We start from the raw sequence: 230,686 nt of genomic DNA, 5'->3' as shown, positions 1-230,686 counted from the left end.
TCGATCGATTCGTTGATGGGACTTCTCGCCGAGGTCGAGGACGATCTTCCGGCGGCCTCGGAACTCGTGGTGCCCAGCCGCCAGGTTCGGCTTCCGCTCTCGTGGGACGATCCGTCGACCAGGGAAGCGATCCAGCGATACATGCACGGTGTGCGCGCCGACGCCCCGTGGTGTCCGTGGAACATCGAGTTCATCAGGCGGATGAACGGACTCGATTCCGTGGCAGACGTTTTCGACACAGTGTTCGCCGCCGACTACATGGTGCTCGGACTCGGTGACGTGTACCTGGGCGCTCCGGTGGCGACTCCCCTCGACCCACGACACCGTCTGGTGACGACGAAGTACAACCCGGCACGCACGTGGACGCCTGAAAATGCCGTCGGTATCGGCGGAGCGTACCTGTGCATCTACGGCATGGAAGGCCCCGGCGGATACCAGTTCGTCGGCCGAACCACACAGGTGTGGAACCACAGTGCCGCGTACAGCGGCGGGCCGTTCGAGGAAGGAACTCCGTGGCTGTTGCGGTTCTTCGACCGAATCTCCTGGTACTCGGTCGAACCCGAGGAATTGATGGATCTGCGAGCCGATCTGGCGGCCGGACGCGGTGGCGGCGTCGACATCACCGACGGTGAGTTCTCCCTCGCCGAGCACGAGAGCTTCCTCGAGACCAACGCGGACTCCATCGCAGAATTCCGCGCGACGCAGGCCGTGACCTTCGGAGCCGAACGAGATGCGTGGTCTGCAGCAGGCGAATTCGACACGACGAAAGGCAGAACCGATGCGGCCTGAGGTACGCGAACGAGTTCTTCGGGCGTACAAGCGAATCGCCGAGGTGGACCGCCCCGAGGTCTGGATCACCCTGCGCGATGAGGACGACGTGCTGGCCGAGGCCACGGCTCTCGAACGCGCCCTGGAGGCAGGCGCAGATCTGCCGCTCGCCGGAGTACTGGTCGCGGTCAAGGACAACATCGACGTCGCCGGCCTGCCCACCACCGCGGCCTGCCCCGAGTTCGCCTATGCGCCGACAGAATCCGCCACTGCCGTCGAGCGCCTGACGAGCCAGGGCGCACTGTTGCTCGGCAAGACCAATCTCGACCAGTTCGCCACCGGACTGGTCGGCACCCGCAGCCCCTACGGTGCGGTGCGCTGTGCCTGGGATCCGGAACTGATCTCGGGAGGGTCGAGTTCTGGCTCCGCCGTCGCGGTTGCGCTGGGCATCGTGGACATCGGAATCGGCACCGACACAGCAGGATCCGGCCGTGTACCGGCAGCCTTCCACGGGCTGGTGGGCATCAAGGCGTCATTGGGTATCGTTCCGAACACCGGCGTGGTTCCCGCGTGCGCCGACTACGACTGTGTCACCGTCCTCGCGCGCGATCTCGCCAGTGCCACGGCAGCAATGAAAGTCATGACCGGCCCTACGGCAACCGATCCACGGAGCCGAGCGTGGCCCACCGACGTGCGGTTGGCCGCATCCCCGCAACCCCGTGTCGCCGTCCCTCGCGGTGAGGATCTGACGTCGTTGAGTCCGGCGTACCGTCGGGCCTTCGAAGAGACGGTCGCAGGCCTTGCCGAGAAGGGCTTCACCCACGTCGAAGTCGACATCTCGGGGCTGCTCGACGCGGCGAAGCTACTCTACGACGGAGCCATTGTGGCACAGCGCTATTCGGCTGTCGGGGAGTTCCTCGACACCGCGCCTGCCGGGGCCGATCCCACCGTGGCCGCGATCGTCGGATCGGCGGCGGAGCCGTCCGCCCACCGGTACGTGGACGATCTCGCCGCTCTCGCCGAAGCCGAGACTGCGGCCCGCGCACTGCTGAACGGGTTCGACGGTCTACTGCTGCCCACCACCACCGAGCATCCGAGCATTGCTGCGGTGCAGTCGGATCCGGTCGGCATCAACCGCCGCCTGGGCACGTTCACCAACTTCTGCAATCTGCTCGACATGGCAGCGGTGGCGGTTCCCGGCACCCCGACGTCGGACGGCAGTCCGTTCGGAGTCATGTTCGTCGTCCCCGCGTTCGAGGACCAGATCGCGATCGACCTCGCTGCACAGCTGAGCGGAGTCCCGTCTCCGTCGCTGATCGACGACGGTATCGAGGTATTGGCGGTCGGAGCGCATCTGCGCGGTTTTCCGGTGCACCACCAATTGACCGAACGCGGCGCACGGTTCAGCGGGGAGGTGACCACATCTGCGGACTATCGACTGGTGGATCTGCACACCACCCCGCCCAAGCCCGGGCTGGTGCGGCGGGAAGGGGACGGCGCACCCATTGCCGGAGAGCTCTATCGCATGTCCGCGGCCGCGCTCGGCACCTTCCTGGCGGGGTTGCCTGCGCCGATGGGGCTGGGGCCGGTCGAACTGTCGGACGGACGTTGGGTCACCGGGTTCTGCTGCGCACACGATGCGGCCGAGAAGGGAACCGACATCACCGAATTCGGCGGCTGGCGCGCATACATGGCTCACGCCGGGACCGGTCGGCCGCCATCGGTGGCGACACGCACCGCCAGTAGCCCGAGCACGGTGCCCATGAGGTAGCGCTGCATCTTCAGCCATGTCGGCCGGACTGCGAGGAATCGAGCGATCGACCCGGCCAGCACCACGATCACCAGGTTGACCGCCACCGCCACCGCGATCTGCACGCTGCCGAGCGTGAATCCCTGCAGCAGCAGGTGACCGGCCGCGGGATCGACGAACTGCGGGATGACCGAGATGTACATGATCGCGATCTTCGGGTTCAGCAGGTTGGTCACCAAACCCATGGTGAACAGCCGCCCCGTCGAATCCTGTTGCAGCTCGGTCGGTTCGAATGCCGACACGGTGCCCCGCAGCGCCTGCACCGCCAACCAGGCGAGGTAGGCGGCACCGGCGAGCTTGACCGCGGTGTACAGCGCAGGCACGGCCGTGAACACCGCGGCCAAGCCGAGATTGGTGGCCGTCAGATAGATCAGGAACCCGACCGCGACGCCGGCCAGCGACACCAGTCCCGCCCGCCTCCCTTGCGAGATGCTGCGCGAGACAAGGTAGATCATGTTGGGACCCGGCGTCAGAACCAACGCCAGCGCCACCGCGAACACCCCGAGAACAGCGGAATACGAGACCATGCGGTCAAGACTTCACGTCGACCGACCCGCACGAGAAGAGCCAGTTTCGGTGTCGTGGTCTCTATCCGGCACGGACGACAGTGGCCACCCCGTCGGCGATCGCTGCCATCCCGGCCGCCGTCGGATGCAACGGCGCAGCAGGATTCTGCGGGACGACTCCCTCGAAGTACCGCTGATCGGGGGCGACGCAGACGTCGTGGCCGACACTCAGCGGCTCGGTGTCGACGAATTCCGCACCGTGCTGCTCGGCCTGCTGCTTCAACGCCTCGTTCATCGCGGTGATGCTGCCCTGGATGTAGTCGGCGTCCTCAGGGAGCATCGGTTGGGTGGGGAAGCAGCCGCCGTCGGGCAGATAGGTGCCGTAGCCGACAACGAGGATCCGCGCGTCGGGCGCGCGCTCGGCCACCGCGTCGAGCATGGCTCCCCAGTTCGGCGCTTTCTCCGCGATGGCACCGGCGACGGTGTCCACCCCGCCTGCGGTCAGCCGGTCGCGGCAGACGTTGGTTGCCGAGGTCTCCGCGAACGTCAGGCACTGCACGGCCGTCGAGACCAGACCGATGTCGTTACCGCCGATGGTGACGGTCACCAGATCGGTGTCCGGGCTCAGCGCATCGAGCTGTACCGGCACCTCACCGCTGGACGTGCCCTGCGGAGTGGAGACGATGTTCTCGGTGACGGCACCCGAGCACGTGACGTCCACGAAGGAGCCGACGGCCAGCTGCTCGGCCAGAACGTGCGGGTAGTTGGAGTCGGACTGCTGGCACCCCGGCGCGCCGACCTGGTCGGGGATACGCGGTCCCGACGCCGCCGAATCCCCCAACGCAACGTAGTCCAGCACAGCGGGGGATTCCGGCGCGGAAGACTCCGTCGTGCAGGCCGCGAGCACGCAGGCAGCCACGGCAAGACCGACGAAGATTCCTTGGCTTCTCACAGCCTCGACGCTACCGCTGCCGGTAGCCTCGACCGGGTTGTCCGCACGAAACATCTACACAACGCATCTACACAACGAAGGCAGGAACATTCATGATCACCAACTTCATCAACGCGATCCTCGGCGGCTTCGGCTCCATTTCGGCCGGCAGCAGCGGCTTCGAGCTGGCACCGGGAACGCTGCCCTTCGGCCTGTAGAGCCCGGCCGTACGCTCTCCCGCGCGGTGTCGACGATTCGTTCGGCACCGCGCGGGTACCCACGGGACATGACTACCCACAACGACGCGAAGAAGAACGACGACACTGCCCCCGACGCGAAACCGGACGTGACGTCGGATCCGGCTGCCGCGGCAGAGGACAACGATTGGTCCAGTGAAGGCGGAGCAGTCGAAACCGGTCCCGCTACCGATGACGAGCGAACCGACAGCAACTAGCCGAACATGCGGCGGGGAGCGGCCCGCAGTGTGCGAACGTCACCGTCGGCGACGATGTGTTCGACAGTCTCGCCTCGAGCGAGCATCGCGTCGTCGACGGTGAAGTTCACCCGGGCGTCACCGAGCCAATCCACGCCGACGACGATTCCGACGGTTCCCTTGGGGATGCCACAGCGCCAGCGCACGTGTCCCAGATTTCGGACCGTGATCACGGTCTCGCCGATCTCGAAGTGCCCCATACGCCCCCCCGGCTCGATTCTTACCGATCAGTAGACCTCGAGAGAACGCCCTGTTCAAGCGGTAGATCCGCGCATAACCGGCCCGCATGCGATCCCGGGGACGGTCATCGGGAACTGGATTCGACCATCGCCCCGTAAGACGCCTCGAAATGCGTCGATCGGTATTTTTCTACTGCAGTATTTGCTGTTGTAGCAATTCTTCTTGCTGAAGACCGCACCGAAGCGGCACACTCTGCACATGACTTCAGACACTGCTCACCTCCCGCCGGTCGACGCGATCGTCATCGGCGGCGGAGTCGCCGGACTCAGTGCCGCCGTGGCTCTCGGTCGCTCGCGGCGCTCCGTCGTGGTCGTCGACGCGGGTGCTCCCCGCAACGCGCCCGCAGCACATTCGCACAACTACCTCACTCGTGACGGCGAGTCACCTCTCGAGCTGACTCGGCTCGGCCGCGCCGAGGCGCTCCGCTACGGCGCGCAGATCATCGAGGGCACCGCCCTGTCGGGGACCCGGACCGAATCCGGTTTCGCGATATCCCTGGCCGACGGTTCCGTCGTCCATGGCCGACGCCTCCTGGTCACCACCGGCCTCACCGACGTTCTTCCGGACATTCCCGGCCTCGCCGAGCGGTGGGGCCGCGACGTGCTGCACTGCCCGTACTGCCACGGCTGGGAGGTGCGGGATCGGGCGATCGGAATCATCGGCAGCGCGATGGTCGGGCACCAGGCACAGATGTGGCGCCAGCTCACCGAGAACGTCACGGTGTTCGCACACCTGGCACCGGAACTCACCACCGAGGATCAGGGCCGTCTGGCTGCCCGCGGCATCGAGGTGGTGGACGAGGAGATCGCCCGGGTGGACGTCGACGACGACGCGATCGTCGGCGTCACGCTGTCGAGCGGGAGGCAGGTTCGACTCGATGCACTGGTGGTGGGACCCAACTTCACCGCCCGCGCCGACATCCTGGTCTCACTCGGACTCGACACTGTCGAGATGGTGATGGGCGACCACGTGCTCGGCACCTACATCGAGGCGGACCCCGTCGGTGCCACGTCCGTGCCCGGCGTCTGGGTCGCCGGCAACGTGTCCGCGCCGATGGACACGGTGGTGGCTGCATCGGCGGCGGGAGTACGAGCCGGTGCCGCGATCAACGGCGATCTGATCGAGGAGGACGTGCAGGCCGCCCTCGCGCGGGCGACGTCGGCGAGCTACTGAGGTTTCAGTGCCGCGGCCAGTCCACCTTCGATCGCGGCCTTGTGGACACCGAGCGACGCGAGAGCGGCGTCCTCGTTCTCCAGCAGCGCCAGCAGGATGTGTTCGGTACCGATGTAGTTGTGCCCCAAACGAAGTGCCTCACGAAAGGTCAACTCCAAGACCTTCTTGGCACCGGCGTCGAACGGGATGAGTGCGGGCAACGGGTCCGTGGGCTCCGGCAGCGTCGCCGTCGCCGCAGAACGAATCTGCTCGGGCGTCAGCCCCTGAGCGCCCAGTAGTTTCGCTGCCACCGCCTCGGGTTCACCGAGTAGGCCGAGGACCAGATGTCCGGTCGTGATGTGATCGCTGGCCGTCGCGCGCGCCTCGTTCTGCGCCCCGACCACAACGTTGCGTGCCCGCGGGGTGAAGCGGGAGAAGCCCTGCTCGGCATCGAGTTCGGCGGGATCATCGGCACCCTTGGCGACGAAGCGCTTCTGCACCGCCTGCTTGCTGACGCCCATGGATGCGCCGATGGCGGTCCACGACGCCCCGGAGCGGCGTGCGCGGTCGACGAAATGTCCGATCAGGTGATCGGCGACCTCACCGAGCGAGTCTGCGGCGATCACCGCGTCGGAGAGCTGATCGAGCGCGTCGGTGTGCACTTTTTCGATGGCCTCGATGAGGTCGTCGAGGCGGACAGGGTTCGTCATCTTCAATGGTTCGGTCATATCGTCAACCCTAGGTTGACGATATGCGTTCGTCAACCCCCGGTTGACGGCTCTGTGCCGCCGCAACATCTGTTGTGCAGCCTGGGCACCGAGGCCGATCTTTGCAAGCGTAAGAACTGCGCGAGGACGTATATTCACCGACATAGGCGTCACGAAGAAGCCGCGAGACGCCGCGAGCGGGAAGGAAGTAGGTCCTTCGATGAATACGAAGGTCGCCGCACCTTTCGCTCTGCAATCCAAACGAACGGCGGGGCTGGCCGCGGTCATCGCCATCGCGAGCACAGTGTTCCTTCTCGGTGACGCCGGAGTACGGGCAGGTGTGCTGGCCACCGTCGCCGTCGGCTCGGTGCTCGCCATCAGCACGGCCATTCGCCGATACCGTCCCGACGACTCTCGATGCTGGTGGGCACTGTTCGGTGCCTCGGTGGTGTTCATGTTCGGCGTCTCGCTCCGCAGCGATCCCAGTGCACTGACCCATTCCCTTCCGCTGCTGCCGGACCTGTTCACCCTCACCGGCTATGCACTCGTCGGATACGCACTGTCGCGGTGGATTCGGGATCGCAAGTCGATCGACGACATCACGCCACTGGTCGACGCGGGCCTGATCTTCCTCGGCACTCTGTTTCTGTCGTGGCTGCTGTTCATCTCCCCGGCCCTCGAATCCTCACGGTCGTCGGCATCGACGGTCGTGAACGGGGTGTATCCGGCGATCGATGCAGCACTGATCACACTGACCACCTACCTGTTGTTCTCCTCCAAACCCCGCACCGCAGCGCTGCAGTGGGCGCTCGTCGCCCTGATCGCGACGCTCGTCGGCGACGTCTCGTACGCCTTCGCGGCCACGACCGACGAAGCGCCGTCCTCGGGGTTGCTCGACGGTATCTACCTCTTCGCGTACCTCTCCCTGGCGATGGCAGCGCTCGATCCGTCGATGCGCACCGTCTCTCAACAACAGACTCCGGCACCCGCCCACAGCAACCGTCGGGTCGTGTTCGTGGTGATGCTGTTGGTCGTGTGCGCCACGGTGCCGCTGCTGGGCTCGGCTGTGTCCACCGGAGACCTGGTCGTGCGTTCGCTGTTGCTCGCGTCGATCCTGGTGGGCGCATTCCTACGCGGCGAACGCGCGCTCACCAGAGTCCAGATCGGCAAAGAGAACGCCAAATACGCAGCGGCACACGATGTGTTGACCGGCCTCCCGAACCGAACGATGCTCGACGCGGAGTTCGCTCGGCACGAGCGCTCGCCGTCACCCGAACGCACCTGCATCCTGTTCGTCGACCTGGACGATTTCAAGATGGTCAACGACTCGTACGGCCACCGCGTCGGTGACGAACTGATCGTTGCCGCATCGCGTCGGATCCGCGCCGCAGTCGGTGCCGCCGACTCCGTGATTCGCTATGCGGGTGACGAGTTCGTCGTCGTGACCCGGCGCGATCGACTCGGTGCCGAAGCGTTGGCCCGCAACATCATCGATCGAATGAACGAGCCCTTCCAGCTCAGCGCCGCGACGGCCTACGTCACGGCATCGGTCGGCATCGCCGATGCGGACCGACTGCACGACGCCATCCGTGAGGCCGACACGGCGATGTATCACGCCAAGTCTCTCGGCGCGGCGCGATACGCGTTCTTCGACGAATCCCTTCGGGCCCGCGCCACGTCGGCGATCGAGACCACCACCGCGCTGCGCGGAGCGATCCGACGCGGCGAACTCGAGGTGTACTACCAGCCGATCGTCGAGACCGCCTCGCGGAAAACCGTCGTCTACGAGGCACTCCTGCGCTGGAATCGGCATGGGCGGGTGAGCACCCCCAACGAGTTCATTCCGATAGCCGAGTCCACCGGCCTCATCAAGGAGATCGGGGAATGGGTACTGCGCACCGCGATCTCGGATCTGGTGACGCTGCGCGCCGACGGGCAGGACGTCACCATGTCGGTGAACGTGTCCCCGATGCAACTACGGGACGATTCGTTGCCGATCGTCGTGGGAGGACTGCTCGACGCGTACGGCGTCAGCGGAGCAGATCTGGCGCTCGAGATCACCGAAAGCGTCCTGATCGACGACATGGGGACTGCGAAGAACGTTCTCGATCGGCTCGCTGCCATGGGCGTGCTGATCGTCCTCGACGACTTCGGCATCGGCTACTCCTCGCTGAACAGATTGCGCGCGATGCCGATCGCGCTGCTCAAGATCGACAAATCCTTCGTGCACGAGATCGGCCACTCCGAGTCCGATACCCAACTGATTCGCGCGATCGTCGCGATGGCGTCGGCGCTGCCGGTGAAAACTGTGGCCGAGGGTGTGGAGACCGAGGAGCAGGCCGCCATCATCGAGTCACTCGAATGTCGCTTCGCGCAGGGTTTCCTCTTCGGCAGGCCCGCACCCATCGCACACTGGCTGCTCGAATCGGCCGACCGACGGTGATCACGGTGTTAGCGTCGGTCGGTGTCTGCAATCGGAATGCGCCCACTCCGCTCCACCGCTCTTGCCTGTGCCCTGCTACTGGTGCCGCTCGCCGCGTGCAGCAGCAATGACAGCGCCGGTACCGACGTTGCCAGCGAGGACAGCTGCGTTCTCGGTGCCAGCGGCGGCACCCCGGTAGCAGCAACACCCAGCGCGGGCTCGGGAGACATCTCCACCAATCCGGAAGTGGCAACCGGGTATCGATCGGACATGACGCCGGTGGAGACCGCCTCGTACTCGGTCTCGACGGCCAATCCTGTGTCCACCGCAGCGGCCTGTGAGGTTCTCCGTGACGGCGGCACCGCGGCCGACGCCCTCATCGTCGCCCAGACTGTGCTCGGCCTCGTCGAGCCGCAGTCCTCGGGCATCGGCGGCGGTGCATTCCTGATGTACTACGACGCGGCCACCGGCGAGGTACAGAGTTACGACGGCCGGGAGACCGCTCCGATGAGCGCCACCGGCGACTACCTGCGGTACATCGACGATGTCGACCGCACTGTGCCACAACCCGATGCACGGTCCAGCGGGCGATCGATCGGCGTGCCGGGCGTCCTGCGCATGCTGGAGCAGGCCCACGACGATCACGGCGACAAGCCGTGGGGTGAACTCTTCCAGCCCGCAATCGGTCTCGCCGACAACGGAATCGAGATCAGCCCACGCATGGCGTCGTCCATCGCCGACTCAGCACCGAAGCTCGCCCTCGACCCCGCGTCCAAGGACTACTTCCTGCAGCCGGACGGTTCCGGCAAGCCGGCCGGCACGGTCCTGAACAACCCGGCGATGTCGAAGACGCTGTCCGTCATCGCAACCGACGGTGCCGACGCCTTCTACACCGGGGACATCGCACAGGCCATCGTCGACGCAACGGCCGACACCACCGCAGGCCGCACCGCCGGGCAGATCACGCTCGACGACCTCGCCGCCTACGAGCCCAAGACCCGCACCGCCGTGTGCACGCAATACCGCGACCACGACATCTGCGGTATGCCCGGCCCGTCCTCGGGTGGAATCGCGGTGGCGTCGACGATGGGGATTCTGTCGAACTTCGACTTGGCGCAGTACGCGCCCACGGGCATGGACGCCAACGGCGGAACCCCCACGGCCGAGGGCGTACACCTGATCTCCGAGGCCGAGCGCCTGGCCTACGCCGATCGCGACAAGTACGTGGCCGATCCGGACTTCGTACCGCTGCCCGGCGGCTCGCCCGATGCATTGCTCGACCCCGAATACCTCAGCGAGCGAGCAGGACTGATCGACGCGGGCAAGTCGATGGGTACCGCGCAGCCCGGTGACTTCGGCCCGGTGCAGTTCGCGTCGTCCACCGACCCCGAACACGGCACCAGTCACATCTCCATCGTCGACAGTGAGGGCAACGCAGCCTCGATGACGACGACCGTCGAATCGGCTTTCGGGTCGTTCCACATGGTCGACGGGTTCCTGCTCAACAATCAGCTGACCGACTTCTCGGCATCCCCGGTGGCCGAGGACGGAACTCCCATGGCCAATCGCGTCGAGCCGGGGAAGCGTCCACGAAGCTCGATGGCCCCGACGTTGGTCTTCGATCGCGGCGACGACGGCTCACGCGGAGACCTGGTTCTCGTCGCCGGCTCGCCGGGCGGATCGGTGATCATTCAGTTCGTCGTCAAAACGTTGGTGGGACTGCTCGATTGGGGCATGGACCCGCAGCAGGCGGTATCGATGGTCGACTTCGGTGCGGCCAACACCCCGTCCACCAACTACGGCGGCGAGCATCCGAACGTGACGGGTGAGAACGATCCCGTCGTGGTGAAACTGCGCGAGATGGGCCATCAGGTGTCGGTCGCAGACCAGTCCAGCGGACTGAGCGCATTGCAGCGCACCGACGGCGGCTGGATCGGAGGAGCAGACCCGCGCCGCGAAGGTGAGGTACTGGGAGGATAGGGGTCAGCTCACGAATCGGTAGCCCATACCCGTTTCGGTGATGAGGTGCACCGGCGCGGCCGGGTCTCGTTCGAGCTTCTGCCGCAGTTGTCCGAGATAGATACGTAGATAATGTGTTTCGCGCTCGTGGCCGGGTCCCCAGACGGTACGTAATATGTCCTTCTGCGATACCAACTTGCCTTCGTTGCGCACGAGCAGTTCGAGGACACCCCATTCGGTGCGGGTAAGGTGCACGTTCTCTCCGGCTCGGACAACGGTTTTCGCGGCCAGGTCGACGGTGAAGTCCTCGGTCTCGACGACGGGAGCTGCCACGGTCTGCGGGCCACGGCGCAGGGCCGCACGCAATCGCGCCAGCAACTCGTCCATCCCGAAGGGCTTGGTCACGAAGTCGTCGGCACCGGCGTCGAGTGCCTCGACGGTGTCGGCCGAGTCGGTCCGCGCCGAGAGCACCAGGATCGGCACCTCCGTCCAGCCGCGCAGACCGGCGATGACGTCGATACCGTCGATGTCGGGTAGGCCGAGATCGAGAATCACGATGTCCGGGTGGAAGTTCGCGGCGACCCGCAGCGCTTCTCCGCCGGAAGCGGCGCTGACCACCTCGAACCCGCGCACGTTGAGATTGATCCGCAGCGCTCGCACGATCTGCGGCTCGTCGTCGACGACGAGCACCCGCACCTTCACCTGCTCGCCGCTTTCAGCTCGACCGTCATCGTCAACCCGCCGCCGTCCGTGTTCGATGCGGTGACGGTACCGCCCATGGCCCGTACGAATCCGCGCACCACCGACAGTCCCAGCCCGACGCCTATCGAGTTGTTGCGGTCCCCGAGGCGTTGGAACGCGTCGAACATCGTTTCCTCGGCTCCCGCGGTGATGCCGGGGCCATGATCGACGACGGAGATGGTTGCCCGCTCGCCGTGCACCGCGGCCCTGACCGTGATGTCGCCGGTGGGTGCGTATCGGGCGCTGTTGTCCACCAGGTTCGCCAGCACGCGTTCGAGCAGACCAGGGTCTGCCAGTACTTCGACGTCTCCCACCTCGACCCGCACGCGATCGTCTGCTTGGACCAGTGCGCCGCTCAGCACGTCGTCGACGAAGACCGGACGCAGACTCGGTTGCACCACACCGGCTTGCAGCCGCGAGGAGTCGAGCAGATTGCTCACCAGTGCGGTCAGCTGATCGGCCGATTCGTCGATGGTGGCGAGCAATTCGTCGGTGTCCTCGGGTGAGAACTGCACGTCGGTGCTGCGCAGAGACGAGGACGCCGCCTTGACGGCGGACAGTGGCGTCCGCAGATCGTGGCTGACGGCCGAGAGCAATGCTCGACGCAGCGCATCGGCCTCGGCGAGCGCATTGGCGCGGCTGGCTTCCTCGGCCAGCCGAGACTGACGGACCATGCCTGCCGCCTGGTTGGCCACGGCCGCGAGCACCCGCCGATCGTGGGCGCGGGTGCGCTCGCCGACGAGCAACAACGTGAAGTCGCCTGCATCGACCTCGGTATCGGCTCCGGTTCGATCGATCGGGGCCTGCTCACCGGCACTGCCCACGATCGACTGAGACTGGTTGTCCCACAACGCGACGCCCATCTGCCGGTAGGTCTCACGGGCGCGTTCGAGCAGTGCCGTCAGGTCCGCTCCGCGGAGCACCGATCCGGCGAACAGCGTCAACAGCTCGGCTTCCTGGGTCGCCCTCCGTGCCTGACGCGTCCGCCGGGCTGCCGCATCGACCAGCGCGGCGACGGCAACGGCCATCAGCAGCAGCACGACGGTGACCACAAAATTTTCGGGCTCGGCGATGGTGAGGCTGTACCGGGGTGTGGTGAAGAAGTAATTGAGCAGGAATCCGGCGATCAACGCCGAGAGTGCCGCAGGCGCAACTCCTCCCAGCAGCGCAACGCACAGCACCACCATGAAGAACAGGGCGCTCTCGCCGCTGGAGTCGAAGTTCGGTCCGACCGTGCTCAGTACAGCGGCGGCGAGGCACGGCACCAATACGGCGGCGACCCACGCCAGAATGCGTCGCCGCCCCGAATCGACCTGGATGCCCCTACGGCGGGCTTGCTCGGCGTGAGTGACCATGTGCACGTCGATCTTTCCCGAGTTCTGCACCACTGCTGCGCCGATTCCCTCGTCCAAGATCCGCGCCGCACGCGACCGCCTCGAGGTACCGATCACGAGCTGGGTTGCATTCACCCCGCGGGCGAAGTCGAGCAGCGTCGTCGGCACGTCGTCGCCGACGACGCTGTGCACGCTGGCACCGAGCCCCGCGGCAAGCTTTCGCACCGAACCCATCTGCGGTGCCGACACACCCACCAGGCCATCGCCGCGGACGATGTGCAGCACCATGAGCTCCGCGCTGGACTTCGAGGCGATACGACTGGCGCGGCGCAGCAGAGTCTCCGATTCCGGGCCTCCGGTCACGGCCACCACCACGCGCTCGCGGGCTTCCCACGTCTCGGTGATGCGATTGTCCTTGCGGTACTTCACCAGTGCCGCGTCGACCTGATCGGCTATCCACAACAGTGCGAGTTCGCGCAGCGCCGTCAGGTTGCCGCCGCGGAAGTAGTTGCTCAGTGCCGCGTCGACCTTCTCGGCGGCATAGACGTTGCCGTGCCGCAGCCGGCTGCGGAGTGCTTCGGGGGTGATGTCGACCAGTTCCACCTCGTCGGCCGCACGAACGACGCTGTCGGGCACCGTCTCTCGCTGCGGTACCCCGGTGATCTGCTGCACCACGTCGTTGAGCGATTCGAGATGCTGGACGTTGAGTGTCGAGATGACGTCGATGCCCGCGTCGAGCAGCGCCTCCACGTCCTGCCACCGTTTGCCGTGCACACTGCCGGGGGTGTTGGTGTGCGCCAGTTCGTCGACGAGCACCACCTGCGGCTTTCGGCTCAGGACGGCGTCGAGATCGAGTTCCGCCGCCGAGGACCCCCGATATTCGACGGTGGCCATCGGCAGCACTTCGATACCGTCGAGCGCCTCGATCGTTCGCGCGCGGCCGTGTGTCTCGACGACCGCTGCCACGACGTCGCAGCCCCGGCTGCTCAGCCGGTGAGCCTCACCGAGCATGGCAAAGGTCTTGCCGACGCCCGGTGCCGCGCCGAGGTAGATCCGCAGCTCACCTCTGTCCGCCACAGTCTGCCTCCTCGCCCGGCCGGTACAGCTAGCGCTCCTCGATGTCGTCGACGCGTATCTCCACGACATCGCGGCCGAGGGTTACGCCGAGCAGATCCGACACGACATCGATCGCGATGGTCGCCAATTCGTCTCCCGCGGCCTGCAGGTCGTCGCCGTACACACCGATCACCGCGACGAACAGACCGATGCAGGCGTGATCTTCGAGATCGAGGTCGATCTCGGTGGGCTGTGCGCCGTGAACGTCCGCCAGAGCACGACGGAGCGTGGTCTTGACGATGTGGTCGCTCACCCGCAGGGAGTCCGCCGGTCTGGCCCCGTCTGTGGAAGATGCGGAGCCCGGGGGGAACGCACTGTCGATGGGCCACGTACGCCTGGTGGTGTTTCGTACTTTCGTGATGATGGACGCGCTGATATCCACCCAATTCGGTTCCTGAGGTGCGTCCCGAAGTTCGGTGGCAGCACGCGCGAGAACCGAATCCGGTTCTACTGGGTTCGCCATGTCGCCAACCTTTCGCTCAATGTTGCTCGTGCTCTGGTCAACTGACCACGTACTGCTCCGGCGGACAACGTCATGATCGCGCCGATCTCGGGGTGCGTCAGGCCCTCCACCTCGCGAAGCAGCCAGCAGGCTCGCTGACGGTAGGGCAGCTCGGCGAGTGCGACGCCCAGCTCGGTCATGAAGCCGCCTGCCTCGACATCCGCCTCGGGATCGCTGCCCGCGCCCGTGCTCTTGCGCTCGAACACCCAATCTTCTGCGGGTGGAACACTGCGACGTCGTCGATGATCGATCACTTTGTGCGACACCAACGAGAACAACCATGTTCGCAGAGCCGAGTCGCCTCGAAAGTTGTCCAGCCCCTTCCACGCTGCCACGAAAGCGTCCTGCACCACCTCCTCGGCCGCACCCTGATCGGACAGCATGTTTCGCGCGTACCGAAACATCTCCGGACCGTAGCGCCGGACGATCTCCTCGAACGCATCCGTCTCGCCCAGCGCGGCTGCGCCGACGAGTACGCGGTCCGATGCATCAACCCACTCCATCGGGCCCCCAGTTCACGTAGCGGTCATCGATCACGCACCTCTTCGATACCGGTTTACCAGCGGACGTAATCTATGACGTAGATCACTTTATTCGGACGTGCGTTTCGACCATCGAGCTACGACCAACTCCTGTCACACACTCTGCACGACATCCAACGAAGAGAGGCATTCATGAGCTCCACGACGGACACCAAGGCAACCGTATCCGCAGCAGGCGAAGGAAAGACCGACATCACCACCAAGTCGGACTCCGTGCTCGTCAGCTCGCAGGGCCGCACCACCATTGCCGATACCGTCGTCTCCAAGATCGCCGGCATCGCCACCCGTGAGGTGCAGGGAGTGCACGCCGTCGGCGGCGGAGCCAGCCGCGCCATCGGTGCTCTCCGCGAGCGCATCCCCGGTGCCCGCGTCAACCAGTCGCAGGGCGTGTCGGTCGAGGTCGGCGAGCGTCAGGCAGCGGTCGACATCGACATCGTCGCCGATTACGGCGTCTCCATCGCAGACCTCGCAGCGGGCATCCGCCGCAACGTCATCAACGCCGTCGAGCGCATGACCGGCCTCGAGGTCACCGAGGTCAACATCGTCGTTCACGACATCTACCTCGACGACGGCTCGGACGAGGACGACACCACCGAGCCCGCCACCACCCGAGTGCAGTGACCGAGCCGCACATGACGGATCGTGACAAGTCCGAGGACATCGCCGACGCCGTCACGGCGATCGACGGTGTCGTCGGGCTGCACGGCGGCATGTTCGGTGAGGCCGCAACGTACCTGCCCGGACGCCGCATCGCCGGCGTTCGGATCGGGGAGGACGGAACCGAGGTTCACGTGACGCTGGAGTTCGGCGTCGCGGTCCGCGAGACCGCCGAGGCCGTGCGCCGCACGGTGTCGGCGATGGTCGACGGACCCGTGCACGTCACCGTCGAGGACATTGTGCGAGTCTGACCAGGTGAATCAGCATGCAGCGCACGACCGGGCCGCCGAATACAAGGCGGCTCGGCGCGCTGTGGCACGAGAACATCACCCCGACGTCGGCGGAGACCCGGCTCGGTACATGGCCGAACTCGCCGAGGTCGATCGCAGGTTCGCCGTCCTGCCGTCGACTCCGATCAACGCAGCCAGTGCACCGACCGCGTTTCGCGCCTCGTCGATCCCATCTCCGCTGCGCACACTGCCCAAACGGATCGCTCGCATTCGCAAGCGCGTCGCCCGGCGTAATTACTTCGACATCTGACACCGCTGAATCTGAATACTCTGACTGGAGATCAAGACCATGACCACTGCGACCATCGGTTTGTTCGTGGGACTTCTGCTGGCCATCGCCGCAGCAGCCGGCGGTTTCACCGGCTTCCTCATCGCCATCGTTCTCGGCGGCCTCGGATTCTTCGTCGGCCGCTACATCGACGGCGAACTGGACCTGAACTCGATCATGCGTGGTCGCGGTCGTGACTGACACACCGGTGGAGCCCGGTGAGCGCGGCTCACTGGAAATCAAACACAAAGCCGTCGAGCGCCTCGCCGTTCTCGCCGCCCGTTGCACCGATTCGGTCACCGATCGCCATCCGGGACTGCGCGTCCTCGGTGGACGTGACCTGCCCAAGGCCGACGTGTCGATCAGCGGCTCACGCGTCCGAGCGAAGGTCGAGGTGGCCGTCACCTGGCTCTCGCCACTGGCGAAGGTAGCCGCTGCCGTACGCGCCGCGGTGGCCCGAGACCTGTCCGAGCTGGGTATCTACACCGTCGATCGCGTCGACGTGACCGTCCAGTGCGTGCCCGCCGAGGCCACCGTCGAAGAAGGGAGAGTGCAATGAGCGCCACAACCAGCAAGAAGCCGGTAGCGAACCCCACCGCCGCGGTACCCGCCATTCTGTTCGCACTCGTCCTCATCGCTGCAGGCGTCGTCCTCGGCCGCGAAGCGCTGCTGAAGCTGGGAGCTCTCGACGGACCGGAGTGGGTCGGTCCCGCCGCGTCCCATCTGGACGGACTCACCGCACAGCAGTGGATGCTGCCCGGCGGCATTGCCGCAGTCGTCGTCGGATTCATCCTGGTCTTCGTCGCCGTCCGCCCACGCCGACGCACCCACCGCGCCCTCACCGAGCAGGACATCTGGCTTCGTAAGGGTGACGTCGCCGCTGTCGCCCGCACCGTCGCTCTGGACAACGTCGGAGTCGACACCGCGACGGCGAAGTCCGGCAACAAGAAGGTCACCGTATCCGCGTCGACCTTGACCGGTACCGACACCTCTGCCCTGAAATCTTCGATCGTCACCTCCGTGGACGACGCTCTCCGCCCACTCGCGTCGGCACCGAAAGTCCGCACCCGAGTGCGAACGACAGGACAGCCCTCATGACAGGACAGCTGCTGTGAAACGCGCAACCGCTTCGCTCGACCGAACCAGCACGGCGGTCGTCGGGCTCGCACTGATCGCCGTCGGCGGCGGAGCAATCGCATGGGAGCGGGGCAAGTTCCCCGGCCGCGAGCGCATCGATGCCGCATTCGTCGACACCACAGTCGACGCCGGCTGGTGGCCGTGGGCTCTCGGAGCAGCCGCGATCGTTCTCGTCCTTCTCGGACTGTGGTGGTTGCTCGCGCACCTACCGCGCCGATCGGTCGGCACCGTCGCATTCGCGTCCACTTCAGACTCGGACGTCGATGGCAGGCTCAGTGTCGATCTGACCACCGCCGCCCGAAGTGCTGCCAAATCGCTGGCCGCCCACGAGGGTGTCGTGTCGGCAAACGGCCGATCGGTATCGGACCGGGGGCAGCGCATCGTCGAGATCGTCGCGACCCTCGACCCTGCTGTGACCTCACTCGACAAGGTGTCCGCCGCAGCAGCACAGACGCGCAACGACCTCCTCACATCGCTGGAAGGCACTCCGGCAGGGGTGCGAATCCTGTTGCAATGCGGCAAGTCTCGCAAGCAGTCCGTTCGCGTCAGCTGAACTCGATCTCCCCGATCAGACCGTGATGGTCCGATCCGGGGAGATCGATTCGTTCCAGCGATCGAGCGTGGCCGCTGTTGGACAAAATGTGGTCGATTCCGACGACAGCGGGTGTGCCCTTGTCCGTGGGATACGTCGGGATCAGGCCCTTCCCCAATTGTGCTGCGGCGTCGGAGTATCCGGCGTCGAGCAGATTGCGGAACTTCTTGTGCGAATACGTCGTGTTGAAATCTCCGCTGACGACCACCGGTCCGGTACCCGACACGGCCTCCAGATCGTCTCGGAGCGTGTCCAATTCGGCGGTCCAGACATCTGCCGGGGTGATGTAGGCCGGGCCCGGATGCACGGCCAGCAGCGAGATCGGCTCGGAATCGGGGACCTCGATCTCGGTCGCCAGATTGATCGGGCCGTAACCGTCGAGTTCTCGGCTGTCGGATATCGGCAGGCGACTGTAGATCCCGGCTCCACCGCCGCCCGTCACGTACGGCCGGAGGTAGCTGTACGGAAAGAGCTCTTCCATACCGGCGTCACGCAGCCCGATCACCGACGCGTCGGTCAATTCCTGAATCGTCACGACGTCGACGGAGTTGTCGCGGGCCTGACCGACCACCGCCGCCGGATCAGCTCGTCCCACCATCAGATTTGCCTGCATCACGCGCAGTCGTACACCATCGGAACTCGGTGCAGCGTCGGCAACGTAGAGCGGTGCGTACGAGAATGCGCCTGCCGCCAGCACCAGGGTCGAGACTCCCGCGAGAATCCAGCGCCGCCCGATCAGCGCCACTAGAGCGCCGAGCACGACGGCGGTGAACATCAACGGAACGAACGACGCCAATGCGATCAACACGTTGACGCGGGTGTCGGTGTAGAAGACGCCCAACGCCACCAGCCCGATGAGGATGCCCAGTGTCGCGATCGTGCCGGTGAGTATCCGTACCCAGGTTCGCTGCATCGGCCCTAGGGTAGCTACGCCCGGACGCCGACGGTGAGTGCTCTGAACATCGTCCAGGTCATCGACACCAGACCACGGACCGCGGCGAACGAGAACGCAGTGGACCACACCGTTCGGGTGGAGGGATCAGGCATCGGAACGCCGGCGAATCGGTCGGCCAGCCAGTCCAATGTCAGAGGCGCGCTGAGCGGATGCAGCGACAAGTGTTCGCTCAGCCGATCTCGTAGATATGTCACGTGGGCACCGGCTTCGTTGTAGCGCTCGACCTGCCCGTCGACGTCATCCACGGCGATGATCTGATCGTGCACCGCCTGGACCACCAGCAAAGGTGCCGACGGTGCGATGCGTCCGGGCTGGATATCCAGGAACACCTGCACGATCTCGGGCAGCGCCAACAGATCGGCCAGCGGAACGTCGATGTAGTGGTCCAGGTCGTGTCGAGCCAGTTTGGTCACGGCGCGCACGGTCGTCATCGACTCCACGGAATCGAGGATGCGCATTCCGTCCTCGTTGACGTGCTGGCGAACCACCCGATCGAGCTCGGGGTAGGTGCGCCGTAGGCCCGCCACCACCAGCGTCGGCAATGCCGCGTGCAGCGTCGCATTGAGCCGGGTGAACGCCGAGCCCGGATCTCCGACGGGCGAGCCGAGCGCGGCACCGACCAATTCGATCTCCGGCGCGTACTCCGGTGCCATCTCCGCCGCCCAGGACGTCGCGAGCCCTCCGCCCGAGTAACCCCACAGCGCGACCGGGGTGTTGTCGTTCAATTCGAGCGGCTCGAACGACAGCGCCGCGCGGATGGCGTCGAGTGTGCAGAATCCGGGTTCCTGCGGCGAACCCCAGTGCCCGTCGGGGCCCTCGTGGTCCGGAATGGAGATGGTCCACCCACGGCGCAAGGCATGCAGCACCAGCAGGAACTCGAACTGCGGAACTGCACCGAAGGCCTTCGAGCCGCGTCGAAGCGCATAGGAAGGAAAACACGAGGACGCGACGCCGTCGATGGCGCACTGGTACGAGAGCAATACCGGCTCGGCATCGTGCGGCCGCAGCACGGTTGTGACGCTGGCCTGCGGAAACCCGCCGAGATCCGCGGTGCGGTACAGCAGCTGCCACGCATCGACTCGCTGGCGCACGCGACCGAACATCGCGACCTCTACCGGCCGCACCTTCAGGATCGTCCCCGGGGCAGCCGCTTCGTACCCCTCGGGCGCGGCGTAGAACGGATCGTCCTCGGGCCTGGTCGCGTCGCTGCGACTCGGTGCTCGTTCCACCGGCCAGGCCTGTTCGTCCCCCAGCGATCTGTCGACGCTCATATCCCCACCGCTTCTTGTCCGAGTCTCTTCGTCACACTAACTTGCCCTGCGTCGCCTCATTTATGCAGCCTGCTGCCAGTTGGTGATCAGGACGTCGGTCGCGTAGCTCAGGTCGAGGCCCTCCCCGCCCCAGTTCGGGACGATGGCGTCGGAGGCGATCCCGTCGTATCGTCGCCGAAGTTCGTCCGCGTCGCCGGACATCGCCGGCGCGTGAATCATCGCGATGCCCGAAGGATGGTGAAGCGAGAAACGTTGATCGCCAAGGGCTTCGATGAAGAAATACCCGTCGTGCAGCGCTCGATGGTGTTCGCCGCACAGCAGGACCAGATTGTCGAGTGACGTCGCACCTCCCCGCGAGCGGTAGGTGACGTGATGAGCATGCAGAAATCGAGTGCGCCCACACCCGGGCACCGTGCAGCATCGATCTCGAATGATCAACTGACGCATCTGGGTTCGGCTCGGGGTTTTCGCGGTCGAACTCCACCGCACAGTCTTTCCCAGCCTGCCGTGACCGACAGTCCGCATGACTGCAGAACACAGCACCTGAGCAAGCGTCTCGTCGTCCAATCCCGGCCCGTCGTCGAAATGAGCGTGATCGCATCCGGCTTCGGTGCTGTTGCCGAGATGGACCAACACCTCCGCGGCCGGTGAGACGACCGGTGAATCGATGGCGTCGCACACCATCTCCGCCATGGCGATCATCGCCGGTACCGGGTTGGGCGGTGCCGGGGCCGCCCGGTCACCCTCGGATTCGCCCTCGGTTCGGGTGCGCTCGTACTCCGCCCTGGTCAATGCAGCCAGAAATCGCTTACCGTCCTCGGGCCGAAAGCGTGCCGTCAGCACGAACGAACCGTCGTCCTCGTCCCACCGCCACCGCCCCACGCACGGATCGAGGTCGACGCCGTTGCCCCTGGTCGGACGCATCGCTTTCTTCAGACCACGGCAGAGTCGCTCGATGTGCGCGGCAGGTGCATCGAGTGCCTTCTGGAGCAGCGACGCCTCGTTCTCCGCCGTGGCCACGCGGGTCATGGCTCGTACCTTCGAGTAAGAGATGGTGCCGCTCAGGTACGCCGAGGTGATCAGCGGCAACTCTCGCATGGCTTTGGCAACCCGTACCTGCTCACGAGCGGTATGCAGGTCGACTCCCGCGCGCCAGGACAACCAATGCGCACAGGACCGCACTTCCCACCCCGCCCATCCGCGTCGCACGTCGAACTCGCCCACCAAGATCAGATACTGCGCCGACGCTGCAGCGATCTGACCGGCCAGAGCGCAGATCTCGGTCTCGATTTCGTTCATCTCGATCCGCCCCGCCTCGGATCCTGTATCGGCCATGTCGATCATGAACGCCCCCATTCATCGAATGCATGTTCGATGAAGGTACGACACGGTACCGACAGAAACTCTTCGACGCGGCCCATCGCGTCCCCGCGGGGACGTTATTGCTCTTGCTTTCTCGCCGCGTGGCCCGATACTGACACCAGATGCTGGTTCCGACCGAAGGGTGGTGCAGCCGTGGAAAGTACCGATACCTGGGGCATTGCCAGCGCAGACTTTCTGCGGTGGTATCTGCTCGCAGCCGTTGTCGCGGTGGTTCTCACGCTCGTGGGCAACTGGCTCGCCGCACACCGGTCCATTCCGACGTCTCCGACCGGGCGGGTGCTCACGCCGCCCGAGGTCGGGGCGCTCACCAATGACACGCAGGCGGTGATGGCGTCGTTGGCCATCCTGCGCGGTGCCGACGTGATCGATTCTCGGGGCAGAGCGCGGCGCGCGCTGACCGACACCGAGCGCAGACACCTCGATTGGTTCACTCGCACCGTCCTCGAACGCCTCGGCAGCGGCAAAGCGCCCCTGGTTCGGTCCCGGCTGGTGGCGAACATGTCCGTATCGTGCGCGCAGCTACGAAGCCAGCTCATCGATGAGGGCCTACTGCACGGGCGGTCCGAGCGCGGCGCGTCGACCATCCGCGTGTTCCCGATCCTGTTCGTCGCGGCCGTCGGATTCGTACGGGTGATCTCCGGCCTTGCGAACGGGAAACCGGTGCTGTTCCTCGTCGGCGTCATCGTATTGCTGCTGCTGACGCTCCCGTTCGTTCGGCGACGGCGCCGCCGTACCGCACTCGGGGACGCAGAGCTCCGACGCCTTCGCTCCGAGAACGACTATCTCTCGCCTCGCTCTCGTCCGTCCTTCACCGCATACGGGCCGTCACGCGCTGGCATGTCGGCCGCCCTCTTCGGAGCGGGCGCTCTGCTGATGCTCGATCCGGCCATGGCCGGCGCGCTGAGTTACGGCTCCGCGCACGCCGGCGGTGCCGCATCGTTCGGTTTCGGCGGAGACAGTGGTGGCAGCGGAGGCGACGGCGGTAGCAGCAGTAGCTGCGGTGGTGGCGGCGGCTGTGGCGGTGGGGGCGGGTGCGGCGGATGAGCGTCGATGCTCTGCCGGTGGGGCTCGGAATCGGTTGGCGCTCCGAGATTTCCGGAATCATTTCGCAGTTGCCGGGGCTCGCGTTCTGTGAGGTGATCGCCGAATCGATCGGGGATCACGCACCGGAGCGCCTCACCGGATTGGGCGTCCCCGTCGTCACACACGGAATTGCCTTGTCGCTGGGCGGAGTCGAGCCGGTGGAATCGCACCGAATAGCACACTTGGAGCGGGTGGCCTCGCTGCTCGGGTCGCCAGTCGTGAGCGAACACATCGCGTTCGTTCGTGCCGACGGTATCGAGGCCGGGCATCTGATCCCGATGCCGCGGACCCGCGAGGCCGTGACGGTGCTGACCCGAAACATCGCGCGGACGCAGGATGGGCTGCATGTTCCTCTGGCCGTGGAAAATATTGCGGCACTGTTCGATTGGCCGGAGGACGAGCTCACGGAGAGCGAATTTCTCACAGAGATCGTCGAACGTACGGGAGTGTCGCTGGTCTTGGACATCGCCAACGTCTATGCCAACGCACGCAATCGCCGCCGTGACCCGTGGACCGAACTGGCCCGGTTGCCTCTGGAGCGAATTGCCTACTGCCACATCGCGGGTGGCACCGCACGCGACGGCGTCTACCACGACTCGCACACCGCTCCCGTCCCCGAGGACGTACTCGCGCTGCTCGAGGCATTCACCTCGGCCGGGTACCGCGCGCCGATCATGCTCGAGCGCGACGGTCACTATCCGCCTGAGGTCGAGTTACTGGACGAACTCGACACTTTCGCCGATTCTGCAGGCCTGGAACGAATCACGCCGAACCGGCTGCTGGGTCCGAGAATGTGAGCGAGGACCTGGCCCGCCGTCAGAAGGAGCTCGTCCGAGCGCTCGTTGCGGGGGAACAGCTGCCCAAGGGATTCGATTCCGCGACCATCGACACCGCTCGAACTGCTCTCGTGCGCAAGCGCGCAGCGGAGATCGCGGCTCGGTACCCGGCTGTGCCGTCGGCGATGGGGGAGAGGTACGACGAACTCTTTCACCGATGGGCATCCGGCCGTCCGAAAGTATCGACCGCAGCCGATGCACAGGCCTTCTACGAGGCAATGCGTCGGGCAGGGGAACTCGACGCGACACATCCGGCAGTGCCTGGGCATCGAATGCTCTACATGGCCGAAGCACGCAACCCTTTCGCGCGCTTTCGCAGTCCGCTTCGCGGCACGTGGTTGACGTCGTTGTTCGGCGCGGTTCTGCTCGTCGCGCTGCCGGTGGTCATCGTGACGGGGTTGCTCTCGTACAACGCGTACGGTCCACAGTTCGACCAGGCCAAGCCGGGTGCCGTGGGGTGGCTGCGGTTGCCGTTCTTCGACTGGCCGACGAATCCGGCATGGCTCTACCAGCTCACGCAGGGCCTGCACGTGGGACTGGGCCTGATCATCGTGCCTCTCGTCATCGCCAAACTGTGGTCGGTGATGCCCAAGCTCGTCGAACTTCCGCCGGTGCGATCGCCCGCGCATGCACTCGAACGACTGTCTCTACTGGCTCTCGTCGGTGGCCTGCTGTTCGAGATCGTCACCGGTGTTCTCAACATCCAGTACGACTACGTGTTCGGCTTCGATTTCTACGCCGCCCACTACTTCGGTGCCTGGGTGTTCATCGCCGGATTCGTCGTACACCTCGGCCTCAAGGTGCCGCTCATGTGGCGAACCTTGCGATCGGAGTCGCTGATGGACGTGCTGCGCGCCCGCAACGAAGCTCAGGACCACAACGCCGACGAGTCCCGTCCAGCGACCATGAGTCGACGCGGTGCGATCGGATTGGTCGCCGCCGGAATGGGATTCGTCGCCGTGCTTACGGTCGGCCAGACACTCGGGGGAGTGCTGCGCAAGGCCGCGATTCTGCTGCCCCGTGGGCGCTCGTACGGCGACGGGCCCAACGACTTTCAGATCAACCGGACGGCCGAGGCTGCGGGGATCACCGAGGCGCAGACCGGTGCCGACTGGCAACTGGAGATCAGCAGCGCGGCCGACGACGCCGTTCCAGTGGTGCTGTCCCGAGGCAGGCTGCTGTCGATGCCGCAGCGCACTGCCGAACTCCCCATCGCCTGCGTCGAAGGATGGTCGACGACTCAGACCTGGACCGGCGTTCCGCTGGCCGAGCTTGCCGCGCTCGCCGGTGTGTCCGCACCACGATCGGCCGAGGTGACCTCCCTCGAGCAGAACGGTGCTTTCACGAGAGCAGTACTACAAGGAAACCAAGCAAGCCATCCGAACTCGTTGTTGGCCTTACGAGTCAACGGCGTCGATCTCTCACTCGATCACGGCTATCCCGCGCGCGTGATCGTGCCTGCGCTGCCGGGTGTGCACAACACCAAATGGGTCGCTCGTATCGTGTTCCGTTCGTGACTTTCAGCTGTGCACTTTTCAAACCTCCGTGAATGGTAAACAATCTTTCATCGGCGGCCCGCGGGGTTGCCGACGAGGGTGTAACCCTCGCCTGGATGAGTTCCGAAGGTCACGCCACCATGCACGCTTTGTCCAGAGGCTTCCTCGCCGCAGGTGCAGCACTCACACTGCTGTTCGCCGCAGGCTGTTCGTCGTCCGACGCAGGCAACGCCGTTGCCGCAGACACCACCACATCATCGACGTCAGCCGCTCCCAGCACTACCGACGACGTCTCCGGCCAAGAAGGCATCGACGCGGGTGGCTCCACCGATATCGATGTCGAGATCGGCCAGTGCGTCAAGCTCGGCGGCACGATGACCGCCGCCACCATCGAGAACGCCGAGTGCGGCAGCACCGAATCGAACTACAAGGTCATCGCCAAGGCCGAAGAGAACGAGCAGTGCCCGACCGATGTGAATCAGACCTACTACGAGACTCTGGACGGTGTGGAGCAGGGTGCTCTGTGCCTCGACGTCGACTGGGTGGTCGACGGGTGCATGAGCGTGCCTACCGGAGGTATCGAAGAGCCCGCACGAGTCGACTGCAGCGACCCCAGCGCAACCGACGTCGAACAGGTCACCGAGATCAAGACCGGCACCGCAGATCCCAACGAGTGCCCGGAGGGCGGGTTCGCCTACGAGTCAAGGCAATTCGTCGTGTGTACCACCACGATTTCCTAGTCGAGCCGCGCTGTCATCATCTGAGTGACGTAGTGGTAGTCCACGTGCCCGTACTCGGTGATCGCCGCGTGTACCGCGTCCAACACTCTTTTGCGCCGCGTGTCGTCGAGGATGATATGGCTCGAGTACGTGGCCGCCATCGCGCAGAATTCGTCCGCCGTGTAGCGCTGGACCCATCGGTAGGTCGAGGACGACCACGCGCCGAAGCCGTCCGCGCGGGGCACGGTCGACTCCGATTGCGCACCGAGTGAACGCGCCAGCAGCGGTGCCGCTTCCGGCACGGTTGCGTCGTAGGCCGCCCTGACGGCTTCCCATGCCGGCCCGTCGAGGTCGCTCGGCATGTTCCACCACAACCGAAGGAGGCCGCCGGGGACCAACGCACGGGCGGCAACCGCAGCTCCTTCCTCGTGGTTCACCCAATGCCAGGATTGCGCGGCGACGACGACATCGAACGACGCAGCCGGGACGACACACTCCTCGAACCGCGACACCTGCACCGCGACGTCGAGGTTCGCGGTGCGACGCCGAACTAGGTCCGCCATACCCGAATCCGGTTCCACGGCAACAACGGACGCGCCGAGTTCGGCCAAGGCAACAGTGGCTTTGCCGGTACCTGCTCCCGCCTCGAGCACTCGCAGCCTGCCGCCGGTCGCGATGTCGGCGTACAGCTCGGCTGGGTACCCGGGTCGCGCCCGGTCGTAGTTCTCCGCAACTCGACCGAAGGTCAATCCACGTCCCGGCTGCTCGTCCTGAGGCATGTTAGCCAGAGTACCGATCCACAGTTCTGTAGTCGGTCATCGACTTGCCAGCCACAGCCCTCTTGGTAAAGAGTGATTCAAACCACTACGCCTGCCCGTGGAGGAGACCGCATGACCGAGACGACTGCACCCCCGAAGTGGAAGGTGGTCGGACCCGGCCTGGTGGTCGCCGCCACCGGCATCGGAGCCGCCGACCTGGTGGCGACCTTGGTCGCCGGCTCGCGCTACGGCTACGCCCTGCTCTGGGTCATCATTGTCGGCGTCGTCATGAAAGTTGTTCTGGTGGAGGGTGCCGGACGCTACACGTTGGCGTCGGGCAACACGATATTCCAGGGCTGGCGGTCGCTGGGCAAATGGACGACGGTGTACTTCGCGCCTTACATCGTCATCTGGGGATTCGTCTACGGCGCTGCGGCGATGTCGTCGAGCGCGCTGCCGATCGTCGCGCTGTTTCCCGCCCTGGATCTCAAAGTCGTCGCCATCGCGTCCGGGCTTCTCGGGTTCGCGTTGATCTGGCTGGGTAGCTACGGGTTCTTCGAGAAGATCATCACCGTCTTCGTCGGCATCATGTTCGTGACGGTCATCGGCGCTGCGGTAGTGGCGGTTCCGAACGTCCCCGCGATCGTCAAGGGCCTCGTCCCCACCATTCCCGACGGCTCCATCGTGTACGTCCTCGGCCTCGCCGGTGGTGTCGGCGGAACCATCACGCTCGCCGCCTACGGCTATTGGCTCCGCGAGAAGGGTTGGATCACACCGAAATTCATGCGAGTCATGCGGATCGACAATTCGATGGCCTACGTCATCTCCGGAATCTTCGTCCTCGCGATGCTCATCGTCGGTGCCGAACTGCTGTACTCGTCGCAGATCGCGATTTCCACCGGAGATCAGGGCTTGATTCAGTTGTCCGACGTCCTCGCAGAGCGCTACGGCACCGTGTTCGGCTACGTGTTTCTCATCGGCTTCTGGTCGGCGTCGTTCTCGTCGCTGATCGGGGTGTGGAACGGGGTGAGCCTGATGTTCGCGGACTTCGTCGGCAATCTGAAGGGGCTCGAACAGGGCCATTCGGATACGCGTGTGGGTGGCAAGTACTTCCGCTGGTACGTCGCATGGCTGACGTTCCCGCCCATGGTGCTGTTGTGGCTCGACCAACCGATCGGGCTCGTACTCACGTACGGGGTGCTGGGGGCAGTCTTCATGCCGTTCCTGGCGGTGACTCTGCTGATTCTTCTCAACAGCGACCGAGTACCGAAGCAGTGGCGCAACGGCTGGTTCACCAACCTCACACTGGGCGTCTGCGCATTCCTGTTCGCATGGCTGGCCGTCGACCAGGTACTGGACGCCCTCGACAAGTACGTGTACTAGCCGGCGGCTTCCAGGCGTGAGCGCAGCGTCGACTCCGTGTGCTTGATCGCCTGACCCACAACGGGTTCGACTACAGCGGCGAGCACCTTGCCTGCGATGCCGCCGGGCAGGCTGTAGCGGAACACCACATCCAGACGAGTACCGCCGTCTGCGGTATCGGAGAACGACCACGTGGACGAGTTGGACAGGCCCTCGACCGATTCGAGCGTGAGCCTCTCGTTCTGGACCCATTCGGTGACGTGCACAACGGAGGTGAGGGCCTTCGGACCGATCTGCATCGTCGCGTCGTACCTGGCACCGAGCCCTGAAGTGACCTCGCTCGTCGGCTCGAAACGGGTGATGCCGAACATCCACTGCGGGACATTCCTGAAGTCGTCCATGTAGGCGAACGCCGCGTCGCGACTGGTCGATGCCACGGCCGAACGATTGATTTCACGCACTCGTGCACCCTAGTACACGCTACGGCGTGTTACACACACTTTGCTGCATCGGCCTACCGGCGAACGTATCCCGCCTGTTTGTCCACCACGTTGGCCAGCGGCGAGCCGGTCAGATATCGACCCAGGTTGTCCTCGAACAACTGCCACAGGCGCTCGGCGAAGTCGTCGGCGTCGCCTGCGAGATGCGCGGTCAGGATGACGTTGTCCAGATCCCACAGCGGACTCGTTTCGGGTAGCGGTTCGACCTCGAACACATCGAGCACCGCCCACCCGATCGCGCCCGAGGCCAGGGCCCCGGACAGCGCTGCTTCGTCGACGACGGGACCGCGAGCGATATTGACCAGTCCTGCATCGGGACGCATAGCGTCGAGCACCTCGATGTCGACGAGACCTCGAGTTCTGTCGGTCAGCGGCGCAGCCAGTACGATCACGTCGTATTCACCTGCATACGAGGGCAATTCGTGGACATCCAGGATCTGCCCGAACTCCGCATCCCCCGGACGTCGGGACGTTGCCGACGCATCGACGCGCATGCCGAGTGCGCCCAGCACTCGGGCGATTTCCCGTCCGATCGAGCCCGGTCCGACGACAAGAGCGTGCCGACCCTGGATTCCGTTGGTGCCCCGATGCTCCCAGACCCGCTCGCGCTGGCGTCGGAGCGCCTGGGGCAACTTCTTGACCGACGCCAGAATGCCGGCTGCGACGTACTCGGCAATTGCCCGGTCGAGAATTCCGCCGGAGTTGGTCAGCAGCCACGGACCCTCGCGCAGAACGGGATCGAGCAGGCGATCGACGCCTGCGCTCGACGCGTGGATCCAGCGAAGGTTCTCGGCATTGCGCCAGACGTCCCGCAGATCGGCGGACTCGAACGTCCGGAACAGCAGCACCTCGGCCCACGAGACCGCACCGGCGAGTTCATCCATCGCGCAGCTTCGGAAGTCCACTCCATCGATTGCGGGCAAAGACTTTCTGTCCGAACCGCTCTCGACCACAAGCACGTTCACCACAGGACTCGCCACCTCCGTACCATGGCACCGTGCTCACCGTAGAACTCGCATCTGCCGCCGACGCTGCAACGATACTCGGCCTCCGGCTTGCCGCCGAGGACTGGTTGGCCGCTCGGCGAATCAATCAGTGGACACCGCGCGAGGTACCTCTGTCGACTGTTGCTGCCCAGATAGACGCAGGGGAGTTCTACATCGCTCGACGCCACCCCGGTGGCCCGATCGTAGGGGCGTTGCGATTGATCTGGGCCGACCCCGCGATCTGGCCGAAACAGGGAGAAGCCGCGGGCTATGTGCACGGATTGGTCATCGACAGAAGCGAATCCGGAACGGGACTGGGCACGTCGATGCTCGAGTGGGCATCGCAACGGACCCGGCAGGAAGGGCGAGCCCTGCTACGTCTGGACTGCGCCGAGACCAACATCGATCTGCGCAGCTACTACCTACGGCAGGGGTTTCGGTACGTCGGTCGGCGCGATTTCGCCGATGGCAGTTCACTGTTCAGCGTCACCCTCTTCGAGAAGTCGACCGACCGGTAGCCTGTCATCCATGGGCGAGAATCGGGATCGTATGCTGCGCGGCGAGCTCTATCGAGACAGTGATCCCGACCTGGTTGCGTCCCGGGTGTCGTGCGGGAAGCTGCTGGACCGATTCAATGCAACCGAGGCGGATCAGAACGACGAACGACGCGAAATTCTCGGCGAGTTGCTCGGATCCTTCGGATCGGATTCGTGGATCATGCCCAGGTTCCAATGCGATTACGGCACATACATTTCCATCGGATCGAATACTTTCCTGAACTACGACGCAATCCTGTTGGACTGCGCGCCCATCACCATCGGCGACGATGTATCGATCGGACCACGGGCACAGCTACTGACGGCGCTGCACCCCATGGAAGATCACGAGGCGCGCCGAACACGCTGGGAGAGTGCTCTTCCCATCACCATCGGGAACAATGTCTGGCTGGGTGCCGGGGTCATCGTCTGCCCGGGAGTGACCGTCGGCGAGAACTCGGTGATCGGAGCCGGGAGTGTCGTCACCCGCGACGTACCGTCGCACACCTTCGCTGCGGGTAACCCTTGTCGGGCAATCCGCGCACTACCGTGAGATCACCGAGTTCAGGATTCTGTCGGAGTCACGAACCAGAGCGCCGACTGCGATCCGTGCGCCCCACCACATCCCCAGCCAGCCGATCGCTACGGCCACCGGAATCGAGAGATACGCCCACGCTCCCGGAAGGAGCAGTGCGAGCAGCAGTGCGGGCACGACCGACACGGCCAGGACCACTATCCCGAGGATGAGGAATCCGAATGCATTGCCGGTGAACGATCCACGCGTGTTCATCGAAAAGGACTTCGTAGCTTCGGGCACCGGGTAGGCACCTCGCACGGAGTTCACGGCGGTCAGACCGGCGCTGACTCCGAGCATCGATATCGTCAACGCGATAGGGATCTCCAGTCGATCGAGCCCGAGGTCGCCGAATACTCGAACCACCACGACCGGCACGATCGCGAAGGGGGCTGCGATCAGCAACCAGGCGATCTGCCGACCACGGATGTCGTCAGGGAGGGCCTGCGGAATCATCACCAGGTGCCACATCGAACCACCGTCGAGACCGTAGGAATTCGATCCCGCACCCATCGCCATGACGATCACGATCCACGCGCCCCAGGCGGCCGTGAACGGAATCGAGTCGGTCACCAACGGGCCGATACCAGCCAGCACGGCGAAGATCAGGACCGACAGCAGCTGACTTCGACGACGCATGTCACCGCGCCACAGGGTCAGCTCCCGGGTCACCACCGCGCCGACCCGCGTTGCTCGCCACCCTGTTGCTCCGTCGCGACCCATCGCTGCCGTCTGCTTACGGGTCGATCCAGACGACGTCGAGACCCGTCCCTCGAAGTGGCGCAGAACCAGGCGCTGCCAGGCCCACACCAGTGCGACGTCCAGCACCAACAATCCCACCACCGCGCCGATCGCCAGCAGCCAATTGCCGTCGAGCACAGCGTCGACGCCGGTAATCCCCCAGCTGAAGGGAATCGAATGAGCCAGCGTGAGCGGCCATGTCACCTCACCCGACAGCACTCGATCGAGATTCTGGGTGATGGGGAATTGCAGGAAGTACAGACCACCGAAGATGGCTCCGAACGCCAGCAACGCGAACTCACGGCTGCGTCGACTCTTGAGTAGTTGCGACATCGCCAGCGTCACCACCCTCGACAACGTCACGAAGAGCACGACGGTCGCAGGCCAGGCCACCAGAGCCAGAGGCAGTGCTGCGACCGAGTGGGACAGAGCGTAGATCGGAATGGACGCTGTCGCGACGATCGTCAGTGGAACCAATATGCCGACCACCGACGTGGTCAGCAGCGCACGGGCCAGTCGCGCGGGATCGACGGACAGCAGTTGGAAGTGGCGAGGCTGGATGTTGTCGTCGGAGATCCCCGACAGCACCGGGAACAGCACCCAACTCAGGCCGGTCAGGGTCAGCCCGAGGCTCGCGGTGCCGCCCACCAGTACCTGCGACGCGTCGGTTCGAGCCGCCATCACGCATGCGAGAACCGCGAAGGCCAGCCCCAGCAATCCGAACACGGTCTTGATGACTGCTTGGCCACCCTTGAACTGCCTGCAGTAGAGCGTGATTCGCATCTGCAGGACCGTGCGGCCGACAGACATCACGAGCGCATCCAGGACAGGCCGTCCGGGTTCTGATCGCGAGTGCCGACGAGGCGGACGAAGGCATCGTCCAAGGTGCCGCCGCCGCGGACCTCGTCGACGGTTCCGGCCGCCACCACTCGGCCTCCGGTGATGACGCCGACGTGCGTGCACAGTTGCTCGACGAGCGCCATGACGTGGCTCGACAGAATCACCGACCCACCGGAGCGGACGAACTGGACGAGGATGGTTCGAATCGTGGTGGAGGAGATGGGGTCGACCGCCTCGAAAGGCTCGTCCAGCACCAGCAATCGGGGCCCGTGCAGCAACGCCGAGGCCAGCCCGATTTTCTTCGTCATTCCCGCGGAGTAGTCGGCGATGACTGTTCCGCCCGCGTCGGTGAGGTCCAGTGCGTCCAGCAGCTCGTCTCGACGCTGCGCGATGACGTCCTCCGGCATCGCGCGCAGTCGACCGATGTAGGTCAGGAGCTCGTGGCCGGTGAACTGGGAGGGCAAGGTCAGTCCGTCGGGCAGCACGCCGAGCAGTTCTTTCGCCGCGGTCGGATCGGCCCAGACGTCTCGGCCGAATACCAGACTCCGCCCGTATTGCGGTCTCAGCAGGCCCACTGCCATGGAGAGCGATGTCGTCTTGCCTGCACCGTTGGGCCCGACCAACCCGAACATCGAACCGGGCGGAACCATCAGCGACAGATCGTCGACCGCAGGCTTGGGTCCGAAGGCCATGCACAGGTGCTCGAGCAGCAGGGCGGCGGAGTTCGTTTGCACAGGTAACAGACTAGCCGGTATGAGCGGTTTCGTCATGCGGTGCCGGCCGAACGCACCGGTACCATTCGGGCATGAATCGCACTGCAGTGGTCACCGGGGCGTCGTCGGGCATCGGACGGGCCGTCGCGTCGGCGCTGGTCGCCCGCGGCTACCGGGTGATCGGCACCTCCCGAAACCCGGATTCGATGACCGACGCGCAACGGGCGCCGGGCGTCGAATATCGAGCCCTCGACCTGACCGACAGCGAGTCGATCGGCACGTTCGTCGCGGAGCTGGGCGCCGTCGATGTTCTGGTCAACAACGCAGGCGAGAGCCAGTCGGGACCCTTCGAGGAACTGCCGACCGACGCCATCGAACGACTCTTCCAATTGAACGTGTTCGGCGCAGTGACGCTGTCGCAGAACGTTATTCCTGGTATGCGCGAGCGGGGTTACGGCCGCATCGTGATGGTCGGGTCGATGCTGGCCAGCTTCCCCCTCGCCTATCGCTCGTCCTACGCATCGACGAAGGCTGCGATCAAGGGCTTCTCCGACGCGGCGCGTCTGGAACTCTCTCCCTTCGGCGTGTGGATGACCACCGTCGAGCCGGGATCGATCAACACCGGAATCAGCGAACGCCGTACAAAGTACATCGCCGCGGACTCGGTCCACCGAGACGATTTCCACACAGCGATCTCGTCCCTGGATCGCAAGGAGGGAACCGGCATCTCCGCCGAGGACGTCGCCGAGGTAGTACTGAAGGCCATCGAGGCCGACAAGCCGAAACCCTTGTACGCCAGAGGAAGCAACGCACCGGTCGTGTTCCTGGCGCGACGGTTGCTGCCGGCGACGTTCATGGAGAAGACGATCGCGAAGATGTTCGGGCTGAAGAGATAGTTTGAACCTCTGACCTGCGGGAATACAGCCGGGTGATAGAAACTCTCGCCCTGGTCCTGGCTGCCACAGGTCTGATCGTCGCCGCGCAGGTGATCTCGAAGAAGACAACGCTGCCCGCGGCAGCGTTGCTGACCTTGGCCGGCCTGGCCGTCTCGGCGTCGGCGTTGCCCGACATCGTCCTCGACCCCGAAGTCGTTCTGACCCTGGTGATCCCGCCGCTGCTCTACAGCGCTGCCCTGAACTCGTCACTGATCGCCATCCGCCGCAACGTGTGGACGATCCTGAGTTTGTCGGTCGCCCTCGTGGTGGCGACAGCTGCCCTCGTCGGCGTCGGTCTGTGGTTGCTCGTTCCGGGCATCACGCTGGCCGCTGGTATGGCGCTCGGTGCCGCCGTGGCACCGCCCGACCCGGTGGCCGCACTCGCGGTCGGTCGACGCGCCGGCATTCCACCGAAGCTGGTGACCCTCATCGAAGGAGAGGGATTGCTGAACGACGCCACCGCGCTGACGATGCTGACCGTGGCTATCGCCGCCATCTCCAGCCAGGACATGACGTTCGCTCACGCCGGCGGACTGTTCGTGTTGGCCGCAGTCGGCGGCATCATCGTCGGATTGGTCGTCGCCCTGCTGATCCGACTGGTGCAGCGATACATTCACGATTCTTTGCTGCTCAACATCGTGTCGCTGGCGACGCCGTTCGTTGCTTATCTGGCGGCAGAAGAAGTCCATGCGTCGGGAGTTCTGGCCGTCGTGGTTGCGGCACTGGTGATCGGGCATCACACTCGCCACGCCATCTCCGGAGCCAGCCGCCTGCAGACCAGCGCAGTGTGGCGGCTGATAGATCTGCTGCTGGAGGGCTTCGTGTTTCTGTTGATCGGCGAGCAGTTGCCCACCGTGGTGGGCGGCCTGTCGGCCTACTCGGGGACGACCATCGCCCTCGCAGTCACGGTCACGCTCGCCGGCGTCCTGCTGCTGCGTCCGCTGTGGTTGCTGACCACGGGGCTGTCCGCCCGCGAGGCGGTGGTGATGAGTTGGGCTGGTACTCGCGGAGTCATCACCGTCGCCGCCGTCTTCACGTTGCCGCTGACCATCGACTCGGGCGAACCGTTCGAGAGCCGAGATCTGCTGCTGTTCTGTGCATTTCTCGTCGTGCTGGTGACGGTGATAGGTCAAGGGCTGACATTCGCTCCACTGGTGCGAAAGCTGAACGTCGTCGCGGACCCCGCAGCAGAGGCGCGTCTGCGCAACGAGGCACGCGAGGGTTCGACGAAAGCTGCTCTGTCACAGCTGGACCGAATTGCGGACGAGGAGAACCTGGACGACGAGGGGCGGGAGATACTGCGTCGCGAGTTGAAGCACCGTATCGACCGCTACCATCGCCGCCTGGATCACCTCGACGAGTCCGAGATCGGCGACGCGGTCATCTCACCCGAGCAGACTGCTGCGATGACTACGCGTCGCCGCATCCTCGACGTCGAGCGCGAGGAACTGCTGTGCTGGCGAGACGCCGGACGGCTGCCGGACAACAGCATGCGCAGCCTCGAGCACGAACTCGATCACGAGGAGCATTCGTTCCGCCCGCATCGAGAGACCGATTAGCCGGCAATGGCTGCGTGCATCTCCCACACGATCACTTCGGCTCCGGTGGCGGTGCTCAGCTTCTGACCGCCGCCTCCGCTGACACGAAGGCGTCGCCCTCGCCCAATAGTCCAACGCCCTCGAGCATCGCCTCACCCTCCGCCACGAAGATGTGCACGAACGGCGCGTCAGGCACCTCGACGGGGGCCTGCCCGGCCTGCAAGCGCGCCACGTGCATGGCCGCGTACTTGTTCTTGATGCGGATGGCTGCATGATCGGCGTGGTCGGCCATGCCGGAAGCAACGGGAACCAAACCGCCACTGAGTAATTCGTTGTCGATTTCCAGCTGCTCGTAGCCCGGCGTGATGCCCTGCTCATCGGGTACGACCCACATCTGGACGAACCGAACAGGATCGCCGTGCTTGCCCGAATACGAGCCTGCGGTATCGCCGAGTCTCCACGAATCGTTCTTCTCCGAATGCAGAATTCCCGTACCTGCACTCATGCGCTGCGCGAGTCCTGGGTAGATGACGCCAGAGTGGCCCATCGAGTCCTGGTGCACCAGTGATCCCTGTAGAACCCAGGTGACGATCTCCATGTCGCGATGCGGGTGCGTATCGAATCCCATTCCTGGGGTGACGATGTCGTCGTTGTTGACCATGAGGACACCGTGGTGGGTGTTGCCGCGATCGAAGTGGTTGCCGAAGGAGAAGGAGTGCTTGGAGTCGAGCCAACCGATCTTCGTCTCGAATCGGTCGTCGGCCCGGCGGATGTCGAGTGTGGTTGCTGCAGAGGTCATGTCATTGCCTCGAATCTCGAAGTAGGTAGGTTCTCAGAGAACGTGCGAGCCGTACATCTCACCGAGCGGATCGGCGATGAGTTCCAGTCGGGCACCGTCGGGGTCGCGGAAGTACAGCGAGACCTCGCTGTGCTCGATCAGTTCGATTCCGGCATCGATCAGCTTGGTACGCAGGTGCTCCCACCTGGTGGGCTCGACACTGATCGCCACGTGGTGGAGACCGCCGAGCACCTCTGCATACGGTCCGACGTCCAGTCCGGGAAAGTCGAAGAAGGCCAACAGGTTGCTGTTGCCGATATCGAAGAAGAAGTGCGAGGAGCCCGGGTAGTCACGGTTCTCGATGAGCTCGGTGAGAGGAAACTCGAGCAGATCCTGGTAGAAGCGAACCGTTTTCTCGACGTCGCTGCTGACCAACGCGGTGTGGTGGAGGCCGCGAGCCGACGACGCCGGCCGTTCGCCTGCCGGCTTCAGGTACTGCCCACGAATACGTTCTCGCTGCTCTTCGTGTTCCTGCGCTCGGCGTGTCTCTTCGGCAGTCAGTTCGTTGGTCATCGCTCCACCCTCCAAGGTCAAGTAGTTGCTTCGTCAACTACTAAGAACAGTACACCCACTAATTGCGTTGTCAACTACTATGGGGACATGGAATCCACCCGGTGGCTCAGCCAGGACGAACAGCTGGCCTGGCGCGCATACCTCGACGCGACGCGGCTGCTGCTTCGCGATCTCGACAATCAGCTCACGCGCGACTCCGGGATATCGTTCACCGACTTCGAGCTACTGGTGGTGCTCTCCGAAGCGCCCGATCGCCGACGCCGCATGAGCGAACTCGCCGACGCCGTCACCACCACTCGCAGCGGTGTCACCAGGGCCATCAGCCGGCTCGTCGAGTGCGGTTGGGTCCGGCGCGTCAAATGCGACGACGACAAGCGAGGCATGTCCGCCGAACTCACCGAGGCAGGACTGAAGACCCTCGCCTCCGCCAGTCCAGGACACGTCGAGGCGGTGCGAAGAAACATGTTCGACCTCGTGGATCCGAAGGATCTCGCGGCTCTGACCCGGACGTTCTCGGCAATGCGGAACCACGCGTCGTGACACTCACACACATTCCCGGTGATCAACGGCATCACTGGTGGAACGAATGGCTCGATTCCCAGCAGTCCTTCCCCGCGACCGGCAACTACGACCTGGCGGCCAATGCGCACGGGCTGCTGATGGTGCACAACGAGGACACGGTCTTTCCCGGCGAAGGATTCGACTCGCACGAGCACCGGAACATGGAGATCCTCACCTGGGTACTCGAGGGCACACTCGAACACACGGATTCCGAAGGCCACAGCGGACTGATCCGCCCCGGACTGATTCAACGCATGAGTGCCGGCACCGGCATACGGCACACCGAACGCAACGCGTCGAGCCTGACCAGCCGGGAGAAGCTACGCGTCGTGCAGATGTGGATCCCGCCGGATGCCGACGGACGGATGCCCTCGTACGACGAACTGGATGTGCGCGACGAGTTGGCAGCCGGCGAGCTCGTCTGCGTGGCATCGGGCATGCCGGGCGGAAATGGGGTACGCATCGGCAATCGGTATGCGGCACTGCACGTTGCGCGACTCCAGCCCGAGCAGTCCATCACCGTTCCCGACGCTCCGTTCGGTCACGTTTTCGTCGCCGACGGCTCAGTGGTGTTCGAGGACATCGGCGATCTCGCCCAGGGCGACGCGGTGCGACTGACCGGTACCGGCGGGCACCGTGTGACAGCATCGACTGCGAGCGAGATCATGATCTGGGAAATGCACGCCGAGTTCGCCTGACCGAGTTCTTCTGAGACAGGGAGATTCACCATGCCGACAGTGGTCACCGACGACTCCGTCACCCTGAGCTATATCGACGAGGGCACCGGACCGGCCGTGGTGCTCGTCGCGGGATTCTGCGCCCCTGCCAGCACCTGGGCTCTGCAGCAGAAGGCGTTGGTGGCCAACGGATATCGCGTTCTGGCGCTCGATCGACGAGGACACGGCACCTCGGAGGCACCGACACACGGCGCGTCCATGGAGCGGCACGGACGGGATGTGGCGAACTTCCTGTCGGAGGTGAGCGTCGACGAGGCCGTACTGATCGGCGGATCGATGGGAGCGAGCACCGTCTGGTCGTATGTGTCGCAGTTCGGCACCGACCGCGTTCGCGCCATCGTGTCGGTGGATCAGACACCGAAAATGGCGAACAGCGCCGACTGGGCCAACGGGTTCTACGGTCTCACCGAGAGCAATCGAACGACGTTCTTCGACAACGGAATACCCGATACCGGCCATGGCCGGCCTCAGTGGAAATCCGTACCGTCGCTGGTGAAGCTCGTGCTCGCACTACGAACGATGCCGAAGATGGCGTCGCCCGACACCCCACCGATGAAGGCTCTGCTCGCCGATCACGCAGCGCAGGATTGGCGGGCAACCATTGCCGGTATCGACAGGCCGTACCTGATGGTCGCCGGGCGCGACAGTCAGTTCTGGCCTGCTGCACACGCTTCCGAGTCGGTGGACCTGAACCCGCTCGGACGATCGGTTGTGCTGGAGAACTGTGGTCACGCCGCGAACATGGACCGTCCGAAGGAATTCAATGCGGCGATGCTGGAGTTCCTCGACTCGATCGAGTGACGTTAAGACTGGTGATGCCCGTCCAACGCCTCAGCGCACGCAACAAGATTGCGGTGCAGCACTTCTCGCTCGCCTGTCGACAGTGACGCAATCATGGCATGCTCCACGGCGGCGACAGCGGCCGACGCTTGCCGCAAGCGCTCTCCGCCCGTAGCCGTTACGTACAGACGTTGGTCGCGGCCGGCACCCTCGATCTCCACCAAACCGTCTCGCGTGAGCCCGGCCAGCAGCTGATGGGTTGCCTGCCTGCTGACGAACACTGCGCGAGCGAGCTCGGCGTTGGACAGGCCTGGCGTGTGCGCGAGGTGTTCGAGGCTCGAGTATTGCGAGACGGTGATGTCGAGTTCGCGTAGAGCATCGTCCATCGCCGAACGCAGCGCTGACGTGGCTCGCTTGAGGGCCAGACCTATGGAGGTGTCGACGTCCACTTGACTCATGTCAATATCTTGACATACAGTCGTTTACGTCAAGACCTTGACGACACCCGAAAGGACCCACTATGACCGTTGCAGTCGTTTCCGGACCGAGCTTCCTCTCCCTGCAAGTACGTGACCTCGAGGCGAGCGCCGACTTCTACCAATCGCGCCTGGGACTCGTGCGCGCACCCCAGGCTCCGCCCGGAGCAGTGGTGTTCGCAACCTCGCCGATCCCCTTCGCTGTCCGAAACCCAGCTCCCGGAACCGATCTCGACAGCGGGAAGCCAGGACTCGGAGTCGCGCTGTGGCTCGCCTGCACAGACGCCGAGGCGCTCCACGAGTCACTGGTCGCGGCCGACGTGCCCATTCTGACCGCACCCTTCGACGGGCCCTTCGGAAAGACCCTCGTCCTGCAAGACCCGGATGGATACGCCGTCACCGTGCACAGCAGCTAAATCCGAAAGAACTATTGCGAAATATTTCTTTCGGGTTATGGTTGGTGCATGAGCCCCCCACCGCCACCCCGGACGCCGAGGAAGCTGACGGACATGTCCGAGCTGAAGGCGCTGACGCATCCCATCCGGCTGCGCCTGCTCTATGCGTTGCGCGCCAACAAGTCGATGACGGCAACACAGCTCGGCGATCTGGTGGACGAGTCACCCGCCTCGGTGAGCTATCACCTGCGCAAACTCGCCGAGCACGGGTTCGTCAAGGAGGTCGAGAACGGATCGGACAAGCGTCAACGTTGGTGGTCGGAGGCCAACGAGAACGGGTTCAGCTGGTCCGAGAACGACTTCGCCGACTCGCCGGAGTCCCTGTCGGTCGCCAAGGCGTCCAAGGACTCCTGGCTGGCGCATCAATGGTCTCGGCTGCGTGACTTCGATCGGACGTCCGAGTCCTGGGGCCCCGGCTGGATTTCGGCGGCGTTCAGCTCCGACGACGTTCTACGGCTCACCGCCGAGGAGACGAAGGAGATGGGCACCGAGATGCGCGCCGTCATCGACAAATGGCGTCGGCACGGTGAGGACGCGAGCACGGGGGACCGTGAGCACGTCATGGTGCTGATGCACGGATTCCCCACTACACCATAGGAGTTGGCATGTATCCGTTCGATCCGCACACGTACCTCTTCATGGCCAAGCAAGATCGCGATCGGAATCTGCTTCTGGCCGAGCGCCGCAGACTCGCTGCTGCGCAGAAGCGCCTGCGCCGAGATGAACTCCGCGTTCAGAGGGCGTGGGACGAGTTGACGGCATCACTCGCCGATGTCTCCGTCTCGGAGCGACGGGTACTCGAGCTGGCTCGACGCTGACGAAAGCCGTTCAGAAGAGCTGCTTTTCGAGCCACACCTCGGCGTAGGGTTCGCAGTTGAATGCTGGGACGTCGACGTAGTCGAGCCGCGAGTACAAGCGGCGGGCCTCGACCAGATCGGCTCGGGTATCGAGTCGGATTCTGCTGCGGCCGGACTCTCGAACAATATTCTCGATATACCCGATCAACGATGCGCCGACGCCACCCCTCCGGCCGATCGGATCCACGAAGATACGCGTCAATTCAGCAATGTCGTCGGAGATGAAACGTGCCCCACCACAGCCGACGACGGTCTGCTTCGCATACGCCACTACGAACGTGCCCGAATCTCCGGCAAGGTCGTCGCTCGGCTCGTCGACCATGACTCGGAGCACTTCCTCATCGGACGCCTCTCGGCCGTGGAAGCGCCCGACGATATCGACGTTGTAGCGATACAGGATCTCCGAGGCCGGATCCGAGGTTGGATGAACGACGGCGAAAGTTGTCGGTACAGGCACTACTTCGCGGCAGCCCGCTTGGCGAGCGCCTTCGAGATTCCCAGCTGCGCAACCACGATGATGCAACCGACGATCGCACCGATGATCGCCGACGCGAGAGTATTGACGATCCACGCCAGCACTCCGCCGATGCCGGCGACACCGCGCACCGCGTCTTCGCCGTGGTGCACGAGTTCGTAGATGGGATGGAAGCCGAGCTCGTCGATTCCGACGAGCAGGATGTGCCCGCCGACCCACAACATCGCTGCGGTGCCGACGACCGAGAGCACCGACATGACCTTGGGCATGCCCTTGACCAGGCCTCGGCCGAATTTCTCGACGAACCCGGTGGAGCCGTCGGCCAATTTCAGTCCGATGTCGTCCATCTTCACGATCAGCGCGACGACGCCGTAGACGACGATCGTGATGACCACGGCAACGACGGCGAGGATGATCAGGCGACTCCAGAAGCCCTCTGCGGCAATGGTGTCCAACGCGATTACCATGATCTCGGCCGAGAGAATGAGATCGGTGCGCACTGCGCCGGCGACAACGGTGTCCTCGTCGCGCGGCTCGTCCTCGGCAGCCTCGTGATGATCTCCGTGGCCGAACAGCGCACCCCAGATCTTGTGTGCTGCCTCGTAGCTCAAGTAGCAGCCGCCGAGCATCAGAATCGGCGTCAACAGCCACGGTAGGAACTGACTCAACAACAGGGCGATCGGCAGAATGATCAGCAGCTTGTTGCGCAGCGAGCCCACAGCGATGCGCTTGATGATGGGGAGTTCACGTTCGGCCGCGAGACCGCGGACGTACTGCGGCGTCACCGCGGCATCGTCGATCACGACGCCTGCTGCCTTGGCAGTGGCCTTGCCGGTCGCCGCACCGACGTCGTCGATCGATGCCGCGGCCAAGCGAGCCAACGCTGCCACGTCGTCGAGCAGGGCTACGAGTCCGCCTGCCATCACAGACCTCCGACTGAAGACGAATACACGGTCAGGCTCCTAGTGCTGAGTACGACGCCGAAATCCGGCAATCCACATGCTCGAACCATACCGCCAGCAGCTCGTCGTGGACTACACATCGGCCAGCAATGTATGGTTTCCTATACGTATAGCGAACTATACCTACGATCGGAGCACTCATATGGCACTCAGATGGTTGTCGGTCGCCGTTGTCGGCCTTGCCACGGCCTCGGCAACGGCACTACTGGCCTGGCTGGTCTCACCCGTGTCCCCAGGGGTCGCGGCGGTGGTGTTCGGATTCACCGCGCTCCCGTTCGGTGCAATGCTGGGTTGGATACTGATCGTCGCACCGGTCACTGCCGACCAGACCTACACTTCCGGTGACAGCGTCGAAAGCCATTGGACAACAGCGGCGTCCAGCGGCACCGCCACCGACCTCGTGACCGTCGTAGGCCTGACTCTGGCGGTGGTGGCCATCACCCGCGTCGATCCCCCGGCCACTCTGCTGCTGACGGGCCTGTTGCTGGCGGCGTTCGCATCGTTCACCGCGCGGTATGCGTTCGCGCGCTACCGAGCCCTGTCCGAGTGAAGAACAGTGTTCGACGGCGTCGCACCGAACATGGTTGGTCTCAAAACGAACTGGCCGAACGCATCGACGTCACCCGCCTGACGATCATCTCCATCGAGAAGGAGCGATTCGACCCGAGCCTGCCCGTCGCTTTCCGCCTCGCCGCGGCCTTCGACTGCAGCATCGAGGAGCTCTTCGAGCCGGACCCCACCTGACCTGAGGTCAGTTCACGAGCCCCTCGCTCTGCAGCCACTCGTATGCGACATCCGACGGATCCTCACCCTCGATGTCGACCCGACCGTTCAGTTCCTGCATCAGATCGTCGGTCAAGCGCTCCGACACCACCGCCAGTAGATCGGCGATCTGGGGGTACTGCTCCAGGATCGCGTTGCGCACTACAGCGGTACCGCTGTACGGCAGGAAGAATGCGCGATCATCCTGCAGCACGGTCAGATTCAGGTTCTTTATCCGGCCGTCGGTGGTGTAGACCATGCCGAAATTGCAGGGCGAACCGTCTGCGGTCGAGGTGTAGACGACACCGGCGTCCATGCGGGTGACATTGCTCGACGGTACCCCGCCCGGCGCGTTCAGTCCGATGCCGTATGTGTCGAGCATCGGTCCGAAACCGTCCGAACGAGAGAAGAATTCATCGTCGACGCAGAATGTTCGGTCGGCTTCCGGGAGCTTCGCGACGTCGGACAGGCTGGTGACGCCGAGTCGCTGAGCGGTGGCGGCAGACGCCGCGAAGGCGTACGTGTCGTTGAAGTTGGCCGGCGGTAGCCAGTCCAGATCGTGCTCGTTCTTCTCGATGTCGCGAACACGCTCCCACAGCTCCTGCGGATCACTGATCGTCTCGGTCTGGCTGTGATAGTTCACCCAGCCGGTGCCGGTGTACTCCCAGAGGATGTCGGCGTCGCCGTTGAGCTGTGCCTGCCTCGACGATGCCGAGCCCGGTGCGCCGGTCAGGTCGGTGACCTTCGCCCCGGCTGCGGCAAGGTATGTGGCAGTGATCTTTCCGAGAAGTACGCCCTCGGTGAAGCTCTTGCTCGTCACCACCAGAGACGCACCGTCGAGCGGCCTCGCGCCGTCGGGAAGGGTGGTGGCCTCGAACGTTCCCGACGAGCTGACCAGGCCGCAACTCGCCACCGACCCGGCGAGCACCACAGCTGCAGCGGCGACGAACAGACGGCGAATCATGCCACTCCCTTTGGGGTCGCCAACAATTCGACCACACGGCCGAGCCAGTCGATGATCAATGCCAGCAGTGCGACGAGAACAGCACCGGAGATGAGCAACTTCGGCAGGAAGAGCGTCGTGCCCGTCGTGATGAGCGTTCCGAGGCTGGACGCCCCGATGAACGTGCTCAGCGTGGCGGTTCCGACCAGGATGACCAGCGCCGTGCGCACGCCGTTGAGGATCACCGGCACCGCCAGGGGAAGTTCCACCTGCACCAGGGTGCGGATCCCGGAGAACCCGATTCCGCGGGCCGCCTCGATCGTTCGCTGATCGACCTGCTGTATCCCGACGATCGTGTTCTGAAGGATCGGCAGAATTGCGTAGACGACCAAACCCACCACTGCGGTGCGAAACCCGGTTCCGAGCCACATCGTCAACAGCACGATCAGACCCACGGCCGGTGCAGCCTGACCGATATTGGCGAAGTTGACGGCCACCGGCCGGAAGCTCTTCGCTCTGTCGCGAGTGAGCAGGATTCCCAACGGTATTGCGATGACGACGACGATCACCGTGGCCGTCAACGTCAGAACGATGTGATCGACGATCGTGGTCTTCAGATTGTCCCAGCCGAGCGATGCCTGTTCGGTGGCGGTCAACGTCGTCGATCGGTACCACAGGATGTAACCGAGTCCGAGTACCACGATGAGGAGTGGCTCGAACCACACGTCCAACGGGGCACGGCGCAGTCGATTCATGTTGCTGCGCCTTCGGTATGGGCCGAGTACGACACGTGTCCGTCGCCGGATCGAGCGTCCGAGAGCTGACCGCGGATGACAGCCATGACGGTGGCAATCGTCAACGCGCCGGTCACAGCGCCTCGGCCGTCGGTGACGAGTACGCCACCCTGACTGGCCGCCAACATCGAGTCCAGTGCGTCGTTGAGCGTCGACGACGGTGCAACGCTGGGCAACCGCGCATCGACGTAGTCGGTGATGTGGTCCTTGGTGGCGACTTCGTCCAGAGACGGCCAGGCCCGGGGGCGGCCATGCTCGTCGATGACGACTATCCAGGTGGCCCCCTGCGCTCGGGCGCGCGCGATGACCTCCTGCGAGCTGTCGCCTACCTTGGCCGTGACCACCGAATCGTGTTCCACGTCTTTGACCCTGGACAGCGTCAGATGCGCAAGAGTGGCTCCGGAGCCGATGAATTCCTCGACGAACGGACTGGCCGGCTTGGCCAGAATCTCCTCCGGAGTCGCGTACTGCTCGATGTGGCCGCCCTCGGAGAGGATCAGCACCTTGTCGCCCAACTTCGTCGCCTCCTCGAAGTCGTGAGTGACGATGACGATGGTCTTCGCGAGCTCGTGCTGGATGGCGATCAGACTGTCCTGCAGCCGTACTCGGGTGATGGGGTCCACAGCACCGAAGGGCTCGTCCATCAACAGCACGGGCGGATCTGCGGCAAGTGCGCGAGCTACGCCGACTCGTTGCTGCTGGCCACCCGACATGTCCTTGGGCAAACGGTCCCGGAAGTCCGCGACGTCGAGCCCGACGAGATCGAGCAGGTAGTCGGTTCTCTTCTCGATCTTCTTCGCGTCCCAACCCAGGACACGGGGGATGGCTCCGATGTTCTTGGCGACGGTCCAGTGTGGGAAGAGTCCGCCGGACTGAATGACGTACCCGATGGACTGCCGCAGCTTGTCGGGATCCTCGCCCGTCACGTCGCGGTCTCCGATGAAGATTCGACCCTCGGTCGGTTCGATCAGCCGGTTGATCATCTTGAGCGTCGTCGTCTTACCGCAACCGGACGGTCCGACGAACGCCACGATGTGGCCTGCCTCGATCTCGAGGTCGATCTTCTGCACGGCCGGCTTGTTCTGGCCTTTGTACTGCTTGACCACACCGTCGAGGCGAATGGAGGCACCGGTGACCGTCGGTCCGCCGGTCGTGTTGTCCGTCATGACAATCCCTTCGAGATGGTGAGGCGCCCGAGGAGGACGAGCAGGGCGTCGAACACCAATGCGATGACGACGATGAGAACTGTTCCGGTCACTGCCATCTCGACGGAGTTGGTTCCACCCAATCTCGACAGCCCGTTGAAGATCAGCGAGCCCAGCCCTGGGCCGAGCACGTACGCAACGATGGCGGCGACACCCACCACCATCTGCGTGGACACTCGTATGCCGGTGAGGATGACCGGCCACGCCATGGGGAGCGAAACCGACACCAGAATCCTGCTGCGGGACAGCCCGATTCCCTTGGCCGATTCGATCACGGTGTCGGGGACGCCGCGCAGTCCGACGATCGCGTTACCGATGACGGGCATCGCTGCGAAGAACGCGAGCATGATGAACGACGGCACCACGCCCAATCCGAAAGGCACGATGAGCAGCGCCAGTAGGGCCAGAGAAGGGATCGTCAGAGCCACTCGGCTGGTCGTGAGCGTCAAGGCGGAGAAGAGCGGTAGGCGATGCACCGCAATGGCCACTGCCACCGCGACGACGGTACCCACCAAGACCGTCTGAAATGCCAGTGACGCATGTTGGTAGGTCAGGAAGGCGAGGGTTTCACCTCGCCCCTGCAGATAACCCCATAGATCCACGAATTCCCTCTCGCCCGGCAGATCGGACGACGAGCGTAACCCGCATTTCCCCGGCCTTACGGGGGAATAAGTCAGCACCGAAGGCTGTGCAGGAGAGCAATATGCGGCTCTATCTGCACGAATACTTCGTCGTCGAATGTCCGGCCGGATTTAAAATCAGCTCGAGCAGAAGTCTCACTGCGAGTACGAGCTCATGAAGTTGCCGAGACGTTCGAGTGCCGTCGCGAGATCGTCGACGTTGGGCAGCGTGACGAGTCGGAAGTGGTCGGGCACATCCCAATTGAAGGCACGACCGTGACTGACGAGAATCTTCTCGGACTCGAGCAGGTCGAGCACGAACTTCTCGTCGTCGACGATGCCGAAGCGTTCGGTGTCGAGTTTCGGGAACATGTACAGCGCGCCCGACGCCTGAACGCAGCTGATTCCGTCGATGGAGTTGAGCATGCGATGCGCCAGGTCACGTTGTGCGGTCAGCCGCCCCGCGGGAAGAAGAAGATCCTCGATGGACTGCCGCCCACCCAGCGCGGTCTGTATTGCGTGTTGCGCCGGCACGTTTGCGCACATCCGCATATTGGACAGCAGGGTGATGCCCTCGATGAAACTCGCCGCACGTCGGCGCGGCCCGGTGACCGCCAACCACCCGGCCCGAAATCCACACACCCGGTATGCCTTCGACAAGCCCGAATAAGTCAAGCACAGAACATCTTTGCCGGTCAGAGTCGCGAGATTGATCATCTCCGCACCGTCGTAAACGATCTTCTCGTAGATCTCGTCTGCCAGCAGAATCAGATCGTGCTTGCGGGCCAGATCGACGAATCGCTGCAGTGCCTCGCGCGGATACACCGCCCCCGTCGGGTTGTTGGGATTGATCACCACGATCGCGCGGGTGCGTGAGGTGATCTTGGCTTCGAGATCGTCGAAGTCGGGGGCCCAGTCCTGGCTTTCGTCCGCGAGGTAGTGGACAGGTGTGCCACCGGCCAGCGCCACCGATCCCGTCCACAGCGGATAGTCGGGTGAGGGAATCAGAATCTCGTCTTCGGGGTTGCACAGTGCCTGCATCGTCATGGTGATCAATTCCGATACCCCGTTGCCGAGGTAGACGTTGCCGACGTCGAGATCCAGGTCGGTCAGGCCTTTGGTCTGGTAGTACTGGACCACTGCGGTACGCGCGGAGAACAGACCTCTGGAATCCGAGTAACCCTGAGCCGTCGGCAGATTGCGAATCATGGCCATCATGATCTCGTCCGGTGCCTCGAAACCGAACGGGGCCGGGTTTCCGACGTTGAGTCGCAGGATCGTGTGACCCTGCTCTTCGAGTTCCTCGGTCTTGTCCAGAATGCGGCCGCGAATGTCGTAGCGCACGTTCTCGAGCTTGCGCGCCTGGTCGATCGATTTCGTCATTTCGAAAACTCCTCCTGCCGAACGGTCGGCGACATCCGGGTCCGGACCGCCACTGTTGCACATGCGATGACTGCTGCTCCACCTCCGACCACCGGCCACGTCAATCCCTCGTGCAGGATGATCGCGGCCCAGCAGATGGTCAGCACCGGTTGGACCAGCTGGATCTGACTGACACTCGACATAGGGCCGATCGCCAGGCCTCGGTACCAGGCGAAGAATCCGAGGTACATGCTCACCACCGCCAGATAGGCGAAGGCCGCCCACTCGGATGCACCCGCAGTCGACGGTTGCCGCCACCACGAGAACGCGGCCAGCGCTCCGGTGACCGGTGCCGACACCACGAGCGCCCACGACACCGTCTGCCAGGCACCGAGTTCTCGCGACAACAGGCCGCCCTCGGCGTATCCGACGGCCGCGGCAACGACGGCTCCGAGCAGCAACAGATCCGACCACTGCAACCCCGTCACCTGTCCGCCGCGGACGGCAGCGAACCCGATCGCGACGGCCGCACCCATGGCTGCGACAAACCAGAACCTCGGCCTCACGGACTGCTGTTCGCGTAGTACGGCGATGACTGCCGTCGCGGCCGGCAGCACTGCGATGACGACAGCGCTGTGCCCTGCCGATGCAGTGGTGAGGGCGTACGAGGTGAGCACCGGGAAGCCGACGACGACACCGCCCGCGATCACGGCGAGACGAATCCACTGCCGCCCCTGAGGGAGCCGTTGCCCGGTGGCGACGAGAGCTACCGCAGCCAGTGCAGCGGCGACCACTGCACGTCCGCAACCGACGAAAAGCGGGGGAAGACCTCCGGCGACTGCCACGCGGGTCAGCGGAACCGTGAGCGAGAACGCCGTGACGCCTACGAGGCCCCACAGCAGTCCGGCGCGGGATAGCAGACCCGATCCAGATCGAGTAGCGCTACTATGCTGTGTCATGTCCGACGATAGCAGTTCTCGGATCGTGTCCGCGCTGAGAACCTGGATTGCAACTGCACCACCGGAAGCCCGGTTGCCGTCCACTCGCGCCTTGGTGGCCGAGCATTCGGCAAGCCCGGTCACGGTACAGAAGGCCCTGCGAACGCTGATCGCACAAGGCGTCATCGAAAGCCGGCCTGGCGTCGGCACATTCGTCAGGACGGTACGCACGGCCCGGCCCAACGACTACGGGTGGCAGACGGCAGCATTGGGCGCGCCGGGCAATCGCCTGCAGCTTCCGGCGGCTCTGCAGTCCACGTCGAGCGATGTGATCGCTCTCCACTCAGGCTATCCGGCTCGGGAGTTGTTGCCGGAGAGACTCGTTCACGCTGCCTTCACGCGAGCGTCCCGCACCGATGCGGTGATCGCCCGGCCACCCACCGCGGGTCTACCCGAACTGCGGGCATGGTTCGCGGCCGAGCTGGGGGCCTCCACGCCGCTGGGCGTCACGCCGCCGTCGGCCAGTGATGTCGTCATCATCCCCGGCAGCCAGACCGGACTCAGTACTGCATTTCGGGCGCTCGTCGGTTCAGGCCGGCCCTTGCTCATGGAGTCCCCGACCTACTGGGGAGCGATTCTCGCGGCCACGCAAGCCGGGGTGCGCGTGGTACCGATACCCAGCGGCGTCGACGGTCCGGACCCCGACGCGCTCGCACGAGCATTCGCACACACCGGCGCTCGGGTGTTCTATGCGCAACCCACCTTTGCCAGCCCCACCGGAGCACAGTGGTCGCCCGGCTTGTCCGAGCAGGTTCTCGAGACCGTTCGACGCCACGGCGCGTTTCTGATCGAGGACGATTCGGCCCACGACTTCGGCATCACCGCCGAGCCGAATCCGCTGGCCGCCCGAGACGACGCCGGACACGTCGTCTACCTCCGATCGCTCACCAAGACGGTGTCACCCTCGGTTCGGTTGGCAGGCTTGATCGCTCGCGGGCCCGCACACGAGCGCATCCTCGCCGACACCGGTGCCGAGTCGATGTACGTCAGCGGGATTCTGCAGGCCGTCGCACTCGACGTGGTGACGCAGCCCGCCTGGCGTACCCACTTGCGGCGGTTGCGCACGCAGCTGGCATCGCGTCGAGACTTGTTGGCGAACAGCCTGATCGAGTTCGCACCCCGAGGCCATCTCGACGCGGTTCCGCGCGGTGGGCTCAATCTCTGGATGCGCCTGCGCGACGACGTCGACCTGAACCATGTTGTGCAGGAGTGCAAGTCGGCAGGCGTCATCGTCGGGGCCGGCGACGACTACTTTCCCGCCGAACCCACCGGCAAGTACCTACGGCTCAACTATGCGGGCCCCAACCCAGGCGAATTCGCCGACGCGGCACGCACGATCGGATCGATCATCTGAGGCTGTTGGCGGTATCGACGGCGAACGTCGACTTCCGACCCCACACGAACCAGACCAGGGGACCGAGGAAGGGGAATGCCAACACGACGAAGATCCACACGGCACGGCCTGCGACGGTGTAGTTGGGCGACCGGATGATGCTGACCAGCGCGGCGATGAACAATACTGCTGCACCCAGGGTCAGCACGAGCGCTATCACCAGGCCCAGGGTTCCCAATCCGACCCCGAGCACCTGCTCGGTGGTCGACGGTTGCTGAGCTAGAAATGTTGCGACCTGCACGACGGTTCCTTCGCGATCGATGTTTCGTTGACCTGCCCAACGCTACGAGTCGGGATTCGTCTACACATCGGTCCGCGCGGGTATCTCGCTGTACATCTCACGATGTACGCGACCCTGACGAACAGCAACCCGCTGGATCGACCCAGCAGCTAGATTGACCCGGTGCAGAACGTCAAGAACGACTACGCCGCCTGGATCGACCTGGGGCCGGGAGGACTTCCCGCCAACGTCGGCGGCTGGCTTATCACCACGGCCCTGAGGCAACTTTCTCGACGCGACCCGCTCACTGTCCACGGCGCAGCCGGCACCGAACTGCACTGGCACGTGGAACACCGATCCGGACCCAGGCCCACGATCGCGCCCTACCCGATACCCCATCGCCAGCTCACCGATCGGGGTTCCGCCGCCCTGATCGAGCGACTGACTGCAGCCGTCACCGACGAAGCCCGGCAGGGCACGCCGTTTCATTTGGCGCGCAGTCGATTCGAGCGTCGAGGCGGGGCATTGTATCTGTCGGACATCGGCACTGCCTCGCCCTGGATCTCCCGAACCAAGGGCGAAATCGTGCACGTGCACGAGACCGAAGGTTCGCTGCACGTCGTACTACAACCGGACGACGCACAGAGCGTCATCTCCGCAGGGTGGGGGGAACTGCACCCGCTGGCCGGACGTCCGGTGCTCGGACTACCCGAGACCTACGTCTTTCTGTACGCACCACGCGATTCCGACGATGCCGACTGCATCGAACAGATCATCCATCGCGCGACAGCTACCGCGACGGTATGACTCTGCGCTCGAGGGGATTCGACTTCATCGCAAGATGCATTCCGGAGCGCCACAACGTCGCCGCCCTCGACCTCGGTCGCCTTCTCGATTCGATCTTCATTCTGGACGCGAAGTCTGCCGCGAATCCTTCTCGCGTATAGCTGGATTCGATGAGATCGATGCAGTGCGGATCGAGGTCTCGAATCCGACGGCCACTGACATCCAGGTGTGCCGCATCGTGCAGCAGGGCCGCCTCCGATCCCTTCGGTGTCTCGACGTCCATGTGCCTGGCAATTGCCTCGTGGACGATCTGCGCCGTTCGCTCGTCCTTCTTGCGCAGCAGGACGAATTTCTGGGCTCGCTCGGCACCGATCAGCGCAAAACATCCAGCCACCGGATTCTGCTCTGCACCGAGACCAACGTCATGCAAAATGCACGCGACGTACAGCGCCTCCGGGTCCGGCCGTAGACCATCGATGTCCGCAAAGGCCGCGGCGTACTGCCAGCACCGCACGCTGTGCATCAACACAGGCTCGGTCAGGCACTCTCGCGCTTCTTCGAGTGCACTCCGGCACAGTTGCGAATCCGGAGCATCGACTGTCTGCCACCCAGCACTCGACAAACGTCTCCGAGGACCGAGCACGGTACCGGGCAACATCGCGAGCTGCTGTCGCACAGCAGATCCGACCATTCCCGCACGACGCGCAGCGCTCAGCTCACCGGGCTTCATCGGAGGATCCTTCCAAGTGACGGAGCATATCTGCCCGCGTGATCGCGAGCATCGCGTCGAGCACGGGTTGATCGACGATGCGGCGTTGATGCAGTGACACAGCGCCGTTCATTGCCGCCCAGGCATTCAGGACCAATGCACGGGGATCGACGTCGGCACCGGCGCCCACCACTGCACGCGTCACCGAATCGATGAGTTCACCGAGCGCAGTGTCGATCTTCTTCTTCGCCTCACCGACCGACGCGGACTCGGACCTGTCCACATCTGTCAGCGCCAGCAGCCGCAGCGCCAGTGGATTGTCGCGATGGAATGCGATGTATCGGTCGAGGAACTCGGCGACGATGTTCGCGGATTCGACCGCATCGGTGGGTGCAGTCATCTGCTCAGCGTGGCTCTTGGCGGTTCGCCACGCCAGAGCGGCGTAGACGTCCACCTTGCCGGCGGGGAAGTTTGCGTAGATCGAACTCACCGCCACATCGGCTGCGGTGGCGAGCATCTCGATCGTCGTTCCCCGGTATCCGTGGCGCAGAAAGAGCGACCGGGCACCGTCGAGCACCGCATTGTGTGTTCGACGCTTCCGCTTGTCGATGGGGGTATCCAAGACCATCGACTTATCGTAGTCTGATTCTGTTATCGGAATCAAATTCGGATAGAGGAGACGTGATGACAGCCGACGAAATACAGGTGCCGAACAGTGGAAGCGCGGCAATGGTCATGTTCCTGCCGCAGTCGCCGTTCGTGCAGAAGTTGGGAATCGAACTGGTCGACATCGACGAGGGAACGGCTCGGCTCAGACTGCCGTATCGCGACGAACTGTCCACCGTGGGCCAGATGCTGCACGGAGGTGTGATCGCAGGTTGCATCGACATCGGAATCATGACCGCTGCCTGGGCCGGATCCGAAGTCCCGGAAAAGCTTCGGGGTGTGACCGTGTCCATGTCGGTGCAGTTCCTGGAGTCGATCTACGCCGAGGGAGTCGACATCGTCGCGACGCGACTCCACGGCGGGCGGAGCCTGAAGACGTGTCGCGTCGACATCGTGGGCACCCAGTCCGGTCGACTCGCCGCAACCGGCACGGGAACGTACAAAGTCGGCTGAAGTCTGGGCAGAAGCTGCCGAACATGTGACGATCGATGCATGACACTCGACGACATCGTGAACATGGTCGGCAGCTTCGACAACACGCTGGCGCAACGTCCGCGAGAGGGCGATGGAACTCCCGAGCTCGCCTGGGGCGATGCGTTCTTCTACTACTCGCCGGACGGGTCCATTCCGACTGCGACACAACCGTTCGCCACCATCGTGACCAAGGACTACCCCGGTGACGAGCTGTCCCGACTGGACCGACCCGAGGCGTTCCGCGTCAATGTCGTTGTGGGAAAGCAGGAATTCGAGCACATCCTGGGAGTTCCTCCTCGCGAGGCGGCTCGCGCACCCCAGGCCGACACCGACGACACCCTGGCCGCCCACCCTCAGTACGGCACTGCGGGCTGGGTCTCGGTGGTCAACCCGTCTTCGCAGACCGAATCGCAGGTCAGGGAACTCCTCGAGTCCGCTCACAGCGTCGCCAAGGCCAGGTACGAACGCCGCCAACACTGATCACTCGAAGAAGTCGTCCATCGATCGGGACAGGCCTTCGATGTCCAGGCCATTGGCTCGGTCGTGCTGGGCCACCGTTCCGTACTTCCTACGCTCTCCGGGCTCCACCCCGATCCCCAGCACTCGATGCCGTATGTCCGCCACCGCTCGATCGATCCGCGGCACAGAAGTTCCCGCAAGACAGGGCTCCACGATCATGATGTCCGGCGCAGTCAGTGTTTCCCGGAGAGTTGTACAGTCGAAGGGCCTGATCGTCGACGCGTGCATCACCGTCAGGTCGCGTCCTGCAGCCGCGGCCAGCACACGGTCCGTCATCGGGCCGACGGAGATCACCGATCCTGAATTACCCTGCCGGAGAACAGTCATCGAACCGTCTGGACGACCGTACGCACGATCGTTCGAGACGCCGTCGAGCCTGATGTAGACGCGATCGTCGGACGCAGCGGCACCGCGCAGCATCCATTCGACCTCGTCGACATGCCCAGGCACCTGCACCGTCCATCCGTCGAGGGTGTCCAGTAGTGCGACGTCGCGTTGGCCGAAGTGCGTCTCACCGCCCTGCGGCCACCCGTAGGAGCCGCCCGAGCTGACCAGAATCGCGCCGACATCCTGATGTCCCAGATCGAGTTTCACCTGCTCGAACGGCCGCTCGATCAGAAACGGTGGGAAAGTGTGCACGATCGGACGCAAGCCCGCGAGCGCCATACCGCCCGCGACACCGATCATCGCCTGCTCTCGAATACCCACGTTGACGACACGCGATCGGATGTCAGGAGTGAGGTGCGGTTCGAGGTAGGCAGCGCCGATCTCCGCCAACACCAGTACGATTCGCTCGTCCTGTGCCAACAGCTCCGGCACCAACCGGTAGAAGTGTTCACGTTGATCCGCGGTCCTGCTCAGCGTCGACGTCATTCAGTACTCCTTCTTCTCCACGTGGGCGACCACCACGTGCGGCCGGTCGCCGTGATCGATGCGAAACGCCTGCCGGAGCGCACTGTGGTCTCGTCCGTCGACGTCGGACGTCGACCATCCCTCGACGGCGAAGCGAGACGCGATGCCGCCGGGCCAACCCAGACCAGCGGAATCGTTGTCGATCACCACTGTGGTCAGGTTGCCCAGCTGCGATCGTCCGGCGAACTGGATGGCTTCCATGTTGCTGCCCTCGTCGAGCTCGGCGTCACCGATCAGTGCGAACACCTGCGCCTGGCTTCGCCGGATCTGCAGCGCCACAGCAGTTCCGGCTGCCAACGCGAGACCATGACCGAGCGATCCCGATCCGATGTCGACCCCGGGAATCAGCGTACGGTCCGGATGATTGCCCAGCGGTGAGTGGTAACTGCCGAACGACGCGAGCTCGGTCGGCGAGAGGAACCCCCGCGCGGCGAGCACCGCGTAGTACGCCATCGGGCCGTGCCCCTTGGAGAGGTAGAACCTGTCGCGATCGGGATCATCCGGCTTCGCCGCGTCGAGACGAAGAATGTCGGAGTACAGCACCCACAGCACGTCCAGCGTGGATGTGGTGCTGGCACCGTGCTTTTCGTCGCCGGTCATCAGCGTCATGAGTTGGGGCAACTCGTCGAAGGTCATCTGCATGAGACCACCCTGCAACCTCGAGTGCACTCGAGGTCAAGGGCGTCGTACTACACCCAACCTTCCGAGGAGCGGCCCGAGAAGTTCGCAAGACGCTCCAAAGGCCTTGCCTCCGGTCGCGATTCCACGATAGGTCCGAACGGCACCCCCGGAACCCGGGCCTCCGCCGGCAGCATCGTTCTGAATTCTTCGGCCACCGGATGGACGAGGGCAGGATCGACGTCGGCCGACTGGCCTGTTGCCACCGCGAGATCCCATCCGTGCAGCAGCAACTCCCGCGCGTATCCCCACACCGCGGATCGGCCTGGCACTGCACCCCACGGGACCACGACCGGGGCGTCGAGCAGTGCGTCGTCCGCCCACGCCGCCCGCGCCTGCACTACGAGTCCGTCGAAGGTGCCCGCATCGTGAACGGAGGACCAGGGCGAGACCGAATCCGGGCTCCCGAGTTCGGCGATCGCGATCAGCCGGCCCACCGTGGAGACGAGGTGACCCGCGAGGTGTCGGACGTCCAACTCGTCGCAGGGGGTAGGCAGATCCAATTGCTCGGGGCGGACGGCTTCGAGGAGTCCGCTCACCCACGCGGCTGCGACGGCGTACACATTCCGAGGATCGGTCTGCTGGGTGGTGTCGATAGTGGTCATGGATGAGCCTTCCCGTTTCGCGGCCACCCGTCGTGGCCTCGTGAGAGAAGTACATCGCGTGAACATGACACCTTCTGTCATGTTCTGATGTCAGACTTTCCTCGTGCGTGCAGATCGATTGCTGTCCATCGTCATGCTGCTCCAGCATCGGGGCAGGCTGAGTGCTGCCGACATAGCCGAGCAGCTCGAAGTATCGACGCGGACCGTCCTGCGAGACATCGAGGCACTGTCCTCCGCAGGCGTTCCGGTCTACACCGATCGTGGACGCGGTGGCGGCATTAGCCTGCTGGCCGGCTACCGGACCGAGCTGACCGGACTGACGGCAGAAGAGGCAACGGCATTGCTGGCCTCCGGCTCGGGTCGCGTGGCGACCCCCGCATTCGCACGCGCCATGCGCAAGGTCGTGGCCGCGATACCCGAGGCGCACCGGGCGGCGGCAAGTACTGCGTCACAACGAATTCTGGTCCGCCCCGACGGTTTCGCCTATCCCCACGAACCAGAGGACCATCTGCCCGAAGTGCAACGTGCCGTCATCGACGGGCTGCGAGTACGAGTGTCGTATCGCAATCGCACCGACTCGGTGGCCGAACGGAACCTCGATCCCATCGGACTCGTGTATGCCGGTGATCATTGGTACCTCCTCGCCGCGCGCGACGGCACCGAACGTGTCTACCGAGTGTCGCGTATCGAAGGCCTGGACGTACTGGACGAGCCTGCTCACCGCAGTGATGTCGTGGATCTGGAGGCATCGTTCACAGCGCACTGGCAGTCCTTTCGTTCGAGCCTGACGACGATCGAGGTCACCTGCCTCGTGGACGACACGGCGTGGAACTCGTTGACGAAGAACACAGTTCGAGTGATCAGCGACCACGTGCAAGACGACGGGCGGCACCTGTCGGTCATCGAGTTCTCCGGCCACAATCACGCTGCGGGAACGCTGTGGCACTGCGGGCCTGCAGTCACGGTGTTGCAGCCGAGCGGGATTCGTGACGAAATGGCCCGACGCGCGAGGGCTACGGCGCGGTTGTACAGCTGATTGTCAGGACGGCACTCTCGAAAGGTGCGCTGAGTGTCCACTATTTCTACGCCGACACGCTTCCCCGATTCTCGAGCCGAATTGTGGACACTCAGCGCACCACCCCCGCGACTCCGTATTCTCGTGACGTGTCGCGCCCACACCTCGACGTAGCGGGGATATCCATCGACTGCTCCGATCCGGTGGAGCTCGCTCGCTTCTACCTCGCACTACTCGGCGGAGAGCTGTTGTGGGAGAACTTCGAGAGCGCAGGGATCTAGACGCAGGAGCCGACCTGGCCGAATCCGTCGCCTATGCCGTCGAATGCGGCGCGCCAGAGGCAGCGGAGCAACCGGACCCGCGGTGGCGAGTTCTCCTCGACCCCGCCGGCCACCCCTTCTGCATCACGACAGAGGTGTACGACGGTTGACGGTGGCAATAGCCTGAAGTGGTGCGCAATCTCGTCATCGTTCTGCTCCTGTTCGGATTTATCGTCGGATTGGCTCCACTTTCCTGGTACTTGATCAGTGAGTGGACCAACGACCTGGATGACGTCGTCTACTCCGGCAGCTACGAACCGCTCCGAGGAGTCGAGATGAGCACAGCCTATTCGTCGGAGCTGGACAAGTCGTTCGACCGACGAACACAAGGCCTGTCGACGCTGTGGCTGTACCTGGTCCCCATTGCTACCTCGATACTTGGCGCGCTGACCGGGGTGGTCCTGCACAAGCGTGGGTTCGTCCTCACACGCAGACGATCTGGCGAGGCATGAGGTGGCCGAACCTGCAGAAGTCGAACTGAGCGTCGACGACATCCGGGCTGTCGTTGCCTTCGCAGCTACCTGCGCACGTCTCGCATTGCCCGTTTTCGAGGCAGTGCATCCAGGTGATCTCCGTCCGCGTTCGGCGATCGACGGTGCCGAGGCATTCGTCGAGACCGGCCACCGGACGGCGGAGTTACGCAGGCTCGCCTGGGACGCGCACAAAGCGGCCCGCGAGGTGGCGGAATCTTCGGCGACCGATGCCGCGCTTGCAGCCATGCACGCCGCCGGTGCGGCATTTCTCCATCCGCTCCACAGCCCACATCAGGTCAAACACATTCTCGGTTCTGCCGTGCATCTGCTGCTGACGGACTCCAAAACTGTTGCGGAGCAAATCGAATGGATCCAAGCGCGAGCCGACGCGACCGTACGTTCGGTCCTGCGCCGGTTTCCGCCACCGATTGCCGGGCGTACGAGGTTCGGCGCAGTCATGGTTCGACTCGATACCGAATTGCGACGCTGACCCGTTGTCGGGATGGACCGGCGGTGACAGCATGAAAGACATGAACCTCCGCGAACGGCCCTGGAGCCGCTATGCAATGGTCGCCTTGCTGGCCTTCCTTGCGTTCTCGACAATCAGCGACATCGTGTCCGATCCTTCGGCCTGGAACTGGTCGAAGCTGGTAGTGCTGGCTGTGGCCACGCTGTTCATCTGGTACGGCGAGGGCCGGACCAGGACCTCTCCCGAGAGGATCGGTCCCGAGGCCGTACCCGCCGAGGATGTCGAAGCGGTTGTCGCAGAATCCGGCAGAACTGTCTACGCCATCAAAGCGCTGCGAGAGATGCATCCAGGCCTCGGACTGCGCGACGCCAAGAATCTCGTTCAACCGGACCTCTGACGGAGGAGAAAGCGATGGCATCGTTCGACGGGACCCACACCGTCCAGGATCCAGCCGGGTTTGCCGAGGCTGCAACCCTTTTGATCGATTTCAATCGCGAGTACGACTGTCCTGTGCCCGAGCCGGATTGGCTTGCAGCACATCTCGACACCCTGGTGAGGTCCGGCGACACCAGCGTGCTGACATTCGGAACTCCCGCAATCGGCGTTGCCGTTCTACGATTTCGGATCGGTACGATGAGCGCAGCCCCGGAGGCCTACCTCGCCGAGTTCTACATCCAGCCTGCGCTACGCGGGAAGGGCTACGGCACAACCTTTCTCGATGACGTCATCGAGCACGCATGCGGCAGGGGTGCCACCTACATGGATCTCAACACCTCCGAGGACGACGAGGCGGCGCGACACGTGTACGAAAAGCGTGGGTTCGACTGCCACGAAGGTCGCGGCGAGGGACCGAAGGCTCTCTATTACGAACTCGAGCTCGAATCGGGCGAGGTAGCCTGACCCTATGGTTAGCCGATATAACAGCTCGACATCATTCGGGTCCGTCGCCGACGTCGGTGCCGGTACGGGCAAGCTCGTGCGCAGCATCGTTGCCGCTGGTTGCGACGCCATTGCCGTCGACCCTGATCCCGCCCTGTTCGACGAGCTGGGGCTGCATGGTTCTACGGCGACCGACCTGCCCTATGTGACCAGAGCTTTCCGATCCACAAGGCCGAACCGATGACATCTGCAATCCGCGCCCGCAAGTCGCCACGATCACAGGAAACGAATATGATTACCAATAAGTGGGTATCGGTTCGAATTCGAGGAGCTACAACATGGCGTTTCCGATCATCGTCACGAAGGCAGTATCGACGGTCGTGACAGGCGCAGTCGGCGTCGCTGCGTACAACGGTGCCAAGAAGCTGTACGAGAAGGCTCCCGTTCGCAAGGCGGCGGTATCGGCAACCGAACTCGGTCTCCGCGCTGCACGGAAAGCCGAAATCCATGCCGAATCAGCACGGTTGGCAGTGTCGGATGTTGTTGCCGAGGCGCGCGACCGACTCGGCGAAGAAGTGCCGCCACCGTCGGCAACCGAAACTGGCCACGGCCACTCGCACTGATCACGGCAGTCGGCCGAATATGACGATGCTCGTCGAAGACTCCATCGATACAGCTCCCGACCGCGTAGATGGCGTCGAGATCCTGTCAGATGCTGCCGGCCGGATGCGGCTCCGCGTCGACTGGCTGCGGTCGAGTCCGGGTCGCGCTGTCGCCGTCGAAGACCACGTCGACAAAATTCGCGGCGTGCGGGCCGTCCACGCGTACCCGCGCACCGCATCGGTTGTCGTCTGGTACTCACGATCGAGGATCGACCGTGACGAGCTGTTCGACGCGGTGAACGCAGGTCGCACAACCGACCCGGCACTGGTACCCGTACGTAGCCCACGGTCTGCGGACGTCACCAGCGGCGACGTCCTGCGCATGACCATCGGGGGAGCGGCCCTGATACTGCTCGGCTTCCGCCGCTACGCTTTCCGACGACCACCCATCCTCGGCCCCACCAGCCGTGTCGTGGCCACCGGAGCCACCATCTTCACCGGCTACCCCTTCCTCAAGGGAGCGCTGCGCTCGCTGACAGGAAACCGGTCCGCCGGGACCGACGCACTCGTCAGTGCAGCTACCGTGGCCAGTCTGGTACTCCGTGAGAACGTTGTTGCCCTGACCGTGCTGTGGCTGCTCAACATCGGCGAATACCTGCAGGAGCTGACACTCAAGCGCACTCGCCGCGCAATCTCCGATCTTCTGACCGGCACGCAGGACACCGCGTGGATACGGCTTCCCGACGGTTCCGAGATCTCCGTCGACGTCGATCGGCTGGAGATCGGTGACGAGGTCGTCGTGCACGACCACGTCGGCGTGCCGGTGGACGGGACCGTCGTCGACGGTGACGCGGTGGTCGATCAATCGGCGATCACCGGTGAGACGTTGCCGGTGTCGATCGTTGCAGGAGATCGGATCCACGCCGGATCGGTTGTCGTCCGGGGACGGATCGTCATCCGCGCGTCTGCGGTCGGCCGCGACACGACGATCGGCCGCATCATTTCCCGCGTCGAGGAGGCGCAGGAAGACCGCGCTCCGATTCAGACTGTGGGAGAAAACTTCTCACGACGCTTCGTACCGGCATCGTTCATCCTGTCGGCCCTCACCCTTGTCGTCACCCGAGATGTCCGACGGGCGATGACGATGCTGCTCGTCGCATGTCCGTGCGCGGTGGGCCTGTCCACTCCGACGGCCATCAGTGCCGCCATCGGAAACGGTGCTCGTCGAGGGATTCTCATCAAGGGCGGGTCGCATCTGGAACAAGCAGGCAGGGTCGATGCCTTCGTGTTCGACAAGACCGGAACCCTCACTGTCGGACGCCCCGTAGTCACCAATGTCGTGTCCTTCCAGGACGACTGGGAGCCGGAACAGGTGCTGGCGTACGCCGCCAGTTCCGAGATCCACTCTCGGCATCCGCTGGCCGAGGCCGTGATTCGTAGTACCGAAGAACGCCACATCGTGATTCCTCCGCACGAAGAATGCGAAGTTCTCGTCGGGCTCGGGATGCGCACCGTCGCAGATGGACGAACTTTGCTGCTGGGCAGTCCTTCACTGCTGCGCAGCGAGAATGTCGCCGTGTCCGACCATGCAGCCGAATGGGTTTCGCGTCTCCAGCGTCAGGCCGAGACTCCGCTGCTACTGGCGGTGGACGGTGTGTTGGTCGGGTTGATCAGCCTACGCGACGAGGTCCGCTCGAATGCTCTGCACGTACTGAATGCGCTCCGGGCCGATGGTGTGGAACGGATCGTCATGCTCACCGGAGATCACCCTGAGACCGCCGCGGCCGTCGCCGCCGAACTGGGCATCGCCGAGTGGCGGGCCGAGGTGATGCCCGATGACAAACTCGAAGCCGTCCGCAAGCTCCAAGACGAGGGGTACGTCGTCGCTATGGTCGGTGACGGCACCAACGACGCTCCCGCCCTGGCCGTTGCGGATATCGGAATCGCAATGGGGTTGGCGGGCACCGATGTCGCTGTCGAAGCGGCCGATGTAGCTCTCGCCAGCGACGATCTGACACGGTTGCTCGACGTTCGCGACCTCGGACGGCATTCGGTGTCCGTCATCCGACAGAACTATGGAATGTCGATCGCAGTGAACGCGTTGGGACTCGTGGTCAGCGCCGGTGGAGCACTCTCTCCGGTGCTCGCCGCGATTCTGCACAACGCGTCCTCGGTTGCGGTGGTGGGTAACAGCTCACGTTTGATCCGATATCGAATCTGATCAGTAGCGTCCGACTATCGTCTGGCAGCACCACCTGCGGCAATCGACATCCCAGACCGCGCTCGCGCGGCAGATGTGCGATTCGATCCACCAAATGGATGCGGGCCCGTGGCCGATTTCGGCTTGCGCTGGAGTGCACTCGAAGACGTAGCGTCTGGCCCATGACCGCAGCACCACATTCACCGGCCACGACCGACACCGAGCCCGTGGGTATCGGAATCGCCGAGATGGCCGAGTCCTCGGGGCTGACGCAGGACACGCTGCGCTGGTACGAGCGGGAGGGCCTGATACCCGAGATCCCTCGCACGGCGATGGGTAGGCGCGCGTTCAGTCCGAGACTGGTCGCACTCGTGCAACTTCTGGTTCGTCTGCGGACGACCGGCATGCCCACAGCCGATATGCGCCGATTCGTGATTCTGGTGAATCTGGGTGCGTCCACGCATCAGGAACGTATCGACATTCTGACCGCGCACCGAGTACGCGTCGACGAGAAGCAACGTCGTCTCGCCGAGGCACGGTCTGCGCTGGATACGAAAATTTTGCACTACGAGGACCTGATCGCGCAGGGCCTCGACTGCGATGGTCTCGCAATCGTCACCCCATCATCCAACGAGCACAGGAGCATTCATGTCGATTACCACTCGTGACATCCCGGCACTCGGACGCAATGTCGGTGCCATCGGCCTCGGCTGCATGGGTATCAGCTGGGCCTATACCGGTGCGGATACCTCCTCGGACACTGCCGGTGCACACATCCTGGCGCACGCACTCGCGTCGGGTATCGACTTCTTCGACACCAGCGACGCCTACGCAGCCGGACACAACGAAAGGGTCGTCGGCCGCGCACTGGCCGGAACGAATGCTGTGATCGCCACGAAAGCAGGCTTGATCGGGAACGCCGACGGCGGTGCGCCCGTTCTGAGCCGAAACGGTACGCCGGAACACCTCACTCGGGCCTGCGACGCGAGCCTGCGGAACCTCGGTGTGGACACCATCGATCTGTACTACCTCCACCGCGTCGACGACCAGGTGCCGATCGAGGACTCCTGGGGAGCCCTGTCCGAATTGGTGGCGGCAGGCAAGGTGCGCGCCCTGGGACTCAGTGAGGTCACCGTCGAGCAAGCAAGGGTGGCCCACAGTATCCATCCGGTCTCTGCGGTGCAGTCCGAACTGTCCCTGTGGACTCGAAACGCATTGGGACAGGGCACTACACACGACGGTGAACCTGTGGGAAACATCGTCGAGTGGACGGGTGAGAACGACGCGGTGTTCGTGCCGTTCTCACCTCTGGGTCGAGGATTCCTCACCGGTTCGCTCGACACCTCAGCACTTCCGGCGACCGACATGCGGTTGGCACTTCCCCGATTCTCCGGAGCCGCGGCCGAACAGAACCGATCGATCGTCGAGGTCGTGTCCGCAGTGGCATCGAGGCACGACTCCACCCGTGCCGCTGTGGCATTGGCGTGGGTACTCGCCCAGGGTCCCCACGTGATTCCCATTCCCGGCACCACCAACATCGAGCATTTCGACTCCAACCTCGCGGCACTGGAGCTTCAGCTCACCGCCGAGGATCTCACCGTGCTCGACGGTGCACCCGCTGCGGTCGGAACTCGATACTGATATGCCGCGAACGGCATTGTTGGAGATCGACTTTCAGCCCTGGATCATCGAGCTCGGACACGACCCCGGTGCATTGGCTCGCGCCGAATCGGTCCGTGCAGCCCAGCGCGCTGCGGGCTCACTGGTGGTGTGTACTCGCTATCTGAGCCGGGATGCAGCCGATCCGATGCGCTCCGACGCGGACGGTGACGGTGCCCGCTTCCACCCGTCGATGACGCCTCGGCCAGGAGACCTCATCGCAACGAAGTTCGACCGCGACATCTGGTCCAACCCCGATCTGGATGCCCAGCTGAGACTCATCGGGGTGGAGCACGTGGTGATCACCGGGTACCTCACGGATTTCGGGGTTCGGATTGCCGCGGAACGTGCATGCTCACTGGGCTATCGCGTGACGGTGTACGCAGGTGCGTGCGCGGGGTCGACCGCCGACGAACATCGGCATGCGCTCGACTCCATGGCCGCAACCTGTGCGACTGTCGCGGAATGACGCTGCCGTTCGAGCCGGGCAGTCACGCCTGGTGATGCGCGGGACGTCACCACTGCAGAGGTGAGCTTCCCAATGGACGCGGCACTCCCCACACCGGCGTGGGTACGTCGCTGAACGTCAGCGGTAGCACAGGTTCGGTGATCGGCCCGAACGGGGAGTCGACAGTCACCAGGTCGATGTTCGGCCGACTCGGGCGGGGGAGCGCGGCCACATCGTCCTGATCGAACAGGCCGAGATCCTGTACCCACATGCACACCCGAGCGAGGTTGACGCGAACACGCCAGGAACCACCCACGACTGCACGGCGACGCAGCGCTGCCACCATCCCCGCCGCACCCAGGTATGCCGCAAGGTAGTCGTCGAGCAGATACGTAGGCGGAAGTGACGGACGACCATCGAAGTCCTCGGCCTCAGCGAAACCCGTTGCAGAACAGGCCAGTTGATCGAATCCACCACGTTCACCCCAGGGACCGTCCGCGCCCCAGCAGTGATACTCGCACACCACCACACCTGGACGGAGTGAGGCGAGGTCGTCGGCGCCGAAACCACGCCGGTCCATGCCGCGGTAGGAGTCGACCACGACATCGGCTCCCGCGCAGAGTCTCCGGAACGTGTCACGCTGTTCTGCATTCCGCAGATCGGCGAATGCGTTCCGCTTCCCTCCTCCCGTCATCGCCACCATCGAGATGGGATCGGGCAGGTCCGGCCTGGACACATGCATCACACCGGCACCGAAAGTCGCGAGCAGCCGCGCCGAGACCGGCCCTGCGATGACGTGGGTGAGGTCCGCCACCCGAAGTGAACTCAGTGGTGGCCAATCCGCGCCGCCGGGCAATGCCTCGCGCGGCCCCGGACCGATCTGCTCGAGTTCGATCACCCCTCGCCCGAGCAGATGCCGGGCCATTTCCGTCGCACGCCACTCCTCGGTGCTGCGTACGACGGCAGCGACGCCTCCGCTGGCAACCACGGCGTTCTCCAGCGCATAGGCGTCCCAATGAACAGCTGCGTCAGCGATGCGATCAGGAAGTGGGGGGCAATTCAGCACCCGACACACCGCGTCACGCAGTCCGGCGTAGGCGGTGATCAGGAAGATCCATCGACCGTCACGGCACTGATAGAAGTCGTTGTTGCCCAGTGCACGAGGGTCTTCGGTCAGATGCGCCGCGGGAACGCCCGACACAGTGGTGAGGTAGGCGGCGCGGAGCTGATCGATTGCGTCCTCCGCTTTCACCATGACGGTCTGCGGCGCACGCCCGGCATCCTCCGCAATGCCTGCGATCTGCAGTCCGAACGCCGCAATCGCGGCCGAGGTTGCGTCGGCGAGTCGATGTGGCGACGGGACGAGTGGATCGCTTCCTACCACCCTCGCCCGAGACCGGATCGGATGCCCTTCGACAGCAAGCAGGGTATCGAGTTCGTCTATCACCGAGGCGGTTCGAGCGCCGTCGACCGCATCGTACAAGTAGGTGTTCGTCATGCGTCCACCATCGCGCGGTCGATTCCAACCGGCATGTACCTACGTATATCCGTAGGTTATTGACCTCGAGCGTGCCTCGAGCGCCGGAAGTCCGCTATTTCGCGTCGCGGAAGTACGGTTCTACTGTGCCCTTGAGCTTGACGAGCATGGGATTTCCGTAGCGATCCTTCGCGGTCGGTACTTCTACGCGCACCCAACCCTCGGTCACGTTGTATTCGCGAACACTGGTCTTCTCGACGCCGTTGAAGCGGATACCGACGTCCCGGCGAAGAACCTCTTCGTTGTAGAAGGGGCTCCGCGGATCGATCGCGAGGTGATTCGGTGGAACGTCTGTGTTCTGGTCCTCTGGCATGGATTACTTTCGTCGAATGCTGCGTTGGGTGCTCGGTTGGTTCACAGAGAGAATACGCGACCCAGGGCTGCCGACCCTAGCCTCGCGCCATGTCCACGAACCTCGACAGGTGAAGCTGGTGTGCCACAGTGATTGTCGCGGTCGGACCGTTACGGTGCTTGCCGAGGATCAGGTCGGCCTCACCGCCGCGGGGGTCGTCGCGCTCGATTGCGTCGGGTCGGTGCAGCAGAATCACCATGTCGGCGTCCTGCTCCAGTGAGCCCGATTCACGGAGGTCGGACACCATGGGCTTCTTGTCGGTTCGCTGCTCAGGACCACGGTTGAGCTGGCAGACCGCGACCACCGGGCATTCGAGTTCCTTGGCCAACAGCTTGAGCTGACGCGAGAAGTCCGAGACCTCCTGCTGACGGGATTCGACCTTCTTGCCCGACGACATCAGCTGAAGGTAGTCCACCACAATGAGTTTCAGGCCGTTGCGCTGCTTCAGGCGTCGAGCCTTCGCACGGATCTCCATCATCGTCAGGTTCGGCGAATCGTCGACGAAGAGCGGTGCTTCGCTGATCTCGCTCATGCGCCGAGCCAGCTTGGTCCAGTCGTCGTCGGTCATCTTTCCCGAACGCATGTCACCGAGCTTGATCTTCGCCTCGGCGGACAACAGTCGCATGACGATCTCGGTGCGACTCATCTCCAGGGAGAAAATGACACTGGGCATACCGTGCTTGATGGAGCACGAACGCATGAAATCCATTGACAGCGTGGAGTTATGGGTCGGGATCATCGACTCGCTGGCGAGATACAGATGCTCTGCGTTGTCGACCTCCACGCAACGAACCGGAACGGAGTCGACTCGGCGAACGTCGACGATGAACCGCGAACCCGACCTGACGGTGGATCCCGCAGCTCGACGTTCCTTGTGCAGCATCTGCTTGCGGTGCAGACCGAACACCACATCGTCCGTCGCGAACGTCAACGTGAACGCTGTCGACGACGCTTCGCTCCGACCTCGCACCCTCCTGGTCGACATCTGCACGCGATAGCCCAAGCTGACGATCAGTTCACGCACCCCACGGACGAGTCGTTCACTGGTGACCGCAAATTGAACCGAGCCGCCCCCGGTGACAGTTCCGTCGGTATCGAGCAGACCCGCCAACAACGCACGTCGTTGGGCCTCGGAACCGCGGAGATAGTCGATGGGTACATGCTTGTCGCCCAATACACCGATCGTCCGTAAACGCGCCTGCACGGTCCCGATCGAGTTGCGGCATGCCTGACAGCGGTGCAAACCAGTCGTCACCTTGCCGCAGTCGATGCACGTCGGTGCAGCGGCCGGAGCGGACATGAAACGCGCTTTGCCGCCGCAGGATTGGCCGCAGGTACGGACATTGAGCGGAAACGGCACGAACTGCTTGCCGCAGACGACACAGTCCTTTGCCTCGACAACCTCGGTAGGAAGTTTGATCGAGTATCGGAGTGCGGCTTTCTCCGACGCCACCACGTGCAGACCTTCGCCTTCGATCCGGGCGATGATTTCGGGGTCAGCACTGGTGATCTGCGCGCACGCCGACGTTCCATCTCCCAGCCAGGCACCCATGGTGTACGGCGGCACCAGCAGCTCACGCTCCGGCAGCTGAACGGCCTCAGTATTGGTGACCGAGTGATTGATGCGTGCATCTTTCGTCGGGCAGCGCACCGAGTTCGCAATTTCTTCGGTGGTGCGCACAGCAGCGAAGGTCTTCTGATTGCGAGTCCGGTTGTAGTTGACGGCCGCAGCCTGCGCCGACTTGCGTGACGCCCTGGTCTCGGTCAACCACTGGTGCTCCGCGTCGGCGACGATGACTGTGCCGTCGGAGAATTCGACTTCGTAGCACGGTCGATCGAGCATGACGTCGGTGGCCGCCACGACACGCGTCGGCATGCCATGGGCGTCGATGAGGTGGTCACCCACGGCCACCTCGCCCATCGTGGTCCAGCCGTCGGGCGTCGGAAGCGGCGTGTCGAGAGCGAGCGCCTTGCCCACACCAGGCCTCGCAGCCACGATGATCATCTGACCCGGGTGCAGGCCGTTGGTGATTTCGTCGAGTTCGGCGAATCCTGTTGGTACACCGAGGGATATACCCCCACGGCTGGCGATGGAGTCGATTTCGTCCATCGTCGGCTGCAGCAGCTCCTCGAGGGGCAGGAAGTCCTCGGAGGTGCGGCGTTCGGTGACCTCGTACACCTCGGCCTGCGCGCGGTCCACGACCTCGGCGACGTCCTGACCGTCGGCCCCGGCGTAGCCGAACTGCACGATGCGGGTGCCTGCCTGCACGAGCCGGCGCAGAATCGACTTCTCGGCGACGATCTCGGCGTAGTACCCGGCATTGGCTGCCGTCGGCGTCGTCTGGGTGAGCGTGATCAAGTACGGCGGTCCGCCGATGCGCTTGAGTTCTCCGCGTCGATCGAGTTCGGCCGACACCGTCACCGGGTCGGCCGGCTCGCCGCGGCTGTAGAGGTCGAGGATCGCGTCGTACACGTTCTGATGGGCCGGGCGGTAGAAATCCCCGGGGCGAAGCACCTCGAGCACGTCGGCAATGGCGTCCTTGCTCAGCAGCATGCCGCCCAGCACGGACTGCTCGGCAGCCATGTCCTGCGGGGGCTGGCGGCCGAAATCCTCACCGGGACCCTCGCTGGAAGGGGAGCCGGAGTAATCGGACTGTCCTCGATCGTCCACAACTGCCACGCGAACCGGCCGTCCTCTCCCCATCGTCGTCGACACGGCCGAATACCACCCAGCCGCGCGTTCCAGCAAGTTCTACCCCCGGGCACCGACAGGTACTGATCGACACCGGATTCACACTGCCTCGGTACCTGCGCACGGCATCGAGAGAGACGCTGCACGGACGTTAAGCGTTATCGGCAGTAGTCACAACACGGCCTGTGCACGAAGTTGTGGATGGAATGTGGATGGACTTGAACAACGGTGTTGACCACCTGGGGATAACCTGGGTATAAGTTTCACAGTTTCGACCATTCGCCCAGGTCGATGGGTGTACATAAAGTTTTCTTCCTGTGCATTGATTCTGGATCGGCGTGTCGGCCGAATTGACAGCTCGGGCGTGTTGAGTAAATACGAAGTGAACCCCAGGGTGAAGTAGGTCACACAGACTGGGATCGCTCACAGAAACAGACCACCGTCCCGTTTCCGCAGAAGGGGCCCGATTCCAAGCTTGGAATCGGGCCCCTCGTCACTGCCGATCAGACGTCAGGCTCGGCTCTTCTGCGGACAATCGGCCGGATCCAGCACCGTGACCTCTTTGGTACCGATCCGGAGCACCCTGGCCGTCGGAATATCGAAGAACAGTCCGGTGATGTGCAGGCGCCCATCGGCGTTGGCGCGACCCACCACGCGGTGACGCGTGAGTGTCTGCAACTGCACGGCCACGTTCACCATCGCGAGCTGATCCGCTTCACCGAACCCGAGCTCTGCGGCCTGACGACCCACCACGTGCCCGCTGCGGTACGCGTCAAGGCTCGCCACCGCGTACCCCAACCATTCCGCGACAGACTCGTCTGCGGCATTCTCCGGCCCACTCAGCACCGCCTTCATGGCACCGCAGCCCGAGTGTCCACACACCACCACCGACGACGTGCCCAGTTGATCGACGCCGAACGCCAGAGCGGCCTCCACCGAGCAATCCTGTCCCTGAGCGGGCACGAGATTGCCCATGTTGCGGACCGTGAACAGATCGCCCGGTCCGCTACTGGTGATCGTGTTCGGCATCACGCGCGAGTCCACGCAGCAGAGGAAGAGCGTATCGGGATCCTGAGATTCGGTCAGGCCCTCGAGGTGCGGACGAATATTGGGGGCGTGGGTGCGGTGATACTCGGCAACACCACTGAGCACCGCCCGCAGGGCGACGGGCGAATCCTCCTGCGCAACATCGTCCTTGAGCTGCCACGCGCGCCACGGAGCCAACGAGCTGCGTACCGTCGCAGACCCCCGCTTGGGCGGACCCTCGGCCGCTGCGGCCATCGACGCCGTGCCCACTTCCTCGACTTTCACTGTGCCGCCGCCGAGTTCGTGCTGACGTATCCACTCGTTCAGGGCGTCGTGCACCGCGTGGTCGAGGAAGTCCACTCCCAGATGCACGGTGACTGCGGTTCCGGCGGGGACGGTGGACAGCACATGCGTCAATCGGGGGAGGGCAAGAAAGCTCAACGACCCCTCGGTGGTGACGCGCCAGGTGCCGTCGACCGTCTCCTCTGCGCGGACCTTCGCCCACACCACACGGCGCAGCACGAGAATGATCGACAGTGCCAAACCGATAAGGACGCCCTCGAGCAGATTGAGTGCCACCACACCGACGACCGTGACCGCGTAGACCGCGATGTCGCCGGTCTTGTTCGCAATCTTGATGTCTGCCAACTTGATCAGCTGCACACCGATCATCACCAGCAATCCGGCGAGTGCAGCGAACGGAACCAGTTCGACGATCGAAATGAACAGCACCGAGAAGATCAGGATCCACACGCCGTGCAGAATCGCCGACGCCCGAGACTTGGCGCCGACCTTGACGTTGGTCGCGCTCCGCACGATGACGCCGGTGATCGGCAGTCCGCCGATGGCACCCGAGGCCATGTTGCCTGCGCCCTGTGCCATCAATTCTCGGTCGAAGTTGGTGCGCTCACCGCTGTGCATCTTGTCGACGGCGACCGCGGAGAGCAGGCTCTCGACGCTGGCGATCAGAGCAATGGTGATGACGCCGGTGACAAACGCGCTCCACTGCCCGTCGGGCATGATCGGGAAGCTCAGCGACTCGATCAGGTTGCCCGGCAATTCGATTCGCTCGACGTCCAGGGAGAAGAAGATGGAGACCGCTGTGGCAGTGACCACTGCGACGAGTGCGGCCGGCACCTTCGTCACCTTGGCCATCACACCCGACACGCCCGCCAATCGCGGCCAGCCGAACATGAGCACGACCACGATGCCGCCGACGATGATCGACGGCCACTGGCCGTTGGCGACCGACGTGGGGATAGCGAGAATGTTCTGCACTGCCGAACTCTCGGACTCGCCGCCGAGAAGGACGTGAATCTGTTGCAGTGCAATGGTTGTACCGATACCGGCGAGCATGGCGTGTACCACCACCGGCGAAATGGCCAGGGCACTTCGTGCGATTCGACTCATTCCCAGCAGGATCTGCACGGCTCCGGCCAGAACCGTGATGGCGCACGTTACGCCCCAACCGAATTGGTTCACCAACTCGGCGACCACGACGGTCAGGCCTGCGGCGGGACCACTGACCTGCAACGGTGATCCACCGAGTATGCCGGCGAGAATTCCGCCGACCACGGCGGCGATGAGACCGGCCATGATCGGCGCGCCGGAGGCGACGGCGATGCCGATCGAAAGTGGCACTGCCACAAGGAAAACAACCAATGAGGCTGGTACGTCGTATTTCAGGATGGACCCGACTCGAGACTGCGCCTCGGGTCGGGTCTTGCGGCTGGGCTCCGAGTCGGGTTCCACAGTCGTGGTCACGGCAGTAATTCCTCCGGGCGTCTAGGCGTCAGGTCGGGTGGATCCATCTGTTGATGATGTTCGATGTCGCCCCGCCTAAAGAGTACGCAAAGCTTTGCTCACGAACGTCCGAAGAGAGATCCTTCACAAATCGGAACCCATTGCGACAGTTGATCTTTGTGAGAAGACACGAAAAAGCCCCACGAACCGAGGTTCGTGGGGCTTTCTGCAGCCGTAGTGGGCCGAAAGCCGAAATCAGCTTCCGACGACCTCCAGCTTGAACTTGGCAGTCACGTCGGGGTGCAGGTTCACGACGATGTCGTGCTTGCCCGTGCTCTTGACGTGTGCCTTCGGCAGATCGATGCTGCGCTTGTCGACAACCGGGCCACCGGCGGCCTTGAGAGCAGAAGCGACGTCCGACGCGGTGACCGAGCCGAACAGCTTGCCCGAGTCGCCCGCGGTCTTCACGGACAGCGTGACGGCCTCGAGGCCTTCGATGGCCTGCTTGAGCTCGTTGGCGTGCTCGAGTCCGCGCACGGCACGAGCTTCCTGAGCGCGGCGGATGCCGTCGACCTGCTTCTGAGCTCCACGGGTGGCCTGGATGGCCAATCCGCGGGGCAGCAGGAAGTTACGGCCGTAGCCGTCCTTGACCTCTACGGTGTCGCCAGGCGCACCGAGGTTGTCCACATCAGCGGTGAGGATCAGTTTCATACCAATCGCCCCTTTCTATCGAGCCGTCGCGGCGTAAGGCAGCAGTGCTACCTCACGCGAGTTCTTCACGGCAACGGCCACGTCACGCTGATGCTGGACGCAGTTGCCGGTGACACGGCGAGCACGGATCTTTCCGCGATCGCTGACGTACTTACGCAGCAACGTCGTGTCCTTGTAGTCGATCGACGCGTTCTTCTCCTTGCAGAAGGAACACGCTTTCTTCTTGAGCACCTTGTCGCGCAATGGCGGTTTGGGCATGGGTCTTTCTCCGTTACATCTGGTTGTTCTCGATCGAAGGATCTAGAACGGTGGCTCTTCGTCTCCGCCACGTCCGCCGAAGGAGCCCGATGCCGCCGGGGCGCTGCCCCAGGGATCGTCTCCTCCGGAACCGGAGTTGGACGAGGAGTTCGAGCGGCCGCCGCCCGATCCGCCAGAGGAACCCGAGCCGGAGTTGAAGCCGCCTCCGCCGCCACCTCCACCGCGATTGGCCTTGTTGACCTTTGCGGTGGCGTAGCGAAGTGAAGGTCCGATCTCGTCGACTTCGAGCTCGACGACTGTCCGCTTCTCACCTTCACGCGTCTCGTACGAGCGCTGCCGCAGCCGTCCGCTCACGATCACTCGTGAGCCTCGGGTCAAGCTCTCGGCAACGTTCTCCGCTGCCTCGCGCCAGATGTTGCAGCGCATGAAGAGCGCGTCGCCGTCTTTCCATTCGTTCGTCTGACGATCGAATGTGCGCGGGGTGGATGCAACCGTGAAGTTGGCAACCGCCGCACCGGCGGGGGTGAATCGAAGTTCTGGATCAGCCGTCAAGTTTCCGATGACGGTGATGACGGTCTCGCCTGCCATGGTTCCTCTTTCAGTAGTAAGCGTTGTAGATGCCAGCCTAGAGGCGGGCAACGACAATTACTTGCCCTGTCGCAGGACCTTCGTGCGCAGAACGGACTCGTTGAGTCCGAGCTGACGATCCAGCTCGCTGACGGTGGCAGGCTCGGCGTTGAGGTTCACAACGGCGTAGATGCCCTCGGCATGCTTGAGGATTTCGTAGGCCAGACGACGCTTGCCCCACACATCGACCTTGTCGACGGTGCCGCCATCCTTGCGAACGACGTTGAGGAACGTATCGAGCGACGGAGCGACAGTGCGCTCGTCCAGATTGGGGTCGAGAATGACCATCAATTCGTAATGACGCATAAGACCTCATCACCTCCTGTGGACTAGTGAAAACGGCCACGGACTATCCGTGGCAGGAGGGTCGTTGCGTCAGCAACCCCTCGAAGATACACGACAGGGCCCTGACCTGCTAATTCGCGTTGGACGTACGGTCCGGCGTTCGCGCGTCATAGTCTTGCACCATGCGATCCGGGGTCCGCGCCAATCCGATGACGGTCGTCGTGGTCGTCGCGATGGCTGCGCTTGGATTGATTCTGGGATATCTCAACAAGGCCCGATGCGCGGTCGCGCCCTTCGACGCTTCCGGTCGCAGCACGGTGTTCGACGCCATCAAGGATTCCTCGGTCTGCTACTCCGACATTCAATTCCTGTGGCTCGGCCGAGACATCGACAATCACATCTTTCCCTACATTCACGGAGCCATCACCAGCGACGGGATCCTCACCGGCGGAACGGTGGAGTACCCGGTTCTCAGTGGATTGCTGATGTGGCTCGGTGCGGTCCCCGCGCACACCGATGCGCAGTTCCTGCTGACGTCGGCGTTGATCCTCGGGCCGTTCGGTCTGCTCACCGCCTGGATGCTCGGCCGGATGGCCGGCTGGTCGGCGCTGCTCTGGTCGATCGGTCCGCCCCTGGTGATGTACGCGTTCCACAACTGGGAGCTGCCCGTCGTCGCCGCGGCCGTCGGCGCGATCTTCGTCATGACACTGCCCATGCCGCTACGACGCCGGGCGATTCTCGCGTCGGTGCTGCTGGCAGTCGGGTTCTGTCTCAAGCTGTACCCAGGAGCGTTCGTGTTGCCGCTGATCGCGTACGTGATCACCGGCGGAATCGACGGGCGCGAGTCCGCCGACACAGTCAAAGGCCGCTGGGACATCCGCGGCGGGCTGATGGTCGCCGGTGCCGCGATCGGCACCGTGGTGGCAGTCAATCTGCCGTTCGCACTGCTCGGCTACGAGGGGTGGCGCGCATCGTTCACGTTCCAGTCGCTGCGGCAGGCGGACCTGACGACCAACTCCATCTGGTACTGGGGATTGCGCCACTTCTACATCAGCGACCAGATGACGCCCGATGCGTACGCCGAGGCCGAGACGTCTTTCCAGGACGTGGTGGACGTCGCGTCGCCGCTGCTGGTGTTCTCGGCGTTCGCACTCGCGCTGTGGCTGGGCTGGCGTCGCGCAAAGGTGACCGGCACCTATCCGTGGATCGCAGTGAGCGGATCGATGCTGTGCGGATTCATGCTGCTGCACAAGGTGCATTCGCCGCAGTACACGCTGTGGCTGCTGCCCTTCCTGGTGCTGCTTCGCGTTCCGTGGGGACTCGTCGCCGCCTACCTGCTCGTCGATCTGTCGATGGGAATCGGCGTCTTCAAGTACTTTGCCGCGCTCGCCTCGGGTGCCGACGCCAACGACGAGGAATTCTTCGTTCTCGTCGGCGTATGGGGCCGAGCACTGCTACTGCTGGTGTTCTTCGTGCTGTTCATCAGGGCTCGGATGCGGGTTCCTTTTCCGGGCGACACCGACCAGGAGTCGGTAACATCGCGCCGACCAGCGGCGACGTCACTGACAGCATCGTCGGGGCAGTAGACGTAGATCAGGGCGGGCGGGGACATGACACAGGTGTCGAATTCTCAGGGGAACACGGACGAGACGACCACCGAGGTGCGACGCGTCGGTCTGATCGAGGATCACGAATCGGTAGCTCTCGGCCTCCAGGCGATGCTCGCGGACGAGCCCGACCTCGAACTGGTGTGCATCGCGGCCACCGTGGGCGAACTGCTCGAACAGCGGCAGACCCTGGATCTGGTCGTCCTCGACCTCCGACTGGGGGACGGTTCGTCGCCTCGCTCGAACGTGGAGCAACTGCACGCTGCCGGTGCGCGCGTGCTGGTCTACACCGGAGCCGAGAACGCGTTTCTGGTTCGCTCCGCTGCCCGCGCAGGCGTACTGGGCGTAGTGCGGAAGTCGGCACCGGCGGCGGCGATCGTCTCGGCGATCAGGCGTGCCGCGAGCGGCGGTCAGGTCGTCACCACGGATTGGGCCGCTGCGATCGACGGCGATCCGCAGCTACCCGATGTCGGCCTCAGTCCACGCCAACGTGAGGTCCTCGCGCTGTACGCATCCGGCGAGAAGGCCGGGCGCGTGGCCCGCCTCGCAGGCCTGTCCGAGCAGACCGTCAACGACTACCTCGTCCGCATTCGCAACAAGTACGCCGAGGCCGGGCGTCCGGCACCGACGAAGACCGACCTGTACAAGCGAGCGGTCGAGGACGGCTGGCTCCCGATGCCCGAGCTACCTCCGCAGGAGTGATACCGAGCCCGGGCGGGGTTGGCTGTGGTTCATCTCACAATTTTCGAGACAGTGAGCATCGCCGTCGTACGCGTCCAGCCTGGTCGACGACTCCCGAGAGGATGTGCGAATCGAGATCGAAGCCGGTGGACGCGAGTCTGTCGTACTGCCGTAAGACGCTGCCACGACGGTTGACGATTCAATGCCCCTGAAAATCAGGGCAGAAAACCTGCGTATTACCTGTGAGAATCGTTCACATTGGTTTAGTTGGTCTCAACTCACTTCGGCGTCCGGGAGATTTGATGTCTGCACTGCTCGAACCCTTGCCCTCCGCGGACGACTCGGGAGTCCCGACCGCACGCCGTTCACGTGGGCCCATCAGCTTGGTTCCGCCCGCGCTGCAGATACACCCCGTTCCGGCCGCTCCGAGCCCGTTCCCGCCGCGACCCGACCTCACCGGCCGCGAGATCGAGGTGCTTCTCTGCTGGATTCGGCACGACTCGAAGACCGCAGTGGCGAAGACACTGTTTCTCTCGCTCGGCACCGTGAACACCCATCTCACCCGAATCCGGGCCAAGTACACCTCGGTCGGGCGACCGGCACCGACCAAGGCCGGGCTGGTCGCGCGGGCCCTCCAGGACGGGCTCGTCGATATCTCGGAGCTCTGAGCCCGCCCGGCCAGCAGATCAGACGCTGACTGCGGTGTCCACGCCTTCCTTCTCGAGGCGCTTGTTGCGTCGGATACTGCTCAGCAGCGCAGCTCCGATGAACAGGATTCCCACGAAGCCGGTGATCAGCTCGTTGATGTGCACACCGATGGACACCAGCAGAATGACCGACAACGCACCGATTGCCCAGTGCGCGCCGTGCTCGAGGTACACGTAGTCGGACAACGTGCCCTTGCGCACGAGGAACACCGTGATCGAGCGGACGAACATCGCACCGATGAAGCCGAGGCCGAGCGCAATGATGATCGGGTCTGCAGTGATGGCGAAGGCCCCGATGACGCCGTCGAACGAGAAGGACGCGTCGAGCACCTCGAGGTAGAGGAACAGGAAGAAGCCGGCCTTACCCGTCGCCTTCGCCAGTTCGCTGGGTCCACCCGAGGACTCTTCGCCCTCTTCTTCGACGTGGAACAGCTCGCCGAGACCGTTCACCGCGATGTACGTGATCATGCCGAGCACGCCGGAGACCATGACCGTGGAGATCTTGTCGTCCTCGGCGAGGAATTCAGCGCTCAGTACCAGCAGCAAGCCGGCAACGACGACGGACAGCTGATCGAGGCGACCGATTCGGGCCAAGGGCTTCTCCAGCCAGCTCAACCACGTGATCTCGCGATCCTCGAAGATGAAGCCGAGGAAGAGCATCAGCAGGAACATGCCGCCGAATGCTGCGATCTGCGGATGAGCGTCGGTGAGCAGCGTTTCGTAGCTGGGGCGGCCGTCGTCGAAGTACGCCGCGTCGTTGGGCGGCGGGTTCAGCGCGAGATCGATCGCAGCCACCGGGCCGAGACCGGATGCAGCCCAGACGATGACCAGCGGGAAGAGCAGCCGCATACCGAACACGGCGATGACGATGCCGATGGTGAGGAAGATCTTCTGCCAGAACTCGCTCATCCGTCGCAGCACGGTGGCGTTGATGACGGCGTTGTCGAAGGACAGGGACACCTCGAGCACGCCGAGGATGAGGACGAGGATCATCGCCTCGATCCCGCCGTAGAGGAAGGCCACGATGACGGAGACGATGGTGACCGCGATCGACCATCCGAAGATCTTCACAACCACAGGTGTGGCCCTTCTGGCTAGGAGCGGAGCCGGCGGAGTGACCCATCAGCTCAGTAGCGGAGCCGGCAGGAGCGACCGGTCGGGGCCGACAAATACGGAAAAACCCCCGCCCATCATGAACGATGAAGCGGGGGTATCCCCAATCTTGGGAGAGTCTTGACTAGACGTTTACTCCGAAGTCTCGGGCGATGCCTGCGAGGCCGGATGCGTAGCCCTGACCGACTGCGCGGAACTTCCACTCCGCGCCGTTGCGGTACAGCTCACCGAAGACCATGGCGGTCTCGGTGGAAGCGTCCTCGCTGAGGTCGTAGCGGGCGAGCTCGGAGTTGTCGGCCTGGTTGATGACGCGGATGAACGCGTTGCGCACCTGACCGAACGACTGCGAGCGTGCGTCCGCATCGTAGATCGACACGGGAAAGGTGATGGTCTCGATCTCCGGCGGCACAGCGGCGAGATCGACCTTGATCTGCTCGTCGTCTCCGTCGCCCTCACCCGTGGTGTTGTCTCCGGTGTGCTCGATGGAGCCGTCGGGAGACTTCAGGTTGTTGAAGAACACGAAGTGTCCGTCGCTCAGGGCCTTCTTCGTCGAATTCAGCGCAATGGCGCTGGCATCGAGATCGAAGTCGGTACCGGTCGTCGTGCGGATGTCCCACCCGAGTCCGACCACGACCGCGGTCAGGTTCGGAGCTGCCTTGGTGAGCGAGACATTGCCACCCTTGCTGAGGCTGACGCCCATGGAGAGGTCCTTTCGCAAATGGTTTCCCGTTACGGGTTCAACCGTAGTGGGAATGTCCGGTTCTTGGACGTACTCGGCCAACGAGTACGACATCGCCAGGGTTCCCGTCGGTACTATCGAGCAGGTGACAAGTCGCTGGCCTGGGGTGTTCCGCCGAGGTGCCGAATCCGACGCCGCCGCGCGTCGTTCCCAGGACAATGCCGTCGCCGCATTTCTCGACATGGACAAGCGACAGTCCATCGCGTCGGCAGGAGTCGAGGCCTCCACCGCGCTGCATCCCGAGGATCGGCTCGCCGCCCGATGGGCCGACACCGAGAAGCAATGCTTCGACGCCGGAGCCGCGTACCTCGCCGCCGTCGATCAGTTCGACGGAATCACCACAGCCGCGGCCCGATCGGCATTCGACAGCGCAACCGGGCTGCTGCACGACGCAAGCGTGGCCGTCGATCGCTTCTACGATGCTCATCGCAGCACCCTCGAGCAGGCTTCCTCTCGATTCGCGGCAACCCCGCGCCTGGTGCAGGACGCTCTCACCGAGGCCGACGCCGCCCGATCCACCGTCGACGAGCAGTACGCCGGGTACCCGTCGCTACGTCTGGCGTGGCGCGAACTCGATTCGGCAACAACGCAATTGCAGAGCAATCAGCGCGATCCGCTGCGCGCACGCGAGAGCGCCGCTCAGGTGCGCGAACGAGCAGCAGCGCTACGCGCGGCAGTGGAGTCGGCCCCCGGACGACTTCAGGAGGCCAGAACCGCACTGTCCTCGGTACGCACCCGAATCGAAGCCGTCCGAACGCGATCCGAGGGCATCGCACCGGCCTTCTCGAGCCTGCTTCGCGAGTTCAATGCCAAGAGCTCGGCGGATCTCTCGCGTAACGAACGGTCGAGTGCGCGACACATCGAGCAGGCGGACGAGGATCTGCGGGCGGCGCGTTCGGCGCTCGACGCAGGGAACCCCGAACAGTCGTTGGATCTGGTGACCCAGGCGCGCCGCCATCTGAGCGATGCCGAACATCTGGTCGACGCGGTGACCGACCGAGTTCGTCTGCTGCGCGCGGTGAAGGCCGACCCGAAAGCGACCGAGAACACAGTGCGGTTCAAACTTCGTGACGCTCAACAACTCGCGATCAATCGTGGCCTGGTTGCCGAATGGGGCTCGGTGTTGGATGCTCAGCTCGCCCGGATCGACAGGGCGAGCACAGCGCTGACGGGTACCCATCCCGACTACTGGTCATATCTGCAGGATCTGGATACCATTTCGGACTTCATCGCAGGCGTGATCGACCGCATGCGTAACTCGCACTGATCACATTCACACGAAGGACAGTGGTGCAACACTTTCGCCATCTCGACGCAGACACCCGTGAACGAGTGTTCTTCATGCAACCGGAAGACATCGAGACGAACGACGGAAACGACCTCGTGGCAACGGCTCTCGGCGCAACGCTGTACATCCCGGCAACACGCCCCGACCTGACTACGACGGTGAACAAACGCACCGACGAGGGTGTGCGGTCCATCGTCATCGATCTCGAAGACGCTGTCGCAGATCATGATCTGGACGAAGCGTTGGCGAACGCCATCCGAACTCTGAACGAACTCTCGGGTACGAGTTCGCTCGTGTTCGTCCGAGCACGCACCCCCGAGCACATCCGAACCATCTGCGCCGGGCTCACCCACGGCGCGGGCGGGCTCGCCGGATTCGTCGTGCCGAAATTCACGGCGGCACGCGGGGCCGACTTCCTCGACGAGATCGTCGCGGCGTCGCAGTCACATGGCACCCGCCTGTTCGCGATGCCCGTCCTCGAATCGTGGGAGGTGGTACACCGCGAGACTCGAGACGTGGAACTCGTTGCCATCCGTGAGCTCCTCGGGACCTACCGGGACACAGTGCTTGCCGTGCGCATCGGAGCCACCGACATGTGCGGCACCTTCGGCATCCGACGCGACCGCGACCTGACGATCTACGACGTCCGCGTCGTCGCCGACGTCATCAGTGCGATCGTCAACCACCTGGGCCGCTACGACGGGTCCGGATACGTCATCACCGGCCCGGTGTGGGAGTACTTCGCAGACCACGAACGCATGTTCCGTCCGTTGCTACGGCAGACACCCTTCGTCGACCAAGATGCCGTCCGCTTCCGCCAGCAACTGGTCAGCAGCGACCTCGATGCACTCCTGCGCGAGGTGGCCCTCGACCGGGCCAACGGTATCCAGGGCAAGACCGTCATTCATCCCTCGCACGTCCCCGCCGTGCACGCGCTGTCCGCAGTGACCCACGAGGAGTATCACGATGCACTCGACATCCTGTCCTCCGACCAGGGTGGCGTACAGGCATCCGGCTACCGAAACAAGATGAACGAGCTGGGCCCGCACCGCAATTGGGCGAAGCAGACGGTGTTGCGAGCCAAGGCATTCGGCGTCACCAACGAGGGAATCACGTTCGTGGACCTGCTGACCGCATTGGCACAGCGATGAGCACGAATCCGGCCGACGGCATCGTGCTCACCGACACGGGTTCGTCGTCGTCCTGGTCGGCCACGCAGTTGGTGCGGCCCGGTCTACGTCGCAACCCCCGCCGCGCTCATCTGTTGGTATCGACGGTGCTGGGCAAACACATCCCTGTGGATCCGGACGTCGTCATCGCCGCAGGCAACGAACTGGCTGCTCTCGTCGCCGATACGGTGAGCGGGTCCGATGTCGATGTGCTCGGATTTGCCGAGACAGCAACGGGATTGGGGCACACAGTAGCCACTGCACTGGGCGCGCACTGCTATCTCCACTCGACGCGGCGCATCGTTCCCGGCATGACCGTGCACGGCGAGTTCGAGGAGGGTCACTCGCACGCCACCGACCACCTGCTGGTGCCGACATCGGCCGATCTCCTCGCCGGCGAACTGCCTTTGATCCTGGTGGACGACGAGATCTCGACAGGAGCAACGGCGCTGGATGCGTTGCGGCAGATTCATTCCTCGGCCGGTCGCACGCACTACGTGATCGCCTCCCTGGTGGACATGCGCACCGCCGAGCATCTCGCCGCTGCCGCTGCGGTGGCAACCGAACTCGGCGTCCGCATCGACAACGTGAGCCTCGCGCAGGGTTCGGTGGAGCTCGCTCCTGGACTGGTGGAAGCGGTACTCGACCTACCCGATCCTGAGCTCAATCCCGTTGCAGTCCAATCCGGCTCGGTGCGCCGCGTCGATGCGCAGTGGCCGGCGACTCTGCCCGACGGCGGTCGACACGGGTTCCTTCGTTCCGACGCGGCAGCGTTCGACATCGCGATCGACGCCGTCGCGGCCACCGTCGATGCTGCCCTGATCGAATCGACAGCGGTGGTGGTGATCGGCCACGAGGAGCTGATGTATCTGCCGCTCCGACTCGCAGCGGCATTGCAGAAGCTCGGACACCCCGCGCTGTTCCAGACCACCACCCGGTCGCCGGCATACGTTCTCGACCTGCCCGGTTATCCGCTGCGCCGCGGCTTCGAATTCACTGCTCCCGAGGACGAATCGGGACTGCGCTACCTCTACAACGCGTCGGGTCCACGGGACGCGGCCCTGGTGCTCGTCGCCGACGCGCCTGCCGACACCGCTGCCCTCACCACCGCCGCCGAGACACTCGCCGCCTCGGGCGCCGACGTGGTGCTGGTCGTCGTCACCGGGGCCGACCCGGCAGCACTCGAGGTCTCTCGGCGGGCGCGTCCGCTTCGGGGACCCGAATTCGGCTCCTATGCAGCGGACGAGGTCACCTGGCTACTCAAGGATCTCTCGGCGGTCTCGCTCGAGGCCGGAATCGAGGAGCGCGAGAAGCGCATTCAGGCCGGCGAGGCCCATTATGCCGAGTCACTTCCGGTCGAGTACCAACCGGATCTCGCCTACCGCGAACTGTTCGAGAAGGTGCTGCAGGAGAGCGCATCACGGCTGGCGATCGCAGTCGGTACCGTCACCGAGGTCGTCCTGGCCGAGCGTGGACACGACATCGCCCTCGCCTCGCTCGCTCGCGCGGGCACACCCGTGGGAATTCTGATGCGCCGCTGGGCATTCGCCGCTCACGGTATCGAGATTCCGCACTATGCGGTGTCGATCGTGCGCGATCGAGGCATCGACGCTGTCGCGCTGCGCTACCTCTCCGAGCATCACGACTCCCGTTCGGTGGTGTTCGTCGACGGGTGGACCGGCAAGGGTGCAATCGCCCGCGAACTCACCGCTGCACTGCGCGAATTCCCGGGAGCCGAGTTCGACGACGATCTGGCCGTGCTCGCCGATCCGGGCAACTGCGCTCGCACGTACGGCACCCGCGACGACTTCCTCATCGCCTCGGCCTGCTTGAACTCGACTGTGTCGGGACTGGTTTCACGAACCGTACTCAACGACAGCCTGATCGGACCCGGAGACTTCCACGGCGCGAAGTACTACTCCGATCTCGCGCCCGACGACGTCTCACGCCATCTGCTCGACACCGTCGCGGCACGTTTCGACGACGTTCGGGACGAGGTCGACGCCTCGGTGGCAGCAGTGCTCGGCTCCGACCGCACCCCCACGTGGTCCGGCTGGGCGTCGGTGGAGAAGGTCCGTGAGGAATACGGCATCTCACACGTCAATTTCGTCAAGCCCGGGGTCGGCGAAACCACCAGGGTGCTGCTGCGCCGCGTTCCATGGCGGGTACTGGTGCGCGACGCCGATGCGCCCGAGCACGAACACATTCGGATGCTCGCCGCTGCCAGGGGAGTACCGGTGGACGTAGTTCCCGACCTCGCCTACTCGTGCATGGGGCTGATCAAGAACGTCTCCACCGAGGACGCGTCGTGAGTGCCCTGGTGGGCGTCGATCTCGACCGCACGATGATCTTCTCCGAGGGGGCACTCGGGGTACCGCTGGACGACACGTTCGCGTGCGTGGAGGTGTACGAGGGAAAGCCGTTGTCGTACATGAGCACTCGTGCGGTCACGAAACTGCGCGAATTGAGCGGGAGCGTCGTCGTCGTGCCGACGACGACGCGCACCATCGAGCAGTTTCAGCGGATTGCACTCCCCGGCGCACCCTGGCGGTACGCGATCACCAGCAACGGCGGCAACATTCTCGTCGACGGTGAGCCGGACGCGCAGTGGCGCAACACGTTCGACCTGGATCTGGCCGGCATCGGCGCGGAGCTCAGATCGCGGGTCTCCGAGGATTGGGTCCTCAAGTACCGCGAGGCCGACGGCCTGTTCTGCTACCTGGTGGTCGACACGGCCGAGGTGCCGGAGAACTTCGTCGCAGAGTGGTCGCAGTGGTGCGCCGCCCGAGACTGGAACGTCTCGCAGCAGGGCCGCAAGATCTACACGATGCCGAACGCGGTGTGCAAGAGCTCCGCGGTTGCCGAAGTTCGTTCGAGGCTGATCGAGGACGGGACTCTGGACGCCGAGGCCGGACTCTTCGCCGCAGGCGACGGTGCGCTCGACGCCGAGATGCTCGGCGCGGCCGACGCGGCGATCCGGCCACGGCACGGCGAACTGGAACTACTGGGATTCACCCGCCCCGGGTTGACCGTCACCGAGTCCTCCGGTGTGCGAGCCAGCGAAGAAATTCTCGAGTGGTTGCGGAACCGAACCGCCGTGCACCGCGTCTAACTGGTCGTCCGGGGAGACAGACGCAGTACAAGGGGTGGGTATGGCGGATCCGCGTGCAGAACTCGAGGCGGCGATCGAAGACATCGTCACCAATGTCTTCGTGACACCGGTGGGCCCCGAGCTCATCGGAACCATGCTGGGCGAGGCATTCGAGAAGGCGAACGGGGCCTACGACTACCAGGGTGAATACGAACCGAACGAGGTGGTGATCACCGAAGCGTTCGAGGTCATGTCGCATGAGCAGATTGCGGCCGACGTGAACTCTCTTGCAGTGGAAACCATCGAGACCTCGTCCATGAACTGGAACGATTTGGCCGCTGCCGCAACCGCCGGATCCGATGGCTTTCGGTCCGGGGTGGACGCCGCCCTGGCCACCGGCTGGTCGGGGCCGACGGCCGACGCCGTACGCGGCGGCGTGGGCAACTACGTCTCGTCTGCGAACGCGTTGTCGACATCGATGAGTCTGATCAGCAACAAGCTGCTCGAGGCGCACGCGGGATTCACGCAGACGGTGTCGAAGATGCCCCCGGTGAGCGGGCCGGCCGAGAGCACGCTGATCGGTTCGCTGCTTCCCATTCCCTTTGCCACGAAAGACTCGGTGTCGGCTCGGGAAGAGCAGCAGGACGAAGCACGGCGAATCATGCGATCGGTTTACGTACCCGGTGTAATGCAATCCGATAGCAACGTTCCGGTGCTGCCGGCGGCACACAATCCCGTCGTCGACGGTGGCGGTGTCGGCTCGAGTGCAGGCTGGGGTCTGGGTGGAAGCGGCGGGGGATCCACCTCGGGCGGCGGTGCGGGATCTGCGGGTGCGGCCGATCCGGCTGCGCAGGCCGTGTCGGCGCAGACGCAACCGGGCGGCACCGATCCGGCAGGAGCGGGACAGCCAGGTGCGGGATCGGGGCAGCCAGGGTTCGGGCAGTCGGGACCACTCCCGCCGGCCGACAACTCCGGTGAAACTCGTGCCGCATCTGCCGCGCCCGGATCTGCCGGCGGCAGTGCGGGTTCCGGCGCAGGCCCCGGCGCTTACGGCGGAACAGGACCCGGTGGCAGCGGCTTCGGAGGGTCCAATGGTTCGGGCTACGGCGGCGGTGCGGGATATGGCGGCGGTTCCGGCGGCGGATCCGGTACTGGCTCGGGTTACGGCGGCTCGGTTCTCGGCTCTCCGATCGGCGGCGGTGCGGGCAGCAACGGGGCGGGAGGTCTGGGCAACGCAGCTGCGGCGTCGGCCGGCCGCGCGGGAGCGCACGGTATGCCGGGAATGGGTGCGATGGGCGCAGGGGGTGCGCGTGGTGCCGGCGACAACGACAGCGAGCACGCCATTCCCGGCTATCTGGTGGATGCCGGCAACGGCAGTGAGCTGATCGGTGATCTTCCGCTGGTCGCGCCACCGGTACTCGGCGGCTGACGATGACGAGCTGGACCATGGACGGCATCGATTTCATGATGCTCTGCAGTCGATTCGGACGAGACCGACTGCCGTATCCCCTCGCAGTCACCATCGACGTCGACACCGAGGACCGGTACCAGTTGCTGCGGCGGGAGGCGTCGGCGCGAATCGACGCGCTGATGGACGACGATCTCGGCGCGGCTGTTCGCACCCTCGTCGATCCAGTGGTTCGCATCGAATGTCGCGGCGACACCCGCGATCCTCGCTACGGCACCATCCGAGCCCACGCGGCGGTGCGTCACGACGTCGCCACGGTGCTCACCCAGCAGCCCGGACCCGACGCCGCTTCCGGCGGTGCCGTCACCATCGAGTTGATCGGACCGGCCCAGGCACCCGCCCGAGTTCTCGGATCCGTACCGAATATCGCTCCCGGCCACCGACCGGCAGAGCGACTCGAACGCGCCACTGCTGCAGCGTCATCGGGTGGCACGCATCTGTCCGCCGCGACCCGAGGAGCAACGGCCGACGAACGGTTCCGGACGTTCTTCGATCGTCCACGGTCTGCGGTCGGTGAGGTCATCGTCGCGCGCGGCAGGACCTACGACAACCGACGCGACACCGACGCGGTCGCGTTCTTCTGGATGGACTTCGAACGAGACGGCCGATACATCGTCTATTCCGAGGACACCATCGACATCGTGCCTGCCGATACCGCCGGCTTGGCGTCGGAGATCGGTCAGCACATGGCGGTTGCGCTGAGGCGGTGACGTCGCCTACCCCTTGACACCCTATCGATAAGCGATAGGTTATCGATATTCGTTGTTATCGACTATCGATATGGAGGCGGCGGGATGGCATACGGACTCGGCTCGGCACGAGCCAACAAATGGGCGATGGTGTTCTATGGGGCACTCGCGGTCGTGTGGTCGGGATGGAGGCTGTGGCAGTACCACGCGTCGGACTATGTCAGCGCCACCGTCACGCCACGGGAAGGCGTACCGACTCTCGACCTGTTCGGCGGACAGTTGCAGCCAGGGAACGTCATCGAGCTCAGCGTGGCCAAGAGCGATGTCCAGAGACTCATCGGGATGATCGACTTCATGAGGTACGGCGAGATCGTGGCCGGTGGGGTCGTCGTTCTCGTGGGGATCTTCTTCGCGTACCGCTTCTTCGACAATGTCATCGAGGAAACCCCGTTCAGCGTCGGTGCCAGTATCGACCTGGTCGTGGTCGCCGTGTGCCTTGTGCTGTATCCAATGATCACCGGAGGCCTTCGAGTGATGAGTACCAACGCAATTCAGGGCGCGCTCGAGACGACCGAGGTCACTGATACTGCGCGGAGCCTGGGCGCATTCTGGCTGGCCGTGGTCGTGGCACTCGTTCTGCAATTCGTCTACGCAGTCCTTCGGCAAGGCTCCAAGCTCGCTCGCGATGCCGATGGTCTGGTCTGATGGCGGAGGAGTTCGTCGACCATCTGGTCGTCTGTCATCTGGGCGAGATTCTCGACGCCCGCGGCATGACGCTCGCCGAGCTCTCGCGTCTAGCCGGAGTCAGCGTCGTCAATCTGTCGGTGCTCAAGAACGACCGCGCCAAGGCCATCCGATTCTCGACGCTCACCGCGGTGTGCCGCGTTCTCGGCTGTACGCCCGGCGACCTGTTCACCCTGCGCCAAGTCTGACGTCCGCTCAGCCACACCAGTCGGACAAATCGAACAAGTACATTGGATGGCGGTAACCAGCACTACGAGAGAGAGTCCATCACATTGTCTGCTCCGGCCGGTCAACCGTTGTCCAAGGGTCAGAACGGCCCCCTCACCGTCGGTGACGTCGTCGTCTCCATCTCGCTGGCCGTACCCGCGGACCTGTCTGCGCTGCTTGTCACCGACGCCGGAAAAGTGCGTACCGACGCCGATTTCGTGTTCTTCAACCAGCCCACCGGCCCGGGCGTCCGCCTCGAACCCGGCCAGGGCGGACCGGCTCGGCTCGCCGTGTCGCTCGCTGCAGTTCCCGCCGACATCGAGCAGATTCGCGCGGTGATCACCCTCGACGACGCGTCGAGCAATTTCGGTCGATCCACCGCCCCGGTGGCGCGAGTCAGCGACACTGCCGGAAACGTGCTGTACGAGTACACGATCGACGGGTTGAGCTCGGAATCGATCGTGATCGCACTGGAGATCTATCGTCGTCAGGGCAGCTGGAAGGTTCGGGCCGTCGGGCAGGGTTACGCGGGCGGATTCGCCGCACTGGTGACCGATCACGGTGTGTCCGTGGATGACGCCCCGGCTCCCGCTCCGACACCTCCCCCCGCTCCCGCGACCCCACCGCCGCCCGCTGCGCCGCCTGCACCACCCGCCGCCCCGGTCCGCACCGAGGCTCCGGAAGTCAGCCTCACCAAGGCCAAGCCCGTCAGCCTCACGAAGGGCCAGAAGGTCACCCTCCGCAAGGACGGCGGCGTGGCGCTGACGGTCATTCGCATGGGCCTGGGCTGGGACCCGGTGACCACCCCGAAGAAGGGTGGCCTGTTCGGCGGCGGTGGCCGAGCCGCGAACATCGACTTGGACGCGTCGGCGATCATGCTCGCAGACCGCGACGTCAACGACGTCGTCTACTACGGCCAGCTCAAAGCCAAGGACGGCTCGATCGTGCACCAGGGCGACAACCTCACCGGAGAGGGCGAGGGGGACGACGAGGTCATCGTGGTCGACCTGACGAAGGTGCCCCAGCACGTCACGGGCATCGTCTTCACCGTCACCTCGTATCGCGGCCAGACGTTCGAGCAGGTGGCAAACGCGTTCTGCCGTCTGGTCGACAACACCACCAACACCGAACTCGCCCGCTTCACCCTGCAGGGCGGTATGCCCTTCACCGGATTGGTGATGGCCAAGGTGTATCGCCAGGGCAGTGAGTGGAAGCTCCAAGCGATCGGCGACGGCATCCAGGCCAAGCACGCCGGTGAAGCCGTCAAACAGCTGGGCCGCTATATGTGACCTTGCGGGCCCCGGTCCGATCTGCAATGGTCCGATCCGCAGCGCCGTCGAGCACGCCACCGAGCGGGTCGACGGCGCTGCCGTTTCGAATGAGGTCTTCGGACGGACGGTAGATCTGCCGAATGATCAACGCGCACAATCCGATCACGGCGACATCGCGCACCACCACGGTCGCGGTGAACCACTGCTCGGGTAGGCCTTTGTTCTCCACACCCAGGTAGTAGTACATTCGCGGAAACCAGACGAACGCGTCGATCGCCATCCATGCCAACAGAATTCGGCGATGCGGCAGAGCCAGCACGGCCAGCGGAACCAGCCACAGCGAATACTGCGGGCTCCACACCTTGTTGGTGAGCAGGAACCCTGCCACGACCAGGAACACCAACTGTGCCAACCGCGGCCGCACCGGGGCCGTCGTGCCGATGTAGGCGACCACCGCACACACGATCGCGAACAACACCAGCGTGACAGCATTGAGGATCAGCGGCTTGTCGCCGGGGTACAGGGGACCGTCGAAGCCGGACCAGCCGGTGAACGAGGTGACTACGTTGTACAGCGAGTCCGGGTCGGCACCACGCTCGGAGTTGAGCCGGAAGAACTCGTTCCATCCCGACGGATACAGAAGTGCCAGAGGAAGATTGACCGCAAGCCAGGCCCCGACAGCGGCGCCTGCGGTGAGCCCCCACTCGCGCATCCGCCCGGTGCGCCAGCACAGCACCAACAGCGGACCGAGGAACAGCAGGGGATAAAGCTTGGTGGCACCGCCGAGGCCGATCAGTACCCCCGCAAGGACCGGCCGCTTCTTGGCCCATGCCAGCAGGCCGGTGAGCGCGAAAGCCGTTGCCAGAGCATCGAAGTTGGTGAATCCGTGCACGATCACCAACGGTGACGCTGCCACCAGAGCCGCGTCCCAGATCCGGCGTCCGGCCGCTATCGCGGTGGCCCACACGGTGACCAACCAAGCCACGGCCAGCCCCAGGGCGACGACGTTGAAGTAGACGACCACCGGCAGGGCCTGCGGCAGGAAACCGATCGAGTTCCACATCTTTCCGACGACCATCGAGCCGTACTGATACATGCCCGCGAGCACCGGGTACTCCATGTACCGAATCTGGCTCGAGCCGTCGGCCCGGGTTTCCTCCCAGGACTTCTTGTACGGGAAGGCGCCTTGATCGAGCCGCTCCGCGCCGTAGAGCGGCACCGTGTCCGAGTAACACATGGCCACGTACTGCCGACTGCCACTCCAGTCGAGTCCGAGCTCACCGCCCGGGCCCACCGGTGCCTGCTGAATGCACGCGGCCTTCGCGAACCAACCGAAGCTGAGGAAGATCACCGCAAGCAGCAGGATGACTCGAAGCGCTGTGAACCAACGCTGCCGTCCGATCACCGCGTGCTGCCCCACCGGACCGCCGATGACCGAGGACAGTTCCCCGGTCATCGGATCGGTGCGACTGGGTAAATCGCGGCCCGCTGCGCTCCTGGGTAAATCGCGGTCTTGCCTGCTTGCCGAGTCGAGGCGACCGGGGCTCGCCACTGCTCGACCCTTGCGGTCGGGTTCGGTCGTCACCGGGGTGAGTCGCTACTGCCCGGGAGTCGCCGGTTCGGGCGCTGCGGGCGCAGGTTCCGGCTGAGCCGGAGCGAGGCCGGGAAGCGGGATGGTCACGCCGGGCAGAATCTCGACCTGCCGCGGGGTGATGACGACCGGCGGCGAGATCTCCGTCGGAATAGGCAGGGTCACCGGCGGGGGTGCCGACGGCGTCGCCGTGGCAGTCGGTGCGGGAGCGGAGTACTGCGGCACACCGGCCTGACCCGCGATGGCCTCCGGCGTCGGGAACGTCTCGTTGGACGTGCCCTCGAGTGTCCCGTCCATCGTCGCCTTCCAGATGTCCGACGGTATGCCCGATCCGTAGATCGGCCCGCCGTAACTGTTCTCGAGCGGCAGGCCCTGCTCGGTGCCGACCCACACCGCCGTCGACAGCGACGGCGTGTATCCGACCATCCACGCGTCCTTGTTCTGTCCGGTGTCACCCAGCTGAGCGGTACCGGTCTTCGCAGCGGACTGGCGACCGCCTGCAAGGTTGTGCCCGTTGGAGTATCCGGCGATCGGACGCATCGCAGAGGTCACGTTGTCCGCAACCGCAGCCGAGACGACCTGCTGACCCGCCTCGGGAGCGCGATCGAGCAGCACCGTGCCGTCTGCGGTGACGACCTTCTGCACGAAGTGCGGCGTGTGGTACACCCCGGACGCCGCCAGTGTCGCGTAGGCCGAGGCCATGTCGAGAACGCGAGATTGGTACTGGCCGAGCACGATTCCGTAGTTCGGGCCGGCGTTGTCGGGCTCGGTCAGGGTGGGGCCGACGCCCTCGATCTCCTGCGGGATACCGAGCTTGTGAGCCATGTCCGCGATGGCCTGCGGGCCGTTGTCCATGCCGAGCATCATGCGGTAGAAGCTCGTGTTCAGTGACCGCTTGAGTGCCTCGGCGATGGTGCACGTTCCGCAGGATTCGCCCTCGACGTTGCTGATCTGGATGCCGTTGACGTCGAGCGAGGAACTGTCGTACATCTTCGACAGCGGAATGCCCTGGTCCAGCGCGGCAGCGAGGCCGAACACCTTGAACGACGATCCGGTCTGCAAGCCGGACTGCGCGAAGTCGAACCCGCGTCCGTCCGCGCCGCCGTAGTAGGAGCGGACCGCGCCCGTGCGCGGATCGACCGACACCGATGCCGTCCGCAGCTCCGACGGTTCGCCCTCGAGGCTGTCGTTCACGGCCTCGACCGCAGCCGCTTGAGCCTTGGGATCGATCGTCGTGGTGATCTGCAGACCCTCGGTGTTGAGGTCCTGATCGCTGACGCCGACCTCGGACAATTCACGCAGCACCTGAGCCTTGATCAGACCGTTCGGGCCGGCATCGTCGGCGTCACCGGAGTCGATCTGTGAGGTGGGGACCACCGCCGGGAACAGCATCGCGGCTCGCTGGGTTGCGTCGAGCTGGCCCTGGGACACCATTCCGTCGAGCACGTAATCCCAACGAGATTGCGCGCCGGTGGGGTTGAACTCGGGATCGAGGCCGGAGGGCTGCTGGATGACAGCCGCGAGGACCGCACCCTCCTCGACGGAGAGTTGGTCGACGGACTTGCCGAAGTACGCGGTCGACGCAGCGGCGATGCCGTAGGCACCCCGTCCGAAGTAGATGGTGTTGAGGTACGCCGCCAAGATGTCGTCCTTGGACCACTGGCGCGCCATCTTCGAGGAGATGACGAGTTCGCGCATCTTTCGAGTCAGCGTCCGATCGTTGCCGACCAGTGCGTTCTTCACATACTGCTGGGTGATCGTGGAACCACCACCGGCGCTGTCGCGTCCGAGCACATTGTCTCGCAGGGCTCGGCCGAAACCGGTCACCGAGAATCCAGGGTTGGAGTAGAAGTCGCGGTCCTCGGCAGACAGCACCGCGTTACGCACGTGCTCCGGAATCTGATCGATCGTCACGTCGGTGCGGTTGCCCTCGGGAGGCACCACCTTGCCGAGCACACTCGAACCGTCGGAAGCGAAGATCGTCGCCACCTGGTTGGTCCTGAGGTCGCCGGGTCGAGGCACGTCCTCGACGGTGTACGCCACCATGAACGCCAGAATCGGCACGATCAGACCCAGGGCGATCAACGCATAGAGACTGCGCCGAACGACCCGCCACTTGGACTTCTTCTTCGTTTTCGCGGCGGGACCTCTTTCGGGCGGCTCGGGCGGTTCGCTGCCCGAGGAGAGAACTGATGGATCGTTCGGTTCGTGGGGTGGTGGCACAGCACCGGATCGGAGCGGAGGCGCGATGGGCGGCTCACCGTAGCGCCGTTCACCGTAAGGACGTTCGCCTGCGGGACGGCCGCTCACCGGAGCAACCGGCGGCCTGCCCTGCGCAGGACGCCCCTGCACTGGTCGACCCTGCGGAGGCATCGGACGCTGGCCAGGAGGAGGGCCGGGTCGCTGTCCGGGAGGAGGGCCGGGTCGTTGCCCGGGAGGAGGCATGGGTGGCCTGCCCTGCGGAGGCATCGGACGCTGGCCAGGAGGAGGGCCGGGACGTTGCCCGGGAGGAGGCATCGGCGGACGGCCCTGCGGAGGCATCGGACGCTGGCCGGGAGGGGGGACGGGTCGCTGCCCGGGAGGAGGCGTCGGACGACGCCCGGGTGGATCGGAATGCCTGCTGCCACGCGGGGGACCGGGCACGTCGGGACGCCGTCCGGAGTCGCTACGGCCAGGTTCGTTGCTACCCGGGTTGTTGTCGTAGGGGGAACTCACGTACAGATCTCCAGTAATTTCGGCGGCCGCGTCGACTTCTCGCGCAATGGCATCAGCTCAGCGATTGTGTCATTCACTCGCGGTTCGACGGTTCGGTTGGCGGGAACCCGATCGCGGACGACGGGGTTGCTTGGGTGCGGGGACGGCCCCGAGGACATAGGACTGGACGAGGTGGTTCCAGCTGCACGAGCGGCACACCTCGACCACATGGACCGAGAACTCCTCCTGGGTTGCAGCAAGGCGAACGAGTTCGTCGGCCGTTCGCGCCGAGCCGGACAGCGCGCCCAGCTTCTCACCGAAAACCCAGGACACCAAGGTGAGCTGCTCCTTGCGGCAGATGGGGCACACCACATCACTGCCGCGTCCGTGGAATTTGGCCGCGCGGAGCAGGTACGGATCTGCATCGCAGACCGCTGCTACACCCGTCCTACCGGAGTAGACCTCGGCCAGCAGCGACCGACGCTGAAGGGCGTAGTCCACCACCTGTCGCTGAAGTCGCACGAGGACCAGAGTACGTGCGACCCCTCCGATGGGGACCTGCGAACCCCGCCTGGGCGACGAGACCGACCCGATTCGGGCGCGAGAAACTATGCTCCACCTGTGCCGAAGCGACTACCGCCCACCACGCGAGCGCGTGATGTGGATCGCTCCGATACGTGCGCCACATTGGACGAGGCGCTCGCCGACGGCCAACTGTCCGATTTCGAGCACGCCGCGAGGATCGAGCTGGCCAAGGAAGCCGAGACGATCGCCGATCTGCACGCCCTCATCGAGGACCTACAGAACGACACCGATCTGCAGCCGATGGCCGACCCCATCGAGCTTGCGCATCCGATCGCCACGGCCAAAGGGTCGCGACTGGGGTTCATGACCGTCGCAGTGCCCGTGGTTGCAGCGATGGTGGCGCTCACGTTCGGCATTCGCGCCTGCTCGAGCTCGGAGGCCCCGGTCTCGGACCTCGGGGAAGCGCGATACCAGAATCCTGCGATCGTGGTGGACATCGTCGATGCCCTGCGACAGAAGATCGGCACGTCTGTTGTCGACCGGCTCGGTTTGTACGACAACTACGCCGTCATTTCGGCACCCGCACCCGGGCTGCCCCAGAAGCAAGTCAGCTACACCTATCGCGACGGCGTCATCGACGACTACGACGACAATTTCTCGAGCACGCGCGATTTCGACGAACCTCAGATCGATCTGGCGACTGTCGATCTGACGAAAACCGCGGGGATCATCGCCGGTGCCCGCGAGAGCCTGAACATGTCTCGCATCGACAGCTACAGCGTGAGCTTCCACGGCAGCGACAACGGACCCGAGATCTACGTCTCGGCCGAGAACTCCGACAAGGAAAGCGGCAACCTCGCATTCGATCCCGCAGGCAACTTCCTGCGTGTGATGCCGTTTTCGTTCGGCTGATCAGTCCCGAAAGGAAGCCCGCAGGATGGCACAACGACCCGACTTTCGCGCTCGTGAGATAGACCGCGCGCTGACCGTCACGGTTCTGGATACCGCATACGCCGACGGCCAGCTCACTTTCGACGAGCACCGCCTGCGCAGCGAACGTGCTCGGGTAGCCGTCACCCTGCGGGATCTACGACGCCTGGTCTCCGACCTGCAAATCGACATCGACCTTCCCGAGCCGGCTCCGCGAACCGTCGAACCGAAGAACCGGTTGGTCCTGGCACTCGGCTCGGTCGTGATCGTTACCGTCGCACTGGTGGTGTTCCTGGCGACCAGGAACGGCGAAGAACCGGTACCGGCTGCGGCCGTCGTCGAGGCGACTACAAGAAGCAGTGTCGTCCCTACCGTCTCGATGGACCTGCCGGTCGACGTCACCCCGATCGTTGCCCGCCCCTTCGTCTTCGACACCACTGCCGGACTGAACGATTTCCGAGAACGCTATGTCCAGCGTTTCGGCAGTTCACAGGTTCTCGAGGTGTTCATACAGCTGAACAACAACCGTGCCGATGTCTATCGTCCGACGGCGGAGGGCCGACGTGAGCGAGTCCTCGTCGCCGGAGGTTTCGAGGTGGGTCTCGATACCGAGCCTCCCGATACCGACGACGCGATGTTCGATTGGGCCACAATCGATTCTGCGATTCTGGCGGGTCTCGTTGCGGGAACACCCGAGGCCATCGGGGTCCCGGACGCCGCCGTCGAGTACGTCATGATCACCGAAACCCGGGGAAACCAACGCATCTCGATCAGCGCTCGCAACGACGACGCCCGAGGCGGGCGTGTCGAGGCGGACTTCGCGGGCAACATCGTCTCGGTCAGCCGATAGGGCGTCGCTGGTTCCGGCCGAGACATCTCGACGATGTAGGTCTCCTCTGAATCGATTCCCTGCCCGTCGCCCCTGGGCGTTCAGTGAACGGCATGAACACGTTCCGAACGTTCCACCACCTGACCGCCGACCCACCCGCCGCGCTCGTCCACGCACGGATTGCGGACTTGCACGATGCGGCGCGAGCGGAGCAGCTCCATTCGAGTGCTCGTCGCCCGCGAGTTCTTACCCGAATGGTCGACACCGCATTGAGCTTGTGGGCCTTGGCTCTCGGGCCGCAGGGCAGGGTGCATCTGACGGCCTGGCACAGGGAAGCCAGAGATCTCGAAGCTGACTACGACGTCCGATCCGTCCGCCGTCGCGCACGATCTCGCGACCGTGTTCGAGGGTCGCCCGCCACCGGCGGCGCTGGGCGGATTCATCGACGACCCGCAGGCCGCGGCTCGGATCGTCGCCGATGCTCGACGACTACCACCGCGCAGCCATCGCTCCGTACTGGTCGGCGATCGGCCGAGTCTTGGAGTCCGACATCACCTTTCGCGGTAGGGAGTTCGCGCAGCGAGGTGCGACGGGACTGTTCGACGGGCTGGGTAGCTCGATTCACTGGCTGGACAATGGACTGCTGGAAGTGCACTTGACGACGTCGTCCGGTGGCGACGGTTCACCTGACGACCGCGGCCTGGTGCTCACCCCGTCTGTTTTCACCAAGAACGTGTCGACGATTTGGAACCCCGCGTCACCCGCCCACTCGTGGTTGTCCTACCCGGCGCGCGGACAAGGGACGTTGATCGGCGAATACTCCCCGGTCGACCCGAGTCGTGCGCTCGCCACCTTGGTCGGCAGTGCCAAGGCCGATCTGCTGCTGGCGCTCACCGAGCCCGCGTCGACCTCCCAGCTCGCCCATCGATTCTCCGTCACACCGAGCGCCGTGTCGCAAAATCTGCCGGTGTTGCGCGTCAACGGGCTGATCGAGGGCTCTCGACACGGCGGGTCGGTGTTGTATCGACTCTCGCCGCTCGGGCAGCAGATGGCGGCGATCCATCGAAAGGATCGGTAACCGGCACCGCCCGGGCAGATCGCTCGCTTCGACGTCACGACAGGTCCCGGCATGGCAAAACCGGACACCGGCTTGTCTTTCAATGTATCGGCGCGATACATTCTTCGATAGTGCAGCCAATCGCATCGCCGTGTTGTGATCACAAAAACAGAGAAGGGGGAGTTGCATGCTCGAGCTGGCAATTCTCGGTTTGCTTCTCCAGTCACCCATGCACGGCTACGAGCTCCGCAAGCGGCTGACCGGCCTACTCGGAGCTTTTCGAGCGTTTTCGTACGGATCGCTGTACCCGGCACTCCGTCGACTTCAAGACGACGGACTCATCGCCGAGGACGCCGGTCCCGAACTGCTCGTGAAAAGACGGGCAAAACGGGTCTACGTGCTCACCCCTCTCGGCAGGGAACGATTTGCCGAACTGGTGGCCGATACCGGACCGCAGAACTACACCGACGACGGATTCGGCGTACATCTCGCCTTCTTCAGTCGGACCCCCGCGGAAGCTCGGGTCCGCATCCTCGAAGGCAGACGTCGCCAGGTCGAGGAGCGCCGAGAAGGCCTCCGCGACGCTGTGGCCAAGGCGAACGGGACTCTCGACCGCTACACCCGGCAGCTACACCAACTCGGTCTCGAATCGAGCGAACGCGAGGTGCGCTGGCTCAACGAAGTCATCGCAGCCGAGCAGGCCGGCCCCAACCCAGCACCGTCCAACACAGCACCAAACAGGACAGTCAAGACAGAAGGAGAACCCGACCATGGGTGAGAACAACAACGCAATCCGCGTGGCCATTGTGGGTGTGGGCAACTGCGCCTCATCCCTGGTCCAGGGTGTCGAGTACTACAAGGACGCAGACGAGAACGCCACCGTTCCCGGCCTGATGCACGTCATGTTCGGCAAGTACCACGTCCGCGACGTCGAGTTCGTCGCCGCGTTCGACGTGGACGCCAAGAAGGTCGGCTTCGACCTCTCCGAGGCCATCTTCGCCAGCGAGAACAACACCATAAAGATCGCCGACGTGCCCCCGAGCACCGTCAGCGTCCAGCGCGGCCCGACCCTCGACGGCATCGGCAAGTACTACTCCGAGACCATCGAGATCTCCGACGCCGAGCCCGTCGACGTGGCACAGGCCCTTCGTGACGCCAAGGTCGACGTCCTCGTGTCCTACCTCCCCGTCGGATCCGAAGAGGCCGACAAGTTCTACGCACAGGCATCCATCGATGCAGGCGTCGCGTTCGTCAACGCACTGCCCGTCTTCATCGCCTCGGATCCCGTCTGGGCCAAGAAGTTCGAGGACGCAGGCGTCCCCATCGTCGGCGACGACATCAAGAGCCAGGTCGGTGCCACCATCACCCACCGCGTCATGGCGAAGCTGTTCGAGGACCGCGGCGTGCAGCTCGACCGCACCATGCAGCTCAACGTGGGCGGCAACATGGACTTCCTCAACATGCTCGAGCGCACCCGCCTCGAGTCGAAGAAGATCTCCAAGACCCAGGCCGTGACGTCGAACCTCCAGAAGGAGTTCAACGCCAAGGACGTCCACATCGGACCGTCCGATCACGTCGGCTGGCTCGACGACCGCAAGTGGGCCTACGTCCGCCTCGAAGGCCGCGCCTTCGGCGACGTTCCGCTCAACCTCGAGTACAAGCTCGAGGTATGGGACTCGCCCAACTCCGCCGGCGTCATCATCGATGCAGTGCGTGCGGCCAAGATCGCCAAGGACCGCGGCATCGGTGGACCGGTCATCCCGGCTTCCGCATACCTGATGAAGAGCCCGCCGAAGCAGCTCGCCGACGACGTCGCTCGCGAACAGCTGGAAGCGTTCATCATCGACGCATAAGTGCCTGCGGCAGTGGTGTGACCGAGTGCCCCCAGCGGCACTCGTCCGCACCACTACGCAAAACGCCCGCCGGTCCACTAGATGTGACATTGACCCCCGAAAGGGCCACCAAATGTCACATCGAGTGCCGGCGGGCGTTTCGCTTATCCCGCCGCGATGATGTCGCGCGGATCGAATGTCACCCTGATGTCCATGATTTTGCCGTTCTCGATTCGCTGCCAGTTCGCGGTCGAGGCCGGGAGTGCGATCGACGTGTGCAGTTCGAACCACGTCAGGACGTTGGGGCCGTCCACGAAGACGTGACTGATGTCGATATCGGTCACGATCTGCGACATTCCTTTCAACCCAGCCACGCATTCGGCACCGTTGGCCGCTGTGCCGAGTGGCCCTCGAAATGTCGCGTTCTCGTGCAGGATCGACGCCAGGGTGTCGAAGTCCTTGCCCTTCCAGGCCTCGAAGTAGGTGGCTGCAACTTCTTTCGGTGTCTGTGTCATGACATCGAGTCTCGAACGAGCCCGGTCAGAAGTCCAACAGTTGCTTGCGATGATGATCAGAAGTTCTACTCATAGCAGCAGCTAGAGTCGGCGCGCTATCGTGTGCTCGTGGCCATCGATCCCACTTCCGAGCATCCCGTTCTCCAACGCGTGCGCACGCTGGCGTTCGCCTACCCCGAGGTGTCCGAGAAGATTTCCCACGGCAGGCCGACGTTCCGCACAGCCTCGGTGTTCGTCTATTTCGGCGGCGGCGTCAAAGGTGGCGATCAGTTCGATCTGTCGATTCTGGTCAAATGCGAAAGCGCCGAGGAGCAGCGCGCGTGCGAGCTCGAGCCGCGCTACTTCCACCCCGCCTACCTCGGCCCAGCCGGCTGGGTGGGATTCGACCTGTCCGATGCCTACGACGACGTCTGGGCCGAGGCCGCCGAACTGATCGACTGCAGCTACCGCATCACCGCACCGAGGCGCGCTGTTGCGAGGCTCGACGCCGGCGAAGGTCCGAATCTCGGAGTCCAACAATGGAACTGAGGCAACTCGAATACTTCGTGGCCGTCGCAGAGGAAGCGAACTTCACCCGAGCCGCCGCCCGCGTGCACATCAGCCAATCCGGCGTCAGCGCCCAGATCCGAGCGCTCGAAAGAGAACTCGGTGCCACGTTGATCGACAGATCGGGTGGCACAGCAACATTGACCACCGCCGGTCAGGCCGCGCTGACGCAAGCCCGTGCGACGCTGGCCGCCGCGAACTCGGTTCGGCAGTCCGTCGACGACGTTGCCGGGCTCCTGCGCGGCTCGCTTCGCGTCGGGATGATCACCGCCTGCACCGTCCCGCAACTGTTCGACGCTCTGGCCCGCTTTCATTCGGCGCACCCTGGCGTCGACATTGCTCTCCAGGAGGACAACTCGGACCGACTGGTGGCGGATGTCCGCGCCGGAGACCTCGACATCGCACTCGTCGGTGTCGCAGCTCGTGCCCCGGACGGATTGGAGTCGATGGTGGTAATCGACGAGCGGATCGTTGCGGCAGTTCCACCGCAGCATCCGCTGGCAGCGCAGGACAAGGCGACGTTGGCGCAGGTGTGTGATCACCCGATCGTCGCACTTCCGTCGGGCACCGGGATTCGCGCGGTGTTCGACCGGGACTGCGCCGGGCTAGGACTGACACCGTCGATCACGTTGCAGGCCAGCGCACCTGACGCGGTGGCCGACCTCGCTGCCCGCGGTCTTGGGGTGGGGATTCTCAGCGCATCGATGGCGGAATTCTATGGCAACAAGCTCGTCGCCATCGAGCTCACGGACTCCGACACCGCCGCGCTGCTGGCTCTGGTGTGGCGGGCTCCGATGAGCGCGGCGCTGACCGAGTTGGTTACGGTCGCGACCGCGAGCTTCAGCGAATTCTCTTGACGGTGAACCACAGTGCGACAAGCAGACCGAGCAGGGCGACCGACGGCAGCACGCCGGGATCGCCTCCGATGATCCCGGCCACGGCGAACACGAGAGCCACGACTGCGAAGAACCCGAGGATGCCTGCCAGCAACTGAAGGTGATCCTGGGCGGTCACGACTTGACGCCGCCCGCCGTCAGTCCGGAGATGATGCGACGTTGGAACAGCAGCACCATGATCACCAGTGGAATCGCAACGATGGTGCCCGCGGCCATGATCGCGGCATACGGCACCACGAGCGGATCGTTGCCGGTGAACCGCGCGATGGCCACGGTCACCGGTTCGGTCTTGTCACTCGAGAGCTGACTGGCGAGCAGGTACTCGTTCACTGCGGCGATGAACGCGAGAATCGCGGTGGTGAACAGGGCAGGTGCGGCGAGTGGGAGCATCACCAGTCGAAACGCTTGGAATCGTCCGGCGCCGTCGATCCGCGCGGCTTCTTCGAGTTCCCAGGGCAATTCGGCGAAGAACGCCGCCAGAGTGTAGATCGTCAGCGGTAGGACGAACGAGATGTTGGGGATGACCATCGCCTGGTAGCTGCCGATCCAGCCGATGTTGGTGAAGAACTGGAACAGCGGGGTCACCAAGGCGACGACGGGGAACATCGACGCACCCAGGATGATGCCCGTCACCACGTACTTGAAGCGAAAGTCGATGCGCGAGAGCGCGTATGCCGTGAAGATGCCGATGACCAACGCGATCAGTGTGGTCGCGCCGCCCACGATCAGGCTGTTGCCCACCGCACGAAGAAAATTGTTGCCGTTCGCCGTCGACAACGCATTTTCGAAGTTCACCCACGTGACATGGGTCGGCCACGGCGTCGTGTCGAAGGTGTAGCGCGGGTCGCGGAATGCGGTGACGACCATCCAGTAGAACGGTGCCAGTCCCCAGACGAGAATGACGACGACACCGAGATAGATGCGAGCCTGCTTCATCGGCCGGGCCCCTTACGCTGATTGTCCTGAGTGGCAACGGCGTTGGCACCGAGAAACTTCACCAGGATGAACGCCACGACGAATATGAAAATGAACGAGATGGTCGACAACGACGCAGCGCTGTTGAATCCCTGCCGGATCTGCTCCACCACCAGGATCGAGATGGTCCGTGTGGCGGGATTGCCCTCGGTGAGGATGGCGGGCAAGTCGTACATGCGCAACGCGTCCATGGTGCGAAACAGAATCGCGACCATCAACGCGGGCTTGACCAATGGGAGCGTGATCTTGGTGAAACGCTGCCACGCCGACGCCCCGTCGACGCGAGCAGCCTCGTAGACGTCGGCGGGAATCATCTGCAACCCGGCCAGAATCAGCAGCGCCATGAACGGCGTCGTCTTCCACACGTCGGCGATGATCACCGCAAAACGAGCGGGCCACGCGTCGCCGGTCCACAGAATGTTCGTTCCCAGAATGCGATTGGCGATGCCGTCGTACGCGAAGATGAAGTACCAGAGCTTGGCCGTGACCGCCGTCGGGATAGCCCAGGGGATCAGGATTGCCGCGCGCAGCAAGGCACGCCCGGCGAAGGTCTTGCCCATGATGACGGCCATTCCGAAGCCGATGACCACCTCGATGGACACCGTCACGACCGTGAAGAACGCGGTGTTACCGACGGCACCCCAGAACTGCGACCCCAGCGTCCCCGGCGGGCAGGGCACCAACGTGCCCGACGCCGAGGTGCATTGCTGCAGGATCCAGTGCGTGTAGTTGTCGAAGCCGGCAGATCCACCGGTGACGAACATACCGGTGGCGGGATCGAGACCGGGATCCTTGGAGAAGGACATCACCAGGGCTCGAATCACCGGGTAGACGATGACGATCGCGAGGATCACCATCGTCGGTGCGATCAACAGCCAAGCCCGACCCTGCGTCAGGCCGAACCGCTTGTTCTTGGACCGCACATGCCGACCGCGGCCGGGGGACGAGCCCCCGGCCGCGGTGGTTGCGGCGGCCCCACTGGTGACACCAGCAGGTACAGCCATTGGTTCTCCCGAATCAGTTGGCGCCGGCGGTTTCGATACCGGCCTGCATGTCCGTGATCGCCTGGTCGACGCTCTTCTCACCCTTGATGGCGGCAGAGACGTTGTCCTGCACGGCCTTCGAGACGGCCGGGTAGAACGGGGTGACGGGACGCGGAACTGCGTTCTCGATGGATGCCTTCAATGCGGGAAGGTACGGCATCGCGGCGATCAGTGCGGGATCGTCGTACAACGACGAGAGCACGGGCGGCAATGCGCCCTCGGCGATGATGCGCTGCGCCTTCTCGCCCTGCATGAAGCGCAGGAAGTCGGCTGCAGTGGCCTTGTTCTCGGAGTACGCGCTGATCGCGGCGTTGTATCCGCCGAGCGTCGAGGTGCCGACGCCGGTGACTCCGGGAAGCGGTGCGACCGCGTACTTACCGACCACGGCCGAACCTTCTTCTGCGGCGGTGCCGTAGACGTACGGCCAGTTACGCAGGAAGAGTGTCTTTCCGTCCTGGAACGCCTGCTGGCTGTCGGATTCCTTGAACGTGGTGTCCTGGGCCGGGATGACGCCGGTCTCGAACGCGGTGACCAAAGTCTGCAGTCCGGCCTTGGCTTCCGGGCTGTTGACGGTGGGGGTCTTGCCGTCTTCGCCGACGATCGATCCGCCGTGCGCGTTGATAATTTCCGACGCGTTGGCCGTCAGACCCTCGTAAGGCGCGAATTGCCCTGCGTAGCAGTCGATGTTGTTGTCGCGGGCGACCTGGCAGTCCTCGGTGAGCTCGGCCCAGGTGGTGGGCGCCTCGGGGAGCAGATCACTGCGGTAGTAGAGAAGACCACCGTTGGTGTTCTTCGGTGCGGCGTACTGCTTGCCGTTGTAGGTCGCACTCGCGACGGTCGCGGGCAGAACCCCAGCGTTGTCGAGTGCGAATTCGCCCTCGAGCGGCACGAGCCAGCCCTTGGCCGCGAACTCGGCGGTCCAGACGACGTCGAGTGCCATCACGTCGTAGTCGCTCTGCTGTGCCTGGAGCTGCTGAACGAAGTCGTCGTGGGCCTGATCGGCGTCGGCGGACTGTTCCTTGAAGGTGACCTGCTCGTCGGGGTGGCTGGAGTTCCACTCCGAGATGATCTGCTGGACGACACCGGTCTCGGTGGTGTCCTGGCCCTCTACATAGGTGATAGGTCCACGGCCGTCGGCGTTTTCGGATGCAGCACCCGAATCGCCGCCCGAACCGCTGTCGCTCGAACATCCGGTGAGCGTCAGCAGCGTGGCTGCCGTTGCAACCACCGCCACCTTCGTGATCAAAGACGCCATGTGTTCTCTCCACTTACTTCTACGCGGTGGTATGCGCCCGGAGATCGGCATGCAGAATCGTGCAGTGATGCTCCCCCGACACATATGTCGATGGGTACTGTGGCACACAACTCACCGCGACGGGGTCATTATCGAGTTCCTGAATCGGTCAACCCGGACGTGTCGGAGGCGCCCGGTACCCTTTCGCTCATGAGTTCGGACAAGATGCTGACGCGAATCGGCGGGTTGCTGCGCCAGGCGGAGTCCACCGACAACCCCCACGAGGCCGAGGCCTTCATGGAGGCTGCTCAGCGTCTGGCCACGTCGGCATCGGTTGATCTGGCTGTGGCGCGTTCGCACAGCGCATCCCGCGAACGGCAGGCGACACCCACCCAGAAGGTCATCCCCATCGGTGAACCCGGCAAGCGTGGGCTCAAGACCTACGTTCAACTGTTCGTCGCCATCGCCCATGCCAACGACGTCCAGTGCGATGTGTCCAGATCGTCGACGCAAGTGTTCGCCTACGGCTTCGACTCCGACATCGAGACCACCGAGGCGCTGTACTCCTCGCTGCTGATTCAGATGGTCCGAGCATCGGACGCGTACATCAAATCCGGTGCCTACAAATCCGAGACGGCCATTCGTACCGTCACCGAGATCAAGAATCGCCGACGCTACACCCGGCGCGAGGAAGTGCCCGTCGCTGCCGTGACGGCGCGACTGAACTTTCAGACCGCGTTCGCAGCCCGCATCGGTCAGCGACTGGGCGAAGTGAAGAAAGAGACCGAAGCCACGGCCATCGCTCAGGAACAGCAGGGTGCCGGTACCGCATTGGTGTTGCGTAACAAGGAGGTCGAGCTTCGGGACTACTACCGCCAGACCTCGACGGCTCGGGGCCACTGGCGGGGTCAGAGTGCAAACGCCGGGTACTCCGAGGGTGCCCGTAAGGCCGGAGATCGAGCGGGGCGAAACGCGAAAATCGGTGCGCACGCCGAACTGGACGGAGCAAGCAGGCAGTTGGGTCGCTGACTACTGCATACGTGTCGAAGCCGCGAATACCGGCCATCCGATTTCGGTTCGCCACAGCGTCGGGTCCTCGGTATCGCGCGGTCCGACGACGTAGACCTCGCGCACCGGTCCCGCGATCGCCAGGCCGTTGGTCTCGACATACACGCCGAGTGCGCCGTAGGTGACATCGATATCGTCGTGCGATCCGTGATGCACCGTCACCGCGAGTTCGGTGGGATGCAACGTCATCGGCCGAATTCTGTTCAGGGACGGCGCATCCGATGTGGGGACATACACGGTCATGACCCCACGACCTTCGCTGAACAACTCGTTGTCGTCGTCTCACGCCCTCTATGGTCATACATTGATGCAAGCTCGCAAAAATTCGTTAACCGGCCGGGCCGAGACCTGCTTATCGAAGAGCTGTAGCCTTCAGCGCCTAAAGTCCGCGAAGGTGAGCCTGCAGTCCAGAGAGTCGATTGGACAGGCCCCTTGACTCCGATACGCGCCGTTCGGCCTCACCGAGGAGGCGTCGCCTCTCAGCATCGTCCTGTGCTCTAGAAGCCTCCCTTCGCAATTTCTCAGCCTCAGAATCGGCAGTTGCGATCAACGTCGCGACGTTCTTCATTTCCCATTCCAGCTCGGCCTTAGTTGCCATCTGCATCCTCTTTTTTGTTATACGACACTTGACACTTTTCACCTCTATGCGCTGAGCGGCAAGCCCGCGCCGCCGGAAACGATCGCTTTGACTTCGGCAGGTATACCGTCTGCCGCAACGTTCGCAAGATCCATCAAAATCCCACCACCCTTAATCAACCGTTGTACCCGAGCAATGCCTCTTGCAGGGCTATCGCCAGGCTGGACGAGTAGGAACATTGCAAAGGACCCAACACGATTTGGATATCCGTAGGCTCCGAAGAGAAACGACGCTCCCTCGACCTCCAAGAAAAGAAATCCGCCTTCGTGTCCGACCACGCTGTCACGAAAACTGAATTCCGTTCTCTCCATAATCCAACTGACCAATTGCTCTGCCGAGAGCTCGGACGCGATCGCCACAGGGTTGAGCGGCCCCACCTGATCCAATAGTCCAGGGAAGGAAGCGATCATCCCTCGGGACTGCTGCGCGCTCACGGTCGAATTACCCGGTCAATTTTGGTCGGCATCACATCAGCCTCTGTTCCTCAGATGTCTGGCGATCTCAGCCTCGACCTGTCGGTGGTGTGCCACTCCATATTGCCTAGCCAACGTTGATGCCGCTGACCTGATGTCGGCCTGGCCGACGTTTGCAGCAACGCCTGCAGCAAGGATTAGACCCTTCACTGCCTCTAAGATTTTCACTTGCGGGACGTCGGGCACTGTTCCTCCTCTTTCGCGCATAACAGGCCCCAACTCTAACTGCAGGTTCAGCATCGACTGTGATGCATTGCGATATTTCAGCCGTTCGGATTAATGGTCCTATGCCAAGCTCAGGAAAGGACTCCCTGTGATTGTCCAGGATAGACCCGCCAGCGACTGACGGATTTACGCTGCACGGTGGAGCCAGATTCGAGCACGCTGGACCATTCCTGCCTTCGCCGCCGTTGGTCGCACCCAATTCTTGAGCTGCGGCACGGTCGGAATCGGTGATCAACATTAGGGCCGCACACATAAGCAACTCACCCGACACCCGCCGCCTAGCTACTTCAGACACGCCGCACTAGGTGGTGGGCCTTACCGCCGCGAGCTGACTAGGCGGCATGAGGATCTGCTCGAGTCGATTGTGCGAAGCGGGGCAGCACTAGGGTGGATTCAGTCCGTCATCGTTACACCTAATGCACCGCCTTCTTGGACCCCGGAAACTCGTCTCTACGGGCGACGATGAAGGTCTACTATCCGCCGCAAGCGACTCCACGACCCCGGACCGGCAGATTACGAGCCTGACGTTGTTCGTCCGCTCGACGTCGCCGCGAATACCGGCCAACCGATTTCGGTTCGCCACAGCGTCGGGTCCTCGGTATCGCGCGGTCCGACGACGTAGACCTCGCGCACCGGTCCCGCGATCGCCAGGCCGTTGGTCTCGACATACACGCCGAGTGCGCCGTATGTGACATCGATATCGTCGTGCGATCCGTGATGCACCGTCACCGCGAGTTCGGTGGGATGCAACGTCATCGGCCGAATTCTGTTCAGGGACGGTGCATCCGATGTGGGGACATACACGGTCATGACCCCACGACCTTCGGTGAACAACTCGTTGTCGTACAGCCCACCCGGCTGTCCGGTGGTTTCGATGACGACTGCGTCGATCTCGGCCATTGCCTCGGAGTACCAATCGAGCACGTCGGACGCGTCGACGATCTCCGAAATAGCTGCCACCGAACGTTTCTCGGTGAGGATGCGTCGAACCTCGATGGTCGGCGGCGTCGGATCCAACAATCGTCGCAGGGCAGTCACCGCGGATCGGGTGTCGTCCAACTGCCGTTCGAGCCGAGTGAGGTGTTCGCTGATCAACCGGGCTCGTGCGTCGGAGTCCGGGGTGTGCACGATCGCCCGCACCTCCTTCTCCGGCATCTGCATGCTGCGGAACCGTCTGATGATCTGCGCCGTTGCGACCTGTTCGGTGTCGTAGTACCGGTAGCCCGAATAGTCGTCGACGGTTGCCGGTTCGAGCAAACCCGACTCGTGATAGCGCCGCAGAGTCTTGACCGACAGGTGCGTGATGCGCGAGAACTCGCCGATCGTCAGCAATCCGTTCATGTCGACATTCTCACCCCTCCCGGTGGGGGAGAGTGGACTCTCCCCATGGGGGAGGGCACAGGCTCGATACATGACCGAATCACAGATCATCGACCGCTACTTCGAGCTCGCCACATTGGCCGACTCGGAGCCCTACTTCGCTCTGTTCACCCCCGACGCCGTGGTGGAAGACGAGGGAAACGAATACCAGGGCATCGACGAGATCCGTCGTTGGCGAACCGAGGTGCCACAGGTGCACTACGACGTTCTCTCCACTGTCGAGTCGGGGCCGGGTCGGACAACCACCGCAGAGATCTCTGGCGACTTTCCCGGTAGTCCGGTGAACCTGTCGTACTACTTCGAGATGACCCAGGACGGTCGGATCTCGGTGTTGCGCATCGGGGTGTAGTCCATGTCCGCCGCAAATGCGCGCGCGTTCGCCAGGTGCGCGCAGATTCGCGTCGAAATCGGAGGCGAATTCGCTCGCGTATGACAAACGCGCGCGCGTTTGCGGGGAATTGGGGCTGCGGGGAATTGGGGCGGCGGGAAGGAGCGGGGCAGCGGGAAGGAACGGGATAGGGCGGCGGAGGACGGGGATGCGGGTCAGTCGAGACGCTTCAGCACCACACGGAGGCCGACGACGCTGGCGACGGGGAACAGCGAGGCGACCAGCCACGGGACGGCCGCACCCCATCCGGTGTCGGGGGACGCGTCGATCACGGCGCCGAGTGCGATCGAGCCGATGAGCACTCCGATGCCGCCGAGCGAGGCCATGAAGCCGTAGTACGAGCCCAGTCGACGTTCGGCGGCCATGCGCGGCACCAGGTCCCGGGCTTGGGGCATGGCAATCATCTGCCCCAGCGCGAGCAACAACACGAAGAGTGCAGCCGGGATCAGGCCCACCGGTCCCTCCAGCTCCAACGGACTGAGGACCGCGACCAGGACGAAAGACGCTGCCATGACGGCGAATCCGATCGGCAGGATGATCCGCGGTGACACGCCGGCGACGCGTCGGGTGATCGGCAGCTGAGTCGATACCACCAGTACTGCCGAGATCGCGAAGAACCAACCGAGCACGGTCTGCGAACCCCACGCCCGCTCGACCTCGAGGGGAAGCAGTAGGTACAGCTGGTTGTAGGCCACCAACTGTGCGCTCATCGCCACCGCGAACAGTACGAAAGTTCGGTTGCGCACCACATCGGTCCATCCCAAGAGCCACGGATCGTCGCGATGCTCACCGCGCTCGCGCGGCAACCACCGCACGTGGGCCGCGATGACCAGAACGAAGATCGCCGCAGCCACCAGGCACGCGATACGGAAATCGACGAGCAACAGCACCGATCCGACGAGCGGGCCGGTGAAGGAGCCGATCTGGCTGCACACCGACATCAGCGCGAACGTCTGCACCCGCGTCGGGCCGCCATCGACCTCGCTCTTGCCCGCCTCGATAGCCACCGCGGATTCGACTGCGGGAGAGAACAATGCGGCCGCAAATCCGATCGATACCGTAGCGATCAGGACCGCCGGCAGCGAATCGGCGAACGCCAGGCCCACGAAACCCGCCACCCGCAGCACGCAGCCGACGAGGACGACCGGCTTGATGCCCCACCGATCGGCGAGTGTGCCGCCTACGAAGAACAGTCCTTGCTGCGAAAAGGTTCTGATGCCGAGGACCACTCCGACGACCGCCGCCCCGAGTCCCAGCTCGCTCGTCAGATGAACCGACAGATACGGCAACACCATGAAAAAGCCGATGTTGAAGGTCATCTGGGTCAGGACGAGCAATCGGACGGTGGGGGTGGCCCGCCGCAGATCGACGAGAAACGACCACCGCCAACGCGTCGGCGACCTGTCGGTTCTCGTGCTCATGTACTGCACCCTCCTGCATCGACTTTCTCGACGACGCTACCGGTCGACCTCACCCGACCCGACGTGGCCGCGGCGAGAGAGACAGCGAGAACGGCGAGGGCCATCAACGAGGCCAGCGGAGCTGCCGCTACCCAGGGTGCTCGCTCGACCGCTGCGACTCCGTCGGACAGGATCAACCCCCAGTCCGCCGTCGGCGGTTGCGGTCCGAGACCGAGAAATCCGAGTGCAGCGAGGGCCAGAGCGACGCCGGGTAGACGAATCATGGCGTGCCGCAGCACTACCGGAACCACAGTGGGCACGACGGACCCGAGCAGAATTCTCGCGTTGCCTGCCCCGAGCGTGGGCAGGATGGAGATGTACGGCCGAGCGCGGGTTTCCTCGACGAGTGCGGCGGTGTGCGCCGCGAGCGGTGCCCACGTGACGATCAGGACCGCGACGGCAGCCCCTCCTGCGCTCGGCCCCCAGATCGCCGCGATCAGAATTCCGGTGACCACCGGCGGTGCCGCGTTGGTGACTTCGACCAGGCCCCTCGACGCGCGCGGAACCAGACCCAACAGAACCCCGACCACCAGCGCAGCGAGCGTAACGGCCAGCGAGAGGCCGATGGAGCGGAGTGCACCGTCGGCGACCCGGGCCAACAGATCTCGCCCGGATGCGTCCGTACCGAATGGGTATGCAAGGGTTGGAGCCGCGAACTTCTCCCTCGTCGTGGCCTGCCCATCGCGCGGAAGACCCACGATCACCATGATCCCGAGAGCGGATGCCGCCGCGATCGGTACGAGCCAGCGTCGCGGAGACGGATGGAAGAAACCGGACGGGATGGGCATCGCCTTCTCGTCCAACGCGCTGCCGAGAAGCAACCGCCGGACGAGTTCTGCGAAAATTCCGAGCGCAGCGCTGATGGCCAACAGCAGCAGAATGTCGATCTGCAGGGCGGGTAGGTCCTGAGACTGCGCGTCGCCCAAGGTGGCACGGCCCAATCCCGGTATGGCGAAGACCTTTTCGACGGCCACCGCGCCGCCCGTCATCGCGACCATGACCAGACCGATCTGCGAGGTAATGCTCGGAAGTGCACGGCGCAGTACCGCGCAGGCAATCTCCGGTCGGGAGAATCCTGCGACCGTCCACGTGGTCACCCATCCCTCGGTGAAGGTGACGGCGATCGCGTCGGCGAGCAATCGGCCGATCAGCCCTCCTGCCGGAAGTCCGAGGGCGAGAGCAGGCAGCACCGCGTACTCGGGGCCGTTCCAGCCGTACGCCGGAAAGGACAGCCAGACGGCTCCGAGGACGACGAGTATGGACGCGAGCAGGAACTCCGGTAGCGATGTCAGCGCTGCGGCGACGCCACCACCGGTGCGTCCCGGGGTACCGCGCAGCCCGGCTCGCACGCTGGGGACCAACACGAGGGTGGCCGTGACGATCGCGACGAGCATCGCAAATCCCATCAACGTCAGCGACACCGCGAGTGCATCGAGTGCCCCTGGAAGCACCGGTCGCCCTGTGTTCCAGGACGTTCCGGGATTGCCCGACGCGATGCCGGTGAGCCGGTCCAAGAACATTCGTAGCGGTCCGGCGTCGAGCCCGAGGTCGCGGCGAATGGCGGCGAGGGCCTCCGGTGTTGCCTCCTGCTCGGCCGAGCGAGCCCGCAGAATGCTCAGTGCCGGATCGCGATCGGACAACCAGGGCAGCATCCCGACGACGAGAACCACTCCGATGATCGCAACGAGGCGCGAGGCGGTGGTGCGCACTCCCTTACTCGAAGGTGGTCTGGTTGGTGATCAGGGTGCGTTCCCGTGGATCGCGTGCAACGCCGGTGATTCCCTCGGTTTCGCCCTGGATGACGCGTTCGTGCAGCATCGGTACTGCCGCATCCTTCTCCAGGATCAGCTTCTCGGCCTCGAGAATGGCGGCGCGGCGCTCGTCACCCGGCTCGGTGCCCGAGGCATCTGCCAGGGCTGCGTCCACCTGGGGGTCGCAGAACTGGGATATGTTGAACGATCCCTCGCAGGCGAAATCGGAGTACATGTAGGCCACCGCGTCACCGGAGTCGAGCACCGTGGCACGGGAGAGGATGAACGCATCGAATGCACCACTGAGAGCATCTGTTTCGATGAACTGGTACTCGCGCACCACCTGGTTCACGACGAAGCCCTTCGCCTCGAGTTCCTGTTGCAGCAGCACGGCGACCTCGGGGAGTTCGGCGCGGTCGGTGAACGTGGCGAGGGTGATCGTCTTACCTGTGGCGTCGCCCGCCGGGGTCTCGGTGCGGGCGGGACGGTCCGCGGCCCACGGGAGCGCCGGCCCGAGTAGTCCGTTCGCGGCGTCGGCGCGACCCTCGTAGACCTGTTCGACCAGACGATCCTTGTCCACCGATTCCCGTGCGGCGGCGCGCATGGCCGGATCCGCGAACACGCCGGACGACGTGTTCAGGTAGAGGGTGTTGGTACGCGGCATGGGGACCTCGTGCACCAGGGCTCGGTCGATGTCGGCGGCCTGCGACACCGGAATCGCCTCCACCACATCGGCAGTCCCGTTGCGAAGCGCAGCGGCGCGGGCGGTACCGTCGGGCACGAAATCGACGTCGATGCCGGAGAGTTTCGCGGGCTCTCCCCAGTAGTTCTCGTTGCGATCGAGAGTGGCACTCGACGTGCCGTCCACGCCGGTCAACACGAACGGCCCGGTGCCGGTGCCGACGGGGTTGCTTCCACCGTCCGAATAGGCCTCGGGGGCGAGGATTGCCAACTGAGGACTCGAGAGTCGTTGCGGAAGCAAGGGATCGATGACCTCGGTGGTCACCGACACGGTGTCGTCGTCGGCGGCAGCCACCGTCAGCTCGACGCCGTCGAGGATGCGCGGCTTCGGCGCGGCCGTCGTGGCTGCGGTCAGAGCGGTCACGACGGCGGCGGCATCGAGCGGCTCTCCGTTGTGGAAGGTCACGTCGGGGCGGAGGTCGAAACTCCAGGTGCGATCGTCTATACGATTCCAGGCTGTCGCCAACGACGGCTGAGCATCACCCAGGTCGTCCAGAGAGATGAGGGTTTCCGCCGTCGACCAGCGTGAGAGCTTGAAGGCATCGTCGCTGAACTGTGACAGTCCCGAGCGGGGTGGCTGCAGCATCGCCACGCGCGCACGATCCCCGGAGTCGTCCGAGGCGGTGCCGGAGGCGAAGCACCCGGTGAGGGTCAGCGCACCGACGGATGCGAGCGCGCCGATACGGAACATGTTGTTGATCAAGGGATCTCCTGTGTGGTCATGCAAGCCGGGGTACGGCGTCTATCAGGTCTCGGGTGCACGAATGCTGGGGTTCGGTCAGAATGTCTCGTACGCAGCCGGTTTCGACGATCCGGCCGTCGTGCATCACCGATACGTCGCTGCAGAGCCGCGCGACTGCGGACAGATCGTGGCTGACGATCAGCAATGCGCCCGGCAGGCCGGCCAGCACTGCGAGGACTTGCTCGCGCAGATCGGGGTCCAGGCCGCTGACCGGCTCGTCCGCGAGCAAGTACTGCGGTTCGCAGGCCACCGCACGAGCGATCGCGACGCGTTGATTCTGGCCTCCGGAGAGTTCCGTCGGTCGGCGCTGTAGATAGCGCTCGTCCAGTCCGACGGCAGCGAGTGCGGCACCTGCCTTGGCTCGATGATCGCCGTCGACCCCGAGGAGTCGCAGCGGTGTCGCCACCAGATCCAGGACGCTACGGCGTGGGTCGAGGCTGGTCGCGGGATCTTGCGGCACATACTGCACACGTTGCCGAAACCACCGGAGCGAGCGGGCCGAACCGGGGCGGACCGTGCGCCCCTCCAGTGCTACGGAACCCATCTCGGGCGAGTCCAACGCCAACAGCATTCGTAGCAAAGTGGTCTTGCCCGAACCGGATTCGCCGACCACGGCGACACGACCGGCCGGCGGCAGCGTGAACGAGACGCGGTCCAGCGCCGTACGAGAAGAGCCGTGGCGAACGTAGGTGCGCGTGATGTCCGTGGCCACCAAGCCCGCAGTCATCGCGCCACCAGCTGACGGAACGGATCTGAAGCCCTGGCCACGTCGAGCATGTGTCTTGCCCGATCCGATGTCGGGTTCTCGAGTACTGCTGCGGTGGAACCGGATTCGATGACGATGCCGGAGTCGACAATCATGAGGTGGTCGCAGAGCAGTGCGGCTACGGCAACATCGTGGGTGATGAACAGCAGCGACGCGGCCTCTCGAAGCGCGTCGACCACTCGCGCCTGGTTGATCACATCGAGGGCCGTCGTCGGCTCGTCGGCAATCACCAGCGAGGTCTCCCGCGCCAATGCCAGTGCGATACAGACACGTTGGCGCTGACCGCCGGACAGCTCGAGCGGATGCGAGGCCAGGATGCGCTCGGCATCACGCAGACCCACACGCTCGAGCAACGCGGACGCGTCGGGTGCTCGCAGCTGCCTACCGACGGTGACCATGGGATTGAGGGCGGTGGACGAATCCTGGAACACCATCGCCGGGCGAGCGGTGCGCGGTCGCCGGGGCGTGGGAAGTCCGGCAACGTCGTGGCCGTCGACGAGGATCCGGCCGGTACAGGTGACGCCCGGTGGCAACTGCCCGACGAGGGCCGACGCGATCAGTGACTTGCCTGAGCCCGACGCCCCCAGCAGGCCGAGCCTTCGACCGGTGGGAATCTCGAACGACACGTGATCGACGATGCGAGTGCGGCCCGCGTCGATGCAGAGGCCATCGACGACGAGCACGGGATCTCCTGAACGATAGAACTGGGAACGACTTCGACAATCGTTGTCGACTGAAAGATAGGTGAATCGGCCCGGTCGCACAAATTGCCTGCGGCGCATGACACCTACCCTGAGATGGTGAGCAGGCACCGAGACGCGCAACGATCGGCCGTGTACGACGCGGAGCAGTTGGTGCGCACCATGTTCGATCGCGCCGACGAGCGTGACATTCGCGTCGTGCAGGTGCTGGGCTCCCAGCTCACGCTGCCGATCGAGCGCAAGTTTGCGTCCGTCGAATCGGTGCAGACGTATGTCGATGCGGTACTTGCGCTGGATTGGGTCGCGGCCACGTGGCCCGACGCCGGTCGCGTGATCACCGTCCGAGCTCGTTCGGGCTCGGGCGCCGCGCACTACGAACCGGACACGGCCACCATCGCCGTTCCCCTGCATCACGGCAACAGTGCGTGGGCGCTGCGGGAACTGGTGGTGCTGCACGAGCTCGCGCACCACTTCGCAGACGAGGACGAACAGCAGCACGGTGGCGAATTCGTCGACCGCTACGTCACCCTCGTCGGTGAGATCATCGGCTCCGAGGCCGGCTTCGTGCTGCGGACCATGATGGCCGAGAACGGCGTCCGCATCGGCTGATCGCATTCGGGTGCATCATGGAGACGCAGCCCACACGACGAGGAGACCCACATGACCGTCAAGATCGGTGTTCAGCTTCAGCCCCAGCACGCCCCCGATTACCAACTCATCCGCGACGCGGTGTTGCGGTCGGAGGATGCGGGCGTCGACATCGTCTTCAACTGGGATCACTTCTACCCGCTGTACGGCGATCTCGACGGCGCTCATTTCGAGTGCTGGACGATGCTGGGGGCCTGGGCCGAGCAGACGTCGAACGTCGAGATCGGTGCCCTCGTCACCGGCGGCGGCTATCGCAACCCGGATCTGCTCGCCGATATGGCGCGGACGGTCGACCACATCAGCGGCGGCCGCTTGATTCTCGGCATCGGTGCCGGCTGGAACGAGAAGGACTACGACAACTTCGGCTACGAGTTCGGCACGGCGGGCTCGCGGCTGGCGCTGCTGAAGGAGAGTCTGGCCAGAATTCGACACCGCCTCGACGTCGGCAACCCGGCCCCGACCCGCGACATCCCGATCCTCATCGGCGGCGGAGGCGAGAAGAAGACGCTGAAGATGGTGGCCGAGTACGCGCACATCTGGCACAGCTTCGCCGACCTCGAGGCGCTGAAGCGCAAGTCGGGGATCCTTGCCGAGCACGGCACCACCGTCGGACGCGACGTCTCGGGCATCACTCGGTCGGTCTCGTGGCCCGGCGCGGACACTGCCCAGGATTTCGTCGACGCCGGTGTCACCCTGTTCACCGTGGGTACCGGAGGCCCCGAATACGACCTCACGGAGCTGGGCGAGGCCATCGCGTGGCGGGACTCGCACAAGTAGTACACGCCACTGCAGTTCGTTGAGCGAAACCCTTGCGCGCGGGGCGTTTGGGTGAGTGGGCCGTGGTCCGCTTAGGGTTTTGTCCATGGTTGCCGTACGCGCCTCACGCGCGCTCGTGGTTCTCGTCCTCGGACTGCTGATGGCGCTCACGCTCGCCGCGTGTGGCACGTCGTCCTCCGAAGATCAGGCGGCCGCAGGTCCCACCGACCTGTGTGCCCCTCCCGGCGTCGACAGTGCCTCGTCCACACCGACGAACTTCGACGCCGCGGCGGCTGCGGCGACGGAGGACAAGTACACGACGGCGAACGTCACCCCGCTGGACCGGATCGACACGAGCACTCTGGGCTTGGCGACGCCGGGCGTGCTGACGGTCGGCACCCTGTCCGACGCCCCGCCCAGCATCTGCTTGGACTCGGCGGGCCAGTACACCGGCTACGACAACGAATTGTTGAAGGCCGTCGCCGACAAACTCGGCCTGCAGATCAACTTCTCGGGCACCGAGTTCTCGGGTCTGCTCGCCCAGGTCGCCGGGCGCCGCTTCGACGTCGGGTCATCCTCCATCACGACGACGGACGAGCGCCGCAACACCGTCGGGTTCACCAACGGCTACGACTTCGGCTACTTCTCCCTCGTGGCCACTGCGGGCGGTCCGATCACCAAGTTCGAGGACTTGAACGCGGGCACCAGAATCGGCGTCGTTCAGGGCACGGTGCAGGACGACTACGTGGTGAACACGCTCGGCCTCGATCCGGTCAAGTTCCCGGACTACAACACCGCGTACGCCAACCTGCGCACCGGGCAGATCGACGCATGGGTGGCCCCGTCGCAGCAGGCGGAGGGCTTGGTCAAGCCCGAGGACGGTACCGCGATCACGCAGAACACGTTCTCGCTGAACAACTTCGTCGGCTGGGCCGTCGCCCGCGACAATCAACCGCTGATCGACGCGTTGAACTCCGGTCTCGACGCGGTGATCGCCGACGGCACCTGGGCAAACCTGTACTCCGACTGGGTTCCGCGCGAGTTGCCCGACGGTTTCAAGCCGGGCAGCAAGGCCGCCCCCCAGCCGGAGCTACCCGACTTCGCGGCCATCGCAGCACAGAACGACGCGAACGCGCCCGAAGCCGTTGCCGTTCAGCCCAAATCCACGCTGGCACAGCTCGGGGATACGTTCTTCGATTGGTCGCTGTACAAGTCGGCCATCCCCGACCTGTTCAAGGTGGGTCTGCCGAACACGCTGATTCTCGCGTTGGCGTCGGGCATCATCGGTACGGTCCTGGGCATGTTGCTGGCACTGGCCGGCCTGTCTCGTACGCGCTGGCTGCGCTGGCCTGCCCGCGTCTACACCGACATCTTCCGTGGACTGCCCGCAGTGGTCATCATTCTGATCATCGGACTCGGCATCGGCCCGGTGGTGCAAGGGGTGACGGGCGGCAACCCGTATTGGCTCGGCGCTGCGGCACTGTCGCTGCTCGCCGCGGCGTACATCGGTGAGATCTTCCGGTCCGGCATCCAGAGCGTGGAGGCCGGGCAGATGGAAGCCGCACGGGCACTGGGCTTCAGCCGTCGGCGCTCGATGAACCTCGTCATCGTTCCTCAGGGTGTCAGGCGCGTGCTGCCTGCGCTGATGAACCAGTTCATCTCGCTCATCAAGGACTCGTCGTTGATCTACTTCCTCGGACTGCTCGCCACCCAACGTGAGCTCTTCGCCGTCGGCCGAGATCTCAACGCCCAGACCGGAAACCTGTCGCCACTCGTCGCGGCCGGATTCTTCTACCTGGTGTTGACCGTGCCGCTCACCCATCTCGTGAACTACATCGACAAGCGACTGCGCACCGGGAAGGCCGAGCAGACGCTCGACCCGGTGGAGCAGGCCGTCGTCGTGGAAAGAGGCTGACATGACTTCTGTTTCGCTCGTAGGCAAGGACATTCATCTCTCGTTCGGTACCAACAAGGTGCTGCGCGGGGTGAGTATCGATGTCCCGGCCGGCACGACGACGACGGTCATCGGCCCATCCGGCTCGGGTAAATCCACGCTGCTGCGTGCCCTCAACCGACTGCACGAGCCCGAGCAGGGCGACATCCTGCTCGACGGCAAATCGGTACTGAAGGACAACCCGGACGAGCTTCGTCAACGCATCGGCATGGTGTTCCAGCAGTTCAATCTGTTCCCTCACAAGACCGTTGCCGACAACATCGCGCTCGGCCCACGAAAGCTCCTCGGCCTGTCCAAGGAGACCGCTCGTGCGGCAGCGATGGATCAGCTCGAACTGGTGGGGTTGACCGACAAGGCGGACTCTCGCCCGGGCAACCTCTCCGGCGGCCAGCAGCAGCGCGTTGCCATCGCCCGCGCTCTGGCGATGAAACCCGAGGTGATGTTCTTCGACGAGGCCACCTCTGCGCTCGATCCCGAGTTGGTCAAGGGCGTGCTGGCGCTGATGGCGGATCTGGCCAAGGGCGGCATGACCATGGTGGTGGTGACCCACGAGATGGGCTTCGCGCGATCGGTGTCGAACAGGGTGCTGTTCATGGACCACGGCAGCGCCGTCGAAACCGGGACGCCCGAGCAACTGTTCGACGATCCGCACACCGATCGACTGAAAACGTTTCTGTCGCAGGTGCTGTAGCACGTTAGGGCAGCCTCGTTCGCCCCAACTTCACCTGAACGTTCCTTTACTTTCGCTTTTGGGTGACAGCGTGCCCACTCATGAAGCCACTACCCTTGTTCGCCGTTCACGACGGAAGCTCCAAGCGCTCATCCTTGACGTGCAAGTACAAGTGCGGTGACGCGTGCTTCCACGAGGTTCCCAACACGTCGAAGGGCGAGTACTTCGGCGACATCGTCAAGACCGCGATGTCGCGACGTGGCGTGATCAAGGGCGGAGCGATGGCAGTACTCGCGGTGGGCGCGGGCAGTGCTCTGGCTGCGTGTTCCACCGACGAGCCGGCGGCCACGGGAAGCTCCGCCACCTCCGGTGCCGATACCCCACCCGTCGACGGTGTGGATTTCGTTGCGGTGGAACCGAACACCGAGGATGCCGTGGTGGTGCCCGAGGGCTACGAGCAGGAAATCGTCATTCGCTGGGGTGACGCGGTCGTGGCGGGCGCGCCGGCATTCGACTTCGACAACCAGACTGCCGCCGCGCAGGAGAAGCAGTTCGGTTTCAACAACGACTTCGCCGGTCTGCTGCCGATCGAGGGCACGCCCAACGCGCACCTACTGGTGGTCAACCACGAGTACAGCACCGAGCCGGCGATGTTCAAGGGCTACGACGCCGAGAACCCCACCCGCGAGCAGTTCGACGTCGCCATTGCCGCACACGGACTTTCGGTGGTGCAGGTGCAGGGGGAATCGGGCACCGGCAAGCTGACCCCGGCCATGGGCCAGTACAACCGACGCATCACCGGTAGCACCGAATTCGTCGTCACCGGCCCCGCTGCGGGCAGCAACTTCCTCAAGACGAGCGTCGACCCCACCGGCACGAAGGTGCTCGGCACGTTCAACAACTGCTCGGGCGGCCTGACGCCGTGGGGAACCGTGCTCTCCGGCGAGGAGAACTTCAACCAGTATTTCGGCAACGCCGAGTCCGTCACCGATCCCGTTGTGGCCGAGCGGCTCTCACGCTACGGGGTGGAGGGTGCCGCGAGCGATCGCAGGTGGGAACGCTTCGACAAGCGCTTCGACCTGGCGCAGGAACCCAACGAGGTCAACCGCTTCGGATACATCGTCGAGGTGAACCCGTGGGATCCGCAGTCGTCCCCGATCAAGCACACCGCACTCGGCCGGTTCAAGCACGAGGCCGCGACGATCCACGTCACCGACGACGGCACCGTGGTGGCCTACAGCGGCGACGACGAGCGCTTCGACTACATGTACAAGTTCGTCTCCAGTCGAAAGATGATGCCCGGCACCGGCCAGGCCGCGATGCGCAACAACCTGACGTTGCTCGACGCGGGAACGCTCTACGTCGCCACTCTCACCGGTGATACTCCCGACGAGATCGACGGCTCGGGAACCCTGCCGTCCAACGGTGAATTCCGTGGCACCGGAACGTGGATCCCACTGCTCGAGACCGGAGAGGACGGACGCGGACGGTCCCTCGTCGACGGTATGTCGGCGGAGGAGGTCGCGGTGTTCACCCGTCAGGCAGGCGACAAGGTGGGCGCGACCAAGATGGACCGGCCGGAGGACTTCGAGCCCAATCCGGTGACCGGCAAGGTCTACGTTGCGCTGACGAACAACTCCAATCGCGGCACCGAGGGCAAGGCCGCGGCCGACGAGGCCAACCCCCGCAACACCAACAAGAACGGGCAGGTGCTCGAGCTCGACGACGACCACGCGGGCACGTCCTTCACCTGGAACCTGCTGCTGGTGTGCGGTGATCCGAACGAGGCCGACACCTACTTCGGCGGATTCGACAAGAGCCAGGTCAGCCCCATCTCGTGCCCCGACAACCTCGCGTTCGACGCCAAGGGCAACCTGTGGGTCTCCACCGACGGCAACGCCCTCGACTCCAACGACGGTCTGTTCGCCGTAGTGCTCGACGGGGAGCGTCGCGGTGAGACCCGGCAGTTCCTGACGGTTCCCGCGGGCGGCGAAACCTGCGGTCCGATCGTCACCGACGAGCGGGTCGTGGTGTGCGTCCAACACCCGGGTGAGAGTGACGACGCCACCGCCGATGCTCCGATCTCGCATTGGCCCGACGGCGGCGACAGTCAGCCGCGGCCGTCCGTCGTCGCAGTGTGGAAGTCGGCGTAGCCGAAGCTGTTTCGCCTGAACCGGGGCACTTATAGTCGGCGAGGGTCGGCTGTAAGTGCCTTTCGGCGTTGTTAGGTGTCATCGAATGTCCGAAGGAGATTCTGTCAATTCACAAGGTCTCCAACGATGAGCCAAAGGTGGTTGACCCGTTGGTAACAGATGTGTAAACCTACCTCGATAGGCCGGTAGCTGGAACTCCATTCGGAATTGTTCGCAATGGAGGACGTTTCGGGGCAACGTCGATTTCCTTTCATCGCACGACGGCGTGCCGGTAACCGCTCCCCCTACGTGCACGAAGAGGCGAGTCATTGGAATCCGTTGATTCACTGACGATTCGGGAAGAAGAACTCGATCGGACGTCGATAGAAGACACCGAACCTTTTCCTCTCACTGCCGCCCAACGTGGTATTTGGTTTGCTCAACATTTGTTGAGGAGCGTGCCCGTCACCATTGCGAATTATCTCGATATTCGCGGTGCCGTCGATCTCGACCTGATGAGATACGCCGGTCGCCGCACCGCGCGAGAATTCGGAGCGGGTTCACTGCGGCTGCTCGAGATCGACGGAGAACCGCACCAGTACATCGACGTCGAGCAGGGCGACGACACCGTGGTACTCGACTTTCGCAACGAGGTGGACCCGGAGTCCGCCGCCCGCGAGTGGATGCGTGCCTCGTACAGCGCCGCCATCGACCTCACGCACGGTCGCCTGATCAAGGGGGCGATGCTTCGCGTCTCCGACGACCGCACGTTCTGGTACTCGCACGTCCACCACATCGTGCTCGACGGTTACGGTGCCGTTCAATTCATGAGACGCGTCGCATCGATCTACACCGACGTCAGCGAAGGCCGCGAACCCGCACCGTCCCGGGCCGGCTCGCTCGGCGAGGTCTACGCCACCGAAGCGCACTACCGACAGTCTCCACGCTTCGCCAAGGATCGCCGGTACTGGCAGAGCAAGACCACCGACCTGCCCCCGCCCCCGTCCATCACCGGCGTGGTGGCACCCCCAGCGGCATGCGCGCATCTGTCCGGTGGGTACCTCCCCGACACGATCGAGCAGGCATTGGCCACGGCCGCGAACCGGCTCGACTCCGCCTTCGCTCCGCTCGCCGTCGCTGCTGTGGCCACCTTTCTCGCCCGCATGACCGGAAACACCGACGTGGTGCTGAGCCTGCCGGTGGCAGGCCGCACGACGGCTCTGCTGCGCCGCTCCGGTGGCATGGTCTCCAACGTGCTGCCCATCCGGGTCCCCATCACCCCGCAGTGCACGCCGGCGAGCCTGGTTGCCGATGTGCAGCTGGAACTGACCGGCGCACTGCGGCACCAGCGCTATCGAGCCGAGGACATCCGCCGCGACGCCGGCGAGGGCAGTGAGACTCGCGGATTCTTCGGCCCCGCGATCAACATCATGGCCTACGAGACCGAGGTTCCGTTCGGACCGCTCACCGGAGAATTCAACGTGCTCTCCACCGGCCCCGTGGAGGATCTGTCGATCAACATCTACCCGTCCACGGACGGGACGCGCTCCCGCTTGGAATTCGAGGGCAACCCCAACATCTACGGCAGCGAGCAGTTCGCGGCACTGCACCGTCGGTTCCTGATGTTGTTCGAGCAGTTCCTCACCGCCGACTCCGACACAACGGTTCTCGAACTCGACGTGCTCGACGCCGCCGAGCGTTCCACACTCGTGCCACTGGCCGGCCCCGATGCGGTTGTCCCCGCACTCTTTCCCGACCTGTTGCGCCGCGGCGTCGACACTGCAGCAGAGAACGTCGCTGTCGAGTTCCAGGACGAGGCACTGACCTACCGCGAGCTCGACCGACGCGCCAACGCCGTTGCGCGCGCCTTGATCGCGCGCGGTGCCGGGCCGGGCAGCGTCGTCGCCGTCGCACTGCCCCGAGGGATGGACTCCGTCCTCGCACTCTGGGCCGTCGCCGCGACGGGTGCGACCTTCGTGCCGATCGATCCCGGGTACCCACACGAGCGCATCGCGCACATGCTCGTCGACTCCGCCGTGACGATCGGCATCAGCGAACAGGCACTGTCACAACAACTTCCGCAGCGGGTGCACTGGCTCGAGCTCGACGACACCGAGTTTCTCGAGGAGTGCGCGGCCAGATCAAGTGCGCCGATCACCGACGCCGATCGACGTGCAACCCTCACCGAGCAGCACGCCGCGTACATGATCTACACCTCCGGCTCCACCGGCACTCCCAAAGGCGTCCTGGTCACCCACGCCGGACTGGCCGCATTCGCCGCGGACGCCAGACCCGAACTGCGCGTGAGCACCTCGTCCCGACTGCTGCGATTCTCGTCGTCGAGTTTCGACGCATCGCTGTTCGAGATGATCCAGGCTTTCAGTGCGGGCGCGACGATGGTCGTTGCCCCGCCCACCGTGGTCGGCGGCGGAGATCTCACGCACTTCGTTCGTGAACGCCGCATCACCCACATCATCTGCGCACCCGCGCTGCTCACCACAGTCGACGCGGCCGAGCTCGACCACCTCGACGCCATCGTCGTCGGCGGTGACATCATGCCACCGGACCTGGTCGATCGATTCGGCCCGAAGGCGTTGGTGTTCAACAGCTACGGCCCCACCGAGACGACCATCGTGGTGACGATGACACAGCCGCAGACCGATCCGCACGCGATCACGATCGGCCGACCCATACAGGGCTCCCACGCCCTCGTGCTGGACCGTCTGCTGCGGCCAGTGCCTCCGGGATCGGCGGGTGAGCTCTACCTCGGCGGCCCCGGCATCGCCAGGGGCTACCACCGCCGAACCGGTTTGTCGGCTGCGCGCTTCGTCGCCGACCCGTTCGGCCACGGACGTCGTCTGTACCGCACCGGGGACATCGTGCGGTGGACCGGTCCACTGGACTCCGCCGAACTCGAATTCGTCGGCCGCAGCGACTTCCAGGTCCAAGTGCACGGCCAGCGCGTCGAACTCGGTGAGATCGACGCAGTTCTTTCCCGGCACGAGGCGGTCGAGTTCGCAGTATCGGTCGTCCACCGCCGCGGCGATGCATCGATACTGGTGTCGTACATCCGAACGGCCGAGTCCCTCGATCACACGGCCCTGCGTACCTTCGCTTCTCGGTTCCTGCCCGCGCACATGGTGCCCGGAGTCTTCGTCGAACTCGTCACCATCCCACTGACGCCCACCGGCAAGGTCGACCGATCCGCACTGCCGCAACCGACGTTCGAGTCCGACACCGCTGCATACCGCGCCCCGGCGACACCGGTCGAGAGAACCCTCGCCGAGGCCATGGCCGTTGTGCTGCAGCGCGAGTCGGTGGGCGTTGACGATTCCTTCTTCGCGCTCGGCGGCGACAGCATCGTGGCCATCCAGCTGGTGGCCAGAGCGAAGTCACTCGGGGTGGTGATCACGGCTCGGGACGTGTTCGAGCGTCGTACCGTCGCCGGATTGGCGGAGGTTGCGACCGACGCCGCACACCAGGTGGTACTCGACGAGTTGCCCGGCGGAGGCGTCGGCGACATGCCGCTCACCCCCATCATGAGTCAGACCGTCCGCTCCCTGCCCGGAGCCGACGACATGAACGTATTTCACCAGACCGTGGTGTTGACCGCGCCGGTCGATCTCGAACTCGACGGGCTGCGACGGACGGTCGCCGCGATCCTCGACCACCACGACGCGCTGCGCTCGGTCGCGACCGACAGCGGTCTCACCATCCGGCCCCGTGGCACCGTGGATCTGGACACCGTCGTCACGCGCGTGTCCACCACCAGCAAGCCCGGTAGTCGCGAGTTCGCCTCCGTGCTGGCCGAATCCGCTCGGGTGTTCGCTGCGCGTCTGCGGCCGCGCGAGGGTGTGGTGCTGCAGGTCGTCTGGGTGGCCCCCGATACCGGGCGTCCCGAGATCATCGACACTCATGGCATCGGCCGGATCATCGTCATCGCGCACCACCTGGTGATCGACGGCGTCTCGTGGCGCATTCTGGTTCCCGACTTCGCCGCCGCATGGCATCAGGTGCAAGCGAAGTCTGCGGTGGTGCTGCAACCGGTGGCCACCTCGATGCGTCGGTGGGCCCATGGGTTGAGTGACGTCGCTGCGCAGGTGGAGCCGGAAATGGCCCGCTGGACAGCACTTCTCGACGGTCCACACGATCTCGTCGGCCGACGTCCACTCGATCCCGCCATCGACGTCGGTGCCACCCGCGATCAGGTGTCGGTCGACCTCACCGCCGCGATCACCGAGGCTCTCGTCGGTCCACTGACCCGTGCCTACCGCGGCACCGTCAACGACGTTCTGCTCACCGCACTGGCGCTTGCGGTCTGGTCCGAACGGCCGTCCTCGTTCCTCGTGTCGATCGAAAGTCACGGCCGCGACGAGGAACTCGTTCCCGGAGCGGACCTGTCCCGCACAGTCGGCTGGTTCACCTCGACCCATCCGGCACGCCTGTCGCTCGACGGCATCGACGCCCAGCGCATCATGGCCGGCGATACATCGGTGGCCGAGGCCGTCAAGCGCATCAAGGAACAGATCCGGGCGATACCGGGTGCGGGTAGCGGCTTCGGTCTGTTGCGCTACCTGAACGACGACACCGCTGCGGTACTCGCCGAGTGCCACACGCCCCAGATCAGCTTCAACTACCTGGGACGCATCGACACCGACATTCCCGACGCCCTGCGCGGACGCGGCTGGATCCCGGACGCGACACTGGACATCGGCTCGGGGAGCGGTGATCGAATGCCGGTCACGGTTGCGCTCGACATCAACGCAGTCGTCACCAACGGGCAGCTGCGGGCGACGTTCGCCTTCCCGCGCGACGTGCTCGACCGGTCGGAGGTGGAGGGTCTGGCCGATCGGTGGGCGGCAGCACTCGGCCGTCTCGCCGAGCACGCGGCCGCCGCAGATCTGGGCGGCCTGACACCGACCGATGTGTCGCTGGTGGACGTCGATCAAGGCCAGATCGATCGATGGGAGAGCGACTTCGGCGAACTCGACGACATCTGGCCGCTCGCCCCCCTCCAGCACGGACTGATGTTTCACTCCGAGCTCACCCGTGGACACGTCGACGTCTACACAGCGCAGTTGGTGTTCGAGCTCGGCGGCGAGATCGACGTGGCACGACTGCACCGGGCCGCCCGTCGACTGCTCGCCCGCCACGACAGCCTGCGCACGGCCTTCGTTCGAGACACCCGGGGAACCCCGGCTCAGTTGGTCCTCAACGATGTCGAATTACCCTGGCGAACAATGGATGCCGATCTGGCGGACATACCGGCCATCGCCCAGGCCGAGCGTACCGCGAGATTCGACCTGGACGAGCCGCCACTGCTCCGGTTCGTCCTGGTCACCACCGAGGACGGCGCATCGCTGGTGATCACCAACCACCACATTCTGTTCGACGGATGGTCGATGCCGATCTTCGTCAAGGAACTGCTGGTGCTCTACACCGCCGACGGTCCCATCCCCATCCCGGCCAGGACGTACCGCGACTACCTGAAGTGGCTCGACGAACGCGATCATGCCGGCGCACTGGACAAGTGGGCCGAAGCACTGGCCGGCGTCGAGGAACCGACTCTGCTCGCACCCGCTCACGGTGCAGACCACGGCATGCCCACCGAGCTGTCGGTGCCTCTCGACGACGCCTCGGTGACGGCACTGAAAGCCGCAGCGCGAGACCTCTCGGTCACCGTCAACACCGTCGTGCAGGGAGCGTGGGCCCTGATGCTCGCTACCGAACTCGGTCGAGGCGACGTCGTGTTCGGAGCGACCGTCTCCGGGCGGCCTGCCGATCTGACCGGCGTCGAGGACACCCTCGGACTCTTCATCAACACCCTCCCGGTGCGGGTGCGCGTACACCGGGACGACACCGTCGCATCACTGCTCGCCCGCGTACAGGCCCAGAGCGTGGAGTTGCTGGACAGCCATCACGTCGGGCTGCCCGAGGTGCGCTCACGAGTGGGTCACGGGGCCGGTTTCGACACGTTGACGGTGTTCGAGTCCTATCCGGTGGATCACTCCGCACTCGATCGCAACACCGATATCGCCGGGTTGCGCGTACGCGACCTGCGCGTCGCCGACGCCACTCACTACCCGTTGACATTGATCACCGTCCTCGAACCGACGGTGCGTATGACCCTGAAATACGCTGCGGCAGCATTCGACACGGCCCGAGCATCGTCGATCGCCGAGCGCTTTCGCGCGGCCCTGAACGGCCTCATCAGCGATCCCGAGGCCCGGGTGGCGCACCTGGACATGCTGTCCGAGGACGAGCATTCGCGTCGAGCAGCCTGGAACCGCACCGACCACCCGATGCCCGCGCACACCCTCGTCGACTTGCTCGCCGCTGCGGCCCACGCGCACGCCACGGAGACCGCAGCGGTGTTCGAGGGCAAAAGCCTGACCTACGAGAACTTCTGGGCCCGGGTGCGATGCCTGGCGCGGTATCTACGCAGCACCGGCGTCGGCCCGGACGACGTGGTGGGTGTGGCCATGGCCCGTTCGCTCGATCAACTGGTTGCCGTGCATGCCGTGGTGGCCGCAGGCGGTGCTTACCTGCCCATCGACCCGTCGATGCCGCACGCCCGTATCGAGCACCTGATGGCCACCGCGTCGCCGGTGATGGTCCTCGGCGCACTGACGGACGTTTCGGTCGACGTCGTCGATCCCGACACACTGGATCTGTCCGAGTTCGGCACCGGGCCACTCGACCCGCTGCCCGAGCTGCGACCGGATCACGGTGCCTACGTACTGTTCACCTCCGGATCCACAGGAAAGCCCAAGGGCGTCACCGTCTCTCACCGGGCGATAGTCAATCGGCTGCTCTGGATGCAGCACGAGTACCCGCTCACCGCCCACGACGTCGTGTTGCACAAGACTCCGGCCACCTTCGACGTCTCGGTGTGGGAACTGTTCTGGCCGCTTCTCGTCGGAGCAAGAACGATCATCGCCGAGCCCGACGGCCATCGCGACCCGATGTACCTCTCGGCACTCGTGCGCGAACACGGCGTCACGACAGCGCATTTCGTGCCGTCCATGCTGGAACTCTTTCTTTCTTACGGCACCCCCGAACGGTGCACCTCGCTTCGGCAGGTCTTCGCCAGCGGTGAGGCGCTGCCGCGAGCCGTCGTCGACCGCTTTCACGACGCGATCGACGCCGAGCTGCACAACCTGTACGGACCGACCGAGGCGGCGGTCGACGTCACCTACCACCGCACCCAGGCAGCCGAGCAGGGCCCGGTACCGATCGGTGCACCGGTGTGGAACACCACCGTCCACGTGCTCGATTCGCTGCTACGACCCGTGCCGGTCGGTGTGGCCGGCGAGCTCTATCTGGGCGGAGTGCAGCTGGCCCGCGGTTACGCTGCTCGTACCGACCTGACGGCCGCTCGCTTCGTCGCCACCGACGCGGGCAGCCGGTTGTACCGCACCGGAGACCTCGTGCGATGGTCCGAGGACGGCACACTGCAGTACCTGGGCCGCAACGACTTCCAAGTCAAACTCCGCGGTCAGCGTCTCGAACTCGGGGAGGTCGAAGCGGCTCTGCTCGCGGTCGACGGTGTGCACTCGGCCGTCGCGGTGGTCCGCTCGGACCGCCTGGTCGCGTACATCGTCGGCACCGCCGGAAACGACGCCGTCACGGCACACGCCGAGCGCACCCTCCCCGACTACATGGTGCCGTCGAACATCGTCGTGCTCGATGCAATGCCGCTCGGTGCGACCGGAAAGCTCGATCGCACCGCGCTCCCGGACCCGCTCGTGTCGGCCGAGGAATTCGCCGCACCGGTCGGTGACGCCGAACAAGCTGTGGCACAGATTTTCTCCGAGGTGCTCGGTGCAGACCGCGTGAGCGCGACCCGCTCGTGGTTCACTCTCGGCGGTGATTCCCTCACCGCCACCCAGGTCGTTGCGCGGATCAACGCCGAACGCAATTCCGACCTCGGCGTCCGTGACCTGTTCGAGGCCCCGACCGTCCGGTCGCTGGCGCTCCGCCTCGGCCGTGGCGCAAGCAATCGGGTCATCGTCGCGGGCCCTCGGCCCGAGCGAATTCCGTTGTCCCCGGCCCAGCACCGGATGTGGCTGCTCAACCGATTCGATCCGTCTTCGGGGGCGTACAACATCGCGGCGGCCTTCCGCGTCACCGGAATCCTCGACGTCGACGCGCTCCGTGCCGGTCTGACGGACGTCGTGGAACGCCACGAGATTCTGCGTACCGTCTACCCCGACGGGCCGAACGGCCCCGAGCAGGTCGTCACCTCGCAGTACCCGGACGTCACCGTGGCCACGACCACCGAGCCGATGCTCGACGGAGCCCTGTACGCCCTTGCAGCACAGGGATTCGACGTGACAGCTGCCCCGCCACTGCGTGTTGCGGTGCTCGAACTGACGCCTAAGAACCACGTGCTCGTCGTCGTGGCCCACCACATCGCCGCCGACGGTTGGTCGATGAACCCACTGGCTCGTGACGTCATGATCGCCTACGGATCCCGTGTCGCCGGCCAAGCCCCGCAGTGGACTCCGTTGCCGGTGCAGTACGCCGACTACACGCTGTGGACTCTCGATCGCCTCGGTGCCGAGAACGACGCCGATTCGATTGCATATCAACAGATCCGATACTGGACGGACGCACTGGACGGCATTCCCGAGCGGCTCGTGTTGCCGACGGACCGGCCTCACCCGCCAGTGGCGTCCCATCGTGGTGATCGACTGTCGATCGATCTGGAACCCGGCACGACGGCAATGCTGACCACGCTGGCCGAGCGCACCGGAACCACGCGCTTCATGATCGCGCACGCGGCATTGGCGGTGGCGCTCGCGCGACTCTCGGGCAGCCCCGACATCAGCATCGGCACTCCGGTGGCCGGGCGCGGGCAGCGCGAACTCGACGACCTCGTGGGAATGTTCGTCGGAACCCTGGTGCTGCGCTCGCAGATCGACCCGTCCGCCTCGTTCATCGAGATCCTGCGCTCGGTGCGCGAACGTGATCTCGACGCCTACGCCAACGCCGACATTCCGTTCGAGCGATTGGTCGAGATCCTGCGGCCGCCGCGGTCGACGGCCTATCACCCGCTGTTCCAGGTGATGCTGTCCATCGAGGATGCTCTACCGCCGTCGGTGGAGCTGCCGGACCTGACCGTCCGACCGCTCGACACCGCACACGTAGCGGCCAAGTTCGACCTGCACGTCACCGCGTCCTTCTCCTCGGACACAGCATCGGTCGAGTTCGTCTATGCCACAGACATATTCGATGAAGATACCGTTGCCGTCCTGGCGGAGCGGTATCGCACGGTCCTCGAATCTGCGCTCGCAGATCCGGATCGACCGGTGGGGGACATCCCGATCCTCGGGGCCGACGAGGCAGAGCGACTGCACGGCGCACCCGCACTCGGTCATCGCACGCTGCCCGATCTGCTGGCGGGGGCGGTGATGAGCGCAGGCGGCAGTGCGACGGCCCTCGAAGCCGGTACCGAGACGGCGACCTACTCCCAGCTCGACGACGCCGCAACCGTGCTGGCGCGCACTCTGATTCGACGCGGAATCGGGCCGGAGCAGTATGTGGCGGTGGCCCTGCCCCGTGGTGTGTCCTCGATGCTCGCGACGTGGGCAGTGGCCAAGACAGGTGCCGCGTTCGTTCCGATCGACCCGACCTATCCGGCCGAACGCATTGCCTACATGCTGACAGATTCCGCTGTGACACTGGGCATCACGGACGATCGTCACCTGGACGCTCTACCGAGCGGACCCGTCTGGATCTCCACCGACGATGCGATGGACGACGACCGCACCCCGGTGGGCGACCTCGACCGAACCCAGATGCTCCGACCCGATCACCCTGCGTACATGATCTACACCTCGGGCACCACCGGGCAGCCGAAGGGCGTCGTCGTCTCGCACCGCGGGCTGGTGAACCTCGTCGCCGACCTGGTCGACCGATTCGAGCTCGACAACTCCTCACGCACATTGCATTTCGCGTCCCCGAGCTTCGATGCCTCGGTACTGGAACTGCTGTTGGCCGTCGGTGCGGGATCGACCATGGTGATCGCCGACGCCGACGTTCTCGGCGGCGCCGAACTCGCGGCCGTGCTGCAACGCGTCACCCATGCCTTCGTGACCCCAGCCGCGTTGGCCACCGTCGACCCGTCCGAGGTTGCGGAGACCACCACGATCGTCGTCGGCGGCGAGGCGTGCCCTCCGACCCTCGCCGACGCCTGGGCCGAACGCCTGCGACTGTTCAACGGCTACGGCCCCACCGAAACCACCGTCTTCGCCACGATCGGCGGGCCTCTGGTACCCGAGGCCCCCGTGACGATCGGCGGTCCGATTCGGGGAGTCCAGTCGGTGGTTCTCGACGACCGCCTGCATCCGGTGCCGCCCGGATCCGTCGGGGAGCTCTACCTCACCGGAGACGGCGTCGCGCGTGGCTACCACCGTCGATTCGGTCTGACGGCAACACGTTTCGTGGCCGATCACGACGGCCGCAGGCTGTATCGCACCGGCGACCTCGTCCGCCGAGTCACCCGGGTCGTTCCTGCAGGCTCCACCCCGCCGGAGGACCGGTACGAGTACGTCGGCCGCAGCGACACACAGGTCAAGGTACGTGGATTCCGAATCGAGCTCGGCGAGATCGACGCGGTGCTCGCCGGATACGACGGCGTCGCGCAGTGCGTGAACGCCGTGATCGGTTCCCAAGTGGTCGGATACGTCGTCCCCGCGGTCGGCCGGGTGCTCGACCCCGAGCTCGTTCGACATCACTCGCGCCGCTTCCTGCCCACTCACATGGTGCCGCACACGATCACGATTCTGGACGCGCTCCCGCGAACCGGCTCCGGCAAGATCGATCGGGCCGCGTTGCCGGCTCCGGTCGTCACGACACAGACCTTCACCGAACCCGCCACTTCGACCGAGCGCATGGTCGCCGACGCCTTTGCCGTGGTCCTCGGCACCCAACCCGTCGGTGCCGGGGACGACTTCTTCGCCCTCGGCGGAACGTCGTTGTCGGCCACCCGGGTGATCGCGCACATCAACGACGCTGCAGGCACTGCACTTCCGGTGCGCACCCTGTTCGAGTCCGCGACCGTGCGGTCGTTGGCGGTGGCGGTGGACTCGGCCGAACGCTCCGCGTTGCCGCGGCTCGTCGCCGGTCCGCGACCGGCGGTGCTCCCACTGTCGTTCGCGCAAATGCGCATGTGGTTGCTCAACCGGTTCGATCCGACGTCGGCCGCGTACAACATTGCGTTCGCGGTGCAGTTGGACGGCACCGTCGACGGTGCGGCGTTGCAACTCGCCGTCGACGATGTGCTGGCCCGACACGAGTCGTTGCGAACCTACTTCCCGGTGATCGGGGACGGTCCCGCACAGGTGATCGCCCGGAGCGTGGCGCTCGACCTATGCCCGGTGGACGTCGACGACAGCGAGGTGCTGGCCCGAGTGGCGGCGGTGATCGGACGCGGGTTCGACGTCACCGACAGCGTTCCGTTACGCGGCGCTCTGCTGCGCACCGGACCTAGCTCCCACGTACTCGTCCTCGTCGTGCACCACATCTGCGCCGACGGGCTGTCGATGACGCCCTTGGCACGCGATGTCGCGCTGGCCTACGGGGCGCGAGCACACGGCACCCCGCCGCAGTGGACGCCGCTACCGGTGCAGTACGCCGACTTCGCCGTGTGGCAGCGGACGGTGTTGGGCAGCGACCGGGATCCAGCTTCCGTTCTGGCGCAACAGGTTCGGTACTGGACGCAGACGTTGGCGGGCTTGCCTGCGGTACTCGATCTCCCGACGGATCGGCCCCGACCGGCAATGGCGTCCAAACGTGGACGCGCCGTGCAGTTCTCACTGTCCGAGCAGACGACCGCGGGTGTGAGGGCACTGGCCCGTAGCACCGGATCCTCGGTGTTCATGGTGCTGCAGGCGGCGTACGGCGCGCTGCTGGCCCGGCTGACCGGCAGCACGGACATCCCCGTCGGCACCCCGGTGTCGGGCCGCGGATCGGGTGCACTGGACGACGTTGTCGGCATGTTCGTCAACACCCTCGTGTTGCGCCTCGACGTCGATCCGAGTCGATCGTTCACCGAACTCGTTGCGCAGACCCGCTCTGTCGATCTGGCCGCGATGGAACATTCCGACGTTCCGTTCGAGCGAGTGGTCGAGGCAGTGGCACCGGCGCGCTCGACTGCGCACTCCCCGCTGTTCCAGGCTCTGATCGCGCTGGAGACCGAACGGCCGAGCGGTATCGAGCTTCCCGGACTTCACATCACGCCGTTTCCGTACGAATCCGAGGTCACTCGATTCGACCTGGCCCTGACCATCACCGACTCCGACGGGCTGGCCGGATCACTGCGCTACGCAACCGATCTGTTCGACGCGGCCACTGCCGGGCGATTCGCGGATCTGTTCACCGCGCTGCTCGACGCCGCGCTGGCCGACCCGTCGGCACCGATCGGCGATCTCGCCCCGCCCCGCAACGCCGTGCTGCACGGCGCGGTCGATGCCCCTGTTCGTACCCTCGGGCAGTTGATCGACGATGCCGTGGCGGCCCGTCCCGACGCAGTTGCTCTGCGCTGGAACGGAATCGACTACACGTACCGCCAGGCGGACGCGTACGCGAATCGGTTGGCTCGGGTTCTGCTGGGGTACGGGGTCGGTCCCGAGACCGTGGTGGCCGTGGCACTGCCGCGCTCGGCGGAATCGGTGCTCTGCACCTGGGCCGTCACGCGAACCGGTGCGGCGTATCTACCGGTCGATCCCGCCTACCCTGCCGAGCGCATCGCGCACATGACCGGCGATTCCGGTGCCGTGCTGGGGTTGACGTCGTCGACGGCACGACGCGGTCTGCCGTCGGAGGTGCCGTGGATCGAACTCGACGATCCTGCGTCGATTGCCGAGCTCGAGCAAGCCAGCGACTCGGCCATCACAGCAGGCGAACTGTCCGGCCCGGTGTCGGCGTCGACCGCCGCGTACGTCATCTACACCTCCGGGTCCACCGGCCAACCGAAGGGCGTCGTGGTGAGCCACCGGGGCCTGGCGAACCTGGCTGCGTCCCGCAGGGAGCTGCACCGCGTCGAACCGTCGTCTCGGTTCCTGCACAACACCTCTCCCAGCTTCGACATGGCCGTCGGCGAGATGATCTCGGCACTCTCGGCCGCGGCGACCCTCGTCGTCTCGCCGCCGAACATTCTCGGTGGGGCGGAGCTTGCCGCGTTCATCCGCGACGAGAAGGTCACCCATGCACTGATGACGCCGTCGGCGCTGTCGACCCTGGATCCGGAGGGGCTCGAGTGCCTCGAAGTGCTGTGTGTCGGCGGTGAGGCCTGTAGCGCAGAACTGGTAGCCAAGTGGAGCCGTGGGCGCCTGATGCTCAACGGGTACGGACCGACCGAGGCCACCGACATCTCGACGCTCGGTGAGGTGCGAGCTGCCGAACCGATCACGCTCGGGCGACCGCTGCACGGGCTACGCGCGATGGTGCTCGACGCACGTCTGCATCCGGTGCCGGTCGGAGTTCGCGGTGAGCTGTACGTCGCAGGCCCTGCCCTGGCGCGCGGCTACCATCGCCGATCGGGTTTGACGGCAACACGATTCGTCGCCGACCCACTGAGCCCGGGAGAACTGATGTACCGCACCGGCGACATGGTGCGACGCACCGCCGACGGTCGGCTGCTCTACAGCGGCCGCAGTGATCAGCAGGTGAAGATTCGCGGGTTCCGCATCGAGCCGGGAGAGGTCGACGCGGTGTTGACCACGCACACCGACGTCGAAGTCTCGGTGACGCTCGCAGTGCCCGGCCCCGCGGGGGAGCAGACACTGGTCTCCTACATCACCGGAACGGCAGCACCCGAGGCCGTCCGCGAGCATGCTCGCCGCTCGCTGCCCGCTCACATGGTCCCGTCCGCCGTGACGGTCATCGCGCAGGTACCGCGCACTGGAACCGGCAAGCTCGATATCGCCGCGCTCCCGACACCGGTGTTCGGCACATCAGCGTATCGGCCCGCGAGAACGGCGGCCGAGATCGCCGTGGTCGACGCCTTCGAGGCCGTACTGGAGACGCAGCGAATCGGGTTGGACGACAACTTCTTCGACCTCGGTGGTAGCTCGCTGTCTGCGATGCGGGTGATCGGCGAACTTCGAGCGCGTTCGTACGACATCGGCATGCAGTCACTGCTGATGGACGCGACGGCGGCTGCCGTTGCCGAGCGGATCTCCTCCGATTCGGTCGACGCCGAGGAGTTGGCCGTGCTGCTGCCGCTGCGGGAGGCCGGCGAGGGCGCTCCGGTGTTCTGCATCCATCCGATCCTCGGATTGTCATGGTGCTACACCGGATTGGGAACCCACATCGACAACCCGCTGTACGGTCTGCAGACTCCGGCACCGAAGGAACTACCGACCACGCTGGCGCAATTGGCTTCTCGCTACCTCGACGAGATCATCCGCGTTGCACCCGATGGCCCCGTACACCTTCTCGGGTGGTCGCTGGGCGGCGTCATCGCGCACGAGATGGCGACGCAGCTGACCGCGGCCGGCCGAACCGTGGCCTCACTGACGCTGCTCGACGCCCATCACGGCGATCAGGGCGACTGGGCGGATGCGATCCCGGTGGCAGACCTCGTGTCGGGGCTCGGGCTCGATCTCGCCGTGCCCGACGGTCAGGTCGTCTCCCTCGACACCGCAGGCACCCTACTGGACTCCGTCGACACCGGTGGCATCCTCGACCGTGCCGACATCGAGCGACTGATCGCAGCTGCGAAGCACAATCACGAACTGCTGCAACAGCATCGCCTCGGTGTCTACCCGGGCGACGTGCTGTTCTTCGCTGCCGGTCTGGACGGCGGCGATGGCGTCGGGCAGTGGTATCCGCACGTCGCGGGCGGCGTCACCGTCGTCTCCGCTCGAGCCACGCACTGGCAGATGTGCGCGCCCGCCACTCTCGCGGCCATCGGGCCGCGGATTGCCCACCAACTTCGTTCCGCCGAGAAGAAAGAACTGACGAATCGATGAGAGCTCCACGCCTGACGTCCGTCGTCCGCCGCCTCGCGGTCGCGACGATGGCCGCCGGACTACTGTTCGGCCTGCCCGCACCAGCAGCCGCAGATCCACTGACGCCCGCGGCCGAACAGGATCTGGGACCGGTGGGGAGCATTCGAGGCATCGACAAGATCGACGATGCCCGATGGGATGTGCACGTCTACTCGCCGTCGATGGACACCGACATCAAGATTCAGGTGATCCGGCCCGCCGACACATCGGTGCCGCGTCCCACGCTGTACATGCTCAACGGTGCGGGCGCGGGGGTCGACGGTGCCAACTGGCTGGCCAAGACCGACATCGTGGACTTCTTCGCGGACAAGAACGTCAACGTCGCCATGCCCGTCGGCGGATATCTGAGCTACTACACCGACTGGGAGCGTGACGATCCGAAGCTCGGCCGCAACAAGTGGCAGACCTTCCTCACCCACGAGCTACCACCGGTGCTCGACGAGGCATTGGGTGCAAACGGCGTCAATTCCATCGGTGGGCTGTCGATGTCCGCGGGATCGGTGCTCGATCTCGCGATCCAGGCTCCCGGACTGTACCGAGGCGTGGCGTCGTACAGCGGATGCGCGCAGACCAGTGATCCGTTGACCCGCAGCTTCATTCGCGCGTTGGTGCAGTTGCGCGGCGGCGGCGACACCGACAACATGTGGGGACCCGACGGTGATCCACGTTGGGTGGAGCACGACCCGCTCGTCAACGCCGAGAAACTTCGCGGACTCGAGCTGTTCGTCTCCAATGCCAGCGGGCTGCCCGGTCCGTACGAGATGCCCGGCAACGTGCGCCCTGCCGGCTCTCCGCCGCTGGCCGACCAGGTGGTGCTGGGTGGACTCATCGAAGCCGGAGCCAACGCCTGTGCTCACAATCTGGTGAACCGTCTCGGCGAACTCGGCATCCCCGTCACGACGAATTTCCCTGCAGCCGGGACACATTCATGGCAGTACTGGCAGGACGCACTGAGGGCGTCGTGGCCGACATTGGAGCGGTCCCTGAGCTAGCGACCGCTACACGTGATCGAGAACCCAGTCCATTGCGCGCGTGACCGCGCTGCGTGATTCGTCGGAGTGATCGAGCATGTCGAAACCGTGTCGTCCGTCGGGTACGTCGATGATCTCCAGGTTCGCGGCGCGGGCTGCCTCGACGAAAGCCGCTACGCCCGAGACGAATTCGGGGCGATCGCGGCCCACGCGGGTCAGCAGAATCGGTAGTGCGGCCGAAGCCCGCACGGCGAGAGTGGGATCGAATCGAGGTTCGACGCCCCACTCGGGGAGGGCCTGCAGCACCGGGTAGGTCAACGCGAGGCAGGTCAACCACGTGGGCGAATCTCTCAACCAATCCGCGGCGAGCAAGCCACTGCCGGAGAAGAACCACAACGCAATTCGATTCGGATCCACGCCCGGTAGTCGTCGCACCTGCGCGAGCCCGGTGGCGATCTCGTCGGCGGCTGCGGCACACTCGGCGAGCGAGGCCATGTGGTGTTCGAGTACGACACCGACGACACCTGCTGTCGCAGCGATCGATCCGTACCCGACGAACACCGGTTGATCTCGCGGTCGCCACTCGACACCCGGGGGACGAGGGCCGCCGTGAACGAAGACGACAGCAGGCCGAAGGGCATCGTCGACGGGTGCGTTGTTCGGTGCCCGATAGACGTCGAACGAGTCGTGGCGTTCACGTAGTGCGGCGGGCGTCGCGAGTACGAACGGCTGCGGGTCCATTCACTGACCTCCGTCGATGATGCGTTGGAAGTGGTCGATTGCCCAGCGGGCCCAGTCGGCCAACGCGTCGTCCGCCCGGATTCCGTACTCAGCCGCGATATGCCCGAATGCCGACGGTCCATCGGGCACGAGATCGCGGTACGGCTCCCGGATGCGGCGCAGATCTGCCGCCTCGGACTCTGCGTGCTCGAGAATCCGCGTCAGTACCTCGACGGCGTCCTCGGGTTCCAAGGCGGACAGCAGGAACAGGCGTAGAACATTTTCGTTGCGCACGACTGCGGGACGGATCGGGGTTTCGACCAACCATCGCCTGAGTTCGTCTCGTCCGGCCTCTGTGATGGAGTACGTCCGCCTGCCCCGCGCTCCACGGTCGATCACCTCGATGTGCCCGGCCGCATCGAGCCGGTTCAGCTCGGGGTAGATGCTGGTGTGCCCGGCTGTCCAGGCGTGTTTGCCGATGCCGTCTGCACTCAGTGCCTCGGTCAGGTCGTATCCGCTACGCGACTCGATGGCGAGGAGGCCGAGAAGAGCGTGTGGAAGCGACATATGAAGAGCTTAGATTCCAATATCGACATGTCAAGAGTGACAGGTCGTCGTTGCTGGATGTCAGTCGACGTCACCAGCGAGCCAATGCCCTCAACGATTCCGGTGTGCCGGCGTAGTGATTGATGTCGGTGCGCCCGTCGATTCCGGGGATCGTGCCGCGGTCGGTGAACTGCCAGAACAGCCAGTCGGTCCAGCCGCCGGGTAAGGGCCCCAACTCGTCGTTGTAGTCGGCGATCCACAGCGGGTAGTTGTTGAACTCGTGGGTGTCGGCCATCGCCGTCCGCCAGAAGTTGGGGTACGTGTAGATGATCGGCTGACGTCCGGTCAGCGCCTGGACGGTGTTCAAGTAGCGGTGCGTCCAGTCGATCAGTTCGGCAGGAGACTTGCCCTTGGCGTCCTCGAGGTCGAGCACCGGCGGTAGATCGCCCGGGCCGTTGATGCCCAGCACCAGCGCTGAGTAGTACGCGCCCTGCAGTTCGGGGGAGAGCGTCACATCTGCGTAGTGGTACGCCCCGCGCGCCACGGAGGCCGTGCGCATGACGATCGAATCCTCTACGAAGTACGGGTTGACGTAATCCAGACCCTCGGTCGCCTTGACCATCGCGAACCCATGACCTGCAGCCTTGACGGTGTGCCAATCGATGGCAGTGCCGTCGATGTGCTGCCAGGACGAGACGTCCGGTCCCTGCGGAACGGCAGAGGCGACGGCCGGCATCGCACAGGCCACGACGGCCACCGAGAGCATTCCGAACAGGGCACGAACCGTGCGAGAAAGGACCACCGGGCTGAGGTTAGGGGCCCGGACCTGGGCACTCAATGGTGAACAGTCACTAATGCGTTCTGTCCACAGACGTGGTTGAGTCGTCGGTAATGAGACGTGGGTAACACTCACGCTGCCGACTGCGACATACCCAGAGTCGGCACGAACGAACCCTATGGAAACACGAACTACATCTCTTGGCTCGGAGGCGCACCCATGACTGTCGTGAACGATCTGTCGCACTTGGCTCTCACGGAGCTCGACCCGTCCGATTACGCGGTGCCGACCATCGCACCGATCCGTACCTCCGGTCATCTCGACCCGGTGTTCTGCGTCCACCCGCTGGTCGGCGTAGTCGATTGTTATGCAGGTCTGGCCACCCACGTCGACGACGCACGGCCCATCTACGGCGTCCAGGTGCCGGCGTCCGGTGAACGCGCCGAGTCTCTCGCGGCATTGGCTGCCTCCTATGCCGATGACATCGTTCGTGTCCAGACCGACGGTGCAGTCCACCTCCTGGGAATGTCGTTCGGCGGAGTTCTGGCCCATGCCATTGCCGTCGAACTGCAGGGCCGCGGCATCACCGTAGGTGCACTGACGCTGCTCGACAGCGACCCCGTCCACGCCAGGGCCGAGGGTGCAGATCTCCTCGCATCCATGGGCGACGAGATCGATCGCAGTCACGTCGAAGAACTGCTGGCCGTTGCGTCGCACAACGACGAGCTGGTGCAGCGGCACCTGCCCGGCATCTACTTCGGCGACATCCTCGCCGTCTCGTCCGTGGGAACCGACTCCGGATCCGCATGGCATCCCTTCGTGTGCGGCACAGTGACCAAGTACCTCGTGCCCGACGCCGCGTCGTTCGACGTCGTCGGCCCGCTGGTCGACAGCTACCTCAGCTGATATCTCGCGCTATCCCAGCCAGTCCAGCACGGCCGCGGCCGTCCAGGATTGCTGCATGCTGCCGAGCGGTTTGCCGGTGAACGGCTCGTAGTACTCCGCAAAGCTGCCGTCGCTGGCCTGCCGCAGTCCTTCGTCCCGCAGGGACAATGACCGCTCGGACCAACCGCGACGCGCGAACGCCCACGAGAACAACCACGTCATCACCGGCCACACCGGCCCACGCCAGTATTCACGGGCACGGAAGTCCTTCGACACCGGCGACGTCGAGGGTGGGACGGCGTACCGAAGATCCGGATGGCCGCAGAATCGGGTGCCCTCGAAGATTCGCAGCAGATTGCGCTCCTGTTCGCGGGACAAGCCGCCGCAGAGCAACGGGGCGAACATCGCGATGGTCTCGGTGCCGATCCACTGGCCGGTGCGTAGATCGAAGTCACGAGCCCCACCGGAACGCGCATCCGTCGTCGCGATGACCCCCTTACGGAACTTCTCCGCCCACGACCGCAACTCCCGAACATCGGAGTGGGGCCGTGAGTGGTCCTCACCGATGGTCGCGAGCACGTCGCATGCCACCGCGAAGATGGCGCTGACGAAGACATCCTCGACGGCAAAGCTCATCTTGGTCTTCAACGCGTCATCGTCGTAACCGACCTGCTTCATCTCTTCCACCAACCAGATGTAGCGGTCGTACTCGAGGTTACTGGGCCGCTGAGAGGCGTCGGTGATGACTGCCTTGTCCTCCCGGAAGTACGGATCCATCTCTCCGGGAACAACATTGGCGTACGCCGAATCCCAGCGCGGCGAGTTGTCCATACCCGACTCCCAGCCGTGGAACAACGTGATGCGTCCGTTGTCGTCGACGTCGCGAGCCTGCGCGAGCCAACGATGCCATCGCACCAGATCGCCCCAGCGTCGATCGAGAAACTCTTCGGCGACGGCGCGCGTGGTACGCCCGTGGCGTCTGGAGTGATCGAGGATGCGCTGCACGGCGATCGCGTGCACCGGGGGTTGGGTGATGCCCGAGGTCTGCGGGTTCATCGGCGCGTGCGGGGCGAGGGTACCGGTGGCCCACCGCGCCGGACCGGGAAAGTAGCCGTCGACACCGTTGGCGAACACGATGTGCGGGATCATCCCGTTCTTCCACTGCGCCGAGAGCAGCGTGTCCATTTCCACCACGGCACGCTCCACACTCAGCGGGGCAAGCCCGACGGAGACGAAAGCCGCGTCCCAGCTCCACATGTGCGGGTACAGCCTCGGTGCCGCGCTGGTCATGGCACCCAGGTCGTTTCCTCGAAGCAGATACGCCGCACGTGCCGCCAACTGCGTGGAAGTGAAACCTCGATCGCCCATGCAGATAGTTTGCGTCCGCGCGCGCATTTCCGCTCGTTTCGATTGCGGACCGAACCTGTCCACAATTGTCCCTACAGTTGTTTTCACCAGCCCACACAGGAGGAAACCATGGTCACCGAGAACACCGACATTGCGAAGATGCTCGACGAACAGCGCGCGAACTTTCTCATCACCGTCCGCGGAATCACCGACGAGCAGGCCCGCACCCGCACCACGGCCAGCGAACTGACTCTCGGCGGACTGCTGCACCACGTCATCAGTAACGAGCGGCACTGGATGAAGGTGATCGCGGACCTGGACGAGACGGCCGAATTCGACATGGCGTCCGCCGGCGGCGAATACGTCATGGCGGAGGACGAAACCGTGGCAGGCCTGGTTGCCGAATGGGAAGAAGTGGCGCGGTCCACCACCGATGCCCTCGCGACGTTGGATCTGAACCTGTCCGTCCCGGTCCCGACAGCACCCTGGGCACCCGAACGAATCTGGCAGACTGCACGATTCACCGTGCTGCACATCCTGCGCGAAATCTCGCAGCACGCCGGCCACGCGGACATCATTCGCGAAGAACTCGACGGTGCGAACACCACCCAGACCTGGGCCTCCGAGGCGGGGATGAGCTTCTAGTTAACCTGATTGCATGACTCGTACTGCACTGGTGACCGGAGCAAGCCGTGGCCTCGGGGCCCATATCGCTCGACTGCTCGCTCCGGATCACCACGTGTTGTTGGGGGGACGATCGGCCGAGTCGCTGAAGCCCATCGCGTCGGAATTGGCCGGGTCCACCCCATGGCCGGTGGAGTTGACCGATCCCGACGCCGTGGCGGCCGCCGCGTCGAGCATCGATTCTCTGGACGTGTTGGTGCACAACGCCGGAGTGGCTGCACTCGGTACGGTCGAGGAGTCGACGGCGGAGGACTGGCGACGCCAGTACGAGGTGAACGTCATCGCCGTCGTCGAGCTCACTCGACTCCTGCTCCCTGCACTCCGCGCCGCCAAAGGCCATGTGATTCTGATCAATTCGGGTGCAGGCCTACGCGCCAACCCGGGGTGGGGTGCCTACGCGGCGAGCAAGTTCGCACTCCGCGCCTTCGGTGATGCGCTACGTCTGGAGGAGCCGTCGCTGCGAGTCACCTCGGTGCATCCCGGACGTATCGACACCGAGATGCAGCAGGAGATCGTCGCGCACGAGGGTGGAGAGTACGACGGTTCGAAGTTCCTGCAGCCCAGCACCGTTGCCCTCGCGGTGCGCAATGCGATCGATACGCCGGCGGATGCTCACCCGACGGAGCTGGTGCTGCGCACCAGGTGAGCGGAACTTCGTAGTGGGGGTCGAGTTTCCGCTCACGACAACGGGTTTGGCGCAAGACTGGTTGTCCGTAGGTTCGACCGACTTGCGCGCAACCACCCCGCTGAGCGTCGATGCTCAGAGGTCGTCGAGTTTCACGATGCCGTCTTGCAAGGCCCTGGCGACGAGTGCCGCCTTGGTCGGCGCAGCCCGACCGACGCGGGAGTATTTGTCCCGGATTCGGGTCAGGTGCGTGTTGACCGTTCCCAGCGCGATGTGGAGGCGCACACCTACCTCGACTTTGGAGTCGCAGCCCAGCCACACCTTCAGTACAGCAACCTCCCGCTCGGTCAGTCCGGGTGACGCATACATCGGCGTTGGTTGTTGGCCATGGATCCGCCCCGGCGCAAGAGCAGTGCGGGTGACAGGCGGCCTCGGGCCGAGGGGGCTGCGCACAGTCCCGGGCACTGCGACTCGGGTCTGCACTTGGGGTCGACAATCGATCAACACCATCCGGTCCTCCTCGAGATACCGGCCTTCGGGCCGATGTATATCGGACCACGGCCCTTGAACACCCTGCAACACAAACCAATTCGAGACGAATGTCGATTTGAGCGCTCCACCTACACTCAGATATAGTCACAACTAAACCGTGCGGGGTCGGTCGCTGAATTGCTATAGTTCGTGATCCACTCAGGTGCTGTGAAGTCCAGTGAAGGCGGTCGACGTTGAACCCTAGGCCTGTCCCGCGTGAACAATTTCTCCACGCCGGATACCGGCTCCTGAGCGAGGTGGACATGACCGATCTCGCGCGGTCGCTCTCCATCTCGGCGGTAGTCGACGGTGCCGGGCTGTCGCATCAAACGTTCCACAACACTTACCCCGGCAACTCCCGTAGCGGAGGTTCCGGCGGCAAAGAAGCGTTTGTGGCGGATCTGCTCGACAACCTCACCGTGAATTACAGCGGAACTGCACCCACCGATCCGCCGGCCGGGCTGCGAGACGCGGCCGCACCGGTATCCGCCCTGTTCGAAGACCTGACCTCCGGCCTGATGCGTCGGCGCCTGATCGCCACCTTGCTGGCTACAGACCACGACGGGGCCCGCAAAGCCGTCACCCCCGAATTCGAGCGACTGGATGCCGACCTGCGCACCAAGGTGGGTCAGGCAATCCAAGCTCAGGGCGGTTCCGTACGCCAACCCATGTCACTGACCTCCCTCTCTTCTGTCCTCGGTGCATTGCTCGACGGACTCGCACTACGAGAGATGCTGACTCCCGGTTCCTTCTCAGTGGACGACATCGCTGCAACGACCACCTCGATCCTGCGGTGGGCGATCGATCCCTTGCATTCCGATCGACAAGCACTCGATCCCGAACCGACATATCCTTCCGACGACTCCGACTCTCTACGGCCGGACCTCGAGGCCGACGTGATCACCGCTACGGAAGCTCTGTTCGTCGACAACGGTTATTTTCTCGTCACACTCGCTGATATCGCTGCGGCCGCACGCCTCGGAGTCGACGACCTTCGACGGCTGTTCCCGAGCAAAGTCGACATCATCGTCGCCGCGCTGAAGCCGAAATTCGATCGAGTCCTGCGATTGCGTCGAGCCGATGAGCGTCTCGGCATCGAACCCGCTGTCGCGTTGCGCCGCACTCTGATCGAGGTAGGCGAATTCGTGATCGACAACCGGGCCATGAGTTCCGGGATGCTGCTCGCCTTGAGCTTCGAGCAGTTTCAGCAGCCAAGCACTGTCACGACAGTTCTGGAAAACCTCTACCTTCCTTCTGCGGTGGTCCCGATCCTCGACCGTGGACGCGAGGCGGGCGTGTTCAGCGGCGAAGCACCGACGATCGAGGCGGCAATCATGCTGACCAACAACGTCCTGTTTCGATGCCTGACGCGGCCGACCGAAACGGCAATCGAGGTTGTCGACGGCGTTCTCCGACTGCTCATGCCCGGCATCACAACAAGGACCCCATAGGGGTGCCGCACCACCGCGCCCATGCTTGCGGCGTGGCGGGGTGAGTGTGACCGACATGGATCCCGTGCACTGGGATCGATTGGCACGACTGTCGCAGCACTTGCTCGACGACATCGAAGTGGGATCCGGAGACGACGGCACCTGGTATGTGAGTCGCGATATCGAGTCCGCGTTGCTCCGACGCACGGTCCAAGGTTCCGAACCACAGATCGTCGTCGGTGAAGCCGGGCACGGAAAATCGACACTGCTGTGGTCGCTGCACCGAGCGCTACAGGAGCAGGGACTCCATCCGCTGCTGGTATCTGCCACCTGGCTTCATCCTGGAGACGACGGCATTCGTACAGCCTCGACCGCCGAGATCGTCTCCGCCATCACCGGTCGACCGGGCGCAATACTACTGCTCGACACCGCGGACCTGATGCTGCACAGCCGCTCTGCTCGCCACGACATCATCGACCTGGTCACAGTGCTCACTCGGACGGCGATCCCTGTAGTTCTGACGACCAGGCCGATCGAAGGGCAAAGCCTTCCTGCGAACCTGGGGCACAGGATCACCCTCGGGCCGTTCTCCTCGAACTCCGAACTTCCGGCCGCAATCGAGGCATTGACCGTCGAATTCATCGCCGACGACTCGGTGATGCCTACCAATCCGGTGTCGGCGATCCAGTCCGCCCTGGCTCGTGGAGCACTCGTCGACGACGTGTGCACCAGCCCCTTGCTGCTCAGACTGCTCTTCTCGTTGTCGGCACCACATTTTCCTCAGCTCGAACTCGACGTCACCGGCCTCTACAACCTGTTCTGGTCTCGCCGCATCGTCAGCGATCACCGCTCCGGACCGGAGGTACCGGCCGAGGACTCCGATGACCTCTCAGCCAGTGCCGGGTTTCTGGCGATCGCGATGCTCGCGTTGGGAACACCCGAACCACCCGTCGACGTCGTCGTCCGACGCGCGGCGCAGGTCGCCGCATCGGCGGACCATGCATACGACGACGTGGTCCTACGTAGACACGTACGGGCACTGACCCGGCGCGGCGTACTGGTCACAACCGACAACCGTGCACGGTTTCTCCATCAGACGTTCTTCGAGTTCGCCGCCGCCAAGGGCCTCGCCAACCGGGGAGCCGAAGACGAACTGCCGAGATTGATCGCTCGGGTTGCTCAGACGCCCGACGATCTCTTCGTCGGTGCCGTTGTCGAACAGATCTTGATCATCCTTGGAGCAGATCCGCTGGCCAGACCCGCCGTCCGCGCGAGCTGTCAGACCCTCATCCGCACCGGGCTTCCGTATCCCATCTCCATTGCCATGACTGCGTGGGCGCATCACCCGGTACTACTCGAGCTCACCACCGACATGTTCGCTGCGGTCGCCGACAATCAGTTGCGACAATTCCTCGAAAACCTGCCGATTCTGGGCACTCGGCAATTCGCCGAACGCGCAAGAGATTTCGGCCACCGGCTCGACATCGTTCCTCGGGGAATCGGAACAGGGACATTTCACGAACTTCTGTCGCCACACGACAACTCGACTCATCCGCCGAATGCACGCGGGCCGGACGAACTCACCGCGTACCAACAGCGCCTCGTTCGCGCTCTGCGACGCGTGGAGGAACGCCGGGGTGATCTCGAACGCGCCACGGACCAGGCCTACCGTGCGATTCGACGCGCCGCCAACAGCAAGGACGACGACCGTCTCGGCCGTACTTTGTTCAGCATTTCCCGATCTGCGTTCTACCGGTTGAAGGCCGGTTCGAGTTGGAGCGCACCCGCAAGAAAACTCTGCGCCGACATCGACGCCTAGGGAGACACAATCGGTGAGCGCTTCGACCTCACACGGTTGCACGACGCCTATGTAGCCGCGGCCGAGGAGGCGGACGATGCCCGCCATGCCAGGGATGGGCGTGGTGGATCCGCAGGTCGATGATGTTCGCCGCCCGTTCCGAGTTTCTCGAGATGTCGAACAAGCACGCCGCGCGATCGGATCACACCGTCCCCCAATGTGATTCCCGTTCACCGCCCGGCCGGCGGTGGACATGATCGAAAGGTCAGGCCATGAACCCGGCAGATCGGCACGACCCCACACAATCGGCTCTCCGTCTCGTCCAGTCCATCGCCCTTTCGGTACCCGCGTACCGCCGGCTTCTCGGCGAGCACGGAATCGACGTCGACGCGATCACGTCGATGACCGACCTCGCGGCGCTGCCGACTACCTCGAAGGACACGTACCGCCGACCGCACGCACTGGCCGATCTGCAGGTCGGACGGCCGGAAGAGGTCGAGACCATCGCCAGTAGCGCCGGCTCGTCCGGAACTCCCACCTTCTGGTCACGTGGGCAGCGCAGTACCGACCACGGTGCGGCGATGTTCGGACACGTGCTGCGGGAATCCGCCGACACCGAGCACAGAGCGACCCTCGCACTCGTCACCTTTCCGCTCGGGCCGTACATCGGAGGTGCCTTCATGTACGCCATGCTGCTCGAGCTACGCAGACGTGGCCATCGGCTCTCGATCGCGACCCCCGGCATGGATCCCGACGTCATTGCCGAGGTGGTGTCCGAGGCCGCAGACGGATATCAGCAGATCGTGATCTTCGCGTATCCGCCGATCGCCCGGGACCTCCTGGACACCCACGGCGAACTGCTTCGACGGCACGACGTGGTGATCGTCGTGGGCGGTGAACCCGTCAGCGAAGCCTGGCGCACCCTCGTTCACGGCATGTTGGGTGACCCCGGCGGGGACCGGGTACGTGTGGTGTACGGGGCAACCGACGTCGGATTCGTCGGCTACGAAACGTCCGCCACGATTGCCATACGTTCAGCGGCAGCTGAGGATTCGGCCTTGAACCGCGCGATGTTCGGCACGGAGTACGCCGAAGGAGATGTGGTGCAGCAACCCGCCTTCGTGCAGTATCGGCCCGAATTCACCTACATCGAAGTCGACCCCGACGGGTATCTGCTCTTCACCGTCGGCGGCGTACTGCCGTTGGTGCGCTATCGAGTGAACGACCGAGGAGAAGTCCTCGTCGGCAGCGCCGTCCGCGACCGACTCGTCGACTCCGGATATCCCGCTCTCGCGCAGGACGTCGACCCGAATGCTCACTACCTGTTGGTGTTCGGCCGAACCGACGTCGCCGCCATCTACAGCGCCGTCAACATCTATCCCGACTACTTCCGACCGGCCGTCGAACACATCTCTCTGGCAACACGATTGACCGGACGGTTCGTCGCCCGCTGCGAGACCGACAGCGAACAGCGCCAGACGTTGACGCTCGACGCGGAGCTTCGGCCCACACTGGAATCCGATCCCGATACTGCCGAACAACTCCGGCAGCTGTCCATCGCCAGCCTTCGACAACTGAGCGCGGAATACCGCATCGTGCACGACCAGAAGGGTCACGACGCAGAACCCGTCGTACGCCTACGGCCGTTCCGCTCCTCAGGCTTCGTCACCGGAGGAAAACAGAAATCGATCGACTAGCACCCGTCAGCCACCTCGGTGATCGTCCACCCAGTCCGGATGCTCGCGCTGGGCCCACTCTCGCGTGACGACACCCGCCGTCATTCCGCGCATGGCCTCGGCGTCTCGCCATGCGTAGGTGATGTGACCGAGCACCAGAAGGCCGAATCCCAATGCGAACCAATCGTGTACGAAGGTCGCGCCGATCCGCCAGTTCAGCGGGCTCCAGTTCTGGAAATACATCACCGCACCGGTCAGCAGCAGCACAAGAATCGATCCACCGCTGAGCGCACCGTTCAGCTTCTGGCCGGCGTTGAACTTACCGACCCCGACGGCTCCGAGGCGACGGGCCTTGGAGCGCAACCACTTCCAGTCGTCGTCGACGAATCTGTTGAGGCGCCCCATGTCCCGTCGGTAGCCCTTCGATATCGCACCGGCGATCAACGGAACCGGAAGGAGGAAGCCCGACCACACGTGCACGAACTCAACGATCGGACGATGACCGACGACCACCGCGAGCGACCCGATGTAGAGGACGGCGGCGGTGACGATGCAGACGATCACCAGGATCCCGACGGCCCAGTGCACATATCGTTCGACCCGTCCGAAGCGAGCGAGCTCAGCTCGTGGGGTCATCGCGACGCCCGTTCGATTCGCCGACGTATGCATCGATGTCGTACCCGCGATTCTCCCAATATCCGGGAACTACATTGTCGGTGAGCTCGATACCGCCCAACCACTTGATGCTCTTGTAGCCGTACATCGAGGCCACGAACAGTCGAACGGGCCCGCCGTGGTCGTGGGTCACCGGACCGTCCAACATCGTCAGCGCAACCAGGACGTCGTCCCGACGCGCCTGCTCGAGCGTCAGACTCTCCGTGTAGGTCCCGTCGAACGAGGTGAAGCGAAGAGAGTTCGCCGACGTGGTGGGCACGACGGCATCGAGAATATCGGCCAATCGCACTCCGCTCCAGGCTACTTCGGGTACTCGCCATCCCGTCACGCACTGGAAGTCACGCACCAACGACGTCTGCGGCATCGAACGGAGGTCCTGCAGAGTGAACGTGCGCGGTGTGTCCACGGAACCGCCCACCGTCAGGGCGTAGGAGTTCTCGTCCTTGCGCGGGGCACCCTGCGTCACCGAGTAGAACCGAAAGTTGTTCCCGACGGGAATCAGTCCGATCAATCCCGTCGGATCGTGGTTACCGAGTGGGCCGAGAACGGATGCCAACCCCTTCTGCAGCGCCCCGCCGCCCACGATGCCCGCGGCACCGGCCGCCACCAGGCCGAGCACGACTCGGCGACCCACGGGACTTCCCGGGATCTCTCGCTCGTCGATCGGCATTCCTCCACTGTCCACGCTCGACGCCGATCCGTCACCTGGCACCGCTCGAAGTCTGGAAGTTCGTCGACGGAAGTCCTACCGTGGAGACATGGCACTGTCGAAGGCAGAACGCGAAGAATTTCTGGCCGAGTCTCGGATCGCCGCCTTGTCCGTCGCTGCGGGTCCGGATCGGGGGCCGCTCACCGTCCCCATCTGGTACGACTACACCCCGCGCGGTGACGCGTGGGTCCTCACCGGCAGGACGTCCAAGAAGGCCCGATTGATCAGGGATGCAGGTCGATTCACTCTCATGGTCGAACAATCGAATCCGACGATCAAATACGTGTCCGTCGACGGGCCGGTCGTACGCGAAGAGCCGAGCACCCCAGAGCTACTGCGCGCCATGGCTGCGCGCTACCTACCCCCGGAGAAGGTCGACGGCTACCTCGAGATGGCACACAGCGAACACGAAGAAAACGTGGTGTTCTACCTGCAACCGGAGCATTGGCTGTCGGCCGATCTCGGGGCCATCTGACGGCGTAGGCGACGCGGGCCGATCACCGCGTGAACGGCGGTCCGTATCCCGGAGGTGGACCGGTGAAGGTCGGCGCGACGGGGTTGTTCCTCTTCGGGCCTATCACCGCATCGATACCGACGGCAATCCACGCCGGCACAACGATGCTCACCAACAGCACGACATCGAGAAGCGCGGGCGTCGCTCGAGAATTGAATGCGTCCAACATCAACCAGTGGGCGAGAAGCTGAAATACCGACCCCGCCACTGTGGAAATCGCGACAGCCACCAAGGTCACCAGTGAGCGGCGTCGGACCAGAACCCACGCAAGTACGGCAGGCACCATCACGATGATGGACAGAAACGCCGCGTACACCACGTAGTCGCTGATGCCGAAGTAGACCGGCCACAACTCAGCGATCACCAGGATCAAGACCGAAATGCTCAACGCGACAACGGCAACGATGCGTCGGACCGGAGCAACTGGCTGAAGCGCACAGAACACGGCCAACGCGAGAGACGGAATCGTATTCGCCGCGAGAAGGTGGAGGGACGTGCTGCCGAGAGGCCCCATCGCGAGTCGCAAACCGAGGCCGATCACGCACCCCACGACGAGTATCACGATCGACACGACGCTCGGCCGCGGTGACATCCGAGGCCGAGGACGCGGTGGCTGCGGCGGATACGCAACCGGTGGTGGCTGATAGCCGTAGTTGCCTGGACCGTGCACAGTCCGTCCTTCCATGGGTAGTGGAGGCCGGGCAGTCACCCCCCGGTTGCCTGCGAAGAACATTAACGAACCGAATGGTATTTCGCGAGAGTACGGACTCGCTGCGGCTACGCGGAGAGGTGCGTCGAGACGAACCGTCGGACACGTTCCAGCGATGCAGCGGTTTCCGGTGTAGGTACCTGCTGATACGCGTGCCAGAGTCCAGCAGCGTCGTCCACCTCGATGGGCACGCCTTGATGTTCGAGACGACGCGCCAAGCTCAGGACATCAGGGCGAAGGAGGTCTCGCCCCGCGGTCACCAGAAGTGTCGGCACAGTGAGGCCCGTGAAGTCGCCCATTATCGGTGACGCTCGCGGATCGTCGGGGTCGTGTCCGTCCAGATACGCGGGCAACGCCTTGTCCAGCATCCCGTGCCACTTCACGACCGGATCGAGGCCCTCGTTCACCAACCGAGCGGAATCGAACTCGTGGAGATCGGCGGCGGGACTGAACAACACCACAGCGGCGGGCAGCGGTGCCGCTGCATCGTCTCGCAGGAGCAACTGTTGCAGCACGCCCAAGGCCAGGTTCGCGCCGGCAGAGGTGGCGACGAGGACCGGACGCCCAGACCGCCCCGATGTCACTGCATCCCAGGCCTTTTCGATCTGATGCAAAGATGACGGAAACCGAGTTCCCGGGGCCAATCCGTAATGCAGCGAAAAACACGTCAACCCTGTCGAGGCGGTCAGGCCGATGGAGATCGAATCCACCGGTTCACCGACGACGAATGCTCCACCGTGTACGTAGACGAGATAGTCGTCGTCTTCTGTCCGAGGGTGATCCCGGGAAATCAACTCGGTAACGTCAGATCCCTCATGATCCGTGTTGCGAACGCTGACACGGTTGCGGCGCAACGCATCTGCAATGGCACCCTTGTTTCTCCGGCGCGCCAATGCGCGAACCACGGGACTGAACACCGCGTTGAGCGGCACCGGAATACTCGCGGGCGGAGCGCTCGCCAGCATCGCCTCAGCGAGCTCGGACAGTGGTTCCGCGTTGTGCTCGTCGTTCGCACCGAGGCCGGGCCGGGTCATGCCGAGAGGATAGCGAAAGGCGCGCGAACTCGAAGTTGTGGAGGGAAATCTCCAGATCTTCATCCGCAACGTCGAGTTCGGCGGATGATGTGCCCATGTTCGGACGACTGATCACAGCACTGTTGGTTATCGCGGGTAGCGCGGTGTTCGCACTGGGTACGCCGGGAACTGCGTCTGCATGTGACTGCGCCGTGCCGATGAGCTACGAGAAGACCCCGCAGGTCTTCGCCGAGGTGGCCGGAAAGGGCGCAGTGTTCCTGGGGACGCCGGCATCGAAGACGGCGGGCACCGACGCCCAGGGTTACAGCGTCGACATCGTGGAATTCGACGTCGCCGGAGTGCTCGACGGTCAGGTCGCACCCATCACCACGGTGTCCACCGCTACCGAGACGACGGCATGCGGTGCCGGATTCACCGTGGGAACCGAGTATCTCGTGGTCGCATCGACGGAGAACGCCAACGGTGCCACCTGGTCCGCGGCGTCGTGCGGTGGCACCAGCCTCGCCAGCGATCGCGTCTCGGTGGAGTCCGCGGTGTCGGTGTTCGGACAACCTCGCCCGATCATCGAGCCCACGCCACCGGAAGTTGTTGCAGCCGAACAGAGTCCAGATCGCACGAACTACGTTCCCTGGATGGTCGGCCTCATCGCTGCGGCCGCAGCCGCTGCGCTGGCAGTGCGGCTCCGCCGCAGTGGTGTGAACAGGCACCCCTGAGGGCACTCGACCGCACCACTGCGCCGGAGGTGCACTACTTCAGGACGATGTTCACCATTCGACCCGGGATCACGATGATCTTGGTCGGGGCCTTGCCGTCGAGCAGGGCCACGATCTTCTCGTCGGCCAGCGCCGTCTTCTCGACGTCGTCCTTCGTCGCATCGGCGGGGACGGTGATGCGGCTGCGCACCTTGCCGTTGACCTGGATGGGGTAGTCGACGGTATCGGCGACGAGCCACTTCTTCTCCACACGCGGGAATGGCCCGTGCGCCAACGACTTCTCGTGACCGAGCTTGCGCCACAATTCCTCGGACAGGTGCGGAGCCAGCGGAGCGAGCATCAGTATCAGCGGCTCGACGACCCCGCGCGGGGCACCGTCGGGGTAGGCCTTGGTGATGTGGTTGGTCAGCTCGATCAACTTGGCACCGGCCGTATTGTCGCGCAGCGCAGCGTAATCCGCGTGCACACCGTCGATCACCCGGTTGAGCACTCGCAGCGTGTCCTCGGTGGGCTTGGCATCGGTGACGCGGACCTCGCCGGTCACCTCGTCGAGCACCAGGCGCCAGACGCGCTGCAAGAACCGCTGCGCGCCGACGACGTCCTTCGTCGCCCACGGCCGGGAGGTGTCCAGCGGACCCATCGACATCTCGTAGAACCGCAGGGTGTCGGCACCGTACTCGGCGAAGATCTCGTCGGGGGAGACCGAGTTCTTCAGTGACTTACCCATTTTCCCGTACTCACGGTTGACGGGCTGATCCTGGTAGAAGTAACCACCGTCGCGTTCGATCACCTCGGCCGCGGGCACGTAGACCCCACGGGCGTCGGTGTACGCGTAGGCCTGGATGTAGCCCTGGTTGTACAGGCGACGGTACGGCTCGCTCGAGCTGACGTGACCCAGATCGAACAACACCTTGTGCCAGAAGCGCGAATACAGCAGGTGCAACACCGCATGCTCGACGCCACCGACGTAGAGATCGACCCCGCCGGGATCGTGGGGTCCGTGGATCTCCGGACGCGGCCCAACCCAGTACTTTTCGTTCTCGGGGTCTGCGAAGGCCTCGGAGTTGGTGGGGTCGATGTAGCGCAGCTGGTACCAGGAGCTACCGGCCCACTGGGGCATGACGTTGGTATCGCGGGTGTAGGTCTGCAACCCGTCGCCCAGATCCAGTTCGACGTTCACCCAGTCGGCGGCCTTGGCCAGCGGCGGGGACGGCTCGGAGCCCGCGTCGTCGGGATCGAACGAGACCGGTGCGTAGTTCTCGACCTCCGGAAGTTCCACCGGCAGAGCGGAATCAGGTAAGCCGTGCGGGTTGCCCTCGGAGTCCCAGACGATCGGGAACGGCTCGCCCCAGTAGCGCTGGCGAGCGAACAGCCAGTCGCGCAACTTGTACTGAATAGTGCCGCGGCCGGTGCCCTCTGCTTCCAGGCGTGCGATGACGGCGGCCTTGGCCTCGTCCACCGGCAGACCGTCCAGGAAGTCGGAGTTCACCAGCGCGCCGTCGCCGACGTACGCCGCCTCGGTGACGTCGCCGCCCGAAATGACCTCGCGGACAGGGAGACCGAATGCCGTTGCGAATTCCCAGTCACGCGCGTCGTGTCCGGGTACGGCCATGATCGCACCGGTGCCGTAGCCCGTCAGCACGTAGTCGGCGATGAACACCGGCACCTGCTCGCCGTTCACCGGGTTTTTCGCGTAGGCACCGATGAAGACGCCCGTCTTCTCCTTGTTCTCCTGCCGCTCGAGATCGGACTTGGCGGCGATCGACGCACGATATGCCGCAACGGCTTCCGCGGGGGTTGCGGCTCCGCCGGTCCACTTGTCCGAGACATCCGCCGGCCACTCGGGAGCGATCAGCCCGTCGACCAGATCGTGCTCGGGGGCCAGCACCACGTAGCTCGCGCCGAACAGCGTGTCGGGACGAGTGGTGAACACCTCGATACCGGAGAACGAGACCTGCGCACCGCGGGAGCGTCCGATCCAGTTGCGCTGCATGGTCTTGACCTTCTCGGGCCAATCCAGGTACTCGAGGTCGTCGACCAGGCGGTCGGAGTATGCCGTGATGCGCATCATCCACTGCCGCAGGTTCTTCCGGAAGACCGGGAAGTTGCCGCGATCGCTGCGGCCGTCGGCGGTGACCTCTTCGTTGGCGAGAACTGTGCCCAGGCCGGGGCACCAGTTGACCATCGAATTGGACTCGTACACCAGCCGGAAGCCGTCGATCACCTCATGGCGCTCGCCGACGGTCAGCGACTCCCAGGAGCGGCCGTCGTCCAAAGTCCGCTCACCCGAGGCAAAGGCCGCCTCCAACTCGGAGATCGGACGCGCCTTGTTCTGGTCCGCGTCGAACCAGGCGTTGAAGATCTGCAGAAAGATCCACTGTGTCCAGTGGTAGAAGTCGACATCCGTCGTCGCCAGGGACCGTCGGCGATCGTGGCCGAGACCCAGGCGTCGCAACTGGCGTCGCATGTTGACGATGTTGTCCTCGGTGGTGCTGCGCGGGTGCGTGCCCGTCTGCACGGCATATTGCTCGGCGGGCAGCCCGAACGCGTCGTACCCCAGCGCGTGCAGCACGTTGCGTCCCTGCATGCGGTGATACCGGGCGAAGACGTCGGTGGCGATGTAACCGAGAGGATGCCCGACGTGCAGGCCGCTGCCCGACGGATACGGGAACATGTCCTGGACGAAAAGCTTGTCTTTCGGGACGTCTCCGGCGAGCGTGCCGACCGGGTTGGGCGCGTCGAAGGTGCCCTGGGTCTCCCACAGGTCCTGCCACTGCTCCTCGATGTGCCCAGCGAGCTCCGCGGTGTAGCGGTGCACCGGCGCGGTCTCGGGTGTAGCGGCTTCGGCGGATGCGTCAACGGAATCGGTCACACCTACCAGCCTAAAGTGTGACGCGGCCCGCCTGGTACCAGGACCTCGCTGCGCCGTATCCTGGCCAGGTGGTCATCGTCTCGGTTGTGTTGTTCGTGCTCGCCCTCGTCGTCGGCGCTGTCGCTGCCCTGTCGCTGTTGGGTCGGCTCCCGCGCAACCGTTTCGCCGGTGTCCGCACCGCCGAGGCGATGCGTGACGACGAGACGTTCACCCTCGCCAATCGCGTCGCCGGACCCACCACCGCCGCATCGGCCCTGGTACTGGCCATCGGCGCAGTGGCCGCTCTCGCACTGAGCGGCATCGCCGCCGTCGTCGGCGTCGTCGTTGCCCTCGTGGCCGCACTGTTCATCGCCGCAGCAGGCGGATCCATCGGGGCCCGCGCCGCAGCGGCCGTTCCTGCTCCCGCCGAGGCGGACGGATGCGGAAGCTCGTGCATCTCGTGCAGCCTCAAGGACGCCTGCCAGCCGAGCTGAGCAGATGAAATCGAGAGCTGCCCACACGTTCGATCCCGCCGGAGTGGTGTTCGGTGTCCTCGTACCGCTGATCGTCGCTGCTCTCGGTCTCGTTCTGGCCTACCTGTGGCAGGGCCGACTACCTGACGAGGTCGCCACGCACTTCAGCGGCACCAACCCGGACGACTTCTCCAACCCCCTCTCCAACGCCTGGACGCTGGCCGTCGTGATCGTGCTGGTGGGCGGCGGGTGCAGTGCCGTCGCATCGCTGGCTCGGGTGCTGCTGATCATGCGCCGCACGATGCTGATCATCGGGCTGACGGTCGTCGGGATGATCGGCGTTCTGCAGATCGCAACCCTGACGCGGGAGCTGGACCTGACGTCCGGCCAGAGCGTCACCATCCCCGGGTGGGCGATGGCACTGGGGACCGTCGTCGGATTCGCCGCCGGGTTGTTCGGTGCTTCCCAGCTCCGTGACCACCGCGAACGCGTCGCCGCCACGTCTGCGCCGCACGCCGATCTGCCGCGCTGCAATCCCGAACTACCCCTGGTGGTGCACGTCGGCGCGAGCCGCGTCGCGGGGATCACCGTCATTGCGGTGTCACTCGCAGGAGCCGCCCTCACCTGCTACTTGTCGAGCTCGCCGTGGCCGATCTTTCTCTTCGTCCCGCTGACGATTCTGATTCTGTCGCTGCTGCGCTTCACCGTCCACATCGACAGCGATGGTCTGTACGTGTCGAGCCTGGGCATGGCGGCATTCGACTACGACATCGACGAGATCACCGGTGCGTCGGTGCGAACAGTGGATCCGTCCAAGGACTTCGGCGGTTGGGGTCTGCGGGCCAAGGGGCGCGGGAACTACGCCGTCGCCACAGACACCGGACCCGCGGCCTTCGTCACCTTCGCCAACGGGGACCGGCTCACCATCGGTTGCGCCCACGCCGACACGATCGCAGGCACCCTCAACTCCCTGACCGCCCGTGCTCGCAGCGCAACCGTGGATTAAGTTAGCCGAGTGAAGTTGTTGCGGGATACCGTGCTGGATCCCTTCCTGCTCGGCATCTTCGCCGTAGCGGTACTGGCGAGTCTCTTTCCGGCGACGGGCACAGCCGAGGACGTACTGGGCTGGGTCACCAAGATCGCCATCGCTTTGCTGTTTCTCATCTACGGTGCGAGGTTGTCGCCGCGAGATGCCTGGGACGGCCTCAAGCACTGGCGTCTGCATTCGGTCATCCTCGCGTCGACCTATCTGCTGTTTCCCGCGCTCGGCCTGGCTCTGCGGATACTCGAACCCGGATTGATCAGCGACGACCTCTACACCGGCGTGCTGTTCCTCTGCCTGGTTCCCTCGACGGTCCAGTCCTCGATCGCCTTCACCTCCATCGCCCGCGGCAACGTCGCCGGTGCCGTCGTCAGCGCGTCGTTCTCCAACATCATCGGAGTGTTCGTCACCCCGCTGCTGGTGATCGCGTTGATGACCACCACCGGATCGGTGAGCATCGATCCCGGCTCGATCCTCGACATCGTGGTCCAACTGTTGCTGCCGTTCGCCGTCGGCCAGCTGATCAGGCCATGGGTCACGGGATGGTTGTCCCGGCACAGCGCGCCGACGAAGCTCGTCGACCGAGGCTCGATCCTGTTGGTCGTCTTCGCCGCCTTCAGCGAATCGATGAACCAACACGTGTGGTCCTCGGTGGCGGTGTGGCGCATCGGCGTCGTGATCGCGGTGTGCGCTGTGCTGCTCGCCGTCGTGCTGACGATCACCTGGTACGCGGGCAAATGGTTCGGCTTTGCACTCGAGGATCGGCTGGTGCTGCTGTTCTGCGGATCGAAGAAGAGCCTGGCGAGCGGCCTGCCGATGGCCGCGGTGCTGTTCGTCGGCCAACCCGTCGGACTGATCGTGTTGCCGTTGTTGCTCTTCCACCAGATCCAGTTGATGGTGTGCACCGTGATCGCTCAGCGCTTCGCCCGGCGACCGGAATCGGAACCGAGCCCGGCGGCCTCCGCGGCGGACTAGATTGGTGTCACTCGAGGCAATGGGGAGAAGACGATGACCAGGAAACTTCACACCGACGGTGTCGTCTCTGCGGCCTACACCGGCCGGCTCGCCACCAATCCTGTACCCGCACTGCGGCTTCCCGAGGAGCAACTCGACCCCGACGCCGCCTACCGCTACATCCACGACGAACTGATGCTCGACGGCAGCTCGCGCCTCAACCTGGCGACGTTCGTCACCACCTGGATGGATCCCCAGGCCGAGAAGCTCATGGCGGAGACGTTCGACAAGAACATGATCGACAAGGACGAATACCCGTCCACCGCCGCCATCGAAGAGCGCTGCGTCAACATCGTCGCCGATCTGTTCCACGCACCCGGACTCGACCGAGAGGACCCGTCGTCGGCCACAGGTGTGTCGACCATCGGATCCAGTGAGGCCGTCATGTTGGCCGGCTTGGCGCTCAAATGGCGCTGGCGAGCCAAGGGAGCCGGCACCGGCACTCCGAACCTGGTGTTGGGCAGCAATGTTCAGGTGGTGTGGGAGAAATTCTGCCGCTACTTCGACGTGGAGCCGAAATACCTACCCGTCGAGCGCGGACGCTACGTCATCACCCCCGAGCAGGTTCGGGATGCGGTGGACGAGAACACCATCGGCGTGGTCGCGATCCTCGGCACCACCTTCACCGGGGAACTCGAACCGGTACAGGAAATCTGCGCAGAACTGGATCGGATCGCGTCGAGCGGTGGGCCGGACGTACCGGTCCATGTCGACGCGGCCAGCGGCGGCTTCGTGGTTCCCTTTCTGTATCCGGAACTCGAATGGGACTTCCGACTGCCCCGCGTCAAGTCCATCAACGCCAGCGGACACAAGTACGGATTGACCTACCCGGGAATAGGATTCGCCGTCTGGCGAACCAAGGAAGACCTCCCCGAAGACCTCGTGTTCCGGGTCAACTACCTCGGCGGAGACATGCCCACCTTCACGCTGAATTTCTCCAGGCCAGGGAACCAGGTGATCGGGCAGTACTACAACTTCCTACGACTCGGCAGATCCGGCTACACCGACATCATGAAAGCACTGCGCGACACAGCCGTTCGCGTCAGCCGGCACCTCGACAAGCACCCCGATATCGAGGTGATCACCGACGGATCGGCCATCCCGGTGCTGTCCTTCATGCTCAAAGCAGACTGCGGATTCACGGTCTTCGACGTCTCCCACGAACTACGTGCCCGCGGATGGCAGGTACCGGCATACACGATGCCCGACAACGCCACCGACGTAGCGGTACTCAGAGTCGTTGTCCGAGAGGGCTTCAGCGCGGACCTGGGTCGCATGCTCTGCATTGCCATCGACGAAGTGATCGCCGGACTGAAATCGGGCGGACACTCGACCGCGCGGGCCTTCGCTCACTGAGCGGCTTCGCCGCATGTGAGCGGAAAGTCGACCCCTGCTACGAGGCGGGAGTGGAGCCTGCGGAACGACCCGAAGGCACTGCCGTGCACGTGCGGCGCAGCCGCTCAGTTTCGGTCGACGTCGATCGGATGGGATGCCAGCAGCGCCAACGGCATCGGCTGTCGCCGCAGCACGTGCGCCCACAGGTCGATGCGCGGTGGTCCGATCACGTCGGATGGCAAGGCAGACACCACCATCCAGTCTTCGCGGTCGAGTTCGCCTTCGAGTTGGCCGAACGTCCAGCCCGAGTATCCGGCGAAGATGCGCACACCCTCGACCAGGGGGGCGATATCGGCCGGGTCGGAATCGAGATCGACCATCACCACTCGGCCGTCGACACGGCGCAGCCCGGCAACGCCGTCGATCGAGACTCCGGTACGCACCGTCGCCAGGCACAGAGCCGAATCCCGTTTGACCGGCCCACCGACGAACAACGCCTGCGGCTTGGCAGCCAGCTCGGACCAGTTGGGCAACACGTTCTGCACGGCCGTCTCACTGGGACGATTGATCACGACACCGAGGCTGCCTGCGTCGTTGTGTTCGATGATGTAGATGACCGTGCGCCGAAACGTGGGCTCGACGAGTTCGATGGACGAGACCAGCAGACTGCCGGGCCGAACATCGCGCAAGGCCGATGCCGTCCGGTCCTCGGGTTCCTCCGCATGCGCTGCCACGCTAGCCATTGTGGCACCGCGCACCCGCGGATGTGGCGCAAGCGATGCGGCCAGTCTCTGCTCCTACTCGAGCCCGGCGATCTTCGTCAGAAGTCCCAACTGGTACTCGAACAAGTCGTCCCTGTTGGCGAACGTCGTGGCACCGTACTGATCGAACACATCGAAGCTGATTGCGCCGAACAGAGACGCCCACACCATGACTCCGAGGGCTATCAGCTCGTCGGGCAGGTTCGTCCCCATCTCCTGACGGATCTCCTCGAAACTGCCCTGTAGTGACGCCAACTCGGTGGACGCCGGATCGACGTCCGGCCGACGGGTGTCCCAGGCCGCGTTGAGGACTGCGACCAGCGTGGTGATCACGCGGGTTCCGGGCCCCGTGGTCTGCTCCGCAGGGGCGTGGTAGCCGGGTACCGGACTGCCGAACAGCAACGCGTACCGCGCCGGCTCTCGCAATCCCCACTGCCGCACCGTCCTGCCGAGAGCGAGGAACTTCTCCTTCGGCCCCTCGGCGGCATCCACCGCAGCGTCGACCGTGTCGCCGAGCTCGGTGTATGCGTCGACGACGAGCAGGGTCAGCAATTCGTCTCGGCTGGCGACATATCGGTACACCGCAGAGGAGACGACGCCGAGGTCCCTCGCGACAGCGCGCAACGACAGGGCCGCAGCACCGTCGGCAGTGAGGTGTTCGCGTCCGATGCGGGTGATGTCGGCCAGAGTCTGCGCGCGGGCTCTGGTTCGGGGAGTGCTCGCCATAGCCCTCACAGTAACTGCTGCTCTTTCCGGAGAGCACTGCTCTTGCTTTCTTGCCGACATGGGTGCACACTCGTAACAACAGAGAGCACCGCTCTCGTTTCGAGAAGAGGAGCACATCATGGCCGAACTACACGTCGTCACCGGAGCCGGACCCGTCGGCTGGACCGTGGCCGAACAACTTGCTGCACAGGGCCATTCGGTGCGGGTTCTGACCCGGTCCGGTAGCGGGCCCGAGCACCCGATGATCGAGCGGCGGTCGGTGGACATCGAGTCCGACGACCTCCACCCGCACCTCGACGGTGCCACCGCCATCTACCACTGCACTCACGCCGCCTACGAGGACGCGGTCTGGCGGGACAAGCTCGAAGCGATGGAAAAGCGCGTGCTCGACGCCGCCGCGGGCACCGTCGTCGCGTTCCCCGAAAGTTTGTACGCCTACGGCCGGGTCGACGGACCGATCCGCGAGGACTCACCCCGTGACGCCACCTACCGCAAGTTGGGTGTGCGTACACAGCTCCTGGCGGCTCGCGACAGGCACTCCACGCCCACTGTCAGCGTCGCTGCGTCGGACTTCTACGGGCCTCGCGTCATGACGTCCCACATGGGTGAGCGGGTGATTGCGCCCATCCTGGCCGGCAAGCCGATTCGGGTCATCGCATCCGCCGACCTACCGCACTCGTTCACCTACGTACCGGATTTCGCGGCCGCGATGATCACTGCCGCCGCAGCGCCGTCGATGTGGAATATCTTCCTGCACACACCTACCGCTCCCGCGGTATCGCAGCGATCCATGATCGAGATGTTCTCCGCTGCAGCACAATTGCCGTCTCCGAAGGTCGGCGTCATACCGGCCTGGGTGATGCGCGCACTGAGCCTGGTACCCGGCCCGATGAAGGAACTCGGCGACACCCTCTATCAGTTCCGCTATCCCTACGTCCTCGACTCGAGCCGCAGCGAGGCGCTTCTGGGACTCCAGCCCACCGCTCTCGCCGACGGCACCGCCGCAACGATGGCATGGTGGCAGGCTGCGGTTCCTGCGGCAGTGAACGGCAACTAGAGTTCCCTCGGTGAACGACGCCTCCTTCCGTACCCGCCTACGCGAGTCCCCGGGAGTCGGCAAGCTCACCACCATTCGGTTCGCGGGTCAGTTCGGCGACGGGCTGTTCCAGGCCGCGCTCAGCGGTGCCATCCTGTTCAATCCCGAACGTGCGACGAACCCGGCCGAGATCGCCGCGGGATTCGCGGTACTGCTCGTGCCGTATTCACTCGTCGGACCCTTTGCCGGAGCACTGCTGGATCGCTGGAATCGACGGTCGGTGTTGCTGTGGGCCAACATCGTTCGCGTCGTGCTGATCGTCACCACCGCGGTGCTGCTGTGCGCCGGAGTCGACGCGACACCGCTGTTGCTGTTGGCACTGGCAACGGTCGGGCTGAGCAGGTTCGTCCTCGCCGGTGCCTCGGCGTCGCTGCCACACGTGGTTCGACAATCGTGGCTGGTGCCGATGAACTCGGTACTGGCCACCGTCGGGTCCGGTTTCGCAGCGGCAGGTGCGGGCCTCGCCGTCGCAGTGATCGGCGTCGTCGGTGCCGGCGATCTCGGTTCGGGCATCGCTGTCGGTCTCGCCGCGACCGGATCGATCGTCGGGGCCGTGGCCGCCGCACGATTCAGTCCACGTTCACTCGGGCCAGGCATCGAGAGCCGAACCGACACTGCTGTCAAAGATGTTGCCTCCGGCCTGAAATCGGGCGCGCAGGCCGTCTGGCGATCGTCCGGGGTGACTGCGGCGATGATCGGAATCGGGGCACACCGCATCGTGTTCGGCATCAACACCCTGATCATGGTGTTGATACTTCGCGAGGCCACGGCCAGCAACCTGCCCGGTGGGCTCGCAGGCTTCGGCATAGCAGTCGGAGCCACGGCCACCGGAATGTTCCTCGCCGCTGTCATCACCCCGTTCGTCGTTCCCCGGTTGGGTCGTACCCCCACGATCGCCGTCGCGCTCGTCCTCGCCATCGCGGCACAACTCGGAGCCGTCTCGGGCCTGACGCAGAACAGTCTGTTGATCGGGGCGTTCGTTCTGGGGATCGCCGGGCAGACCGTCAAACTCAGCGGGGATGCCGCCATGCAGATCGAGATCGACGACGCCCATCGCGGACGCGTCTTCGCTCTCCAGGACACCGTGTTCAACGTCGCGTTCGTCGGTGCTCTGGCCGCAGCGGCGTTCGCCGTCGGCCCCACCACCACCGATCTGAGTCGGGACCCCGCCGCCCACATCCTGGTGTTCGTGGGGGCGGGTCTCTACGCGCTCGGACTGGTCGCGGTGGCGGCGAACACCAGACGCCAACGCCGCTGACGCGGTGGAGGACGAGCATGTCAAGTGGGACAACCTCTTCGGCTTCTCGAAGTTCCAGGTCTGGACGATGGTCCCGGCGGGGGAGTACGACTACATGTTCGGCACCGTCAACGGTCTCGTCGGACACGTCGGTCTCGCTCGTGTCCCGAAAGCCGACGTGCTGAACAAGACTGCGTACCGGTACTGGGTGAACGACACCTGGGCTCCGGTCGGATCGAACGGCGCCACCCCCCATCGCCGACGGGATGGCCGGGGAACTGTCGGTCCATCACGACGAGGCCCGAGACCCTGGCAGATGACCTATCTCGATCCGATTCGCGGCGATATCGTTCTGCAAGAATCGAATTCGCCTCAGATCCGGTGGACCGCGCCGAGCACAGCGATCGACACCGCCGAGTACCCCAAGGCGAACGGCAGTTTCATTCACCCGTGGTCGACGGCGAACGAGCTGTACTTCACCATGTCGGAGTGGGACAGCTACAGCGTCTACCTCGTCAAGGCCGAGCTTCGCTCGTCGTGAGTGGAACTTCGTAGTGGGCTACGGGAACTTCCGCGCACGTGCGCAGGACGCGCCTAGTGCGTGGGCCACCACTCGAGCAGCGCGGCTTCGGCGTCCTCCCGAGAGAGCGGGCCGCGATCGAGGCGCAGTTCTTTCAGGTATTTCCACGCCTTGCCCACGTCTGGGCCGGCCGGGATATCGAGCAACTCCATGATCGCGTTACCGTCCAGATCGGGGCGTACCCGCGCCAGATCCTCCTGCTCGGCAATGCGTGCGATCCGCTCTTCGAGATCGTCGTACGTCGCCTGCAGCGCCGCGGCCCGACGCTTGTTCCTGGTCGTGGAATCGGCGCGAACCAGCTTGTGCAGCTTGGGCAGTAGCTCGCCGGCATCAGTGGCGTAGCGGCGGACGGCCGAGTCGGTCCACTGACCCTTACCGTAGCCGTGGAAGCGCAGATGCAGGAACACCAGATGCGAGACGTCCTCGATCATCTTCTTGGAATACTTCAAGGCGCGCATACGCTTTCGTACCAACTTGGCACCGACGACCTCGTGGTGATGGAAACTCACGCCACCGCCCGGCTCGTTGCGCTTGGTATCGGGCTTGCCGATGTCGTGCAGCAGTGCAGCCCAACGCAATACGAGGTCCGGATCGCCGTCCTCGAGATCGATCGCCTGCTTGAGCACGGTCAGCGAGTGCCAGTACACGTCCTTGTGCTGATGATGCTCGTCTATCTCGAGCTTCATGTCCGGAACCTCGGGAATGATGCGCTGCGCCAGACCCGTCTCGCACATCACGTCGATGCCGTCGATCGGGTGCGCGCCGAGTATCAGCTTGTCCAGCTCGACCTGGATTCGTTCGGCGGTGATGCGGTCGATCTGCTCCGCCATGTCCTCGATGGCTCGGTGCACCCGGGGCATCAACGAAAATCCCAGCTGGGAGACGAACCGTGCGGCCCGCAGCATGCGCAGCGGATCGTCGCCGAACGAGACCTCCGGTGCGGACGGGGTATCGAGAACGCCTTCGAGCAAAGCGTCCATTCCGCCGAGCGGATCGACGAATTCCTGAGCGCCGTCGGCTCCGAGACGCACGGCCATGGCGTTGACGGTGAAATCGCGTCGAACCAGGTCTTCGTCGAGGCTGTTGCCGTACTGCACCTCGGGATTGCGAGAGACCTGGTCGTAGGAATCACTGCGATAGGTGGTGATCTCGATCGTCTGGCCGTCCTTGGCCGCACTGACGGTGCCGAACGCGATGCCCGTGTCCCACTGATGATCGGCCCAGCCCGACAGCAACGCCTGCACGTCCTCGGGCCTGGCGTCGGTCGTGAAATCGAGATCGGTTCCGAGTCGACCGAGAACTGCGTCGCGCACCGTTCCGCCGACGAGGTACAACTCGTGGCCCGCAGCGGCGAACAGCGCACCGAGTGGAGTCAACACGGGAGCGAGCTCACGCAACGTCACTGCGGCTCCGGCCAGCAACCTCTCCCGGCGCGCATCGGTCTGCTCGGCGGAAACGGAAGACAAGGACTGATCGGCCACGGTGGAAGAGCCTACTGGCGCTGTGCCGACCGGATCGTCTCGCCCACTGGCCTCGGTGCGGCACGGCGGAAGAGTGCGCACAGGCAACTAGTATGGATCGGGTGTCTGCTGCCGAACGATCGAACAGGAGTCGCCGCAACCCGCGGCGGCGTCAGGCACGCGCCGACACCGAAGCACCCAAGCTCCGGACCGTCCGAGAAACCTCGGCAGGCGGTCTGGTGGTCGACGGCCTCGACGGCCCGCCCGCCACCCGCTGCGCCGCCCTGATCGGCCGAACCGACCGTCGGGGACGTCTGCTCTGGTCCCTGCCCAAGGGTCACATCGAACAAGGCGAAACCGCCGAGCAGACGGCCATGCGCGAGGTGGCCGAGGAAACCGGCATCCGCGGAACCGTCCTGGCGTCACTGGGCAGCATCGACTACTGGTTCGTCACCGAGGGCCGACGCGTCCACAAGACCGTCCACCACTACCTGCTCCGATTCCTCGGCGGGGAACTCTCGGACGAGGACCTCGAAGTCACCGAGGTCGCCTGGGTACCGCTGAGCGAACTGCCCTCGCGACTCGCCTACGCCGACGAACGCAAACTCGCCGCCATCGCCACCCGCCTCATCGAGGACATGAACAGCGGCGACATCGACAGCGGCGACATGAACGGCGACTCGAGCGGTTCCACCCCCGGCGAGAAGTGATCGTGCGGGCCCGGAAGGTCACTGCCGCCGCATTGACCTCGTTTCTCCTTGCGGTAGCGCCGGCCATCGGCACTGCGGCGTTGCTCCCCGGGCAACTTCCCGCCGCCGCCGCCCAGCCCGACGCGTCCGCCGGCGACATCGAAAGCTCCACCAGCACCGTTCCCGACACTCCATTGACGCAGGCCGGCAACCCCTTCCTGACGCTGAGCATCGAGACCGTCGCACCGTCCACGGTCACCACCAGCAGCGACCCGTTCGTCACCGTCCGCGCCACGGTCACCAATACCGGGGACCGACGCGTCGACGACGTCAGCGTGCGGATGCAGGCTGCGGGGGCAATCGACACCACGGCCGGTCTACGAACCTCGCTGACCCTCGACCAGGAAAATTTCGATCGCGTCGGCGATTTCGTCACCGTCGCCGAATCGTTGGAGAAGGACGAGAGCCGCCAGTTCGACATGTCGATGCAACTGCGCAGCACCACCGAACCCTCCCTCGGTATCGAGGCGCCCGGCGTCTACCCGCTGCTGCTCAACGTCAACGGCACGCCCGAATACGGCGGAACCGCGCGACTCGACGACGCCCGCTTCCTGCTCCCGGTGGTCGGCCTGCCCCGCAATCCCGGTGAGCAGGATCCCGACGCCCCCGACGCGACACCATTGCCGCCGAACACCCGGAATCCCGTCGCGATGACGGTGCTGTGGCCGCTCGCCGACATTCCTCGCCTCGCTGCCGGAATACCCGGTTCGGTCGACGAGCGGGTTCGACTGGTCGACGACGAACTGGCCGAAGAACTCGGCGGGGGCGGACGACTCGACACCCTGCTCAAAGCCGTGGAATTCGCGACCCAACCGGATCTCGATCCGGGCGGCAACCTTGCGTCGAGCATCTGCATCGGTATCGACCCGGACTTGCTGGTCACCGTCTCGAACATGACCCGTGGATACCTCGTCGTCGATGACCCGGCCGATCCGGCGAGCACGGCCCGCGAGGGCACCGGCAGCGCGGCGGCGACCCAGTGGCTCGGTCGCCTCGAAGCGATCGCGTCGAGCAGCTGCGTGACGGCGATGCCGTTCGCGCAGACCGATCTGGGGGCAGTGGCCGACATCGGCGCAGGCGCGCTGATCGACGGGGCGATCAGCGCGCCTGCGGACATCGTCGACGGCATCCTCGGCATCACCTCGACGCGGGGCTTCACGTGGAGTCCCACCGGGGGTGTGGACGCCGATACCGCCGACGCCCTGCGCTCCGCGGGCTCCGGGACCGTGCTGGTCGCCGACAACAGCATCAGCCCCCCGACATCCGCACCGATGGCCCAGCTGCTGTCGACGAATGCTCCTCCGATCGAAAGCCGGCCGCCGGAGACCCAGCCGCCCTCGACGCTGGCCGCCACCCACTACGACGCCGCCACCGCAGCGGCTCTGGCCGGCGTCGGAGTTGCACCGTCCACCCCCGCCCTCACTCCCGCCGAACAGCGCTTCGACCTGGATACGGACTCCCGCACGGCCCGCCTGCAGGACGCGCTCGGAGCCGTCAACTTCCACGCGCTCGTCGGCACCGACCGACCCGGGCGAACCGTCACCGTCGCACCTCCGCAGTACTGGACCGCCGGGGGAGACGAACCCTCGGCCATCCTCTCGACGGTGTCCTCGCTGCTGCGCTCCGGTCTGGCGACGCCGCGCCCGCTGTCCGAGCTACTGGCCGAGCCCACCTCGGGTACCCCGGTGACCAGTGTCGATGCGGCCACCGAACTCGATACCGGCACCATCGACCTGGTGCGAGCGCAGAGCGCCCGCGTCGAGACCCTGATGCAGTCGCTGGTCGACGATCCCCAGTCGGCTCTCACCCCACGCCTGTACACCGCCCCGCTGCGCGAAGACATGCTCCGCGCACTGTCCACCGCGGGTCGAGCCAGTTCGGCCGACGACGAAACCGGTGCGATGGCACGCACCCGACTGGCCGCCACCCGGATCGGCATCGACACCATCTACGGCTCGGTGACCGTACTGGCACCGGGCGGTGTGTACACCCTCGCTTCCGAGCAGAGCCCGCTGCTGCTCGTTGCGCGCAACGACCTTCCGGTCCCGGTCAACGTGCTGCTTCGGGTCGATGCGCCGCCGGAGATGACGATCAGTGACGTCGGCGTCACCCAGCTCCCGGCTCGTGGATCGCGGACCATCACTGTCCCGGCCGAGGTCGACGACACCCGCAATCTGTCGGTGGACTTCTCCGTCACCACGCTCGACGGCAGTCGGCTCGGCGAAGTGTCCACGGTGTCCGTACGGTCGAACGCGTACGGGCAGGCGCTGGCCGTGATTACCGCCTGCGCCGGCGCTCTCCTACTGTTGCTTGCAGGTCGACGCCTCTGGCATCGATTCAGAGGCCAACCCGACCCGGCCGACGAAGGGTACGAGAGACCATGACAGGCAACGTCCCGTACGACGGCGACCTGCCGAGGTCCCGTATGCCCGCAGCTCAGGTGTTCCGCCGTACGACGCCACCGCGGTCCGCACCCTGGGAGCGGCAGTCACGGCCGGAGATGCGGTCGTACCCGGCACCGCCGCCGCTCGACGGACAGCCGGCCGCCGACGACACCGTCACCCAGCTCATCCCACGGTTCCGCGACGAGGACTACCCCCAGCCGCCGTCGGGGACGGTTCCGCCGACGGAGATTCCGCCGGGTGGGTCCGACCCGACACCGCAGCCCGAGCCGAAACCGCAGAAGTCGCTGCTGGCCGCGTCGGGTTCCATCGCGGTTGCGACCCTGGTCAGCCGCATCACCGGATTCGCCAAGCAGGTCGCCATGACGGCCACCCTTGGCGCCGGGCTGGCCAGTGCGTTCACCGTCTCGACGATCCTGCCGAACATGATCTCCGAGTTGGTCCTCGGCGCAGTGCTCGGAGCCATCGTCGTTCCGGTGCTGGTCCGCGCCGAGCAGGAGGACGCCGACGGCGGACGGGCGTTCGTTCGACGCCTCTTCACCATCGCGGTGGCGCTGCTCGGGACCGTTGCGCTCGGGGCGACCATGGCCGCGCCGCTGCTGGCACGGCTGATGCTGTCGGGAGATCCGAAGGTCAACGAGGACCTGACCATCTCACTGACGTACCTGGTACTTCCGGCGTTGCTGTTCTACGGACTGTCCGGCCTGCTCACGGCGGTGTTGAACACCCGGCAGAACTTCAAGCCCGGCGCGTGGGCTCCGGTGTTCAACAACCTGGTCGTACTGGCGGTGTTCGGAATTTACTTCCTGATTCCGGACGACCCCACCTTGAATCCGAACGAAATGAGCACCACTCAGGTGCTCGTCATCGGCCTTGGCGTCACCGCAGGTGTCATCACCCAGGTCGTTGCTCTCGTTCCCGCGCTGCGACGCGAACGCATCGACCTGCGGCCACTGTGGGGATTCGACGAACGCCTCAAGAAGTTCGGTGCGATGGCCGCCGCGATCGTGCTCTACGTCGTCATCAGTCAGGTCGGACTGGTCGTCGCCACCAACATCGCGTCGGGCACCGACGAGGCAAGCAACACGATCTACTCGCAGGCCTGGATCGTGCTGCAGCTGCCCTATGGCATCCTCGGCGTCACGGTTCTGACGGCGATCATGCCCAGGCTCAGTCGCAATGCGGCCAACGGTGATACTCCGTCGGTCGTCGACGATCTGTCCGTTGCCACCCGGCTGACGATGGTGACGCTGGTCCCGATCGTGGTGTTCCTGACTTTCGCCGGGCCGTGGGTGGGCGAGGCGCTGTACGGGTTCGGCCGATTCGCCGATGTTGCGAGCCGACTCGGTGAGGCCGTGAGTTGGTCGGCGTTCTCCCTCATCCCGTACGCCCTGGTCCTGATCCACCTGCGGGTCTTCTACGCCCGCGAGAAGGCATGGACCCCGACGTGGATCATCCTCGGCATCACCGCCGTCAAGATCGGGCTGTCTCTGCTCGCCCCGATCGTTGCCTCCGATCCGGATCAGGTGGTGCTGCTCCTCGGAACGGCCACCGGCCTCGGATACACCGTCGGTGCCATCATCGGCGGATACCTGCTGCACAAGAGCCTGGGCAACCTGCGGATGGCCAACGTCGGCAAAACCATCTGGCTCGTCCTCATCGCCTCGCTGGCCGGCGGCGCTGCCATGCTCGCGATCGACCGGCTCCTGGGTCTCGACGCCGTGATGAACGGCTGGATCGGCAACTTCGCCCGAGTCGCGATCGACGCCGTGGTCATGCTGGGCATCACGTTCTCGATCCTCTGGTTCGGCAAGATTCCCGAAGTACTGGCGGTCACCGTTGCCCTGAGCCGTCTCGTCCGCAGATTCCGCGGCGCCCCGGATTCGCGGGACGCAGATCTGGCTGCCGCGGAAACCGGCGTGATTCCGGTTATTCGAACCGAAGCCACATGGGACACTGCGCGGGATCGCCTCCCGTACCCTGGTCATCGGCACCCGGGGGCAAACGCCCATGCGGGTCGACCGTTTGCAGAACAACACGGGGCATATTCGCCTGAAGGAGTGACAGTGACCGACGACGATGTTGCTGGGGGGCCGGCACAGTCTCCAGCAAACGAAGCCGACCGATCGAGCGGCGGAGTCGAAGTCGACACCCACAACCGCGACGAGACGGTGAAAGCCGAGGCTGCCTCGTCCTCGGCGACGCCGAAACCCGCCACGACACCCGCAAAAGCTGCAGCCGAATCGACGAAACCGGCCGAATCGAAGGCTGCACCCGAACCGAAGGAACCGGCAGCAGCTCCCGAGCAGGACGTCGAGAAGCCCACCGACGAGGCGACTGCCGTCGAGCCGGCGGTCGACAAGCCTTCGGCCGCCAAAGCTGAGGTCGTCAAGCCTGCAGCCGACAAGCCCGCACCGAAGCCGGTCGATCAGACGGTTGCCATTTCCAAGGCTGCTCTCGCAGCGCGCCCGTCCGACAAGACCATCTCGATCTCGAAGGCCGAACTGCCGCTCGAGACCCCGGCCGGAAACGAGGCAGCGAACTCCGAACCGGAGTCGAAGCCCGAGGCGGACAAGACCGCAGCGGTACCGGCTGCGCAGAAAGCTGGAGCCGATTCGGCTGCCGCGACCCCAACCGACGACTCCGAGGTCGCTACGGCGGCCACTCCTTCAGCCGCTCCCGAGCGAACTCTCCGCGGCCCCACGCTCATTCCCGGCGCCTCCGTCGCAGGTGGACGGTATCGACTGCTGGCACCGCACGGCGGCGCACGGGGACTCAAATTCTGGCAGGCCCACGACGTCAAGCTCGACCGCGAAGTGGCTCTGACGTTCGTCGACGCCGACCAACAGTCCACCGCGTCACCCACCGACCGCACCGAGGGCCCACAGGCGATCCTGTCGCGCACTCTGCGCCTCGGTCGAATCAATTCGCCAGGCCTCGCGCGGGTGCTCGACGTCGTGCGCGGCAGCTCCGGCGGCATCGTCGTCGCGGAATGGACCCCCGGTCGGTCGTTGCGTGAGATGGCAGAGACCGTGCCCGCGCCCACCGGGGCCGCTCGTGCGATCAAGGTTCTGGCCGCAGCGGCCGAGGCAGCGCATCGCAGCGGCGGAGCGTTGTCGATCGATCATCCGGATCGTGTTCGCATCAGCTCCAGCGGCAATGCCGTGCTCGCGTTCCCCGCGACGCTCGCCGACGCCGATCCGAGTTCGGACGTCCGCGGTCTCGGCGCCATGCTCTACGCCCTGATCACGGCCAGGTGGCCGCTGTCCGACACCACCGGCGGATCCGTCGTGTCCGGTGATGCAGCTCCGGCTCGCAGTGTCGGCGGCATGCGACCGGCCGACCGCGACGACAAGGGTGCACCGCTGGAGCCGAGGCAGATTCGTCCCGACGTTCCGTTCGAGATCTCCGCCGTCGCCGTGCGTGCGCTCGAACAGAACAGTGGAATCCGCACGGCGGCCACCGTGCAGCACGTTCTCGATCAAGCGGCCGTCGTCAACGACAAGACCGATCTGATGCCCGCTCTGCGACTCGGCCAGCGCGCACCCGGTGCCAGTGGGCACTCACTCGCGGACCCCGAGGAGATCGCCGCCGAAAAGGCCAAGTCGACGCGTACCAACATCGCCATCGCGGTGCTCGGCGCGCTGACGGTGATCATCCTGGCATTCGCCGGCTACTGGCTCTTCACCTCCATTGCCGGTGACAGCACGGATGCGCCCCTCGACAGCCAGGAATTCGGCCTCACCACTCCGGCCGCCGCACCGCCCGCAGGCGATACTGCTGCACCCCCTGCTCAGACGGGTGGGCCCGTTGCCTTGAACGGCGTCAGCGTCTTCTCGCCCCAGGGTTCGGCCGACAACCCCAGCACCGCCTCGAACGTGATCGACAACGACCCCAGCACGGCATGGACGACCGACTCGTACTTCCAGCAGTTCCCCGCCCTGAAGAACGGCGTGGGCCTGCTCGTCACCATCCCGTCGACGGCGCTGAGGAATGCGTGGATCGAGTCGTCGTCACCCGGAACGGTCGTCGAGATCCGGTCGGCACCGAACGACTCGCCCAGCCTGAGCGACACCACCCTTCTGGGTGAAGCCACTCTGCAGAACGGTCGAACCGACATCTCCCTCGACGGTGCCGAGCCCACCGGCAACGTGCTCGTCTGGATCACGACACTGGGAGAGCAGGGCGGTCGTATCGCCACGTCGATCTCGGGGATCGGTTTCGACTCCTAGATCCAACGCTGGGTACGCAATACCGGCTCGTTTCGTACTTCACGGTCTCCATGGCCTAGGCTCCCCCCAATGCGTTAACACGGGGGGAGCCGTTTTCGTATGACCGAACGTATCGATTCGGCGCTAGGGGAGCGCACGGATGTGGAACTTCTGGCTGCTCATGCGGCCGGGGAGCCGAATGCATTCGCAACGTTGATCTACCGACACCACGAGCATCTGTGGCTGACCGCTCGTCGTACGAGCTACACGCCCGAGGACGCGTCCGATGCCCTGCAGGAGGCTCTGTTCTCCGCGCATCGCACAGCCGGATCGTTTCGAGCCGACGCCGCCGTGCGCAGCTGGTTACACAAGATCGTCGTCAACGCCTGCCTCGACCGCATCCGCCGAAACAAAGCACGCCCCTCGGTTCCGTTGAGCGAGAACGAAAGTCACGAGCCTGCATCTCCCAGAGACCGCATCTCCGAAACCGAGACCACCATTCTGGTTCGCCAGGCTCTGATGACGCTGCCGCCCGATCAGCGCGCAGCCGTGGTCGTGGTGGACATGGAGGGGTACTCGGTGGCAGACGCCGCCGCGTTGCTCGGCGTTCCCACCGGTACCGTCAAGAGTCGATGCGCGCGCGGTCGACTCAAGCTCGCCACGCAGCTCGCTTACTTGAAGGACGCAGGGAACCGAATCTAGACCCCTCGCGTCTATACCGTGTGAGAGACAAAGCAGCTTCGGCGAAGGGAGGGCAGAAACGTGTCGTCGAGCACCGACGCTCTACCGGAGGCCCCGTTCTCACCGGAGTTGCTGGCCGAACTACATGCCGATGCCCTTCCCGAGGCAGTCAGCAGCCGGCTGTGGCCGCTGGTTCGCCGCGATGAGGAGTCGATGCGAATCCTCGCCGGTCTCGACGCGATGTCGGCTCGGCTGCACCAGGTGGGTGAGGATTCGACCGGGACGTTGTCGATTCCGCCGGACGTGGTCGAACGGATCGATCGCACGATCCAATCCGTCGAGGAGTCCACTCCGCAGTTCAGCGATCCGGTTGTGGTTCCGCTCCGGTCCCGCAGGCGTCATGTGGTTCTCGGAATTGCCGCTGCCGCAGCGCTTCTCGCCGTCGGCTCGGTCGTGTTCGCAGCGGTGTGGCGCACCCCGGACGCACCCGAATCCGTTGCCGCAGACCCGTCACCGGCACCCGACGGATCGCTGATCCTCGATCCCGCCGACCTCGACTCCGGTGTCGCGTTCAGCATCGTCGGCAAGCGGGATCCCGGTGCGCTGTCGGATCCGGCCAGCCTTGCGGCCTGCCTGGCGGCCAATGACGTCGACCCTGCAACGGCGGTCCTAGGATCCAGCCAGGTCAGAGTCGACGGCCGAGACGGGACCCTGTTGGTGCTGGCAGGCGCACAGCCGGCCCAGTTCATCGCCCTGGCCGTGGGCAACGACTGCGGCGCCACCAACCCCGATGTCCTCACGCGGCGCGATATCGGCTGACACATCTCTCTCCGGGGAACAACTGCCTCTAGGGTGGTGTTGACCAGATGTACGTCGACCGGCGCGTGCAGTGTGCACTCGGCTGTCGGCGACCAGTACACGCCGCACAAGATCGGAAGGTCTGCATTGAGTACCCCCAAGGTTCACGATCTCATCATCGTCGGCTCGGGACCGGCCGGCTACACCGCCGGTGTCTACGCGGCCCGCGCAGAACTGGAACCGATCCTGTTCGAGGGAACACAGTTCGGTGGTGCGCTCATGACGACAACCGAGGTCGAGAACTTCCCCGGGTTCCGTGAGGGCATCATGGGTCCCGATCTGATGGAGCAGATGCGCGAACAGGCGAAGCGATTCGGCGCCGACATCCGCACCGAGGACGTCGAAGAGCTCGAGCTGACCGGGCCGATCAAAACCGTGTCCGCCGGCGGCGAGACCTACCAGGCACGCGCGGTCATCCTGGCCATGGGCGCAGCTGCTCGCTACCTGTCCATTCCCGGTGAGGAGAAGCTGCTGGGCCGCGGCGTCAGCGCCTGTGCCACCTGTGACGGCTTCTTCTTCCGCGACCAGGACATCGCGGTCATCGGTGGCGGCGACTCGGCGATGGAGGAAGCGACCTTCCTCACCCGGTTCGCTCGCAGCGTGACCATCGTGCACCGCCGCAGCGAGTTCCGGGCGTCGCGCATCATGCTCGAGCGCGCCAAGAACAACGACAAGATTCGCTTTCTCACCGACACCAAGGTCCTCGAGGTTCTCGGCGACACCAGCGTCACCGGAATCTCGATCGAGCACGCCGTCACCGGCGAGAAGTCCACGCTGGACGTCACCGGAATGTTCGTCGCCATCGGCCACGATCCCCGCAACGAACTGGTCAAGGGCCAGGTCGAACTCGACGAGGCAGGCTACGTCAAGGTCGCCTCGCCGTCCTCGGCCACGTCCGTCGAAGGCGTGTTCGCTGCCGGAGACCTCGTCGACCACGTGTACCAGCAAGCCATCACCGCTGCGGGCACGGGATGCACCGCATCGATCGACGCCGAGCGTTGGTTGGCCGAGCAGGGCGACATCACCACCAACACGCTCGAACACGCCGACCAGCCGGTCGACGTCGTCAACGCCTGACCGGCCCAGCTCACACACCGCTTCACACATCGAGGAGATAGAAATGTCCGACGACAAGAGCACAGTCACCATCACCGACGCATCGTTCGTCGACGATGTACTGACCAGCGAGAAGCCCGTTCTGGTCGACTTCTGGGCCACCTGGTGCGGACCGTGCAAGATGGTCGCGCCGGTACTCGAGGAGATCGCCGCCGAGCACAAGGACAAGCTGACGATCGCCAAGCTCGACATCGACGCCAACCCGCAGGCCGCTCGTGACTTCAAGGTCATGTCGATTCCGACGCTCATCCTGTTCCAGGGTGGCAAGCCGGTCAAGCAAATTGTCGGTGCCAAAGGCAAGGCCGCGCTGCTCAAGGACCTCGAAGGCGTTATCTGATTCACCTCCGAACGGTGGGGATTGCAGCAGAACGCAGTCTTTCTGCGACAATCGTCTGATGTGCCGACGCTGAGCGTCGGCACATCGGATGCACCCAGATATGGGAGCCGTCAGAACGATCGAGAGGTTTTGTCGAGGATGCAGGAACTCAGTCACGGCGATTCCGGACCCGCCGTCGCCGAGGTCCGCGGCACCCTCACGGCTCTCGGATTTCTCAACGAAGCAGTAGTTCCACCCGGTCCGATGGACGACGGACACTGGACGGCACCCGGGTCCGTCTTCGACGCAGCGCTCGACGGAGCCGTCCGTGCATTCCAGCAACACCGCGGTCTGTTGGTCGACGGTGTGGTCGGCCCGGCCACCTACCGCGCTTTGAAGGAAGCGTCGTACCGACTCGGCGCCCGAACCCTCATCTACCAGCTGTCCGCCCCGCTGTACGGAGACGATGTCGCCGCCCTGCAGACCCGATTGCAGGACCTCGGTTTCTACAGCGAACGCGTCGACGGCTTCTTCGGCCCTCGCACCCACGAGGGCCTGTCCTCGTTCCAGCGAGAAATAGGGCTCTCGCCGGACGGAATCTGCGGGCCGGCAACACTGCGTTCTCTCGATCTGCTCGGAACTCGCGTCACCGGTGGGTCACCGCACGCGATGAGCGAAGAGGAACTCGTCCGCAAGTCGGGGCCACAACTGACCGGCAAGCGCATCGTCATCGATCCCGACCTCGGTGGTGCCGACACCGGACGCATCGTCGACGGATCACTGGGCCGAGTGTCCGAGTCCGAGATTCTGTGGGATCTGGCCAGTCGACTCGAGGGCCGCATGGCGGCAACCGGAATGGAAACGTTCCTCTCCCGGGCCCGCGGTACCAATCCGTCGGTGGCCGATCGCGCCGAAACGGCCAACGCCTGGGGTGCCGATCTGATGATCTCGCTGCGGTGCGCGTCGAGCACCAGCCCGGTGGCCAACGGCGTAGCCAGTTTCCACTTCGGCAACTCTCACGGATCCACCTCCATGATCGGCCAAGTTCTGACCAGCTATGTGCAGCGTGAAATTGTTGCTCGCACACCGCTTCTCGACTGCCGGAGCCATGGACGTACGTGGGATCTGCTGCGCCTGACCAACATGCCGACCATTCAGATAGACCTCGGGTACCTCACCAACGAATCCGATGTCGAGGTGCTCAGCGACCCGAGGTTCCGCGACATCATCGCCGAAGCGATTCTGATCGCCGTCAAGCGCCTGTATCTGTTGGGTCAGGACGACCAGCCCACCGGAACCTTCACATTCGCCGAACTGTTGGCCGAGGAACTCGCCGCAGCCGATCTCCCCTGACCGAAAGCGTCCGCATCGGCGTCAGCGGGTGCCTACCGTCGACTTCTGTTCGATATCGACGACGGAGATGCTGGCCGCGACGAGCAAATGTTCGAGCGCAGATTCGACGTCCTGCTTCCACCCGTGATCGCGATCGAGCTCCAGTCGTAGCCTGGGGAATCTGTGGTGGGGAGCGATCACCTCGAAACCGACCTTCTCGAGGAAGTCCGCTTCGATCATGCAGGTCGACGCCGAACATGTCAGATGTGCCGTGGCGTTCGGAACGACAACCGCGGCGTCGTCGGCATTGCGTCGAATACCGAATGCCTCGAGGGCGCGCACGCCGCGGTTGACAAGATCTCCCACCACTGCCTGGATCAGGGTGGCCGAGTGCAGGTCGGCATCCTCCGGCGAGTCGATCCGAAGTTGGGTCAGTAGAACCGCGTCGTGGCTGACGGGCGACGTCGGAAACGTCCTCGCGCGGGGAACAGCACGCGGTGGGCAATAGAGTGCGCATCCGATCGTCTTCCCGTCGACAGACAGCAGCTGCCCACACGATCCCCACTCGAGCATGATCGTCGACAACCACACTTCGTTCTCGAACTCGAGGTCGACGGTCGAACTTTCGGAGGCCGGATCGAGCACCCAGAAACTGCACCTCCGCGAATGATGCGGCAAATGCTCGAACGAGCCGAGCGTCACTCCGGTCACCATCGCCGACACCGCTTACCTCAGCCTTCGTGCATTCGTTCCAACGCGGGAATTCTCCATCGGAGCCGATCCGCCCCTCGACAAGGATAGGCGATTCGGTTGCCGCACCCGCCGTCCGGACCGCTTCCGTGAAATGAGTTGTCTGACAGTGATTTTCGAGAAACAACCGGGCATTTCAGACCTTCGATCGTCGAGCTACGTCACAGTGACGTTTCGGCCGTGTATGTCTGGTCCTGAAAAAACGCCGCTACTTTTTCTTCTGCGCTTCCATCATCTCGACGATTCTTTCGAGGTCGTCGACCGACCCGAATTCGACAACGATCTTGCCTTTTCGCTTGCCGAGACTGACCGTCACCCGAGTATCGAAGGAATCGGAGAGACGATCGGCGACGTCCTGAAGGCCCGGCATCTGAATCGGCTTGCGTCGGGGAGCCGGTTCCGGGCTCTTGCCGTCCTCACGGTTGGCCAGAGTGACGGCCTCTTCGGTCGCGCGGACGGACAGACCTTCCGCAACGATTCGGGCAGCCAGCGACTCCTGCGCCTCGGATGCTGCGTCCAGCGACAGCAACGCGCGGGCATGTCCGGCCGACAGAACTCCTGCCGCTACTCGTCTTTGCACAGGAATCGGCAGCTTCAACAGTCGGATCATATTGGTCACGACCGGACGCGATCGCCCGATTTTCGCGGCCAACTCCTCGTGAGTCACGTTGAATTCCTCGAGCAACTGTTGGTACGCGGCCGCTTCTTCGAGCGGATTGAGCTGCACTCGATGGATGTTCTCGAGCAACGCATCGCGCAACATCGCGTCGTCTGCGGTCTCTCGAACAATCGCGGGGATAGTGTCGAGGCCGGCTTCCTGGCTCGCTCGCCACCGACGCTCGCCCATGACGAGCTGATACTTCGCGTCCCCGGCGGCGGCAGAGCCCGATACGAGACGAACCACGATGGGCTGCATGAGCCCGAATTCGCGGATCGAGTGAACCAGTTCCGCCAACGAGTCGTCGTCGAATACGTGCCTCGGCTGCTTCGGATTGGCTTCGATTCGATCCGGTGCGATCTCGCGATACACGGCGCCGACGGGGGAGAGGTCGTCTCCGTTGAGCACTGGTGGAGTCGGGGTGGGAGCCGTCGCGGTTTCCGTTGCGTCGTCGGCCGACGGCGCGCGCTTCGGCTTCGTGGACGTATCCGGCTTGTCCTTGGCGTTGCGATCCGCGCCGATGATCACGTCTGCGGCTGCGCTGCCGAGGCGTGGCCCGGCATCCGGACCCGTGGGAATGAGCGAGGCCAGACCTCGTCCGAGGCCACCTTTACGCGTTTGGCTCATCTACTTACTTCTTTCGTGCTTCGTCGATGCCGGCCGACCGCGCGGCGAGTTCTCGTCCCGCGTCCAGGTAACTCATTGCCCCTCGTGAACCGGGGTCGTAATCGAGGACCGTCATGCCGTAGCCGGGTGCCTCGGATACCTTGACGCTCCGTGGGATGACGGCCCGAAGCACGGCATCGCCGAAGTGCTTGCGGACCTCTTCCGCGACCTGGTCCGCCAACTTCGTACGGCCGTCGTACATCGTCAGGATCACCGTGGAGACATGTAGTTCGGGGTTCAGATGAGACTGCACCAGCTCGATATTGCGCAAGAGCTGTCCCACGCCTTCGAGTGCGTAGTACTCGCATTGGATCGGAATCAGTACCTCGGTGGCTGCAACGAGCGCGTTGACCGTGAGCAGGCCGAGCGATGGCGGGCAGTCGATCAGGATGAAGTCCGCATCGATCCCGGCGAGCTCCTCTACCGACAGCGCGGTCTTCAAGCGGCCCTCTCGCGCGACCATCGACACCAACTCGATCTCGGCTCCGGCGAGGTCGATAGTGGCCGGAATGCAGAAGAGTCGTTCGCTGTGCGGGCTCTGCTGAACAGCGTCTTTGGCGCTGACTTCGCCGATGAGCACCTCGTAGCTCGACGGCACACCGGAGTGATGCTCGACGCCCAGAGCGGTGCTGGCGTTGCCCTGGGGGTCGAGATCGACCACCAGAACCGTCAGGCCCTGCAGGGCGAGCGCGGCAGCCAGGTTCACCGCGGTGGTGGTCTTGCCGACCCCGCCCTTCTGGTTGGCGATCGTCAGCATGCGCCGTTTCGCCGGCTTCGGGAGCGACACCGATCCAGGGTGCAGAACCTGACTGGCTCGATGTGCGGCGGCGCCTATCGGAGTGTCGTCGGGGGAGATCGCGTTGGTGTACTCGAACCCGGAACTCTTCTTCACCTCCGACTCGGCCACGTTGGACGCGTTCTTTTTCGATGCTGTTTCACGTGAAACAGCGGGATCGGACCCACCCGACATATGTGCTCCTTAGTGCGGAACTGACTGTGTTCAATACGATCGATAGGAACGAGCGCGGGACTCGACGGCCCACGATCGAAAGTCAGTGACGACTCAGTCTCCGAGGCTGACGGACCGCTCTGACGACGATGGTGGGAGTGGGCAACAGACCCACTCCACACTCCACTACCTCCAGCTTGCCAGCACCCATCCGAGTGAGGGAAGCCCGGTCTCGTTCGATCTCTTCTCCGGCACTGGATCCCTTGAGAGCCAGCATCCGACCGTTCTCGTGTACGAGTGGAAGCGACCACTTGGCGAGCTTCTCCAACGGTGCCACCGCCCTCGATGTGACCACATCAGCGCCGCCGGCCTCTTTCTTGACGCCGGGCTGCTCCGCGCGGCCCCGAACCACGAGGACGTTGAGATCGTGCTCGTCGATGAACTCGGCGAGGTACACGGTGCGACGAAGAAGTGGCTCCACGAGCGTGACCCGTAGATCCGGACGAGCAATCGCCAACGGTATTCCGGGAAGGCCGGCACCGCTGCCGATGTCGACGACACTCTCGCCCTCGTCGATGAGCTCACCGATTGCGGCGCAGTTGAGGATGTGGCGCTCCCAGAGCCGTGGAACCTCTCGTGGTCCGATGAGTCCGCGCTCGACTCCGGCCGTCGCCAACGAGTCGTGATACCTGCGGGCGAGTTCGAGACGGTCCCCAAAAACCTGCTCTGCGATTGCCATCAATTCAGTGCTATCCGAGCGTTCTTGTTCCACGTGAAACATCTTCCCGTGCTCGGGCACGGATCGCCAAACGACATGACTGTAACTCCTCCCAGTTCGCCTTCCGCGGCACCTTCGGAGCCAGTAACACCTGAATTGGGCGTGTCCGACGGCAGGAAGGAGACCTGGTCGCACGCGATCGAGGAACCTGGCGACGTTGGGCACAGTTGGACCCAGCCCGATCGGGCAACCCCGTCCGCTCGGTGCGATGGCTCTGCCGACCCTCCCCAGAAACGTATGGCTCGATCCAGCCTTCCCAGAAGAAGTCCACCGCGGACGGGATGACTGGCGGACCCGAACTATGTTTCACGTGAAACTGCAATCCCTACGGATCACCGGCTGACGCGCTGTCAAGCATCACCTCCATGGGTTGGCCACCCCCGAACCAACTGATACGTCGACGGGAGGTAGGACGAGCCGTAACCCGCTTCTTCACCCCCGAGACCAACCTCCACGGATCATCGAATTCGCTGTCGAACGCGCGCCTGTATCTATGACCGATCTCCTCGGGACTACAGGCCACGTATGACGCTGCTACCGCGCCGACTCGACCCGGCGTTGCTCGATCACCGTCGATCGGCAACCGACAGCCCACGAGCATCGGACAGACCTGTCTCGAAGCACGACGACCGTTCCAGACACCTGTGTCTCATCGACCGACACGGTCGGGGGAGCAGTCGCGACAGGACGCAGTCCTCGATCTCACCCGGACCGCCCGGAACACTCACTCGGTGCATTCGATCTCGGGACTCATCCAGAGATCGTCTGGCTCGGACCGTCGCATGCACGAGCCCGGTCGGCGATCGGTACGAGGGACACAGTGCCGTGCACAAACGATCGGGCCGACCCGTCTCCGCAAATCGAGACCGCCGAGACTCCCGATCGACAGGAAGCGCGAGCACTTCGCCATACACGGTCGGCTGTCCAGCAGAGGACAGATCCGTCCGACAAGTTCGGCTGACGGCGCCATCCCGCAGCACGGTAGTCGTGGGTGCAGTCCACATGCCGTCGATTCGTCGTCCACCGCAATACCCGACCTCCGCCTCTTTCGATGGCCGGCCGTTCGATGCAGAGCGGCGGCAGCACCGACAGAATCCGTTGCGTGTTGGTGACCATCCTCGACGCTGATCTGTACGAGATCGAATCCGGCAGCACAGGCCGGATGCGCTGCGACCGGTTATCAGGTGTCCTTCAGGACTCGTCGCACACCAGATCGGCATCGCGATGTTTCACGTGAAACTGTCCATGCTCCGAATCGCGGTGATCGACTGCCCGGACTGCCGCAACTTACCGGAGCGTCGGACACGGCTCTATCCAACGAAGGCCGCCATGGTCGACCGGCAACGAGTGACGAACACACGGATACACGAACCCCCCACCCCCGCACGATCGCACTTCGACTTCGTTTTGTTTCACGTGAAACAGTCCGAATGCCGTGCACCCACGCCGGGGAGTCCACTCCGTCTTTGCCGTCACAGTGACGAAAGCGCAGTGCATGGCTGGATCTCGAGTAACCGTCGAAAAATCGAAGCCTCCGACAATTTCGTGAACCCTGATCGATCGAATCACATCCATGACATTCCACCGGACACTCGACGACATCCGGATACGACGATGGCCCCCACCGAAGTGAGGGCCATCGACCGAAATGCTCTGCTACGCCTTGACGACGACCACTCGTCGAGCGGGCTCGACGCCCGTGCTCTCGCTCGCGACACCGTCGATCTTTGCGACCGCGTCGTGCACGATCTTGCGCTCGAACGGAGTCATCGGGGTCAGCTCTTCACGATCGCCCGACTCGAGGACGCGGCGCGCTGCCTCGGTACCCAAGTTGCCGAGTTCGCTCCGACGCTTCGCTCGCCAGCCGGCAACGTCCAGCATCAGCTTGCTGCGCTCACCGGTCGACTGCTGAACAGCCAGACGCGTCAACTCTTGCAGAGCGTCGAGAACCTCACCCTTGCGGCCCACGAGCTTCGCGAGGTCATCTCCGCCATCGATACTGACGATCGCCCGATCACCCTCGACATCCAGGTCGATGTCACCATCGAAGTCGAGGACGTCGAGCAGCTGCTCGAGGTAGTCGCCGGCGATCTCGCCTTCCTCGACCAAGTAGTCCTCGTCATCTTCATCGTCGTCGTCATCCGACGCGTTCTCGTCGACCACCGCGGGGGCTGCGGAATCCTCGACCACGGGACTTTCGTCCGTACCCGCGTCGACCGCACTGAGCTGATCGGCCTCGACCATCACGTCATTCACTCCATCCCCGGATACCGCACCGACTGTGTTCTCGTTCTGAGCTTCTTCTACGTCCGCTGCCATGTTCGTCCTTCTCTCGACGTGTCGGTCAGCGCCGCTTGCGCTTGGTCGACTTGTTCCGATTCGCCTGCGGTCTCGGTTTGATCGGTGCCGCGGCACCGGTCGTCGTACCCGAGGTCTCGCTGCCGTCGACCGAGGACTCTTCGCTGACCGGTTCCATCTTCGACAGCTTCGGTCGCGCACCCGGCTTGGGCTTGGTGGTGGACACGGGCTTCACACCGGGCTTCGGCGCATTCTCCGAGCGCTTCTCCACGGCCGCTGCAGCCTTGGACGCTTCTTCTTTGTCGATCTTTCCGAAGACCAGGTGTTGCTGTGCGTACGTCCAGGTGTTGTTGCTGACCCAGTACAGCAGGATTGCGATCGGTAGTAGGGCACCGAAGACCAGTACACCCAAGGGGAACACATACAGCGCGAGCTTGTTCATGATCGCGGACTGCGGGTTCGCCGCTGCGGCGGCGCTCTGACGAGCCACCGATGCACGCGAGTTCATATGGGTCATGATCGCCGCGATGATCATCAGCGGAATCGATACCGCCGCGATGACGAACGTGGACGGAATGGAAGCACCTGGTCCGACGGCGAAAGCGTTGAGCTGCTCCTGCGGCATGGTGATCCACGCCGAGATCGGGGCTCCGAACAGTCGAGCGTCGAGGAACGACTGCACATCGGCAACGCTGAACGCGTAGTTGGAGAGTTCGCGGTTCTCTTCCGGGCTCAGGCCGAGCTGGCCGACACCGGTGCCGGTGCGGTTGAACGAACGCAGCACGTGAAACAGGCCGATGAACACGGGTGCCTGCGCCAGCACCGGCAAACAACCCATCAACGGATTGAAGCCGTGCTCCTTCTGGAGCTTCTGCATCTCGACGGCCATTTTTTGCTTGTCTTTGCCGTACTTCTTCTGCAGAGCCTTGATCTGCGGCTGCAGTTCCTGCATCTGCCGCGTCGTGCGGACCTGTTTGACGAAGGGCTTGTAGAGAATCAGGCGGAGTGTGAAGACCAGGAAGACGACGGACAGCGCCCAGGCGAACCCATTGCTGGGATCCTGGAACACAAAGCCGAACACCTTGTGCCACACCCAGAGAATCCAGGCAACCGGGTAGTAAATGAAGTCGAGCACGGCTCTATGTACTCCTCTGTTCTTCCACTCGCACGAGATCGTGGTGTTCTTCGGTTTCGGTCAGCTCGGTGACGCTCGCGCGCCACCTACCGGGCTCGGGCACCGGGTTCCATCCTCCAGAGTGCCAGGGAGCACATTTGAGGAGGCGGACGACTGCCAGCAACGAGCCCTTCATCATCCCGTGCAGCTGCAGCGCCTCGACGGCGTACTCACTGCAGGTGGGGGAGAAGCGACAGGTGGGAGGTCTCATCGGGGACACATATGTTCGGTACAACCCGATGAGATACACGAGTGATCGAGCAGGAATGGAACGAAGGTTGCCCATGAATGTCATGACGGCGGACCCTTCGGAGCTTCGAGAAGACCGAGCTTCTTCAATCCTGAACGCAGTTGAATCAAGAGATCTGCCGAGGACGCTCTCGCGGCTCCGGGCAGTGCGCGGATGACCACGTCGGTGGTCTCGGGGAGCTCACCGATCACGTCGCTACAGATATGCCGAAGCCGGCGCGCAACTCGATGACGAGTTACGGCCGGCCCGACTGCCTTGCTGACGATCAATCCGAATCGTGGTCCCCGAACGGTCGACGCGATGTCCTGCTCATCCCGCACGACGGCGTGGACAACCAGATCAGATCTACCCATTCGGCGTCCTCGACGCACCGCTACGGTGAAATCACGTGCTCGGTGCAGTCGATTCGGCTCAGGAAGCATCCCGAGCTCCAAGGTTCGGACGAACGAATATCAGGCTGTGAGTTCTTTACGGCCCTTGCCGCGACGTGCGGAAACGATTGCACGACCCGCACGGGTACGCATACGAAGACGGAAGCCATGAACGCGCGCGCGGCGGCGATTGTTCGGCTGGAACGTCCGCTTGCCCTTGGCCACGGTCAACACTCCTCGAGATTCGAAGACGCCGATCTGTCGGCGCCTGCTGTAAAGGTTCCAGCGAGTTCGGATGAAGTCGCTTGCCTCCCGAGCGAGAAATCCGAGTGAAGACAGACTGTGAGCAGCCAGCAAGCATCGGCCACCTCGCTATTGGGTGACTGTTCGAGAGTACTGATCGAGTCACCGGTGGTCAAACTCGCTCCGAACCGATCGGCTCGGCAATTCATCCACAGGCACGGGCTGTGGCGGCGACCGACCGTGTGATCTGCATCGAATTCGGTCTCGGGTGTGGGTCGGCGGCGATGCTGTTCGTCCGATCGTACGACAGACAACGGTCATCGGTGCAGGTCAGACTGATGGGCGTGTCATAGCACGAACCGAAACGAGCTCTGGGGTCACATCGGTGTCGTTTATCCACACCTGTGGATAATTGTGTGGAAACACAGTTCAGGTGGCATATTCGTACCTTGCGGGGTCCACCCACGGACCCTGGTCTCGGCCGCGGCGACGCACGATCGACGACGCTATCCGACGATCCCGCCGCGCGGGTGGGAAACGACGCACGAATGTCACGCGTCGTACCCGTACGAGACCAACGCACGACAACGGAGGGATCGACGTGAACGACGATCCGGATGCGCTCGCGCGCATCTGGCCCGAGGTGGTCGCGGAGCTCACATCCGACCGACACAGTGGGTCGCCGCTGACCAAAGGCCAGAAGGCCTGGCTCGCGCTGGTCAAACCGTTGACTCTGACGCAGGGATTCGCCCTGCTCGCAGTTCCCTCGACCTTCGCCCAGGAGGCGATCGAGCGAGACCTTCGCGAACCTATTCTCGGCGCTCTCGGGCGTCATCTGGGGCAGGGCGTCGAAGGACTCGGCGTGCGAATCTCCGCTCCCGAGGACGAGAAGATCGAGTCCGAGCGGTCGACCTATCCCGACGCCGTGAGCTCTCCTACCTACCGGCGCCGCATCCTGACCAGCAGGGACGACGAGCCGTCGGACTCGGAAACGGCAGATTACGAAGAGGTCGACGACGAACGCGAGGCGCTCGCCAGCGTGCAGAACTCGTGGCCGACGTATTTCACCAAACCACCCGAGTCGACGCCCCCGTCATCGGGTGCGAACAGCCTGAACTCGAAGTACACCTTCGACACGTTCGTCATCGGTGCCTCGAATCGGTTCGCGCACGCAGCAGCGGTGGCCATCGCCGAAGCCCCTGCCCGCGCATACAACCCGCTGTTCGTGTGGGGGGCGTCGGGACTGGGCAAGACTCACCTACTGCACGCAGCCGGCCATTACGCGCAACGTCTGTTCCCGGGCATGCGCGTCAAATACGTCTCCACCGAGGAATTCACGAACGACTTCATCAACAGTCTTCGTGACGACCGCAAGGTGGCCTTCAAGCGCCGGTACCGCGAGACGGACGTGTTGCTCGTCGACGACATCCAGTTCATCGAAGGCAAGGAAGGCATCCAGGAGGAGTTCTTCCACACCTTCAACACGCTGCACAACGCGAACAAGCAGATCGTGGTCTCCTCCGACCGGCCCCCGAAACAGTTGGCGACCCTCGAGGAGAGGCTCCGCACCCGCTTCGAGTGGGGCCTGATCACCGACGTGCAGCCCCCCGAGCTCGAGACCCGCATCGCGATTCTGAGCAAGAAGGCTCGGATGGACCGACTCGACGTACCGCACGACGTGCTCGAACTGATCGCCAGCCGAATCGAACGCAACATCCGTGAGCTGGAAGGCGCCCTGATTCGCGTCACGGCGTTCGCATCGCTCAACGGGCAAGCACTGGATCTGACTCTGGCGGAGGTGGTGCTGCGCGATCTCATTCCCGATTCGTCGAGTCTCGAGATCAACGCAGCCACGATCATGGCCGTCACGGCGGAGTACTTCAACACCTCGATCGAAGACCTGTGTGGCCCGGGAAAGGCCAGGGCATTGGCCATGGCCAGGCAGATAGCGATGTATCTCTGCCGCGAGCTCACCGACTTGTCTCTGCCCAAGATCGGTCAGACATTCGGACGAGATCACACGACGGTCATGTACGCGGACAAGAAGATTCGCAAGGAGATGACCGAGCGTCGCAAGGTGTACGACCAGGTCCAGGAGCTAACTGCACGGATCAAGCAACGCTCGAAGCGGTAGAGATCCGGGCACGGACGAACGCAGAAGACGGCACCGAATCCCATCGCGGGTTCGGTGCCGTCTTACGTTTCTCGTCGTCTTCCGGACCGATTCTCGACTCGGATTCCGCGAGTTCTCGAGGCGTCGAGCATTGATTCACACCTGTGGATAACCATGTGGACAACATCGAAGTTCTGGGGATGGAGTGTGGGGCCCTGTGCACCGATGCGATTCGTCCACAGGGCGCCGAGCATCAACCTCCGATTGGTCCCGAGTTCATCCCCACGACACCACGCTCGGCCACCAGCGGCTCGATGGGTCCGTGCACAGATTCCACAGGACCTATTAATACTTCTGTTTTCTCCTTGAAAGAACTTCTTTGAAAACAGGTGTTGGGGAACGATCCGTTCACAGGCCCTCCGAGATGGATCGAATCCCACGTTCGGCGTGAGCCTCGAGCTTTCAACTTCGCTTCGGAGGGCATACGGTGTGCTTGCGCTGGATGTGCCAGACTCGTCGTTGCATCGGTTCGAGCCGCAACGATCGAGGTTGCTCCGCTCCTGCCGTGAAGACGAACGCCACCGAACGAGAGGAAATGCCGAGCGATGGAGCTTGGAAGTTTGAAGTTTCGCGTTGCTCGTGAAGATTTTTCCGATTCGGTCGCATGGGTGGCCCGTAGCTTGCCGTCCCGGCCGCCCGTTCCCGTTCTCGGTGGAGTTCTTCTCGCCGCCGACGAACAGGGCCTGACGGTCTCCGGATTCGACTACGAGGTATCCACTCAGGTCAAAGTGTCCGCCGAGGTTGCCACCGCAGGTCGAGTTCTGGTGTCGGGCAAGCTACTTGCCGATATCACGAAGTCTCTGCCGAACAAGCCGGTGGACGTCACGGTCGACGGAACCCGCGTTCTGGTCAACTGCGGAAGCGCCAAGTTCTCACTGCCGACGATGCCGGTGGAGGACTACCCGCAGCTCCCCGAGTTGCCCACCAACACCGGTTCGCTGGCCGGTGATGTCTTCTCCGAGGCAATCGCCCAGGTCGCCATCGCCGCGGGCAAGGACGACACCCTTCCCATGCTCACCGGTATCCGCGTGGAGATCGACGGCACCAACGTCGTTCTCGCGGCCACCGACCGTTTCCGGTTGGCGGTTCGTGAGGTGGAATGGGTTCCCGCCGGGGCCGACACCACCACTGCGGTGCTCATCCCGGCCAAGACCCTGTCCGAGTCGGCGAAGACCCTCGGCGGTAACGCGAGCTCGCCCGTCGAACTGGCTCTGGGTTCGGGATCGTCCATCGGTAGCGACGGCCTACTCGGCATCGTCAGCGACGGGCGCCGCACCACGACGCGACTGCTCGACGCCGAATTCCCGAAGTTTCGTCAGTTGCTGCCGGCCGAACACACTGCGGTGGCGACCCTCGAGATCGCATCGTTGGTCGAGGCCATCAAGCGTGTGGCCCTCGTTGCCGAGCGTGGCGCGCAGGTTCGTCTGGAATTCAATGCCGAGGGCGTCCTACTCTCTGCCGGCGGCGACGATGCAGGTCGTGCCGAGGAGGCACTGCCCGCCGATTTCCAGGGCGAGGCACTCACCATCGCCTTCAACCCGGGCTATCTGATCGATGGCTTGTCTTCTCTGCACAGCGACAAGGTGACCTTCGGATTCACGACGCCCAGCCGGCCCGCAGTGTTGCGTCCGACATCGGACGAGGAACTGGTGGCCGACGACGCGGGCAAGTTCGCGGCGCCGCAATCCGAATACACGTACTTGCTGATGCCGGTCAGGCTGCCGGGCTGATCGAGCCTGATTACTGTTGAACCCGCGGACACTCCGCACCTGACACAGACAAGGACGCCTCATCATGCAGCTGGGCTTGGTCGGTCTCGGAAAAATGGGCTTCAACATGCGCGAGAGACTGCGTGAGCACGGTCACGAGGTCGTCGGTTACGACCCCCGGCCCGAAGTGACCGATACCCCGTCACTGGCCGGTCTCGCGCAGGCACTGACGGCACCGAGGGTGGTGTGGGTGATGGTTCCGTCGGGCAAGATCACCCGCGATACCGTCACCGGTCTGGCGGAGGTACTCGAGCCAGGCGATCTCGTGATCGACGGCGGCAACTCTCGGTTCACCGATGACAAGCCCAATGCAGAGCTGTTGGACGCCAAGGGAATCGGTTACATCGATGCCGGAGTATCCGGCGGCGTCTGGGGCCTGAAGAACGGCTACGGCCTGATGGTCGGCGGCCAGGACGAGCATGTCGCACGCGCGATGCCGATCTTCGACGCCTTGCGTCCGGAAGGCGAGCGTGCGGACGGATTCGTACATGCGGGCCCGGTCGGAGCAGGCCATTACTCGAAGATGGTGCACAACGGCATCGAATACGGGTTGATGCAGGCGTACGCCGAGGGTTACGAGATCCTCGAAGCCGAAGAACTCGTGCAGGATGTCCAGGGCGTGCTGCGGGCCTGGAGCAAGGGCACGGTGGTGCGGTCCTGGTTGCTCGATCTGTTGGTCGAAGCGCTCGGCCAGGATCCGGAATTCAGTGAGATCTCCGGCTACACCGAGGATTCCGGTGAGGGCCGCTGGACCGTCGAGGAAGCCATTCGGCACGCTGTCCCGGCACCGGTGATCTCCGCCGCGCTGTTCGCGAGATTTGCCTCGCGGCAAGAGGATTCGCCTGCCATGAAGGCTGTCTCTGCACTGCGGAACCAGTTCGGCGGGCATGCGGTCAAGAAGGTCGATGCCGACGAGACCCTGCGCGCTCCGGCGCCGAATCACACCGAGTAAGTGTTCGTCCGGTCTCTTCAGCTGCACGATTTCCGATCCTGGGACGACCTCACCGTCGACCTCGGACCGGGCTCGACCGTGTTCGTAGGGCCGAACGGACACGGCAAGACCAATCTGCTCGAGTCGCTCAACTATCTGTCGACGTTGTCCTCCCATCGGGTGTCCTCGGACGCTCCCATGATTCGGGCAGGTGCTGCCAAGGCGTTCGTGGGCAGTGCCGTGGTCAATCACGGTCGCGAACTGATCATCGATGTGGAGCTTCTCGACGGTAAGGCCAACAAGGCTCGGATGAACAGGTCGCCGCTGCGGCGTCCACGTGAGATTCTGGGCGTGTTGCAGAGTGTGCTGTTCGCTCCCGAGGATCTCTCACTCGTCCGCGGCGATCCCAGTGAGCGACGACGGTATCTCGACGAGCTGCTGACCACTCGAATTCCTCGAATGGCCACTGTCCGTGCAGATTACGACAAGGTTCTGCGGCAGCGATCGGCTCTGCTCAAGACGGCTAGTGGATCGTTGCGCCGCGGATCGTCCTCGGGCGACGGCGCAAGCGCGCTTGCCACTCTCGATGTGTGGGACGGGCATCTCGCGGCGCACGGAGCTCGATTGCTTTCTGCCAGAATAGGTTTGGTGCACGAGCTGATGCCGTTCGTGCAACAGTCCTACAGTTCGATCGCGCCGGAATCGCGCTTGGCCGCCGTTGCCTATCGATGCAGTCTTGCCGATGCTTTGCCGCCGGAGTTCTCCGATGCCGATCGTGCACCCGAGCCCGATGACGTCGACGTTCTGGAAGCTGCTTTCCTTCATCAACTTTCGGTGATGCGCCAACGTGAGATCGAGCGTGGTGTATGCCTGGTGGGACCGCACCGAGACGATCTCGAGTTGATGCTCGGTGATCAACCGACCAAAGGCTTTGCCAGCCATGGTGAGTCGTGGTCGTATGCATTGTCGTTGCGGCTCGGGTCCTTCGGCCTGCTCCGTGAGGACGGCACGGATCCGGTACTGATGCTCGACGATGTCTTCGCCGAGCTCGACCGAAAGCGGCGTGCTGCGCTGGCGACGGTGGCGGCCGGTGCCGAGCAGGTACTGATCACTGCCGCGGTACCGGAGGACGTTCCACCCGAGCTCGACGCGCGTCGCTACGGAGTGGAAGCCCAGCAGGGTTCGAATTCCGGTGCTGCAGGACGTATCTCGCGGATCACGGATCTGTCCAGCTTTACCGAGACCGCAGGCACGGAGAGCGAGGTTCGATGAACGACGACGAGGGAGTCCCCACCGACGCGGGTGAGGCACCGGAGTTGAAAGGCATCGATCTGGCGCGTCGAGCACTCGAGGATGCGCGCGCTGCCGCCAAGGCGAGCGGCAAGTCGGTGGGTCAGGGCCGGTCGTCGCCGACCGGCGGAGTGCGGGCACTGCGGGGGCGTCGTCGACGGGGTTGGTCGGGTGCCGGGCCCGACGACCGAGACCCGCAGGCGTTCGGTGCCCTGGCCAATACGATCGCGGCCAAGCGTGGGTGGTCGGCCAAGGTCTCGGAGGGTGCGGTGCTGGGTCGATGGCCCAGCGTCGTCGGTGAGGACATATCGGCTCATGCGGAACCGACGACTCTCAAGGACGGAGTGCTCAGTATCTCGGCCGAGTCCACTGCGTGGGCGACGCAATTGAGACTGATGCAGTCGCAGATTCTGGCGAAGATCGCGGCAGCGGTCGGGCACGGTGTGGTGACCTCTCTTCGCATCACCGGGCCGACGACGCAGAGCTGGAGAAAAGGCGAACGTCACGTGCGCGGACGGGGACCGCGGGATACGTACGGATAGTGACACGTCCTCACGGCGTTTCGCCATACTGCCTGGTCCACGTGATCCTCAACAGATGTTGCGTCCAGTGTTGCTGTGACATGGTCTATATGCGTAGCGTGATTCGGGACACGCACCGGTCGGGGGACCGAATATCTGTGATGCGCGGCCATCGGACGAGGAGAAGTTGTGTCTGCACCCACGAAGAAGTCTTCGGCAGCGGCCGTCGACGTCGACGGCACACCCGAGGACCGGGTGATTCTGCACGCTCGTAACGTCGAATTCGACTGGAAGAGCCTGCCGTTGCATTACATGGACGGCGACCCACTCGCGACACATCTGATCAATGTGATGCATCTGCTTCTCCCCGAGGGTGAGGAGTGGTTCGTGCGCACCTTCAAAGAGGCCCTGCCGCTGATCCACGACGATCAGTTGCGTGACGACGTCATCGGCTTCATCGGCCAGGAGGCGATGCACGCGCAGGCGCATACCGAAGTGCACGATCAGCTACGGGCGCACGGCATCGATGTCGATCCGTACGTCGACCAGATGAAGTTCCTGTTCGGCCGCGCTCTCGGCAACAGATCGGGACACGGTCAGAACAGTCTGGTCGAGCGCCTCGCTCTGATCGCCGCTGCCGAGCATCTCACCGCGTTCCTGGGCGACTGGGTTCTCAACGCATCCGAGTTGGACGAGGCCAACATCGATCCGATCATGTTGGATCTGTTGCGCTGGCACGGTGCCGAGGAGGTCGAGCATCGGTCGGTGGCCTACGAGGTGATGCGGTACTTCGATGTGCGTCCCGCCCGCCGGATCCGTACGTACGTCGTCATCGCGCCCACCCTCGTCTGGTTCTGGACGCGCGGTGTCCGCTTTCTCATGAGCCAGGACCCGTCGCTCGCCCATCTCCCAGCGAAGCAGCGCATACCGTCGTTCCGGGATTTTCGGCAGGTGACCAAGGCAGGTCTTTTCCCGACACCGATGTCGATGGTGAAGGCGTCGCTGCGCTACTTCAAGAGCACGTACCACCCGTCTCAGGAAGGGTCGACTGCGCAGGCAGTCCAGTATCTGGCCACCTCACCGGCAGCCAGGTCCGCCGATCGATGACAAAACGCACGTTGCGGAGCAAGCTCGGCGCAATGGCACAGATGGTCGACTCGTTTCGGGTCGGGCGCACCATTCCGAAGAATCTGTACGGACGCGACGAACCCGATCAGACGGTTTCTCTGGTGACGGATGCGCTCGACAAGTGGTTCGCGCTGCTCGACGGTGACGAGTACGACTCGTCGTTCGCGGCACCACTCGTGGTGCGTACCCACACGGTCACGCTGATGTCGCGTGAGGTGCTCTGCGTCGACGAGAACGTCGTCCTGTTGACCTTCGCCGCCACCGACGGTTCGGTTCTACCGGCGTGGGCGCCGGGGATGCACCTCGACTTCTATCTTCCGTCCGGACGGCGTCGGCAGTACTCGTTGTGTGGCCTGCCCGACGCCGACACCTACTCCATCGCGGTTCGTCTGGTTCCGGACGGCGGCGGCGGATCCCGAGAGATGCACGACCTGACCGTCGGTACCGAAGTATCGATTCGCGGACCGCGCAACGGTTTTCCGTTCGTCCCGTCCGAACATGCGGTGTTCGTGGCCGGCGGGATCGGTATCACCGCCATCATCTCGATGGTGCGTCGCGCCCGCGAATCCGGGATGGACTGGCATCTCGTGTACTGCGGACGTTCCCGCGATTCGATGCCGTTCCTCGACGAGATCGCCGGCTGGGATTCCGACCGCGTGACCGTCCGCACCGACGATGTGGACGGCATGCCGTCGAGCATGGATCTACTCGGTGCCGCCGCCCCCGGCGGTTCGGTCTACGTGTGCGGGCCACCGCCGATGATCGACCTCGTGCGGGTGTCGTTCGACTCGCTGCCTGCGACGCATCTGCACTTCGAGCGTTTCTCTCCTCCACCGGTGAAGAACGGTACGGAGTTCGAGGTACAGCTGGTCGACTCCGGAGACGTCATCGTCGTCGGTCCGGACGAGACTGCGCTGCATGCCATTCGGCGGGTGCGACCCGACATCGCGTATTCCTGCCAGCAAGGCTTCTGCGGAACCTGCAGGGTTCGTGTGCTCAACGGAACACCGCAGCATCGAGAGAATCGACTCACTGCCGAGGAGCAGCAACACGAGATGTTGATCTGTGTCTCGCGATCCGAGGGCCAGCGGATCGTGCTCGATCTGTAGCCGATCGCCGGTTTTACCCTTCATCTTTGTCGGCCGATACCGAAAAAATGCGCCTGTGAAGCAATCAGGGGCCTTTTCGGGGTGTCATCGCGCCATGGCTGTCGTGGGCAACCAGTACTATGGACCGGTACGAGAGAAGCCCGGAACAAACGTATGGGCCCGGGCGCGGTCGAATCGGCTGCGTCGGCCCCTGCGGTAGCACCCTGACGGGGTGTGAGCGGGGTAGTGGACGCGTAGAAGGAGAACCAGCTAACCGTGGCTGCCCAGAAGTCAGGTAACAACGAGAACAGCAAGGATTACGGCGCTTCGTCCATCACGGTCCTCGAGGGACTGGAAGCGGTTCGTAAAAGGCCCGGTATGTACATCGGATCCACCGGTGAGCGAGGCCTGCACCACCTGATCTGGGAGGTCGTCGACAACTCCGTCGACGAGGCCATGGCCGGTTACGCCTCCACCGTGGACGTCACCATCCACGTGGACGGCAGCGTCGAGGTCAAGGACGACGGCCGCGGAATTCCCGTCGCCATGCACGCCTCCGGTGTTCCCACCGTCGAGGTCGTCATGACCCAGCTGCACGCCGGTGGCAAGTTCGACTCCGACTCCTACGCCGTCTCCGGCGGCCTGCACGGCGTCGGCATCTCCGTCGTCAACGCGCTGTCCACCAAGGTCGAATTGCAGATCGCGCGTGACGGGCACCGCTACAAGCAGACCTACGACTACGCCAAGCCCGGCCCTCTCGAGACTGTCGGCGACACCACCGAGACCGGCACCACGGTTCGCTTCTGGGCCGACGGCAAGATCTTCGAGACTCTCGACTACAGCTTCGAGACCGTGCACCGTCGCCTGCAGGAGATGGCGTTCCTGAACAAGGGACTGACCATCAACTTCACCGACGAGAGGGTGGCCGCCACCGACGCCACCGAGGAGGAACTGGGCGAGACCGCCGAGGCACCCAAGACCGCCGAGGAAGAGCAGGCTGACGCCGCCAACGCGAAACCGGCCAAGGTGCGCAAGCGGACGTATCACTACCCCGACGGTCTGGTCGATTTCGTCAAGCACATCAACCGGACGAAGACTGCGATCCACAACTCCGTCGTGGGCTTCACCGGTAAGGGTGAGGGCCACGAGGTCGAGATCGCCATGCAGTGGAACGCCGGTTACTCCGAGTCGGTACACACCTTCGCCAACACGATCAACACGCACGAGGGCGGTACCCACGAAGAGGGTTTCCGTACCGCGTTGACGTCCACGGTGAACAAGTACGCACTCGAGAAGAAGCTGGTCAAGGAAAAGGACATCAAGCTCACCGGCGACGACATCCGAGAGGGACTCGCTGCGGTCATCTCGGTACGCGTGGGCGAGCCGCAGTTCGAGGGACAGACCAAGACCAAGCTCGGAAACACCGAGATCAGGTCGTTCGTCCTCAAGGCCTGCAACGAGCATCTCTCGCACTGGTTCGAGTCGAACCCGGCCGACGCCAAGACGATCATCAACAAGGCCGTGTCGTCCGCCCAGGCTCGACTGGCCGCGCGTAAGGCGCGAGAGATGGTGCGGCGCAAGAGCGCAACCGATATCGGCGGGCTGCCCGGCAAGCTCGCCGACTGCCGATCGAACGACCCGAGCAAGTCCGAGATCTACATCGTGGAGGGCGACTCCGCCGGCGGCTCGGCCAAGTCCGGTCGAGACTCGATGTTTCAGGCAATCCTGCCGCTGCGCGGAAAGATCATCAACGTCGAGAAGGCCCGTATCGACCGCGTCCTCAAGAACAACGAGGTCCAGGCCATCATCACCGCGTTCGGCACCGGCATCCACGACGAGTTCGATCTCGCCAAGCTGCGCTATCACAAGATCGTTCTGATGGCCGACGCCGATGTCGACGGTCAACACATCTCCACGCTGCTGATGACATTGCTGTTCCGGTTCATGCGTCCGTTGATCGAGAACGGTCACGTCTACCTGGCCATGCCGCCGCTGTACAAGCTGAAGTGGAGTCGCGGTGAGCCCGACTTCGCGTACTCCGATCGAGAGCGCGACGGATTGCTCGAGGCCGGCATCGCCAACAAGCGCAAGATCAACATCGAAGACGGCGTCCAGCGATACAAAGGCCTCGGCGAGATGAACGCCAAGGAACTGTGGGAAACGACCATGGACCCGGCCGTGCGAGTGCTGCGTCTCGTCACCCTCGACGACGCCGCCGCTGCAGACGAACTGTTCAGCGTCCTGATGGGCGAGGACGTGTCCGCACGCCGAAGCTTCATCGCGCGCAACGCGAAAGATGTTCGCTTTCTTGACGTCTAGTCACTTCCCTTCACGCGCCGACGAGTTCTCTCGGTGCGTGAAGGTGACCGCTTCTCGAGGAGATTTGCATGTCTGACATCACCGAACCGCCGGTAGGACCCCCGCCGGGTTCGACCACCAACGCAGAGGGCGGCGACCGGATCGATCCGGTCGACATCCAGCAGGAAATGCAGCGCAGCTACATCGATTACGCCATGAGCGTCATCGTCGGTCGTGCACTGCCCGAGGTCCGTGACGGACTCAAGCCGGTGCACCGCCGAGTGCTCTACGCGATGTACGACTCGGGCTTCCGTCCCGACCGCAGCTACGTCAAATCCGCACGCCCCGTTGCGGAAACGATGGGTAACTACCACCCGCACGGCGACACCTCGATCTACGACGCACTGGTGCGTCTGGCACAGCCGTGGTCGATGCGGTACCCACTTGTCGACGGTCAGGGCAACTTCGGTTCGCGCGGCAACGACGGTGCGGCCGCCATGCGATACACCGAGGCTCGGCTGACCCCGCTCGCAATGGAGATGCTGCGCGACATCGACGAGGAAACCGTCGATTTCATCCCCAACTACGACGGCAAAACCCAAGAGCCGACGGTACTTCCGTCACGGGTGCCGAACCTGTTGATGAACGGCTCCAACGGCATCGCCGTCGGTATGGCCACCAACATCCCCCCGCACAATCTGCGTGAACTGGGCGACGCGGTGTTCTGGGCCCTGGACAACTTCGAGGCGGACGAGGAAGCAACTCTCGCGGCCTGCATGGAACGCGTCAAGGGTCCGGACTTCCCCACACACGGACTCATCGTCGGTGGCCAGGGCATCCAGGACGCGTACTCGACCGGGCGCGGTTCGATCCGGATGCGCGGCGTCGTCGAGATCGAAGAAGATTCCAACGGCCGCACCACGATCGTCATCACCGAGCTGCCGTACCAGGTCAACCCGGACAACCTGATCACCTCGATCGCCGAGCAGGTACGCGACGGCAAGATGTCGGGCATCTCGAAGATCGACGACGAGTCGTCCGACCGAGTCGGTATGCGCATCGTCGTCACCATCAAGCGTGACGCGGTCGCGAAGGTGGTGCTCAACAACCTCTACAAGCATTCGCAGCTGCAGACGAGCTTCGGCGCGAACATGCTCTCGATCGTCGACGGTGTTCCGCGTACGTTGCGCCTGGACCAGATGATTCGGTTCTACGTCACGCACCAACTCGACGTGATCGTTCGGCGCACTCGGTACCGGCTGCGCAGAGCGGAGGAGCGGGCCCACATTCTGCGCGGACTTGTCAAGGCGCTCGACGCGCTGGACGAGGTCATTGCACTCATCCGGGCGTCCCAGACGGTGGATCTGGCCAGGCAGGGCTTGATCGACCTGCTCGACATCGACGAGATTCAGGCCCAGGCGATCCTCGACATGCAGCTGCGGCGCCTCGCAGCCCTCGAACGCCAGAAGATCATCGACGATTTGGCCGAACTGGAAATTACGATCGCGGACCTCAAGGACATTCTCGCCAACGAGGACCGTCAGCGACAGATTGTTCGAGACGAGCTCGCCGAGATCGTCGAGAAGTTCGGCGACGACCGTCGTACGCGCATCATCGCCTCCGACGGGGACGTCAACGACGAGGACCTGATCGCGCGGGAGAACGTGGTCGTCACGATCACCGAGACCGGCTACGCCAAGCGCACCAAGACCGACCTCTACCGATCGCAGAAGCGCGGCGGCAAGGGCGTCATGGGTGCGGGCCTCAAACAGGACGACATCGTCAGCAAGTTCTTCGTCTGCTCGACGCACGACTGGATCCTGTTCTTCACCACCAAGGGCCGCGTCTACCGGGCCAAGGCCTACGAGCTGCCCGAGGCGAACCGCACCGCCCGCGGTCAGCACGTCGCGAACCTGCTCGCGTTCCAACCCGACGAACGCATCGCACAGGTCATCCAGATCAAGACCTACGAGGACGCGCCCTATCTGGTGCTCGCCACCAAGGGTGGTCTGGTCAAGAAGTCGCGACTGACCGATTTCGATTCGAACCGCAGCGGCGGCATCGTTGCCGTCAACCTGCGCGGCGACGACGAGTTGGTCGGGGCCGTGCTTGCGTCCTCCGACGACGATCTGTTGCTGGTGTCGGCACAGGGTCAGTCGATCCGGTTCTCCGCCACCGACGAGGTATTGCGACCGATGGGCCGCGCCACCTCCGGTGTCCAGGGGATGCGATTCAACGGTGAGGACGAGTTGCTCTCGCTCAACGTCGTCAGCGAGAACAAGTTCTTGCTGGTCGCAACGTCGGGTGGCTACTCCAAGCGCACCGCGATGGAGGACTACCCACAGCAGGGCCGCGGCGGAAAGGGAGTGCTGACAATTCAGTACGACCCGAAGCGTGGCACGCTGGTGGGAGCTCTCATCGTCGACGACGAGGACGAGCTGTACGCCATCACGTCCAGTGGTGGCGTAATCCGGACCGCTGCCAAGCAGGTTCGGAAAGCCGGCCGACAGACCAAGGGCGTGCGGTTGATGAATCTCGGTGAAGGCGACACACTGCTCGCGATCGCGCGCAACGCCGACGAGATCGAACCGGACGCCGTGGGCACCGAAGACGATGCAGCGAAGGAGTCGTAAGTGAGCACTCCCAACCGGCCTGGTAGCAGGCCCGGCCCCAACGGAGCCCCGGACAGCCGGGACGCCGCGCGGGCCGAGCAGCCCGCGCGTCCCGCGCCGCCCGAGGGAGCTCGCCCGGGCAATCGCCCACAGCCGGCCGCCCGTCCTGCGCCCGCAGCCGGCCGTGGCCCCGCCCCGCAGGGAGGTGCCCGCCCGCCGGTGCGTCCGCCACAAGGAGCTCCGAGCGGCCCGGCTCGACCGACGCAGGGGCCGCCCCCGCAGCGACCGCCTGCACCTCAGGGACCGCCGTCTCAGGGACCTCGGGGCGCGGCCGAGCAGGGTCCCCCGACATCTCGGCCGGTTCAGTCCGGTCCTCCGCAGGCTCAGCCCGGCCCGAACCAACCTGTTTCTCCGCAGCCCAATGGCGGTCAGCAGCCGAACGGTGGCCAGCAGTCCAACGGTCGACCACCGGAGCGGCAGGCACCGGCAGGCCTACCGGCTCGTCCGGCTCCGCCGCGGAACCAGGTGCCCGCCGAGTCGACGCAGGCACCGGTGGGATCGGCAGAGGCCGCTCCTGGTAACGCGACGCGTCCGGCTCCTGCACCCGTTCGCGGAGAACAGGCCGCGCCAGCAGCCACCCAGGCGATGCCCGCCCAGCAGGCCGATGGTGCGCAGGGTGGGTCCGGAACTCCGCCGTGGCAGCGTGGCGCCGGTCAGCGTCCTGCGTCGCAGGGTGCAGACGACCGGCAGCAGCCGCAGAACCAGCCGCAGACCAATCTTTCGGGTCGCGGTGCCGCTCTGCCTCCGAACGCGGAGTTCGACCGATCGGATCGCACGGTTGCCGAGGCGATCCAGCGCGAGTCGACCGAGGACAAGACCGAACGGCGTGACGCGGCCCGGTCCAAGGCAGCGGTGATCGATGGGCCCACCCGCCACATCGAGCGCAAGGATCTGGCGAAGGACATGCCTGATCTATCCGCCGTCCGGCATCCCGAGCCGTCCCAATCCGACCGCGCAGCGCCCGCCACCATCACAGCTGTGCCAAGCGCGGACGGCGATCCTCTGCGCGCGACCATCCAGATTCGCAAGATCGATCCGTGGTCGACGCTCAAGATCGCACTCGTCATCGCGGTATCGCTGTTCTTCGTCTGGATGGTGGCCGTCGGCTTGCTGTACGCCGTGCTCGACGGCATGGGCGTCTGGGACCGTCTCAACAGTGCCTTCACCGAGATCGTCAACGAATCCGGCGACGGCGGACTGGTGAGCGCGGGGCAGGTGTTCGGCTACGCGGCGGTCATCGGTGTGATCAATGTCGTACTCTTCACCGCCCTCACCACCATCGGCGCCTTCATCTACAACCTGTCGTCGGACCTGGTCGGTGGCGTCGAAGTGACACTGGCAGACCGGGACTGACCTGCACAATCGAGAGCCGTATCGGGCCGTTTTGGAAGACAGCGGCCCGATACGGTAATCTCATCCCTCGGTTCGAGGAGAGGAATTCTTCGGCCCGAAGCAGTGATGAGGGCCTATAGCTCAGGCGGTTAGAGCGCTTCCCTGATAAGGAAGAGGTCGGAGGTTCAAGTCCTCCTAGGCCCACACCGAACGAACGAAAAGAGGCGGGACGTGAAAATCCTTCTTCTCGTTGCATCGGCGGTGATCGCAGTGCTGACACTAGCGAAGGTGCGCTCGACGCGCAGCTCGGATGGCGTCTGGCACAGCATCTCCACCGCGTGACAGTCGTTCGGAGTGGGCGTGTAGAGTTCGTCCACGATTCCCGGCAACACCCGGGGCCTTAGCTCAGTTGGTAGAGCGCTGCCTTTGCAAGGCAGATGTCAGGAGTTCGAATCTCCTAGGCTCCACAAGAACGAAGACGCCCACCTCGGTGGGCGTCTTTTTTTGTGCGCCCGGTAGGTCACCCAAGTCCACTCGATGTGCCATTGACCCCCGAAAAGTCCACTCGACGTGACATCGAGTGCCCATGGGAGCCGAGGCGGGCCCGGCACCGGGATTGTGATCGAACCCAAGGTGGGGTTGTGCTGGGCGCCAATATGTCCAGACCCTCGACTGTTCTGTTTCGCATTCCGGCCGTCATCCATAGCGTTGTCGCAGTGCAAGAACGTCGGTTCTCGGAACGATGTGAACGATCTCGACGGCACACCGCAGGGGGGTGTGCCGTCGTTGGTTCTCGGCGAGCGATGTTCGCCACTGTCTCGAATCGGTTGGCGGTTCGGGCACCTCGATGTTCGAAGGAGCCCCGTAGATGACGCGTGTTCTCAATCATGAAGAGCTGTTGACCGAACTCGACGGCACTTTGGAAGCCAATTTGAATCGCCATCTCTCGATGGCGAAGGAATGGCATCCGCATGACTACGTGCCGTGGGATCTGGGCCGAAATTTCGCGGCGATGGGCGGGGAGGACTGGTCCCTCGAGCAGTCGTCGTTGTCGGAATTGGCCCGCACGGCGATGATCACCAACCTGCTGACCGAGGACAATCTGCCGTCGTATCACCGCGGGTTGGCCGACAATTTTTCGTTGGACGGTGCCTGGGGTACGTGGGTGGGGCGCTGGACTGCGGAAGAGAATCGCCACGGGATCGTGATGCGTGACTATCTGGTGGTTACCCGTGCGGTCGATCCCGTGGAGTTGGAGCGCGCTCGGATGCACCACATGACGGTGGGCGTCGATGCGCCGATGGACGGGGCGAATTTTCTGCATTCTGTGGCGTACGTGACGTTTCAGGAGCTGGCGACGAGGGTGTCGCACCGAAACACGGGACTGGCATGTGGCGATCCTGTGGCGGATCGAATGTTGGCTCGTGTTGCTGCGGACGAGAATTTGCACATGATCTTCTATCGGAACCTCGGTGAGGCGTCGTTGGATCTGGTGCCCGATCAGATGGTTCGCGCCATTGCCGATGTCGCGACGGACTTCCAGATGCCCGGTCTGAACATGCCGAACTTTCGCAAGAACGCGATGATTCTGGCCAAGAACGGAATCTACGATCTCCGGCAGCATCTGGACGAGGTACTGATGCCCGTGTTGCGTAAGTGGAAGATCTTCGAGCGCAACGATTTCACCGGTGAAGGCGAGCGGGATCGCGATCGGCTGGCCGCGTTCGTCGACGACTTGGAAGCCAAGGCGACGAAGTTCGAGGAGTCTCGGGATCGACTGCTCGCCAGGGAGGCTGCGCGCGCCGAGAAGGCCTCCTGACCTGCTGCGTACCCCTCCACAGAATCGTGGTCACGGCTCGAAGGTGTTAGAGTCCGGTCATCGTTGGGTCATGTGAGGCCATGGCCGTGCTGCGTGGGGAGGGCCGATGGTGCCTGGGGGGTATCAGGTGAGTGGTGGGGTCTCGTTCGGTTCGTGGTGCTGCACTGAGGCTCGATCATGGCCCAGCTCGGCGTGCATATGATGGTGAGCAGGCCCTCGTTCGACGAGTCCGGTCGCATGCTCGCTGTGTTCGCGGCCGTCACGACGGTTCTGTATACGGCCAGCGCCATAGCGTCGTGGTCCAATCTGACCGGTGCTCAACAAGTTCTGGCGGCGCTGGCACTGGTGTTGGGGCCCCTGGCGATCGTGGTTCTGGCACGAGCGGGCGTGCCGAGTCCCAAACGAGCGGTTGGATGCGCGACGGCACTGTCGGTGGTAGCACTCGCCTGTGCGCTGGGTAGTAGCGACACGATGCCCGCGTTCTTGATCTGTGTGCAGGCGGCCATGTTCCTCGGCATGCACATCGGTGCTTTCTGGTCCGAGCGGAACGCTGGCATATGGGTTGCCGTGCTTGCTGTTTCGGCAGTGATCGGGGCCGCGATCGCGCCGTACGGAACACCGTTCATCACCTACATTCTCGTCGCCCTCGGCATCGTCGGTGCGACCGAGGTGTTCGGTGTCTTCGCGCGCCGGATGCGTTATTTCTCGACGCACGACGCGTTGACCGGACTCTTGAATCGTTTCGGGTTCGAGTCCAAGATCGAGAAGATGCTGCCGGCCTGTGCTGCGCGCGGTCTGTCGGTGAGCCTGGCAGTGCTCGATCTGGACAATTTCAAGGAGATCAACGACGAGTACGGTCACATCGCCGGTGATGTTCTCCTGACCAGGGTTTCGAAGGCCTGGAAGGGGCAGCTGACCAAACGAGATGTTCTCGGTCGGCTCGGCGGCGACGAGTTCGTCCTTTTCATGCCGGGTGTGCTCGAAAAGGAAGCACTGCAGATCATCGATCGTCTGCGTCGCGCTCATCGCGCAGAGTGGAGCGTCGGACTCGCGTGTATGCCCGCCGGGCACCGGTGGGGCGAAATCTACCGGGCCGCGGACGCCGATCTCTACCGGGCGAAGCGGAGCAGGCCGCCGCGGACCAGTCGTCCGACCGATCCGGGTGCAGGCAACAGCGGCCCGGTTCGCAGAATCGCGCAGTGACTCGCGCCCGAACGCTTCGCTGATCCCCAGATTTCATCCACAGGCTGGGGATAGATTTCGTAGCGGGGTATGTGCAGCGGGTTGACTTGTCGGATGGTCACTCTCGACGATGTCAGATCTTGGGACAGCCGCGTTCTGGCTTCTGCGTCCGACGTCCTGATGCGGAGCTGGCACGAACTGGCCACCGCGCCCGCCTCGCTGACAGACACAGTGTTCGGCGACGAATGGTCCGGTCCTGCAGCCGATGCGGCTCGGGAGACGATGAGGCGCATTCGATCCGCACTGGGTGACGCTTCCGCCGAGTTGCTCCGGGTCGCCCTCTGTACAGCCGAGGCCTCGATCGACATGGCGAGTCTGTGCGCAGCACTGCACAGGGTGGAGCAGGAGGCCACCGAGTCCCGGTTCGGCGTCGGATCCGACGGTGCGGTGACCGACATGCTCGCGTCGTACTCGGTTGCGCTCTCGGACCTGTGGTCGACGAGGCGTGATCGTCGTCGTCTGCACGAGGAGCTACAGGCACGAATCTCTCAGCTGCTGCGAACAGCCACGGCCTTCGACGACGCCTTGGCTCGACGCCTCGCCGGGGGAGCCTCCGCCACCGTGGTTGCAACGGCAGTTGCGGCCTCGGTGCCGAGCGACGGGACGTCGGCCGGCAACGCCGCGTTCTGGAGTGCGCTGTCGCCTGCTGCACGCACGCGCTTGATCGTCGAGCATCCCGAGGTGATCGGTAATCTCGACGGCCTGCCGGGTCGGGTGCGTGACAGTGCAAACCGGCGAGTGCTGGTTGCCGAGCGACTGCGATTGCACGAAGCCGAAGTCGAACTGCAGAACGAGCTGGGACACAACGTGTTCGGTGGAATCTTCAGTGATGCGGACGCCGGGTTGGAGCAGACCCGCAAGCGGTTGGCCTCGCTCGATGCGATAGAAAAGGTTCTGGCGCAGGGGGATCGACAGCTTCTGGTGCTCGACAATGCCTCGTACGAGGAGACCACGGCGGCTATCGCGGTGGGCGATGTCGATACGGCCACTCATGTGGCAGTCTTCGTACCCGGGTTGGGTTCGACCGTCCACGAAGACCTGGACGGCTACGACGGAAATATGGATAGCCTGAATTCTGCTGTGCAGCAACTACTTCAGAGTGATCAGGGAGAGAGCGTCGCCTCCGTGACCTGGATGAACTATCAGACCCCTCAGCTGGGTTGGAGCCTGCTCGATCCCGACCGATCCGTGGTATCCGCTCTGGCGGCGCAGGCGGGTGCCAGGCGGCTCGGTCCGTTTCTGGACGGACTCGACGCCGCGCGTGCGAACGATCCGCATCTGTCGGTGGTTGCCCACTCGTACGGATCGCTCACCTCGGCGTCTGCTCTTCGGGACGGCACCGGGGTCGACGAGTTCGTGGCTCTGGGATCACCGGGATTGGGTACACACAGCGCGGCGGACCTCGAGCTTCCGGGCGGACACGTGTTCGTCGCCGAGGCCGACGGTGATGTGGTCGCAGACCTCGGTGCATTCGGCCGTGATCCGGGTGCGCTGGACGGAGTCGCGGTGCTCGACACCGACGGATCGGAGGGACACGGCGACTATCTCACCCAGGGGTCCACCAGCGAACACAACACAGCACTCGTCGTAGCCGACCGCAGCGAGGACGCCGTGATCAAAGCCAGGCCCGGGCTGTTCGACCTGCTGCAGAGAATTCTCTATCTATGACGTCGTCTCGTCGTAGTCGGCCAGGCTCGGCGGAACATCGGCGGGTGGGGGTACCTCGTTGCGACGGCGACCGAGAAGGAACACCACACCACCCACGACGGCCGCGGCAGCTCCGAAGATCAGGATCTTTCTGGTCCGACGCGATCCCGACGGGTCCGTGACCAGCGCTCGGGCTCGGTTCGCCTCGGCGATGCGTTCCGCGGTCGCTGCTCGTCGCTGAGCAGCTTGCTTGCGGGCCAGTCCGTAGCCCTGCTTGGCCAGTAGCAGGCCGACTCCGGCCGGGCCCTTGCTCGCGGCAGATGCGGCGCCGAGCAGCGCGGACACCGCCGCTCGCCCGGATCGTTCCACGGGCTCAACTCCCGCGGTGCCGGTGGCCGACCGAACCTGCTCGAACTTCGTTGTGCTCGTCATACCTTCACTGTTCCACAACAGGGCCCGTCGAACTCTCCTGATACAGCCTTGCCGATGCACCGTTGTGCACTGCACGATCACCCGAGATGGCACGATGGTGGGCGTGACTTCACCAAACAAGACCCAAACGGCCACGCTGCACACCAACCGCGGCGACATCGTCATCGAACTGTTCGGCAATCACGCCCCCAAGACCGTCGCGAACTTCGTCGGACTCGCGGACGGATCCAAGGAGTACACGACGCAGAACGCGTCGGGTTCCAAGACCGGACCGTTCTACGACGGTGCTGTCTTCCACCGCGTCATCGACGGCTTCATGATCCAGGGCGGGGACCCGACCGGCACCGGTTCGGGTGGACCGGGCTACAAGTTCGAGGACGAGTTCCACCCCGAGCTGTCTTTCGACCGTCCGTACCTGTTGGCCATGGCGAATGCGGGACCCGGCACCAACGGTTCGCAGTTCTTCATCACCACCGGCAAGACCCCGCACCTCAACCGCAAGCACAGCATCTTCGGTGAGGTCACCGACGAGGCGTCGAAGAAGGTCGTCGACGCGATCTCGAGCACGCAGGTCGGTCGCGGCGATCGTCCGGTGGACGAGGTCGTCATCAACAGCATCACGATCGCCTGATCGAGCGTCACGGGAGAATTTCACGATGACGAACCCCGGCTGGGGTGGTGCGTACGGCGACCAACCCAACCCACCTCAGTCGGTGTGCGTCCGACATCCCGATCGCCCCACGGGCCTGGCTTGCTCGCGTTGCGGTCGCCCGGCATGCCCGCAATGTCTGCAGGCCGCAGCCGTGGGTCAGCACTGCGTGGATTGCGTGCGAGAGGGCAACAAGAACGTCCGCACTGCGCAGACCGTCGCCGGTGCGCCGGTCACGCGATCGACCAAGACCCCCTTGACCTACGCCCTGATCGCGATCAACGTCGTGGTCTTCGGCATCACAGCCGCTCAGTCCGGCGACGTGACCAGCAACTTCAACGGGTCTTCGCTGGCGAGAGACTGGTCTCTCAACAGCCTGCTCGTCGCGAACGGCGACGTGTTTCGCCTCATCGGCAACGGGTTCGTTCATATCGGGCCGATTCACCTGCTGGTCAACATGTTCGCGCTCTACCTCATCGGTCGCGACGTCGAACTGGTCCTGGGGCGTAGCCGGTATCTCGCCGTCTACCTCCTGTCGTTGATCGGCGGTAGCGCGTCGGTGATGGTGTTCGAGGACCCACTGACGTTCACCGCAGGCGCGTCCGGTGCGGTCTTCGGCCTCCTGGGTGCCCAGGCCGTCATCCTGCTGCGACTCAAGCGAAGCCCGGCACCGATTCTGATCGTGATCGCGCTCAACATCTTCATCAGCATCTCGATCCCCGGCATCTCGCTGTGGGGCCACATGGGCGGCCTCGTAGCCGGTGCCGCCGCCACCGCCGGTCTGGTGTTTCTGCCCAACCGGCACCACGGCCCGGGACAATCACGCGCGTCGGCCGGACTGTCCATGGCCTGGATCTCGGTGATCGCCGTAGCTCTGGTGTCCCTGGGAATCATCGCGGTGCGAGTGCTCGACCTCCGCGCCCAGATTGGCCTCTAGAAGTCCGTCTGCCCGTGGTCGGCAGTCCCCCGCGGTCGGCCCCCTCGGGGTCCACTCGATGTGCCATTGACCCCCGAAAAGGCCACTGAACGTCACATCGAGTACCCCCGGGGTCTCGGGTCTCAGGAGTTGCGGGGCACCAGACCGTGGATGTCGAGGGCGTCGAACACATCCCGAGGGTCGGTGCCGAGGTCCCATCGGCCGAAGATGATCAGGCGATCGTCGTCCTCACCGGGTGGGTGTATGTCGAGTTCGAGCATCGGGACGCGTCGTCCGAGGCGCGGGTAGCGCACGATCTGAACGCGGACGATGTCGGTGCGGGAGTACGTGCGGATGCCGCTGAGCCGTTTCATCACCAGTGATCCGTCGGCGGTGATGGCCAGGCGCGGGCGCTGGGCGGCGGCGAGTGCCGCGATCACCCACATTCCGACGGCTGCCAGTCCGACGAGGAAGGTTCCGGCGGCGTCGGTGGATGTGAGTGCGGCACCGGTTGCCAGTGTTGTTCCGCCTGCCACCAGGGCAACGATCGCGACGACGGGGGTTGCCCATTGCTGTTCGTACACACCCTGTGGATCGTTCGAGAAGTTATCCACAGGGTTTATCCACATTGGGGATGAATGACATCGGTGTAACTCGCTCGACTGTCAGCGCCACCGCATGGTCATCACGAGACCGACGACCATGAACCCGAAGCCGATCAGGAAGTTGTAGGCACCGAGGTTTCCGATGAAGGCGATGTTGTCCGCTGCGAGGTAGTAGACGATCAGCCACAGGAGTCCGACCAGCATGAATCCCAGCATCAGCACGACGTACCACACCGGCGACGGCCCGGCGTTGACCTTGACCGGCGTACGGTTCGCCGGGTTGACCGTGTAGTCGTTCTTCTTCCGTACCTTCGACTTCGGCATTGCTTCCTCTTCGCGTTCTGTGCGGCCGGCGGCACCGCGGCCGGCCTGTGGACAACTGTTCGTGGGAACCTGTGGATCGGTGATTGTCACCCATCCCCAGGCTATTGTCTCCACGAGGACCGTGACGGTCACCGACCCGGTTGCTGTACACGCTAACCCAGGTGAGCCCAGCACCGACCCACCGGACAAATTGCGAGCACCTGTGACACGACGATCGACGCACTCGGCCGACACCCGATGGTGGGTACTCGCCGTCGCGGTGTGCGCTGTGGTCGGCCTACTGCTCGGCACCACCAGACACGTCTCCGACGGCACCGAACTCCGTGGAGGCGACACCACCAGACTCGCCGACCTCGTCGACGCAGCTCGGACCAGCAGCGAGGAGGCCGAGCGCAGCAGGAATACGCTCGAGCAGCAAGTCGACACCATTCAGCAGCGAACCGCGTCCGTCGACACCGACGTCGCCGACGCGCTGGCCCGCATCGACTCCTTGGCCGACGCTGCGGGCCGTGAGGCTGCGTCGGGTGCCGGTCTCACCGTCACGATGGCCGACGCCCCCCGCGGTGCGGACGGTTCGTATGCCTCCGACGCGTCACCGGACGATCTGGTCGTCCATCAGGTGGACGTGCAGAGCGTGCTCAACGCGTTGTGGGCCGGCGGCGCGTCGGCGATCGCGATGCAGGATCAACGGTTGGTGGCCTCGTCGGCACCTCGCTGCATCGGGAACACCCTGCTACTCGGCGGCCGGACGTACAGTCCGCCGTACGTGATGGCGGCGATCGGTGACCAGGACCGCCTACGGGCAGCGCTGAAGAACGAGCCGGGCGTGCGGTTGTACGAGCAGTACGCAGTGCGGTACGGCCTTCGCTACGACGTTGCGACCTCCGCGGACATCTCGGTGCCCGCCTACACCGAATCGGTGCGCATGCGGTACGCGCAGCCGCGCTGAGTACGCTGTCGACATGCGTATTCTCGTCGTCGACAACTACGACAGCTTCGTCTTCAACCTCGTCCAGTACCTGGGCCAGCTGAATGCCGATGTCGAGGTCTGGCGCAACGACGACGAGCGCCTCACCGATCGTGATGCGGTCGCCGCCCAGTTCGACGGCATTCTGCTCAGCCCAGGGCCGGGTACACCGCAGCGCGCCGGTGCCACGATGGATCTGGTGTCGGCCAGCGCTCGTACCAGGACGCCGCTGCTCGGAGTCTGTCTCGGACACCAGGCCATCGGTGCCGTCTTCGGTGCCACCGTCGAGAAGGCACCGGAGTTGCTGCACGGAAAGACCAGCCTGGTGCACCATTCCGGTGTCGGAGTTCTCGAAGGAATGAGTGAACCCTTCACCGCTACGCGGTACCACTCGTTGACCGTTCGTGAGGACACCATCCCGGCCGAACTCGAGATCATCGGCCGTACCGAGTCGGGTCTGGTGATGGCGATGAGGCACACCGACCTGCCGATCCACGGGGTGCAGTTCCACCCGGAATCGATCCTCACCGAGGGTGGTCACCGCATGTTGGCCAACTGGCTCGCGGTGTGTGGCATGCCCACCGACGCAGGCCTGGTCGCCAAGCTCGAAGCTCAGGTCGCCGAAGCCTTCGCCTGAACAACCCAGGTCCCTGTCAGGGGATGCCGAGCACACCGATGCTGACGGTGATGGTGTCGGTCTTGCTGATCTCCGAGCCCGCCGGTTGAGTCTGGGTGACGACCCTGCCGACCATCCGTGGGTCGAGCGTCGACAGGCTCGAGGTCGACAGGTTCGACACGGTTCCGGTCCAGCCCGCCGATTCCAGCGCCGTCAGGGCCTGGGATTCGGTGAGACCGGACAGGTCCGGCATCGGGATCTTGTCGCCGTTCGAGACCCGCAGCGTGACGACGGTGTTCTCGGCAACGGTGGTGCCACCTGCAGGATCGGTCGACACGACCTGACCCACCGGCTGCGAGGAGTCGATGTTCTGAACCTGCACGCGTAGCCCGGCACCCTCGACGTTCGGTTGTGCCACCTCGACGAGCTGGCCGACGACGTTGGGCATCCGCACCTGAGCGGGTCCGGAGCCGAGCGTGATGCGCACCTGCGAGTTGGCGTTCATGCTCACACCGGACGAGGGATTCTGCTCGACGACCTTGTCGAGCTGCTCCGGTGACGACGGCGCGCGGGCGATGGTCGGATCGAGCTCGAGGCCCACCTCGTTCAAGGCGTCCGCCGCCTGTTCCTGCGTCCGACCGGTCAGTCGCGGAACCTGCACTTGCTGCGGTCCCGAGGACACGTCGAGTTGAATCGCGCCGGGCGATTCGGTCTGTGACCCGGCGGCCGGGTTGGTACCGATCGCCGATCCCTCCGGCACCGACGCGTCGGGCTTCTCCTGCAAGGTGACGCGAAGGCCGACGTCCTCGAGCTGGCGTTGTGCCTCGTCCGAGGCCAGACCGACGACGGTCGGCACGGTGACGGTCTTGGGGTCTGCGCCGGGACCGAGTGACCACAGGAATGCTCCGACGATCGCGACGACGACGACGGACGCGATCGAGATGAGCGCGATCTTGAGGCCACGCCGGCTCTTCGGCTCGTCGCCGGGTTCGGCATGCCGTGAAGCGCGGGGGGCTTCGGCGACGGCGGCTTTGTCGTTGCCGGAGAAGTCGGCGCGACGGGAGTCGACCGATCCCAGGATGGTGGTGCGATCCTCGTCGTTCATCACCATCGGTGCGCTCGGTCGCTGACCGCCGAGCACGCGAACCAGATCGGTGCGCATCTCGGCGGCGCTCTGATAACGGTTGGCCGGGTTCTTCGCCATCGCCTTGAGGATGATCGAGTCGAGCTCTCGGGGCACCGTGTCGTTGACCAGAGACGGCAGCTGAGGGTCCTCGCGCACGTGCTGGTACGCGACGGCGACCGGTGAGTCCCCCTTGAACGGCGGCTCGCCGGTGAGGATCTCGAACAGCACGCATCCCAGCGAGTAGACGTCCGATCGTGCATCGACCTGCTCGCCTCGGGCCTGCTCGGGTGACAGGTACTGCGCGGTTCCGATCACCGCGGCGGTCTGGGTCATCGGTGACGAGGAATCGGCGATGGCGCGCGCGATGCCGAAGTCCATCACCTTCACGGCGCCCGCGTTGTTGATCATGATGTTCGCGGGTTTGACGTCGCGGTGCACGATGCCGTTGCGATGGCTGAAATCGAGTGCCGCACACACGTCGGCGATGACCTCCATGGCCCGACGCGGCGGCATGGGTCCTTCGGCCCGCACGATGTCGCGCAGGGTGTCGCCATCGACGTATTCCATGACGATGAACGGGAGCGGACCGGCCTCGGTCTCGGCTTCACCGGTGTCGTACACGGCGACGATGGCGGGGTGGTTCAGGGCGGCCGCGTTCTGGGCCTCGCGTCGGAACCTGAGGTAGAACGTGGGGTCGCGGGCGAGATCGGCGCGCAGGACCTTGATGGCGACGTCACGGTCGAGCCGAGTATCCCGAGCCAGATGGACCTCGGACATGCCGCCGAAACCGAGTATCTCGCCCAGCTCGTAGCGAGAGGAGAGCGTACGGGGAGTCGTCATCGTTGTCCTTGTGGCTCTTGCTGAAACGGATTCTCGAACAGCGGCCGGGGTGTCGTGGTCGTCGTCTGCGTCGGCTCCTCCGACGTCGTGGTGGGGCTCGTCGTCGTGGTGGTGGGTTCGGTGGTCGTGGTGGTGGTTGTTGTGGTCGTTTCCTCGGTCGTCGTCTCTTCGGTGGTGGTCGTGGTGGGTTCGGTGGTGGTTCGCGTGGTCGTGACCGGCTGCGTCGTGGTGGTCGGCTGGACGAATGGAGTCTGCGTGTCGTCTCGGCCTCCCGTCAGCAGCACGTAACCGCCGATGAGGATCGCGAGCAGAAGCAGACCGCCGCCGCCCCAGGCCAGGGCCTTCTGCGCCGAGGACATGCCGGCGGGCTCCGGCACGTCGGCCGGTGCCGTTCCGGTGACGGGTCCGCGGTATTCGCGCTGAGACGTCGGCATCATCTGGGTGCTCGACGGCGGAGGCGGCTGTGGACTCGGGACGACCCCGGGCATCATGACGCGTCCGGTGCCCGTTCCGCGGGAGTTCCCCGGCGCGGGCGGTCGGCGCCCTGCACGAACTGCAGCGACGGCGTCGGCGAATTCGCCCCCGTCGGCGTAGCGCGCGGCCGGGTCCTTGACCATCGTGATCTCGATGAGTTCACGAACGGCGGGGGGTAGGTCGACGGGCATCGGCGCCGGCTGCTCGCGGACGTGCTTCATGGCGACGGTCAGTGCACCGTCACCGACGAACGGCCTGGAACCGGCGAGTACTTCGTATCCGACGACACCGAGCGAGTAGACGTCGGATGCCGAGGTGGCCTCCTCGCCGAGCGCCTGTTCGGGGGCGATGTACTGCGCTGTCCCCATGACCATTCCGGTCTTGGTCACCGGGGACGCGTCGACTGCCTTGGCGATGCCGAAGTCGGTGATCTTGACCTGACCGGTGGGGGTGATCAGGATGTTGCCGGGCTTGACGTCGCGGTGCACCACACCCGCGGTGTGCGCGATCTGCAGGGCGCGACCGGTTTGCTCGAGCATGTCCAGGGCATGGCCGAGCGGCAACCTGGACATGCGGCCCAGCACGGCGTTGAGCGGCTCACCGTTGACCAGTTCCATCACGAGGTAGGCAAGCGATTCACCGGCACCGTCGCGGGTCTCGCCGTAGTCGTAGACGCCTGCGATTCCTGGATAGTTCAGTTGCGCCGTGGTGCGAGCCTCGAACCTGAAGCGCTGCAAGAACTCCGGGTCCTCGGAGAACTCGGCCTTGAGTACCTTGACCGCCACGCGGCGATCCAGGCGATTGTCCATTGCCTCCCACACCTGACCCATACCGCCGGTGGCGATCAGGCGCAGCAGTCGATAACGCTGGGCGATAACGGCCCCGTTGCTCAATGGCACCTCAGTTCACCTCCCCTGCAATGCGGCTGCGATGACGGCTCGCCCGATGGGCGCGGCCACGGATCCACCGGTTGCGGCCAGGGCACGGTCGCCGCCGTCCTCGACGATGACGGCGATGGCGACCTTCGGATCGTTCGCCGGAGCGAATCCGATGTACCAGGCATGCGGCGGAGTGTTGCGCGGGTCGGAACCATGTTCTGCGGTACCGGTTTTCGACGCGATCTGAACTCCGGGGATCTTGCCCTCGCCGCTGGTGTTGTTCTCGGAGCCGATCATCAGATCGGTCAACGTGGCTGCGGTGTCCGCGCTGATGGCCTCTCCCATGGCCTTGGGCTGGTAGCTCGACAGGTCCGACAGGTCGGGAGACTGCAGCTGTTGCACCAGATTCGGGGCCATCCGGACGCCGCCGTTGGCAACGGTGGCGGCGATGACCGCGTCCTGCAGGGGGGTCAACGCCACGTCGCGCTGACCGATGCTGGACTGGCCGAGGGCCGCGTCGTCGTCGATGGGGCCGATCGTGCTGTCGGCCACGGGAAGCGGGATGGTGCTGTCCTCGCCGATGCCGAAGGCGGCTGCGGTGTCGCGCATCTTGTCCACTCCGGTGTCGATGCCGAGCTCGACGAAGGCGGTGTTGCACGAGCGGGCGAACGCCTCACGCAGCGTCGCCGTCTGGCCGCCGCCACACGTCGAACCGTTGTAGTTCTCCAGTGTCGTCGAGGTTCCGGGCAACGTGATGTTCGACGCGGCCGTGAGCTGACTGTCCGGCGTTGCACCCGACTCGAGTGCGGCGGCGGTGGTGATCACCTTGAAGGTGGATCCGGGGGGATAGGTCTGCGAGATCGCCCGGTTCACCATCGGTTTGTTCGGGTCGTTGCTCAGGTCTTCCCACGTCGTCGTCGTGGTACTGCCGTCGTGGCTGGCCAGCAGGTTGGGATCGTAGCTGGGGGTGCTGGCCATGGCGAGGATGTTGCCGGTGGCGGGGTCGAGGGCCACCACCGAACCGGTGTAGCCCTTGGCCGTCAGCTGGTCGTACGCGACCTGCTGGACGACGGGGTCGATGGTGGTGACGACGTTGCCGCCGCGAGGATCTCGACCGGAGATCAGGTCGAACAGTCGCCCGCCGAAGAGCCGATCGTCGGATCCGTTCAGCACGGGATCCTCGGCGCGTTCGAGGCCGTTGCTCGAGTACAGCATCGAGTAGTAGCCGGTGATGGGGGCGTTGGCCTGCGGGCTGGCCGGAGAGATGGAGTTCTGCGGGTAGGTGCGTAGGTACTTGTAGCGGTCGTCGGTGGCGACGGAGGATGCGAGAACCTGCCCGCCGGCCGAGATCTGACCGCGCTGGCGCGAATACTCGTCGAGCAGCACCCGTGAGTTCCTCGGATCGGTGCGCAGGTCGTCGGCCTTGATGACCTGGAGGTAGGTGGCGTTGGCGAGCAACGCGACGACCATGACCATCACGGCGATGGAGACGCGGCGTAGGGGAGTGTTCATGGGCGCTTCACCATCTCGGTGGGCGCGTCCGCAATCGGCGCTGCAGGGGTGGGCTTCTTCTTGGGCGTTGCCGGCTCACGGGCTGCGTCGGAGATCTTGATCAGCAATGCGAGCAGCAGGTAGTTGGCGAGAAGCGAAGATCCTCCGTAGGACAGATACGGCGTGGTGAGGCCGGTGAGCGGAATGAGCTTGGTGACGCCGCCGACCACGACGAACAACTGGATGGCGACCGTGAAGGACAGGCCGGCGGCCAGCAGCTTGCCGAAGCTGTCTCGGACGGCCAGCGCGGTCCGCATGCCGCGAATGATCAACAGCAAGTACAGGATCAGCACCGCGGTCAGGCCGATGAGGCCGAGTTCCTCGCCGACGGTCGCGATGATGAAGTCCGTTTTCGCGAACGGAACCTGGGACGGGCGACCACTACCGAGGCCGGTGCCGGCCAATCCGCCTGTGGCGAAGCTGAACATCGACTGGACGATCTGATAGCCGGTGTCGTTGTAGTCGTCGAACGGGTGCAGCCAGGTGTCGGTTCGGATCTTGACGTGGCCGAACACCTGGTAGGCGAAGAGGAATCCGACGAGCAGCAGGCCGAACCCGATGATCAACCAGCCGACGCGTTCGGTGGCGATGTAGATCATCACCAGCACGGTTCCGAAGATCAGCAGCGATGTGCCGAGGTCTTTCTCGAACACGAGTACGCCGACCGAGACGATCCAGACGACCAGGATCGGACCGAGATCGCGGGCCCGCGGGAAATCCATGCCGAGAAAATGCTTGCCCGCGACAGTGAACAACTCGCGCTTGGCGACCAGCAGCGAAGCGAAGAAGATGAGCAGCAGAATCTTCGCGAACTCACCGGGCTGAATACTGAAGCCGGGCAGCCGGATCCAGATCTTGGAGCCGTTCACCTCCGAGAACGCCGACGGCAACATCGCCGGAATCGCGAGCAGTACCAGGCCGGCGAGCCCGACGGTGTAGCCGTAGCGAGCCAGTGTTCGGTAGTCGCGCAGCAGCACCAGTAGGGCCACGAAGCCGGCGATCGCCAACGTCGTCCACAACACCTGCTGGTTGGCGTCGGGTGACGGAATGGGGTTACCGAGGTACTGGGCCTGCTGCTGATCGGCCAGGTCGAGACGGTGGATGAGGACAAGACCGAGTCCGTTGAGCAGCGCCACGATTGGGAGCAACAGCGGGTCGGCGTACGGCGCGAAGCGACGCACGGCCAGGTGCGCCACGGTCATCAGTGCGAGATACGCGATCGCGTACTTCGCGAGATCCCAGGTGATGGTCTGTTCCTGGCTGGCCTCGACCAGCACCAGCGAGATCGTGGTGATCAGGACCGCGGCCCCGAGCAGAAGCAACTCGACGCCACGACGGTTCGATTGGATCGGTGCGGGAGCGAAACCTCCGGGCGGACTCGGAAAGGACCCTCCCGCGGAAACGTTGGAACTCATCGAGTACCGGTCCTGCAGTTCTGGCCGGGAACCTGCGGAACCGTCGGTGTCGGCACCGCGGTGGTGGTCGGCGCGGCCTCGGGAACGGGCTCCGCAACCGGAGGCAAGGGCACTCCGGGTGGCGGGATGATCGTCGTCGGGGTCGGTTCGACGGTGGTGGTGACGACCGGCTCCGTCTCGCAGACCTGCAGCAGGTCGCCCGAGGCGAGCCTCTCGACCTGACCGCGCGCGTTGTCCAGCGATCCCGACGGTAGTCCGGCCGTGACCTGCTCGCGTGCTGCGGGCAGAAGGTCGTCGATCTCGAACGGATTGCAATCGGCCGGAGCAGCACCGGGAGCGGTCAGCGTGACGGCCCCGTCGCCGTCGAGGCAGCCGATCAGTTCCACACTCTGCAGCGAGTAGCCCAGTACCGACCCGGGGAGTCCGCGCAGAACGGTGACCTTGCTGTTGTCGGCGCCGACGTAGTAGTTGCCCTTGATGATCGAATTGGCAACGAGCGCACCGATTCCCGCCAGCACCACCAGGGTCAGGGCGATCAACGACCAGCGCAGCTTGTGCGACTTCTTCTCGGGCGCGACGACGGGGCTGGTGACGCGCTTGGGCGTCGTGCGGGGCGGTCGCATCGCGGCGGCGCGTCCTGCTGCCGTGTTCGGCGGAGGGGCGTCCTCCTCGTCCTCGGTGCTGGCGGCGCCGCCGAGGATCGGGTGGCTCTGTCCGTAGTCGAGGTCGATCACGTCGGCGACGACGACGGTGACGTTGTCTGGCCCGCCGCTGCGCAGTGCGAGTTCGATGAGGCGATCGGCGCACGGGCCGGTTTCGCCCTCGTTCATGGTGTTCTCGATGGTCTCGTCGCTGACGACGTCCGAGAGGCCGTCGGAGCACAGCAGGTAGCGGTCGCCTGCACGCACTTCCCGAACGGTCAGCGTCGGCTCGATCTCGTTGCCGGTGAGAGCGCGCATGATCAGCGAACGCTGTGGGTGCGTGTGTGCCTGCTCGGCGGTGATACGGCCCTCGTCGACGAGTGACTGAACGAACGTGTCGTCACGAGTGATCTGGGTGAGCGAACCGTCGCGCAGCATGTACGCCCGGGAGTCGCCGATGTGGACCAGTCCGATTCGCTTGCCCGCGAACAGGATTGCGGTCAGCGTCGTCCCCATGCCGTCCAGCTCGGGCTCGTCCTCGACCTGATCGGCGATGGACGCGTTGCCTTCACGGGTGGCCGCTTCGAGCTTTCCCAGCAGGTCCTCGCCGGGCTCGTCGTCGTCGAGATGAGCGAGCGCGGCGATCATCAACTGCGACGCCACTTCACCGGCGGCGTGACCGCCCATACCGTCGGCCAGGGCCAGCAGTCGAGCTCCGGCGTACACGGAGTCCTCGTTGTTGGAGCGAACCAGACCGCGATCACTGCGGGCGGCGTAGCGAAGGACGAGGGTCACGGGCGCAACTCGATCACGGTCTTGCCGACACGGACCGGTGTTCCCAGTGGGACGCGTACGGCGGTGGTCACTTTCGCGCGGTCGAGGTAGGTGCCGTTGGTCGAGCCGAGATCCTCGACGTACCAGTCACCGCCGCGCGGCGAGAGACGTGCATGTCGGGTCGACGAATAGTCGTCTGTCAGAACGAGAGTCGAGTCGTCCGCGCGTCCGATGAGGACAGGCTGCGTGCCGAGCGAGATACGCGTTCCTGCGAGACCGCCTTGGGTCACCACGAGGTACTTGGCCACCTTCTGCTTGCTGAACGACGGAAGGACCTTCGATCCACCGGAGTAACGAGCGGGTACTCGCATGCCCGCGGCCGCGTAGATGTCGCTGCGCAGGGTGCGAATGACGGCCCAGACGAAGAACCACAGCAAGAGCAGGAAGCCTGCCCTGGTCAGTTGCAGAATCAATCCCTGCACGACGATTCACCTCCTCCTTCGCGATCGGACCTGCTCCCCACACGCCTGAACGTTGCGGCGCGGCAGACATGGTTGTCTCGCAGCATCATAGGGTGAAGCCGCTCGTGTGGACGACATTCGGGTGGACGAGAGTGCGAGTCGAACGTGCGCCCGAGCCCACGTCGAACGTCAGACGATCCGGACCAGAATCTCGGAGTGACCGGCCCTGATGACGTCTCCGTCGGCCAACTGCCAGTCCTGAACCGGGGCACCGTTGACGGTGGTGCCGTTGGTGGACCCCAGGTCGGAGAGCATGGCTACTCGGCCGTCCCAGCGAATCTCGATGTGCCGCCGGGAGACACCGGTATCGGGTAGCCGGAACTGGGCGTCCTGGCCGCGGCCGATGATGTTCTGGCCGTCCCGGAGCTGGAAGTAGCGGCCACTGCCGTCTTCGAGCTGCAGCGTGGCGGCCAACGACTGACTCTGGCCCGAATATGCGGCGGGCTGGTCGTAGCCGTACCCGTCACCGCGGCCGCCTGCACCCTGCGGGTAGCCGCGGCCGTAGGCCGGCTGCGCGGGCGGGTAGTCGTATCCGGGCTGCTGATATCCGGCGGCCCGTGGTTCGGCGTACTGCCCGGCCTGCTCGCTGTAGGCCTGCTCCTGATAGGGCGACTGCGAGTACGCAGCATCCTGCTCGCCACCGTTGTATTCGTAGCCCTGGGCGTCGTAGCCCTGACCGTTGTAACCCTGGGCGTCGTAGCCTTGCGCGTTGTAACCCTGGGCGTCGTAGCCCTGCGCGTTGTAACCCTGCGCGTCGTAGCCCTGATCCTGACCGTAGGACTGCGCGTCGTAGTCCTGGCCACCGGCGGCGCTGTAGGCCTGGCCCTGCTCGCCGTAGGGCTGCTCGTAGCCCTGACCGTTGTACGACTGCTGGTCGTAGCGGGGATCGTAGTCGGCAGGGGCGTAGCCCTGACCGTCGTAGCCGTTCTGCTCACGCCCGGCGTAGCGCGGGTCCTGGCCACCGGCGTAACCGTTGCGAGCGCGCGGATCGGGACGATGACCGTCCGCGGGATCGCGCTGCGGGTCGTAGCCTGGGTTCTGCGTCATGTGGCCGGCTCCTGGTATCGACATCGGTGGGGCAGACGGTCTCTGCGTAGCTGAAGGGACGGGACTGGGTGCTGGCTTGGCCGAAACGTTCTGCTGGGCCGATACGTTCTGCTGGGCAGACACGCCCTGCTGTGCGGGGGTGTTCCGTGCAGCAGTCGCCGATCGTCCCACATCGGGATCGACCGAGCCACTGGCTCGGAACTGACCGGTGTGAAGTGACGGCGACGGCTCGAAGCGAACCACCACGTCGCCGTAGGTCTGCCACCCCTGATCTCGGATGTAATCGTCGAGGTGGCGGGAGAACGCCTTGACCGTGAGTTCCCGATCGCCGGCGAGCTCGTCGTGGTCCGAGTTGTTGATGGTGATCACGTAGCTGTTCGGTGCCAGGTAGTGGCCGCCGTCGAGGGGCCGAACCAGATCGGACGCTTCCTGTTGGAGCGCCGCTTCCACTTCGGCCGGGACGACGCCACCGCCGAACACGCGGGCGAAGACGTCGCCGACAGCGCCCTGGAGCTTGCGTTCGAAACGCTGAACGATGCCCATCGTGACCCCTCCTCTCACTGTGTTCTTCCACCGTGTGGTGCCTGCAGGTGCGCAGGGTGCGACAGCCGCGTGTCATCACGAAGTCGCGCTGCAAGCATGATATACGGTGCCGCCGACGCGGACCGCGTGCCGCCGTTACCCTCGGACGGCTCGGGGCCGCGATTTTCGAGCGCGGCGGGGTGCGTGTTAGTGTTCTCGCCGTTACCCGGGCGGGTGGCGGAATGGCAGACGCGCTGGCTTCAGGTGCCAGTGTCCTTATGGACGTGGGGGTTCAAGTCCCCCTCCGCCCACCACTCTGGCCGCAGCTGATTCGATCGCTGCGGCCAGTTTGCATTTCCGGCCCTCTTCGATCGACTTACACGCGTGTACTTCTCGACCTCCGCGATTCGTCGGAGCCGATCCCCGACCGGGCACCGTCCGAAATGACGACCTGATGGCGTAAATTCGCAGGTTAACGCCCATAATAGGCTTACCTTATTTGCGGGGGCACCCAGGTGCTGACTTATCGTTCGTAGTTGGATCGGCCTCACCACGGCCGGATCCGTCGAGACCCTCACTTTTCTACCATGAGCTCACCCGCTCGTGCAGAGGAAAGCGTCGACGATCGACAGGTGCTGCTTCAACGGCGAGGACGCACCGCAGGCCGTTCGAGCAGCCGGTTACACCACACCGTCGCCGACGAGTTTCAAGGCTGGACTTATCCGAAGGCTAGGTATGAAGCACACTCCGGGCCCGCAAGGCCTCTACGATCCCGTCAACGAGCACGACTCCTGTGGTGTCGCGTTCGTGGTGGACATGCACGGTCGCCGCAGTCGTGACATCGTCGAGAAGGCGATCACTGCACTGGTCAACCTCGAGCACCGCGGTGCTGCCGGCTCCGAACCGAACACCGGTGACGGTGCGGGCATTCTGATCCAGGTTCCGGACGCGTTCTTTCGCGCGGTCGTAGATTTCGAGCTTCCCGCTCCCGGTGCGTACGCAACCGGTGTCGCGTTCCTTCCTCAGGGCCGTAGCGACGCAGCGCGTGCCTGCGAGGGTGTCGAGCGCATCGTCGAGAGCGAGGGCCTGTCGGTTCTGGGTTGGCGTGAGGTCCCCACCGACGACTCCTCGCTCGGAGCCCTCGCGCGCGATGCGATGCCGACCTTCCGTCAGCTGTTCCTCGCCGCCCCCGACGCATCGGTCACCGATCTCGATCTGGAGCGTCGTGCGTTCGTCATCCGCAAGCGCGTCGAGCACGAGCTGGGCGAAGAGGGTGCAGGCAAGGACGGCCCGGGCCGCGAAACGGTCTACTTCCCGTCCCTGTCCTCGCAGACCTTCGTCTACAAGGGCATGCTGACGACTCCACAGCTCAAGGGCTTCTACCTGGACCTGCAGGACGAACGTGTGGAAAGCGCACTGGGACTTGTGCATTCGCGCTTCTCCACCAACACGTTCCCGTCGTGGCCGCTGGCGCATCCGTTCCGACGCGTCGCCCACAACGGCGAGATCAACACCGCCACCGGTAACGAGAACTGGATGCGCGCCCGCGAGGCACTCATCACCTCCGACGTGTTCGGTGGCTCCGAGGCCCTCGAGAAGATCTTCCCCGTGGTCACCCACGGAGCAAGTGACACAGCACGTTTCGACGAGGTGCTCGAGCTGCTGCACCTCGGCGGACGAAGCCTGCCGCACGCCGTGCTCATGATGATTCCCGAGGCCTGGGAGCGCCACGAGTCCATGGACCCGGCGCGTCGGGCGTTCTACAAGTACCACTCCTCGCTGATGGAGCCCTGGGACGGACCGGCGTCGGTGTGCTTCACCGACGGCACCGTCATCGGCGCGGTCCTCGACCGCAACGGCCTGCGCCCGAGCCGGCTCTGGGTCACCGACGACGGTCTGGTCGTCATGGCGTCCGAGGTCGGTGTTCTCGATATCGATCCGTCCAAGGTCATTCGCAAGGTGCGCCTGCAGCCGGGCCGGATGTTCTTGGTGGACACCGCGCAGGGCCGGATCGTCTCCGACGACGAGATCAAGGACGAGCTCGCGGCCGAGCATCCGTACCAGCAGTGGCTCGACGAGGGTCTGACCTCGATCGACGATCTGCCCGAGCGTCCGCACGTGCACATGCCGCACGATCGCGTTCTCATTCGGCAGCAGATCTTCGGTTACACCACCGAGGAGCTGAACGTACTGGTCTCGCCGATGGCGAAGTCCGGTGCCGAGGCCATCGGGTCCATGGGTACCGATACCCCGATCGCGGTCCTGTCGGCTCGTCCGCGGATGTTGTTCGACTACTTCTCCCAGCTTTTCGCGCAGGTCACCAACCCGCCGCTCGACGCGATCCGCGAGGAGATCGTCACCAGCCTCGGCGGCACCATCGGCCCCGAGGGCGATCTGCTCAATCCGAACGCCGAGAGCTGCAAGCAGATCGTGCTGCCGCAGCCGATCCTGCACAACGACGATCTCGCCAAGCTCGTCCACATCAACGACGAGGGCACGCAGGAAGAGCTTCGTTCGGTGGTCGTGCGCGGCCTCTACCCGGTCGCCGAGGGCGGGGAGGGTCTCCGAAAGTCGTTGGAGGCCATCCGCGCTCAGGTGTCCGCTGCCATCTCGGGCGGCGCGCGGATCATCGTGCTCTCCGACCGGGAGTCGAGCGAGAAGCTCGCTCCGATCCCGTCACTGCTGCTCACCTCCGCGGTGCACCATCACCTGGTCCGCGAGAAGACCCGCACCAAGGTCGGTCTCATCATCGAGGCCGGTGACGCCCGCGAGGTGCACCACATGGCCCTGCTCATCGGATTCGGTGCAGCAGCGGTCAACCCGTACATGGCGTTCGAGTCGATCGAGGACATGATCGAGCGCGGTGCCCTCACCGGCATCGACTTCGACAAGGCCGTCTCCAACTACATCAAGGCCGCGGGCAAGGGTGTGCTGAAGGTGATGTCCAAGATGGGCATCTCGACTCTCGCGTCGTACACCGGTGCTCAGCTGTTCCAGGTCATCGGCCTGTCTCAGGAGCTGGTGGACGAGTACTTCACCGGCCTGAACAGCCATCTCGGCGGTATCGATCTCGATCAGGTCGCCGACGACGTCGCAGCACGGCACGCGGTGGCGTACCTCGACAACCGTCAGGAGCGTGCTCACCGAGAGCTCGAGACCGGCGGCGAGTACCAGTGGCGTCGTGAAGGGGAGTACCACCTCTTCAACCCCGACACCGTGTTCAAGCTGCAGCACTCCACCCGCACCGGTCAGTACGACATCTTCAAGGAATACACGAAGATGGTCGACGACCAGTCCGAGCGTCTCGCGTCGCTGCGCGGTCTGTTTCGGTTCAAGACCGAAGAGCGGCAAGCCATTTCGATCGACGAGGTCGAGCCGGCCAGCGAGATCGTCAAGCGGTTCTCCACGGGCGCGATGAGCTACGGCTCCATCTCGGCCGAGGCGCACGAGACCCTGGCCATCGCCATGAACCGTCTCGGCGGACGCTCCAACTCCGGTGAGGGCGGCGAGGATGTCTCGCGGTTCACCCCCGACGAGAACGGGGACTGGCGACGGTCGGCCGTCAAGCAGGTCGCGTCGGGACGCTTCGGTGTCACATCGCATTACCTGACCAACTGCACCGACATCCAGATCAAGATGGCGCAGGGAGCCAAGCCCGGTGAGGGCGGCCAGCTTCCGGCGCACAAGGTGTACCCGTGGGTCGCCGAGGTTCGGCATTCGACGCCCGGCGTCGGCCTGATCTCGCCGCCGCCGCACCACGACATCTACTCGATCGAGGATCTCGCACAGCTGATCCACGACCTGAAGAACGCCAACCCGCAGGCCCGCATCCACGTGAAGCTGGTCTCCGAGGTCGGTGTCGGAACGGTCGCTGCCGGTGTGTCCAAGGCACATGCCGACGTGGTGCTGATCTCGGGCCACGACGGCGGCACCGGCGCGACGCCGCTGACGTCGGTCAAGCACGCCGGTGGACCGTGGGAGCTCGGCTTGGCCGAGACCCAGCAGACGTTGTTGCTCAACGGTCTTCGCGATCGCATCGTCGTGCAGGTGGACGGTCAGCTCAAGACCGGCCGTGACGTCATGGTCGCCGCACTGCTCGGCGGTGAGGAGTTCGGCTTCGCCACCGCTCCGCTCGTCGTCTCGGGCTGCATCATGATGCGCGTCTGCCACCTCGATACCTGTCCCGTGGGCGTTGCCACACAGAACCCGTTGCTGCGTAAGCGTTTTGCAGGCAAGCCCGAGTTCGTCGAGAACTTCTTCATGTTCATCGCCGAAGAGGTCCGCGAGCTCATGGCCGAGCTCGGGTTCCGCACGCTCGACGAGGCCGTCGGTCAGGTGGGCTTGCTGGACACCACCGCGGCCAAGGAGCACTGGAAGGCGTCGAAGCTGGATCTGTCGCCGATCCTCGAAGAGGTCGAGTCGGCGTTCATGAACCAGAACCTCTACAACACCGGGGTTCAGGATCACGGACTCGACAAGGCCCTCGACCAGCAGCTCATCGCGGCCAGCCGCAATGCGCTGGACAAGGGTGAGAAGGTCGTCTTCGAGTCCAAGATCACCAACGTCAACCGCACCGTCGGCACGATGCTCGGGCACGAGGTCACCAAGGCGTACGGCGGCGTCGGCCTGCCGGACGACACGATCGACATCACGTTCACCGGCTCGGCCGGTAACAGTTTCGGTGCGTTCGTCCCCTCCGGAATGACGCTCCGCCTGCAGGGTGACGCCAACGACTTCGTCGGCAAGGGGCTGTCCGGTGGACATCTCGTGCTGCGTCCGTCGCTGAGTGCGCCCGAGGGATTCGTCGCCGAGGACAACATCATCGGTGGCAACGTCTTCCTGTTCGGTGCCACCAGCGGTGAGGCACTCATTCGAGGTGTCGTCGGTGAGCGATTCGCCGTACGTAACTCCGGTGCGGAGGCCGTCGTCGAAGGCGTCGGCGATCACGGTTGCGAGTACATGACGGGCGGCAAGGTCGTCATCCTCGGCTCGACGGGTCGTAACTTCGGTGCCGGCATGTCCGGTGGCGTCGCGTTCATCTTCGATCCGAACAAGACGTTCGAGGCCAACCTCAACACCGAGCTGGTCGACATCGAGGAGCTCGAGGGTGACGAGTTCACCTGGCTCCGCGACATCGTCACGCGTCACCAGGAGCAGACCGGCTCCGAGGTGGCCGAGCGGATCCTCGCGGATTGGTCACAGCAGGTGAACCATTTCGTGAAGGTCATGCCTCGCGATTACAAGAAGGTACTGCTGGCCATCTCCGAAGCCGAGAAGAACGGCGCGGACGTGGACGAAGCGATCATGGAGGCAGCTCGTGGGTGACCCACAGGGATTTCTGAAGAACACGGTTCGTGAAGTACCGAAGCGGCGGCCCGTCGACCTGCGCCTGATGGACTGGAAAGAGGTCTACGAGGATTTCTCGAAGGACACTCTGCGTACCCAGGCCAGCCGGTGCATGGATTGCGGTATTCCGTTCTGCCACAACGGTTGTCCGCTCGGGAACCTGATCCCCGAGTGGAACGACCTGGTGTTCAAGGATCGTTGGCGCGACAGCATCGATCGGCTGCACGCCACCAACAACTTCCCGGAATTCACCGGGCGGTTGTGCCCGGCTCCGTGCGAGGCGTCGTGTGTCCTGGGCATCAACCAGGATCCGGTCACCATCAAGCAGGTCGAGGTCGAGATCATCGACAAGGCCTTCGAAGAGGGCTGGGTGACGCCGGTATACCCGACGCATCTGACCGGTAAGACTGTCGCCGTCGTCGGCTCCGGACCCGCGGGACTCGCTGCAGCGCAGCAGCTCACCCGCGCCGGCCACACCGTCACGGTGTTCGAGCGAGCCGATCGCATCGGCGGATTGCTGCGCTACGGCATCCCCGAGTTCAAGATGGAGAAGCGCCACATCGACCGTCGGCTCGCACAGATGGAGGCCGAGGGCACCGTCTTCCGCACCGGTGTCGATGTGGGCGTGGACATCTCGGCCGACGAACTGCGCGAGCAGTTCGACGCCGTCGTCCTCTCCGGCGGTGCCACCGCATGGCGCGACCTGCCGATCGAGGGCCGCGAGCTCGACGGCATCTACCAGGCCATGGAGTTCCTGCCGCACGCCAACCGCGTCCAGCAGGGCGACTTCGCTGCGCCGCCCGTCAGCGCCGAGGGCAAGAAGGTCGTCATCATCGGCGGCGGCGACACCGGGGCCGACTGCCTCGGTACCTCGCACCGTCAGGGCGCCGAGAGCGTCCACCAGTTCGAGATCATGGCCCGTCCTCCCGAGGAGCGTGCGACGTCCACCCCGTGGCCGACGTACCCGCTGATGTACCGGGTCGCGTCTGCACACGAAGAGGGCGGCGAACGCGTCTTCTCCGTCAACACCGAGCGTTTCGTCGGCGAAGACGGCAAGGTCACCGCACTCGAAGCCTGCGAGGTCGAGTTCAAGGCCGGCAAGTTCGAGAAGGTCGAGGGCAGCGAATTCACCCTCGAGGCCGATCTGGTTCTGCTCGCCATGGGATTCGTCGGACCCGACAAGGGCGGTCTGCTGACCGACCTGGGTGTCGACTTCAACCAGCGCGGCAACGTCGAGCGCACCAACGAATGGGTCACCAACGTCCCCGGCGTCTTCGTTGCCGGAGACATGGGCCGCGGCCAGTCGCTCATCGTGTGGGCCATCGCCGAGGGCCGCTCGTGCGCGGCCGCCGTCGATACCTTCCTGCAGGGAGCAACGGCACTGCCGTCGCCGATCGTGCCCACCCAGGCACCGCAGCGGTAGCCAGTTTTCGATCGCACCACCCCCGGGGGATCAATGTCTCTTTGTTGCACTCTGAGCGACTGAATCTCACATTGATCCCCGGGTGGGTGACGTGAATCCGCCATACGGTTACGTCCGTTAACCATGTAGGCATCTGATGGTCACAGGCCCCTGGCATTGTCGGTATCGAATAACGATGCGTTCGATCACCCAGTGAGGCCCCCTCCCCATGAGTGTCAAGAAGATCTGCGCCGGTGTCGGCGTCGTAGCTGCTGTTGCGTCCGGAATCGTCGTCGGAGCGGCATCGCCCGCCGTCGCCGACCCAGCCGATTGCCCGACGATGTACGTCGTGGCGATTCCGGGCACGTGGGAGACCAGCTCGGGCGCGGCACCGAAGCCAGGGATGCTCACCGACGTCACCGACCGTCTCGGCGACGACATTCGAACCGACTACGTCTCGTATCCCGCCACCGCGTTCCCGTGGGAGGGCGAGGTGTACGGGCAGTCGCGCGCAGCTGCGGTCACCAATGCGGGCGGGATGCTCAAAGCCATGGCAGACCGTTGCGGTGCGACGAAACTCGGCATCATCGGCTACAGCCAGGGAGCCGACGCGGCAGGCGATCTCGCCGCGGCGATCGGCACCGGAGTCGGCGTCGTGCCCGCGGACAAGGTGGTGGCCGTGGGCTTGATCTCGGATCCGAAGCGCTCCGACACCGACGCTCTGATTGGGCCTGCTGTGGTGGGCACCGGGGTCGGTGGACCTCGCGTCGGTGGATTCGGGTACGTCAGCCCCGTGGTGCGGACGTTCTGCGCGGTCGGAGATCTGTACTGCTCCACACCGAAGGACGACTACGTGGCGCGGCTCGCCGGATTCCTGGCCGTGTCGTCCAACCCTGCGCCCGATGTGGCCGATCAGTACTCGCAGGAGGCGCAGTCGTTGATCGGCGACCTCGCAGCGGCAGGCGGGCTTCCGGTGCTCCAGGGTCAGCTCACCGACCAGGCCAACGAGCAGCGCCGTCGAGAGATCGAAGCCTTCTATCGCTCGGGAATCCACCAGGAATACCAGAGCTACGACGTAGACAACGGACAGTCCGCGACGCGGTGGTTGGCACGCTATCTCGCCGACGCGGTCTGACGACGCAGAAGTACGAAGACCGCCACAGCGCTGACGGCCATCAGACCGGCGCTCCAGCCGGCGGCGAGGTTGAAGCCGTCGATGAAGGACGAGTTCGCGACGGTGGTCAGTTGCGAGGCGAACGGCTCCGGTAGGTAGTCCGCCACGGCGATTGCACCGCCGATGGTCTCCCGTGCGGGGTCGGCTATCTCGGCAGGGGTGCCCGCGGGGATGACGTCGTCCATGCGGTGTCGGTAGACGGTGCTGCCGATCGTGCCGAGGATCGCGATGCCGACGGCCCCGCCCAATTCGGCTCCGGTCTCCGACAATGCCGATGCGGCCCCGGCCTTCTCGGGTGCGGCGGCGGTGAGGACGATATCGGAGTTGAGAGTCGACGCGGCGCCGATACCGAACGTCAGCAGAGCCATGCCGGTGAGGAGCAATGGTAGGCCCGAGTCGCTGGTGACAAAAACCATTGCCACACAACCGAATCCGATGAACGCCAGGCCGCAGGCAATGATGGTGCCCGTGTGGATCACTTTGCTCATCGTCGGTGCCAACACCGCACCGGCCGCTGCGGCCGCTGCGGGAATCAACAACCACAGTCCGGCCTCGAGGGGTCCGAGCCCGACGACCAGCTGAAGGTACTGCGCGGCGAACAGGCTGAAGCCGGTCATGGCGAAGATGACCAGGAACTGCACCACGACGGCTGCACTGAAGGCTCGTTCAGCGAACAGCGTCACGTCGATCAGTGGATTCGCGGCCTTCCGTTGCCGGATGACGAACACGGCACCGAGCGCCAGTCCGACGAGGGCGGTGACGATCGTTGCCGTGTCGATCCCCTCCTGCGCACCGTGTTTGATGGCGAAGACGATCGAGAGCATCGACGAGATCGCGAGGATCACGCTGATCGGATCGAACTTGCCGGGGTCGGAGTCCTTGAACTCGGGGACCAGCAACGGGGCGGCGACGAACAGCACCACCATGATCGGAATGTTGATCAGGAACACCGAGCCCCACCAGAAGTGTTCGAGCAGAACACCGCCGATGACGGGGCCAACGGCTGCTCCGCCGGCAAAGCCGGCAGTCCACAGGCCGATGGCTTCCTTTCGCTGAGCGGGGTCGTGAAACATGTTGCGTATCAAGGACAAAGTGCTCGGCGCAATGGTGGCTCCGCCGATTCCCAGCAAAGCACGAGCCGCGAGCAGCATCTCGGGGGAGGTGGAGAACGTCGCGGCCAGAGACGCCGCTCCGAACACGACGGCACCGATCATCAGCAGCGTGCGTCTGCCGATGCGATCACCCAGAGAGCCCATCGTGATCAGGAGGCCGGCCAGCAGAAACCCGTAGATGTCGAGAATCCACAACGACTGATTGCTGGTGGGTTCGAGATCGGCCGTCATGAACGGCAGGGCCAGATACAGCACCGACATGTCCATCGACACGACCAGAATCGGCACCACCAGCACTGCGAGGCCGAGCCAATCCTTACCCGTGGCGCGTTGCTCGGATGCCGTCTGGCTCACTGTGGTTTCCCTTCCCGAATGGACACCTCAGCTTAGGGGGATCGGGAGTACGTTCGGTGGAGAAACATGTCTCTCGCCGAACGAAGGAAACATCACGTCATGACCAACGATCTGAAGGTCGTCGCGACGATCATCGCCAAGCCCGACGCTGTCGACGCAGTCCGCGACGGGCTGTCGGCCCTGGTTGCCGAATCTCGGAAAGAAGACGGAAACATCTCCTACGAGCTGTTCGAGTCGGCGGTCGAGCCGGGGACCTTCATCACCATCGAGTTGTGGAAGTCGCAGGAGGACCTCGACGGTCACATGCAGACCCCGCACCTGCAGCAGGCGTTAAGCGAGTTCGGTGCCCATCTCGCGGCTGCGCCCGCCATCCATCCGCTCCGGCCCGTCGGCTGAGTCACCCCGCGCGCTGACGTACACGAGCGCCGAGACGACCAGCAGTGCCACCGTGGCTCCGATCGCGAGCCAGCCGGTCCCACTCATCTCGCCCGACGCGATGATGCGGGCTCCGGCGGCGGTGTAGCTCATGGGCATGAAGGCAGCGAGGTCACCCCAGATCGATGCTGTCGACGCGTACGCGAAGCCGCAGACGACGACCTGGACCGCGAGGGCGGCGATGTTGACGATCTGACCGACCACGGCACCGAGCACGCGTTGAATCGCTCCCGCGGCGGCGAGGTAGGCCGCGGCGGAGACGATCAGGAATGCACCCGCTCCGAGCACCGGCCCGACGGCGGCGTCGGTGGCGAACGCGAACGCGACTGCGGCGCTTACGCCCACTGCCGCGACTGCAGCTCCGACGGCGATCCAGCGCGGCTTGCTGTCCCTACCCAACACGCGAACGAGGCTGACGCAGCCGAGAGCTCCGAGCGCGACCAGGGCGGCGATCAGATACGGCGTGGCACCGGTTCCGGTGCTCGACGACGTGGCGGCGATGTTCTGGTCCGAGGTGGCGTCGTCGGTGGCGGCCGCGGTTCCCTGCGGGAGTGCCGCGGAGGCGTCGCGCACGTTGGTGGCGATGCCGTTGACGATCCCCTCGACCGGCTTGACCGACGTCACGAGCTGATCGGTGCCGGCCTTGAGCTGCTGGCCACCGTCGTCGAGTTGGCCGAGTCCGTCCCGCAGCTGCACAGTGGCGTCACCGAGCTGTGCGGTGGCGCCGAGGAACTGACTGTTCGGATCGTTGAGCTCGGAGGACAGCTGCTGCGCACCACCCTTGAGGGTCTGTAGCTGAGCGAGGGTGTCGGGTCCGAAAGCCTGGGTGTTCAGAGTGTCGATGACCCCGCGGATCTCGCCGGAGATGGCGTCGGATCCCGGATGCGGGAAGCGATCGACCTGGTCCGCGGTGGCAGCGAGTTTGGCGGTGAAGTCGGCCTGCAGCGCCCCGAATCCGGTGAGCTGGTCGACCACCTGGTCGACGCCACCGCTGATCTGCGACGCGCCGTCACCGAGCTGGCCGATACCGTCGCGGTACTGTCCGAATCCGTCGGCCAGCTGGATGGTTCCGTCGTGCGCCTGGGTGATGCCGTCGGCGAGCTGCCCGACGCCGTCGTTGAGCTGCGTTCCGCCGTCTGTCAGCTGACCGATGCCGCTGGAGAGAAACGTGATGGGCAGCGACGCGCTGTTGAGGCTGCTCCGGGCCGCGGCCAAGGGATCTGCCGACGCAGGCTCGGACGTCGGTGCCTGCTGTGCGTCGGCGACGACGGTGGTCGTGTCGGTGGCGGATTCGCCGCCGAGGTCGTACCCGGTGCCGAGTGCGAAAGCACCCACTGCGACCAGAGGAAACGCCAGTGCAGTGAGAGCAACGGCAGGACGTCGGAAGATACGCAATTCACCCATGATGACTCCGAGGCTAACTGCCGCCGGCAGAGCGACCGACCAACGAGTGGTCGCAGATGCCACATTCGATGCCGCTGAGCTGGGACTTTAAGAGGTCTCTGTGGATTGTCGGTTGCGGGGTAGCAGGTCCCATACGTGCTCGGTTTCGTTCACCGAGGACACCGACCTCGATCCGCTCCGCGAGAACAGTACGCGCGTCACCGAGCAGTAGTCGATCGGAAACCCCAGGACTTTCGGGGTCTGCAGAATGTCTTGCAGAAGTATGTTCACGACGCCGCCGTGGGCGAAGAGAACGACGGTGTCGGTGTGTGCGCTGGTCGACACGATGTCGGCTACCCCGGCCAACACGCGCTCCCGGAAGGCGTGCTCGTCGACCTGTTCGGGAAGATGTCCTGCCTTGATGCGATCGAATGCCTCACGGAACTCGGTCTTGGCCGACTCGATGGGAATGTAACCACCGAAATCGCGGTCGTATTCGGTCAGGCGGTCGTCGGGTTCGACGGTCAGACCGAGCCGATCGGCCAACGGTTGCGCAGTCTGGACCGCCCGCAGCTGCGAACTCGAGACGACTCGCGAAATCGGGAACCGCGCCACGGCACCCGGCACACGCTGGGACTGTTCGACGCCGAGTTCGGCGAGAGCGGGATCGGCCGAGGTCTCCGATCGTTGCGGGAGGGCGTGACGCACCAGAACCAGTTGCATCGACTCACCTAATCACGAGTGTTCGGCCGCTGCGTTGCACCATCGACCGAAAGGCCGCGACCTGACGGGGTGTGTCGGTTCGCGGCTCCCACACCATGCCGATGCGTCGACGCGCCGCGGGCTGGGTGAGCCCGATGTCGACGGTTCCGCCCTCACCGCCGTGCGCGCGGATTCTCGGCAGTATGGCGATGCCGAGGCCGGCCCCCACCAGCCCGCGCACCGTGTGGGTGTCCTGACCCTCGAAGGCGATGCGAGGGCTGAAGCCGGCGTCCGCCCACAATTCGTCGCAGATCGATCGCATCCCGAAGCCGTGGCCCATCGCGATGTAGTTCTCGTCGGCCGTGTCGGCCAGATCGACCGACCTGCGAGAGGCCAGCCGATGATCGGCCGGAACCACCAGCATCAGTCGCTCGTCGTACAGCTGGAACGAGTTGGCGTCGGTGTGTTCTGCGCTGAGGGAGACGAACGCCAGGTCGGACGCCCCGTCGGCCAGTCGGTCCAGGCAGCGTGCTCGTGCGCCCTGATCCAGATCGAACGTGACGGCAGGGTGGTCGACGCGAAACTGGCGGATCAGCGCCGGCACGACGTCCTCGCCGAGGGTGTTCTGAAATGCGACGGCGATGCGGCCCCTTGCTCTGGCGTCGTGCTCGGTCATGGCGTCGATACCGGCGTCGAGGTCGCTCAACGCCCGCTGCAGGTAGGGGATCAACACCCGTCCGGCGCTGGTGAGCACGATGCCGCGGCCGCGTCGTTCTACGATGTCGACGCCGAGAATGGCCGACGCGCGTGCGACCTGACGGCTGACCGTGGGTTGTGGAACGCCCAGGACGTGAGCGGCGTCGGTGATGTGCTCGGTGTCGGCCACCGCGACGAGAGTCGGCAGCAACGGCAGCAGCTCGATCGCTTCGCGACGCATTTTTGAATCATATCGCTGTCGCATCGGTTTGCTTCCTCTCATGCATTGGACGAATACCGTGAGCACTTCTAACGTCATCTGCATGACTACGACGCAGCCCGAGGTCCTCGGTTGGGAGGGCCATCCCAAGGGATCACGTGAATACCGTCGTCTCGTGCTGGCGTTGCTGTTCGCCGGAGTCGCGACGTTCGCTCAGCTGTACTCGGTACAGGGCATCCTGCCGCTCATCGCTGCCAACCTCGACATCACGCCGTCGCAGTCCTCGCTTGCCGTCGGTCTCGCGACAGTCGGTGTTGCGGTGTCGGTGATCCCCTGGTCGGTGGCGGCCGATCGCGTCGGCCGAGTGCGGGCGATGACGGCCTCGATCCTCGTTGCGACGACGCTGGGTCTGCTGGTTCCGCTCTCACCCTCGCTCGAGGTGCTGCTGGTCGTTCGATTCTTCGAAGGTGCTGCGCTGGGCGGACTTCCGGCCATCGCGATTGCGTACCTGAGTGAGGAAGTGCACCGCAGTCATACCGCACTGGCCGCCGCCACCTATGTATCGGGCACGACGCTGGGCGGATTGTTGGGCCGCATCGTCGCCGGCCCCGTGGCGGAGTACACCAACTGGCGGATCGGCACGTTGACCGTGTCGGTCATCGCCGCGCTGGCTGCCGCCCTGTTCGTGTGGCTGGCACCGAAGCCGCGAATGACGCTTGCGCACAGCGAGATTCGCGACCTACCGGGTCGGCTGTGGGTCAACCTTCGGGAACCGGGGATGCTGGCGCTCTACGGCCAGGGTTTCTTGCTGATGGGCGGGTTCGTCGCGATCTACAACTTCCTCGGATTCCGTTTGGAAGCCGTGCCTTTCGGGCTCCCGCAATCGTTGATCAGCCTGATCTTCGTGGCGTACCTCAGCGGCACCGTCTCGTCACGGGTGGCCGGAAAACTGGCGACGAAGCACGGTCGGTCGGTCGTTCTCGCCGGATC

The 230,686-nt window shown here is 64.5% G+C and carries 213 protein-coding genes, 3 tRNA genes and 2 pseudogenes (2 of these 218 running past the window's edge); 122 read left to right on the top strand and 96 right to left on the bottom strand.

Annotated features, from left to right (window positions below):
* Window positions 1-789: the end of a 5-oxoprolinase/urea amidolyase family protein gene (locus CH275_RS08720; protein WP_094677055.1), read on the top strand. Its footprint begins 1,224 nt before the window's first position; only the last 789 of its 2,013 coding nucleotides appear in the window; its start codon lies beyond the left edge, outside the window; it ends in the stop codon at window positions 787-789.
* Window positions 779-2,539 (top strand): allophanate hydrolase, encoded by a 1,761-nt coding sequence (gene atzF / locus CH275_RS08715; RefSeq protein ID WP_094677053.1) that lies wholly within the window; start codon window positions 779-781, stop codon window positions 2,537-2,539. Before CH275_RS08720 ends, atzF begins: the two co-directional genes overlap by 11 nt.
* Here the strand turns inward: atzF and CH275_RS08710 are convergent.
* Window positions 2,464-3,105 (bottom strand): LysE family translocator, encoded by a 642-nt coding sequence (locus CH275_RS08710; protein ID WP_094677051.1) that lies wholly within the window; start codon window positions 3,103-3,105, stop codon window positions 2,464-2,466. The two genes, atzF and CH275_RS08710, sit on opposite strands and share 76 nt — an antisense overlap.
* 61 nt (window positions 3,106-3,166) lie before the next feature.
* Window positions 3,167-4,036 carry an SGNH/GDSL hydrolase family protein gene (locus CH275_RS08705; RefSeq protein WP_256990925.1) on the bottom strand — a complete coding sequence of 290 codons (870 nt, stop codon included), beginning with the start codon at window positions 4,034-4,036 and terminating at the stop codon, window positions 3,167-3,169.
* A gap of 265 nt (window positions 4,037-4,301) precedes the next feature.
* Here CH275_RS08705 and CH275_RS29415 point away from each other — a divergent pair, with 265 nt between their 5' ends.
* Window positions 4,302-4,469 (top strand): hypothetical protein, encoded by a 168-nt coding sequence (locus tag CH275_RS29415; RefSeq protein ID WP_179276046.1) that lies wholly within the window; start codon window positions 4,302-4,304, stop codon window positions 4,467-4,469.
* Here CH275_RS29415 and CH275_RS08700 read toward each other — a convergent pair.
* The gene (locus tag CH275_RS08700; protein WP_094677047.1) at window positions 4,466-4,708 is read right to left on the bottom strand and encodes a hypothetical protein; all 243 of its coding nucleotides are present in this window, start codon (window positions 4,706-4,708) and stop codon (window positions 4,466-4,468) included. The two genes, CH275_RS29415 and CH275_RS08700, sit on opposite strands and share 4 nt — an antisense overlap.
* Window positions 4,709-4,946: 238 nt before the next feature.
* Here CH275_RS08700 and CH275_RS08695 point away from each other — a divergent pair, with 238 nt between their 5' ends.
* Complete coding sequence (locus CH275_RS08695; RefSeq protein ID WP_094677045.1) at window positions 4,947-5,921, top strand: NAD(P)/FAD-dependent oxidoreductase; 975 nt, start codon at window positions 4,947-4,949, stop codon at window positions 5,919-5,921.
* Here the strand turns inward: CH275_RS08695 and CH275_RS08690 are convergent.
* The gene (locus tag CH275_RS08690; RefSeq protein WP_179276045.1) at window positions 5,915-6,628 is read right to left on the bottom strand and encodes a Clp protease N-terminal domain-containing protein; all 714 of its coding nucleotides are present in this window, start codon (window positions 6,626-6,628) and stop codon (window positions 5,915-5,917) included. The genes CH275_RS08695 and CH275_RS08690 overlap by 7 nt on opposite strands.
* A 199-nt stretch (window positions 6,629-6,827) precedes the next feature.
* On the opposite strand from CH275_RS08690, the gene CH275_RS08685 reads away from it, so the two are divergent.
* Entirely contained in the window at window positions 6,828-9,050 is a 2,223-nt protein-coding gene (locus CH275_RS08685; RefSeq protein ID WP_094677043.1) for a putative bifunctional diguanylate cyclase/phosphodiesterase, read from the top strand.
* Between the two features lie 36 nt (window positions 9,051-9,086).
* Window positions 9,087-11,009, top strand: coding sequence for a gamma-glutamyltransferase (ggt, locus tag CH275_RS08680; protein WP_094677369.1), 1,923 nt, complete (start codon window positions 9,087-9,089; stop codon window positions 11,007-11,009).
* Window positions 11,010-11,012: 3 nt separating this feature from the next.
* Here the strand turns inward: ggt and CH275_RS08675 are convergent, their stop codons facing one another.
* The 4 genes from CH275_RS08675 to CH275_RS08660 are packed head-to-tail and all read right to left on the bottom strand — an operon-like array spanning window position 11,013 to window position 15,184.
* The gene (locus tag CH275_RS08675; protein WP_094677041.1) at window positions 11,013-11,690 is read right to left on the bottom strand and encodes a response regulator; all 678 of its coding nucleotides are present in this window, start codon (window positions 11,688-11,690) and stop codon (window positions 11,013-11,015) included.
* On the bottom strand, window positions 11,687-14,209 hold the full coding sequence (locus tag CH275_RS08670; protein WP_373453692.1) for an ATP-binding protein: 2,523 nt from the start codon (window positions 14,207-14,209) through the stop codon (window positions 11,687-11,689). The genes CH275_RS08675 and CH275_RS08670 overlap by 4 nt, the downstream gene beginning before the upstream one ends.
* On the bottom strand, window positions 14,169-14,642 hold the full coding sequence (locus CH275_RS08665) for a hypothetical protein (RefSeq protein WP_094677037.1): 474 nt from the start codon (window positions 14,640-14,642) through the stop codon (window positions 14,169-14,171). Before CH275_RS08665 ends, CH275_RS08670 begins: the two co-directional genes overlap by 41 nt.
* On the bottom strand, window positions 14,627-15,184 hold the full coding sequence (locus tag CH275_RS08660; protein ID WP_094677035.1) for an RNA polymerase sigma factor: 558 nt from the start codon (window positions 15,182-15,184) through the stop codon (window positions 14,627-14,629). Before CH275_RS08660 ends, CH275_RS08665 begins: the two co-directional genes overlap by 16 nt.
* A gap of 171 nt (window positions 15,185-15,355) precedes the next feature.
* Here CH275_RS08660 and CH275_RS08655 point away from each other — a divergent pair, with 171 nt between their 5' ends.
* The 7 genes from CH275_RS08655 to CH275_RS08625 are packed head-to-tail and all read left to right on the top strand — an operon-like array spanning window position 15,356 to window position 18,128.
* Window positions 15,356-15,844, top strand: a complete 489-nt coding sequence (locus CH275_RS08655; RefSeq protein ID WP_094677033.1) for an Asp23/Gls24 family envelope stress response protein — start codon at window positions 15,356-15,358, stop codon at window positions 15,842-15,844.
* Between the two features lie 11 nt (window positions 15,845-15,855).
* Complete coding sequence (locus tag CH275_RS08650; RefSeq protein WP_094677367.1) at window positions 15,856-16,131, top strand: Asp23/Gls24 family envelope stress response protein; 276 nt, start codon at window positions 15,856-15,858, stop codon at window positions 16,129-16,131.
* Window positions 16,132-16,135: 4 nt separating this feature from the next.
* Window positions 16,136-16,420, top strand: a complete 285-nt coding sequence (locus CH275_RS08645; RefSeq protein WP_094677031.1) for a hypothetical protein — start codon at window positions 16,136-16,138, stop codon at window positions 16,418-16,420.
* A gap of 39 nt (window positions 16,421-16,459) precedes the next feature.
* Window positions 16,460-16,639, top strand: coding sequence for a hypothetical protein (locus CH275_RS08640; RefSeq protein ID WP_027495126.1), 180 nt, complete (start codon window positions 16,460-16,462; stop codon window positions 16,637-16,639).
* The gene (locus tag CH275_RS08635; RefSeq protein ID WP_179276044.1) at window positions 16,632-16,997 is read left to right on the top strand and encodes an Asp23/Gls24 family envelope stress response protein; all 366 of its coding nucleotides are present in this window, start codon (window positions 16,632-16,634) and stop codon (window positions 16,995-16,997) included. Before CH275_RS08640 ends, CH275_RS08635 begins: the two co-directional genes overlap by 8 nt.
* A complete protein-coding gene (locus tag CH275_RS08630) occupies window positions 16,994-17,536 on the top strand; it encodes a DUF6286 domain-containing protein (protein ID WP_094677027.1) in 543 nt (180 codons plus the stop codon). Before CH275_RS08635 ends, CH275_RS08630 begins: the two co-directional genes overlap by 4 nt.
* A 13-nt stretch (window positions 17,537-17,549) precedes the next feature.
* The gene (locus CH275_RS08625) at window positions 17,550-18,128 is read left to right on the top strand and encodes a hypothetical protein (RefSeq protein WP_094677025.1); all 579 of its coding nucleotides are present in this window, start codon (window positions 17,550-17,552) and stop codon (window positions 18,126-18,128) included.
* Here the strand turns inward: CH275_RS08625 and CH275_RS08620 are convergent.
* Genes CH275_RS08620 through CH275_RS08610 form a run of 3 tightly spaced genes read right to left on the bottom strand, consistent with a single transcriptional unit; the run spans window position 18,121 to window position 21,737 of the window.
* Complete coding sequence (locus CH275_RS08620; RefSeq protein WP_094677023.1) at window positions 18,121-19,080, bottom strand: endonuclease/exonuclease/phosphatase family protein; 960 nt, start codon at window positions 19,078-19,080, stop codon at window positions 18,121-18,123. The two genes, CH275_RS08625 and CH275_RS08620, sit on opposite strands and share 8 nt — an antisense overlap.
* Before the next feature lie 14 nt (window positions 19,081-19,094).
* Window positions 19,095-20,393, bottom strand: a complete 1,299-nt coding sequence (locus CH275_RS08615) for a lipase family protein (protein WP_094677021.1) — start codon at window positions 20,391-20,393, stop codon at window positions 19,095-19,097.
* 60 nt (window positions 20,394-20,453) lie between these two features.
* Window positions 20,454-21,737: an HNH endonuclease gene (locus tag CH275_RS08610; RefSeq protein WP_179276043.1), complete on the bottom strand. Its 1,284-nt coding sequence runs from the start codon at window positions 21,735-21,737 to the stop codon at window positions 20,454-20,456.
* Window positions 21,738-21,908: 171 nt separating this feature from the next.
* On the opposite strand from CH275_RS08610, the gene CH275_RS08605 reads away from it, so the two are divergent.
* The 4 genes from CH275_RS08605 (at window position 21,909) to lppU (ending at window position 25,931) form a co-directional block, all read left to right on the top strand.
* A complete protein-coding gene (locus CH275_RS08605; protein ID WP_256990924.1) occupies window positions 21,909-22,820 on the top strand; it encodes a TIGR04222 domain-containing membrane protein in 912 nt (303 codons plus the stop codon).
* Window positions 22,817-23,656 (top strand): DUF692 domain-containing protein, encoded by an 840-nt coding sequence (locus CH275_RS08600; RefSeq protein WP_094677015.1) that lies wholly within the window; start codon window positions 22,817-22,819, stop codon window positions 23,654-23,656. Before CH275_RS08605 ends, CH275_RS08600 begins: the two co-directional genes overlap by 4 nt.
* Before the next feature lie 311 nt (window positions 23,657-23,967).
* A complete protein-coding gene (locus CH275_RS08595; RefSeq protein ID WP_094677365.1) occupies window positions 23,968-25,212 on the top strand; it encodes a molybdopterin-dependent oxidoreductase in 1,245 nt (414 codons plus the stop codon).
* A gap of 119 nt (window positions 25,213-25,331) precedes the next feature.
* Entirely contained in the window at window positions 25,332-25,931 is a 600-nt protein-coding gene (gene lppU, locus CH275_RS08590; RefSeq protein ID WP_094677363.1) for an LppU family putative lipoprotein, read from the top strand.
* Here lppU and CH275_RS08585 read toward each other — a convergent pair.
* Window positions 25,928-26,689: a class I SAM-dependent methyltransferase gene (locus CH275_RS08585; protein WP_094677013.1), complete on the bottom strand. Its 762-nt coding sequence runs from the start codon at window positions 26,687-26,689 to the stop codon at window positions 25,928-25,930. The two genes, lppU and CH275_RS08585, sit on opposite strands and share 4 nt — an antisense overlap.
* Before the next feature lie 111 nt (window positions 26,690-26,800).
* Here CH275_RS08585 and CH275_RS08580 point away from each other — a divergent pair, with 111 nt between their 5' ends.
* The gene (locus CH275_RS08580; RefSeq protein WP_094677361.1) at window positions 26,801-28,051 is read left to right on the top strand and encodes an Nramp family divalent metal transporter; all 1,251 of its coding nucleotides are present in this window, start codon (window positions 26,801-26,803) and stop codon (window positions 28,049-28,051) included.
* Here the strand turns inward: CH275_RS08580 and CH275_RS08575 are convergent.
* On the bottom strand, window positions 28,048-28,467 hold the full coding sequence (locus CH275_RS08575; protein WP_373453691.1) for an SRPBCC family protein: 420 nt from the start codon (window positions 28,465-28,467) through the stop codon (window positions 28,048-28,050). The genes CH275_RS08580 and CH275_RS08575 overlap by 4 nt on opposite strands.
* 77 nt (window positions 28,468-28,544) lie before the next feature.
* Window positions 28,545-29,414, bottom strand: a complete 870-nt coding sequence (locus CH275_RS08570; protein WP_094677009.1) for a D-2-hydroxyacid dehydrogenase — start codon at window positions 29,412-29,414, stop codon at window positions 28,545-28,547.
* 113 nt (window positions 29,415-29,527) lie between these two features.
* Between CH275_RS08570 and CH275_RS08565 the strand changes: the two genes are divergently transcribed.
* Both CH275_RS08565 and CH275_RS08560 read left to right on the top strand, forming a co-directional pair.
* Window positions 29,528-30,034 (top strand): GNAT family N-acetyltransferase, encoded by a 507-nt coding sequence (locus CH275_RS08565; protein WP_094677007.1) that lies wholly within the window; start codon window positions 29,528-29,530, stop codon window positions 30,032-30,034.
* A gap of 10 nt (window positions 30,035-30,044) precedes the next feature.
* A complete protein-coding gene (locus CH275_RS08560) occupies window positions 30,045-30,605 on the top strand; it encodes a sugar O-acetyltransferase (RefSeq protein ID WP_094677005.1) in 561 nt (186 codons plus the stop codon).
* On the opposite strand, the gene CH275_RS08555 is transcribed toward CH275_RS08560, so the two are convergent.
* Window positions 30,597-32,150 (bottom strand): ABC transporter permease, encoded by a 1,554-nt coding sequence (locus CH275_RS08555; protein ID WP_256990922.1) that lies wholly within the window; start codon window positions 32,148-32,150, stop codon window positions 30,597-30,599. The two genes, CH275_RS08560 and CH275_RS08555, sit on opposite strands and share 9 nt — an antisense overlap.
* Window positions 32,151-32,176: 26 nt before the next feature.
* A complete protein-coding gene (locus tag CH275_RS08550) occupies window positions 32,177-32,977 on the bottom strand; it encodes an ABC transporter ATP-binding protein (RefSeq protein WP_179276042.1) in 801 nt (266 codons plus the stop codon).
* A gap of 35 nt (window positions 32,978-33,012) precedes the next feature.
* Between CH275_RS08550 and CH275_RS08545 the strand changes: the two genes are divergently transcribed.
* Entirely contained in the window at window positions 33,013-33,816 is an 804-nt protein-coding gene (locus CH275_RS08545) for an SDR family oxidoreductase (RefSeq protein WP_094677001.1), read from the top strand.
* Window positions 33,817-33,848: 32 nt separating this feature from the next.
* Window positions 33,849-35,414, top strand: a complete 1,566-nt coding sequence (locus tag CH275_RS08540; protein WP_094676999.1) for a Na+/H+ antiporter — start codon at window positions 33,849-33,851, stop codon at window positions 35,412-35,414.
* Here the strand turns inward: CH275_RS08540 and CH275_RS08535 are convergent.
* Both CH275_RS08535 and CH275_RS08530 read right to left on the bottom strand, forming a co-directional pair.
* Window positions 35,411-36,192, bottom strand: a pseudogene (locus CH275_RS08535) (pirin family protein). The gene CH275_RS08540 and the pseudogene CH275_RS08535 sit on opposite strands and share 4 nt — an antisense overlap.
* A 33-nt stretch (window positions 36,193-36,225) precedes the next feature.
* Entirely contained in the window at window positions 36,226-36,744 is a 519-nt protein-coding gene (locus tag CH275_RS08530) for a VOC family protein (protein ID WP_094676997.1), read from the bottom strand.
* An 87-nt stretch (window positions 36,745-36,831) separates the two neighbouring features.
* On the opposite strand from CH275_RS08530, the gene CH275_RS08525 reads away from it, so the two are divergent.
* From CH275_RS08525 to CH275_RS08515, 3 genes are read left to right on the top strand one after another with little or no spacing between them, the layout of a single operon-like run.
* The gene (locus tag CH275_RS08525) at window positions 36,832-37,284 is read left to right on the top strand and encodes a MarR family winged helix-turn-helix transcriptional regulator (protein WP_094676995.1); all 453 of its coding nucleotides are present in this window, start codon (window positions 36,832-36,834) and stop codon (window positions 37,282-37,284) included.
* The gene (locus CH275_RS08520; RefSeq protein ID WP_094676993.1) at window positions 37,281-38,003 is read left to right on the top strand and encodes a pirin family protein; all 723 of its coding nucleotides are present in this window, start codon (window positions 37,281-37,283) and stop codon (window positions 38,001-38,003) included. Before CH275_RS08525 ends, CH275_RS08520 begins: the two co-directional genes overlap by 4 nt.
* Window positions 38,004-38,033: 30 nt before the next feature.
* Complete coding sequence (locus tag CH275_RS08515; RefSeq protein ID WP_094676991.1) at window positions 38,034-38,843, top strand: alpha/beta fold hydrolase; 810 nt, start codon at window positions 38,034-38,036, stop codon at window positions 38,841-38,843.
* 2 nt (window positions 38,844-38,845) lie between these two features.
* Here the strand turns inward: CH275_RS08515 and CH275_RS08510 are convergent, their stop codons facing one another.
* On the bottom strand, window positions 38,846-39,280 hold the full coding sequence (locus CH275_RS08510) for a MarR family winged helix-turn-helix transcriptional regulator (protein WP_094676989.1): 435 nt from the start codon (window positions 39,278-39,280) through the stop codon (window positions 38,846-38,848).
* Window positions 39,281-39,342: 62 nt separating this feature from the next.
* On the opposite strand from CH275_RS08510, the gene CH275_RS08505 reads away from it, so the two are divergent.
* The 3 genes from CH275_RS08505 (at window position 39,343) to CH275_RS08495 (ending at window position 40,571) form a co-directional block, all read left to right on the top strand.
* Entirely contained in the window at window positions 39,343-39,714 is a 372-nt protein-coding gene (locus tag CH275_RS08505; protein ID WP_094676987.1) for a VOC family protein, read from the top strand.
* Between the two features lie 93 nt (window positions 39,715-39,807).
* A complete protein-coding gene (locus CH275_RS08500; protein WP_094676985.1) occupies window positions 39,808-40,350 on the top strand; it encodes a helix-turn-helix domain-containing protein in 543 nt (180 codons plus the stop codon).
* A gap of 8 nt (window positions 40,351-40,358) precedes the next feature.
* Window positions 40,359-40,571, top strand: a complete 213-nt coding sequence (locus tag CH275_RS08495; protein WP_094676983.1) for a hypothetical protein — start codon at window positions 40,359-40,361, stop codon at window positions 40,569-40,571.
* 10 nt (window positions 40,572-40,581) lie between these two features.
* Here CH275_RS08495 and CH275_RS08490 read toward each other — a convergent pair whose 3' ends face one another.
* Both CH275_RS08490 and CH275_RS08485 read right to left on the bottom strand, forming a co-directional pair.
* Window positions 40,582-41,067, bottom strand: a complete 486-nt coding sequence (locus CH275_RS08490) for a GNAT family N-acetyltransferase (protein ID WP_094676981.1) — start codon at window positions 41,065-41,067, stop codon at window positions 40,582-40,584.
* Window positions 41,067-42,008, bottom strand: coding sequence for a DUF808 domain-containing protein (locus CH275_RS08485; RefSeq protein ID WP_094676979.1), 942 nt, complete (start codon window positions 42,006-42,008; stop codon window positions 41,067-41,069). The genes CH275_RS08490 and CH275_RS08485 overlap by 1 nt, the downstream gene beginning before the upstream one ends.
* 181 nt (window positions 42,009-42,189) lie before the next feature.
* On the opposite strand from CH275_RS08485, the gene CH275_RS08480 reads away from it, so the two are divergent.
* Both CH275_RS08480 and CH275_RS08475 read left to right on the top strand, forming a co-directional pair.
* On the top strand, window positions 42,190-42,597 hold the full coding sequence (locus CH275_RS08480) for a hypothetical protein (RefSeq protein ID WP_094676977.1): 408 nt from the start codon (window positions 42,190-42,192) through the stop codon (window positions 42,595-42,597).
* Window positions 42,594-42,791 (top strand): helix-turn-helix transcriptional regulator, encoded by a 198-nt coding sequence (locus CH275_RS08475; protein ID WP_094676975.1) that lies wholly within the window; start codon window positions 42,594-42,596, stop codon window positions 42,789-42,791. Before CH275_RS08480 ends, CH275_RS08475 begins: the two co-directional genes overlap by 4 nt.
* Before the next feature lie 7 nt (window positions 42,792-42,798).
* Here CH275_RS08475 and CH275_RS08470 read toward each other — a convergent pair whose 3' ends face one another.
* The 6 genes from CH275_RS08470 to CH275_RS08445 all read right to left on the bottom strand — a co-directional run bounded on the left by CH275_RS08470 (window position 42,799) and on the right by CH275_RS08445 (window position 48,692).
* Window positions 42,799-43,773, bottom strand: a complete 975-nt coding sequence (locus CH275_RS08470; protein ID WP_094676973.1) for a glycine betaine ABC transporter substrate-binding protein — start codon at window positions 43,771-43,773, stop codon at window positions 42,799-42,801.
* Window positions 43,770-44,507, bottom strand: coding sequence for an ABC transporter permease (locus tag CH275_RS08465; protein WP_179276041.1), 738 nt, complete (start codon window positions 44,505-44,507; stop codon window positions 43,770-43,772). Before CH275_RS08465 ends, CH275_RS08470 begins: the two co-directional genes overlap by 4 nt.
* The gene (locus tag CH275_RS08460) at window positions 44,504-45,712 is read right to left on the bottom strand and encodes an ABC transporter ATP-binding protein (protein ID WP_094676971.1); all 1,209 of its coding nucleotides are present in this window, start codon (window positions 45,710-45,712) and stop codon (window positions 44,504-44,506) included. Before CH275_RS08460 ends, CH275_RS08465 begins: the two co-directional genes overlap by 4 nt.
* On the bottom strand, window positions 45,709-46,353 hold the full coding sequence (locus tag CH275_RS08455; protein ID WP_094611460.1) for an ABC transporter permease: 645 nt from the start codon (window positions 46,351-46,353) through the stop codon (window positions 45,709-45,711). Before CH275_RS08455 ends, CH275_RS08460 begins: the two co-directional genes overlap by 4 nt.
* Before the next feature lie 174 nt (window positions 46,354-46,527).
* Window positions 46,528-47,754: a pyridoxal phosphate-dependent aminotransferase gene (locus CH275_RS08450; protein ID WP_094676969.1), complete on the bottom strand. Its 1,227-nt coding sequence runs from the start codon at window positions 47,752-47,754 to the stop codon at window positions 46,528-46,530.
* Entirely contained in the window at window positions 47,751-48,692 is a 942-nt protein-coding gene (locus CH275_RS08445; protein ID WP_094676967.1) for a DMT family transporter, read from the bottom strand. The genes CH275_RS08450 and CH275_RS08445 overlap by 4 nt, the downstream gene beginning before the upstream one ends.
* On the opposite strand from CH275_RS08445, the gene CH275_RS08440 reads away from it, so the two are divergent.
* Window positions 48,691-50,085 carry an aminotransferase-like domain-containing protein gene (locus CH275_RS08440; protein WP_094676965.1) on the top strand — a complete coding sequence of 465 codons (1,395 nt, stop codon included), beginning with the start codon at window positions 48,691-48,693 and terminating at the stop codon, window positions 50,083-50,085. The two genes, CH275_RS08445 and CH275_RS08440, sit on opposite strands and share 2 nt — an antisense overlap.
* Here the strand turns inward: CH275_RS08440 and CH275_RS08435 are convergent.
* Window positions 50,078-50,365 carry a PLD nuclease N-terminal domain-containing protein gene (locus CH275_RS08435; RefSeq protein WP_256990921.1) on the bottom strand — a complete coding sequence of 96 codons (288 nt, stop codon included), beginning with the start codon at window positions 50,363-50,365 and terminating at the stop codon, window positions 50,078-50,080. The genes CH275_RS08440 and CH275_RS08435 overlap by 8 nt on opposite strands.
* A gap of 162 nt (window positions 50,366-50,527) precedes the next feature.
* On the opposite strand from CH275_RS08435, the gene CH275_RS08430 reads away from it, so the two are divergent.
* The gene (locus tag CH275_RS08430; RefSeq protein WP_094676963.1) at window positions 50,528-51,151 is read left to right on the top strand and encodes a luciferase domain-containing protein; all 624 of its coding nucleotides are present in this window, start codon (window positions 50,528-50,530) and stop codon (window positions 51,149-51,151) included.
* On the opposite strand, the gene CH275_RS08425 is transcribed toward CH275_RS08430, so the two are convergent.
* Window positions 51,135-51,860, bottom strand: a complete 726-nt coding sequence (locus CH275_RS08425; RefSeq protein ID WP_094676961.1) for an HD domain-containing protein — start codon at window positions 51,858-51,860, stop codon at window positions 51,135-51,137. The two genes, CH275_RS08430 and CH275_RS08425, sit on opposite strands and share 17 nt — an antisense overlap.
* The gene (locus tag CH275_RS08420; RefSeq protein ID WP_094676959.1) at window positions 51,847-52,467 is read right to left on the bottom strand and encodes a TetR/AcrR family transcriptional regulator; all 621 of its coding nucleotides are present in this window, start codon (window positions 52,465-52,467) and stop codon (window positions 51,847-51,849) included. Before CH275_RS08420 ends, CH275_RS08425 begins: the two co-directional genes overlap by 14 nt.
* A gap of 56 nt (window positions 52,468-52,523) precedes the next feature.
* Here CH275_RS08420 and CH275_RS08415 point away from each other — a divergent pair, with 56 nt between their 5' ends.
* Window positions 52,524-52,958, top strand: a complete 435-nt coding sequence (locus CH275_RS08415) for a PaaI family thioesterase (RefSeq protein WP_094676957.1) — start codon at window positions 52,524-52,526, stop codon at window positions 52,956-52,958.
* Window positions 52,959-52,997: 39 nt separating this feature from the next.
* Window positions 52,998-53,459, top strand: a complete 462-nt coding sequence (locus CH275_RS08410) for a DUF6194 family protein (RefSeq protein WP_094676955.1) — start codon at window positions 52,998-53,000, stop codon at window positions 53,457-53,459.
* On the opposite strand, the gene CH275_RS08405 is transcribed toward CH275_RS08410, so the two are convergent.
* The 3 genes from CH275_RS08405 to CH275_RS08395 are packed head-to-tail and all read right to left on the bottom strand — an operon-like array spanning window position 53,460 to window position 55,693.
* Complete coding sequence (locus CH275_RS08405) at window positions 53,460-54,371, bottom strand: transketolase family protein (RefSeq protein ID WP_094676953.1); 912 nt, start codon at window positions 54,369-54,371, stop codon at window positions 53,460-53,462. It lies immediately after the preceding gene.
* On the bottom strand, window positions 54,372-55,052 hold the full coding sequence (locus CH275_RS08400; protein WP_094676951.1) for a thiamine pyrophosphate-dependent enzyme: 681 nt from the start codon (window positions 55,050-55,052) through the stop codon (window positions 54,372-54,374).
* 47 nt (window positions 55,053-55,099) lie between these two features.
* Entirely contained in the window at window positions 55,100-55,693 is a 594-nt protein-coding gene (locus tag CH275_RS08395; RefSeq protein WP_218828759.1) for a TIGR03086 family metal-binding protein, read from the bottom strand.
* A gap of 103 nt (window positions 55,694-55,796) precedes the next feature.
* Here CH275_RS08395 and CH275_RS08390 point away from each other — a divergent pair, with 103 nt between their 5' ends.
* The 7 genes from CH275_RS08390 (at window position 55,797) to CH275_RS08365 (ending at window position 58,870) form a co-directional block, all read left to right on the top strand.
* Window positions 55,797-56,729 carry a helix-turn-helix transcriptional regulator gene (locus tag CH275_RS08390; protein WP_094676949.1) on the top strand — a complete coding sequence of 311 codons (933 nt, stop codon included), beginning with the start codon at window positions 55,797-55,799 and terminating at the stop codon, window positions 56,727-56,729.
* A 128-nt stretch (window positions 56,730-56,857) separates the two neighbouring features.
* A complete protein-coding gene (locus tag CH275_RS29895; RefSeq protein ID WP_256990920.1) occupies window positions 56,858-56,989 on the top strand; it encodes a hypothetical protein in 132 nt (43 codons plus the stop codon).
* Complete coding sequence (locus CH275_RS29890; protein WP_256990919.1) at window positions 56,959-57,138, top strand: VOC family protein; 180 nt, start codon at window positions 56,959-56,961, stop codon at window positions 57,136-57,138. Before CH275_RS29895 ends, CH275_RS29890 begins: the two co-directional genes overlap by 31 nt.
* A 21-nt stretch (window positions 57,139-57,159) precedes the next feature.
* Complete coding sequence (locus tag CH275_RS08380) at window positions 57,160-57,480, top strand: hypothetical protein (protein WP_143546714.1); 321 nt, start codon at window positions 57,160-57,162, stop codon at window positions 57,478-57,480.
* A gap of 1 nt (window position 57,481) precedes the next feature.
* Window positions 57,482-57,991, top strand: a complete 510-nt coding sequence (locus CH275_RS08375; protein ID WP_094676946.1) for a putative immunity protein — start codon at window positions 57,482-57,484, stop codon at window positions 57,989-57,991.
* A gap of 31 nt (window positions 57,992-58,022) precedes the next feature.
* A complete protein-coding gene (locus tag CH275_RS08370) occupies window positions 58,023-58,367 on the top strand; it encodes a hypothetical protein (RefSeq protein ID WP_143546713.1) in 345 nt (114 codons plus the stop codon).
* 14 nt (window positions 58,368-58,381) lie between these two features.
* On the top strand, window positions 58,382-58,870 hold the full coding sequence (locus CH275_RS08365) for a GNAT family N-acetyltransferase (RefSeq protein WP_094676942.1): 489 nt from the start codon (window positions 58,382-58,384) through the stop codon (window positions 58,868-58,870).
* Between the two features lie 31 nt (window positions 58,871-58,901).
* Here the strand turns inward: CH275_RS08365 and CH275_RS29885 are convergent, their stop codons facing one another.
* A complete protein-coding gene (locus tag CH275_RS29885) occupies window positions 58,902-59,027 on the bottom strand; it encodes a hypothetical protein (protein ID WP_256990918.1) in 126 nt (41 codons plus the stop codon).
* A gap of 160 nt (window positions 59,028-59,187) precedes the next feature.
* On the opposite strand from CH275_RS29885, the gene CH275_RS08360 reads away from it, so the two are divergent.
* The 5 genes from CH275_RS08360 (at window position 59,188) to CH275_RS08340 (ending at window position 63,779) form a co-directional block, all read left to right on the top strand.
* Window positions 59,188-59,472, top strand: coding sequence for a DUF1490 family protein (locus tag CH275_RS08360; RefSeq protein ID WP_094676940.1), 285 nt, complete (start codon window positions 59,188-59,190; stop codon window positions 59,470-59,472).
* Window positions 59,473-59,491: 19 nt separating this feature from the next.
* On the top strand, window positions 59,492-61,672 hold the full coding sequence (locus tag CH275_RS08355) for a heavy metal translocating P-type ATPase (RefSeq protein WP_373453690.1): 2,181 nt from the start codon (window positions 59,492-59,494) through the stop codon (window positions 61,670-61,672).
* A 161-nt stretch (window positions 61,673-61,833) separates the two neighbouring features.
* Window positions 61,834-62,319: a MerR family transcriptional regulator gene (locus CH275_RS08350; RefSeq protein ID WP_094676938.1), complete on the top strand. Its 486-nt coding sequence runs from the start codon at window positions 61,834-61,836 to the stop codon at window positions 62,317-62,319.
* A complete protein-coding gene (locus tag CH275_RS08345; RefSeq protein WP_094676936.1) occupies window positions 62,300-63,292 on the top strand; it encodes an aldo/keto reductase in 993 nt (330 codons plus the stop codon). Before CH275_RS08350 ends, CH275_RS08345 begins: the two co-directional genes overlap by 20 nt.
* 1 nt (window position 63,293) lies before the next feature.
* Window positions 63,294-63,779 carry a cysteine hydrolase family protein gene (locus CH275_RS08340; protein ID WP_094676934.1) on the top strand — a complete coding sequence of 162 codons (486 nt, stop codon included), beginning with the start codon at window positions 63,294-63,296 and terminating at the stop codon, window positions 63,777-63,779.
* Window positions 63,780-63,825: 46 nt separating this feature from the next.
* On the opposite strand, the gene CH275_RS08335 is transcribed toward CH275_RS08340, so the two are convergent.
* From CH275_RS08335 to rpsF, 8 genes are all read right to left on the bottom strand, one after another.
* A complete protein-coding gene (locus CH275_RS08335) occupies window positions 63,826-65,256 on the bottom strand; it encodes a CoA transferase (protein WP_094676932.1) in 1,431 nt (476 codons plus the stop codon).
* A gap of 94 nt (window positions 65,257-65,350) precedes the next feature.
* On the bottom strand, window positions 65,351-65,608 hold the full coding sequence (locus CH275_RS08330) for a DUF3297 family protein (RefSeq protein ID WP_094611446.1): 258 nt from the start codon (window positions 65,606-65,608) through the stop codon (window positions 65,351-65,353).
* Between the two features lie 76 nt (window positions 65,609-65,684).
* The gene (dnaB, locus tag CH275_RS08325; RefSeq protein WP_094676930.1) at window positions 65,685-68,327 is read right to left on the bottom strand and encodes a replicative DNA helicase; all 2,643 of its coding nucleotides are present in this window, start codon (window positions 68,325-68,327) and stop codon (window positions 65,685-65,687) included.
* 522 nt (window positions 68,328-68,849) lie between these two features.
* Window positions 68,850-71,129: a SulP family inorganic anion transporter gene (locus CH275_RS08320; protein ID WP_094676928.1), complete on the bottom strand. Its 2,280-nt coding sequence runs from the start codon at window positions 71,127-71,129 to the stop codon at window positions 68,850-68,852.
* Window positions 71,130-71,363: 234 nt separating this feature from the next.
* The gene (rplI, locus tag CH275_RS08315) at window positions 71,364-71,819 is read right to left on the bottom strand and encodes a 50S ribosomal protein L9 (protein ID WP_032378698.1); all 456 of its coding nucleotides are present in this window, start codon (window positions 71,817-71,819) and stop codon (window positions 71,364-71,366) included.
* A gap of 15 nt (window positions 71,820-71,834) precedes the next feature.
* Entirely contained in the window at window positions 71,835-72,077 is a 243-nt protein-coding gene (rpsR, locus tag CH275_RS08310; RefSeq protein WP_008711381.1) for a 30S ribosomal protein S18, read from the bottom strand.
* 42 nt (window positions 72,078-72,119) lie between these two features.
* Window positions 72,120-72,665: a single-stranded DNA-binding protein gene (locus CH275_RS08305; protein WP_027495079.1), complete on the bottom strand. Its 546-nt coding sequence runs from the start codon at window positions 72,663-72,665 to the stop codon at window positions 72,120-72,122.
* Between the two features lie 57 nt (window positions 72,666-72,722).
* Window positions 72,723-73,010, bottom strand: a complete 288-nt coding sequence (gene rpsF / locus CH275_RS08300) for a 30S ribosomal protein S6 (RefSeq protein WP_008711385.1) — start codon at window positions 73,008-73,010, stop codon at window positions 72,723-72,725.
* A 161-nt stretch (window positions 73,011-73,171) separates the two neighbouring features.
* Here rpsF and CH275_RS08295 point away from each other — a divergent pair, with 161 nt between their 5' ends.
* The 3 genes from CH275_RS08295 to CH275_RS30250 all read left to right on the top strand — a co-directional run bounded on the left by CH275_RS08295 (window position 73,172) and on the right by CH275_RS30250 (window position 75,945).
* A complete protein-coding gene (locus CH275_RS08295; RefSeq protein ID WP_094676926.1) occupies window positions 73,172-74,575 on the top strand; it encodes a glycosyltransferase family 87 protein in 1,404 nt (467 codons plus the stop codon).
* A 24-nt stretch (window positions 74,576-74,599) separates the two neighbouring features.
* Window positions 74,600-75,298, top strand: a complete 699-nt coding sequence (locus tag CH275_RS08290) for a response regulator transcription factor (protein WP_094676924.1) — start codon at window positions 74,600-74,602, stop codon at window positions 75,296-75,298.
* Between the two features lie 281 nt (window positions 75,299-75,579).
* Window positions 75,580-75,945 carry a helix-turn-helix transcriptional regulator gene (locus CH275_RS30250; protein WP_094676922.1) on the top strand — a complete coding sequence of 122 codons (366 nt, stop codon included), beginning with the start codon at window positions 75,580-75,582 and terminating at the stop codon, window positions 75,943-75,945.
* Window positions 75,946-75,963: 18 nt separating this feature from the next.
* Here the strand turns inward: CH275_RS30250 and CH275_RS08280 are convergent, their stop codons facing one another.
* Both CH275_RS08280 and CH275_RS08275 read right to left on the bottom strand, forming a co-directional pair.
* Window positions 75,964-77,061 carry a DUF475 domain-containing protein gene (locus CH275_RS08280; RefSeq protein WP_094676920.1) on the bottom strand — a complete coding sequence of 366 codons (1,098 nt, stop codon included), beginning with the start codon at window positions 77,059-77,061 and terminating at the stop codon, window positions 75,964-75,966.
* Window positions 77,062-77,221: 160 nt separating this feature from the next.
* Window positions 77,222-77,797 carry a TerD family protein gene (locus tag CH275_RS08275; protein WP_027495074.1) on the bottom strand — a complete coding sequence of 192 codons (576 nt, stop codon included), beginning with the start codon at window positions 77,795-77,797 and terminating at the stop codon, window positions 77,222-77,224.
* A 220-nt stretch (window positions 77,798-78,017) separates the two neighbouring features.
* Between CH275_RS08275 and CH275_RS08270 the strand changes: the two genes are divergently transcribed.
* The 9 genes from CH275_RS08270 (at window position 78,018) to CH275_RS08230 (ending at window position 87,781) form a co-directional block, all read left to right on the top strand.
* A complete protein-coding gene (locus tag CH275_RS08270) occupies window positions 78,018-79,103 on the top strand; it encodes a hypothetical protein (protein ID WP_094677349.1) in 1,086 nt (361 codons plus the stop codon).
* Between the two features lie 23 nt (window positions 79,104-79,126).
* The gene (locus CH275_RS08265; protein ID WP_094677347.1) at window positions 79,127-80,275 is read left to right on the top strand and encodes an HpcH/HpaI aldolase/citrate lyase family protein; all 1,149 of its coding nucleotides are present in this window, start codon (window positions 79,127-79,129) and stop codon (window positions 80,273-80,275) included.
* Window positions 80,272-82,605 (top strand): phosphoribosyltransferase domain-containing protein, encoded by a 2,334-nt coding sequence (locus CH275_RS08260; RefSeq protein WP_094676918.1) that lies wholly within the window; start codon window positions 80,272-80,274, stop codon window positions 82,603-82,605. Before CH275_RS08265 ends, CH275_RS08260 begins: the two co-directional genes overlap by 4 nt.
* Window positions 82,602-83,405, top strand: coding sequence for an HAD family hydrolase (locus CH275_RS08255; RefSeq protein WP_094676916.1), 804 nt, complete (start codon window positions 82,602-82,604; stop codon window positions 83,403-83,405). Before CH275_RS08260 ends, CH275_RS08255 begins: the two co-directional genes overlap by 4 nt.
* Before the next feature lie 40 nt (window positions 83,406-83,445).
* Window positions 83,446-84,813, top strand: coding sequence for a hypothetical protein (locus CH275_RS29410; protein WP_094676914.1), 1,368 nt, complete (start codon window positions 83,446-83,448; stop codon window positions 84,811-84,813).
* Window positions 84,814-84,815: 2 nt separating this feature from the next.
* Window positions 84,816-85,562, top strand: a complete 747-nt coding sequence (locus CH275_RS08245; protein ID WP_094676912.1) for an ESX secretion-associated protein EspG — start codon at window positions 84,816-84,818, stop codon at window positions 85,560-85,562.
* Window positions 85,563-85,646: 84 nt separating this feature from the next.
* Window positions 85,647-86,246, top strand: a complete 600-nt coding sequence (locus CH275_RS08240) for a hypothetical protein (protein ID WP_256990917.1) — start codon at window positions 85,647-85,649, stop codon at window positions 86,244-86,246.
* On the top strand, window positions 86,246-86,473 hold the full coding sequence (locus tag CH275_RS08235) for a helix-turn-helix domain-containing protein (protein WP_094676910.1): 228 nt from the start codon (window positions 86,246-86,248) through the stop codon (window positions 86,471-86,473). The genes CH275_RS08240 and CH275_RS08235 overlap by 1 nt, the downstream gene beginning before the upstream one ends.
* Before the next feature lie 84 nt (window positions 86,474-86,557).
* Window positions 86,558-87,781, top strand: a complete 1,224-nt coding sequence (locus tag CH275_RS08230) for a TerD family protein (RefSeq protein ID WP_256990916.1) — start codon at window positions 86,558-86,560, stop codon at window positions 87,779-87,781.
* Here CH275_RS08230 and CH275_RS08225 read toward each other — a convergent pair.
* The 3 genes from CH275_RS08225 to CH275_RS08210 form a co-directional block, all read right to left on the bottom strand.
* Window positions 87,756-89,219, bottom strand: coding sequence for a glycosyltransferase family 87 protein (locus CH275_RS08225; protein WP_373453694.1), 1,464 nt, complete (start codon window positions 89,217-89,219; stop codon window positions 87,756-87,758). The two genes, CH275_RS08230 and CH275_RS08225, sit on opposite strands and share 26 nt — an antisense overlap.
* A gap of 141 nt (window positions 89,220-89,360) precedes the next feature.
* Window positions 89,361-91,895, bottom strand: a complete 2,535-nt coding sequence (locus CH275_RS08220) for a transglycosylase domain-containing protein (RefSeq protein ID WP_441347268.1) — start codon at window positions 91,893-91,895, stop codon at window positions 89,361-89,363.
* 243 nt (window positions 91,896-92,138) lie between these two features.
* On the bottom strand, window positions 92,139-92,570 hold the full coding sequence (locus CH275_RS08210) for a DUF5318 domain-containing protein (RefSeq protein WP_170944655.1): 432 nt from the start codon (window positions 92,568-92,570) through the stop codon (window positions 92,139-92,141).
* Between the two features lie 99 nt (window positions 92,571-92,669).
* On the opposite strand from CH275_RS08210, the gene CH275_RS08205 reads away from it, so the two are divergent.
* The 5 genes from CH275_RS08205 (at window position 92,670) to CH275_RS08185 (ending at window position 97,242) form a co-directional block, all read left to right on the top strand.
* Window positions 92,670-93,485 (top strand): DUF1707 domain-containing protein, encoded by an 816-nt coding sequence (locus CH275_RS08205; protein ID WP_256990915.1) that lies wholly within the window; start codon window positions 92,670-92,672, stop codon window positions 93,483-93,485.
* Between the two features lie 25 nt (window positions 93,486-93,510).
* Complete coding sequence (locus tag CH275_RS08200) at window positions 93,511-94,353, top strand: DUF1707 SHOCT-like domain-containing protein (RefSeq protein WP_094676900.1); 843 nt, start codon at window positions 93,511-93,513, stop codon at window positions 94,351-94,353.
* A 457-nt stretch (window positions 94,354-94,810) separates the two neighbouring features.
* Window positions 94,811-95,410 (top strand): ArsR/SmtB family transcription factor, encoded by a 600-nt coding sequence (locus tag CH275_RS08195; RefSeq protein ID WP_094676898.1) that lies wholly within the window; start codon window positions 94,811-94,813, stop codon window positions 95,408-95,410.
* 166 nt (window positions 95,411-95,576) lie between these two features.
* Window positions 95,577-96,167 (top strand): PadR family transcriptional regulator, encoded by a 591-nt coding sequence (locus CH275_RS08190; protein WP_094676896.1) that lies wholly within the window; start codon window positions 95,577-95,579, stop codon window positions 96,165-96,167.
* Window positions 96,160-97,242: an inositol-3-phosphate synthase gene (locus tag CH275_RS08185; protein ID WP_032378712.1), complete on the top strand. Its 1,083-nt coding sequence runs from the start codon at window positions 96,160-96,162 to the stop codon at window positions 97,240-97,242. The genes CH275_RS08190 and CH275_RS08185 overlap by 8 nt, the downstream gene beginning before the upstream one ends.
* Window positions 97,243-97,385: 143 nt before the next feature.
* On the opposite strand, the gene CH275_RS08180 is transcribed toward CH275_RS08185, so the two are convergent.
* Entirely contained in the window at window positions 97,386-97,736 is a 351-nt protein-coding gene (locus tag CH275_RS08180; protein ID WP_094676894.1) for a nuclear transport factor 2 family protein, read from the bottom strand.
* A gap of 108 nt (window positions 97,737-97,844) precedes the next feature.
* Between CH275_RS08180 and CH275_RS08175 the strand changes: the two genes are divergently transcribed.
* Both CH275_RS08175 and CH275_RS08170 read left to right on the top strand, forming a co-directional pair.
* Complete coding sequence (locus CH275_RS08175; protein WP_373453689.1) at window positions 97,845-98,264, top strand: MmcQ/YjbR family DNA-binding protein; 420 nt, start codon at window positions 97,845-97,847, stop codon at window positions 98,262-98,264.
* Window positions 98,255-99,139: a LysR family transcriptional regulator gene (locus tag CH275_RS08170; protein WP_094676890.1), complete on the top strand. Its 885-nt coding sequence runs from the start codon at window positions 98,255-98,257 to the stop codon at window positions 99,137-99,139. The genes CH275_RS08175 and CH275_RS08170 overlap by 10 nt, the downstream gene beginning before the upstream one ends.
* On the opposite strand, the gene CH275_RS29405 is transcribed toward CH275_RS08170, so the two are convergent.
* The 4 genes from CH275_RS29405 to CH275_RS08155 are packed head-to-tail and all read right to left on the bottom strand — an operon-like array spanning window position 99,123 to window position 102,451.
* Window positions 99,123-99,296, bottom strand: coding sequence for a hypothetical protein (locus CH275_RS29405; protein WP_179276040.1), 174 nt, complete (start codon window positions 99,294-99,296; stop codon window positions 99,123-99,125). The two genes, CH275_RS08170 and CH275_RS29405, sit on opposite strands and share 17 nt — an antisense overlap.
* Entirely contained in the window at window positions 99,293-100,114 is an 822-nt protein-coding gene (locus CH275_RS08165; RefSeq protein ID WP_094676888.1) for a carbohydrate ABC transporter permease, read from the bottom strand. Before CH275_RS08165 ends, CH275_RS29405 begins: the two co-directional genes overlap by 4 nt.
* The gene (locus CH275_RS08160) at window positions 100,111-101,157 is read right to left on the bottom strand and encodes a carbohydrate ABC transporter permease (RefSeq protein ID WP_179276039.1); all 1,047 of its coding nucleotides are present in this window, start codon (window positions 101,155-101,157) and stop codon (window positions 100,111-100,113) included. Before CH275_RS08160 ends, CH275_RS08165 begins: the two co-directional genes overlap by 4 nt.
* Window positions 101,158-101,170: 13 nt before the next feature.
* Window positions 101,171-102,451 (bottom strand): ABC transporter substrate-binding protein, encoded by a 1,281-nt coding sequence (locus CH275_RS08155; protein WP_094676886.1) that lies wholly within the window; start codon window positions 102,449-102,451, stop codon window positions 101,171-101,173.
* Window positions 102,452-102,640: 189 nt separating this feature from the next.
* Between CH275_RS08155 and CH275_RS08150 the strand changes: the two genes are divergently transcribed.
* Window positions 102,641-103,459, top strand: a complete 819-nt coding sequence (locus CH275_RS08150; protein WP_094677339.1) for a DUF2786 domain-containing protein — start codon at window positions 102,641-102,643, stop codon at window positions 103,457-103,459.
* Here the strand turns inward: CH275_RS08150 and CH275_RS08145 are convergent, their stop codons facing one another.
* The 3 genes from CH275_RS08145 to CH275_RS08130 form a co-directional block, all read right to left on the bottom strand.
* A complete protein-coding gene (locus CH275_RS08145) occupies window positions 103,460-103,741 on the bottom strand; it encodes a GyrI-like domain-containing protein (protein ID WP_256990914.1) in 282 nt (93 codons plus the stop codon).
* 399 nt (window positions 103,742-104,140) lie between these two features.
* Entirely contained in the window at window positions 104,141-104,569 is a 429-nt protein-coding gene (locus CH275_RS08135) for a hypothetical protein (protein ID WP_143546711.1), read from the bottom strand.
* A gap of 777 nt (window positions 104,570-105,346) precedes the next feature.
* Complete coding sequence (locus CH275_RS08130) at window positions 105,347-106,174, bottom strand: MerR family transcriptional regulator (RefSeq protein ID WP_094676880.1); 828 nt, start codon at window positions 106,172-106,174, stop codon at window positions 105,347-105,349.
* A 70-nt stretch (window positions 106,175-106,244) separates the two neighbouring features.
* On the opposite strand from CH275_RS08130, the gene CH275_RS08125 reads away from it, so the two are divergent.
* On the top strand, window positions 106,245-106,562 hold the full coding sequence (locus CH275_RS08125) for a nuclear transport factor 2 family protein (RefSeq protein ID WP_094676878.1): 318 nt from the start codon (window positions 106,245-106,247) through the stop codon (window positions 106,560-106,562).
* A 194-nt stretch (window positions 106,563-106,756) separates the two neighbouring features.
* Here the strand turns inward: CH275_RS08125 and CH275_RS08120 are convergent, their stop codons facing one another.
* From CH275_RS08120 to CH275_RS08100, 5 genes are read right to left on the bottom strand one after another with little or no spacing between them, the layout of a single operon-like run.
* Window positions 106,757-108,022 carry an MDR family MFS transporter gene (locus CH275_RS08120; protein ID WP_094676876.1) on the bottom strand — a complete coding sequence of 422 codons (1,266 nt, stop codon included), beginning with the start codon at window positions 108,020-108,022 and terminating at the stop codon, window positions 106,757-106,759.
* Window positions 108,019-109,770 (bottom strand): ABC transporter permease subunit, encoded by a 1,752-nt coding sequence (locus tag CH275_RS08115; RefSeq protein ID WP_218828758.1) that lies wholly within the window; start codon window positions 109,768-109,770, stop codon window positions 108,019-108,021. The genes CH275_RS08120 and CH275_RS08115 overlap by 4 nt, the downstream gene beginning before the upstream one ends.
* 4 nt (window positions 109,771-109,774) lie before the next feature.
* The gene (locus CH275_RS08110) at window positions 109,775-111,256 is read right to left on the bottom strand and encodes an ABC transporter substrate-binding protein (RefSeq protein ID WP_256990913.1); all 1,482 of its coding nucleotides are present in this window, start codon (window positions 111,254-111,256) and stop codon (window positions 109,775-109,777) included.
* A 16-nt stretch (window positions 111,257-111,272) separates the two neighbouring features.
* Window positions 111,273-112,022, bottom strand: a complete 750-nt coding sequence (locus CH275_RS08105) for an ABC transporter ATP-binding protein (RefSeq protein WP_094676874.1) — start codon at window positions 112,020-112,022, stop codon at window positions 111,273-111,275.
* Window positions 112,019-112,744 (bottom strand): ATP-binding cassette domain-containing protein, encoded by a 726-nt coding sequence (locus CH275_RS08100; protein WP_179276038.1) that lies wholly within the window; start codon window positions 112,742-112,744, stop codon window positions 112,019-112,021. Before CH275_RS08100 ends, CH275_RS08105 begins: the two co-directional genes overlap by 4 nt.
* Before the next feature lie 117 nt (window positions 112,745-112,861).
* Here CH275_RS08100 and CH275_RS08095 point away from each other — a divergent pair, with 117 nt between their 5' ends.
* The 7 genes from CH275_RS08095 (at window position 112,862) to CH275_RS08065 (ending at window position 134,934) form a co-directional block, all read left to right on the top strand.
* Window positions 112,862-113,371 carry a TIGR04338 family metallohydrolase gene (locus CH275_RS08095; protein ID WP_094677333.1) on the top strand — a complete coding sequence of 170 codons (510 nt, stop codon included), beginning with the start codon at window positions 112,862-112,864 and terminating at the stop codon, window positions 113,369-113,371.
* Between the two features lie 51 nt (window positions 113,372-113,422).
* Window positions 113,423-114,187, top strand: coding sequence for an LLM class F420-dependent oxidoreductase (locus CH275_RS08090; protein ID WP_094676870.1), 765 nt, complete (start codon window positions 113,423-113,425; stop codon window positions 114,185-114,187).
* An 85-nt stretch (window positions 114,188-114,272) separates the two neighbouring features.
* Window positions 114,273-116,081 carry an ABC transporter substrate-binding protein/permease gene (locus tag CH275_RS08085; protein ID WP_094676868.1) on the top strand — a complete coding sequence of 603 codons (1,809 nt, stop codon included), beginning with the start codon at window positions 114,273-114,275 and terminating at the stop codon, window positions 116,079-116,081.
* A gap of 1 nt (window position 116,082) precedes the next feature.
* A complete protein-coding gene (locus CH275_RS08080; RefSeq protein ID WP_094676866.1) occupies window positions 116,083-116,811 on the top strand; it encodes an amino acid ABC transporter ATP-binding protein in 729 nt (242 codons plus the stop codon).
* An 80-nt stretch (window positions 116,812-116,891) separates the two neighbouring features.
* Window positions 116,892-118,943 (top strand): PhoX family protein, encoded by a 2,052-nt coding sequence (locus tag CH275_RS08075; protein WP_094676864.1) that lies wholly within the window; start codon window positions 116,892-116,894, stop codon window positions 118,941-118,943.
* 308 nt (window positions 118,944-119,251) lie between these two features.
* The gene (locus CH275_RS08070) at window positions 119,252-133,903 is read left to right on the top strand and encodes a non-ribosomal peptide synthetase (protein ID WP_094676862.1); all 14,652 of its coding nucleotides are present in this window, start codon (window positions 119,252-119,254) and stop codon (window positions 133,901-133,903) included.
* Window positions 133,900-134,934 carry an alpha/beta hydrolase gene (locus tag CH275_RS08065; RefSeq protein ID WP_094676860.1) on the top strand — a complete coding sequence of 345 codons (1,035 nt, stop codon included), beginning with the start codon at window positions 133,900-133,902 and terminating at the stop codon, window positions 134,932-134,934. Before CH275_RS08070 ends, CH275_RS08065 begins: the two co-directional genes overlap by 4 nt.
* A 6-nt stretch (window positions 134,935-134,940) precedes the next feature.
* Here CH275_RS08065 and CH275_RS08060 read toward each other — a convergent pair whose 3' ends face one another.
* From CH275_RS08060 to CH275_RS08050, 3 genes are all read right to left on the bottom strand, one after another.
* On the bottom strand, window positions 134,941-135,654 hold the full coding sequence (locus CH275_RS08060) for an alpha/beta hydrolase (RefSeq protein WP_094676858.1): 714 nt from the start codon (window positions 135,652-135,654) through the stop codon (window positions 134,941-134,943).
* On the bottom strand, window positions 135,655-136,200 hold the full coding sequence (locus tag CH275_RS08055) for a PadR family transcriptional regulator (RefSeq protein ID WP_094676856.1): 546 nt from the start codon (window positions 136,198-136,200) through the stop codon (window positions 135,655-135,657). It abuts the gene before it with no gap.
* A gap of 70 nt (window positions 136,201-136,270) precedes the next feature.
* Window positions 136,271-136,945, bottom strand: coding sequence for a glycoside hydrolase family 25 protein (locus tag CH275_RS08050; RefSeq protein ID WP_094677331.1), 675 nt, complete (start codon window positions 136,943-136,945; stop codon window positions 136,271-136,273).
* Between the two features lie 231 nt (window positions 136,946-137,176).
* On the opposite strand from CH275_RS08050, the gene CH275_RS08045 reads away from it, so the two are divergent.
* On the top strand, window positions 137,177-137,863 hold the full coding sequence (locus CH275_RS08045) for a thioesterase domain-containing protein (protein WP_094677329.1): 687 nt from the start codon (window positions 137,177-137,179) through the stop codon (window positions 137,861-137,863).
* Between the two features lie 9 nt (window positions 137,864-137,872).
* Here the strand turns inward: CH275_RS08045 and ggh are convergent, their stop codons facing one another.
* The gene (gene ggh, locus CH275_RS08040) at window positions 137,873-139,210 is read right to left on the bottom strand and encodes a glucosylglycerate hydrolase (RefSeq protein ID WP_094676854.1); all 1,338 of its coding nucleotides are present in this window, start codon (window positions 139,208-139,210) and stop codon (window positions 137,873-137,875) included.
* Between the two features lie 108 nt (window positions 139,211-139,318).
* Here ggh and CH275_RS08035 point away from each other — a divergent pair, with 108 nt between their 5' ends.
* Together CH275_RS08035 and CH275_RS08030 are read left to right on the top strand one after the other, a co-directional pair.
* Entirely contained in the window at window positions 139,319-139,834 is a 516-nt protein-coding gene (locus CH275_RS08035; RefSeq protein ID WP_094676852.1) for a DinB family protein, read from the top strand.
* Window positions 139,835-139,847: 13 nt separating this feature from the next.
* The gene (locus CH275_RS08030; RefSeq protein ID WP_094676850.1) at window positions 139,848-140,519 is read left to right on the top strand and encodes an SDR family oxidoreductase; all 672 of its coding nucleotides are present in this window, start codon (window positions 139,848-139,850) and stop codon (window positions 140,517-140,519) included.
* Window positions 140,520-140,633: 114 nt separating this feature from the next.
* Here the strand turns inward: CH275_RS08030 and CH275_RS29875 are convergent, their stop codons facing one another.
* Window positions 140,634-140,867: a LuxR C-terminal-related transcriptional regulator gene (locus CH275_RS29875; protein WP_094676848.1), complete on the bottom strand. Its 234-nt coding sequence runs from the start codon at window positions 140,865-140,867 to the stop codon at window positions 140,634-140,636.
* A gap of 425 nt (window positions 140,868-141,292) precedes the next feature.
* On the opposite strand from CH275_RS29875, the gene CH275_RS08020 reads away from it, so the two are divergent.
* The 3 genes from CH275_RS08020 to CH275_RS08010 all read left to right on the top strand — a co-directional run bounded on the left by CH275_RS08020 (window position 141,293) and on the right by CH275_RS08010 (window position 145,954).
* Window positions 141,293-142,480, top strand: coding sequence for a TetR/AcrR family transcriptional regulator (locus CH275_RS08020; protein ID WP_094676846.1), 1,188 nt, complete (start codon window positions 141,293-141,295; stop codon window positions 142,478-142,480).
* A 55-nt stretch (window positions 142,481-142,535) separates the two neighbouring features.
* On the top strand, window positions 142,536-144,278 hold the full coding sequence (locus CH275_RS08015; RefSeq protein ID WP_094676844.1) for an ATP-binding protein: 1,743 nt from the start codon (window positions 142,536-142,538) through the stop codon (window positions 144,276-144,278).
* Window positions 144,279-144,529: 251 nt separating this feature from the next.
* Window positions 144,530-145,954 (top strand): phenylacetate--CoA ligase family protein, encoded by a 1,425-nt coding sequence (locus CH275_RS08010; protein WP_094676842.1) that lies wholly within the window; start codon window positions 144,530-144,532, stop codon window positions 145,952-145,954.
* A 6-nt stretch (window positions 145,955-145,960) separates the two neighbouring features.
* On the opposite strand, the gene CH275_RS08005 is transcribed toward CH275_RS08010, so the two are convergent.
* The gene (locus tag CH275_RS08005; protein ID WP_094676840.1) at window positions 145,961-146,569 is read right to left on the bottom strand and encodes a cytochrome b/b6 domain-containing protein; all 609 of its coding nucleotides are present in this window, start codon (window positions 146,567-146,569) and stop codon (window positions 145,961-145,963) included.
* Window positions 146,553-147,278, bottom strand: a complete 726-nt coding sequence (locus CH275_RS08000; protein WP_094676838.1) for a molybdopterin-dependent oxidoreductase — start codon at window positions 147,276-147,278, stop codon at window positions 146,553-146,555. Before CH275_RS08000 ends, CH275_RS08005 begins: the two co-directional genes overlap by 17 nt.
* Window positions 147,279-147,366: 88 nt before the next feature.
* Between CH275_RS08000 and CH275_RS07995 the strand changes: the two genes are divergently transcribed.
* Entirely contained in the window at window positions 147,367-147,792 is a 426-nt protein-coding gene (locus tag CH275_RS07995) for a pyridoxamine 5'-phosphate oxidase family protein (RefSeq protein WP_094676836.1), read from the top strand.
* 22 nt (window positions 147,793-147,814) lie between these two features.
* Here the strand turns inward: CH275_RS07995 and CH275_RS07990 are convergent, their stop codons facing one another.
* Both CH275_RS07990 and CH275_RS07985 read right to left on the bottom strand, forming a co-directional pair.
* Window positions 147,815-148,501 (bottom strand): hypothetical protein, encoded by a 687-nt coding sequence (locus CH275_RS07990; RefSeq protein ID WP_143546709.1) that lies wholly within the window; start codon window positions 148,499-148,501, stop codon window positions 147,815-147,817.
* Window positions 148,502-148,608: 107 nt separating this feature from the next.
* On the bottom strand, window positions 148,609-149,574 hold the full coding sequence (locus CH275_RS07985) for an alpha/beta hydrolase fold domain-containing protein (RefSeq protein ID WP_179276037.1): 966 nt from the start codon (window positions 149,572-149,574) through the stop codon (window positions 148,609-148,611).
* Window positions 149,575-149,669: 95 nt separating this feature from the next.
* Between CH275_RS07985 and CH275_RS07980 the strand changes: the two genes are divergently transcribed.
* On the top strand, window positions 149,670-150,287 hold the full coding sequence (locus tag CH275_RS07980) for a hypothetical protein (protein ID WP_094676830.1): 618 nt from the start codon (window positions 149,670-149,672) through the stop codon (window positions 150,285-150,287).
* A gap of 34 nt (window positions 150,288-150,321) precedes the next feature.
* Here CH275_RS07980 and leuS read toward each other — a convergent pair whose 3' ends face one another.
* Complete coding sequence (gene leuS / locus CH275_RS07975; RefSeq protein WP_094676828.1) at window positions 150,322-153,159, bottom strand: leucine--tRNA ligase; 2,838 nt, start codon at window positions 153,157-153,159, stop codon at window positions 150,322-150,324.
* A 68-nt stretch (window positions 153,160-153,227) separates the two neighbouring features.
* Here leuS and CH275_RS07970 point away from each other — a divergent pair, with 68 nt between their 5' ends.
* The 4 genes from CH275_RS07970 to CH275_RS07955 are packed head-to-tail and all read left to right on the top strand — an operon-like array spanning window position 153,228 to window position 157,023.
* Window positions 153,228-153,632 carry an SdpI family protein gene (locus tag CH275_RS07970; RefSeq protein WP_094677327.1) on the top strand — a complete coding sequence of 135 codons (405 nt, stop codon included), beginning with the start codon at window positions 153,228-153,230 and terminating at the stop codon, window positions 153,630-153,632.
* Window positions 153,633-153,636: 4 nt separating this feature from the next.
* Window positions 153,637-154,617, top strand: coding sequence for a DUF1648 domain-containing protein (locus CH275_RS07965; protein WP_094676826.1), 981 nt, complete (start codon window positions 153,637-153,639; stop codon window positions 154,615-154,617).
* Window positions 154,618-154,626: 9 nt separating this feature from the next.
* Entirely contained in the window at window positions 154,627-155,628 is a 1,002-nt protein-coding gene (locus CH275_RS07960) for a bile acid:sodium symporter family protein (protein WP_094676824.1), read from the top strand.
* Window positions 155,629-155,661: 33 nt separating this feature from the next.
* Window positions 155,662-157,023, top strand: a complete 1,362-nt coding sequence (locus CH275_RS07955) for a glutamate decarboxylase (RefSeq protein WP_094676822.1) — start codon at window positions 155,662-155,664, stop codon at window positions 157,021-157,023.
* Between the two features lie 104 nt (window positions 157,024-157,127).
* Here CH275_RS07955 and CH275_RS07950 read toward each other — a convergent pair whose 3' ends face one another.
* Window positions 157,128-157,745, bottom strand: coding sequence for a YqgE/AlgH family protein (locus tag CH275_RS07950; RefSeq protein ID WP_179276036.1), 618 nt, complete (start codon window positions 157,743-157,745; stop codon window positions 157,128-157,130).
* Window positions 157,746-157,799: 54 nt separating this feature from the next.
* Complete coding sequence (locus CH275_RS07945; protein ID WP_094676820.1) at window positions 157,800-158,489, bottom strand: TetR/AcrR family transcriptional regulator; 690 nt, start codon at window positions 158,487-158,489, stop codon at window positions 157,800-157,802.
* Between the two features lie 118 nt (window positions 158,490-158,607).
* Here CH275_RS07945 and CH275_RS07940 point away from each other — a divergent pair, with 118 nt between their 5' ends.
* The 3 genes and pseudogenes from CH275_RS07940 to CH275_RS07930 all read left to right on the top strand — a co-directional run.
* Window positions 158,608-159,546 carry an NAD-dependent epimerase/dehydratase family protein gene (locus CH275_RS07940; protein WP_094676818.1) on the top strand — a complete coding sequence of 313 codons (939 nt, stop codon included), beginning with the start codon at window positions 158,608-158,610 and terminating at the stop codon, window positions 159,544-159,546.
* Window positions 159,547-159,556: 10 nt separating this feature from the next.
* A complete protein-coding gene (locus CH275_RS07935) occupies window positions 159,557-160,843 on the top strand; it encodes an MFS transporter (protein WP_094676816.1) in 1,287 nt (428 codons plus the stop codon).
* Window positions 160,842-161,363: pseudogene (locus CH275_RS07930) on the top strand (DUF4185 domain-containing protein); the annotation flags it as partial. The gene CH275_RS07935 and the pseudogene CH275_RS07930, both read left to right, overlap by 2 nt.
* Window positions 161,364-161,416: 53 nt before the next feature.
* Here the strand turns inward: CH275_RS07930 and CH275_RS07925 are convergent.
* Window positions 161,417-162,883, bottom strand: coding sequence for a CCA tRNA nucleotidyltransferase (locus tag CH275_RS07925; protein WP_094677323.1), 1,467 nt, complete (start codon window positions 162,881-162,883; stop codon window positions 161,417-161,419).
* 101 nt (window positions 162,884-162,984) lie between these two features.
* On the opposite strand from CH275_RS07925, the gene CH275_RS07920 reads away from it, so the two are divergent.
* The 8 genes from CH275_RS07920 to CH275_RS07885 all read left to right on the top strand — a co-directional run bounded on the left by CH275_RS07920 (window position 162,985) and on the right by CH275_RS07885 (window position 174,548).
* Window positions 162,985-163,572 (top strand): NUDIX hydrolase, encoded by a 588-nt coding sequence (locus CH275_RS07920; RefSeq protein ID WP_094677321.1) that lies wholly within the window; start codon window positions 162,985-162,987, stop codon window positions 163,570-163,572.
* Between the two features lie 2 nt (window positions 163,573-163,574).
* Window positions 163,575-165,995, top strand: coding sequence for a glycoprotein (locus tag CH275_RS07915; protein WP_373453688.1), 2,421 nt, complete (start codon window positions 163,575-163,577; stop codon window positions 165,993-165,995).
* Window positions 165,992-170,245: a murein biosynthesis integral membrane protein MurJ gene (locus CH275_RS07910; RefSeq protein ID WP_179276035.1), complete on the top strand. Its 4,254-nt coding sequence runs from the start codon at window positions 165,992-165,994 to the stop codon at window positions 170,243-170,245. Before CH275_RS07915 ends, CH275_RS07910 begins: the two co-directional genes overlap by 4 nt.
* Before the next feature lie 99 nt (window positions 170,246-170,344).
* Window positions 170,345-170,926 (top strand): RNA polymerase sigma factor SigM, encoded by a 582-nt coding sequence (gene sigM / locus CH275_RS07905; RefSeq protein WP_094676810.1) that lies wholly within the window; start codon window positions 170,345-170,347, stop codon window positions 170,924-170,926.
* Window positions 170,927-170,986: 60 nt separating this feature from the next.
* A complete protein-coding gene (locus tag CH275_RS07900; protein ID WP_094676808.1) occupies window positions 170,987-171,724 on the top strand; it encodes a hypothetical protein in 738 nt (245 codons plus the stop codon).
* Between the two features lie 126 nt (window positions 171,725-171,850).
* Window positions 171,851-172,840, top strand: coding sequence for a thioredoxin-disulfide reductase (gene trxB, locus CH275_RS07895; protein ID WP_094677317.1), 990 nt, complete (start codon window positions 171,851-171,853; stop codon window positions 172,838-172,840).
* Between the two features lie 43 nt (window positions 172,841-172,883).
* Window positions 172,884-173,216, top strand: coding sequence for a thioredoxin (gene trxA, locus CH275_RS07890; protein WP_008711582.1), 333 nt, complete (start codon window positions 172,884-172,886; stop codon window positions 173,214-173,216).
* Between the two features lie 138 nt (window positions 173,217-173,354).
* Window positions 173,355-174,548, top strand: a complete 1,194-nt coding sequence (locus CH275_RS07885; RefSeq protein WP_094676806.1) for an N-acetylmuramoyl-L-alanine amidase — start codon at window positions 173,355-173,357, stop codon at window positions 174,546-174,548.
* A gap of 21 nt (window positions 174,549-174,569) precedes the next feature.
* On the opposite strand, the gene CH275_RS07880 is transcribed toward CH275_RS07885, so the two are convergent.
* The 9 genes from CH275_RS07880 to rpmH form a co-directional block, all read right to left on the bottom strand.
* Complete coding sequence (locus CH275_RS07880; RefSeq protein ID WP_094676804.1) at window positions 174,570-175,250, bottom strand: hypothetical protein; 681 nt, start codon at window positions 175,248-175,250, stop codon at window positions 174,570-174,572.
* A gap of 235 nt (window positions 175,251-175,485) precedes the next feature.
* A complete protein-coding gene (locus tag CH275_RS07875; protein ID WP_094676802.1) occupies window positions 175,486-176,562 on the bottom strand; it encodes a ParB/RepB/Spo0J family partition protein in 1,077 nt (358 codons plus the stop codon).
* A 4-nt stretch (window positions 176,563-176,566) separates the two neighbouring features.
* A complete protein-coding gene (locus CH275_RS07870; protein WP_094676799.1) occupies window positions 176,567-177,571 on the bottom strand; it encodes a ParA family protein in 1,005 nt (334 codons plus the stop codon).
* A gap of 82 nt (window positions 177,572-177,653) precedes the next feature.
* Window positions 177,654-178,331: a 16S rRNA (guanine(527)-N(7))-methyltransferase RsmG gene (rsmG, locus tag CH275_RS07865; protein ID WP_094677315.1), complete on the bottom strand. Its 678-nt coding sequence runs from the start codon at window positions 178,329-178,331 to the stop codon at window positions 177,654-177,656.
* Window positions 178,332-179,984: 1,653 nt separating this feature from the next.
* Window positions 179,985-180,647: a Jag family protein gene (locus tag CH275_RS07850; protein ID WP_094676793.1), complete on the bottom strand. Its 663-nt coding sequence runs from the start codon at window positions 180,645-180,647 to the stop codon at window positions 179,985-179,987.
* Between the two features lie 25 nt (window positions 180,648-180,672).
* Complete coding sequence (yidC, locus tag CH275_RS07845) at window positions 180,673-181,761, bottom strand: membrane protein insertase YidC (RefSeq protein ID WP_094676791.1); 1,089 nt, start codon at window positions 181,759-181,761, stop codon at window positions 180,673-180,675.
* 4 nt (window positions 181,762-181,765) lie between these two features.
* The gene (gene yidD, locus CH275_RS07840) at window positions 181,766-182,095 is read right to left on the bottom strand and encodes a membrane protein insertion efficiency factor YidD (protein WP_094676789.1); all 330 of its coding nucleotides are present in this window, start codon (window positions 182,093-182,095) and stop codon (window positions 181,766-181,768) included.
* Window positions 182,092-182,472 (bottom strand): ribonuclease P protein component, encoded by a 381-nt coding sequence (rnpA, locus tag CH275_RS07835; RefSeq protein ID WP_094676787.1) that lies wholly within the window; start codon window positions 182,470-182,472, stop codon window positions 182,092-182,094. The genes yidD and rnpA overlap by 4 nt, the downstream gene beginning before the upstream one ends.
* Before the next feature lie 30 nt (window positions 182,473-182,502).
* On the bottom strand, window positions 182,503-182,646 hold the full coding sequence (gene rpmH / locus CH275_RS07830) for a 50S ribosomal protein L34 (protein ID WP_026347786.1): 144 nt from the start codon (window positions 182,644-182,646) through the stop codon (window positions 182,503-182,505).
* 619 nt (window positions 182,647-183,265) lie between these two features.
* Here rpmH and dnaA point away from each other — a divergent pair.
* The 15 genes from dnaA to CH275_RS07755 all read left to right on the top strand — a co-directional run bounded on the left by dnaA (window position 183,266) and on the right by CH275_RS07755 (window position 202,595).
* Window positions 183,266-184,798: a chromosomal replication initiator protein DnaA gene (gene dnaA, locus CH275_RS07825; protein ID WP_094676785.1), complete on the top strand. Its 1,533-nt coding sequence runs from the start codon at window positions 183,266-183,268 to the stop codon at window positions 184,796-184,798.
* A 584-nt stretch (window positions 184,799-185,382) separates the two neighbouring features.
* Window positions 185,383-186,567 carry a DNA polymerase III subunit beta gene (gene dnaN / locus CH275_RS07820; protein WP_094676783.1) on the top strand — a complete coding sequence of 395 codons (1,185 nt, stop codon included), beginning with the start codon at window positions 185,383-185,385 and terminating at the stop codon, window positions 186,565-186,567.
* A 64-nt stretch (window positions 186,568-186,631) separates the two neighbouring features.
* Complete coding sequence (gene gnd, locus CH275_RS07815; protein ID WP_094676781.1) at window positions 186,632-187,558, top strand: phosphogluconate dehydrogenase (NAD(+)-dependent, decarboxylating); 927 nt, start codon at window positions 186,632-186,634, stop codon at window positions 187,556-187,558.
* The gene (gene recF / locus CH275_RS07810; RefSeq protein WP_094676779.1) at window positions 187,559-188,809 is read left to right on the top strand and encodes a DNA replication/repair protein RecF; all 1,251 of its coding nucleotides are present in this window, start codon (window positions 187,559-187,561) and stop codon (window positions 188,807-188,809) included.
* The gene (locus tag CH275_RS07805) at window positions 188,806-189,369 is read left to right on the top strand and encodes a DUF721 family protein (protein WP_094676777.1); all 564 of its coding nucleotides are present in this window, start codon (window positions 188,806-188,808) and stop codon (window positions 189,367-189,369) included. The genes recF and CH275_RS07805 overlap by 4 nt, the downstream gene beginning before the upstream one ends.
* A 168-nt stretch (window positions 189,370-189,537) precedes the next feature.
* Window positions 189,538-190,455, top strand: a complete 918-nt coding sequence (locus tag CH275_RS07800) for a metal-dependent hydrolase (protein ID WP_094676775.1) — start codon at window positions 189,538-189,540, stop codon at window positions 190,453-190,455.
* Window positions 190,452-191,585, top strand: coding sequence for a PDR/VanB family oxidoreductase (locus CH275_RS07795; RefSeq protein ID WP_256990912.1), 1,134 nt, complete (start codon window positions 190,452-190,454; stop codon window positions 191,583-191,585). Before CH275_RS07800 ends, CH275_RS07795 begins: the two co-directional genes overlap by 4 nt.
* 255 nt (window positions 191,586-191,840) lie before the next feature.
* Entirely contained in the window at window positions 191,841-193,883 is a 2,043-nt protein-coding gene (gene gyrB / locus CH275_RS07790; RefSeq protein WP_094676771.1) for a DNA topoisomerase (ATP-hydrolyzing) subunit B, read from the top strand.
* A gap of 68 nt (window positions 193,884-193,951) precedes the next feature.
* Window positions 193,952-196,495, top strand: a complete 2,544-nt coding sequence (gene gyrA / locus CH275_RS07785; RefSeq protein WP_094676769.1) for a DNA gyrase subunit A — start codon at window positions 193,952-193,954, stop codon at window positions 196,493-196,495.
* Window positions 196,496-197,887: a DUF3566 domain-containing protein gene (locus tag CH275_RS29870; protein ID WP_256990911.1), complete on the top strand. Its 1,392-nt coding sequence runs from the start codon at window positions 196,496-196,498 to the stop codon at window positions 197,885-197,887.
* 109 nt (window positions 197,888-197,996) lie between these two features.
* Window positions 197,997-198,070 (top strand) — tRNA-Ile (locus tag CH275_RS07775).
* A 190-nt stretch (window positions 198,071-198,260) separates the two neighbouring features.
* A tRNA-Ala gene (locus CH275_RS07770) sits at window positions 198,261-198,333 on the top strand.
* Between the two features lie 401 nt (window positions 198,334-198,734).
* Window positions 198,735-199,685 carry an acyl-ACP desaturase gene (locus CH275_RS07765; RefSeq protein WP_094676767.1) on the top strand — a complete coding sequence of 317 codons (951 nt, stop codon included), beginning with the start codon at window positions 198,735-198,737 and terminating at the stop codon, window positions 199,683-199,685.
* A 177-nt stretch (window positions 199,686-199,862) separates the two neighbouring features.
* Entirely contained in the window at window positions 199,863-200,888 is a 1,026-nt protein-coding gene (locus tag CH275_RS07760) for a GGDEF domain-containing protein (RefSeq protein ID WP_256990910.1), read from the top strand.
* 93 nt (window positions 200,889-200,981) lie between these two features.
* On the top strand, window positions 200,982-202,595 hold the full coding sequence (locus CH275_RS07755; RefSeq protein WP_179276034.1) for an alpha/beta hydrolase: 1,614 nt from the start codon (window positions 200,982-200,984) through the stop codon (window positions 202,593-202,595).
* On the opposite strand, the gene CH275_RS07750 is transcribed toward CH275_RS07755, so the two are convergent.
* On the bottom strand, window positions 202,590-203,006 hold the full coding sequence (locus CH275_RS07750) for a hypothetical protein (RefSeq protein ID WP_094676763.1): 417 nt from the start codon (window positions 203,004-203,006) through the stop codon (window positions 202,590-202,592). The genes CH275_RS07755 and CH275_RS07750 overlap by 6 nt on opposite strands.
* A gap of 94 nt (window positions 203,007-203,100) precedes the next feature.
* Here CH275_RS07750 and CH275_RS07745 point away from each other — a divergent pair, with 94 nt between their 5' ends.
* Together CH275_RS07745 and CH275_RS07740 are read left to right on the top strand one after the other, a co-directional pair.
* Window positions 203,101-203,637, top strand: coding sequence for a peptidylprolyl isomerase (locus tag CH275_RS07745; protein ID WP_094677309.1), 537 nt, complete (start codon window positions 203,101-203,103; stop codon window positions 203,635-203,637).
* Window positions 203,638-203,662: 25 nt separating this feature from the next.
* Window positions 203,663-204,592, top strand: a complete 930-nt coding sequence (locus tag CH275_RS07740; RefSeq protein WP_094676761.1) for a rhomboid family intramembrane serine protease — start codon at window positions 203,663-203,665, stop codon at window positions 204,590-204,592.
* Window positions 204,593-204,714: 122 nt separating this feature from the next.
* Here CH275_RS07740 and CH275_RS07735 read toward each other — a convergent pair whose 3' ends face one another.
* Together CH275_RS07735 and crgA are read right to left on the bottom strand one after the other, a co-directional pair.
* Window positions 204,715-205,200 (bottom strand): PH domain-containing protein, encoded by a 486-nt coding sequence (locus CH275_RS07735; RefSeq protein WP_094676759.1) that lies wholly within the window; start codon window positions 205,198-205,200, stop codon window positions 204,715-204,717.
* A gap of 36 nt (window positions 205,201-205,236) precedes the next feature.
* Complete coding sequence (gene crgA, locus CH275_RS07730) at window positions 205,237-205,500, bottom strand: cell division protein CrgA (RefSeq protein WP_094677307.1); 264 nt, start codon at window positions 205,498-205,500, stop codon at window positions 205,237-205,239.
* Between the two features lie 202 nt (window positions 205,501-205,702).
* On the opposite strand from crgA, the gene CH275_RS07725 reads away from it, so the two are divergent.
* Window positions 205,703-206,449, top strand: coding sequence for a DUF881 domain-containing protein (locus CH275_RS07725; protein ID WP_094676757.1), 747 nt, complete (start codon window positions 205,703-205,705; stop codon window positions 206,447-206,449).
* Window positions 206,450-206,462: 13 nt separating this feature from the next.
* Window positions 206,463-207,104 (top strand): aminodeoxychorismate/anthranilate synthase component II, encoded by a 642-nt coding sequence (locus CH275_RS07720; RefSeq protein ID WP_094676755.1) that lies wholly within the window; start codon window positions 206,463-206,465, stop codon window positions 207,102-207,104.
* Between the two features lie 16 nt (window positions 207,105-207,120).
* Here the strand turns inward: CH275_RS07720 and pknB are convergent, their stop codons facing one another.
* From pknB to CH275_RS07685, 7 genes are all read right to left on the bottom strand, one after another.
* A complete protein-coding gene (pknB, locus tag CH275_RS07715; RefSeq protein WP_094676753.1) occupies window positions 207,121-209,049 on the bottom strand; it encodes a Stk1 family PASTA domain-containing Ser/Thr kinase in 1,929 nt (642 codons plus the stop codon).
* Complete coding sequence (locus tag CH275_RS07710) at window positions 209,046-210,422, bottom strand: serine/threonine-protein kinase (RefSeq protein ID WP_094676751.1); 1,377 nt, start codon at window positions 210,420-210,422, stop codon at window positions 209,046-209,048. Before CH275_RS07710 ends, pknB begins: the two co-directional genes overlap by 4 nt.
* Before the next feature lie 6 nt (window positions 210,423-210,428).
* A complete protein-coding gene (locus CH275_RS07705) occupies window positions 210,429-211,913 on the bottom strand; it encodes a peptidoglycan D,D-transpeptidase FtsI family protein (RefSeq protein WP_094676749.1) in 1,485 nt (494 codons plus the stop codon).
* A complete protein-coding gene (locus CH275_RS07700; protein ID WP_094676747.1) occupies window positions 211,910-213,367 on the bottom strand; it encodes an FtsW/RodA/SpoVE family cell cycle protein in 1,458 nt (485 codons plus the stop codon). Before CH275_RS07700 ends, CH275_RS07705 begins: the two co-directional genes overlap by 4 nt.
* Window positions 213,364-214,803 (bottom strand): PP2C family protein-serine/threonine phosphatase, encoded by a 1,440-nt coding sequence (locus CH275_RS07695; protein WP_094676745.1) that lies wholly within the window; start codon window positions 214,801-214,803, stop codon window positions 213,364-213,366. The genes CH275_RS07700 and CH275_RS07695 overlap by 4 nt, the downstream gene beginning before the upstream one ends.
* The gene (locus CH275_RS07690; protein WP_094676743.1) at window positions 214,800-215,264 is read right to left on the bottom strand and encodes an FHA domain-containing protein FhaB/FipA; all 465 of its coding nucleotides are present in this window, start codon (window positions 215,262-215,264) and stop codon (window positions 214,800-214,802) included. The genes CH275_RS07695 and CH275_RS07690 overlap by 4 nt, the downstream gene beginning before the upstream one ends.
* Before the next feature lie 168 nt (window positions 215,265-215,432).
* Window positions 215,433-216,893 (bottom strand): DUF3662 and FHA domain-containing protein, encoded by a 1,461-nt coding sequence (locus CH275_RS07685; protein ID WP_094676741.1) that lies wholly within the window; start codon window positions 216,891-216,893, stop codon window positions 215,433-215,435.
* A gap of 207 nt (window positions 216,894-217,100) precedes the next feature.
* On the opposite strand from CH275_RS07685, the gene CH275_RS07680 reads away from it, so the two are divergent.
* The 4 genes from CH275_RS07680 to CH275_RS07665 all read left to right on the top strand — a co-directional run bounded on the left by CH275_RS07680 (window position 217,101) and on the right by CH275_RS07665 (window position 224,755).
* Window positions 217,101-217,186: transfer RNA gene (locus tag CH275_RS07680), tRNA-Leu, on the top strand.
* 421 nt (window positions 217,187-217,607) lie between these two features.
* Window positions 217,608-222,197: a glutamate synthase large subunit gene (gene gltB / locus CH275_RS07675; RefSeq protein ID WP_094676739.1), complete on the top strand. Its 4,590-nt coding sequence runs from the start codon at window positions 217,608-217,610 to the stop codon at window positions 222,195-222,197.
* The gene (locus CH275_RS07670; protein ID WP_094616198.1) at window positions 222,190-223,641 is read left to right on the top strand and encodes a glutamate synthase subunit beta; all 1,452 of its coding nucleotides are present in this window, start codon (window positions 222,190-222,192) and stop codon (window positions 223,639-223,641) included. The genes gltB and CH275_RS07670 overlap by 8 nt, the downstream gene beginning before the upstream one ends.
* A 208-nt stretch (window positions 223,642-223,849) precedes the next feature.
* Window positions 223,850-224,755, top strand: a complete 906-nt coding sequence (locus tag CH275_RS07665; protein WP_094676737.1) for a cutinase family protein — start codon at window positions 223,850-223,852, stop codon at window positions 224,753-224,755.
* Here CH275_RS07665 and CH275_RS07660 read toward each other — a convergent pair.
* The gene (locus CH275_RS07660; protein ID WP_094676735.1) at window positions 224,734-226,260 is read right to left on the bottom strand and encodes an MFS transporter; all 1,527 of its coding nucleotides are present in this window, start codon (window positions 226,258-226,260) and stop codon (window positions 224,734-224,736) included. The two genes, CH275_RS07665 and CH275_RS07660, sit on opposite strands and share 22 nt — an antisense overlap.
* Window positions 226,261-226,359: 99 nt before the next feature.
* Between CH275_RS07660 and CH275_RS07655 the strand changes: the two genes are divergently transcribed.
* The gene (locus tag CH275_RS07655) at window positions 226,360-226,656 is read left to right on the top strand and encodes a putative quinol monooxygenase (protein ID WP_094676733.1); all 297 of its coding nucleotides are present in this window, start codon (window positions 226,360-226,362) and stop codon (window positions 226,654-226,656) included.
* On the opposite strand, the gene CH275_RS07650 is transcribed toward CH275_RS07655, so the two are convergent.
* From CH275_RS07650 to CH275_RS07640, 3 genes are all read right to left on the bottom strand, one after another.
* Window positions 226,591-228,099, bottom strand: coding sequence for a phage infection protein (locus CH275_RS07650; protein ID WP_094677305.1), 1,509 nt, complete (start codon window positions 228,097-228,099; stop codon window positions 226,591-226,593). The two genes, CH275_RS07655 and CH275_RS07650, sit on opposite strands and share 66 nt — an antisense overlap.
* Window positions 228,100-228,186: 87 nt before the next feature.
* On the bottom strand, window positions 228,187-228,801 hold the full coding sequence (locus tag CH275_RS07645; protein ID WP_094676731.1) for a histidine phosphatase family protein: 615 nt from the start codon (window positions 228,799-228,801) through the stop codon (window positions 228,187-228,189).
* Window positions 228,802-228,805: 4 nt separating this feature from the next.
* A complete protein-coding gene (locus tag CH275_RS07640) occupies window positions 228,806-229,717 on the bottom strand; it encodes a LysR family transcriptional regulator (protein WP_256990909.1) in 912 nt (303 codons plus the stop codon).
* An 82-nt stretch (window positions 229,718-229,799) separates the two neighbouring features.
* Between CH275_RS07640 and CH275_RS07635 the strand changes: the two genes are divergently transcribed.
* A protein-coding gene (locus CH275_RS07635; protein ID WP_094676729.1) for an MFS transporter crosses the window boundary here: on the top strand, window positions 229,800-230,686 show its 5' portion. It continues 343 nt past the right edge of the window; only the first 887 of its 1,230 coding nucleotides appear in the window; it begins with the start codon at window positions 229,800-229,802; its stop codon lies beyond the right edge, outside the window.

Origin of the sequence: Rhodococcus sp. 06-235-1A, assembly GCF_002258785.1 — a bacterium.
GTDB lineage: Bacteria > Actinomycetota > Actinomycetes > Mycobacteriales > Mycobacteriaceae > Rhodococcoides.
This window is presented reverse-complemented; position numbering and strand designations above follow the sequence as displayed.

Coding starts and splice junctions, on each gene's coding strand:
- atzF (WP_094677053.1), top strand. CDS start 779: ATGCGGCCTGAGGTACGCGAACGAGTTCTTCGGGCGTACAAGCGAATC.
- CH275_RS08710 (WP_094677051.1), bottom strand. CDS start 3,105: ATGGTCTCGTATTCCGCTGTTCTCGGGGTGTTCGCGGTGGCGCTGGCG.
- CH275_RS29415 (WP_179276046.1), top strand. CDS start 4,302: ATGACTACCCACAACGACGCGAAGAAGAACGACGACACTGCCCCCGAC.
- CH275_RS08700 (WP_094677047.1), bottom strand. CDS start 4,708: ATGGGGCACTTCGAGATCGGCGAGACCGTGATCACGGTCCGAAATCTG.
- CH275_RS08695 (WP_094677045.1), top strand. CDS start 4,947: ATGACTTCAGACACTGCTCACCTCCCGCCGGTCGACGCGATCGTCATC.
- CH275_RS08690 (WP_179276045.1), bottom strand. CDS start 6,628: ATGACCGAACCATTGAAGATGACGAACCCTGTCCGCCTCGACGACCTC.
- CH275_RS08685 (WP_094677043.1), top strand. CDS start 6,828: ATGAATACGAAGGTCGCCGCACCTTTCGCTCTGCAATCCAAACGAACG.
- ggt (WP_094677369.1), top strand. CDS start 9,087: ATGCGCCCACTCCGCTCCACCGCTCTTGCCTGTGCCCTGCTACTGGTG.
- CH275_RS08670 (WP_373453692.1), bottom strand. CDS start 14,209: ATGTCGTGGAGATACGCGTCGACGACATCGAGGAGCGCTAGCTGTACC.
- CH275_RS08665 (WP_094677037.1), bottom strand. CDS start 14,642: ATGGCGAACCCAGTAGAACCGGATTCGGTTCTCGCGCGTGCTGCCACC.
- CH275_RS08660 (WP_094677035.1), bottom strand. CDS start 15,184: ATGGAGTGGGTTGATGCATCGGACCGCGTACTCGTCGGCGCAGCCGCG.
- CH275_RS08655 (WP_094677033.1), top strand. CDS start 15,356: ATGAGCTCCACGACGGACACCAAGGCAACCGTATCCGCAGCAGGCGAA.
- CH275_RS08650 (WP_094677367.1), top strand. CDS start 15,856: ATGACGGATCGTGACAAGTCCGAGGACATCGCCGACGCCGTCACGGCG.
- CH275_RS08640 (WP_027495126.1), top strand. CDS start 16,460: ATGACCACTGCGACCATCGGTTTGTTCGTGGGACTTCTGCTGGCCATC.
- CH275_RS08630 (WP_094677027.1), top strand. CDS start 16,994: ATGAGCGCCACAACCAGCAAGAAGCCGGTAGCGAACCCCACCGCCGCG.
- CH275_RS08620 (WP_094677023.1), bottom strand. CDS start 19,080: ATGCAGCGAACCTGGGTACGGATACTCACCGGCACGATCGCGACACTG.
- CH275_RS08615 (WP_094677021.1), bottom strand. CDS start 20,393: ATGAGCGTCGACAGATCGCTGGGGGACGAACAGGCCTGGCCGGTGGAA.
- CH275_RS08610 (WP_179276043.1), bottom strand. CDS start 21,737: ATGATCGACATGGCCGATACAGGATCCGAGGCGGGGCGGATCGAGATG.
- CH275_RS08600 (WP_094677015.1), top strand. CDS start 22,817: ATGAGCGTCGATGCTCTGCCGGTGGGGCTCGGAATCGGTTGGCGCTCC.
- CH275_RS08595 (WP_094677365.1), top strand. CDS start 23,968: ATGCTCTACATGGCCGAAGCACGCAACCCTTTCGCGCGCTTTCGCAGT.
- lppU (WP_094677363.1), top strand. CDS start 25,332: ATGCACGCTTTGTCCAGAGGCTTCCTCGCCGCAGGTGCAGCACTCACA.
- CH275_RS08585 (WP_094677013.1), bottom strand. CDS start 26,689: ATGCCTCAGGACGAGCAGCCGGGACGTGGATTGACCTTCGGTCGAGTT.
- CH275_RS08580 (WP_094677361.1), top strand. CDS start 26,801: ATGACCGAGACGACTGCACCCCCGAAGTGGAAGGTGGTCGGACCCGGC.
- CH275_RS08570 (WP_094677009.1), bottom strand. CDS start 29,414: ATGGATGAACTCGCCGGTGCGGTCTCGTGGGCCGAGGTGCTGCTGTTC.
- CH275_RS08560 (WP_094677005.1), top strand. CDS start 30,045: ATGGGCGAGAATCGGGATCGTATGCTGCGCGGCGAGCTCTATCGAGAC.
- CH275_RS08555 (WP_256990922.1), bottom strand. CDS start 32,150: ATGCGAATCACGCTCTACTGCAGGCAGTTCAAGGGTGGCCAAGCAGTC.
- CH275_RS08550 (WP_179276042.1), bottom strand. CDS start 32,977: ATGACGAAACCGCTCATACCGGCTAGTCTGTTACCTGTGCAAACGAAC.
- CH275_RS08545 (WP_094677001.1), top strand. CDS start 33,013: ATGAATCGCACTGCAGTGGTCACCGGGGCGTCGTCGGGCATCGGACGG.
- CH275_RS08530 (WP_094676997.1), bottom strand. CDS start 36,744: ATGACCAACGAACTGACTGCCGAAGAGACACGCCGAGCGCAGGAACAC.
- CH275_RS08525 (WP_094676995.1), top strand. CDS start 36,832: ATGGAATCCACCCGGTGGCTCAGCCAGGACGAACAGCTGGCCTGGCGC.
- CH275_RS08515 (WP_094676991.1), top strand. CDS start 38,034: ATGCCGACAGTGGTCACCGACGACTCCGTCACCCTGAGCTATATCGAC.
- CH275_RS08510 (WP_094676989.1), bottom strand. CDS start 39,280: ATGAGTCAAGTGGACGTCGACACCTCCATAGGTCTGGCCCTCAAGCGA.
- CH275_RS08505 (WP_094676987.1), top strand. CDS start 39,343: ATGACCGTTGCAGTCGTTTCCGGACCGAGCTTCCTCTCCCTGCAAGTA.
- CH275_RS08500 (WP_094676985.1), top strand. CDS start 39,808: ATGTCCGAGCTGAAGGCGCTGACGCATCCCATCCGGCTGCGCCTGCTC.
- CH275_RS08495 (WP_094676983.1), top strand. CDS start 40,359: ATGTATCCGTTCGATCCGCACACGTACCTCTTCATGGCCAAGCAAGAT.
- CH275_RS08485 (WP_094676979.1), bottom strand. CDS start 42,008: ATGGCAGGCGGACTCGTAGCCCTGCTCGACGACGTGGCAGCGTTGGCT.
- CH275_RS08480 (WP_094676977.1), top strand. CDS start 42,190: ATGGCACTCAGATGGTTGTCGGTCGCCGTTGTCGGCCTTGCCACGGCC.
- CH275_RS08470 (WP_094676973.1), bottom strand. CDS start 43,773: ATGATTCGCCGTCTGTTCGTCGCCGCTGCAGCTGTGGTGCTCGCCGGG.
- CH275_RS08465 (WP_179276041.1), bottom strand. CDS start 44,507: ATGAATCGACTGCGCCGTGCCCCGTTGGACGTGTGGTTCGAGCCACTC.
- CH275_RS08460 (WP_094676971.1), bottom strand. CDS start 45,712: ATGACGGACAACACGACCGGCGGACCGACGGTCACCGGTGCCTCCATT.
- CH275_RS08450 (WP_094676969.1), bottom strand. CDS start 47,754: ATGACGAAATCGATCGACCAGGCGCGCAAGCTCGAGAACGTGCGCTAC.
- CH275_RS08440 (WP_094676965.1), top strand. CDS start 48,691: ATGTCCGACGATAGCAGTTCTCGGATCGTGTCCGCGCTGAGAACCTGG.
- CH275_RS08445 (WP_094676967.1), bottom strand. CDS start 48,692: ATGACACAGCATAGTAGCGCTACTCGATCTGGATCGGGTCTGCTATCC.
- CH275_RS08425 (WP_094676961.1), bottom strand. CDS start 51,860: ATGAAGCCCGGTGAGCTGAGCGCTGCGCGTCGTGCGGGAATGGTCGGA.
- CH275_RS08420 (WP_094676959.1), bottom strand. CDS start 52,467: ATGGTCTTGGATACCCCCATCGACAAGCGGAAGCGTCGAACACACAAT.
- CH275_RS08415 (WP_094676957.1), top strand. CDS start 52,524: ATGACAGCCGACGAAATACAGGTGCCGAACAGTGGAAGCGCGGCAATG.
- CH275_RS08410 (WP_094676955.1), top strand. CDS start 52,998: ATGACACTCGACGACATCGTGAACATGGTCGGCAGCTTCGACAACACG.
- CH275_RS08405 (WP_094676953.1), bottom strand. CDS start 54,371: ATGACGTCGACGCTGAGCAGGACCGCGGATCAACGTGAACACTTCTAC.
- CH275_RS08400 (WP_094676951.1), bottom strand. CDS start 55,052: ATGCAGATGACCTTCGACGAGTTGCCCCAACTCATGACGCTGATGACC.
- CH275_RS08395 (WP_218828759.1), bottom strand. CDS start 55,693: ATGACCACTATCGACACCACCCAGCAGACCGATCCTCGGAATGTGTAC.
- CH275_RS08370 (WP_143546713.1), top strand. CDS start 58,023: ATGAAAGACATGAACCTCCGCGAACGGCCCTGGAGCCGCTATGCAATG.
- CH275_RS08365 (WP_094676942.1), top strand. CDS start 58,382: ATGGCATCGTTCGACGGGACCCACACCGTCCAGGATCCAGCCGGGTTT.
- CH275_RS29885 (WP_256990918.1), bottom strand. CDS start 59,027: ATGCAGCCCCAGCTCGTCGAACAGGGCGGGATCAGGGTCGACGGCAAT.
- CH275_RS08360 (WP_094676940.1), top strand. CDS start 59,188: ATGGCGTTTCCGATCATCGTCACGAAGGCAGTATCGACGGTCGTGACA.
- CH275_RS08355 (WP_373453690.1), top strand. CDS start 59,492: ATGACGATGCTCGTCGAAGACTCCATCGATACAGCTCCCGACCGCGTA.
- CH275_RS08350 (WP_094676938.1), top strand. CDS start 61,834: ATGACCGCAGCACCACATTCACCGGCCACGACCGACACCGAGCCCGTG.
- CH275_RS08345 (WP_094676936.1), top strand. CDS start 62,300: ATGTCGATTACCACTCGTGACATCCCGGCACTCGGACGCAATGTCGGT.
- CH275_RS08340 (WP_094676934.1), top strand. CDS start 63,294: ATGCCGCGAACGGCATTGTTGGAGATCGACTTTCAGCCCTGGATCATC.
- CH275_RS08335 (WP_094676932.1), bottom strand. CDS start 65,256: ATGACGAACACCTACTTGTACGATGCGGTCGACGGCGCTCGAACCGCC.
- CH275_RS08330 (WP_094611446.1), bottom strand. CDS start 65,608: ATGCCAGAGGACCAGAACACAGACGTTCCACCGAATCACCTCGCGATC.
- rplI (WP_032378698.1), bottom strand. CDS start 71,819: ATGAAACTGATCCTCACCGCTGATGTGGACAACCTCGGTGCGCCTGGC.
- rpsR (WP_008711381.1), bottom strand. CDS start 72,077: ATGCCCAAACCGCCATTGCGCGACAAGGTGCTCAAGAAGAAAGCGTGT.
- CH275_RS08305 (WP_027495079.1), bottom strand. CDS start 72,665: ATGGCAGGCGAGACCGTCATCACCGTCATCGGAAACTTGACGGCTGAT.
- rpsF (WP_008711385.1), bottom strand. CDS start 73,010: ATGCGTCATTACGAATTGATGGTCATTCTCGACCCCAATCTGGACGAG.
- CH275_RS08295 (WP_094676926.1), top strand. CDS start 73,172: ATGCGATCCGGGGTCCGCGCCAATCCGATGACGGTCGTCGTGGTCGTC.
- CH275_RS08290 (WP_094676924.1), top strand. CDS start 74,600: ATGACACAGGTGTCGAATTCTCAGGGGAACACGGACGAGACGACCACC.
- CH275_RS30250 (WP_094676922.1), top strand. CDS start 75,580: ATGTCTGCACTGCTCGAACCCTTGCCCTCCGCGGACGACTCGGGAGTC.
- CH275_RS08275 (WP_027495074.1), bottom strand. CDS start 77,797: ATGGGCGTCAGCCTCAGCAAGGGTGGCAATGTCTCGCTCACCAAGGCA.
- CH275_RS08270 (WP_094677349.1), top strand. CDS start 78,018: ATGGACAAGCGACAGTCCATCGCGTCGGCAGGAGTCGAGGCCTCCACC.
- CH275_RS08260 (WP_094676918.1), top strand. CDS start 80,272: ATGAGCACGAATCCGGCCGACGGCATCGTGCTCACCGACACGGGTTCG.
- CH275_RS29410 (WP_094676914.1), top strand. CDS start 83,446: ATGGCGGATCCGCGTGCAGAACTCGAGGCGGCGATCGAAGACATCGTC.
- CH275_RS08245 (WP_094676912.1), top strand. CDS start 84,816: ATGACGAGCTGGACCATGGACGGCATCGATTTCATGATGCTCTGCAGT.
- CH275_RS08240 (WP_256990917.1), top strand. CDS start 85,647: ATGGCATACGGACTCGGCTCGGCACGAGCCAACAAATGGGCGATGGTG.
- CH275_RS08235 (WP_094676910.1), top strand. CDS start 86,246: ATGGCGGAGGAGTTCGTCGACCATCTGGTCGTCTGTCATCTGGGCGAG.
- CH275_RS08225 (WP_373453694.1), bottom strand. CDS start 89,219: ATGACCGGGGAACTGTCCTCGGTCATCGGCGGTCCGGTGGGGCAGCAC.
- CH275_RS08220 (WP_441347268.1), bottom strand. CDS start 91,895: ATGCCTCCGCAGGGCCGTCCGCCGATGCCTCCTCCCGGGCAACGTCCC.
- CH275_RS08200 (WP_094676900.1), top strand. CDS start 93,511: ATGGCACAACGACCCGACTTTCGCGCTCGTGAGATAGACCGCGCGCTG.
- CH275_RS08195 (WP_094676898.1), top strand. CDS start 94,811: ATGCTCGACGACTACCACCGCGCAGCCATCGCTCCGTACTGGTCGGCG.
- CH275_RS08190 (WP_094676896.1), top strand. CDS start 95,577: ATGCTCGAGCTGGCAATTCTCGGTTTGCTTCTCCAGTCACCCATGCAC.
- CH275_RS08185 (WP_032378712.1), top strand. CDS start 96,160: ATGGGTGAGAACAACAACGCAATCCGCGTGGCCATTGTGGGTGTGGGC.
- CH275_RS08180 (WP_094676894.1), bottom strand. CDS start 97,736: ATGACACAGACACCGAAAGAAGTTGCAGCCACCTACTTCGAGGCCTGG.
- CH275_RS08170 (WP_094676890.1), top strand. CDS start 98,255: ATGGAACTGAGGCAACTCGAATACTTCGTGGCCGTCGCAGAGGAAGCG.
- CH275_RS08165 (WP_094676888.1), bottom strand. CDS start 100,114: ATGAAGCAGGCTCGCATCTATCTCGGTGTCGTCGTCATTCTCGTCTGG.
- CH275_RS08160 (WP_179276039.1), bottom strand. CDS start 101,157: ATGGCTGTACCTGCTGGTGTCACCAGTGGGGCCGCCGCAACCACCGCG.
- CH275_RS08155 (WP_094676886.1), bottom strand. CDS start 102,451: ATGGCGTCTTTGATCACGAAGGTGGCGGTGGTTGCAACGGCAGCCACG.
- CH275_RS08150 (WP_094677339.1), top strand. CDS start 102,641: ATGAGTTCGGACAAGATGCTGACGCGAATCGGCGGGTTGCTGCGCCAG.
- CH275_RS08145 (WP_256990914.1), bottom strand. CDS start 103,741: ATGACCGTGTATGTCCCCACATCGGATGCGCCGTCCCTGAACAGAATT.
- CH275_RS08130 (WP_094676880.1), bottom strand. CDS start 106,174: ATGAACGGATTGCTGACGATCGGCGAGTTCTCGCGCATCACGCACCTG.
- CH275_RS08125 (WP_094676878.1), top strand. CDS start 106,245: ATGACCGAATCACAGATCATCGACCGCTACTTCGAGCTCGCCACATTG.
- CH275_RS08120 (WP_094676876.1), bottom strand. CDS start 108,022: ATGAGCACGAGAACCGACAGGTCGCCGACGCGTTGGCGGTGGTCGTTT.
- CH275_RS08105 (WP_094676874.1), bottom strand. CDS start 112,022: ATGACTGCGGGCTTGGTGGCCACGGACATCACGCGCACCTACGTTCGC.
- CH275_RS08090 (WP_094676870.1), top strand. CDS start 113,423: ATGACCGTCAAGATCGGTGTTCAGCTTCAGCCCCAGCACGCCCCCGAT.
- CH275_RS08085 (WP_094676868.1), top strand. CDS start 114,273: ATGGTTGCCGTACGCGCCTCACGCGCGCTCGTGGTTCTCGTCCTCGGA.
- CH275_RS08080 (WP_094676866.1), top strand. CDS start 116,083: ATGACTTCTGTTTCGCTCGTAGGCAAGGACATTCATCTCTCGTTCGGT.
- CH275_RS08075 (WP_094676864.1), top strand. CDS start 116,892: ATGAAGCCACTACCCTTGTTCGCCGTTCACGACGGAAGCTCCAAGCGC.
- CH275_RS08065 (WP_094676860.1), top strand. CDS start 133,900: ATGAGAGCTCCACGCCTGACGTCCGTCGTCCGCCGCCTCGCGGTCGCG.
- CH275_RS08060 (WP_094676858.1), bottom strand. CDS start 135,654: ATGGACCCGCAGCCGTTCGTACTCGCGACGCCCGCCGCACTACGTGAA.
- CH275_RS08055 (WP_094676856.1), bottom strand. CDS start 136,200: ATGTCGCTTCCACACGCTCTTCTCGGCCTCCTCGCCATCGAGTCGCGT.
- CH275_RS08050 (WP_094677331.1), bottom strand. CDS start 136,945: ATGCTCTCGGTGGCCGTCGTGGCCTGTGCGATGCCGGCCGTCGCCTCT.
- CH275_RS08045 (WP_094677329.1), top strand. CDS start 137,177: ATGACTGTCGTGAACGATCTGTCGCACTTGGCTCTCACGGAGCTCGAC.
- ggh (WP_094676854.1), bottom strand. CDS start 139,210: ATGGGCGATCGAGGTTTCACTTCCACGCAGTTGGCGGCACGTGCGGCG.
- CH275_RS08035 (WP_094676852.1), top strand. CDS start 139,319: ATGGTCACCGAGAACACCGACATTGCGAAGATGCTCGACGAACAGCGC.
- CH275_RS08030 (WP_094676850.1), top strand. CDS start 139,848: ATGACTCGTACTGCACTGGTGACCGGAGCAAGCCGTGGCCTCGGGGCC.
- CH275_RS29875 (WP_094676848.1), bottom strand. CDS start 140,867: ATGTATGCGTCACCCGGACTGACCGAGCGGGAGGTTGCTGTACTGAAG.
- CH275_RS08020 (WP_094676846.1), top strand. CDS start 141,293: ATGACCGATCTCGCGCGGTCGCTCTCCATCTCGGCGGTAGTCGACGGT.
- CH275_RS08015 (WP_094676844.1), top strand. CDS start 142,536: ATGGATCCCGTGCACTGGGATCGATTGGCACGACTGTCGCAGCACTTG.
- CH275_RS08010 (WP_094676842.1), top strand. CDS start 144,530: ATGAACCCGGCAGATCGGCACGACCCCACACAATCGGCTCTCCGTCTC.
- CH275_RS08005 (WP_094676840.1), bottom strand. CDS start 146,569: ATGACCCCACGAGCTGAGCTCGCTCGCTTCGGACGGGTCGAACGATAT.
- CH275_RS08000 (WP_094676838.1), bottom strand. CDS start 147,278: ATGCCGATCGACGAGCGAGAGATCCCGGGAAGTCCCGTGGGTCGCCGA.
- CH275_RS07995 (WP_094676836.1), top strand. CDS start 147,367: ATGGCACTGTCGAAGGCAGAACGCGAAGAATTTCTGGCCGAGTCTCGG.
- CH275_RS07985 (WP_179276037.1), bottom strand. CDS start 149,574: ATGACCCGGCCCGGCCTCGGTGCGAACGACGAGCACAACGCGGAACCA.
- CH275_RS07980 (WP_094676830.1), top strand. CDS start 149,670: ATGTTCGGACGACTGATCACAGCACTGTTGGTTATCGCGGGTAGCGCG.
- CH275_RS07965 (WP_094676826.1), top strand. CDS start 153,637: ATGAAATCGAGAGCTGCCCACACGTTCGATCCCGCCGGAGTGGTGTTC.
- CH275_RS07955 (WP_094676822.1), top strand. CDS start 155,662: ATGACCAGGAAACTTCACACCGACGGTGTCGTCTCTGCGGCCTACACC.
- CH275_RS07950 (WP_179276036.1), bottom strand. CDS start 157,745: ATGGCTAGCGTGGCAGCGCATGCGGAGGAACCCGAGGACCGGACGGCA.
- CH275_RS07945 (WP_094676820.1), bottom strand. CDS start 158,489: ATGGCGAGCACTCCCCGAACCAGAGCCCGCGCGCAGACTCTGGCCGAC.
- CH275_RS07940 (WP_094676818.1), top strand. CDS start 158,608: ATGGCCGAACTACACGTCGTCACCGGAGCCGGACCCGTCGGCTGGACC.
- CH275_RS07910 (WP_179276035.1), top strand. CDS start 165,992: ATGACAGGCAACGTCCCGTACGACGGCGACCTGCCGAGGTCCCGTATG.
- sigM (WP_094676810.1), top strand. CDS start 170,345: ATGACCGAACGTATCGATTCGGCGCTAGGGGAGCGCACGGATGTGGAA.
- trxA (WP_008711582.1), top strand. CDS start 172,884: ATGTCCGACGACAAGAGCACAGTCACCATCACCGACGCATCGTTCGTC.
- CH275_RS07885 (WP_094676806.1), top strand. CDS start 173,355: ATGCAGGAACTCAGTCACGGCGATTCCGGACCCGCCGTCGCCGAGGTC.
- CH275_RS07875 (WP_094676802.1), bottom strand. CDS start 176,562: ATGAGCCAAACGCGTAAAGGTGGCCTCGGACGAGGTCTGGCCTCGCTC.
- CH275_RS07870 (WP_094676799.1), bottom strand. CDS start 177,571: ATGTCGGGTGGGTCCGATCCCGCTGTTTCACGTGAAACAGCATCGAAA.
- rsmG (WP_094677315.1), bottom strand. CDS start 178,331: ATGTTTCACGTGGAACAAGAACGCTCGGATAGCACTGAATTGATGGCA.
- CH275_RS07850 (WP_094676793.1), bottom strand. CDS start 180,647: ATGGCAGCGGACGTAGAAGAAGCTCAGAACGAGAACACAGTCGGTGCG.
- yidD (WP_094676789.1), bottom strand. CDS start 182,095: ATGACATTCATGGGCAACCTTCGTTCCATTCCTGCTCGATCACTCGTG.
- rnpA (WP_094676787.1), bottom strand. CDS start 182,472: ATGCTTCCTGAGCCGAATCGACTGCACCGAGCACGTGATTTCACCGTA.
- dnaN (WP_094676783.1), top strand. CDS start 185,383: ATGGAGCTTGGAAGTTTGAAGTTTCGCGTTGCTCGTGAAGATTTTTCC.
- gnd (WP_094676781.1), top strand. CDS start 186,632: ATGCAGCTGGGCTTGGTCGGTCTCGGAAAAATGGGCTTCAACATGCGC.
- CH275_RS07805 (WP_094676777.1), top strand. CDS start 188,806: ATGAACGACGACGAGGGAGTCCCCACCGACGCGGGTGAGGCACCGGAG.
- CH275_RS07795 (WP_256990912.1), top strand. CDS start 190,452: ATGACAAAACGCACGTTGCGGAGCAAGCTCGGCGCAATGGCACAGATG.
- gyrA (WP_094676769.1), top strand. CDS start 193,952: ATGTCTGACATCACCGAACCGCCGGTAGGACCCCCGCCGGGTTCGACC.
- CH275_RS07765 (WP_094676767.1), top strand. CDS start 198,735: ATGACGCGTGTTCTCAATCATGAAGAGCTGTTGACCGAACTCGACGGC.
- CH275_RS07760 (WP_256990910.1), top strand. CDS start 199,863: ATGGCCCAGCTCGGCGTGCATATGATGGTGAGCAGGCCCTCGTTCGAC.
- CH275_RS07755 (WP_179276034.1), top strand. CDS start 200,982: ATGGTCACTCTCGACGATGTCAGATCTTGGGACAGCCGCGTTCTGGCT.
- CH275_RS07750 (WP_094676763.1), bottom strand. CDS start 203,006: ATGACGAGCACAACGAAGTTCGAGCAGGTTCGGTCGGCCACCGGCACC.
- CH275_RS07745 (WP_094677309.1), top strand. CDS start 203,101: ATGGTGGGCGTGACTTCACCAAACAAGACCCAAACGGCCACGCTGCAC.
- CH275_RS07740 (WP_094676761.1), top strand. CDS start 203,663: ATGACGAACCCCGGCTGGGGTGGTGCGTACGGCGACCAACCCAACCCA.
- CH275_RS07735 (WP_094676759.1), bottom strand. CDS start 205,200: ATGTGGATAAACCCTGTGGATAACTTCTCGAACGATCCACAGGGTGTG.
- crgA (WP_094677307.1), bottom strand. CDS start 205,500: ATGCCGAAGTCGAAGGTACGGAAGAAGAACGACTACACGGTCAACCCG.
- CH275_RS07720 (WP_094676755.1), top strand. CDS start 206,463: ATGCGTATTCTCGTCGTCGACAACTACGACAGCTTCGTCTTCAACCTC.
- pknB (WP_094676753.1), bottom strand. CDS start 209,049: ATGACGACTCCCCGTACGCTCTCCTCTCGCTACGAGCTGGGCGAGATA.
- CH275_RS07705 (WP_094676749.1), bottom strand. CDS start 211,913: ATGAACACTCCCCTACGCCGCGTCTCCATCGCCGTGATGGTCATGGTC.
- CH275_RS07700 (WP_094676747.1), bottom strand. CDS start 213,367: ATGAGTTCCAACGTTTCCGCGGGAGGGTCCTTTCCGAGTCCGCCCGGA.
- CH275_RS07685 (WP_094676741.1), bottom strand. CDS start 216,893: ATGGGCATCGTTCAGCGTTTCGAACGCAAGCTCCAGGGCGCTGTCGGC.
- gltB (WP_094676739.1), top strand. CDS start 217,608: ATGAAGCACACTCCGGGCCCGCAAGGCCTCTACGATCCCGTCAACGAG.
- CH275_RS07665 (WP_094676737.1), top strand. CDS start 223,850: ATGAGTGTCAAGAAGATCTGCGCCGGTGTCGGCGTCGTAGCTGCTGTT.
- CH275_RS07655 (WP_094676733.1), top strand. CDS start 226,360: ATGACCAACGATCTGAAGGTCGTCGCGACGATCATCGCCAAGCCCGAC.
- CH275_RS07650 (WP_094677305.1), bottom strand. CDS start 228,099: ATGGGTGAATTGCGTATCTTCCGACGTCCTGCCGTTGCTCTCACTGCA.
- CH275_RS07645 (WP_094676731.1), bottom strand. CDS start 228,801: ATGCAACTGGTTCTGGTGCGTCACGCCCTCCCGCAACGATCGGAGACC.
- CH275_RS07640 (WP_256990909.1), bottom strand. CDS start 229,717: ATGCGTCGCGAAGCGATCGAGCTGCTGCCGTTGCTGCCGACTCTCGTC.